This window comes from Lactococcus formosensis (assembly GCF_037892375.1).
Lineage (GTDB): Bacteria > Bacillota > Bacilli > Lactobacillales > Streptococcaceae > Lactococcus > Lactococcus formosensis.
Map to the genome: position 1 here is coordinate 1,672,470 of NZ_CP141721.1, position 230,686 is coordinate 1,903,155.

Consider the following 230,686-nt stretch of genomic DNA (forward strand, 5'->3'; position numbering starts at 1 on the left):
AGTGGCGCTCTTCTTGGAGGAACTGGTGGTCTCTATGTGATGGAAACACAAGGAAGCGGCCGCATGTTAGTAAATGGCTATGGCGATATTGTGGAGATTGAATTAGACGGCACAGAGGAATATATCGTGGATAATCATCACGTTCTTGCTTGGAGTAAAACGCTTGATTATTCAATCGAAGTGGCTTCTGGAACTTTTGGTTTTAAAACTGGTGAGGGGCTCGTCAATAAATTTAAAGGGCGTGGAAAAATTATGATTCAAAGCCGTAATATGGAGGCTTTTGCCGAGTCAATCATTCCTTTCTTACCAAGTAATGGTTAAATAAAAAAAGCTATCGGTGATAGCTTTTTTTAGGTTTATGAATCAGATAGTTTTTGGTTAAGCAGCGAAAGTTTTCTATTGCCGCGGTAGAGCTCAAAGATGGTCCAAATGAGTAAGGCGATAACTAAAACAATAAGAAGAATTGCTGTCCCATCTGCAAGATAGGCAAGATTCTTAGGAAATAGGCTTTCAATTTGATCTGGTAGACCAATAAGATTAAGATAAGTTAACGCAATGACAGAGAACCAACCAAAGAATTGAACGATCCAATTATTTTTAAATTTGCCCATTTCATTTTTACTATTTGTCAGCATAAGTAAGGGGATAATCGAGAAGGGCAATGCAAATGCAAGAAAGACTTGTGAATTATTCATGAGGTTGTTAATGGCTTCGTGCTGTGCTTTTAAACTGTAGCCGCGTGTCATCGTAACACAAATCAAGACAGGAACGACAGAGAGTAAGCGCGTGATGAGACGACGTGCCCACATTGGCATCCGCATATGGATAAAACCTTCCATTATGATTTGTCCTGTTAAAGTCCCCGTGATTGTCGAATTTTGCCCAGAAGCCAGTAAAGCTACGGCAAATAAGGTAGATAAAGCACCTGTCTTAGCAACATCCGCAAGTACACCATTACTTAATAAATCTGGTGTCGAAAGGGCATCGTAAAGGCCAAAAAATGAAGGGTCGTCAATGACACCTGTCTTAAATACAGCAACACCCATAATGAGCAATAGCGAATTAACAACAAAAGCTAAACTCAATTGGATATTAGAATCCCAAGTTGAAAAACGAACAGCTCGAGCGATGTCTTTATCGTCATTATGGTCAATTTTACGACTTTGTGAAATTGAAGAATGGAGATAGAGATTATGTGGCATAACAGTTGCCCCGATAATACCAAGTGCCCCTGTTAAAGGTGTCATTCCTGCAATAGAAGGAGAGGTAGCGAAGGTACGTGTATTTGGAATAAAACCTTCCACAATTCCTTTCCAATCGGGATTAGATAAGGCAACTTGATAGGTGAAAATAAATAAAATCACCAAAATTAGACAGACAACGAGTGCTTCAATCTTTCTAAAACCTACTTTTGTGAGAAGCAACAATAAAAAGACATCAAAAACAGTGATAAAGACTGCTAGAATAAGCGGAATATCGAAAAGTAAATAGAGGGCGATTGCTGCACCAATAACTTCTGCAATGTCTGTTGCCATAATTGCAAGTTCTGTAAGCACCCATAGGATGATTCCCAAAGTTTTACTGGTTCGTGCACGGATGGCTTGGGCAAGGTCCATTTGGCTAACAATCCCGAGTTTTGCTGACATGTATTGCAGAAGCATGGCAATTAAACTTGACATCAAAATAACAGAGATTAATAAATACTGAAAGTTTTGTCCGCCTGTGATTGAGGTAGACCAGTTCCCTGGATCCATATAACCCACAGCCACTAAGGCTCCAGGTCCTGAATACGCAAGAAGTGTTCTAAAAAACCTGCCATCTTTTGGAACTTTTACTGTTCCATTAATCTCTTGAAGAGACTTTCCGTTTGTATGATAAATCAACTTATGGGGTTGATTTTTAAGATCATTCATTTTTACCTTCTCTAAGTTGAACCATGTTCAACATTGTTTTTTTAATATTACTGTTATATAAGAGAAAATGTTCAGATGTTCTCGCTTTCTAAAGCAGAAGCGACGGTTCCAGTTCTTTGCATAAGCAAGATATTTGCTTGTAAAAATGGCGGGATAACAGAAACCTGCCCATTATCTTCTTTGAGAATAATCGATCCATCCTGAAGTCGCTCAAGAATCCGAATAAAGTGCGGTATATTGATATCTAATTTTTCAAAGAAGTCTTGTGCTGTCTCATTTACTGTTGTGATATAGTAACTCTTGTTTTCCTCCGCCTGATTGAGCGGAATTTCTACTTTATTTTTTTTCCAAAAGACTTCCGAAGGGATGGTTGACCCATGAGGATCAACAGCAGGATAATCTAGTAAAGCATAGAGATACTCAACAAGTTTTGGTGAAGAGGCGTGTTCTAAATTTTCAGCCTCTTCATGAACTTCCTCTGTAGAATAACCAAGCTTGTCAACTAGGAAACTTTCCCAAACACGGTAACTTTTAATAATAAAGCGAGCTTGGACATTGCCTTGCTCCGATAAATTCACGCCACGATAAGGCGCATAGTCCACGAGTTGTTTTTTTGCTAATCTTTTAATCATTTCAGTCGCACTAGGGGCTGCGACTGACAATTTTTTAGCGATAAGTTGTATACTGACAGCTGAATCATCTCCCGCGCGTTCTAAGGTATAAATAGCCTTAAGATAATCCTGCTCATTTTTCGTTAATTTTAACACCAGAGTTTCTCCTTATATTATAACATCAATATTATAGCACGTCCTTAATTATATTTCAATAAAATAAGGGTCACCTAATGAAAGGGGCTATAGTATGAGATAAAAGCCACAAATTAAGGGATTTGTGGCTTTTATTATAGTTTTAGTTCTTTTTGAGATGGATATCGAGCGCAAACTTCGTTTGGTTACTAATAAAGTATGACTTAGAAAATTCAAAAGCATGCCCTTTTTGGTCATATGCTGTTTGCTCAATGACGAGCACAGGAGACTTGCAATCAATTTCCAGGTTCGTGCTCACTTCCTCGGTAGCTTGGTCGGCATAAATGACACGTTTAGCATCTACTAACTGTAGCTTAGCTTCCTGTCCTAGGTAGTCATAGACAGATCCTTCTAGAATTTCCTCGGTGATAGGAGCGATGTAACTTGGCATGACAACATGTTCAAAACTATAGGCTTTTCCATTCAAAATACGAAGACGTTTAAATTCATAAACTGGATCCGTTTTATTCAGAAGAAGATGTTTTTGCTCTTCAGTTGATGGTAAGCGTGCATCAAAAAAGAGAATTTTACTTTTAATTTCTTGATCACGATGCGAATAAGTTACACCAATTGGTAAGTCTAAAGGCAGAAGTTCTGTTGTTTCTTCAACTCTTGGACGAATATAAGTTCCGGAGCCTTGTTTGCTAAAGATTAAGCCTTCGTTTTCGAGTAAGCTGAGGGATTTTTTTAAAGTAATGCGTGACACATTATACTTTTCAGCAAAAAACTCTTGCGTAGGAAGAAGAGTCCCCGCACGATAATGATTAGTCAGTATATCACGTTTAATATCAGCGTAAATTTCACGGTATTTGTACAATTTGTATACCTCGATTTTTATGATTTGTATATATATTATATAACATTTTATATAATTTGTCTACATTAATTTTATATTCATCTTTACAAATTTTAAAAAATTGTATATAATGAAAAACGGAAGCGGTTTCTTTTTGGTGGAAGTGGCTTCTAAAAAAAGAAAAAGGAAGTGCGTATTATGAAAATTGATGTGCAGAAGTTTCAAGAACCATTACTAAAAGTATCTGCTTGGGTGGAGCGGAATACAATTTTACAAGCAATTAAAAATGCTTTCGTAAGGACAATACCGTTCACGGTTGTAGGTTCCTTCTCTAATCTTATCAAAATGCAGCTGGATGCCCTTATTAAAAACCAAGATATTCATAATGCTTTATTGACGAATATTAGTAATCTATTTGGTTATATTGGAAATGCTACTTTGGGCATTGTTGCGCTAATTGTGGTCTTTTCTTCAGCATATTCTTATGCTTTCGAGCTAAAAAGAAATGAAAAAAATAGTCAACTTAATCCAATAATTGCAACTTTGCTTGCTTTTGCAGCATATTTTGTGATGGTTCCTAATAATGTCAATTACTTGGATCCTAAAGCAGATATTGTTGAAGGATTTTCAACATCATTTTTCAGCTATGAAGGGATGTTTACTGCCCTCATTGTTGGACTAATTGCTGTGGCTTTGTTTGCACGGTTTACGCGTAGTAAATTTACAATCAAAATGCCCGGTAATGTCCCACAAAATGTATTTGATTCTTTCTTCTCGTTAATCCCAATCAGTGGTGTACTCTTAATCTTTGGTGCAATTCGAATTGCTTTACAATCATTGGGCTATGTTTCTTTACTGCAAATGATTTCTGAAGTGCTTATCAAGCCTTTATTGACAGTTGGTACTGGTTTACCCGCTATTCTCATCGTTATTTTACTCCAACAAATCTTATGGTTTCTTGGTCTTCACGGCTTCAATATCGTTTGGGGTGTCGTGTCAGCATTCTGGCTCCCTATTTTCTTAGAAAATGTAGCAAAATTTGCTGAGACACAAAGCTTTGCTGACATTTCTATTGCACCAAATACAATGACCAACGTCTATGCCATGATTGGTGGTTCAGGTGCTACCTTTGGTTTAATTATCGCAATGCTTATCTTTACGAAAAAAGGTGAAAAAGAACGTGAAGTTGCAAAACTAGCTTTAATCCCAGGATGCTTTGGTATAAATGAACCTGTCATCTTTGGACTTCCTATCGTTCTTAATCCATTAATGTTTATTCCTTGGGTCCTTGTACCAATGATTAATGCTGTTATCGCTTATGTTGTAACATCTATCGGTTGGGTTGTTCCTCTCGTTGTCCTTAATTCAGGAAATGAACCTATCTTTATCAGTACATGGGTTTTAGGAGCCTTCCATATTAGTCCAGTTATACTGACCCTTGTTTTGGTTGTGTTAGACATTGTTTTATATGCTCCATTTGTGATTCTTAACCAGAAACAAGAACGTGCTGAACAAGCAGCATTGGTCAGTGCAGAATAGAATTTAAATAAGAAATAGAGGAAAATACCCATGAAAAAAGTATATACTGTTGCACACACCCACTGGGATTTTGAATGGTATTTTACGAGACAAGAAGCACGTGTGCAATTTATTTTTCACATGGATGAGGTTCTAGAAGCTTTAGAAAGCAACCAGTTAGATTTCTATACTTTAGATGGACAAATGTCAATTATTGAAGATTATCTCAGTCTCTTTCCTGAAAAAGAAAAGCAGCTGAAAAAATTTGTCCAGGCGGGCAGACTTTTTGTTGGACCTTGGTTTACACAAATCGATGAAATGACAACTTCTGGGGAAGCAATAGTGAGAAATCTACGCATTGGTATTCGTGAAGCAGAAGAACTAGGTCGTGCGATGAGAATTGGCTACTTGCCAGATTCTTTTGGTCAAAGTCAAGACATGCCGAAAATCTATCATGGCTTTGATATCCAACATGCCCTTTTTTGGCGCGGGATGCCGAATGAAGCGAACACGCGCTACTTTTATTGGTCAAGTAATGATGGTTCAAAAGTACTGACAGCCAATATTAAAAATGGTTACTATGCGGGAGTTGATTTAGTAGAAAAGAATGATTTTTCAGACCTTGTTGAAAGAATATCAACACATACAAGTAGCAATGCACATCTTTTACCGGTGGGAGGAGATCAGCGTGCAGTTGATTTTAATTTAAAAACAAGGATCGATAAGGCAAATCAAGAAATTGAAGACTCAACAGAGTTTATTGAAAGTAACTATCTGCAATTTTTCAAGGCACTCGAAAAAGAAGCTCAAGAATTTCTTGATATCAAAGGAGAGTTTATTGAGCCAACAGATTCCAAAATTCACCGTGGTATCTATTCATCACGCTATGATTTAAAGCAAGTCTATGATCAGATTGAGCGTTTGTTAACTTATCAGTTAGAGCCAATGTCTGTGTTAGCTGCACGTTATGGTATCTCTGTGAAACAAGGTCTAATAGATAGCTTATGGAAGATAGTAAGCCGAGGTCAAGCACACGATAGTGCTGGCGGGTGTAACAGTGACAAAACTAATCGTGATATCTATATGCGGGGCATAAATGGACTACAGGAAGCTCAGTCTTGTATGGACTACCTGCTCAGAAAATTAAGTATTTCACTAAATAGGAATCAAGAAGACAGTCTTTTCATGTGGAATCCCCTTCCGTTTGAGCTTAAAGTGATAAAGAAAGTCAAACTTTCTACAGCAAATAAACATTTCTCACTTGCTGATGATAAAGGGGAAAAAATATCTTTTGAACTTATTGAGCAAGAAATGGAAAATGCAGCATTGCTTCGCAGAAACCCCAAAGAAATGCTTGATGAACGTTATTATGTCAGTACCATTGCAGTAGAATGCACTTTACCAGCTATGGGCTATGTACATTACCACGTCATTGATGAGAAAGAAAATCCCAAAACACTAGTCAACGCAGATAGTATTGAAAATGATTTTTATAAGATTGAGTTTACAGAGGGGAATTTCAATCTTTATCTTAAGAAAAACAGTAAAGAATATTTAGACTTTCTCTCTTTTGAAGATGGGGGAGATGAAGGGGATACCTATGATTATTCTCCAGCATTTGATGATTGGATTTTAAACCTGAACTTTAAAAACAGTCACACTTCTCGCGTAGAGCAAGGAGAATTTCTAAGTCGAATCATTGTAGAAGGTGAATGGGAGCTTCCATATGATCTGGCATCGCGGAAAGACAAGAAACGCGATGGGGTGGTCAGCTATGCCTTAACTTTGGAAATCAATAAGCAGGATAATCGTCTTTATCTCAGTCTAAATGTGAATAATCAAGTTCTAGACCATCGCTTGCGCTTAGTGCTTAAAACAGATGTAGAGACTGAGTTTTCAACTAGCGATACACCTTTTGGTATCATTGATCGACCGATTGAAGAAAAGTATCTGAAAGACTGGCAAGTAAGAGGCTACAAAGAAGAACCTACAAGTATGCGTCCGATGATTCACTTCGCCAATCTGCATGATGCGAAGACAAGCTGGAGTTTTCTCAGCAAAGGAACAAAGGATTTTCAAGTATTGAATAAGGACCAACAGGAGCTTGCCATTACGGTATTTAGGGGTGTTGGCTACCTAGGAAGACCAGATACAAAAAGACGTCCAGGCGATGCTTCTGGTTTGCAAACTAGAGAAGTTGAAACGCCTGATAGCCAACTTCTAGGAGATGTTTTCTTCGAAGGAAATATCGTCATTGATACTGATTTTGATGCTGTGTCTCTCCAAAACCAGTATCTACTTACAACACAAGAAGATATATATTACCAAACTCAGACGATCAATCGCTTCAGCACACCAATCGAATATTTCCCCATAAATAAGAAAAACATCGACTTAAAACCGTTACGAATGATAGCTTTAGAAAATATTGGAGTTATCTTTAGCAGTATGGAAGCCAGCAGCGATCAAACAGGTATACAATTACGGTTATATAATCCCCAAGATACTGCCCAAAAGATGCCAGGAATTATCAAACTTCAAGAGCCTGCGGCTATCAAGCTGTTAAACTTAGAAGGAAAAATTATTGATAGTTTGGAAAATTCTGTAGAAGAACTTTCAATGGCAGAATTTAGGCCAGGAGAAATTAGAACTTATGGTATCTTTTTCAAAAAATAGTAGGAGGACAAAGGAGTTGATAAAACAAGAAGAGTTAATCTCCAAGATTAAAAAACATGCAGAAACAATTCGTCTATGGGATGACCGAGCGACATCACTTTTTCAAGATGCTATAGTAGATACTATTTCAAACACCGTTTCAGTACGGGAAAACGGGGAGATATTTGTTGCTACTGGAGATATACCAGCAATGTGGCTGAGAGATTCTACCTTTCAAATACTTCCATATTTGGAGATGGCGGATCATATTCCAGAAATAACATCTCTGGTTCACGGTGTTTTGAAGCAACAAATGCGCTATATTAATCATGATCCTTATGCCAATGCCTTTAATAAGGAGGCAACAGACAGTCATTATAGCCAAGATGTCTCGAATATTCCAATTTCGCCTTTAGTGTGGGAAAGAAAATTTGAGATTGACTCCTTGTGTGCCCCTTTATTCCTTGCTTACCAACTCTACAAGCATACAGGCTACACCGAGCATCTTAAGGAAGACTATTGGGCAACAGTTGAACGTGTTCTTGATACTTTTATTACGGAGCAACATCATGAGAGCTCAGAGTATATTTTTAAGAGAACAAATTGCCCACCATCCGATACACTATCTCATGAAGGGCGTGGAGAACCAATTGGTTATACAGGTATGGTCTGGAGCGCCTTTAGACCGAGTGATGATGCGTGTAGGTACGGTTATTTTATTCCAGGGAACTGCTTAATTTTAGTGGTTTTGAACCAACTTCTGGAGCTGCTCCCAGCACATTTCTCTCCTAGATTAGAAAGAAAAATAAAGAAGCTTCAAGAAGAAATAACAGAAGGCATTCAAAAATTTGGTTTAGTATCGTCCGGTAAAAATCTTTATTATGCATATGAGGTTGATGGTTTAGGAAAACAACTCTTTATGGATGATGCTAATGTGCCAAGTTTACTCTCATTGCCTTTCCTTGGCTATTGTGGAGAAGAAGATCCACTTTATATAAAAACGAGAGAAAAATGCTTAAGTGAAGAAAATCCTTATTATTATGTTGGACAATATTTGCACGGCATCGGTAGCCCACATACGCCACCACGTTATGTGTGGCCAATAGCTTTAGCGATGGAAGGATTGACGACAAAAGATATAGACAAAATGAAAAAGCAGATAGAGACAATCGTTGCCACAGATGGTGGTACTGGTCAGTGTCATGAAGGAATTGATGTGGACAATCCAAATAATTACACCCGCGAATGGTTCTCTTGGTCAAACATGACTTATTGTCAATTGGTTTTTCGATACTTAAAGTTTAGTCAAAACAAATAAAAGTTTTAAAAATGTTTTCTTAAGGAGGAAGTAAGGTGAAAAAAATTAAACACTATATTTTAGGTTTACTTACAGTGGGGCTTGGTATGCTCATTTTTGGTCCAATTTCTGCTCAAGCACAAGAAGATAGCCAGCAAGCAAAAACCATGGTCTACTATCGTGCATGGCGTGATAAGGAAATGAAAGGTGTCAATACCAGCCTTACAGACGAAAATTGGTTGAGTATGGATGATATTCCTTATGGCATTGATATTGTCAATGTTTTTAGCTATGTTCCTCAAGGCCAAGAAGATGCCGCTGCTCCATTTTTTGAAAAGCTTAAAAAGTCTTATGTTCCTAACTTACATGCACGAGGTGTGAAGTTAACTAAGGCAATTGATTATTCAGAGCTTTTAAAGATTCCTTATGCAGGAAATTTTCCGACAGTAGAGGAGTTTGATGCTTATGCTAATAAATTGTTAGACGAGCATGTACGCCAATACGGACTTGATGGCTTAGATATTGATATGGAAACTTACCCGAGCACTTCAGATATTGCACTTTCAAATGGTGTTATTCGAGCACTATCAAAATATATCGGCCCTCTTGCAAATAATGGTACTGTATTTGTTTACGATACAAATGGTTACAATCTTAATCCATTGAAAGAGGTTGCAGAAAGCTTTACATATCTTGGCTATCAACAATATGGTTCAGATGATACTCGTACAGCTAGAGCACTAAAAGATTATACTGGGATTATACCGAAAGAGAAATTTATGCCTGGCTTAGCCTTTCCGGAAGAGCAAGACCATAATAGATGGTACGATACTAAAGAGCCTTACGGAGAAAGTAATATTTACAAAGTAGCAAAATATACAGCAGAAAATAAACTGTATGGCATGTTTCTTTATGCCTTAGACCGTGATGGCAGAACATATAACAATTTTGATTTAAACCACATTGTGCCTTCTAACTTCCTTTGGACGAAAACAGCCATTTTACAGGCCAAAGGCTTCAGTCTCCAAGATTCCAAAGATATAGCACTACATCATTGGGAGCGTGTTGGACAAGGAGCAGAGAAGTTTCAAACCGTTTTAAATAGAATTAATCAAGCTCGGTCAATTTATGAAGTTAATAAAGTCTTGCTTGGATCAAGCGATAACTTTGCCAATGATGGTGTAAGTCCTCAATATGATCCAATGTATGAATTACAACTCATGAAGTGAGTCTTTAGTATTTGAATAAAAAGACAGATAAGATTCTAGGGATTTTACTTTTCCTAGGGTCTATTTTTGAAAAAAATATAAATCCTTCTATTTGAGAAGAAGGAAAGTAGAAAGAGCAGAACAATGAAAATAGAATTTCCAAAAGATTTTTGGTGGGGCGCAGCGACAAGTGGCCCACAAACTGAAGGACGTTTCAAGAAAAAACACGACAATGTTTTTGATTATGACTTTGATCATTTTAGTGAACGATTTTGGGGCTCAATTGGTCCAGATACTGCCAGTAATTTTTATAATGACTTTGAAGAAGATATCCGTTTGATGCAGAAAGCTGGACTCAACAGTATTAGAACAAGTATTCAGTGGTCCAGACTTATTGAGGATTTTGAGACTGGGAAGACTAATCCTCAAGCAGTGGCGTTCTATAACCGCGTAATTGATACTTTCTTAGCTGCCGGAATTCGGCCCATGATGAACTTACATCATTTTGATCTACCTGTGGAGCTTCTCCATAAATATGGCGGATGGGAAAGTAAAAAGGTTGCTCAACTCTTTGCTCAGTTTGCGGAGCAATGCTTTCACTTATTTGGCGACCGAGTAACGGAATGGTTCACACATAATGAGCCGATAGTAGTTGTCGAATGTGGCTATCTCTTAGGTTTCCATTATCCCGACCTTAAAGATGGTAAAAAAGCTGTTCAAGTTGCTTATAATCTACAATTAGCTTCTAGTTTAGCGATTGAAAGATTTAGAAAAGTCAATAAAAATACCAAATCTAAGATTGGTATCATCCTCAACTTAACACCGAATTATGCTAAGGATGGAGAAATGCAGAACCTAAAAGCAGCTCATTTTGCTGATTTATGGCAAAACCAACTGTTTTTAGATGCTTCAGTAAAAGGAGAGTTCCCACAAGAACTCGTAAATATTTTAGAGCAAGATGATGTATTATGGGAAAGCACTGCTGAAGAGCTGGAAGTGATAAAGCACAATACGGTGGACTTTTTAGGAGTAAATTATTACCATCCAAGTCGTGTTCAAGAGCCAGAGTTTTCGAGTGACAGTTTGGCTCAGGACTGGCTACCGGAAAAATATTACGCTCCCTTTAATAAAAGAGGGGTTCGTATGAATGCAGATAGAGGTTGGGAGATTCACCCGCAGACGATTTATAATATAGCAAAAACGATACAAAATGATTATGACAATATCCCTTGGTTTATCTCAGAAAATGGAATGGGTGTCGAAAATGAAGCACGTTTTGAGGATAGAGCGGGTATTATCCAAGATGATTATCGTATTCAATTTATGACGGAGCATCTTTATTATTTACACCAAGCAATGGTTGAAGGTTCTGCCTGCTTAGGTTATCACACATGGACACCAATAGACTGCTGGAGCTGGCGTAATTCCTATAAAAATCGCTATGGATTAATTTCTCTAGATGTTCATAGACAAATCAAGAAACTAAAAAAATCAGCACATTGGTACCGTAAAGTTTCAGAAAGCTCAAGTGTTGATATTGAAGAGACACTGCTACAGAAATTGAAAGGGAATGAATAATGGTACTGATAACAATTGATGTTGGTGGAAGCAGCATTAAATATAGTCTTTTCTCGGAAGGAAAATTGGGAGAAGTTAAATCGAAACGCACACCCAATGACCTCAAAGGTTATTACAGCTGCCTGAAGGACATTGTAAGTGAGATGAGACGAGAAAAGATAAATATAACAGGTATTGCGATGAGTTCCCCTGGAGCTGTTAATCAGAAAACTGGCTATATTGAAGGATTCAGTGCCTTGCCTTATATTCACGGTTTTAATATTCATCACGTACTAGAAGAAAAGCTAGGCTTGCCCTTGACTATAGAAAATGATGCCAATTGTGCTGCTCTTGCCGAAGTTGCATATGGAGCAGCGAAGAATCTACAAAATGTACTTTTTCTAGTACTCGGGACAGGTGTAGGGGGAGCTGTCGTTCTCAATGGAAAAATTCACCATGGGAACCATCTTTTTGGTGGGGAATTCGGCTTCATGCTGATGGATGAAAAGCATACTTTTTCAGATCTAGGTACAGCTGTAAATATGGCTAAACGCTACAATATCCGCCAAAAAACAGAGCTTACAGGTCAAGAGGTCTTCAGACGAGCAAGAGAGGAAAATGATAGTGTCGCGCAAGAGGAAATGGAGCGTTTCACATTTAATGTCGCAAAAGGTATTTACAATCTTCAGTATGCCTTTGATCCTGAACTTATAGTCATAGGGGGAGCTGTTTCACAAGCTGAGTGGCTGGTCCCAGAACTTAATAAACAGCTACAAAAGATAATCAAGAATTTAGAAATTCCGCCTTTTTTGCCTGAGATTAAAGTTTGTCACTATCGTAATTCCGCAAATCTCATTGGTGCAGTCGTAAATTTTCAACAAAACAAAGCGTGAAAAAAAGACATAGGAGACTATGTCTTTTTTTATAAAGCATTAAGTTTGATTATATACCCTTAGGGGTATATAATGGTATTATTAATAAAACAAAGGAAAAAAGAATGAAAACAATCACAATGCAAGATTTAATAGAAGTAATGAAAAATGAAGCAGATATTATTGATATACGGGAAACTTTCGAATATGCATCTGGGCATGTACCAACAGCGCGTAATATACCCATGAGTGAGATAGAAAGTCGTCTGGAGGAAGTTAATAATGGAAGCTATATTATCTGTCAATCAGGGGCTCGATCAGCACAGGTGACACAGTGGCTTGCCGCAAACGATATCGATGTTATTAATGTCTTGGGCGGTACAAATGCTTGGGACGGGTGCTTGGCGCAGTAAGGAGAAACGATGTTTGGATTATTTACAAAAATTAAGAGTATAACAACAACAGAGCTTGCTGCACATCTAAGGAATAATCAGGTAAAAGAAGAAATTATTGACGTGCGAGAACCTTATGAATATAAAAAAGGACATATACGAAGAGCTAGAAATATTCCTCTGAACCAAGTTTCTACAGCGCAGTTAGACACTAATAAAAAGTATTTTGTGATTTGCCAATCAGGCATGAGATCAAAAAAGGCCTGTAAAGTACTTTCAAAAATGAACTATGACGTAATAAACATATCTGGTGGTATGATGGCTTGGCAAGGTAAAGTGACAAGAAAAGACGAGAGGGATTAACAAGTCCCTCTCTTTTTTTGCTATAATACATGTATGACTTATCAAGTAAAAATAATTTATCCTAAAGAAGAAGCTCTTGAGAGCAACAAATTAACAGAACGTACGTTTAACGAGTATATGGATGACTTGGAACCAGAAGAAGTTATTAAACAGTACGAGCAACTTTTGACTGAAGGTTATTCTATTTCAGTTAATTTCTTTCCTCCACAAGTAGGTAAAGAAGGTAGTGAACAAGATCCATTTAAAATTGCGGAGAGCTTTGAACTTGCCGGTATCACCTATAAGGCAACGCTGAAACTTAAAGCTTCAGGAACATACGAAGATATGGTGAAAATCGCTAAAATAATTGAGCAACAAGGCTATGATTACAGCATTACTGTCAAGCTTCAAATCAATGAAAATTTACCTGTCGATTTTGAGAAAGAAAGCTCATGGTTTGATTCTGAATATGCTAAATATACAGTATTACCTAAAGCAAGTAGTCAGGATATTGCAGATCTCAAGTCTCTTTACGATATCCTGTCCGAAGAACATCATAAAGTAAGTATTAATCTTAAAGCCAAAGTCAAGAAAGACGACGACGATAGCTTTGCTAGTCAATTAGCAGCCTATCCTGCAGAAACATTAGTGACCTTCAAACTATCTGACGCAACAATATAATGATTGTTATTTTACATAAATTAAAATATGTATATATAAAAATAAACAGTAATGAAAAGATTGGTATCTTAATCATACAATATGCTTTATGGAACATGATTACTGGCCTTTCTCTGTGATTCTACGATTTTTAAGTTATTTTACATAAATAAAAAAGAGCACTAATGTGCTCTTTTTTATCATCCCCTCTTTTTCAATGCAGAATAACTTGCAAAGAGTCCCCAAATTACTAATACGAAGAAGAGAATGAGAATGACTGATGTTCCAAATTGGGTGCCTTCTTTAAATCCTTGAGCGTGCTGAAACACAGAAAGAATGTTGGCTACCAAAGCAGTTGCAATCGCTCCAATAAATTGCTGTGATGTATTAACCAATGCATTTCCGTCTGAGAGCTCTTCAGATGAAAGTGTACTGAGACTGCTGGTCATTAAATTGCTATAAGATACTCCCAGCCCAAGCATCATAACGATATGCGCAATCAACAATAAAAGAAGTGACTGTGTTGGGAGGAAAATAAAGAGTAAAACGATACCTAAGCTTGCGGTTAACAGACCAAAGGTAATCGGCTTTTTAGCACCAACTTGATCCAAAATTTTCCCAGAAATAGGTGCAAGTATTGCACCGACAAGAGCGCCAGGAAACATAAAGAGTCCAGCTACAGCAGAGCTATATCCAGCAGAAACTTGAATAAAATTAGGTAAAATAAAGGATAAACCTAAAAGAAGGCCTTGGTACACAAGAAGAGCGAAGAGGAGTGCGACAAATTTACGATGACGTAGTATCGATAATTCAATCAGTGTCTCTTTACGATTATAATAAACAAAGAGGAGAGCACTTAAAATACCGATAATAAAGAGAATTACAAAGGTCAGAATTTGTTCGGCACTCAAGGCAGAAATGAAGACGAAAAACATGACAGAAAGTGCCAATACTGGTCGAAGCGCCAGTTTTTTTGTCGTTTGTTTTTTCTCTTCTGGAAGCGAGGAAAGGCCAATAATTAGGGATACAACAATTAATGGAAGTAAAAAGATGTAAATGTAGCGCCAATCTAGTGCATTAGAGATAATGCCACCATAAGTGGGACCAATAGCAGGAGCAATCGATGTTGTGACTGTGCCCAATCCCATCATCATACCGCGCTTTTCAAGTGGCGCTTTGGTTAAAATAAGGTGGAACATTAAAGGTAAAGCAATACCAGTTCCGACACCTTGTAAAAGCCGCCCCGCTAATAAGAGTGTAAAGTTAGGTGAGAAGCAATTAATCAGAACACCTAAAAAGAAAAGGAGATTCCCAGATATGAAGAGCTTCCGAGAGGAGAAGCGCTGATTAAAATACGAAGACAATGGAATAATAATCGCAATAGCTAATAGATAAATGGTGGTCACCCACTGTATCTTGGAAGTACTTAGCCCGAATTCAGTAATTAATTGGGGGAAGGTCACGTTCATCGCTGTTTCGATTAATACTCCTGAAAAAGACAAGAGCCCGGTAGCAATGACAGCACCTAAGAGATGAAATTGTTTGTTTTTATTCATGCAGTTAAATGTCCTCCTAATTTAAACAAAAAGAGGCGAAATTATTATCCTAAAATAATAATTTCGCCTCTGTATAATATCAACATAAATCTATGTTATCTGTACGAAAGTTATAACTTTTCTATTATAACTTCTATGATAAAAAAATGCAACTGTAAATATGAAAGGAAAGCCCAAGAAATCTAATTGAAATATTTTTGTTGTTTAACTATCAAAAATTTAACCTGTATTTATTACTTAATTATTGATATTTTGAGGAAAAGGAGTTATTATATAGTTGTGTTTACAAACGTAAACAATTCGAGCAAGTGAGTTTCACTTCCTACAATAGAAATAAAATGGAGAAGACAAGATGATTAAATTTTACTACACTCCCTCATGTACCAGCTGTCGGAAAGCAAAAGTTTGGTTAGAAAACCACAATCTGGAATATACAGAGCATAACTTATTTGCTGATCCTTTGACAGAAGAGGAGATTGGTGAATTGTTAGCTAAAACAGAAAACGGCACTGAAGATCTCATTTCAACACGTTCACAAGCATTTAAAAATTTAAACGTCAATGTAGAAGATATGACTGTTAAAGAGTGGACAAAATTCATCTCACAACATCCGGAGCTTCTTCGCCGACCACTTTTAGTGAAAGGTCCACAGCTCCAAGCTGGATTTAATGAAGATCAATTGCGCAGTTTCTTTTCGAGAGAATATCGTCAAATTGAATTACAAGAAACAAAGAGTGCTGTAGCTTAAAGTGCTTATCTGAAAAATAATAGAAAAGAAAGAGGAAATAACCATGTCATATGTTACTAGTAATGATGAACAAAAAGTAGAAATCGTAAATATTGCTTCCCTTGAGGGACGTGTAAAAGAGCGTATGGAAGCTCAAGGGAATAAGGGTGCGTTTGGTTATATTCGTGGCGGTGCAGAGGATGAATGGACAATGCGTGAAAACACGGCTTCCTTTAACACGAAAACAATATCACCTCGAGTACTACGGGGGATTGATTCGGCAAACTTGAGCACTAACATTTTTGGAATTGAACTTAAGACTCCAATTATTCAAGCTCCAGTTGCTGCACAAGGATTGGCTCATATGGAAGGAGAAGTGGATACAGCTAAAGCCATGGAAGAAGTGGGTTCACTTTTCTCTATTTCAACTTATGGCTCAACATCTGTGGAAGATGCAGCCGCAGCTGTTAATGGCGCACCGCAATTTTTCCAACTTTATATGAGTAAAGATGACCAATTTAATCAATTTTTGCTTGAAAAAGCTGTGAAATCCGGAGTAAAAGCGATTATCTTAACTGCGGATTCTACATTAGGGGGTTATCGTGAAGAAGATGTGATTAATCACTTCCAATTTCCACTTCCAATGCCAAATTTGGCAGCTTTTTCTGAATCTGATGGTGTTGGAAAAGGTATTTTTGAAATTTATGCGGAAGCAAAACAAGGACTTGTCCTATCCGATATCCAAAAAATTAAAAACTGGACAAATCTTCCTGTTATTGTGAAAGGTATCCAAGATCCAGTTGATGCGATGGAGGCTATTGCAGCTGGTGCTGATGGTATTTGGGTATCTAATCACGGAGGACGCCAACTTGATGGAGGACCAGCTTCCTTTACTGTCCTTCCAAGAATTGCACAAGTAGTCAATAAACGTGTTCCTATTATTTTTGATAGTGGTGTACGCCGTGGTCAGCATGTTTTCAAAGCTTTAGCCAGTGGAGCGGATCTTGTCGCTATTGGTCGTCCCGTACTTTACGGCTTAAATTTAGGTGGTAAGGAAGGTGTTAAATCAGTGTTTGAACATCTTAATAAAGAATTATCGATCACTATGCAGTTAGCTGGTGCTAAAGATATTGAAGCTATCAAAGATACTGACTTACTTTAAATTTGGGTAAGCTAAATCAAAAAGTGTATCGAAAATCCACTCTCTTAAAAAAGTTATTTTCCGGATATCTTTACCTTTTCAGACTATTTCGTAGTATAATTAGTGTATAAGAAAATGAAAAGGCTTTCTCTAGAGAGCAGTAATTTATCATCTAATTTTCGGTCACTCATATTTTAAGTTTTTAGAAATGAGAGGAAATCGTAATGGTAGAAACAATAAAAGCTGGTGTTGCAGCAGTTAAAGTTCTTGAAAATTGGGGAGTAAAAGATATTTATGGTCTGCCAGGTGGTTCCATTAATTCTTTGATGGATGCACTCTTAGAAGAAAAAGAGCGTATTCATTTCGTGCAGGTCCGTCATGAAGAAGTAGGTGCGTTGGCTGCAAGCATGCACGCTAAATTTACAGGACATATCGGTGTAGCCTTCGGTTCTGCAGGACCTGGCGGAACGCACTTGATGAACGGTTTATATGATGCAAAAGAAGATCATGTTCCTCTGTTGGCAATTGTTGGCCAATTTGGCACCACTGGCATGAATATGGATACTTTCCAAGAAATGAATGAAGATCCTATTTATGCTGATGTTTCAGTCTACCATCGTGTGGTCATGACCGCACAATCGCTTCCTCATATTATTGACGAAGCGATTCGTCAAGCCTACAGCAAAAAAGGTGTGGCTGTAGTTCAACTTCCTGTTGATTTAGGTTGGCAAGAAATTGAAAAAGATTCATGGTTTGATGCAAGTCATGCTTATATCCAACCGGAACTTGCTGAACCCAAGCAAGAGGCTATTGAGCAAGCGATGCAAATTTTACAAAATGCTGAACGTCCTGTCATTTTCTCTGGTATCGGGATGCGTGGCGCAGGGACTGAACTTATGGAGCTTTCAAGAAAAATTAAAGCCCCAGTAATGGTTTCCGCACTGGCTATTGATATTGTGGATGATGACTTTGAGGCTTTTCTTGGATCGCCTACTCGAGTTTCAAGAAAACCAGCTAATGATGCTATTGCAAACGCAGATACGGTTTTGATGCTGGGAACGAATCAACCTTTTATCGATGTTACGAATATGTTTGAACATGTGAAACACGTGATTCAAGTAGATATTGATCCTGCAAAACTAGGCAAACGACAACGGACAGAACTCAGCATTTTAGCAGATGCTAAAAAAGTTGTGAAAGCTCTCTCTCAACAAATGAAGGAAAAAGAAGAGACACCTTGGTGGCGTGCTAATGTAAAAAACATTATGAATTGGAAAAGTTATACGCAGACCCTAGAAGAAGATAAAGAAAATCCGTTGAATCTTTATCAGGTCTATCATGCTATTAATAAAGTCGCGAAAAAGGATGCACTTTTTTCAACTGATGTTGGAGATGTTACGATGACATCTGTTCGTCATTTGCATATGGGTAAAGGTCAACTTTGGCGCACTTCTGGTCTGTTTGCGACAATGGGTGTTGGGCTTCCAGGTGCGATTGCGGCCAAGTTAGATTTCCCTAATCGTCAAGTGTGGTCACTTTCAGGTGATGGTGCTTTTTCAATGGTTATGCAAGATTTAGCAACTCAAGCTCAAGAAAAATTACCAATTATTAATGTCGTTTTCTCTAATCAACAGTTTGGTTTTATCAAAGATGAGCAAGAAACGACTAATAAAGGTTATCTTGGGGTGGAATTTACTGGGATTGATTTTGCAAAAGTTGCTGAGGCAATGGGCGTTCATGGCTTTACAGTTAACAAAGTCGAAGAGTTGGACGATGTTTTTGCCCAAGCAATGAAGTTGGTTGAATCAGGCTTACCTGTACTTATCGATGCTAAAATTACGGGCGAAAGTCCTATTCCAGTGGAACGTCTGCAGCTTGATCCTAAACACTATTCACAAGAAACTATTGATACTTTCAAAGCACGTTTCCATGCTAAAAAATTACGACCTTTTGCTTTTTATATGGAGGAAGAAGGTTTGGTTGAGGCAGGAAAGGCGACAGACTTGGGGGGCTTCTAATCACATTAAGGGGTGAAAATGGACAATTCAAAAATTAACAATCAAGCAACAACTGATGAAAACTTGGAGCAGGCAGGTTACCGACGTTATCGTGGTAAGGAAATGGATATCTATTATAATGCTCAAATTTGTGAGCATGCAGGAGAATGCGTACGTGGTAATGCAGCTGTCTGGGAAGTGGGGCGTAGACCATGGATTATCTCAGATAATGGAGAAAAAATTGACAATCAAGCGATTATCAATCGTTGTCCATCTGGAGCACTAAAATTTATCAAGTAAAAAGGAAAGAGGAATACTATGAAAACTGTTGAGGAAGACAACAACATTATCTTGTACAATGACAATAATGAACGCATCGGCGAGATGACATATATGAAAATGGGCAACAATATTGTTATCACTCATACAGGTGTGGCTATTGAATACCGAGGTCAAGGTCTCGCTCAGTTGCTTTTAAAGGCAGGAATTGAGAAAGCACGTAAAGAAGACCTCAAACTTCAAGCTACTTGTCCTTATGCAGCAAAATATTTTAGAGCGCACAAAGAAGAATTACAGGACATTTTAAAATAGGAAAAGCGAGTCAAGACAGTAGCGTTTTGGCTCTTTTCCTATTATGATGGACTTAAGAGAAAGTTGGAGGAGCAGATATGGAAAAATATGACTATATTATTGTCGGTGCAGGACCTGGAGGAAATGCACTAGCTTATGCACTCAAAGAGCAAGGAGCATCTGTCCTAATTGCGGAAAAGGATAAATGGGGCGGAACCTGTCCGAACTATGGTTGTGATCCCACAAAGATTATGATGGCACTTGTCGAGGCAAAGTACAGAGCAGCAAATCTCGTATCCGCTGGTTTACATGGTAACCTTAGTATTGATTGGCAAGAGATGCTAGCTCGAAAAAGAGCATACAGTGATGCCATTCCTTCAAGCACTAAACAAGGATTGAAAAGCGCAGGCATTGAAACTGTTTATGGCTCAGCAAGTTTTCAGACCGATGGACATCTAGATGTCGGGGGTAAGGCATACTTTGCGGATAACTATATCCTAGCAACTGGTGCACGACCAAGGGTTTTGGATATTCCTGGTAATGAGTATTTACTGACTTCCAATGACTTCTTAGAGCTAGAGGAGCTTCCCAAACGTCTTGTTTTCCTAGGTTCAGGTTATGTCTCACTTGAATTAGCGCAAATCGCTAATGCAGCGGGATCTGAGGTTTCTATCCTTACACATGGTGCACTAAAAATTAGAGGTTTTGCTGACGATTTTGCAACTTCTTATATTAAGCAATTACAAAAAGAAGGCATTACCTTTATCGCCAACTTCTCTCCTGAAAGGCTTGAACAAACTGAATCAGGAATAGTAATCATTAGTGAAGACAATCGCAAAGTCACCGCTGATGGTGTTATTTCAGCAGTCGGACGTATTCCCAATATTGAAGACTTAAATCTGGACGCTGTTGGGGTAAAAACAACGCCTAAAGGTATCTTAGTCAATGAATTTTTACAAACTAATAATCCAAATATATATGCTATCGGAGATGCTTTAGATAAAAAGCAACCCAAACTAACCCCTGTTTCCGGTTTTGAGGCCAGATACCTTGCACGTTATTTTACACAGGATGGTCAAATTGAAGGTATCCAATATCCGGCCATTCCTACCGTTATTTTTGGATCCAGCAAGCTCGCCCAAATCGGTCAAACCCAAATTCTTGATAAAGAAAATGAGAAAAAGATAGATATGACGGGTTGGTACACCTATAAGCGCATAGCTGACCCTCTTTCAAAAATTAATGTTATTGTAAATGATAAAAATGAAATTCTTGGAGCAACACTGCTTTCGACCGTGGCAGAAGAACTTGTAAATATCTTGAATTTCTGCATTAATCAAGCTATTAATTTGGACAAATTTCAAAATATGATCATGGCTTATCCCACAATTGCCAGTGATTTATTCTATCTTTATGACTAAAAAGCAGAAAGAGCCAAGCCTGAGGCTCTTTTTTGTGTTTTTTTAATTAATCTAATAAATTTTAGTTTATACTTGACATATTTACAGCAAGCGATTACAATAGTTAAGTAATATGTGAGAACGTTTCCACATTATGTCACAAGGAGGTCTATTGGCTACAATCAAACAGGTTGCCTCGAAAGCTGGTGTATCCGTGTCCACTGTCTCAAGATATATCACACACAAAGGATATGTTAGCTCAGAAGCAGAAGTAAAGATAAAAAAAGCGATTCAGGACCTGAATTACTCACCTAACATCTCGGCTCAGTCTCTTAAGAGTAAAAAAAGTAACCTGGTTGGCCTTTTATTACCAGATATCTCCAATCCATTCTTTCCAATGTTGGCGAAAGGAGTGGAAGAATTTCTTAGAGAAAAAGGCTACCAACTGATTTTAGGGAATGTTAATGAAGATCGTGAAATCATTAAATCCTATCTTCAGTTTTTAGTTCAAAGTAATGCTGCTGGTGTAATCACAACGGTTGACTTTAAGGAAGAGTTTCCTGAGTTTGATTTACCAGCAGTAACCGTAGATCGTGTAGGTAAGAAAAGCGAATTTGGTGTCTTTGCGGACAACAGTCAAGGTGGCTTTCTAGCTGCCAAGGCTGTAGTAGAAGCAGGTGCGCAGCATATCGCAGTTGTTCGAGGTCCATTGACAACCGATAATACGAATGAACGCTTTAGTTCAAGTATTACCTACTTAAATCAAGCAGATGTGAACTATCAAGTTTTTCAAAGTATGAGTTATGATTTTTCAGAAATCCAAGCGGAAGCAGAAGAACTTCTAAAAGGGAAAGAAAGATTTGATACGATTATTTTGCCTTCTGATATTCATGCAGTTGCATATATGCAGGAGATCCATCGACTAAATAAACATATCCCTGAAGATATCCAGCTTATTGGTTACGATGATATTTTGATGAGCAAATACGTTTCCCCCGCTCTTTCAACAATTCATCAACCCGCTTATGAAATGGGACATGAGGCAGCTCAATTAATTTATAAGCTGGCAAATAATCAGTCGATTGACCAAAAACAGATTAAACTTAAAGTTTTTTATGTTGAACGTGGCAGTACAAGAAAAATAAAGGAGAACGAAAATGAATAAGATTACAATTATTGGAAGTATCAATTTGGATACAACTTTGAGAGTAAGCAACATGCCGAAACCAGGTGAGACTTTACATGCAAAAGAACATTTTACTGCCGGTGGCGGTAAAGGTGCTAACCAAGCGGTAGCAGCAAAGCGTTCTGGCGCTGATACTTTCTTTATTGGCGCTATTGGTAAAGATGGTGCTGGGCAAATGATGCGTGAGCTTTTAGAGTATGAAGATATTGATACATCTGCTGTTCAACTTTTAGAAAGCCAGTCGACTGGCCAAGCCTTTATTACTGTGGATGATTCTGGAGAAAACAGCATTATGATTTTCTCAGGAGCAAATAATGCATTTACGCCTGATCACGTTGAAAACTCAAAACATATTATTACAAACAGCGACTTTTTGATTGCACAATTTGAAAGCTCCCTTGACAGTACAGTTACTGCCTTTAAGCTTGCTAAAGAAAATGATGTTAGAACTATTCTCAATCCCGCACCTGCGAGAACGGATATTCCACAAGAGCTCTTAGCTACAACCGATATCATTGTTCCCAATGAAACTGAAGCTGAACTTATAACAGGCATTAAAGTAGAAGACAATGACAGTCTAAAAGCTGCTGCAGATTATTTCCATAATCTCGGTATTGAAGCCGTAATCATTACCTTAGGAAGCAAAGGGGCTTACTACGATATCAAAGATGGCAAAGCTGGTATTATTCCAGCCTTCAAGGTAGCAGCTGTTGATACAACGGCTGCAGGTGATACTTTCATAGGTGCCTTAAGTACTGTCCTGAAAGCAGATTTCAGTAATATTGAGGATGCTATTATTTATGGTAGCAAAGCTTCTTCCCTTACTGTACAAAGATACGGGGCACAACCTTCAATTCCCTACAAAAATGAACTGGATTAGGAGTATTTCAAATGAAAAAAACAAAAGTTATAAATTCTGATATTTCACGTGTCATTGCTCAAATGGGCCATTTTGACAAACTCAGTATTGGTGATGCTGGGATGCCAGTACCAAAAGGGACTGAAAAGATTGACTTGGCTATAGACAATGGTATTCCAAGCTTTATGGATGTTCTAAATAACGTTTTAGAAGAGCTTGAAGTTCAAAAAATCTTTCTTGCTGAAGAGATAAAAGAAAATAACCCAACAGTTTTAGCTCAAATCACCGATCGCCTACCTGATACACCGATCGAATTTATTCCACATAACGATATGAAGGCAGAGTTGAATAATTGTCATGCCTTTATCCGTACAGGAGAAATGACACCTTACGCAAATATCTTACTAGAAAGCAATGTCGTATTTTAAAGACAAATAGGAGAAAAACAAAAACATGAATACAACAGCACTATTAATTGGCCTTGGCCCGCTTCTTGGTTGGGGGCTTTACCCAACAATCGTTTCAAAAATTGGTGGAAAACCCGTCAACCAAATCCTTGGTTCAACTTTAGGTACTCTAATTTTTGCCCTAGTTTTTTCAATGTCACAAGGCATTCATTTAGCTTCAGGCATGGATTTATTCCTCGGTATTTTATCTGGTATCGGTTGGGCAGCAGGACAAATCGTCACTTTCTACTGCTTTAGTTTGATTGGTTCTTCTAAAGTAATGCCAATTACTACAGCTTTCCAACTCTTAGCTGCTTCACTTTGGGGTGTCGTTGCTCTGGGAAACTGGCCTGGTGTAAGTGCAAAAATTTTGGGGGCTTTCTCTCTTATTCTTATTATCTTTGGTGCGAGCTTGACTGTTTGGTCTGAAGAAAAAACACCAGCAAGTACAGGTCTTTTGAGAAAAGTAGTTATTTTCTTAGCTATTGGTGCTATTGGTTATTGGGGCTACTCTGCTGCGCCTCAAGCAAGTAATTTGTCAGGTCAAGAAGCTTTTCTCCCACAAGCCATTGGTATGCTTTTGACTGCTCTTATTTACAGTATCGTTATCTCTTTCAAAGAGAAGACAAAAATGGCAATCTTTGAAAGTGTATCATACAAACATATTATCTCAGGTTTCTTCTTTGCTTTTGCAGCTTTAACTTATCTTATCTCTGCTCAACCTGATATGAATGGCTTGGCAACTGGATTTATTCTCTCTCAAACATCTGTTGTTTTAGCAACGTTGACAGGTATCTGGTTCTTAAACCAAAGAAAAACAAAAAAAGAAATGCTTTTAACCATTATTGGGCTGGTCTTAATCATTATTGCAGCCTCAATAACTGTTACTATCTAAAGAAAAATACAGCTGTAAAGGCTGTATTTTTTATATTAAGATATGCTATACTTGAAGTAAGAGAAAGGAGCAATTATGCGAGTAAATAAGGAAATTGTAAGACATGGGGAGGCACTTGCTCTCGTCTGAACCATGTTGCCTCCCAATAAGTCATTAAAACTTTTTGGAGGAATAAAAATGAATACAAACTATACATTAAATACTTTAGGCTTTACAGAAAAATTTAAAAAAGAGGCCTTTAAATATCCAGATCTTTATCCCGGACGTGTGATTGAACAGATGCGTAATCAATACAACGTCGCTACTCAATCAGGTGAAGTCAAAGCAGAAGTATCAGGGAAATACCGTTTCGAAACATCAGAATCACTTGACTTTCCAGTAGTTGGAGATTTCGTTCTCTTAGATCGAGAAACAGATTCTACTGGACACGCGCAAATTCAGCGTTGCTTACCACGCTATTCAGCACTTATCCGTAAAGCAGCAGGAGAGACGCAGGAGCGTCAACTCATGGGAGCTAATATAGATAAAGTATTCATTTGTATGTCGCTTAATGAAGACTTTAATCTCCGAAGAGCGGAACGCTATTTAGCCCTTGTATGGGAATCTGGAGCACTTCCTGTATTTGTATTAACCAAAAAAGACTTGGCACAGGATGTGGAACAAAAACAAGCAGAACTCCAAGAGATTAGTTTTGGTGTAGATATTATTTTGACATCTTCGCAAACGGAGAACGGCTATCTTCCCTTACAGACCTATATCACGCCTGGAGAAACTCTTGTTTTGATTGGCTCATCTGGAGTTGGTAAATCAACATTGGTTAACGGATTACTAGGACAAGACACGTTAAAAACAAATGGTTTACGCAATGATGGTAAAGGAAAGCATACCACGACGCAACGTAGGCTATTTAAACTACCTTTAGGAGCTATGATGATTGATACACCAGGGATTCGTGAAGTTGGTTTAGATCAGGCTAACTTTAGTGAGAGCTTTTCAGATATTGAAGCTTTAGTGTCGCAGTGCAAGTTTTCTGATTGTAAGCATGGCAATGAACCCGCATGTGCTATTCAAGGCGCTCTTGCACAAGGTAAACTTTCATTTGAACGTTTTTCAAACTACCAAAAGCTACTAAAAGAAACAGCTTATGCAGGTCTAAATAACAGAGAAATTGAAAGAAAAAAACTTGACACAATGTTTAAGGAAGTTGGTGGCATGAAAAATGCCCGTAAAGCACTAAAACAAAAAAATAAACGTTACTACTAAAGGAAAAGCACTGATTTTTACTCATCAGTGCTTTTTTATGATAGAACCAATAAAAATATGAGCGCTTGCTTTATCTTTAAGACACAGTATGTTATACTAAAATTAATTTCTATATGAAATATAATCCTATAGAAAAAAATAAATATCATAACACAATGGGTACCGATAAAATAATCATTTTATCAGTTGAGAAAAACCATCAAACCTGCTCGGGTTAAGACCTGCGAAGGGATGTGTCATTACTACTTTTAGTTTATATAGCTTGATGTGGTATGTTTTTTGCTTTTCCCTCCTTGTGTTTACAAAGGAGTTTTTTTATGTCAACTTTAACAGAAATTCGTCATCAAAGACCTTTAATCTTGTGTCTTACGAATAGTGTTACCGTCCAAAGAGTTGCTGATCTTGTAAGTTTTTTAGGTGCTTCACCTTTAATGTCGTCCGAAAAGGACGAAATTAAAGATCTTCTTACACTTGCAAGTGCACTTGTTTTAAATACAGGTACTTTGAGACAAGAAGATGTATCACTTTTCATTGCAGCGGGACGTTTAGCAAATGAAAAAGGAATTCCTGTTGTTTTAGATCCCGTTGCTGTACACGTTCCTTATAGAAGTCAAGTTATGAAGTTACTTTTATCCGAAATCCATTTCGATATTATTCGAGGAAATGCTGCTGAAATTGCTTGGTTTGCTGAAGAAGAAGTAAGGAGTAGAGGGATTGACTCGCTTGATACGACAAGCAGCAGTAATAATGCAAAAATTGCAGCGAAAAAAACAAATGCTGTCATTGTTCAGACAGGCCAAACAGATGTCATCACAGATGGAACCAATATGTATTATGTGAATACGAGTAGTGAACTTTTTGCAATAAATGTTGGATGTGGAGATATGCTAACTGCGGCAATAGCTACTTTTTCAGCTGTTAATCCTCACTTCCTTGAAGCTTCTTATGAGGCTGCTAAATTTTTTAGTGAATCTGGAATCCAGGCAGAACTACAAGTCAAAGAACTTCCCGGTCAGTTTATCACTGCCTTATTAAATAATATCTATAGTAGTGCAAAGCAAGTGGAGGAAAATAATGATTGAGGTACCACAAGTTGTAACAATCGCTGGGATTGATTCAAGTGGAGGAGCAGGGATTAACGCAGATGTAAAAACTTTTCAAAGTCAAAAAGTTTATTCGGCTACGATTGTTGTCGGTTTGACTGCTCAAAATACGCTGGGGGTGCAAGAGATTTCAAGTGTAGCGCCTCATTTTATATTATCGCAATTTGATTCAGTGTTTTCTGACTTAGATATTTCTGCTGCAAAAACAGGGGCTCTGTTCGATGTAGCTCAAGTTAAAGCTGTTATCACAGGGATTCAACGCTATCAACCCCAACATTTGGTAGTTGATCCAGTGATGGTCGCGAAAGGAGGCGCCGTTCTTCTTTCAGATGAGGCTATCAGGTGCATAAAAAAAGAACTTTTCCCCTTGGCAGAACTCATTACGCCTAATCTTCAAGAAGCAGAAGTACTTCTAGAGCGTCCGATTTCAAGTGAGGAAGAAATCCGACAAGCACTTTATGATTTGCAAAGTTTGGGGACGAAAAATGTTCTCATTAAAGGAGGCCACTCAGCGAGCGAAACTGTTACAGATCTATTATTGACAGAATCCGGTGAAATTATGCGTTATTCTGCTTCAAGAATTGATACAAATAGGACACATGGGACAGGAGATACGCTTTCTTCATATATTACAGCTCATCTTGCACAGGGAGAAGAACTACTTGATATTTTGCCTCATGCAAAATCCTTTATCACAAACGCAATAAAAGAAAGTATTGATGTTGGTCATGGGCATGGACCTTTGAATCATTGGGTGAGTTACCATGAATAAAGAAATTCTAACATGTTATTTTATTGCGGGGCCCAAAAATTTTCCCGAGTTGTCTATAGAAGAAGCAGTTGAAAAAATCATTGAAATTCTTGAGGCAGGAGTTTCTTCCTACCAATTCCGTGATAAAGGTACAGTTTACAGGAGTCAAAACCAACGAATGGCCACTGTTTTAAAACTCCAAGAAGCTGCAAAGGACTTACATATCCCTTTTATTATCAATGATGATTTAGAACTGGCCTGCAGAATCCAAGCAGATGGGGTTCACCTGGGACAACAAGATAGAGCAGTTGCAGAAGCGCGTGAAAAGCTAGGCCTCCAAAAATATATTGGACTTTCGGTTAGAAATAAACAGGAACTTTTAGCTGCACAAGAAAGTGAAGCAGATTATCTTGGGATTGGTCCTATCTACCCTACAAGCAGTAAATCAGATGCTGCTGAACCACTCGGGGAGGAACAACTCTCTCAGTTGCTTCGTGTAAATAAAAAAGCAATCATAGGTATTGGGGGGATTACTGTTGAATCACTTAATCCACTGAGTCAAATGCCTTTAGATGGAGTGGCAGTCATTTCGCTTTTAACAAGAGCAACAAATCCACAAAATATCGTAAGAAAAATCCACACATTATTTTAGATAAAAATAGTGTTTATCATAAAAAGTCTCCTCTTATTACTTATTAGTAAACACAAAAACAAGAATGTTCAAATTACCCTTAAAAATAAACTTATGTTTTAGTATACTATAATTAAATAAGACTAGTGGAGAAATCATGAAAAGGTTTATTGGACTAACTGTTATATCAATTATTTTTTGTGGAGGCTATTTTGCTTTCAAACATATTTTAAATACAACGGACTATTACGCCAGGGTTACTTTGGAGAATAAGATGGCCCCAGAGAGACAAACTCATGATGCTGAAAGTGAAAACGTCTATCTCTTCAAATCATCAAATAGTAAAGGAGAATTCAAAGATATATGCTTACGTACAGAGCCATTACGTGAAGGAGTGTATATCATGGCTCACGTAAATCACGACAAGGTTGTACGTTGGAACATTGTAGAAGAAAGAAGTGTTCCGCCAAAGGCATTAGAGAAGATAAAGTTATAGAACAAAAATAATGCGTACTGCATTATTTTTTTGTTTTCTTTAATATTAATAAATATTTAAGCAATTAATTCGCTTTTATTCTGACAATTCTGTACAATTAAAATATAAAGCGCTATCACACCAAAAGATTGGAGAAGGATATGAAAATTAATACAAGGAAAAGAAAGTTTACCTTAGCTTCTGTGGTGTTGCTTGCTGCAGTTTCAAACATGATTGTTTCTCAATCAGCTGTGGAGGCCGTAACGACCACCATTAAAAATCAGGTCTCTAATGGTGAGGTTGTTATTTATGCACAACAGGCTGGACCTTCAAGTGCTGCCGCTACGGGAAATGCTATCGGGAATAATGACGGTACACAACAAGCTGCAGGAGAATCTTCAACATCTACGGCAACAAATAATTTAACAATGTCGAACGTGCAGTTTTCTGCAACTAAAATTACACCGACTGGTGCTGCTTCCGCAATGGTTAACAGTACAGGTGATATTGTATCTTCAGCCTTTACAGCCGATGCTTCAACAAGAAAAATTCAGAAAACCGATGCAAATGGTATGACGGACTTTACAGGACTTACTGATGGTTATTGGCTTTTTCATCAAATGACCTTGGTTGGTGGTGTACAGACCGTTAAGGATTTTATTGTGACGGTTAATACTTCCGATACAACCAATAAAGGTCCACTAAATGTCTATCCGAAACAGGATATGACGGAATATAAAAACTTATTTGATATTGTTGCTACAAACGCGGATGATAACTACAATGGAAAAACACCTAATGAACTTGTATCACCCAACGCAGATACGACGACTCTAATTGATATAAATGAGAGTGATGCTGCGAATACGACGACAGCAGCAGCTGGAAACAAGGTCGGTTGGAACGTCAATACAAGCTTTGATAAATCCCAGTGGGCAAATACTTCTGACACAGTAACTGCGCCTGATGTCGCAGATAATGTTAAAGCAAAATTTACGATTGAAGATACGATTCCAGCAGGATTCACAATCGGTATTCCAACGCTTAAGGCGGGTACAACAGCTTTAACACCTGAAGTAGATTATACAATGACCATTACGAATCAAGTGGTTTCAGTTTCTTTAACAAATGATGGTATGAAAAAAGTAGCTGGTCTACTAGATGCAGCAACAGGTAGAATAAATATGAACCTCTACATTCCTACGACAGTATCAGGTAGTGTTACAGCGGGGTCATATAAAGATAATGCCAAAACAACAATCATCAATGCTTACGGTGTCGATCTCAGTTCAACACCTAAAAATTCTACTGTAAATATTGGTGGTGTCCAACTGACGAAAACGGATGGGACTTCAGCAATTACTTCATCTCTAGCTACTTTTGTGCTGGTAAGAGCAAAAGATGCAGCCGCGGCTGAGGCCTTGGTTAAAAAACATGCCTCAAGCTTTAATGGCTCTTCTTCAGATCTTTCCAGTTTACCGACAGCCTACTCATCAACAGACAAAGCATCTTTCGTGACACAAGCTGACGGAACAATTGCTGTCAAAACAACAGGGGCTTCAGGAGTTGCTACTTTTTCTGGTCTTAACCTTGTTGACACCAACACAGACACAGAAAATACAAGCAACTATTTTGCGGTCGAAGTGATTGCCCCTGATGGTTTCCAATTACCAACCGCAACCACAGCTGCCAATGTAACAAAAGTCAATGCTTCAACAACACCTGCTGCGCATAATAATGATATTGTGAATAATAAACCATTCCCACTTCCATTTACAGGTGGAGCAGGAATTGTCGCCGTGGTATTAGTAGCAGGAGCAGCGGGTTTTGCAGCAATGGTTATTCGTAAAAAGAAACAAGAAGTAGAGGTAGATTCAAAATAGTAAAATATGGATACCATGCAGGAGGAGCACATGCGTGATAAAAGTCCAGATAGAAAAAGCGAACGCCGATTTTCACTGCGCAATATTATTTCCACTGTTCTGTTGATTCTTGCTTTGGGTCTTTTATTTTATCCTATCTTTGTGAACTATATGGTCGCGCAACAAAATAAAACGACAATCCAAAAATATACCAATAGCGTTAAAACAATAGATCCAGCGCAAGCAAAATATCTCAAAGATGAAGCAACTATTTATAATCAGTATATTTACGCCAAAAGTCAATACCAAAGCTGGAATAAAGCAGTACCAGATTATAAGCAACAGTTGGTGACTAACAATGATAAAGTTATTGCTTATCTCTCCATTCCACAAATTAAGGTTACGAACATCCCTATTTATAGTGGCGATAGTGAAGAAACATTAGCAGCAGGTGTAGGTCATATCCCGCAGACAAGTTTACCCATTGGTGGAGAAAATACACATGCTGTATTATCAGCACATTCTGGGCATATTAATAATACCTTATTTTCTGATTTGGAAGACTTGAAAATGAAGGATGTTTTCTACATTCATGTCTTAGATCAAACATTAAAATACGAGATTTTTGAGCGAAAAATTGTAAATCCTGAAGATACGGATGCTATTAATGTTATTCCGGGAAAGGATTTGGTCACACTGGTTACATGCTGGCCAACAGGTATTAACAATAAACGACTACTTGTTACAGGAAGAAGAGTTGCTACAAATACGGTAAATCCACAAGAGCACATTCAACGTAATAAATATGGCTACAATTTCTGGGTGATGCTTCTTGCAAGTCTATTAGCACTGTGTGCATTAGGACTTGTTTTACGCAATGTCTTGGGTGCTAAAAACTATAATATGCGAATCGATAGAGCACAGTTCGATGCAATTCAAAAAGGCAAACAAGAAATTATTATTGCGCCACTTCCTCTGGGAAGTAGAAAGTACCGCTTAAAAGATAAGATTACACTCATTGCGGCAGAGGCTCTTGAGTCTGATAAACGTCAATATTTTGCAAAAGATGATGACCAACAGTGGGAGAGTGTTAATAAGAGTAAGAAAGCTGAAAAACAAAAGGTAAAAATTACTCAAATCATAGATGCAGATGAATTTAATAAAACAGATGAACACTTAGAACACACAACATATCTTGAGTTTAAAAAGACAGCAGAACACCTGTTACAAGAGCGGTTAAATACAAAACAGCTTCCTGAAAACTGTATTTTAATTAAGGTGATGGTAAAAGAATAAATTCTAGAGAGGATCCATATGAAAAAAAGACCACTATTGGCTCTTATATTCTTTTTTTCAATTGTCTTATTGAGATGGAATAATGCGCCAATACAAGCAGCGGAAAGACATTCTCAAAATATAATCATTGTAAAATATGGGCTCACATCGTCCTCTCGTGGATTTTCTACTGATCAAAGCTTTAATACCGGCTTAAAAATTAACAATATCATTATTGATAATGAAGGTAAGGAACTTCAACCCGTAGCTGATATAAGCTATACAGTACAGCAAATTACGGAGAAGGATGATCTAGCAGTAATGGACCCATCAAGCTACACAAAAATGGGCAACCCGATAAAACTCGTAACAAATAAAGAAGGTATTGCAAGTATACGTTTAGGTGACGGCAAATACATCCTAACTGAGCAAGCCAATAATGCTGCAGGGCTTATTAATCCGCAAGCTCCTGTTTTGCTTGATCTCCCAACAGCAGATAGCCTAGAAGAGATTTATATATATCCCAAATCTAGCCTTATTAAGACTGAAAAGCAACCTACACAAAACTTTACCAAGCCAACACAAATTCAGTACAGACATGATTTACCACATACGGGTAAAAAAATCTCATGGTTTATTGCACTTAGTGGGGCATTTCTTCTGATTATTGTTGCTTTTGTTCTTAATCGTAAAGAAAAAAGTACACAAACGAAGTGAATTTAGGGGAAGGAGGTGAATTTATTTGAAGAAAATGAGCAAAAGTGATTGTGGTAACTTAAGTTTGGGCTACAAATATTATAAGAAAATAAGAAGAAAGAATAAAAGAAGGAAAAACAAAGCATTACACCAATACTTTAAACTAGTTTTATATACTTTCACCTTATTTATACTTAGTCCATTGTCACCTGTTGTGAATTGGATGCCTTCTTTGGGGACTCTTTCTGCTGAGGCTTCCATTACTCAACAAACGGATGGTTCTGGGATAACTTGGAATCTTATCACAGCCGGAAATGATATTAATACGTTAGCTACTACGGCGCTCCCTGGCTCTACTCTTTACATAAAGGCAGCAAATGACTTGACCTTAGGAGTTACTGCAGTATTGCCTTTAAACTTAACTTTAGTTTTTGATATGGGTGGCCATGCTCTATACAATACAGGAGCTGCCGTTATTACACCTTCTGTAGGGAACACTATTACTTTTCAAAACGAACGTATCATATCAACAGGAACTACTAATAGTACCACAGTGCCGAGTCCCTTTGGGATAGGTACGGTAACCGGAGTATACAACTACTATTATGGTCTCTTTAGTGCAACGAATATCTCAGGAGTAAGCATAACATATAAAAATGTCGTCCAAGATTTAGGAACTATAACAACTTGGGGGGCTGGTGGACAACCTTTTTATAATATTGGAAGTTCTGTTAATTTCTCTGGAACCAATTACTTTAACTATAATTCGGGGCAAGAATTCATGGAAGGTACAGGAATCAATGTTCTTGATGGAACCACAACAATTAAACACAGCTCCGGAGGAAATGCGCCATTATGGGCTCAATCTGCTGCTTCAATTAATATTGCTGCAGGAGCAACTCTAGATTTCACAGGAAACTCAACAGGACGTGGTTTCATTTATCTTGATAATACGCCCACTTTTACGATAAATAATAATGGGACTCTCCAGCTCAGCATGTCTGGTCCAAGCAGTAATAATTTTTATAGTAATACCCGCATGTCATCGATTACATTGAATTACGGCGCTAATTCCGGTACAACGATAACTGCTCCCGGATTCTTTGATTATAATGCCACGGGTGGTGCTTTTAAAACAACGATTGGGCAGGGGGCAAGTTTTGACTATAGTACAGGAAATACTGCAAATGCTTTCTTAGGGACATTGGCTACTACCGACAGTTTCACGCTTAATTCAGCGAAACATGTTCGGTTTAATACAATTAAAACATCTGGAAGTAGCATCCTTGGGACGGATACAAGTGCCATGCCATTTGTACTAAATGCAAACTTACCTTCAGCTTATGCCATTAACGGGTACAATAGTGGTGGAGTTTCAAGCCTGCTGGCAAGTCCTACAAGTGGTGCATTTGGAGTAACTGGAACCTTTCATAGTAATTTAGCGGACTTAAACAAGCTTACTGGTCAAAAAATTCCTACAGCAATAGAAATTACTAGCTATCAAAATTCCGCACAGCTTGAATTTAACCTTGTATCTCCTGCGCAAGCCAATTTTAGTTATGTATGGGCGGCGGATGTTCCTGGACAAAACGGCATAGCAGGTACTTTACTTGGGCAACTTCCGGCACGTGTATCAGAGCAAGGTACCGTTGGAGGTGCACTAACGGCGCCAACATTATCCGCAGCACCCAAAGGTTATTATATCTCGGGTTATAAAGCACCAAACGGCACAATCTACAGCACACTGGCTGCAGCTTTATTATCGGTTAATAATGTATTTGGTACGACTTCGAACACAACGACACCTGATGTTTACATGCCTTCCACAAATGATTTTCAAGTCATTTTGAGTGCAGAAGAGCAAACATTTTATATTAATTATGGCTATGCGTTTACAAATTTTGGAAATGTACCACCTTTCCCACCCAATGCTTATAGCCAAAATGGCTTGACTGGCGCACCACTCGCAATTAGTGGCTTAGGAGCTGCCCCGACAGGATATCATTATTCTGCTGTGATGAATAACAAGGGGTCATCTTGGATTGATCAGACAAATCCGGAAACGGGAGCAGCTAATACACCTACTCCTTATTATGTATCGATGAGTTTTGCACTCACAGCAGCGATAACTCAGCAAAATGGAGGAATGTATTTTGGAACCTCATCTTTAAGTGCAGCTCCAATAATTAATAATCAAGGGGCATTTGATAATAATGTAATGGCTATGCTTACAGCAAATGCGGAAATTGCAAACTATACTTATGGTTGGGCCAATATTACGCCAGGTTATAATGGAAATGCAGGACAGATTTATGGGAATCTTCCAAGTCAAGCAACTTCTAATGGTGGCTTCGGTGACACTATTGCGCGAGACACATCAAGTGTAAATTCTCCGGGAAACAATTACCAGACCTTTGTCGCTCCTCCAAATGATAAGGCTCTTAGTGGCTATTCTGTGGCTGTGCGTGCACCAAATGGAATAACATACACATCGGATCCTAATGCTGCTGCTAGCTCTACAGTAATTAAAACAACCACGCCATTGACAACTGCGACTCAAGCAAATATTTTTAAAGAAGGAGCAGCGGCCAACAATTTCGTGATTACTTATACACCTATTGCAAATAAGATAAGCTGGCACTACACATACGATCCAAGTATATCTAATCCACCAAGTGTCCCTGCTGATATTGTTCAAGAAGGAGTGCTGACCGGCGAACCACTTACAGATCCAAAAGCGATAGCGCCAAATGATTATTTTATTGAAGGCTATCAGTATCCTGGAGATACCAAGATTTATCCCACAATTGCGGAGCTACAGACTGCGCATTTCTCTGGCACTAGTGATGTGACGATTAATATCCTTTTAGCTAAAAATTTTGTTTTACCTTACACAGGAGGCTCAGGACAGTTTGGGATAATCTTAGCATCAGCTACACTTTCCTTTCTTGCTTTAGCTTTTTACATCTTTAAAAGGAAAGATTAAAGTATTTCTTTTAACCACAGGATCTCGATCGTGTGGTTTTTCTAATTTTTTGCAATAATTGAGGTATATAAGTGTATTTGTGCTCAGATATTGGTATAATTAAGCATTATGACAAGAAAAAATATACTAAAAGCACAACGAATCGTAGTAAAAATTGGTACAAGCTCGTTGATTTTACCGAATGGAAAGATAAATTTATCAAATATAGATGAACTGGCTTTTGTGTTATCCGATATAAATAATAAGGGGTATGAAGTTATCTTAGTAACTTCAGGAGCTATCGGAGCAGGGTTAAATGTCCTTGGGATGAATGAACGTCCAAAAGATATTGCACAGCAACAAGCCTTAGCAAGTATTGGTCAAGTAGAGTTGATGAGTCTTTACACGCAAATGTTTCGTCGTTATTCTCAAAAAGTGTCACAACTTTTATTAACACGGGATGTTACCGATTTTCCACTGAGCTCAAATAATGCTGAAAATGCCTTGAATGCCCTGCTTTCGCTAGGTATTATTCCTATTATCAATGAAAATGATGCTATAGCTGTCGATGAAATGGATCATCAAACAAAATTTGGCGATAATGATAAGCTTGGAGCGATTGTTTCAAAGCTAGTGGATGCTGATTTACTCATCATGCTTTCTGATATCGATGGGCTTTATAATAAAAACCCCAATATTTATGATGATGCTAAAATATTTAAAGAAATCCATGACATTACGGATGAATTACGACAGATGGCGGGGGGAGCTGGGAGTCGTTTTGGTACAGGTGGGATGACCTCTAAGCTCGCCGCTGCAGAAATTTTGTTCGAAAACCAGCAGGAGATGGTTCTGACCAATGGTAAACGCATCCGTGAGATAAAAGATATTATTGCTGGACAAGAAATTGGGACTTATTTTTACCAAAAAATTGAGAAAGAAGAAGATGTATGATGATTGAAGATTTAGGAGTAAAAGTCAAAGCAGCAAGCAAAGAAGCAGCAAAACTATCTGCTGCAACAAAAAACAACTTTCTGCTTTTCCTAGCAGATACTCTCATTCAAAACACAAGCCGGATTATTTCTGAAAATGAAAGAGACTTACTTAAAGCCAAAGCACATGGTATTTCGGATATTATGGTAGATCGTTTACGATTGACGCCAGAAAGAATTTCGGATATGGCACTTGGCTTACGTCAAGTGGCTGACTTGCCTGATCCTATCGGACAAGTTTTACAAGGCTTTACAAATCTTGACGGACTAAAAATTGTCCAAAAACGAGTGCCGCTTGGTACGGTTGGGATGATTTTTGAGAGTCGCCCAAATGTGACAATTGACGCCTTTTCACTTTGTTTTAAAACAGGGAATAGTGTTCTCTTGCGCGGTGGTTCAGACGCCATACATTCTAATACAGTCCTAGTTGAAATTATTAAAGAAAGCTTACGTAAGCAAGGAATTAACTCCAGTACCGTAGAGCTTCTCACGGATACTAGTCATGAAGAAGCTGAAAAGATGATGCAGGCTGATCAATTTTTAGATGTGCTTATTCCGCGTGGCTCTGCCCGATTGATTAATCGCGTAAAAGAAAAAGCAACAGTTCCTGTTATAGAAACTGGAGTCGGAAACTGCACTATTTATGTTGATGAAACTGCTGATTTAGAGATGGCTACAAAAATAGTTGTTAATGCTAAAACACAACGCCCAAGTGTTTGCAATGCTGCTGAAAGCCTAGTCGTGCATGCGCAAATCGCTGCTGAATTTTTACCTAAATTGCAGGAAGCTTTGAAAAAAGTACATGAGGTTGAGTTTAGAGCGGATGAACGTTCCTTGAAAATTCTCCAAGCTTGTGATGGAAACTTAGCAGTTGCTGCTCGCGAAGAAGACTTTGGTACAGAATACTTAGATTACGTTATGTCAGTGAAAATAATCAACGATTTGGATGAAGCGATTGATCATATTAACTGTTACTCGAGTCGTCATTCAGAAAGTATCGTAACTAAAGATTACTTTAATGCCCAAAAATTTCAAGAGGAGATTGATGCTGCAGCAGTGTATGTAAACGCATCGACACGATTTACAGATGGCTTTGTTTTCGGACTTGGCGCTGAAATCGGAATATCCACTCAAAAACTTCATGCACGTGGTCCAATGGGACTAGAAGCTTTGACTTCAAGTAAATATCTAATTGACGGAAATGGTCAAATCCGCTAATATTTTTAACTAAAGAACGGTCTTTTAGGGCCGTTCTTTTATTACAAAAAAGTAAGGAAATAGTTGGGTGAAAAAAGATAAAATAGAAAGAAAAATGAGTGTATGAGTTGGAGATTTCTTAGCTCAAGAGATTAAACCTTGCTTTTAAATATAAGGAGTACATATGAAAAAAAGAGCGCAGAAGAGAAAGAAAGGAATCGATATGTTAGGTGTGACATTTTTTGTTTTTATTGCTGCGGTAATCGGAGTTTTATGTGTTGCTTTATATTATCAACAGACCAAGGCAAGCCCTGGTGAGCCAAGTACGCGCGTGATTAAAAAAACGGAAGAACAACTAAAGTCAGAGCTTACGATTTACCCAACACTGTATGTTACTGGCTCAAGTGGCAGTCCTAAAAACAATATCAGTCATTTAGTTCAAGCAGTAACCAATAAAAATAATGCCGCAAAACCAGGCCTCACTGTAATTGCGGAAACAGGAAATAAATATAAATTAAAAATTACTGGAAAAATTGATGCTAGTAATAAATATCCAGCTATTGCTGTTGGGACAGATCATGGAACAAATGATCACGAAATCTATCAGTATGCGATAAAAGCTACAATAGAATATCTAGCGGCACACTACAATGTCCCTTGGTATAATATTTTGGGCTATTCTTCAGGTGCAGGTGGAGCTATGCGGTTTTTGATCAATTACTCGCAAGATAAAAATTTACCTCCTGCTAAAAAGTTTGTTGCCTTAGATGGTGAATTTAATCGCAAAGAAAAGTTAAGAACCAACGAGTCCATGGAAAGCCTGTATCAAAATGGACCTGAAAACAAAAGTGCTGATTATAACTATTTTGAGAAAAATTATTCAAAAATGGATAAGGGCATCCATGTCTATCTCATGGCTTTAGATACGCCTGTCGGGTCTGATTTTGATGGCGTTCTCCCGTGGTCGGATCTCTTTTCTGTTTATAACCTCTTTGAAAAAAATGGCAATATAACGGAAAAATTCACCTATACAAATAGCCCAGGAGAACGATATTCTCATGGTTCGATTTGTAAAATGCCTGCAGCACAAGACTATATCGAGAAGGTTTTCTACCATTCAACTTAACTTACCAAAATGTAAGTTTACAGACAATTTAATTATAGTACAATCATATATTATGAATAGAAAATATAAAAAATTATTCATCTTTTTGGGAAAGACACTGTTTTACTTCGTAGTTATTTTAATTCTACTTTATCTTTATTCTTATAGTAAAACAGGGGGCGCACACTTTATCTACAATGAATTTTAGAAAGGAGATGTCATGAACATTTTTCTCGAAATTTTATCCGGAGCAACAAAATACCCGGAGCGTTTAGCGATAGTCGAACACGACCAAGATTATACTTATCATCAATTGCTTGATGCAGCATCACAGGTAGCTCAAAAAATATCTGCAATGCCCATCTCCGAACGTCCAATTATTGTATTTGGTAAAAACGGATTTTTATCATTAGCTGCACTACTCGGTGTTTCACTTACAGGGAGGGCCTATATTCCTGTAGACGCCCATACACCTTTTGAGAGAACTCAGCTGATTATGCAAGCTGCAAACCCTTCTTTAGTCATACATACAGTGGAACTTGAAGAGAAGTTTTCCCAACTTTTTACATCAAGAATATCTTATACTGAATACCAAGAAAATATCGATTTCGATTTTTCACAGATTGACAGTCGTCAAGCTGTGAGCGGAGAGGATATTAACTACATTATCTATACTTCGGGCACAACGGGACTTCCAAAAGGTGTCGCAGTAACACATAATAACTTACTTAGCTTCACTAAATGGATGAATAAGGATTTTTCTATAATCGAAAATAATCACTTTCTGTCCCAAGCATTATATAGCTTTGACTTATCAATTTTCAGTTTATATCCTAGCTTGACAACAGGTGGGACCTTGATATCACTTAGTCAAGAGGAGACAACGAATTTCAAAAAACTTTTTGAACGACTTAATTCAAGTACGATCAATACCTGGGTTTCTACTCCATCCTTTATCGAAATATGCTTGCTTGATCCATCATTTGTTGAAGAAAATCATCCAGATTTACAGCAATTCATTTTTTGTGGCGAGGAATTAACGCACAAAACGGCATCCAAGCTGCTTAACAAGTTCCCACATGCAAAAGTTTGGAACACTTATGGACCAACCGAAGCTACAGGTGCTATTACAAGCATTCAGATTGATAAAACAATTCTTCAAGACTATAAGCGCTTGCCTATTGGCACTGCAAAGCCAGGTGTTGAAATCCAAATCATTGATGATGAAATTATTATTATTGGGGATTCTGTAGCTCAGGGATATTTTGAAAATTCGGAGAAGACAGCAGAAGTCTTCTTTGAGTATGAAGGCAAGAAAGCATATCACACAGGAGATTCAGGCTATTTTGATGAAAATTCGGATCTAAACTATAATGGTCGTATCGACTTTCAAATAAAGTTCAATGGTTTTAGGATTGAGTTGCAGGATATTGAAGCTCATTTATATGAAATTGCTGAGATTGAAAAAGCATTAGTGGTGCCTCAAGAAAATGCTGCACATAAAGTAACAGGATTAATAGCGGTCATCCATTCTTCTTTAAGTTTTGAAACTAAGGCTGAAGAACGCGCATTTAATAAAAAAATCAAGGCACAACTTTCAGATACGATTATGGATTATATGATGCCGACTAAATTCATTTATCTTGATGATTTCCCGCTTACTCCTAATGGAAAAATTGACCGAAAGGCCTTAACCAAACAAGTCCTTGGAGGTAAGAACTAGTGGAACCATATGCAACACCTTTTTATTTTGTGATTTTAGGGTTAGCACTGCTTCCACTTATCATGGCACACGCCTACGGAAAAAAATGGATGGGCTATCAAGTCATCTTGACCATTGCCTTTCTCTGGATCAGTTTCGGCGGTAAAGTCAGTCTTTGGTCCCTTCTGGGCTTTGGTATTTTTGAAACAACTTTAATCAAGCTTTACGAGCACTATCGAAAACTCCAAAACAAAACTTGGGTGTTCGTTTTAGCAGTGATTGCATCGTTACTACCTTTAATAATTGTTAAGGTGACACCCTTATTGGACCCGATGCATCCACAATCTATCCTTGGTTTTTTAGGGATATCTTATGTGACCTTTAAAACTGTAAGTGTAATTCTTGAGTTACGCGATGGCCTGATTAAAGAAGTTCCCTTAAAGGAATATCTCTATTTTCTTTATTTCTTTCCCACTATTTCGTCAGGGCCAATTGATCGTTTTCGACGTTTCCAAAAAGAGCTAGAAGCGCCACTGACAGATAAGTATTCGGAGTATTTAGGAAAAGGGATTTTCTATATCTTCCAAGGTTTCCTATATAATTTCATCATTTCTTATCTCATCTCACATTATTTTTTGCATGATTTAGCGATAAAAGCAACATTGCATCCCAATTTGTGGAATATGATGGGGAGTATGTACGCTTACGGTTTTTATCTCTTTTTCAACTTTGCAGGTTATTCTCTTTTTGCGATGGGCGTTTCTTTGATTATGGGATATAAAATTCCTATTAACTTTAATAAACCCTTTCTCGCAAAAAATATTAACGACTTTTGGCAACGCTGGCATATCTCTTTATCATTCTGGTTCAGAGACTTTGTCTTTATGCGTTTAGTAAAGTGGATGATGGTTAAAAAATGGTCCAAAAATATGGTGACCATCTCAAACGTGGGTTACTTAGTAAACATGTTTATTATGGGATGCTGGCATGGTTTAACGTGGTACTATATCTTATATGGTGTTTATCATGCCTGCCTGATGATCATTTATGATGCCTGGAAGCGAATGAAGAAGAAGCACAAATGGAATATTCCTGATAATATGTGGACACGTGGAGCTGCAATATTTATCACTTTTAATGCCGTTATGGTCAGTTTCCTTATCTTTTCAGGAATTCCTAATTATGCTATAATGCATGCAATCAATGGACTTGGTAGTCCTTTACCTAATTTTTAGACAACAATAGAAGAAAGAAGAATAAATATGAAAAATGAAGTATTAAATATCATTGAAGAAGTTGCTGGCACAGATGAGTTTCGTGAAGACTTAGATATGGATCTTTTTGAAGAAGGCATTCTTGACTCTATGAGAGCCATTATGCTTATTGTTGAGCTTGAAAATGCCTTTAGTTTAAGTTTACCACCTTCTGAAATGGATCGTGACGACTGGAATACAGCAAATAAAATTGCCGATCGTATCAAGGAAAAGATGGATGAAGAAAGATAAGGTACTTCAAGAACTCGCACCTTTAGTTGCGGCCCTTACTTTGCTAGCGATACTCATCTTTTCTCCTCTCACGGTTTTCCCTAAGTTTAATAAGCATGAACTTGATGAGTTTGCGACTGATCCTAAAAATCGGACAGGCTTTGTAAGCTATGCGATTAAATCACAAGCATTCTCTAACCCGCATTATCTGCCAATTTTAGGCTCTTCTGAGCTGGAACATATTGATCCTTTTCATCCAAGTAGTTTCTTTATGAAAAATAATAAAGGTTTTACGCCTTTTCTAGCAGGTCAACCCGGAACCCAATCCTTAACACACTTTTTCTATCTGAATTCTGTTGAAAAGCAATTGCATAACCGTAAGATTGTTTTTATCATCAGTCCACAATGGTTTACACGTAAAGGTATTGGTACACCTGAGTTAAGTCAATTTGTTTCTAAAGGTGAAATATATGCGTGGTTACAATCTGCCTTACCAAAAGATGTCGCGACACAAAAACTCGCTCAACGCCTCTTGAATTTTAAAGATTTTCCTGAGGATATTGTTATTACTCATGCACTAAAAACTCTAGCAAATGGTAAAAAAATCGACAGTATAAACCAGATTTCAATTCAGCTTGCAAATCAGTTCTGGACGAAACAAGATTCTCTTTTTACGGGCTTATCAAAGCTCAGCGGTAGGCAAGAAAATTCATACGAAAAGATAGAGCGAATCAGTAAACAATTACCAAACACAAAAGATTTTGAAAAACTGGATCAAGCAGCATACGAACGAGGAGCTGCAAATTCAGCAAATAATGAATTTCAAATTGTTGACCATGTGTGGTCAAGAAATCTTCAAAAGGTCTTTAAAGAACGTAAAGGTGTGATGAAAGAAGTGAGTTACCTGAGAAGTCCGGAATATCTTGATTTTCAGCAGCTTTTAAATCAATTTGCAAAAAATAATAATGATGTCCAGTTCGTTATTCCACCTGTAAATGGAGCATGGTACCAGTATACAGGGCTCTCATATGAGATGTTACAGGAGTTTAGCGCCAAAATTAAATATCAACTTAACAGCCAAGGTTTCCATCACATTTATGACATGACAAATAAATTCAATGAAAAGTACTATATTGGGGACACTATCCACTTGAATAATCGTGGTTGGGTGGCTTTAGACAAAAAAATCGAGGAATTTATGAAACATCCAACTAAAACAGCATATAAGATAGACAATGCTCAATTTCTTAGCACAGAATGGGCCAATGGAGATAAGGAAGCTTCTCTTAATAGATAAAAAATAAATTAAAAAACGACAATATTCAATTGTCGTTTTTTATTTGTCCGATTTCTTGGACATGTTCTCATTTTTTATGATAGAAAATGCTTAATTTACTCTATTTTATTCTATGAAGTTAAAAATCGTCTACTCAATCTAATATTAAAAACATTTGGACTTATCCCTCTATCTTTGTATTATTAAATTAGGAGAAAGAGAAAAAATTTAAAGTAATTATCATTTTACTTTAATGTTTAATCTTTTTTAAACTAAAGAAAAAGGAGGGAAACGAAATGTTGCAAACAAAGTGACATCTATTTTTGATTTTTTCTAAAAAAGTTCATTAATTCAAAATAAAAAGGAGTAGAAACATGAAAACTTTAAGACAAGTATTGAAAGGGCTTGTGTTGGCGATAGTACTTTCGGTATTAATTATCTCCGGGATGCGATTAAAAAATACCTTGAGTCGAGTGAGTGCGGATAGAGTTGATAAGAAAATAGATCAAAAAGTGGCACCCATACGAGATAAGAATAACAACACAGCTCAAATTTTAGAAAAAGAGGCATGGTGGACAGATCAAGAAGCTTATGAAGCTAACTTACTTTTAAAAGTTAATGGCTCGAGTCTTTCTGGGCCGATGGATGTCGTTTTTGTTTTAGACCGCTCAGGTAGCATGGATATGACTTATACCGATAATGCTAATGCGGATGGTTATAAAGGATATCCTTTATTCTCCAGCTCTTGCTTAAACCAGGAACATTTCTACCTTGAACCACTTCATGAAGGACAGGAACCTGAAGCAAACGCAGATAAATCAAAAGTTTATGAGAATAGTGATAACACCCTCACAGTTTATAACGCGGATGTTGATAAATGGGAAGTGATCAGCACTACACCAGTTCATCTTTTTGAACAATTCACTCAAGCTACAGCCAAATATATCCCTTATCATTTTAAGAAAGAAGGTGAGAAATTTGTCCGGATTAGTCGTTGGGATGCTACAGCAAAGGTAGCTGGAAAAACAGAACCTGGGGTTTGGGTACATGGTGATGAAGACCAAGGTTGCTATGACCGATGGATGTTATCAAAAGAAGCCATCTCAGAAGTAACCAATCAGTTACTCCAAGAGCATCCGGAAAACAGAGTAGCTCTAGCACCATTTTCAATCCGTGATTCCTCAATGGTTACCCATTTAAATTATAATTCGCAACGAATGAAAAATTTTAGAGATAATCTTGTTTTAAAAAATAATGAACATGGCTACTTTGGCCCAAGTACGGGAACAACCATTGAAGCCGACGGTTCAATCAGTGGTGTCTATAACTCTACTGTCGGTTGGAAGGGCAGCATTGCTGAAAACAAGGCAGCAATTGATGATATGCTTCCTCGTCTGTTCACAACGCCACAAACAGACTATCAATATGGATTGAGTATGGCATATAATCTACTCCAATCACGTAGTGATGAAGCTAAGGCAACCAAAGGCGCAATGGTCGTCTTCTTATCTGATGGTGTTCCTCAGAGTACTGCTACAATGCGAGCTGGCTGGTCAGGTGGCGGCCCCATTGTATCTTTCGGCCAAACAGATGGTAGGATCCTGGCAATGTCCGCTGCTATTACCAGCGATGAGCCTGTAGAAGTAGAGGGTGCACCAACAGGAACATATCAACGACATGATATCAACCCAAATTATCTAAAACTTATTGAAGGAACAACCTATGAGGTTGCTGGAATGGGTGCAGAGATGTTAACAGTAGATTATATGGCTAACAGTGCTATCCTAAAGACCATGGCAAATGACTCGCAAAATTATTTTGAAGTTCCAGCCGATAATGTTGGGGCAGGCAAGAGATATTTGAGCGATTTACTGCTTAATTCTACGCTCTTCCCAGGTGGGCGAGATTCTGTTCTTAGAGATAAAGTGAGTCAATATTATTATGTTCCAGAAAATGCTACTCTTCCTCAAGGAGTGACAATTGAAGGAAACTATGAGGACAAAGGTGAAGAACAGACGATTGTCTGGGAGTTAGGAGATCTTTATGATTACAGTCCCGATGGATATCCTGCCGTAAATATTCCGCTAGTATTAAAAGAAGAATATCGTCAGGTTTCACAGGATACTTACTACCCAACAAATGCAGATACAAGTGATAAAGCCGTGGATATTTTGGATCCTGAACGAGGAATTGACGATGAAGATACAGGCGCAAAGCTCTATTATACAGACCCTCATAATCAAAAACGTTACGATACTATTGGCACACCAAAGCTTGCAGTCAATCCACCTGCAGTAAAAAGTACTAGTTACCAGATTCAAGCTGAAAAACTATTGAGCGGACGTTCTCTTTTAGCGGGAGAGTTTACTTTCGAGTTGCTAGACAGTGCGGGGGGAGTCATTCAAACCGTACACAATGATGCTTCAGGAAAAATAGTATTTTCACCAATCACTTACACTAATACTGGAGATTATGATTATACAGTGAGAGAGAAAGTTGGTTTGGATAAGACTATTGACTATGATGCTGCCAATTATAAAGTAACTGTTAGCATCAAGGAAGAAGCAGGGAATCTTGTTGCTACAGCTACAGGAGATGCAGCGATACAGTTTAAAAATAGTTATCAACCGCTTGGTACAGAAATTCATTTGCAAGCAACCAAAGAACTTGTCGGTAAGAAACTGACAGATCAGGAATTCACGTTTGAATTAGTCAATGCTTCAAATCAAATTATTCAAACGGCTAAAAATGATGCTTCAGGACAGATTCGCTTTGATAAGCTAGCTTATACAAAAACAGGAAGCTACGATTACACGATTCGGGAAAAGGCTGGAGTAGATCCTCAAATTACCTACGACACTAAATCCTATAAGATTCATGTCGAAGTATCAGACCAAAAAGGAAAACTTGTCGCATCTGTAAGCTATGAACAAGAGCCAAAATTTAAAAATATCTATCTTGAGGAAAAAAGATCATCATCTAAAGATGATGAACTAAAGGGTTTGACTGAAAAGAAGAGACCACAGAAAAAAATCTTACCAAAAGCAGGAGAGTTTAACAAGACAGCCGCTATTGTTATCGGCATCGGTTTAATTTTAGTTGGATTTGTAACTCTCTTGATGAGAAAAGTTAGACGAAATAGAAAGTAGAACTGTAAAAAAGACAAGTGAATGCTCGTCTTTTTTATAATTTAAAAATATTTTACTCAACGCCTATCTAATCTAAAATCTTTGAGATAAAAAGTTATTGAAAAATATTAAAATAAAAGGCAATATTACATATTTCATAATAAAATAATACATAAAATGTTATTTTATTATATTGTAAATAGTTTGCATGATAAACTAGTAATAGGTACTCTTAAAAAGTTAAGTATTTTAATAAAAACTAAGAAAATTATGGGGGAATTATGATGAAATGGTTTCAATTATCAAAGGTAGATATATTAAAGAAGCTTCAAGTTGAAGAAGATATCGGGTTAACAGAAGGCGAGCGAAAAAATAGATTATCAGAAAATGGTTTCAACTTATTATCTGGAGAAAAGGCAGAAGGAAAATTAAAAAAGTTTTTCAAACACTTTAATGATTTATTAATCTATGTGTTACTTGTGGCTGCATTACTTAAAGGAATCAGTCAAGACTATATCGATATGTTTATCATTTTAGTTGTTGTTGTCATTAATGCTTTGATTGGTTTTATCCAAGAGTCAAAGGCAAGTAACTCTTTAGATGGCCTCACGAGTTTAATGGGGACAGAGGCAACTATTCTAATTAGTGGCGAGAAAAAAGTTGTATCAACAGACTCTTTAGTAAAAGGTGACATCGTGTTGCTTAACTCAGGAGATATTATTCCAGCTGATGTAAGAATTTTAGAAGCTTATAATTTAGTTGTAGATGAGGCAATGCTCACAGGTGAATCAACTCCTGTACAAAAAAATGCTGCTTCTATTTCAACTGAAGCAGACTTGGCAGATCGTGTTAATATGGGATATTCAGGATCATTAGTAAACAGTGGGAGTGGTAAAGCAGTTGTTGTTGAAACAGGGGACAATACAGAGATAGGAAAAATCAGTGTCCATCTGAAAGAAGTTGGCGTTACGGAAACACCTTTAATTAAAAAGATGAAGTACTTGAATAAACAAATTTTCTTTATTCTCTTAATACTCATCGTTTCATTAGTTGTTTTTAGTTTTTTCCATCGGGATTTCACGTTTGAAGAGGCAATTTCGTGGATTATTTCACTGGCAGTATCTTCTGTTCCTGAAGGATTACCCGCAGTTCTATCAATTATTTTGTCTCTTGGTGTGACGCGTATGTCTGCAAAGAAAGCAATCATTAAAAAAATGCCAGCAGTTGAGACATTGGGGAGCATGGAAGTTATCTGTTCCGATAAAACAGGAACACTGACTAAAAATGAAATGTCCGTGCTGACAGTTTTAACTAAGAAAAAGACCTTTGAAAAGAATCAAACTGAACAGTGGAAAGATGATCTTAATACTTTTAATGAAGATGATCAGCTAAAGAAATTAGTTGAAACTGCTATTTACTGTAATGACACAAAAATTGATTACCATAACGGGCAAAGGACTGTCATTGGTAATCCGACAGAGGCAGCATTATTAGAGTGGGCTTCTCATATGGAAATTACACAAGATGAAAAAGTACTGTATAAAATTCCGTTTGATTCCTCATACAAATATATGGCTACTCTAGTCGATGTAGATCATCAACGCTTTATTTACTTAAAAGGAGCGCCAGATGTTTTACTTGGAATGGTCGATTATCAATTTGGAGATAATACAACAGAAAATCTTGATCCTAAACTCTGGGAAAAAATGATATCTAAGCAAGCAAAAAAAGGGCAACGTATACTTGCTACAGCTATGAAGGAAGTTTCTTCTGACCAAAAAACAATTACACATGAAGATTTGAAAGAGGATATGGTTCTGGTCGGAATGTACGGTATTATTGATCCACCAAAACCATCTGCAATAGAAGCGATTAAAAAGAGCCACCGTGCAGGTATCTCTGTGAAGATGATTACCGGAGATCATAAAGATACAGCTGTCGCAATTGCGAAAGAAATTGGATTAAAAAATACTGATAGTGCTATCACAGGTAAAGATATTGAACTGATGACAGATCACGAGTTATCCGAGGTAGTACTTAAAAACGATGTTTTTGCCCGAACAACGCCAGAACATAAATTACGACTAGTCAGTGCTATAAAATCGCATGGTAAAATTGTCGGAATGACAGGTGATGGTGTGAATGATGCTCCAGCTCTTAAAAAAGCAGATATTGGTATCGCGATGGGGCAAAAAGGAACACAAGTTACAAAAGATGCTGCTGATATGGTCTTGGCAGATGATAATTTTGCTACCATTTCAGATGCAGTGCGTGAAGGAAGACGTGTCTATGATAACTTAAAAAACACAATTTACTTTTCTTTACCAACAGCATTTGCTCAAGGTTTGTTAGTTGTGGTATCCATATTAATTGATCGTCCATTACCATTGACGTCAATCCAAATTCTGTGGTTAAATATGGTCACAACAATTACACTTTCTTTTGCATTAGGTTTCGAAAAAGAAGCACCTAATGTCATGGATAGACCGCCACGTGATCCAAACGAAAATATTTTAAGCCGTTATGCTATCTTTAGAATGTTCTATGTTTCTATTCTTTTAGCTTCTCTTGGATTTTTAGTCAACAATATTGTCATATCTATGGGAGTATCAACACCTGTTGCTCATACTACTCTTTTAATGACCCTCGTTTTCGGACAAGTATTTTATATGATAAATTGTCGAAGTATATCAAAATTCTCTATCGATCAAAACATGTTCAAGAACCGGGTGCTCTGGCTATCTTTGCTGGTTTTATTAGTCCTACAGCTTGCTATAGTCTATATCCCAACAATTAGTAATGCTTTAGGCACGACAAGTATCGGGATTAATAATCTCATTTATGCTTTTCTGGCTGGGCTTACAGTTTTTATTGTAGTAGAAATAGAAAAGATCATTTCACATCGTCTCTTTAAAAATTTATTGTAGAAAACAGAATGATTGATTTTAGTGAATGTCAAAATAAAAAGCTACTGAAGAGCTAAGTTCAGTAGCTTTTTTATTTTTTAGACTAGCCTCGCTTCATATATAAAAGTGGGTAAGGGTTTCCTTGCTCATCAAACTCCGTTCTTTTATAGACTTCAAAGCCCATATATTCATAAAAACCCTTAGCGCGTGGATTCTGTTCATTCACAGCAAGATCATTAATGGAGTATTTAGTAATTCCATACTCAAGAAGTTTCTTACCATAGCCCTTACCTCTTTCCTCAGGTTCAATAAAAAGCATCTCTAGATGATTGTCGACAATTCCCATAAAACCGACAAGCGTATTCCTATCATTTTTTAAAAGAATTAAACGAGGGATTTCTTTTAGAGCCTGAGGCACATATTTTTTAATTTCACTTATTTCATTATCTGAAAGGAAGAGGTGTGTAGCTCTTACAGAACTTTCCCAAACTACCAATAATTTTTCTACTAAATCTTCAGATCTGTCTTTTAAGTCAACATCTACGACTTTCATTCTATTATGCTCCTCAATACAATCTTATGTCTCATCCTAACATATGATGAAGCATATTTCAATTTATAAAAGTAAATCCTATCTCTCTTCCCGCAAGAGTTTTGGGCAGTCTTGGTATACCTGTTTTGCAATATCAACAGTCTTTTTAAGTATATTGTTGATATATTTTTATATTAATTTGTATATTATGATATAATATTCAATAAAATTAAAATAATTTAGGAGTTTTTAAATTTATGGAAAAAACCATTATCCCCAAAAACTATAAATCAACACTGGATATCTATGATACACAGACAGCAATTGGATTTATTAAACGTTGTTTTGAAGAAGCACTGACAGGAAGCTTAAAACTAAAAAGAGTATCTGCCCCCCTTTTTGTTGATGATCATTCGGGATTAAATGATAATCTGAGCGGAAGCGAACGACCTGTAATATTTGATATTCCAGCATTGAATAATAATAATGGAGAAATAGTACACTCTTTAGCAAAATGGAAAAGAGTTGCGCTCAAACAATATGACTTTCACGTGGGGAACGGCCTTTACGCCGATATGAATGCCATTAGACGTGATGAAGAGTTAGATAATCTTCACTCTATATATGTTGACCAATGGGACTGGGAACGAGTGATTTCAAGGGAACAAAGAACTCTTGATTACTTAAAAGAAACAGTTCAAGGTTTAGTGAATGCTATCGCTGAAACATCGAGTCGTTTGCATACCAAATACCCAAAAGTAGAAACAGTCATAGATACAAATGTTTCTTTCATTACAAGTCAAGAATTAGCAGATCTTTACCCGGAGTTAACATCAAAAGAAAGAGAAAATGCTTATATTAAAGAGCATCCAACAACTTTTATCTTACAAATTGGGGATTTATTAAAGCATGGTAAACCACATGATAACCGAGCACCAGACTATGATGATTGGACTTTAAATGGTGATTTACTCTTCTGGTATGAGCCTCTAGGCTGCGCTATAGAACTATCGAGCATGGGAATCCGTGTAGATGATAAAGCTTTACTTACTCAGTTAGAAAAGGCTAATGCTAATGATCGTTTAGCGTATCCATTTCATCAACAAGTGCTTAATAATGAATTACCATTAACAATTGGGGGTGGTATTGGACAAAGCCGTATGTGTATGTTGCTACTTGGCAAAGCCCATATCGGTGAGGTGCAAGTTTCTTTATGGGACGAGGAAACAATCAAGGCTTGTAAAGATAAAATTTTTTTACTATAAAAGTAATTTTTTACAAATTGCATTTTATAATAAAATCCTGACATTGGATTAATCTCAACAATGTTGGGCTTTTTTTGAATAGATGTGATATGTAGAGGTTTCTATGAACGGTAGTCTGGTAGTCTTTCTAATGTGATGCTTTCTTAAGAGTATGTCACTAGCTAGTCCTCTTTATATTGATATCCTCAATATAAAACGTTGTTTATTGTTGGATATTAGTGTATAATATTGAATATATCAATATCATGTGGAGGTAAGAACCACAATTGATAAAAAGATGATACAAGTGGTAGGAGAGCTTCTTAGAGTTCAAAAAGTCCTGGGAGTATAGGAGGAAGAAGAAAATGGTAATATTAATAACTAAGAATAGTAGTTCATCTTGTAGGAATGCTAGAGCGTGGTTAGAAAATCACCAGATAGACTATCAAGAGATAAACATAAGCCGTCATCCTTTTAAACTTACTCGAGAAATTTTGATTCAAATATTAAGTTTAGAAGAGGAAGGTTTATCTGCATTATATGGTCGTAAGAAAAAATCAGATCCAAAATACCAGTGGCTTATGAGTAGTGTGGAGGAACTGTCATTAGACTCTGCTTTAAGTTTCTTACAAAATCATCTGGAATTACTCTGTACTCCCATTATTTTTGATGAAAAACGAGTGCAGTTAGGCTATGATAATGAGAATATCAGAAAGTTCATACCAAAGGAAATAAGAAGAGTGGATGCAAGTAGTAAAATTACTCAGTTAAGGCAATTAGAGTTACTTGCAGGATGAAATTTTGTTATAGTAAAGATTTTTACTTGAAACTAAAGAAACTACCGATATCACGGGAAAGAGTTTTAAAATCAGGGCCGACCATATTGAAAAAAGCGAGGCAGGAGTTAAAGGTTTAGTACCTACGAATACAATCAACGACGAAGAAGGGAATAATATTTTTAGTATTATACCAAATAATCAAAATATCAAAGGCATCAAAGCGGGCGTTACTTGCTTTCTAAAAATTACAGATCAAAATACGTTAGCAGGTCTTGTAATCCTCAACTTTAATATAGTTAAGTAAAAAACATATGAACGTAAGGAAAAGCTTCACAATTTAAATATACTTCAAGTCTGATTAGCTTGAAGTATATTTTTTTGATATAATAGTCGACGTAGAAGTTTCTATGGACGGTAGTCTTTCGGGAGGTGATGCTTATGAAGATTTTGTAAGTGTAACCTCACAAAATATGAAAGGCGAAAAGTTTGTCTGTTTATCAGGCGCTAATGTTAATGATTGCTTTCGCAACATTAGTACTAGCATTAAATGATAAAAACAAAAAGTAACCATCCATAACTTTAGCGAGTGTTGATGATTACTTTTAATTAAAATACGGCTACCGTTCTTAAAACGGCTACAGAAGGGCTTGTTACTAGCAAGCTCTTTTTATATATTACCATTATATCATAAACATTAAATTTAACAAATAGTATAAATCGTACTTACATAAAACCCACCCATATGTTTATTCTTTCTGGAATAAGTTCATAACATAAAATATAAAGAACATTATAACCTAATATTAGGAGATGTAAATTGTAACACAAGTTTTTCGGAAAGATGTTGTATAGGTAAATATGCCAGAAAGAATAGCCAACATGGAGGTCATCCAAGATACACAGACAAAAACTAGCTATTACAGCAAACTTCATGGATGTTCACGTATATATTTTATTGCCTATCTTTATGATATAGTTTTTCTTCTAAATTCTATTGTTTTAAATAGCCTACATCATATAAAGTAAATTTAACTCATAAAATTATATAAATGGCTCAACAGTCAAGTTCAAACCTAATTATTTATAGAATGTATGATATAATTATATTCGAAAAAATTAAATAATAGGAAGAATTTATGAAACTTGCTGAGTATATAGTTTAGAGAGATCTTGGGATAACCTATGACTTCTTTCCGAAAAACTATAATATTCTTGAAAGTTTTATAAATTTATGGTATGCTTAAAGAACTATGAAACGTGAACTTCTACTTGCAAATATTGACCGCATAAAAAAACGTATGCCTGACTTCGTTTTAGAATATTATCAATCAAAGTTGAGTATTCCTTATAGCTTGACCACACTCTATCAATATCTTTTAGAGTATGAGAGATTTTTTAACTGGCTTATTGATAGCGATGTCAGCAATTCCCAAGATATTTCTGGTATTACTCTGGATACATTAGAAAACCTTGCGCGATCTGATATCGAAGGTTATATTCTCTACTTACGTGAAAAACCGCGTCAAAATAATAAATCTGGACTAACACAAAACTCGGTAAAACGCACTTTAGCTGCACTTTCTAGTCTTTTTAAATACCTTACTGAGCAAGCCGAAGGAATAAATGGTAAACCGTACTTTTATCGAAATGTTATGAAGAAAGTTCAGATTCAAAAAAATAGAGAAACATTAGCTTCACGTGCTGAGAATATTAAAGGAAAATTATTTTTAGGTGATGAGACACAAGGCTTTCTCGACTTCATTGATAACGAGTACGAAAAAAGTTTATCTAATCGTGCTCTCTCTTCTTTTAACAAAAACAAAGAGCGTGATTTGGCCATCATTGCGCTTATGTTGGCATCAGGAGTACGTCTTTCTGAAGCCGTTAATATCAACATATCGGATTTAAATATGAAGACGTTGGTTGTTGAGGTTACACGTAAAGGGGGTAAGCGTGATGCTGTGAATATCGCCAAATTTGCTGAGCTTTATTTACTCAATTACTTAGAAATACGTGAGCAACGTTACAAACCAGAAAAAAATAATAAAGCCTTCTTCTTGTCTATTTATCGCGGGCAGGCTTCGCGTATTGATGGCTCAAGCATTGAGAAGTTGGTTTCTAAATACTCGCAAGCCTTTAAAGTCAGAATTACGCCACACAAACTTCGTCATACATTAGCGACTCGCCTTTATGCACAAACCAATTCTCAAGTTCTTGTAAGTCATCAACTCGGGCATTCTTCAACACAAGTTACAGACCTATACACACATATTATTAGTCAAGAACAGAAAAATGCACTTGACGAACTATGACTAAGACTGGTAAGATTTAAGTAGACTATTAATTTAAGATAAAAACAATAATTAGAAAGAATCGAATGAATAATACTACTCTAAAAATGTCACAGCAAGAAATTATTTATGAAGTAAAATATGCCTGGAGCAGACAAAGACCAGTAAGTGTACGTTTTCTGGAAAATTCGCAAGAAACTACTTCTAAGGGTAAAATTTTTGGTATCGATTATGATTTACTTTACATCAAGGAGGAGAATGTAGTACGGAGAATCATTTTAGACGATATTTTAAGTATAACTGTATAATTTTTACATAATTATTTTTATGTAATGAGCCCTTAAACAATAAAAACCTCTAAACTAATAGAGGTTTTTTATTATTAAATTTTTTCGATAATTTGGCTTAAATCTTCTAGCGCTCGCTCAGCCACTTTAGTGTAGCGTTCTTTTTTATCACGAATGCGTGGACCATCAAGCTCTTTAACAATACCAAACGTTACATTCATAGGTTGGAAATGTTTGCTATCCGTATGTGTAATATAATATGGGAGAGCACCAATAGCTGTTGTTTGTGGGAAAACAACCTCTTCTTCGCCCTTGAAAAGACGAGCGGCATTGATCCCAGCAACCAAACCACTAGCCGCTGATTCAACATAACCTTCTACACCAGTCATTTGACCAGCAAAGAAAAGATTTTCTTGTTTTCTTGATTGGAAAGTTTGTTTGAGTAAGTTAGGAGAATCCATATATGAATTGCGATGCATCACACCATAGCGGACAAACTCAGCATTTTCTAGTCCAGGTATCATTTGGAAAACACGTTTTTGTTCTCCCCATTTAAGGTGCGTTTGGAAACCTACAATATTATATAAAGATGCTGAAGCATTATCTTGGCGCAACTGTACAACGGCGTAAGGCGTTTTAAACTGACCATCTCGTGGACCTGTATATGAATCAGGGTATTCTAAGCCAACAGGTTTCATTGGACCAAATAACATTGTTTTATATCCGCGTTTAGCCATTTCTTCAATCGGCATACAGCCTTCGAAAACTTTTAAATCCTCAAATGAGTTGAGTGGCGCCTCTTCGGCAGTGATTAGAGCTTGTTGGAAGTTGTTAAATTCTTCCTTTGTCATTGGACAATTAATATAGTCTGCTTCGCCTTTATCGTAACGCGATTTTTTATAGACCTTATCGTAATCGATTGTATTTGCATCAATGATTGGGGCTGCAGCATCATAGAAATAAAAACCATCTCCACCATTAAACTCGTGAATTTTTGCTGCTAAGGCATCACTTGTCAGTGGGCCAGTAGCAATAATTGTAATTTCTTCATCCAAGTTTGGTAAGTCTGTTATTTCACCGCGAATTACCTCGATTAAAGGATTTTTCGAAACAACTTCAGTAATAAAAGCTGAAAACTCTTCACGGTCAACGGCTAATGCACCACCTGCAGGGACTTGCGTTTTTTCTGCAGCTTGCATCATCACAGAGTCTAAGCGACGCATTTCCTCTTTCAGTAGTCCCACAGCATTGGTGATGGCTGCACCTCGGAAGGAATTTGAACAGACTAACTCGGCAAATTTATTTGTTTTATGCTGAGGTGTAGCTTTTACACCACGCATTTCGTAAAGTTTCACAGGAATACCGCATTTTGCAATTTGGTATGCAGCTTCAGAGCCAGCAAGACCTGCGCCAATAACGTTTATGTGTGTTTTTTTCATTATAATTTCCTATATTTAACATAAAATTAATTATGTAAAATGCTTTTATTTTTGTTTTTCTTCTTTGTAGTCACAAGTCTCATTACTACATACTACTTGTTTACCACCGCCACGAACTTTCTTTTCTACTAAATAGTGCTCACATTTTGGACAAGAACGGCCAACAGGTTTATCCCAGCTTGTGAATTCACATTCTGGATATCGATCACAACCATAGAAAAGGCGATTTTTCTTGGTTTTACGTTCAATGATTTGCCCTTTATGACAACTTGGACAAGTTACACCGATTTCTTTCACAATGGCTTTAGTATTGTGGCATTCTGGGAAATTACTACATGCATAGAATTTTCCATATCGTCCCAATTTAATCACCATTGGGTGGCCGCAAATGTCACAATCAAAGCCAGCAGGCTCATCTTTAATAACGATTTTTTCCATTTCAACTTCGGCTTTTTCAAGTTCAATGGCAAATGGTTTATAAAATTGATCAACAACATCAACCCAACGACGTTGTCCTTCTTCTACTTTATCTAAATCTTTTTCCATTTCGGCTGTAAATTCAGTATTTACAATGTTTGGGAAAAATTCAACAACGAGTTTATTTACAATCTCTCCCAGTTCAGTTGGCTCAAAACGTTTGGCAACTAAGCGTGCATAATACCGTTTCTGGATTGTTTCCAATGTTGGTGCATATGTTGATGGACGTCCCACGCCATTTTCTTCCAGGACTTTTATCAGAGTCGCTTCACTGTAACGTGCAGGAGGTTGAGTAAAATGTTGCTCCGGTTTGAGATTCGCTTTCTTGACCACGTCACCAGCTTCCATATCAGGAAGCATGTTATTTTTCTCTGAGTCATTATAGATAGCTAAATAACCATCAAACTTCACTTGTGAACCATTGGCAATAAAAATTACACCATTTTGCGAAAGATTAACTTTCATTGTGTCAAAGATGGCAGCAGTCATTTGACTTGCAACAAAGCGATTCCAAATTAAAGTGTAGAGCTTTAACTGATCCTTGTCTAGATATTTAGCAATTGATTCTGGTGTATTAAGAACATTGGTTGGTCTGATGGCCTCATGGGCATCTTGTGCTCCTGCTTTATTAGAAACCTTAGAAGAATGTTTACTATACTTAGCACCAAAACGATCTGTAATGAAGTCTGCAGCGACACCTTGCGCTACAGGAGAGATACGTGTTGAGTCCGTACGCATATAAGTAATCAGACCCTGATGGCCTTGTGCACCTAGTGTAAGACCCTCATAGAGCTGTTGAGCCACCATCATGGTTTTCCGTGTACGGAAATTAATTTTATTAGCCGCATCTTGTTGCATTGAGCTTGTGGTGTATGGAAGTGGGGAATTTCTACGACGTTCTTTTTTCTCTACTTTATCAACATCGAAATCTGGACCAGACAACCGAGACATAACTTCCATCACATCATCATTGTTATTTAGTGCACGTTTCTTACCATCAACACCCCAGAAAGCAGCTTTAAACTTTTTAGCTCCTTTTTTAAATTCGCCATCAATTGACCAATATTCTTGAGGGATAAAGGCATTAATTTCATTTTCACGATCAACGATAAGTTTAAGCGCAATCGATTGGACGCGACCAGCTGATAATCCTTTTTTTACTTTTTTCCAAAGGATTGGACTGATTGAATACCCAACTAAGCGGTCTAAAATGCGTCGTGCTTGTTGCGCATCGACCAAATCAACATCAATACTGCGTGGCTCTTTAAATGCATTTTTAACTGCATCTTTAGTAATTTCGTTAAAAACTACTCGATTTTTATCTTCCAAAGGGAGTCCTAAAATATGTGCCAAATGCCAAGCAATGGCTTCTCCTTCTCGGTCCGGGTCACTTGCCAGATAAACAGCTTTTGCAGCTTTGGCTTCTTTTTTAAGAGAATTAATCAGTGGAGCTTTTCCTCGAATATTAATATATTGTGGCTCATAATCATTTTCAATATCTACGGACATGGTTGATTTTTTCAAATCACGTATATGCCCAACAGAAGCAACGACTTTATAGTTTCGTCCTAAGTATTTTTCTATTGTTTTTGCTTTAGCAGGTGACTCAACAATTACGAGATTTTTGCCTTTAACAATTTTTGTTTTCTTTTTACTCGCAGTTTTTTTACTGCTTATTTTCTTTTTTGTAGTTGTTTGTTTTTCACTTGCTTTCGCCATATATTTACCTATTTTTTCAAAATTCAATAGTCTAATAATATAGGCTTTTAGGACAGATGTCAAGTAATAAAACCAAAAGTGTTTTTCTTATAGGAGAATTAAACATTTATTAAAAGATAAAAAATACTCTCAATCGTTGCTATTACGTATTCTATATAAGTTCATAAAGTTTCAATTTTTATAAAAAATTAAGGAAGAAAATTACTTTAATCTAAATAAAATTCATCTAAAATATCTTGACCGTGTGTGACAAGCTTAGCAGCTCCCTGTTGAATCAATTGATTACAGCCTGAGGCATTTCGATTCAAAATATCTCCAGGTACAGCGAATACCTCTCTATTCCCTTCTAATGCATATCGACTTGTAATGAGACTTCCACTACGTTGTTTTGCTTCAACAACGACAATCCCACGTGAAAGACCAGCAATGATTCTATTCCTCTCTGGGAAATGAAACTTGAGCGGTTGCTCTCCTGCAAGGTACTCTGATAAAACTAATTCGTGTGTTGCTAAATATTCTTGTAATTTACGATTTTCTTTTGGATAAGAAATATCTAAACCATTACCTATAACAGCAATAGTTGGAGTTTTTTGCTTTACAGCTGCTACATGGCTAGAAGTGTCAACACCGCGTGCCAATCCGCTCACAATAACAAAGTTTTGTTTTAGTTCCTCAATAAGCTTATGCGTAATTTTGGTTGCTTCTTTGGAGCTTTCACGGCTACCTACAAATCCAAGTTTAGGTAGATTAAGTATTTTTAGATTTCCTTGGTAAAAAAGGAGTGCCGGTGGATTATATATTTCTTTTAACCACTCTGGATAAATATCATCTAAAATGGAGAACGAAGGGAAGAGCTTATATAGCTTTCGTAGCCGTTTAACATCCTGACTTTTATAATTCTCAATAAAATTTGGGATAGCTTTAATTTCTGCAATCCGCGCTAACTGGCGTAGAGTGAGTTTTGCTTCATGCCCCCTCTGATAATCAATCAGTTTCAAGATCCCTAAATTAGACATTCCTGCTTTTTTCAAACGTAATATTTCAAAGTTTTTAATCATGCAGCCTCCATTTTTGGTGTTATTCATTAATTAATACGCAAAAAATAGAAGCTGTTCACATAAAAAACTGCATTTCTGCAGTTTTTTTATTCCGCTTGTTCAATATCTTTTTTGAGTTGATCAAGATTAAATTTGGCTTGGAGGAAATTTTGAGATTTTGTCGGGAAATTTTGCTCTAAGGCATCCACTTGACCGACCTCTACTTGCCCGGAAAATCCAGAGAAACCTAAAATATGACCGCCAAAATCGCATGAATCAGCAAGAAAATGCAGATGATAACCAGCGACACTCACACCATGAAACATTTCTGGTGTCCAAAAGCCTACAATAGTTCCTTTGACGTGTTTTTCTTTATACTCAGGTTGATTTTCCGCTACTTTAGCAAAAGGCTCTCCTTCCGCTGCACCTGGAGCCATACGCACGTGCATCATTTCAAAATTCCCAGTCATTTTGATTGTGTAGAAAGTATTTTCACTGTTAAACACATTTTCAATTTTTTCGAAGAGTTCTTCACTGGCAATTTTTTCTTCTTGTTGGAAAGAAAGTGTCGCTTCGTGATGAGCTACGGCAGCGTATGGAACAGTTTCATCGTCTTCTACTTGACGTACTTTTTTGTCCCCAGTCGCAATATAAGCTTTGCCATCTAGGACGATAAGCTCACCATTAATACCAGACAAGGTCCCGATACCAAAGTCACCTTTCTCCAAGAGTTCTCCAATTGTTAGAGTTCCTTCGTAAAGTCCTGACATCAAAGCTGCAAGGGTGTTGTGTTGAAATAACTTCATTTTTCTTTCCTTTCGAAATTTTGGATTATTTAATACTCTAATTTTATCATATTATCATTGCCACAATGAATATACGGATTATTTTTTATATCTTCTTCTAAAAAAGACTAAGCAATTCGCTTAGTCTTTAATGAATAACTTATTAGTCTTCAAACCATTTATCAACTTGTTCTTTGTGAGATTTGATCCATGTTGCTGCTGCTTGTTCTGGTGTTTTACCATTTTGAACATCAAGCATCACAGATTCCATATCTTTTTGAGACCAGTTAAACTTGTCTAATACTTTATAAGCTTCAGGATTATCTTCTTTAAGTCCTTTACGTACAATAGTATTGATGTCTTCAGCTTTACCCATTGAGTTTTTAGGATCTTCTAAATATTTCAAATCATACTTATTAAACATCCAGTGAGGTGACCAGCCAGTGATGACGATATCTTTATGTTGCTTGATAGCTTCACCAAGGGCAACAGTCATCGCACCTGAAGACGATGGTACTAAGTTCCAATCTTTCAAGTTATCATAATCTTTCAGAGCTGTCTCTGTTGCGGCCATAACACCAGCACCAGGTTCAATACCGATGATTGATTTATCTGCTTGATCTTTCAGGTCTTCGATAGAATTTGCTTTCATGTAGCTTGGTACGACAAGACCAACTTTAGCTCCTTTAAGGTTAGGGCCAAGCAATTCAACGGACTTGCTGAATTTTTTCCATTGTGTTTCATGGGTGTTTGGGAGCCAAGCAGAAACCATACCATCCGCTTGGCCATTTGCTACAGTTTGCCAAGCAACTGTATTATCTAAAGCTGTCTTCTTAACGTCAAATCCATGTTGCTCCATAGCTTGACTTAATACGTTAATAGATGCAACTTCTGAGTCCCAGTTCATATATACAAGCTCAACATTTTTATCTGCTGCTGTTTTCTTAAGTGTAACACCAGAAATACCACCAATGATAAGAACGATAAGGGCTACTAGCGCTCCTCTTTTCTTCCATTTTTTAAGTTGCGGATTTCCTTGCTTTTCAGTTGGGGCAACATTAAGCTTTTGAGTGAAACGATCAATGATAATAGCTAAAATAACTAAAGCAATACCGTTTACAAAACCTTTACCGATATCCGCAGATTGAACAGCCGCTAAGACACCACGTCCAAGACCAGGTGCACCGATCATTGAAGCAATAACGACCATCGAAAGGGCCAACATAATAGTTTGGTTAACACCTGCTAAAATTGTTCCTTTCGCTAAAGGGAACTCTAACTTAAAGAGCTTTTGTCTTGGCGTTGAACCAAAAGAATCTGCTGCTTCGACCAATTCAGTTGAAACTTGACGGATACCCAAGTTCGTCATACGAACTGTTGGTGGTAAGGCAAAGATAACTGACGCAAATACACCAGGGACCACTCCGATACCAAAGAAGGCAACGGCTGGAATCAAATAAACGAAACCTGGCATAGTTTGCATAAAGTCCAATATTGGCTGCACAATCTTAGCAACAAGTTCGGACTTGGCCATCCATATACCTAAAGGAATACCGATAATAATAGAAACTAAACTAGAGAGCAAGACCAATGTTACTGTGTTCATTAAGTCTGTCCATAAGCCTTGATTGGCAATAAGAACTAAACCTAAGAATGTAAAGATAGGAAAGGCAACTTTACGTCCTGAAACTAAAACTGCCAAAAACGTAACAACAATAATCATTAACCAAAATGGAACAGCTGTAAGTCCTGCAGTTACGGTATCCATAATTGCTGTACCAGCTTTTTGAATAATATCAAACCCAGCACTTAGATTACTTGTAATCCAATCTGTTGCAGTCGAAACCCAATCTGCTAAGGGTATCTTACCTATTGCTAACTCAATCATTATTTACCTCCTCATCGTCTACATCTGCTAAAGCTTCAAGTACTCGTCCGCGGATAAGAATACCCTTAAGGAATCCTTCATCGTCTACCACGGCAACAGGTGTTGGAGAGTCGTATATGATAGGTAAGATATCACTTACTAATGTTTCTTTACCAACTTGTCCAACATCTGTCATGAGAACATCGCGAAGAGATTTATTCTCTTGTTTTGCTTGAACTGCTGCTTCACTGGTAATAACACCGTAAAATTGACGCTTTTTATCGACAGCCATTAAAGAACTTACTTCTTCTGTCTTCATCTTTTTAAGTGCAACACTTGGACCATCAATGTCAATGTTAGTTGTTAAGGCAGGAATCATAATGTTCTCCGCCGTGATAACTTTTGCACGATCGACATCTTCCACGAAGGTTTTAACGTAATCATTAGCAGGATTAGTAAGGATTTCTTCACCTGTACCAATCTGCATGATTTTACCATCTTTCATAATGGCAATGCGGTCACCGATACGTAATGCTTCATTCAAGTCATGCGAGATGAAAATAATTGTTTTTTGGAATTTTGCTTGAAGTTCCAAAAGTTCATCTTGCATCTCACGACGAATCAAGGGGTCTAAAGCTGAGAAAGCTTCATCCATCAGAAGGATTTCTGGGTCATTGGCTAAAGCGCGTGCTAAGCCGACACGTTGTTGCATCCCCCCAGAGAGTTGGTTCGGGTATTGATTTTTAAAATCAAGTAGATTAGCGTTGTCTAGAGCTTTTTCGGCACGCTTACGACGTTCCTCTTTTGGTACATTTTGTACTTCCAAACCATATTCTGTATTTTCAAGAATCGTTCTATGTGGGAAGAGACCAAAATTTTGGAAAACCATGCTCATCGTTTTACGACGAACTTTTAACAAATCTTCTTTATTCAATGTAGCAACATCTTCACCGTCAATGAAAATCTTACCACTTGTTGGCTCAATCAAACGATTAAGCAAACGTAATAGTGTTGACTTCCCAGAACCAGAAAGCCCCATAATGACGAAAATTTCGCCTTCATTTACTTCAAAGTTGGCATCATAAACACCGACGCTCGCACCTGTTTTTCTTAAAATTTCGTTTTTCGAATCACCCTGCTCGACCATTGCCAAAGCAGTTTTTACACGTTTACCAAATATTTTGGTTAAGTGCTCAATTTTAATTTTTACTGGCAAAATATTCTCCTTTACTCTTAATAATTAAATACATTTCATTATTTAATGTTCATCAAAGTGACCATTCCATAATAACAAGGTATTGTCACTTTGTCAAATAAGTAAACTTACAAATATCTTAAATTGCCTAAATATGAAAAAATCCTCCTATAGTGACAGTTCCTATTGCATGTCTCTATAGAAAGATATTTCCCAATGTCAAAACTAGTTTTTATAAAAGAAATTTTGAATAATTTGTAAAGAATCCGCACCACCAACAAAATACAAGGTATCATATTGGTTCAATGTTGCATATGGACCCGGTGAAATAATTAATTCGTCATTCTGTAAGATAGCAATGACAGTGGCACCTGTATTTTGCCACAGGTTCATTTCCCCAATAGTTTTACCTAAGTTTTCTGACGGCTCATTGAGTTCAAGTTCAATTGGAGTCATCGGATTGGATTTTTGAAAGTGTGCGGTTTGCCCAACGAGTTTATCTAAAGTCGATGAAAAATTGGCAAGTTCTTTCTGCTGACGTGCAACACTTTTCAAAATATCGGCTTGTAAATCCTGAATTGATTTAACTTCTTGATGTTGAGTCAAAAACTCTTGAGCTTTTTGACGTGAAGCAATAACAACGCCACTTCCATGAATGGAATCTACAATCCCTAGATCGCTAAGAATGCTTACTGCTTTTCGTGCTGTTTCGGGAGAAACACCAAAAGTTGTTGCTAAGGTTGATCTTGCATAAATTTTTTGACCAATTTTTAGTTCGTTGCGCACAATATTTTCAGCAATTAAGATAGCAATTTGCTGATATTTCGGTTGTCTAACCTCTTTCACTTTTTCCTCCTTATTTATTTACTCGTATACTATCATCATATAAAAATGCATTATGCTTTCTATTTTAATGTAAAAATACAAAAAAAGATAGTAAAATTATTTTTAAAGTGTAAAATTTCGAATATATCCTAGTTTATATTTTATCGACTTGTATGATAAATATGTTTCGTATAAGTAATCTATGATATAATAGTCGCAAAAGTTTAAAAATAGAAAGTGATAATATGAACTGGATTTTTCGATTGATTAAAGGAATGATTATTGCTCTTGGCTTCATTCTTCCTGGTGTTTCTGGCGGGGTTCTTGCAGCCATTTTAGGGATTTATGAACGTATGCTCCATTTCTTGGCTCATATTCGTCAGGATTTCAAGAAGAATTTTCTTTTCTTCCTTCCTGTTGGTATTGGTGGGATTTTAGGATTAGTTCTTCTTAGTCGACCTCTTGAGTGGGTGTTAGCCCATTATCAGATAATTGTGTTATGGGGATTTGCAGGTGCTATCTTAGGGACTCTTCCTTCTCTCTTTAAAGAAAGCACACGTCAAAAAGCTCGTGATAAAAGTGATACCTTTACTTTAATTCTCACATTTGTGTTGTCGACATTTATTCTATACATGTTGCCAGCTATTGCAGGGACCGTTCCGGCAAACTTCTTTGGTTTCTTCCTTGCAGGTATTTTAATTGCCTTAGGTGTTTTGGTACCTGGACTTAGCCCCTCAAATCTACTTTTGATTCTTGGACTTTTCTCTCCGATGCTCGAAGGTTTTAAAAACCGTGACATTTTCGGTGTGTTTCTTCCTATTGCTATTGGTGGATTATTTGCTCTGGTAAGTTTTTCAAAATTAATGGAGAAACTTCTTATTAATTTCCATTCTAAAGTTTACAACTTTATCATTGGTTTAGTACTCTCAAGCACATTGCTGATTGTAGTGCCTACCCAAAGTGCTGAAGCCATCAATTATGCTGGCGCAACTCTCTCAACCTTCTTTATGAGTGCTCTTCTCTTTGTAGTCGGGCTTGTCTTAGGTCTCTGGATGAGTAAGTTAGAAGAAAAATATAAATAAAGATTAATCTCAAAATAAAAAGACTGGATATCAAACCAGTCTTTTTTATCTTAGTCTGTTTCAATTAAACCGATATTCTTATCGGCACGTCGGTAAACAACACTCGTACGATTAGTATAGGCATCCAAGAAAACATAAAAATCATGGCCAAGCATATCCATCTGAAGTACTGCCTCTTCCGCATCCATCGGTTTAAGATCAACACGTTTCGTACGGACGATTTTCACAGTATCTTCTTCAATCTCATCAGTAGCATCTAAAGGAGCAAATTCGTCACCAAATGCTAAGCCAGTTGGGACATTTATTTTTGATTTGCGATTTACCCGCGTTTTATATTTACGAATTTGACGTTCTAACTTTTCTTCCACTAAATCAATAGCTGCAAGTACATCTAGAGCAGTATTTTCAGCTCTTAAAGTTACATTTTTAGCTGGCACAGTTACTTCAACCTTGTTACGCTTATCGGAATAAGACTTAATATTCACGTAGGCTGTGACTTCATGTCCATCATTAAAGTATTTATTTAATTTACCAATTTTATCTTCGATATATGAACGAATTGCATCTGTAATTTCCACATTTTCAGCACGAATACTAAATTTAATCATAAGGTTGTTCCCTTGGCATTTCAAAGAAATGCTCTTTCTTTTATTTATTTCTTATTTAATTTTAATATAAAAATAAATATGGGTCAACTAATATCCGAGATTTGCTAGAATTAAAACTCTTGTGCTGCAGTTTCTACTTTACCAAGGAATTCAGCCAAAAATTCTTCAGCTTTTTCAGGTTGGTAAGCATGGCCTTCAACACTAAGTGAAGAGAAGTCTGTACCAATGAATTCAAAGATAGTCTTCATATATTGGCTACCTGTATCTTGACCATTATACATACCACCGCTTGCTTGCAAGTGCATAACTTTCTTATCTGTTGCCAAACCTTTTGGTCCTTCTGCTGTGTAACGGAAAGTTTTACCAGCAACATTGACTGTATCAATCCATTTTTTAAGGCTAGCAGGAATCATAAGGTTCCACAATGGGCTCGCAATGACTACCTTATCTGCTGAAAGGAATTGTTCTGTAAAGGCACCAAAACGTGCAACTTTATCTTGTTGTGATTCAGACAAGGCAGTGAAGTCTACACCATTTTGCATTGCAATAAAGGCAGAAGCCATGTCTTGATCAATTTCAGGAATATCGGCAGAGAAAACATCGAGTACTTCTACTTCATCATCTGCATTTGCAGTCTTATAGGCTGATACAAAAGTATCCAAGCCTTTAATTGAGAAGCTGTCTTCAGCTGTCAAGGGATGTCCTTTTACAACAAGTAATTTAGTCATTAATAAATCCTCCAAGATTTTGTTTAATTTACATTTGTAAACAATTTTTACTTTAATATTATAGCAAAAACATTTTAAGAATACTACAATTTTAGTACGTGAAACTTAGCACAAACTTAAAGAATAATAAAACCACCTCGAAATGTTTCAAGATGGTTTTATTTTTAATGACGAATGAGATAATCAAAAGCACCTAGAGAAGCTGTGGCACCACTTCCCATAGCAATTACAATCTGTTTATAAGCTGAATCTGTACAATCCCCTGCAGCAAATACACCAGGTACACTTGTAGCCCCTTGTTTATCAACGACAATTTCGCCTCGTGAGTTACGTTCTACTACTCCCTCCAGCCATTCTGTGTTAGGCACAAGACCAATAAGGATAAAGACACCTGATAATTCGAGATTTACTTCTTTTTGAGTATCACGTTCGACATAATCTAGACTTTCAACTTTATCTGTACCATGAATCGCTTTTGTTTCTACATTGGTCAGAACGGTAACATTATCTAATGAATAAAGTTTTTCTTGTAAAACTTTATCCGCTTTAAGCTCTGGTAAAAACTCTAAAACAGTCACATGTTCAACTACACCAGCTAAATCAATAGCTGCTTCAATCCCCGAGTTTCCTCCCCCAACTACGGCAATTTTTTGACCTGCAAAGATAGGTCCATCACAATGCGGACAATAAGCAATTCCTTTATTTTTGAATTCTTCCTCGCCCGGAATTCCGAGTGAACGCCAACGTGCTCCTGTTGATAATACAATGGTTTTAGACTGTAGGACAGCACCATTTTCCAGAGTCACTTCAAGCAGGTCTTTTTTCTCTAATTTTACTGCTTTTTGTGTTTTCATAATATCAGCTGGATAGGCTTTGACATGTTCTTCCAGTTGGGCAGCCAACTTAGGTCCTTCAGTATAAGGAGTCCCAATCAAGTTTTCAATACCTAGAGTTTCTAATGGCTGACCACCAAATTTTTCTGCTAAAATACCTGTGCGTATGCCCTTGCGTGCTGCATAAATAGCCGCACTCGCACCTGCTGGACCACCGCCAACAACAAGAACATCATAAGGATCTTTGTCGTCAAATTCTTCACTTCCAGCTTGGCCCACGAGTTTATTTAATATTTCTTCAAGACTCATGCGTCCACTTGAAAATTCCTCACCGTTAGCAAAAACTGTTGGCACAGCCATCACACCACGAGATTTGACTTCGTCTTGGAACATGCCGCCTTCAATCATCGTATGCGTGATATTTTCATTAAGCACACTCATGATATTCAAGGCTTGGACAACATCTGGACAGTTATGACAAGTCAAACTTACATAAGTTTCAAAATGATAAGGTTTATCAATGGCTTGAATACGTTTTTTGAGGTCATCTTCAATCTTTGGTGCGCGACCACTTACTTGTAAAAGAGCCAAAACAAGCGAGTTAAATTCATGACCTAGAGGAATACCAGCAAAAGCAATACCCCTCATTTCTCCCTTACGAACGACAGAAAAGCCAGGAGCTTTGACTAACTTAGCTTCTTCAACACTTATACGTGGTGACATTTCAGCAATTTCATTGACAAATTCGCGAACTTTTTTACCATTGACATCTTCAGGATCTGCTTTGACACGTAATGCGATATCATTTTCTAAAAGTTCTAAATATTGTTTGAGTTGCGCTTTAAGATTCTCTTCTAACATTTTATCTTTCCATTCTTTTTAGCTTAAAAAGGCGAGTAATCTACTTCGCCTTATTAAATTAAATTTTACCGACTAAGTCCAAACCTGGTGTCAAAGTTTCTGCATCTTCTTTCCATTTGGCAGGGCAGACTTCACCTGGATTCTTACGAATGTATTGTGCTGCACGCACTTTATCTACTAATTGGCTTGCATCACGGCCGATACCGTCTGCAGTGATTTCGACAGCTTGCACAACACCATCTGGGTCGATGATAAATGAACCACGTTGTGATAAACCAGATTCTTCATCCAATACATCAAAAATACGAGAAATCTTTTGTGATGGATCAGCAAGCATTGGATATTCTACTTTACCAATAGCTTCACTGTGTTCGTGCCAAGCTGCATGAACAAAATGTGTATCTGTAGAACATGAATAAACTTCTACGCCCAAATCTTTAAGAATACTATATTGTTCTTGTAAATCTTCCAATTCTGTTGGACAAACAAAAGAGAAGTCTGCAGGGTAAAATACGATGACATTCCATTTTCCTTTAAGATCATCTGAGTTTACTGTCAAGAACTTGCCATTTTGATAAGCTTCTGTGACGAAAGGTGCAACTTCTTTTCCGATTAATGACATGATTATTATCTCCAATTTTTCTAATATTTTTTGTACTTCTTAAATAATTATCACAAAATGAATAAGGTTAGTCAAAAGATATGTTCAAGTTTTTAGGGAAAATAAAGCGCTTAACACTTCTGAATTATTACATTTTGAGTGATAATTCTATATACTATTGTTTAGATATACGAAACACTCATCACGAAAATGTTTATCAAATAACAAATCACTCGCTTTTAAAAATTATCTATTAAAAACAAAAAAGCCCAGGTGGGCTTCTTTATTTTACAGTAAAAGCGGATGTCTTATCCAACATAAAAGGACGTAAATAAGCTGTTGCACTACTTGTTGGAAGTATCTCGTCGCGAAGTGTGATGCCTAATTCATTTTGAATATAAGCTCTTCTCTCTTGCACGCGCCCCCAAATGTCAGGATACGCTTCTTTTATCTCTTGTCTTAGCTGTGCATCCGCCAAGAAAATGCCACTTTCACAACTTACACCACCGTATCCAGAAACAGATGGAATAATATCAATCTGGAACAGCATACCACTCTCGATACTTTCTGTTGACTGCGGGTAGACTGGCGAGCTCATCCATTCTTCATCCGCGGAGAGATGACCAGGATTTAAAGTCCAACCGTATTTTTCTTGTGGCAAAACTTCTTCTATTTTGTTATACAGCTCTTGGCCTTGCATACCTATCTTGATTGCTTCCAACCACGTTTTAACGGCATTGAAGTAAGGTTGTGCGACAGCCGAGAGATAATCTTTCTCTTCATCTGGCAACTCCGAAGCCTGACTCACCGCATAGCCTCCTCGGCTTTGGAGGCCTCCTTTATACCCTGTCGTTAAGGAAAGCTTGTCTCCCTTTTTAATGACTTTATCGCTTGGATAAATATTGGCCTTTACAAAACGTTCACCAGTTGCCATTATTGTAACGACATTATGTGCTTGTCCAAGGTCTGATAATTCTCTTGCAACTTCCATTTCACTTTTTCCAAGCTCTATCTGATTCATCGCTTGTAACATGCAGCGTCCTGCCAAAGCAGCACCGAATTCATAATGAGCAAATTCGTTTGCATTATTTGTTGTGCGAACACCATTTTCTCCGATAAACAAACGTGTAGCATTTTCTAGCTTAGCTTCAGGACATAAGCTTTGGACAGCATGAACTAAGAAATGAGGTACATCGAAAAGCTGATAATTATTCTCTTTTGCGCTGGTAAAGTTTTTCCACCCCACTAAACCAATCTTTTGAGTATTCTCTAGGTCACATTTGCTTAAGATTTCTTCAACTGTTTCTTGAGTATTCATAGGCTGATTAGGTAGAGAAAGATGTGGCATATGTACAGCTTCTGCTTTTAACCTTGCCTTATCTGCTTTATTTAGGTTTTCATTACCTAAAACAAGATAAGCTTTACCATCCTTATGAAGTACAAGCAAGGCTTCTTCAAAACGCGGGAGAAAACCTGTAAGATACTCAAAGTTACTACCATGTTCTAGGTCCGCATAGATAATTAAGCAATCAAAATTATCTTGGTTCATTTTATCAAGCAGTTTTTGCTTCCTTTGTTCCATTGTTTCGTCAGACAGTACAACTGGTTTTAAGTTTGCTTCAAGCGCTGGTGGTTGAATTTTTGTGAGTTGAATCATCTTTACTCCTTTTGTCAAAATAAGAACTGCCGCTTCAGCAATTCTTATTTCTTACTTTATATTCTTTTAATTTTTTAACTCTTGGGCGACGGCTTTCAAGCGTGAAAATTGAGCAGGTTCGGATAAAGAAACCGTCATTTCCCAAGCTTTGCTCCCTTCCTCAACTGCTAAAGTCAGGAAAAAGCGCTGAAAATACGACAAGCGCTCTGACTGTCGAAGATAATCAATATCGTCTTGAGTCAAAAAAGTTTGATCACGCTGGATAGCTTTATTCAAATAGCGGAGCCAGAGCCTCGCATTTCCTCTTGATTTTTGAGCCGCAGCTTCAAAATATTCTTTCCAATTCATTTATAATAGCCTCAAAAGTTCGGGATTTTCTTTTAAATAATTTTTTAATGCTTCTTGACCATAAGCAAGACCGTAAGCTTCTAAAACAACCGCAGGATCTGAAGTTCCTTCTGAATAATTGTTGAGTAAATCAAGGAGTGTATCTGGACGCTCAATGTTTAACTTCTTCATAATCTGGGCAATATCAGGAATATCCTTAGCTCTGCCCACTTGAATCTTGTCAATCAATACTGACTGTAAGGAAGACAGATAGACTTCGAGATGAGTTGCTTCAAAAATTAAAACTTTATCCTCATCAGAAAGTGACATAATACGTCCGATAGAATGGCTTAGCCAGGGTTCGTTAGCAGTTCCGACATGAAATTCTTGCCCAATCTCCGCAATAATTTCCTCAACTTTAGCAGTAGACTCATAGAAAGCATCAATATCTTCGGTAGCCTTTAGTCCATGATATTCCAAAACAAAACCACCAACACACTGTAAGCTTAAATGGATGTTATTTTCTGCTAATTTTTCATTCAAACGTATAAACAACTTATTATAATTCATAAATTATATACTTTCTTTTGAAATATCTCTTCTTGATTATAGCATACCACACCCTATAAAAAAAGAGTTTTTCCTCTCTTTTACATAATAAAAAACACCTCTTGGTGTTTTAATTGTTAATTTTTTCAAAGGCATTATTCAGGTCGGCCAATAAATCATGGATATCTTCGATGCCTGCAGATAGGCGAATCAGGCCATCCTTAATACCAGCTTCTTCACGAATCTTTTTCGGTATTGAAGCATGGGTCATCACTGCAGGTACTTCAATCAGACTTTCCACACCGCCGAGTGATTCAGCTAAAGTAAAGTATTCTAAAGCTTCGACAAAGTCTTTGACCTTATGTTCATCCTTCAGTTCAAAAGAGAGCATTCCTCCAAAGCCAGACATTTGTTGTGAAGCAATCTCATGTCCTGGATCTTGCGGGAGACCTGGGTAATATACTTTGCTTACTTCCTCTGATGCATCAAGGAACTCTGCAATTTTTTGAGCATTTTTGGCATGAGCTTCCATACGAAGTGCTAAAGTTTTGATCCCTCTTTGAACTAGCCAACTGTCTTGAGGACCTAAAACACCACCAATTGAATTTTGCATGAAGGCGATACGCTCAGCTAATTCTTCTTTATCTGTGGTGACAAGTCCTGAAACTACATCCGAATGTCCACCAAGATACTTCGTACCCGAATGCAAGACAATATCTGCCCCCAAACTTAATGGACGTTGGAAGTAAGGGGTTGCAAAAGTATTATCAACGATTGTCAGTAGATTATTTTCCTTAGCAATATCTGCAAGTTTTTGGATATCTAAGACAGTCATCAAGGGGTTAGAAGGTGTTTCAAAATAAATTGCCTTGGTTGATGCTTTAAGCTTATCTTTTAAAGCATCAATATCTGTTAAATCTACCAAGTCATATTCCAAACCAAAATTAGACATGACTTTATCCATGAGGCGGAAAGTTCCCCCATAAACATCATTACCTAGAATCAAGTGGTCCCCTGATTTAAAAATAGAAAGAACGGCATGAATGCCAGCCAAACCTGAACCAAAAGCAAAGCCTTGGACACCACCCTCTAAGTCGGCAATAAGTGTCTCTAAGGCATGACGTGTTGGGTTCCCCGATCTTGAATATTCATAAGCTTTGGGTTGACCCAGACCATCTTGCTTATATGTCGACACTTGATAGATAGGAACAGAAACAGCCCCTGTGGTAGCATCTTCACTGATACCTCCGTGAATCATCTTCGTTTTTAATTTCATCTCACTCATACTTCACCTCTTTTTAATTGTTTATTTATTATAATGCAGATTATCTTTTGTTGACTTTGGGTAATCCTATATCCGACTTTTAATTTTTTTATGTTAAGAGAAAAACCCTTAAACAAGGGCTTTTTTCTTATAGTTTCACTTCATTTGCCGGAGCAAAAAGATCATTTAAAGCTTCACTCATGGTTGGATGAGTGTAGATATGATCTCTTAACATCGTGTAAGGTATTTTTGCTTTCATGGCAAGCGATAAAATATTTATCACTTCATGTGATTCTTCAGCATAAAGAGTTGCACCTAATATTTCTTGTGTTTCTGGGTCTACTAATGCTTTAAGTAGCCCTTTACTTTGTCCCAGTACTGCAGATTTTGGAATAGATGTAGCTTCTAAACGGAACAATCGATATTTGGTACCTTGAGCTTGAGCTATTGTTTCTGTTAAGCCTATATTAGACAGAGTTGGTGTGATAAAAACACTACTTGCTAACTCACCTCGATTACTTAATGTCCGAGATTTGTCGCCATAAAGTTGACTTTCAATGATACGAAAATCATCCAATGACGTATAAGTAAATTGTGGTCCACCATGTACATCACCCAAAGCCCAAATATTTGGAGCAGAGGTTTCAAGCTTTTCATTCACTAAGATATGTCCTGCCTCGCCAACCTTAATTGACGTATTTTCTAAGCCCAATCCAGATGTATTAGGCTTACGCCCTGTAGCAAGAAGAATCTTATTCCCCTGTACCTCTTCTGCTTGACCATCTTTTGTAATATTGAGGATACTTGCTTCATCACGATCAAAAACACCATTTATTTCATAGCCGAGCTTGAAGACAGCACCAGCGTCTTCTAAATCTTGCTTCACGCGCTGCGCAACATCTCTATCTTGACGCGGCAAAAATATATCGTGTGAGTCAATAATCGTTACCTTTGATCCATAAGACAGAAACATGGCTGCAAATTCAAGTCCGATATAGCCAGAACCCACAATCAGAAGGTGTTCAGGTTTTTCTTGTAAGTCCATCAACCCTGTCGAGGTCACAAGATTTTTACTCTCCGACATACCAAGGATTGAGGGCAAAATAGCACGCGCACCCGTATTGATAAAGATACGTTCAGCTTGAACAAGCATTATGGGCTTTCCTTCTTCGGATATTTCGACCTCATGGTCTGAAAGAAATCTCGCCTTCCCGTCAATTACAGTTGCATTTGGTTCATCTGCAATCATATGGTAATTCTTTTTATTCAGCTTTTCGACTAGGCTGAATTTTTGAAGGACTGCCTCGGTGAAAGCTTCACCTTTTTGGCCATTTACAATTAACGACTTAGACGGAATACAGCCAATATTAATACAAGTTCCCCCGTACATCCGCGTAGATTGTTCTACGATTGCTACTGATTCCCCTTTATTGGCAAGGGACTTAGCCAAGGTTTTCCCTGCTTTACCAAAGCCAATAATCAGATTCTTAAATGTCCTTCTTTCCATACTAAAGCTTGCCTCTATAGTCTACGATGAGAAGATTGTGGCTCAAATATTCTCCGTCGGTTTTCAATGCAATGAGATTGTAGCTACCTTCCACTTTTGCATGTAAATCTTGGGCACTCCAGAACATTTCCCCCCATTTTTTGAAATAAACAGGGCCAAATTCTGAATCCATATGTGCATCAAAAGCCTCTGGCAACTTGCCTTTGTCAATAGCAAGGATACGGTAACGTGAGATACCGCCCGCACATGCATCAATGGCTTCATTTTTTTCACTCAACTCATGGTCAAAATCCAATACAAAATCTGCATTATCAAATTTCGCTAATTTTTCGCTTACTGTTTTGTCAAATATAATTTTCATGCTTGTTTCCTCCTATGGTTTAAGCAAGTGCCTTAATTTCTTTTCCTAATTGATCCAAGCTGTTTTCAAAAACTGACCAGTCTTGTGTAAGTTTTAATAGTAAGAGACTCCCCTGTATTGTTGAGATGATATGCTGAGCTTGAGTTTTGGACTGCTCTGCTGTCCCACCTGTAATTTCCATAATCCGGGCTTGAATCAAAGCTGTCCAAGTTTCCATGAGCTGACCTAACAACGCACGAAAATCTTTATCTCCACTCGCACCAAGTTCAACGACAAGATTTCCTACTGCACAACCGTAATGTTGCGTTTCATCCTCATGCACCTGAATTTCCCAGTTCAACATTGCAAGCAAAGCTTGTTTGGGATCCTCCATCTGACGCAATAAGGGATCAAAACATTGTGTTTCCCAATCATTACTATGAGATTGAATCACTTCTAAGCAGATTTCTTTTTTAGACAAAAAATAATGATAAAGTTGTCCTTTTCCAGTACCCGAGTCCTCGAGAATATCTCGGATAGAAGTCGAGGCATATCCCCTCTGACAAAAAAGTTTTTTACTGCTTTCAATGATTTTTTCTCTTGCTTTTGACACTTTACACGCTCCAATCATTTTACCTACCGCTTGGTACAATATTAATATACCAAATTAAGAACTCTTTACCAAATAATTGAACTGAAAATGTTGTATTTTTAACAAATATAGCTTCGTGTATGTTTGAGTAATGGTCTCTTTCCAAGTATATCAGAAGTACTCTACTTATTATTAATAACTCGTAACTCATACAATAAATACAGATAGTTAGACTATTTTAGTATAATAATATTTAATAATTACAGTAAGGTGATAAAAATGCAAGAAATGTCAGATACTGACCTCAATTACTTATTTAATCTTCTTGAGGAAAAAAACATACCAATAATCCATCTTAGAAAACACTCGTATATAATGCATCAAGGAATTGAGTCAGAATACATCTATATATTGAAAAAAGGTGTTGCCAAGCTCAGTAATATACTTAGGGACGGTAGAGAATTTAGTACGTTTTATGTTACAGATACAGATTTTGTATCCCTTCTTGAATCAAAGGATCGTGGAAACATTAATACCTCGGTTTTTTCTGTAAGAGTTGAAACAAGTGATACTTATTTCTATAAAGTTCCTCGTAAAAAATTAGATGAATGGGTTAATGAAGACAACTGTTTGTCTAATATTATTGGCAATTTTTATAAAAGAAGGCTCATACATAATATCGAAGTACACAAAAGGATGTCCGTCAATGGCAAAAAAGGGGCAGTTTATGCTTGTCTGAGTATAATGGTTGACTATTTTGGGATAAAAAAAACAGAAGGTATCCTCATAGATTTCAAATTGACAAATGATGATATTGCTGGTTTCTGTGGTATTTCTACTCGAAATAGTGTCAATCGTATCTTGCATGATTTAAAAGAAGATGGCATTATCAAAATAGTAGATAAAAAAATACTAATTACTAACTTTGAATTTTTAGAAGATTACAACAAGTAATCCAAAAGTATTACATTTCACTTCCTACAGCGCCTATCAGTTTTCTATAGAACTATCTTATGATAGTTTTTATTGTATCCTTATATATTCCAGAAGTTTAAAATGTCAAACTTACATTACCGTAAGCTTAACCTAAATCAATATACGATAAAATATAAGCATAACTTAAAAGGAAAAGAGAAAAACAATGTTACTTGAAGTAAAACACTTAAAGAAAATTTTTAAAACACGCTTCTCTAAAGAAGAAACTACAGCACTTTCTGATATTGATTTTACAGTTGAAGAAGGGGAGTATATTGCAATCATGGGCGAGTCAGGCTCTGGTAAAACAACGCTTCTTAATATACTTTCCACATTAGAAAAGCCCACATCAGGTCAAGTTTTGTTAAATGGCGAGGATATTACAGCAATTAAAGATCAAAAAGTCTCTGCTTTTAGACGTGAACACCTAGGTTTTGTATTCCAAGATTTCAACTTACTGGATACACTTAGTGTCCGTGATAATATTTACTTACCCTTGGTTCTTTCAAAATTCAAACCTAAGATTATGAAGAAACGTTTAGAAGCATTAGCTCCTAAATTAAACATCGAAAATTTTCTAGACAAACAGCCTTTTGAACTTTCAGGAGGTCAAAAGCAACGTGTAGCTGTAACACGTGCACTTATTAGTCAACCTGATCTTGTACTTGCTGACGAGCCAACCGCAGCTTTAGACTTTAAAAACTCTGAGGATTTACTCGACCTTTTCGAAGAAATCAATGCAGAGGGACAAACGATAATCATGGTTACACATTCAAGTTTAGCTGCGAGTCACGCTAAACGTGTCCTTTTTATAAAAGATGGTGTGCTTTATCATCAGTTGTATCGTGGGGATAAGTCTTCTACTTCTTTTGCAAAAGAAATTACATTATCTATGAGCTCTTTCCTTGGAAGCCAAACAGCTGAGGAGGAACCAAATGCTTAGTCTGAAAATTGCTACAAATAACATGAAAAGGGGAATTAAAAGTTTCGCACCATTTTTGATGGCTTCCATCACTATGTTTGTTCTGGTTTTCGTTACAGCATCAATCGGTTTTTCGCCCTCTATCGATAAATTACGAGGAGGCGAAGCAGTTTCTATGTTAATGAAGTTTGCCTTGGTTATTTTAGCTGTCTTCTCCCTCATGATACTCATCTATAGTTACCGTTTCTTACAACTGCAACGCTCAAAAGAATTTGGCCTCTATGACATATTGGGATTTGGAAAAAGAAAAATTGTAAATGTTGCTTTCCTTGAATTATTTATAAGCTACTTATTGACATTAATTATCGGAACACTTCTTGGTATTGCTTTTTCTAAATTTCTCTTTCTTATTTTTGTTAACCTCATTGGAGGAAACTATTTTGACTTACAAATTAATTTTAATGCGATTCTCCTCGTTGCCTTTATTTATTTGATTTTCTTCTTCATATTGATGTTGATTGGGGCATTTATAATTTGGAAATCATCTAGTCTTGATTTACTGCGTGAGGCTTCTAAAGGCGAAAAAGAGCCAAAATCTAATTTATTTTTAGCTGCTTTAGCTCTTATTTTACTTGCTTCAGGTTATTTCCTTGCTCTTACAGTTGAAGATCCTGTATCTGCAATTACACGTTTCTTTATTGCTGTGCTTCTCGTTATTTTTGGTACCTACTTCTTCTATATAAGCTTTACCGTCTGGTACCTCAAACGTAAGAAAAAACGTCCAAGCTATTATAAACCAAGTAACTTCATCACTACAAGTTCAATGCTTTACCGGATGAAGGCAAATGCTGCTGGCCTAGCAAATATTACCATTCTTTTATCAATGACCGTCGTGACTATTGTCGTTAGTTTGGGGATTTTCTTTGGATCTGAGAAGATGGTGAAAGATGCAATGCCTAAGGATGCGATGATAAGTTCTACCCTTCCAGATTCTAAACAAACTTTAACAGAAATAGCACAAAAAGCTGCAGACGCTTCACATACGGAAGTCTCAGATTTATCGGAAATTTATATCGCCCAAAATATTGGCTTACATCTCCAAAATACTCATGATACACTGGTTGCTTCCGATATCCAAACTGCAGATAAAGATGACTATACACTTGTGACAATGGTAACTAGAGAGAGTTTAGTATCCTCAGGTAATGCTAATTTGCCTTCGCTTTCTAATAATCAAATTATGATTAAAGATACATCTAATAAGCCCGATCCCGAAAGCAAAAATCTAATCCAATTAGATTGGTATGGTAATAAATATGATATTAAAAAAGATATAGAGGATATTAAAAATTTACCTGGGGGTGTCTCTTTCCAAAAATCTCTTCTTATAGTCTTTCCAAATAAACAAGAAATGAATAAGGTTATTAAATCTTTTAATACGAGAGAAAACGATCTAAATTATCAGCAAGCTCCTATCTCGCTTGCGCTTTTCAATATAGATAAATCAACAGAAAATGCCTTCTCTCAAAGTTTTAAAGAAATAACCTCAGATTCGTCTGATCAAACACTTACATTCCGCAGTGAAGCTCTGGCAGATCAACATGCACAAATTGGTGGATTTGTCTTCATTGGCTTTGTTCTTGGAATTAGTTTTATCCTAGGTGCTGCCTTGATTATTTATTACAAACAGCTCTCCGAAGGCGCGCAAGATAAACGCTCCTTTAAGATCTTACAAGAAGTTGGACTTTCTAAAGCTGAAGTACAAAAAACAATTCAATCCCAAGTAAGAATGATTTTCTTCCTTCCCCTCCTCATTGCGGTTCTTCACTTTGCTGGCGCTTACCGTATGATTGCTAATATTCTCAATGCCTTTGGAGCCAATGACTTCAAACTTGTTCTTACGATTAGTTTATTAACTCTTATAGGATGTGTTTTAGCCTATTATCTTATTTATAAAATTACAAGTAAGGTTTATTATCATATTGTCGAAAGATAATTTAAAATAAAAGAACTAAGATTATTTATTCCTAGTTCTTTTATTTTGCTTTATAGTAGTGTTATTATATGAATTACCATGAGTTAGATAAACTTATAAATTATATGTCACTAGGTCATTCTATTTTCTCTCTTTTGAACAGCTATTGGATAGCTGTTTTCTTTTTAAGAAAGCTCATCACTAATGCGCAAACAGCACCAAATAGCGCAACAACAACTCCAATCAAGAAAATGATTCGATAAGCTTCTAAGGGATTATTGACGTGTTTATCAATAATTGTTCCATTCATTGAATAGGCCCAAAAAACTGGAGCGTATGCTAAGAAAGAACCGATGCTCATTGCTGAACCAGAATATTTCTCATTAATCGGGACTTCTGCAACAGGAGCCAATATGATCCCTTTTGACAAAAAGATAAAAAATGAAAAAAGGAAGAGCACTGCAATAGATACAAAAACAGCAGATTTATTATGCGGTAAAATGAGTGTTACACCAAGACAGACAGCCGAAAGAAAGAGTGAAACAGCCATCATTAATGATGAAGACTTAAAAAGTTTTTCTGCTAAAATTCCTGCTGTAATACCTCCAATAATCCCCATAATTCCTGTGTTAAAAATACCAAATAAAGCTGTTTGACCGGAAGATAAGCCAAATACTGCATGAAGATAAGGAACAGTATAAATAAGTATAATATAGCTCCAATAAACGGCCATGGCCGCCATAGCTGCCAACCAAACCTGCGGTTTCAAAGCAACGTGTATAAGACCTTTTAATGCATCAGCAGACTTGTTTGTTTCCGAAGTTTCCTCAGTAGAAATCCCATTTTTAGGGACATATTTAATAATGAGAAAAACAAGTGGAATAATCAAAAGATTATAAAACAACATAAACCCTTTGAAAACAACTATTCCGCTAATGAGAGCCATCATACCAACAACGAGAAGATTCATAATAACTTCTTGCGCACGACGTAAGGATTCTAACAAGCCAAAACCAACGGATTGGTTCTTTCCTTTAGTCATTATTACAACACCATTAAGAACTGCTGGCCAGAAAAAAGCGTCCACAATGCCCCAAATGGTTGCAATGACTTTTAGTCCAGCAAATGCGGGATTAAAAATAACGATATAATTAATCGTTAAAAACCGGATAAGAAGTCCAGTAACAAGGATTGACTTTGTTGAAAAACGATTATTAACCCAACCTGCAGGTATATAGAGAAAAACCGATATTCCTATAAGACTGAAAATAATCCCAAGTTGAGCATTAGTCAACCCTAATACTTTCAACAGAAGATCATAAAAAGTTCCTTTAAAGGCTTCAAAGGACGAGTATATCACTTGTCCGGCTGTAGCAACTGAAAAGAATCCGATCGCTGTTTTCGTATCACTAAATCCTAGCTTACTGAGTATTTTTTGCATGAGAACCCCTTTTCTTAAACTTTTTCGGAAAATGTGTGTGCGCAGTTAGTAAAGATTCCATCCACGCCCCAGTTAAATAATTCTTGTGCTCGTTCTGAATTATCAACTGTCCAAACATTTAACTCATGCCCACGTTTTTTGACTTGCTCAACTTTTTCTTTTGTTAGTCCATCATCTTCCATATGGATAGCTGAGGCACCACAACAATCAGCAAGTAATTGCCAATCAGGATTAAAAGTATAATCTTCGAATAAAAGTGCATATTTGTAAGTGGGTGCTTTTTCATGAACTTTGCTCAGCAATATAGGATTAAAACTAGAGATTAATATTTCCACTTCAGGATCAATATCCTCTAGATAATTGGTAAATTTTGCCACTAAAATATCTAAGAGTTTAAAACCATTTTCTCCTGAAATGCCCTTCAGTTCCAAATTGACGTTCATTTTCGTACGATTGATGAATGAAACGAGGTCATCCATGGTCGGCAATTTTTCTTGTGCGTATTTTTTTCCAAACCAAGATCCAGCATCAGCTGTTTCAATATATCGATAAGGCAAAGAAGAAATTTCACCTGTCAAATTCGTAGTACGGTCGAGCAGATCATCGTGACAAATAACGAGCTCCCCATCTTCTGTGATTGCGATGTCAGTTTCAAACCACTTAATGCCAAATTCTGGCATCATTTCAAAACCTGCCATCGTATTTTCTGGCGCCAATTTTGGTAAACCGCGATGGGCATATATATTCTGTTTCATTGGATCTCCTAAATATTTTTTTTGCTTTCAGAGTACTTCTGTTTTCTCTCATAATGAGGCATAACTCTTTTTGAAAACGCTTCAATTATATCATTCTTTTCTTTTCAAAACAATATTTTTCACAAACTCCCCGATAAGAAATAGACAAAAACACCACTATAGCACACTTTTGTCTACTCAATCGTTAATTTTAATTTGTGAATTCACAAACTTATTTCCTTCTCTCTAATGGGAAAAGCAACTGGGAATTCAGCGTAATATCGCTCAGAAAGTATTTAATTGTGAAGAGTAGTGCAATGTAAGTCCCTCTTCCAACGTTAACACCAATCACTTCTGATAGATTAAAAGGAAGTCTGATTTTCAAGAGTTTACAGACAGCAGCCCTAAACATGCTTAGGACTACTTCTAAGAATAATAATGTTAAAAATGCTTATAATTTGTTATACTAAACATATATTGGATGTTAAAATTATATTGGAGAAATTATGAAAAAGACTTTAATCTTATCTACAGCATTAATAAGTATTTTTGCGCTGAGCGGATGTTCAGACACAACAAAAAAACAAGTTCAAAGTGAAAATAGTCAAGATTCAAGTATCACGAAACCTTCAAAAAGTTCAGAAGAGTCTCGTTCATCAAGCACTAGCGAAAGTACTGTTTCTTCCACAGATGCACCTAAAGAAGAAACGGCTCAAACTACGTCTTCTTCTTTTACAGGTTACAATGCTGAACAAATTGAATATGCGCGTGTAACCGAAGCGATAGTTCATTATTATAAAGGGAATTATCAGCCTGTATCTATTGAAGTTACTAAAAATGGACAAAATCATCAGGTATTCCCTTTTAAAGGTTCTGTAGTTATTCCTCAAGAAACCGTCACTTTATCCTTTAGCAAAGATAATACAATGGCTGGGACAACAATTGTTACCTATAGTTCTAACCATGACGGTTCGATAAATTTTTATAAAGATCCTAATCATTACCAAGATGAAAGATACCTTAAGGATCCTGTCTGGGTCAAGTCAGAATCTCAAAAATTACTAGACAGCATGCAGACATTAGAAATTCCTGTTTCATTTGACCGTGAAGCTGCTCAAATCATTTCCAAAATTCAAATAAAATAAAAAATGCATTTTTGTTTGTATCTCCGCTTTAAAAAATACCGAAACAAAAACCTACTCTGCTTAAGGCCAAAGACCTTGAGTAAAGTAGGTTTTTTCTTGTATGGGTTTTAAATTACTCCGACAATGATAAAGAGGATAACAATAATCCCAAGTGCAATACGGTACCAACCAAAGATTTGGAAGTCACGGCGTTTGATGTAGCTCATCAAGAATTTAATAACGAAGATAGAGACAACGTAAGCGACAACCATACCAACAATGAGAGCAATCACTTCTGATAGGCTAAAGTGAAGTCCGAATTTCAAGAGTTTAAAGGCAGAGGCCCCAAGCATGGTTGGCACTGCGAGGAAGAAAGTAAACTCGGCAGCAACGACACGTGAGACTCCAATGAGCAAGGCGCCTACAATTGTTGCGCCTGATCGTGATGTCCCTGGAATCATTGAGAGGACTTGGAACATCCCGATGATCAGTGCAGCTTGATAGGTAATTTCTTTCATCGTGTTAATTTTTGGTACACGTGTTTTATTCCAACGTTCAATCACGATAAAGGCGATACCATAGACAATCAGCATAATGGCAATTGTCAAAGGCGTCCCAAAATGTTCTTCTAAGAAATCATTCAAAAATAAGCCAAATACGGCAGATGGAAGAAAGGCTACGACAACCTTAACCCACATGTTGAAGACAGAACGTTTGATCCGTACACCTTTTCCTTCAACATTAACAAAAGGATTCATCTGTGACCAAAATTCTACAATAACCGCAATAATCGCGCCTAATTGAATGACTACAAAGAACATGTCTTTGAAAGCTTGTGTCATGTTGGTATGAATGAAGGCATCCACTAAAAGCATGTGCCCTGTACTTGATACAGGCAGCCATTCTGTAATTCCCTCGACGATGCCGAGAAAAATAATTTTCAAAAGTTCAATAAAATTTAAATCCATTTTTTCTTATATCCTATTCATTAATGAGGTAGAAACTGCCATCTGTAACTTTGACTGTCAAAGCTGTCTCTTGATTTCCCGTCTGATAAGGAAACTCTTTTTTGACATGATTTACATAAAGTTCTTCTGCCTCTGCATTTATCCCTGGCAATTGACTGTTTATCATTTTCAATTGACCGTCTTTTTTAATAATCTTGCTGTGTTCTTTCAGGCGAAGATTTTCAAAAACTGTCGCACCATCATTTGAAGCAAAATCCATACTTTCTGCTGTCACACGCTCTAAAACAGATGCACCATCATTAGAAGTTACTTTCAAATGTCCCGACAAAGTCAAATCACGCAATTGCCATGCAGCATCACTAATATTCATCGTGAGTTGGTTTCCTTTAACCCTTTCTAAGGAAAGGCCACCGTCTCGAAGATTAATTTTGAGACTCTCTGCTTTCAAATCTCGCAAAGTTTTTTGTCCGGATGTACCATCAATAATGATTTTCTCAAAATTCATATTTTCTGGTACTGTTACAATTATTTTTTCCTGACCCATTTTACCAAAATTAAGACCTAAATTGAAGTCAAAGGCGCTTTTTCTTGCCTCAACATTCAAAGTTTGACCTTGAAGGTTAATTTCAGGCTTCTGATCAAGCAAGTGACTCTCCACTTTAAGTGTTGACCCAGTGATAATTTCTAAGTCTGCATCTTTACTGTTGATAATCATATTCTTTACATCATCAGAAGCAAAACTCTGTTGCGTAGAAATAGGCTGAGAGATTTGAGGACGTCCTTCTCTCCAGACGAGACTCGTTTTACCCCCTGAGGCTAATCCGATACCCAAAAGTACGGCGCCAGAGACAATCATAATCAGTGAGGCAATTATCGTTTTTTTATTTTTCACAATGCTTCCCCCTTTTGATCGCGTCTAGTTCTTTGAGTTAACTTGCGTCCTAACCATTTAATCATTCCAAGAAAACGGAGGCATAGCCATTTCGTGAGAAAAAGAATAAAAGGACTGATAAGGATTCCCAATCCAAAAAGTAAAAGACCAAGTCCGCTAAAGACAAGTGTTGTCATTGGACTGCTGAAAATTACACCAAGTCCAGAAATGAAGGAGAATAATCCACCAAACACGAGTGAAACATCAAGCATGTAAAGGCTAAAGAGGAGAGCTAATAGCATCATTAACAAGGCTAGAATAAGTAAAAGAATGGCAAGTGCCAAGGGTACCAAAAGCGGTGAAGCAAAAAGACCAAGTATAATGAGCCAGACCAGCTGAAAGCGTGATTTAGCGGGTATACTTTCTTGTTCTTCTTGCGCGTGATCATCTTGGTCTAAGAAATAACTAAGTTTGAGTTTAGTCGCAAATTGTTTTGGGGTTCCATACTGTGCGGTTATATCCTCAAGTGTCAAACCTGACTCAATAAAGTATTCTTGATAATAAGCTATTAAGTCACTACTCTCTTCTTGAGGTAGGTCGGTCAGATGGGCCTGCACAGCCTCTAAATAACTATTCATCGTTTTCGATTTCTCCTTCTCCTAAAAGTTTATCCATGGCATTACGGAATTGCTGCCAGTCAGCAGTTATTTTTTGAAGCTCGTGGTGTCCATTCTCTGTTATCCGATAATAACGTCTCATGCGACCTTCATAAGGCTCATCATAATTTTCTAAAAGCTCATGTTTTTTTAAACGACGTAAGACAGGATACATGGTTGATTCACTAATCGGAAGTTGAGCTTGTACTGTTTTTGTCAACGCATAGCCATACATATCTTTCTTATTTAACAAAGAAAGTACTGTACCATCTAGAAGTAAGGTTGGGATTTGGATATCCATAAACGTCCTTTCTTTTTCTTTCATATCATATTATATGTTGTATAGCATGATACTATATAACATATAATAACATATAAAATATTTATTCACAAGTATGAGGCAATAATTTCAAAAGATATGCTAAAATAAGTTAAAGTTAAACTGAAGGGTGAGGACTGCATGCAAATCATAAAACTCCGCGAACATAAGGAAAAGCTTGAACAAGCTGCAAACTGGTTTCACCAGAAATGGGAAATTCCACTTTCTGCCTATCAAGAAAGCATGGAGGCTTGCCTCCAAGGTTCAGAAACCATTCCGCAATGGTATATGATGATCCATGAATCAGAAATTATTGGTGGTCTTGGAATTATTGAAAATGATTTTCATAATCGTAAAGATTTATCGCCTAATATTTGTGCTTTGTATGTGGAAAAAGAATTCCGTCGTCAAGGGATTGTGGAAAAGTTACTCCAAGAAGCTTGCGATGATATGAAGATACAAGGGATTCATAGGCTCTATCTTATCACTGACCATACTCATCTTTATGGACGCTACGGTTGGGAATTTATTGGCTTTGTTCAAGCTGAAGATGAAGACGAGATGTTACGGATGTATTCTTACCAAATCTAAAAAACCCCTAAATAGGGGTTTTTTAGATTTCTTGTGGTTTTTCATATTTTAGACCCATCGCATTGATTGAGACCACTACTGTTGAGATACTCATCAATACTGCAGCAGCCAATGGATCAATAGAGATACCAAAGGTTGGGTAAAGAATGCCCGCAGCAATAGGAATAGCAATGATATTATAACCTGCTCCAAACCAAAGGTTTTGTTTCATCTTGCGATTAGAGCGTTTAGCTATCTCAATCAGTGCTAAGACATCACTCGGATGCGAGTTGACCAAGACAACATCTGCTGTATTGATAGCGACAGATGTTCCGCCTCCAATCGCAATGCCGAGATCACTTGTAGCAAGCGCAGGTAAGTCATTGACACCGTCACCAATAAAGAGAACACCACCTTTTTCTTGGTAATCTTGGACAATATTGGCTTTATCTTCTGGTTTTAATTCAGCACGGTATTCCGCAATGCCAAGATTTTTTGCAATTTTTTCTGCGGTAGCTTCATTATCTCCGGTCAACATTACTGGTATGATATCACGTTTTTTCAATTCTTCGATAAAGAATTTCGCATCTTCTTTTGGTGAATCACCTAAAGCGACAAAACCGTAAAGTGTTTTATCAGAAATGAGGAAGGAAACAGTCAGACCTTGGTCAAAGACCTTTTGAACTGCTGCCTCATCAACCGTAATTCCATTTTCTTTGAGATAAGCGTAAGAGACAATACTGTAATTTTTTCCTTGGACAGTACCTTTTAAGCCTACACCAGGAATATTTTCCAGATTTTCTGCTTCTAACTTCAAATCGTCAACAGCATTGACAATAGAGAGCGCAATAGGATGTGTTGAGCCACTTTCTAATGCGGCCATAACTTGGAGAATATCTACCTTATCATCCTTAGCCAAATCAACTACTTGACGTACACTAAATTTTCCGTCTGTGAGTGTCCCCGTTTTATCCATAAGGGCATATTTTATTTTACTAATAGATTCAAGAGATGTACGGTTTTGAATCAGCAAACCATTTTTAGCCGAAAGATTAGTTAGGCGTGCCACAACTAAAGGTACAGCCAATCCTAAGGCGTGAGGACATGCGATGACAAAGACAGAAACAGCAGTCATAAGTGCAAAGCTCAATGAGGAAGTCATCATCCAAATAATAAAGGAACCAATCCCCACGATCAATGCCGCCCAGAAAAGCCAACCTGCTACACGATCTGCTAAGTTTTCACTGGCAGACTTTTGCTTTTGCGCCTTCTCTACTAATTGCGCAATTTGCGCCAGAAGAGAATCTTTTCCTAGAGAAGTTACTTTCATTTCAAAGGGGAGGTTCTGGTTTAGAGAACCACCGTAAACTGTATTTCCTGCTTCTTTCGAGACCAAACGGGATTCACCAGTAATCATCGATTCATCAATAGACAAGTGAGTTGTTTCCGATGTCACAATACCATCAGCTGGAATACGTTCGTTTTCTTTTACGAGAAGAATATCGTCCACTTGGAGCTCAGAAATGGCCACATCTTTTCCGTCTTTCAGATGAGCTTTTTTAGGAATGAGGGATGCGAGGTCTTTTAGAGCATCACCTGCACGACTAACTGCGCGCATCTCGATAATGTGACCTGCCAGCATGATAACAATCAAGGTCGAGAGCTCAAACCAAAAGTCCATTGCCTCCCCGCCAGTCCATAATAAGACAGTAGCATAAACAGAATAAACATATGCGACGACAATCCCCATCGTAATGAGCATCATCATCGCCGGTTTCCGAGATTGAAATTCTCCACGCGCGCCACTAAAGAAAGGTGTGCCACCATAGAAGAAAATAATGGACCCTAAGATAAGTCTGACAATCGAATCGCCTTGAAAACTTATCAACTGAAAGCCAGCAATACTTGAAATAGCGAGCAAAGGAACCATGAGCGCAATACTGACCTTCAGCTTCTTACCCATATTACCCATGTGCATCATATGCCCTCCATGGTTCATCATATCATGTCCGCCATGATGATCCATTTCTGCCATATCGTTCATCTCGTGATGCATGTGCCCTTTATGTTCTTCTTCCATCTCAACCTCCTTAAATTTTCTATTCTTTTAATAACTCTATATCTATAGTTTACATTTGTAAACTTATAAAGTCAAGTAAAAACTTAAAAAATTAGAAAGAGAAAACTCCCTTCTGCTGTTTTGCACCAAATAAAAAGTGGAGCTAACTCCACTTCTATCTTTATTTACTTGTAACTTGACCAATCACGAGGTTGGCAATGACATTACCCGTTTTTGTAAGATTGATATTTTCTACACGCTCCGCATTTGTAAAAGCCACAATAATTTCTGTTCCTTTTCCTGCAGCTTTAATTTTTTGCAGATCCATATCAGCAATCTTATCGCCTTTTTTAAGAACTTGGCCTTCAGAAACAGTTAACTTAAACGGCTTACCCTTAAGCTCAACCGTATCTAAGCCCATATGTAAAAGAACTTCTAAGCCTGATTCTGTTTGGATGCCCATTGCATGTTTGGTTGGGAAAATATTTGTTATTTTACCTGAAATTGGTGCAAATACTTCTTCTTTTGTCGGTAATATCGCAAAGCCATCTCCCATCATTTGAGCTGAGAAAACTTGATCCGGAACTTCCGTGATTGGCATAACTTTACCTGTAGCAGCAGCAAATAGTTCTTGCGTGATTGCTTCAGTATCTGGTTGAACAACTTCTTCTGATGTTGCTACAATATGGTCCGGAACTTCTCCAGTTTGTTGAATTTTTTTCAATTCATCCGCTACAAATTGCACTTCTGTACCTACGATGACTTGGACATTCTTTTTATCTAAAACACGCACCCCAGGTACACCAGTTGCTTTGATTGCACCTTGATCTACTAAGTCAGAATTTTCGACAGTCAAACGTAATCGTGTCGTACAATTATCAACCGTTTTAAGATTATCATTGCCAAGACCTTGATAAATACGGCCAGCAAGATAAGCAAATTTTTCATCTGCAGAAGATAAATCCGGATCTTCCTCACCTTCGCCACCTTCTTCACGGCCAGGAGTCATCATATTAAATTTCTTAATGACAAAGTCAAAAGTAAAGTAATAAACGACCGCCATAACCAGCCCGAGAACGAGAAGCATATAAGGTTGATTCGCAATAGGTACGCGTAAGCTCAAGATGAAGTCGATGAGACCAGCAGAGAAATTAAAACCTGCGGTCCAATGGAATAGCGCAGCAATAAACATCGAAATTCCTGTTAATGCCGCATGCACCACATAAAGTGGCCAAGCAACAAACATGAATGAGAATTCCAAAGGCTCAGTTACGCCAGTAAAAAATGAAGCAAAACCGGCAGCAAGCATGAGTGAAGCCGTAGCTTTTTTCTTTTCGGGACGTGCATTGCGATAAATAGCATATGCACCTGCAGGCAAGCCAAACATCATGATAGGGAAGAATCCTGCTTGATAACGGCCCGTAATCCCTTGAGTTCCGATGTTTTTCCAGAAATTCCCGATATCATTAATACCCGCAGCATCAAACCAGAAAACGTTATTGAGTGCGTGATGCATTCCTGTTGGGATTAACAAGCGGTTCGAGAAACCGTAAATCCCAGCTCCTAAAGGTCCAAGATTAACGATAGCTTTACCAAAAGTTGTTAATCCTCCGAAAACGGCAGGCCAAAGGAAAAGTAAAACAGCTGAAAGTGCGGCCATGATAACCGCAGTAAGTATTGGCACTAAACGCCGGCCACTAAAGAAAGACAAGGCCATTGGCAGTTTTGTGTTGCTGAACTTATTATAGACTGCTGCTGCGATTAGACCAGCTAAAATCCCTATAAAAACATTCCCATTGTTAATCTTAGTGAATGCAGTGTTTACTCTTTCAACATCAATTCTTTGCAAGAGTGCCACAGAGTCGGGATTGAGTAAAGTCATTGGGACAAGGAATGATACTACGCCAGCCAGTGCTGCGGAGCCATCTTTGTCCTTGGACATTCCAAAGGCCAGTCCAACAGCAAAGAGTAATCCTAAGTTATTCAGAATTGTTTGCCCGGCTTGAATCATAAAGGCTGCCAATACATTATTGGCGCCCCAACCTGTAGGATCAATCCAATATCCAATCCCCGTAAATAAAGCTGCAACTGGTAAAGTCGCAACCGGGAGCATGAGCGATCGGCCCATCTTCTGCATGTATTCTTTCATAAATCCTCCAAGAATAGAAAAATTAAATAATTTACCAAAAATGGCACGTACACAAACCTCTACTTTTAAGCACCAATATCAATACTTCTTATTTCACAAAAAGTAAGATTTAACTTTGGTTGACATATAAAAAGGCCATTGCCAATGCTTACACAATCGCCTTGTTTCGTTAAATCTTCAACCAGTTAAAATTTATGATATTTTTCACTTAATATGAGTAAAATTATTTGTACAATATTATTTTAACATCTTCTTGGTAAATTTGGGGAGTATAGGTGTAGAGGATGTATTACTTGTCAATATACAACCTGATTTTTACCTTTAGACTTTGCAATATAAAGTTTCTTATCAACATCATTGATAATTTCTTGCTGCTCTTGTGCGCCAACTACTTCAACTGCTCCTACCGATATTGAAGCCTTAAAGCTATTTTTTTCATATTTGAAATCATAAGTTGAGACCATATCAACAATACCTCCTATAATCTCCTTGACTTCTTCTTCTCGATTATTTCTAAATATGATGAAAAACTCATCCCCTCCATAACGGAATAACTGACCAGATGTGTTTTCGTTTTTTAACTTAATTCTAACAAGCTCACAAATCTCTTTTAAGGTATAGTCACCAGCAGCATGACCATAAGTATCATTTATATGCTTAAAGGCGTCCACATCAAAAAGGACGACAGTAAAAACTGACATATACTGACTTTCAATGATTTCTTGTAAAGTTTCCTCAAATTTTCTCCTATTATAAGTATTCGTAAGAGTATCCATGTAGGAGTACTTTCTCAATTCAGAATATTCTTGAACGATCAATTTTAAAATCGCTAATACTTTTTCAGCAATAAATAGCATAATGCATATTTTTAAAAATATACCTACAGAATATCCTAAACTAAATTGAAATCTGGAACTAGATATGAGCATGACAGATAGAGTGATAGGAAAGCTCGCGAATAAATAGAAATAACGTTTTTTTGTTACAAGCAATCGGTACTTGGAAATGATGTATAAACTCGTCCAAAATAAAAAGAGTGCCAATAAGACAAGCACAGTTGAGCGTATGTCAAATCCATAAGTGTAAGTATACAAGGCATAAAAGAGTAAAAATAACGGTATGACTGCATATTCTACGTATTTATAGTAGGATACAACAAAGTAATCGATAGCCACAACAACAAAAATTAATGAAGTATCACTTAATAGTCCGCCTTCTGGTAAATTTTTATCGATTTGGGTAAATAATAATTTTAAAACAATAATTAGAGATGTGAAATTCGTGGAATATAAAATATAGGTAAAAAAACTATTCTTATTTAATTTATAGTGGCGAATTAAATATTTAAAAATATAAATCATTCCTAAAATGCCAGGAATTAAAAACATCTTTACAATAAAATTACTCCCAAATATATCTTGAATATCATTGACATAAATCATAAACTCGTCCTCTCAATAAAACTGATGTGGAATACTGTAATAGTAACTTTGCTGTTTCCACTCTTGAGGAAAAGTTTTCAGAAGCGCTTCTTCTTCCACGCCTTCAATAACTATTTCTTTATCAAATGATGTGATAATCGACTCTATTGCTAATAAATAGTTGGAGAGTTGTTCTGATTCAAGAATATTTTTAAACTCCAAGGTTGATAATTTTATGCGTGATATATAGGGATGCAAGTCAATTAAGCTCCTAAATGAATTAACGCCTAATAAAAAATCATCTAAGGCAATATCATAACCCATCTGCTTGATTGATCTTATTATCTCACGTGGAACAATTTCTGAATAGTGGTTATTTCTATAAAGAGGAATCCGTTCTGTCAGCTCTATTTTCAGCTTTTCTTTATAATTAAAACTCTCAAGAAACGCAATCGTTTCAGAATAATACAATTCTTGATAGTCAATATTTAAAGAGTATATTGTCTTCTCTTTTTTCAATAAATCATTCAAAATTTTATTGATTTTTTCTATATAGAGCTTATGTAATTCTCGATCTGACATTAATTCATCAAAGAGTTGTTCTGGAAACACATATTTCCCTGAAACATCTTCCCTCAATAGCAGCTCGTATTCTTCTTGGAGCGAATCATTCATATTACATATTTTTTGTCTAAAAAAGCATAAGTTATTGATACTTTTTCTTGCCTTATTGTTTGTCATTTTCTTTTATTATTCCAATTTTATCTTAAAGTGACTGCTATATACTCAGGTTTACTGACACTTTTCTTAATGATACCTTCTGTATTTTTGGGGAAGATATTTTCTGATTTCTTCACTGTTATATCCCACTAAGAGCTCGTTATCATCTAAAACAATCGGTGTTTGAAGGAGGTTTGTATTATGTTTTAAATACTCAAGTCCTTCATTAAATGACAATTCATATAAATGAAGTATACCTTTTCTTGTCTCAGATTTACTTCGCGTTGGGTGTTTAACAATATCTTCCAAACCTTTATCTGTCATTGATAATGTCTTTACTATATCTTCTTTAGAAATTTTGGCAATAGGAGCTTTGCTTATTGTTATGCTGTGATCTTTAAACCACTTGAGTGTTTGGCGAGAAGAATTACAGCCCCTTTTATAATATACTTGTATGATATCTTTATCCTCTAATTTTATCTGTAAGAACTTTTGTTCTATTTGTTTTGTTAGAAGTGATTTAAATCACTAATAGATTATAACGATAAATGACGTCCAAATTTTTTATATCCGGTATTTCGGATTAATAAATATATATTTTCTGATTTTATATTATAATAAAGTTTGATATTAAATTTTAGTAGGAGTAATTTATATGGTCTATCAAAAATATGGAATAACTTTTAAAAATATGAGAAAACAAAATAAATTTACTTTAGCTGATTTTTCCGAAGTAGGTTTAGCAAGTTCGACCTTGTCTGATTTCGAACGTGGTTTGACCATGATTAGTTTGGAAAAAATTGATTTAGCCTTACAACTCATGGGCTGTAGTTTATCTGATTTTGATAGCCATTTAAATTTCTACTCTCCTACTGATCCCATATATATATTGCAAGAATTAGAAAGAGCAATCCTATTCAATGATTCCCCAAAATTGAAAGACCTTTACATGACTTGTAAACAAACAAAGCAAAGAAATCTTTGCCTAACCATAAAATTCCTACTGAAAAAGGGAACTTTAGAAGAAAAAAATGAAATCGTCAATTTCTTATACGAAACCAAAGCATTTGGTATAAAAGAACTTTCTATTTTTTACATCATCATGCACCAACTGGCCCCTCAAGATATTTTAAACATTATGAAGAGGTTAAAACAATATGGAAAAGGGATGTCTAATTCTGAAATTTATTACCGTCATCTGTCTCACGTGATACTAGAAGTTATCACTGTCCTTTCAAATTACGGACTTAAAGACGAAGCTTACTATTTTATAAAAAGAGTTGAAGAGCTCAATCTAGCTCAATCAATGCTCTTAAGAAATTTATTTAAGGCGGTAAAAGGGTTGTGGGTATATAATTTTGAAAATAAACTTGAAGGAAAAGAACAGATAAAAAAAGCTATGGAAATACTGTTGCTTGCTGCTCAACCTGAGGTCGCTCAATTTCACCAAGAAAGATTTAAAATGTTAGTTGACCTGTGAAGAATAGAATTTTCTACTCTGTATATGAATTTCAAATAAAAAGAAACGAGTATCAAATCCCGTTTCTTTTTTTATTTTATCGCTATCTAATTCAAAACAGCGACAGCCAAGCTCAAATAAGTCGCAAAGAGTATCCAGACAAAGTATGGCAAGAGTAGGATTGCTGACCATTGGTTGATTTTGAAGAATTTCTTAATACAGAGATACACTACAATATCGAGTACAAGGATAACGAGTACCCCAAACCAGAAATAACCCTTGAAAAAGATGATGCTCCAGATAAAGTTGAGGAATAACTGGATGACATAAAGCAAGAGAGCGGTCTGAGCTTCACTCTTTCTTAATCTTAAATTTTGAAAAACTATAAAACCTGCTACAGCAATCAAAGCATAGAGTATCGGCCAAACAACACCAAACAGATAATCTGGTGGCGCCAATGGCGGAAGTTGTAAGCTGTTATAAATCGATTTGATATCACCGGCTAATACTCCTGATAAACTCCCAATTGCTTCTACCACGATGATAAACAGCACAACGAGTAATATAGGTTTTCGTTTACTTGAATGTTTCATAATGCTCCTCCTCTTTTTCTAAGTTATCCGTTTTCTTTAGTATTTTCTTAATTTTAACATATCCCCTATTTTAAAGGCAGTTATTCGATTGTAAATTTTACGCATGTTGGGTTGCTTAGAAAGCTTTGTCTATACTCTTTGATAAAGATTTTACTTTGACTTTACCCTATTTTTATTTTTTAAAATTCCCTTTTTAATTGAATCGAAAATTAAAAATTGTTATAATAATTATAGCGCTTACATGATTAGTCCGGACATAGTCTTACCACCAACAGGAGGAACTATGATCAAAAATGGAAACACACGTCACTTAAAAATAGCTATAGCGACATTAGCCTTGGCTACACTTGGTTTTATAGGCGCGCATGCTCAAGCAGATGTTGCCGATGAAATGGTCAATCCCACCGATAAGGTTTTAGTCGGTTATTGGCACAATTGGGAATCAACAGGTAAAGATGGTTATAAATACGGAACCTCTGCTGATTTTGATCTTTCACAGACACAAGACGGATACAATGTTATTAACGTATCTTTCATGAAAACACCTCAAGGAAGTTCTCTTCCCACATTTAAACCTTATAATAAGACCGATGCTGAATTCAGAGCTGAGGTTGCAAAACTCAACGCAGAAGGCAAATCTGTATTAATTGCATTAGGAGGTGCAGACGCTCATATCGCACTTACTAAAGCGCAAGAGGATGACTTTGTGAATGAGGTTATCCGTCTTGTAGATACTTATGGCTTTGACGGCTTGGATATTGATTTAGAGCAATCTGCCATTGATGCAGCTGACAATAATACTGTCATCCCATCAGCTTTACGGAAAGTCAAAGCTCATTATCGTCAACAAGGTAAGAACTTTATGATTACGATGGCCCCAGAATTTCCTTATCTTACAACTACAGCGAAGTATGCGCCTTATATCAATGGTTTAGAAGGTGATTACGATTATATTAATCCTCAGTATTACAATCAAGGCGGTGATGGTTTTTGGGATTCTGACTTAAACATGTGGATTTCCCAATCTAACGACGAGCAAAAAGAAGCTTTCCTCTATGGTTTGACACATCGCCTTGTCACAGGAACCGATAATTTCATCAAAATTCCGGCAGACAAGTTTGTGATTGGCTTGCCTGCAAATGAGGATGCGGCAGCAACAGGTTACGTTAAAAATCCTAAAGATGTCGAAAATGCCTTAAAACGCCTAAAAGCTTCTGGAAATGAAATCAAAGGCTTAATGACCTGGTCCATCAATTGGGATGCAGGTAAGAGCGCGACAGGCTTAAATTACAACAATTCCTTCGTCAACACCTATGCACCGATGCTTTTTGGAGACACTGGGGGCGGAAATGAAACAAAACCAACACTTCCAATAATCACAGTTTCTGATCTTACAGAAACCAGTGCTACAATTCAAGCAAAATCAACAGATGCATCTGGGATAGCCAACTACGAGATTAAAGTTGGGGGAAAAACTTATACAAGTAAAGATGGATTACAAGCTATCTCCGGTCTTAAAGCCGCAACAACTTATACCGTTGAAGTTGTCGCAATCAATAATGCTGGCATTCGTTCTGACAGTGCAAGCACGACTTTTAGCACTACAGGTGGCACAGTAACTCCTGAAAATACATGGAGCAAGGATAAAGAATATTGGACGGGTGACCGCGTCTACTACAATGGAAAAGAATATGAAGCAAAATGGTGGACCAAGGGTGACCAACCTGACTTGTCAGGCCCTTACGGACCTTGGAAAGAAATATGATATGCTTTAACAAGCAGAAAGGAGCAAAGTTATGAAAAAAATGTTTATTGGGTTTTTAATCACTTTAGGAGTATTGGGTGCTTCATTGGCTTTCAATACTAAAACGGTCTTAGCTCACGGTTACGTTGAGAGTCCTCCAGCACGTGGTTATCAAGGTAAGCTTGATTATGAAAAATATGGCTGGACAACAGCTTTTAATCTCTATGGAAATGTCATCACAAATCCTCAATCACTTGAAGCTCCCAAAGGTTTCCCTGAAAGCGGACCTGTAGATGGACGCATCGCTTCAGCTAATGGTGGTCTAGGACAAATCGCTGACTTTGTCCTTGATAATCAAACAAGCGACCGTTGGAAAAAAACAACAATAAACACTGGTGTAAATCAGTTCACGTGGAAATATACAGCACCACATAAAACAACCAAATGGCACTATTACATGACCAAAACAGGTTGGGATCAAAATGCGCCACTCAAACGTTCAGAGTTAGAGCTCATTGGTACTGTCAATCATGATGGCTCTACTGCTTCTAACAACTTGACACACTCTATCACTGTCCCAAGTAATCGCTCAGGTTACCATATTATCCTCGCTGTTTGGGATGTTGCTGATACACCAAATGCTTTCTACAATGTTATCGATGTCAATGTCCAAAATAATAATATGCTCTTCGGACCATTTGCTGCGGTTGAATAAACAAAAGAAAAGAACTCTTATCAAAGAGTTCTTTTTACTTTTCGGAAGTTTTGAGCCACTTGATGAGTTCTGCCGCAATTTCTTCTTGTTGTTTTTCATTTGAGATATCTGCTTGGTTGTCGCCTTTCTGGGCACCATAGCTACCAAAACCGGCATGATTACCGCCCTCCAATTCTACATTTATCGTTTGTTGTGGCAGATAGGTTTTGGCCTTATCATATGAAGACTGGTTAAGCACGCCATCTTTCGTGCCTACGATAGATAAAACTTTCCCCTTGAAATCTTTCAAGCTTCCTTTTTGATCAGGATGACTTGCAAGGAAAAAGACACCTTCTAAAGCTGAATTATCTTGATGACCTGCTGCAAAGCGACTGGCCATAACTCCACCTAGAGAATGACCGCCAACGATATATTGGGAGAGATGTTCATCCTTGATTACTTTCTCAGCCAGATTGGGATTAAAAATGGCAAGATTCAGAGGCTCTTTGAGAAGGTAAACAGAATATCCAACTTCTGCTACTTTACTGGCCCAAATACTATAACTTGCATTGTCCACCAATGCGCCTTGATAAAAGATGATACTGGGTTTATCTGGATTGCCTTTAAAGACCAAAGCATTATCTGCCTTTTCGGCTTGGCTTGCAATGTTTGACGCTTGAGGAGTTGGATGATAGGTACTGGACTTGATGTAGATAAATCCTGCGGCCAGAAGGACGAGTAAAATACTTACAACCCATAGAACTATTTTTTTGAGTTTTTGCATTGAGTCTTTCCTTTTTATAATATTTTTATTCAAACTAAAAGCCCTCAAAGAAAGGACTTCTAAACATTATTTAAAATTGCATTGAGGAAAAAATAAATTAAAATATATAGTTTATCGAAAGCCATTATTGTAAGTGAAGGCAGATGCCTCATGACTCTCGATTTCTGTTTATTTACTTTACCATCAATTCCATTCTTATTCTATCATTCTTATGAAGAGAATGCTTTAATTCTGCTTACAATATTTATTTTAATTCAAAATTCCTTAAAAAAAACTAAACCATATGTTATGATTATAATATGCTAAAAAAGCAAACAAATAATGATTATAAGAGACATGGTAAATAAGGAGGAGATATTTTATAGTGAAAAAATATCAAAAGGTTTTAATGCTGAGCGCAGTTTTTCTGTCGTCGACGCAAGGAATAATGGTAAGTGCGAGTGAACTCACAGCCGTAAACAAGGAAAAAAATGAGCCAATAGTTTCAAGCATCGAGGAAAGTAGCACTTCTACTTCTGAAACTTCAACTGAAAACAAAAGCACTGAAAGTAGTGTGATAGATAAAAGCAGCTCAAGCTCAAGTACTGAAGTAACGATAAAGGAACAAGATACAAGTGCTGAAACGGCGGAAGTAGCAAGTACGACCGAGCGTCCTGTGGTACAAGCTCGAAGTGCTGTAACTTATCAGCAACCTCTTAATAGTGGTACACTACCAAAGGTGCCGGTAAGCTTAGAAAAATTACCTATCAAGCATTCAGGCAATCCTTTTAAAGACATTTCACAATCTTTATATAAAAATTACATTAGCTGGATCTATAGTCGAGGAATTACCACAGGTTATACACCAACGACATATAATCCAGATGGTTACGTGACACGTGGTGAAATGGCTGTCTTTCTTCATCGTCTCGCGGGAACTCCAAGTTATAAAGCGCCATTCAATGTCTATACAGATGTCAACCAGTATAAAAACCAGATTCTCTGGCTGACAGCGACAACTGTATCCAACGGAACTGCGCCCCACTACAATCCGAACGGTAACGTGACGCGAGGGCAAATGGCTGCCTTTCTCCATAGAATGGCAAAAGTTTCAGGAAATGCTCCTACCTCAGGAAAATATAACACAAAGTTCGTAGATGCTAAAAATCATATGTTTGCCAATGACATTGGCTGGTTGAGTTCCAAAGGTATCACTACCGGTTATACACCAACAACCTTTAGACCTGATGCATATGTCACACGTGGTGAAATGGCAGCTTTCCTCCAACGTTTCTATAATGTCACTTCTAAAACAAATAAACAAAATCCCTATCCTGCAGGCCAATGTACAGCTTATGTTTGGGACTATTTCAACGGAAATATTCCTCTCTATGTCGGCAATGCAAAAGACTGGGACACATACGCTAACAGCAAGCCTGCTGTCGGAACAATTGCTGTCTTTCCTCCAGGAAATCAAGGTGCAGGAGATCTTGGCCACGTCGCAGTTGTTATTTCGGTTTCCGGCTCTAAAATGAGAGTAAGTGAAGGAAACTATAACGGTGGATGGGGCACTGAGCGTGACTGTTCAACAGCCGGTGTTAAATTTATTCGCCCTTAAAATTCAAGAAAATTATACTAAAAAGTGCTGGGTAGTTGTTCCAAGCACTTTTTTCTATTCTTACATATCATAGTTGTAGATGACGATATTTTCTTTTTCAAGAACGGCCTGACCAGAGATTTTAACTCTTTCCCCCTCAATTTCGCAAGCAATCACCCCACCACGATTAGAGAGTTGTCTAGCGATGAGTTTTGTTTTCTCTAGCTTCTCTCCCCATAATGGTGCCAAGCGTGTATGTGACGAGCCTGTCACTGGGTCCTCATCTACACCACCATGAGGTGCAAAATATCTCGATACAAAATCAACATCTGCTCCTTTTGCTGTGATTGTGACCGCATGAGAAGCTAATGATTTAATGATAGCAATCTGTGGTTTTGCATCCTTTACTGCTGATTCTGAATCCAACACAAGTATAAGGTGATCTTTTTCTTGGGTAGTGTAAGCTTCTTGAATGGTTCTTCCTGAGAAAGCTGCTTTCATTTCTTCAGTGATTTCCTTTGGAAAAAGCTGTTGACGTGGAAAGTTTAAGATAAATTGATCATTATGCATGGCGACAGTTAATTTCCCAGATTTGGATTTAAAGCTCAAAATTTCGCACTCGTTTTCTAACTTCTGCTTGATGACAAATGCGGCCGCAATCATACCATGTCCACACAATAAAACTTCCCTTTTAGGGCTGAACCACTGGATTTCCCATTCATTTTCTACATTTTTATAGATAAAGGAGGTTTCAGGCAAGGCAATTTCAGAAGCAATCTGTTGGAGCTGATCTTTTGGAAGTTGTTGGGTTAAGATACAGACTGCCGCAGGATTTCCTAAACTCTCCTTGCCGGTGAAAGCGTTGATGATGTCGTAGTGCATGAATTACTCCTTATCGTACTCGTTTTAATATGTACCTTTATTATATACTATAATTTACAATAGAGAACTATAAGGAAGAAAAAAACTTGATAATGTCAGTATTATCAAGTTTTTTTCTTATTTTTATTCTTTATTCAAGTTATCAATAAAACTCCTCAGGCAAAAGCGTATCCGCTAATTTAATATTGTCTGAGTAATCGATAGGAACATCAATAACGATTGGTCCTGTGCTATCAGGGATTGATTCCAAGAGTTCTTTGAGTTCTTCTGCGCTGTGGACACGATAGCCTTTGGCACCCATAGCTTCAGCGTATTTCACGTAATCGACACTGCCGAAGTTTACACCTGCTGCACGGCCGTATTTTTTCTCTTCTTGGAATTTAACCATGTCATAGTGACCATCGTTCCAGATAATGTGGATCAATGGTAAGTTAAGGCGAACGGCAACTTCAAGTTCTTGACCGGTGAAGAGGAAACCTCCATCACCAGAGTGAGAATAAACTTTGTGTCCTGGGCGGAGCAAGCCGGCTGTAATTCCCCAAGGCAAAGCTACACCAAGTGTTTGCATACCATTTGAGAAGAGCAAGTGACGTGGTTCATAAGAACGGAAGTAACGTGCCATCCAGATATAGAGTGAGCCAACGTCAACAGTCACAGTTTCATCATCTTTAACGACTTCTTGGAAAGTACTTACCAAGTCGAGTGGGTGCAAACGTCCTTCTTCAGCTGCTTCAACATCAAATTCGTGTTGGTTAATCACATCACGCAGACCTTTAAGGTATTCAACTGAACCTTCTGGCAAATTGTAACCACGGACTGCTGGCAAAAGATTTTCCAATGTTTGAGCGATATCACCAATCAATTCACGTTCTGGTTGGTAATAGGTATCAATCTCAGCAATAGCGTTGTCAATAACAACGATACGGCTATCAATTTCAGCATTCCAGTTGCGTGCTTCATACTCGATTGGGTCATAACCAACAGCGATGACTAAGTCTGAACGTTTGAGCAACATATCTCCCGGTTGGTTACGGAAAAGACCGATACGACCGAAGAATGTATGTTCAAGGTCACGCGAAATCACACCTGCACCTTGGAAAGTTTCAACGACCGGAATAGAGACGTGTGAAAGTAAGTTACGCAAAGCTTTAGCTACTTTTTCATCTGAACCGCCAGCACCAACAAGGATAACAGGCAATACAGCATTTTTAATCGCTTGCGCCAAATAGTTAATGTCATCAATTGAGGCATTACCCATCTTAGGATCTGACAAAGGTTTGATGGCGTTCACTGAAACTTCTGAATCTGTCACGTCTTGTGGAATAGATAAGAAACTTGAACCTGCACGACCGCCTTTAGCGATACGATAAGCATTGGCTACTGTTTCCGAAATTGTTGATGGGTCCAAGATTTCTTGCGAATATTTTGAAGCTGGCGCCATCATTTGAGCATTATCCATAGATTGATGTGCACGTTTCAAACGGTCCGCGCGTTTTACTTGTCCACCAATAGCAAGGATCGCATCTCCTTCAGATGTTGCTGTCAAAAGTGGCGTTGCCAAGTTTGATACACCGGGTCCAGAAGTAACCAAAACAACACCAGGTTTACCGGTGATACGTCCCACAGCTTGGGCCATAAAAGCAGCACCTTGCTCATGGTGAGTAATGATTAATTCTGGCGCTTTTGGATCATGCTCCAAGCGGTCGAATACACGGTCAATTTTGGCACCAGGGATACCAAAAACATATTTTACATTATGGTTAATTAAACTATCTACAACTAAGTCTGAGCCGAATTTTTTATCAGTCATTTCTTCTCCATTTCAATTAAGATTCACAATCTTCACAATCAATTTTAGCAGAAAACATTTTAATTTACAAAAATCGAGCTTGAAGAATGTATATATAGTCTGCTTTCAGAAGATATCCGCACCTAAAACGCTTACATCTTCTCCTATGAAATATTACAGACTTCGTAATCTTACTTCAATAAAAAAACCATTGCTCGATTACTCGAACAACAGTCCTCTCATTTCTTCATCTTCTGGCACGAGTTCCAGATATTGTTTAATATAAGTTTGTGCCTTCTCATTTTGTCCGATTTGCAAAAGGAAATCAACATAATCCTTCAAGAAATCTGGATTATCAGTCAAGGCAGTCGACAAGAGCTCTGTATAGAGCGCTTCTGCTTGTGCATCATTTTCCAGCTCTTTATGGGCTTGGGCAAATAACCACTGCGCTAAGAGATGTTCTTCTTCTAACAAATCTTCCAAGCGAATCACAGCTTCAAAGTCTGACTCGTTGAAATAAAGGTTTGCCAGAAGGAATACTGTTTCGTCATGGAGCTCAGCAACATTTAGTGCATCCATCAAGTAACGTTCTGCAGCTGCTTGATCTTTCTGACTATAAGCCAGCTTCGAGAGAAAATGCAACAGTAAAGCCGAATTCGGATTTTTCAATAAACCATCTTGAGCCACACGGGCAGCTTCATCAAACTGACGGTCTGCTTCCAGTGTTTGGGCATAGGCTAATTCGTAATTTAGTAAATCTGTATTATAATCTTCTAGCTGTTTGAAATAACTAATCGCCCGTGCTTGATTGTCCAATTCGCTATAAAGCAAAGCAATCTTGTAAATCGTATCAGCAGTTTTATCAAACTCTAAAGACTTTTCTAAAAAGGAAATCGCATTTTCAAAATTCCCTAGATGTGCGTAGGATTTACCGATACGCTGATAAGTAGAGATTTTAGTTTGCTGTAGAATTTCACGTACAGAAAGCTTGGCGTAGTTTTGAATAGCTTCCTGATAGGCGCCCTGCTCGTAATAACTTTCCGCAAGTGCGAACGTAATCAGGGGAGAATCGGAAAGTTCACGTGCTTCTTCCAGCTTGCTAATGGCCGTCTCAAAGTCGCCTTCAAACTGGTACAAATCCGCAATTTGAATCAAAGCAGCAACATAGTTTTCGTCTCCAGCAGGAATTTGATAGAGATAGTTTAAAGCATCATCAATCTGTCCATCATCCTCTGCAATCTCTGCCAGATTAATCAAGTAGTCGGTACTTTCAGGATTGTCACCCAGAATCTTATCATAGACTTGATGGCTCTCATCGATAAAACCCATCATTTGTAAATATTCTGCCAAATCCGCAAGCATTTCTTCATTATCATGCTTGAGCGCATTGCTCAAAGCATTATGCATCCCAATCAAATCACCTTTATGTAGAAAATCAATGGTATCTTCTGAATAAGACATTAGCTCTCCTCTATTTTTTCAAATTCATTTGTATTTCCTAAATCAACAGGCTGATAAAGTTCTGAAATTTCACGGTACCAATCATAGATATGCGTGATAATTACTTTGGCTGCAGCATAGAACGGAATTCCCAGTAGAACGCCCCATAAGCCAAAAACTTTTCCGGCCGTTAAGAGCACAAAGAGAACCGTAATTGGGTGAATGCTCAACTGTTTACCTAAAACTAAAGGTGAAACAAAGCGTCCTTCCAGTGTTTGTTCAATGATATAGACAATCAAAACTTTAAGCAACATGATTGGTCCGCCCGTCACTAAACCGATGATCATAGCCGGAATGATAGCCAAGTAGAATCCAAGGAAGGGGATCAAGTTAAAGAGTCCGGATAAGATAGCTAGTGTAATCCCATAACGCAAACCAATGATTGGTAAACCAATCGCAAGCATCAAAGCAACTGCAATGGCCACAATAACTTGACCGCGTACATAGTTTGCAAGTTGTGAATTCATCTCAGTCAAGATTTTTGAAGTATCTTTACGCCAGTTTACTGGTAAAAGATGTGTAATATAGCCGTTCAGGTTTTTTCCGTCACGTAAAAGATAAAAGAGGACAAATGGGAAGATAACCAGTGAAATAAAGACACTTGCTGTACGCGTAATTACATCAGTGATTGAGCTAAAGGCAGCAGTTGAAAAGTTTTTCGACCAGTCCACGATATTATTCCCAAGGGAATCCATGAAATCATCCATTTGTGGGCGGAATTGCTCAAAGTGACGATTGGTCAAGAGTTTATTTACTTCTTCTTGTGCTTGTTCGACGTAGTTAGGCACGTGCTTAGAGAAGCTTGCCACACTATTTGAAATAGAAGGAATGGCGTAAGCCAAGCCCCAAACCAACAAACCAGCAATTAGAATAAAAAGTACAATAATACTGGCGATACGTGGCACACGTTTCTTTTCGAGATAATCAACAATCGGATTAAGCAGGTAATAAAACACGGCTGCTAAAACGACAGGCAATGAAACAATGGTCAGAAAATCTGCAATTGGTGCAAAGATAAAGTTGACTTTGCTGAGTAATAGAATATTAAGTAATAAAAGTAAGACAACTAAGAGTGCCGTCACGACTTTATTATTTACAAACCATTTGAAAAAAACAGAGGCTCTAAAATTTTGTTTTTCCATAGGATTTTCCCCTTCTAATGTGTAAAATACTGTTTAAATTATAACATAATCCCTGTAATATTGACATCCAAGGTTCTTTTTTACATAATTTTATTTATATAAAAAAGCTGTGTTCACAGCTTTTTTAGTTCATAATATTGAATTTGCAGAAAAATTTTACGTTTCACAATTTTCCAGCCCTCTTCTTGAAAGAGATTTACCAGCTCTTTAGGTTGATAGACTTTGACATCACCTTCAGTTGAAAAGCGGTTCAAACGCCAATTATAAAGTTTTGTCACTACAGGAATATGGATTTCCGCAATCACCAGTCTACCATCTTGTTTTAGCAAACGACTAGCTTCATCTAAAAACCGATCGGGATGAGGGAAGTGATGAAAACTGGCTGAACAAATGATAATATCGAAGTTATCCTTCGAAAATGGAACAGCTTCCGCGCTGCCTTGCTTAAACTCAAACTGCGGATGACGTTGGCTGGCAATCTTGATCATTTCAGAAGAAATGTCTAAACCTGCCCCAAAAATCTTTGTCTGCTTGCTAAGCATGGATAGCAGTGTCCCATTGGCACAGCCAATATCAAGGATACTAGCATCTTTGGGCACTTCTAAATGTTTGACAATAAACTTTTTGAAAAATGAAGCAAGGAATCCATCGAAGGAATGGTCAAAGCGTTGGGCGATATTGTCATAGAAATTTTCTGATTCTTTTTCGTAGTTGTGGATTTTTTGTGGCATTTTTGAGTCCTTTGTTTGATTAACCAAAATTTTTAAAATAGTTTTAATCAATGTTATTGTTCTCAGCAACCATCATCAGTTCATTATTTTCAATTATTTGATGATAATTTCCTGACTTAGAGGATTCAGTATTGACCCAACTTTCTGCTTGGTAAACTACAGTTTGTATTGCATCCTCCATACCTTCCGGTGGGTATTTATATTTCCTCAATAGACGCTTTACCATTCGCCGCATCCCTGCCCGGGCAGACTGTTTTTTTTCCCAATCTATCGTACGGCTTTTTCGTAATAAGTCTGTCAATTCATGTGTTAAGCTTACAAGTTCATCATTTTGATATAAATCTTTTATGACAGCGGGTTTTGTTAGAGCATCATAAAACCCGAGTTCTTCTGGAGTGAGTCCTAGCTCATTTGCTTCTGTAGATGCTTTGCTTATTTCTTGCGCCATTTTTAGAAGCTCTTGGATAACTTCTTCATTTGAGAGCATACCATTAAGATATGCTTTCATAGCACGAGACAGTGTTTCAGAAAATTTTTCTGACTTAACTAAGTTAGTTCGTTTATATAAAACAACTTGTTCATTAATTAATTTTTTCAAAAGTTCTACAGCAATATTTTTTTCCTTCATCCTAGAAATTTCATGAAGAAATTTTGGGTCAAATAAGGAAAAACCAGTCTCCACATCAGAAAAGAGATTGATCACACCCTCACTTTTAATGCTAGATTTCAATAGCTCATTGATTCGGCCATTTATTTCTTTCAAGGACAAAGGCTTGCTTGGTGTTGTAATACGAGTTAACATCGTACGCACGGCTTCGAAATATGCGGCTTCAAATCGCTCTTCTGCCGTAATTAGTGATCTACAGAGTTGTAGTGCATGGCGAAGTAAAAGCGCTTGCTTTATGAAACTCTCTCGACTTTCTTCTTTATCCACTCCAGCAAGAAAATTTGCACCACTGCTGATAAGTCTTGCACGTGACAAATCAGTAGCTTGCGCACTCATAAAATTGGAATAGTCAAAACCATAAAACATATTTTGACAAATTTCTAGCTTTTCAATAAATTTAGGGTAAGCTGTCTTAGCAATATCAGTATCTCCAAAATTACCTTTATCACGATTGGTGTAATCATTCATTGCTTTCTTTAATGCACCAGCAATGCCTACATAATCAACAACTAAACCACCTTCTTTATCTTTATATACACGATTAACACGTGCTATAGCCTGCATCAAATTATGACCACTCATTGGCTTGTAAACATACATTGTAGCTAAACTAGGAACATCAAAGCCAGTTAACCACATATCTACAACAATTGCTATCTTTAAAGGATCATTATTATCTTTAAATTTTCTAGCAAGTTCATCTCTGTGTCGCTTGTTACCTATAATATCATGCCATTCTTCTGGATCATTATTTCCTGAAGTCATAACAACTCCCACTTTTTCCTTCCAAAGAGGCCTTTTTTTGAGCATCGTTTCATAAATCTTCATAGCTATTGGTCGGGAATAAGCAACTACCATCGCTTTACCCGTGAGTTCTTGTTCCCGATTACCTTCATAATGGCTAATGATATCTTCAACCAAAGTATTAATTGTTGTATCTGCACCAAGGATTGAGTTTAGACGACCAAGTTCTTTTTTACTTTTATCAATAGCATATTCTTCTGCTTGTTGAGCCATAAGATCATACTCTGTATCAATAATTTTTAAAATGCTACTGTCTAATTTTAAGTGAATGACGCGACTCTCATAATAAACTGGACGAGTTGCTCCATCTTCCACAGATTGAGTCATATCATAAACATCAATATAATTTCCAAACACTTCTGTTGTTGATCTATCTTTACTTGAAATGGGTGTTCCTGTAAATCCAATATATGTAGCATGAGGCAATTGATCACGAATAATTCTTGCGGTTCCTATCGTTATCCGTCCTGTTTTGGTATTAACTTTTTCTTCAAGTCCATATTGTCCACGGTGTGCTTCATCAGCCATGACAACAATATTGCTTCGCTCACTTAAAGATTCGTCCCTTTCTTCAAACTTTTGCATTGTTGTGAAAATGATGCCATTCGCTTCACGACCTGCAAGAAGGGTCTTTAAATTTTCTCTGCTGTTTGCTTGGATGGGCCCTTGTCGTAAAAAGTCCGCACACTTTGCAAATTGGCTAAATAGCTGATCATCCAAATCATTACGATCGGTAATTACTACAATAGTGGGAGAATCTATAGCTTTCTGCAATAAATGTGCATAAAAAACCATTGACAAAGATTTCCCGCTACCTTGTGTATGCCAAAATACACCACCACGACCATCATTTTGTGATGCAGTAAATGTAGAGACTACTGCCTTTTTAACGGCAAAATATTGATGATAAGCTGCCATTATTTTATTATCACCTGAAAAACAAATGAAATTTTTAAGGATGTCTAAAAAACGCTTTTTATCAAAGATCCCTTCGATAAAAGTATCAAAAGTAGCATTCTCCGTGTTTTCATAACTGCCATCTATTGTCTTCCACTCCATAAAGCGGTCCTCACCAGCTGTAATTGTACCTGCTTTTGAGTCGGCTAAATCACTCATAACATTAAAGGCATTATAAGTAAAAAGACTGGGAATTTCTTTTTGGTAGATCTTTAATTGCCGGTAGCCATCTGAAGCATCAGTTTCTTCTCGACTCGGGCTCTTAAGTTCAAAGACAACTACAGGCAAGCCATTTAAAAAGACTAAAATATCTGGGCGTTTGTTTCTGTGTTCAATAATCGTCCACTGGTTAGCAACTATGAAGCTATTATTGTGAATGTTTTCGTAATCCGCCAGATAAACAAGAGAATTTTGCTGTTTACCTTGCTCAAAATAAGAAACAGGTATACCATTCTGAAGATAGTCCATAAAGACTTTATTTTTCTGCAAAAGGGATCCTACTTCAAAATGTTGCAGCTTATTTAAAGCTTCAATTATCGCTACCCTTGGTAAGGCTCGATTAATTCGCTCTAAAGAAGCTTGTAATTCTTCAAGAAATAATGGATCCTGATAATCACGCGCTACATCTGGCCCATAAATTTTATTGTAGCCTAACTGCTCGAATAACTGGAGTATGGCTTTTTCGTAGTTACTTTCAGTGTAGGACATAAGTTGGTCTCCTTTTGGTAAATTAATAATAATTCTTTTAACATCTAATATTTTTTATTTATTAATAAAAAATAAAACAAGCATTTTTAACTTATTATTTAGCAAATCAGTTTATTGTTCAAAGTTTACTTGATAAAAGTTGTGATAACAACATATTTCTGATTTGGGTCAGCCTATCATTTTCAAGAATATTATTATTTATTTGCGCAAATAATGGCAATGTAATCTTCGAAAAGTCTTTAAGTACCTTTTCTGTTGGTAAATTTATTTTAGCTTTCTTAAAAATATCTTTACGGTAAAAATCACGTGCACTACCACTCGACCAACCTCTAACATTATTATTTATTTCCTTAACATGATAATGAATAAAAGTTACTGGAATGTTAGGATTCATTGGCCTGAATCTCCACATGTTTTGGTTCTGCAATGCTGGTAGATTCAAATCAGTAATAAGGCTTATTTTTCCAACACTAGCTCCTACCATTACTATAACCGTATCAAAACGTCTAAATACAAATTTCTGATACATGGGGTCTGAGTAGAAATTTAGCGGTAAATTAATGAGATTATGATTATTTACAAAACCGTTGTCAAAGTTTGTAGTACGAATCATACGTACCCCTTCATCAATGTAGTCTTTACTTTTGAATGCAAAACCATTTTGAATAGTAGAAATTTCTTCAAAATCCACTTTTTTCCATTCAAACGGCATCTCTCCCCCAAAAGGTTCAAGGTCAATAAACCATGACTTGAAAATAGCTTGCGCCATTTCCTCTAAATTCTGATTTATTTTCTTATTTAATTTAATTTTTTTATCAATTGCGCTTAATTGACTAACAATTTCCATTTGAGTTTCTACCGGAGGAAGCTCAATTGTAAGCGGATATAAAACTGCAGTTGTTAAGCTTGGAACAGCACTCCCAACATTCAAACTTGCCAAATCATATGTTTTAAGTTTATAGTATAGATACTCTGGTAGTATTTGTGATTCATCAATTTCTGTATAGAAAAGAGTATCTACTGTCCAAAATGGTTTGTCTACAAAATACAAATTCCCCAAGGAACCCTTCCTTGGAATTAATACCGATTTCTTACAATATAATGGCCTATCAACATACCGCATAATTCCGCCCGTGCCATAGACAGGGATATTCCCTTCTGCAAGCTTTTTATGATCTTTACCATATTTAATTTGTATAACATCACTTAACTTCACTACATTCCAATTGTCTAACATTTAAACTCCCCCTTCCGTAACTGACTGATAATTGAAAACCGAGTATTCTTATGTACAATATTAAAGTTTAAATCCAATATTTTTTATAATCTCCCTGAGTTCACCCTCCAACTCATGTGAGCGCGCAAACATTTCTGACAATTCACTCGTCAATCGTTTCATCTTCTCTTCAAAAGGCTCCCCGTCATCTTCTTGTTCCTCAATACCTACATAGCGCCCAGGTGTGAGGATATAATCTTGTTTCGCAATATCTGCTGTTTCAACAACGGCACAAAAACCTTTTTCATCTTCTAATATTCCCTCTTGGAAAGCTTCGAAAGTATCTGCAATTCGTTTAATATCTTCATCGCTAAAATCTCGGTGTTTACGATCAGCCAATGTCCCCATCTTACGTGCATCAATAAATACCGTTTTACCTTTTTGCTGTTTATTGCGACTAATGAACCATAAGCAGGCAGGAATGCTGACACTGTAAAAGAGATTTGCTGGTAAGGCAACAATTCCTTCAATCAAATCATCTTCAATAATGGCTTTACGAATAGCTCCCTCACCGCTTTGAGTTGTTGATAATGAACCATTTGCCAGTACCAAACCAATCTTGCCGTTTGGTGCTAAATGTGAAATCATATGTTGAATCCAAGCATAGTTGGCATTACCGTTTGGCGGTGTGCCATATTTCCAACGTGGATCATCCTGTAGCTTATCTGCTCCCCAATCTGAAATATTAAATGGAGGATTAGCCATGATGTAATCTGCCTTGAGTGTTGGATGTACATCTTCAAAGAAAGTATTGGCTTGATGAGGTCCGAAATTTGCTTCAAGACCCCGGATTGCCATATTCATAATGGCCATTTTCCAAGTATCTGCGTTAGATTCTTGACCATAAATTGAGAGATCGTTGATATTTCCACTATGATTTTGAATGAATTTCGCTGACTGAACAAACATACCACCAGAACCACAAGCAGGGTCATAAACTCGGCCCTTGTATGGTTTTAAGATCTCAACGATAGTTTTAACAATCGAAGTTGGTGTGTAGAATTCTCCGCCCTTCTTACCTTCAGACTCCGCAAACTGTTCAATAAAATATTCGTAAGTCCGACCAAGTAAATCTTTTTCTTGGTTTTCATCATGCATATTGATATTAGTAAAGATATCAACAACCTCACCCAACACGCGCTTGTCTAAATCTGGGCTTGCATAAATTATTGGTAAAACATTTTTTAATTTTTTGTTTTCTTTTTCAATCGCACGCATGGCATCATCAAGAACAATACCGATTTCTGTTTTATGAGCATTTTCGGCTACCTTTTCCCAACGTGCGATTTTTGGTACGAAAAAGACGTTTTTCTCGATATAAGCATCTCTATCTTCTTCATCACCTTCATAATAATCTGCTTCATTTAAAATTTCTTGATAGCGGTACTCAAAGGCATCTGATACATATTTCAAAAAAATTAATCCAATAGCAACTTTACGATAATCAGACGCAGAAATATGCCCACGTAATTTATCTGCTGATGCCCACAACTCTTTTTCAAATCCCAAGTTTGCATTAGTCTTTGCCATTATTTCTTTTCTCCATTTTCAATACTTATAATATCCCCAAAATCTACTTCAAGGCATTCTGCAATTTTTATTAATGATTCCATTGAGACAGGTTCATCTTTGCCAAGCTTTGCGATGACATTCGCGCTAATTCCTGATAACTCCCTTAGCTGGGTTTTATTCAACTTCCTGTCAATTAAGAGCTTCCATAGCTTATTATACGATATCGGCATATGCGGACCTCCATTTTCCACTTCTTATTATACCACCTTTTGTAGATAAAAGCTCACGAATAAAGGAACAAAAATCACGTAAAGTCAATTTTTAATTATATAGTTTACTGTTTAAAAATAAAAATACCTAACCTATCAGCTAGATATTTATATCGTCATACAATCTCGGTTGGACTCTAGAAATACTCTTCTACAAGACTAAGTAAATCCTTTTTAATACCATTAAAATCCTGATTTAAATCAAGGTTTACAACACTTATTTTATTTCCCTTAATTTCATAATAGTGTTGCGGTTGGTGCTGCCCTGTTGTTCTAGCATAAAGCAGCATTCCGGCTACTTCTTCATCATCTTTGGCATTCCAGTTATTTACATAAGTAAAGATTTGATAAAGATTATTTGACTTTTGTTTAGCCTTACCACCTTCAAATCTTATACTCATATTTTCGGAATAGAATTTTGTATCTATGATTAATGTTTTATTTACTTGGCTAAGTACAATATCTGTTTGCATTATCGGCAAAGCTGCTATAAAATCATTTTCAACTTTCCATTCAATTTGTGGATGCCAAACTTTGTAGCTCGTTTCACGTTTATAAAACGCAAAAATAAATTTTTCATACAGAGACGACAGGCGCTGCTCTTCTTGTATTTGATTCATCAGATGATCAGAGGAATTTTCATCAAGTAGAAGCTCTTCATATAAGTAGCGACAAACATCAATAATAAATTGATAACGAATATTCTGCCTGTTATATTGTATTTTTTTCCATAAATTAAGATTTAGCTGAACATCAGAAACTTCCGCAAAATAGGGCAGTAAACCGTAAAGAGATTGCCTTACTTCCTTTTTAATTTTATTTGAATGTGATAAATATACTAAAGTAGCTTTAATGATTTGATTAAGTAAAATATCTTCAGAAAACTCATCATATACTACGACAAGTTTTTTATTGACAAGTGTGTTTTGCTTTATTGAAGAGTTAATATCAATTTTTCCTCGAACAACTGTTGAACGTTCTGAAATACGGATATAATCCTTAATTAGTCCACCTCGAATCAATACAGGTATTCCTACCTTCAAAATTTCAGCATATAATTCTTTCACATTATGGAATTCTTCAACGCTTATTTTTTGATATTCAGATAGGCGTAAAGTCTGATAAGCATAAGAAAGCATATAGTAGATGTTACGTATAGGAATTTGAGAATTAGTCTCCATAGGCACCTCTTAATTTGTTGGCCCATTCTTCTGCCTTTTCTTCATCATCAAACCAATATTCATAGAGTTGTGGAATAATTTCAAACTCGACAACTTCTTTTAGTCGGTCATCTGGATTAAATTCGAAGGTACCTCCCACAAAGTAACTGTGGCCAATTTGAAAGCCTGTGCCTAGTTCTTCAGAAATCATATTATTCATATGTTTAACAACTTCAATTACTTTTACCACTTTTTCAGGATTTCCTAATTTCTCCAGATAGGCAAGAAATGTATTATTATCAAAAGCAGGACTAATTTCAAAAAATGAGAAGCGGCGACGTAAAGCATAGTCTAGCAAAGCTAAACTTCTATCAGCAGTATTCATCATTCCAATAATATATAAGTTAGAAGGTACTGAGAATTTTTCGTTAGAATACAATAAATTTATAGATTTACCACGTTTATCTGCTTCAATCAGCATCAATAATTCACCGAAAATTTTACTCATATTTCCACGATTAATTTCATCAATGATGAAAAAATACTCACGATCTGGGTCTCGTTCTGCCTTCCGAGAAAATTTAACAAAAGGACCTTGTTTGAGCTCGAAGCCTTCTCCTTCTGCCTTAGGACGATAACCTTCAATTAAGTCCTCATAACTATAGCTTTGGTGAAACTGGATCATTTGTATTCTAGAATCATCTTTTTCTTCCATCATAAGATAAGCTAATCGATCAGCAATAAATGTTTTCCCAACACCCGGTGCTCCCTTTAGAATTAAATTCTTCTTATTCTGAAGTACAGATTGTAAACGCTCAGACTGTTTTTGATCAATAAATACTTCTTCGAGAAAATTTTCTAACAAATAAGGCTCATTTTCTTCAACTGTAGGACGTGATTCTACATAACGAATGTAGTAATCAAGCGAACTTCCAGCTACCCCTTTATATCTATCGTAATTTTCATTTGCTAAAACTTCTTCCTTAAGATCTTTAAGTATCTCCGTATCTGTTTCACCAAATACTGTTACATGAAAAACATTTTGAATATCGATTAATGCTGATGTTTTTTGGTTGACAGTCTTATCACTTAAAAAATCACCATTCTGCTGAACTTGCTGAGAAAGCCAAGTTTTAAATTCATTAATTAGTAGCGAATCCCGTTCAATCTTTTCACCATTAATTAGCTGATCCATATAAACAATAAGGTCAGGATACTTATTAATATTCGTCAAGGTCTTTAATGCAACCTGGTCTTTCAAATCCCAATTGCCTTTGCTTCCCCATTTTACTTTATGACGATGTTTACATTCCGAAGCCTTATGCTCAAAATAGTATTCTCCTGTAACTATCCCACTACCAATAATCTTACGAACTCCAGACTTAACATAGATAATATCCCCAGGCTTAATTTCTTGATAAAAATCCCAAACTGCCTTAGAATCATTTGTCGGACGCTTCCCATCATTACGATCTGCTGCAATTACTTTTTCAATTTCTGTTCGGCTCTGATATTGCTGTAAATCCCCAAGAAAATCCCAGGCTAAGCCCATCACTCCCTCGTGATAAAACTCATCCCAAAGTCTAGCATCTTCACCTGGAGCGTATAACCAATAATTGATACTATCATCAATTTCTCCATTATAGCTAAACATTTTCTTTTCTTTTTTAGGATAATTTAGCGATGGATTCTCAGCATAATAAAGAAATTTCAAGTAAGCTCTTAATAAAACTCCAAGATTAACAATTCCCCCATAATTATCAGGTCTACTGCGATTGCCTTCTTCATAAGTCATTCGTGCATACTTTTTCTTCCATAATAATTTTTCTTGCGCATAAGAATCTGGATATCTTATTTGTTTGCCATTTAAGATTTTAGAAATATCCTCATCATTCTGACCAATTAGCTGCTTATATACTTCTTTAAATTCTTCAAATGAACGATAATAAAAAAAGTTTTCATAAAAGCTATGTCCTTTATTAAGTTCAAACTGCTTAAGCAAAACTCCTAAACGCTCAAGATAGGGAGAATACCAGATTCCTGTTTTTTCACCTAAATTTTCTGTAGCCCAAGCCGAAAATTGATATTTTTGTTCGTCTGCTGAATTGCTCAATTTATCTACCTCATTCAAATATATATAAATCTATTTTATCATAGCTTAGAGTTGTAGATGGTTCAAAACAATATTTTTAATAATTATAGCTAGCACAAAACTAAAAAAGCAATTGTGTATATTTACAATTGATTTTTTGTGTTTATTATTTCCTCCTCAGCAATCCCACACACTCCACATGCTTCGTCTGTGGGAAAAGATCAACAGGTTGTACTTTTTCCAAAAGATAGCCTTCTTCTTCAAAGCGGACGACATCACGCGCAAAAGTTGCTGGATTGCATGAGATATAGACCACGGCACGTGCTTGGGTTGCTGTGGCTGCTTTGATAAAGCTTTCGTCTAGTCCCTTGCGTGGTGGGTCGACAAAGATAACGTCAGGTTGGATACCGTCTTGCAGCCATTGTGGCATCACTTCTTCTGCTGGTCCTACTTCGTAGTGCGCATTTGTGATGCCATTCAGTGCTGCATTTGTCTTAGCGTTTTCTACTGCTTCTGGTATGATTTCCATACCGTAAACTTGTGCGACCTTATCTGCCATTCCAAGACCGATTGTACCGATACCAGAATAAGCATCTATCACGACATCATCGGCTTTCAAATCTGCAAAATCATAAGCTAATTGATAAAGCTTTTCTGCCTGTGCTGTGTTGACTTGATAGAAAGCACGTGCAGAGATTTGGAAATCTTTACCTAACATGCTGTCCGTAATATAATCTTTTCCTGAGAGCAGTTTGAACTTAGAGCCAAAGATTGCATTTCCTGTTGAGGTATTAATACTGAGCTGAAAAGAGTCCACTTTATTGCTGTATTCAGCGACAAGTTCTGAAAGACCTGCGAATTTTTCTTTAGTCACAACCAAAATCAGCATCATTTGACCGCTATGATGACCGCGACGAATCACGATATTACGTACAATACCTCGCTTCCTTTGCTCATCATAAGGTGGGATGTTGAGTTTGATTAAACTCTCACGTACCTGATTGACCAACTCATCAATTTCAGTATTTTGAATATAAAAATCACGGATTGGGACTAAATCGTGTGAGTTTTTTCGGAAAAAGCCTGTTTCTGTTTTACCATTGATGCTACGTACAGGCACCTGTGCTTTATTACGATATTGGCTTTCTTGCTCTGCACCTAAAGTGTCAAGAACCGGAAAGTCTGGTTTATGTGCATTTTTACGAAGTACATCAACAACTTGTTTATGTTTAAAGTGAAGCTGGGCTGGGTAAGTCATGTGCCCAAAGTCAGCAATTCCTGTACGGAGATAGGTCATATTGACATCTTGCACACGATCTGGTGATTGGCTGAGCCATTCTTCAACCTTACCAAAGCCGAAGTTCTTTCCAACTTTTAGGACTTTCATTTTAATCTCTTCACCGGGTAGGGCATTTTCAACAAAAAAAGGGAAGTTATCTGCTTTGATAACTCCTTGCCCTTCATGTGTTAAGTCAAGGACTGTTCCTTGAATCACTTCATTTTTCTGGAATTTTTTCATGCTTTTATGATAGCATACCCTCTTGATAAAGTCCAATGTCTTTCATCCTCTACTGTCCAAAATCAATTTCTCCAAAAAAGCAGCAATTATTTCACTCTCTGCAGGTAGATGCTCCTGGCTTACCTGAAGAACTTCTGGATTATCTCCAACAGAAATTGCAATCTTAGCATGTGCGAGTAATTTTACATCATTTTTATCATTGCCAAAGCCGATATAGTTAGTTTGTCCCATGACTTCCGATAACACCTGATATTTATTGATGTTTTTAGCCGTAATCACGAGTTCCTGTACATCGGAATGGTATAAAACAGCCAGTTCTTCGTCTGTATCGAATTCCTGATAGAATCTTGGTGTAACACCAAATATGATGATTTTGATAACATCTTCATAACTCAAGTCCACGTTTTGAGCTTTGTGGGCGGTATCCAATTTATTAAGTATATTTGTTTGAGCAGAAACTTTTGCACTGTAATTCCAATCATAATCTATGACATATTCTAGCTTTCGCAACTCTATAAAAGTGACGATTTTTTCTACACTATTGGGTGTGATAGTTTGTGTGGGAAAAATGCGCTGTTTCATGCGGACAATACTACCATTTCCGCCAATCAAATCGTTGTCTGGAAAATCTTCTAAAAGCGGAAGCATATCGCGCACAGGACGGGCTGAGGCAAAGATTATTTTGACCCTTTCATCCAGTTGATGTAATTTTTCCAGTATATTTGCTTCAATTTCGTAACCATTAAAAACAATTGTCCCATCCAAATCAAACACCAGTGCATCATACTTTTCTTTCTTAAAGTTCATTTTCTACTCCATAATTATTTCTTCAACTTATTTTAACAGACATGAGCTTTATTTAGAGCTATGCGAAACCCGATGCAGCTTTTTTTGGGGGAAATGGTTCGGCATTTGCTTTTATAGCATTAAAAAACTTCATGACTCACAAAAAGCCATGAAGTTAAAAAAGCTAAATATCAAAGAAAGGATTAGTATTTTCTTTACTTTCAATAATTTCAACATCTGTGCCAAAGCTAGCTAGTTTTTCAGCGACTTTTGGGATAAAGAGATGTTCCAAGTAATGTCCAGGATCAAGTCCAGTAAGCCCCTGCGAAAGCTGGTCATGACCAACGTGATAATATATATCGCCCGTAATATAGAGATCTGCACCTTTGGCGTGAGCTTCCGGCCAAAATTTGCCGCCGCTACCACCACAGATTGCCACACGTTGAATAGTCTGGCTCAAAGAGCGATTATAGGTTACCAAACGCAGATGATCTAAAGCAAAAGTTTGTTTCATTTTTTCTGAAAAATCAGCCAAGCTCATCGGTGTAATATTTCCAACACGGCCTAAACCTTCTGCTGATAAGATTTCCGTATCTTTAATTTCTAAAAGATCACAGAACCAATCGTTAAGCCCGCCATCCACAACATCAATATTGGTATGGCTTGTATAAACTGCGATGCCTGCCTTTATCAAATCAAGGATGATTTTTTCCTGACTGTCCGCATCTGTCAGGTTTGCTAAAGGCCGAAAAATAACTGGATGTTTCGCTAAAATCAAATCCACATCTTTTTCAATAGCCTCTGAAACTGTTTGCTCACGAATATCTAAAGTAACCAAGACCTTTTTTACTGGAGCATCAAGCGAGCCTATCTGTAAGCCAACAGGATCGCCTTCTACTGCTAAATCTTTGGGACAAAATTCTTCGTACAAGGCCATGAAATCTCTGATTTTCATAGGAGGACTCCTTCTATTTTTTCTTTTTCTGCTTGAACTGTGGTACGTTTTTCATGGTTTTCAGGAAGTCGCTCAAGTATTTTATTTAAAGTATTGAGCTCTTTATTCCACTTTTGGCGGAAGACTTCTGACTTTTCTTGGGACAAATATGGTCCAAATTCAAGTTCTGTTTCATTCAGCTCGGCTGTGCCATGTTCTGCCACAATAATTTCGTAGATTTTCCCTGCTTCAAGAAGTATCTTTTCGGAAGTAATTACAAAATCATGGTCCATAAGCCAAGAACGAAGGCTTTCTTCATGATTATTGGGTTGTAAGATAAGCTGCTCCACTTGGCTCAATTTATCTTTTCCTGCTTCGAGGATTTCGGAGATTAAAATACCGCCCATACCAGCAATTACAATGCTGGTGATATTATCTCTTTCTTCAAAGGCAGCCAAACCATCGGCTAATCTGACTTCAATCTTCTCTTGCAAGTTCTGCTCAGCCACGTGATTATGGGCGATTTGATAAGGTCCTTTAACCACTTCGCCTGCGATGGCAAAGTCAATCTTTTCTTGCTGAACCAAATAGGTAGGTAAATAAGCATGATCACTGCCCACGTCTAGAAGACGGCTGTTCTGCTTCACGAGATTAGCGACAGCTTGTAGGCGTTTCGAGAGTTTTATTTCATTCATTTAAGTTTTTCTTTCCAAATTTACAGTATTCGAGCACAGGACATTCCTCACACTTTGGTGCACGTGCTGTACAATGATAACGGCCAAAAAAGATGAGATGGTAATGACTTTCCACCCAGCGTTCTTCAGGAATCAGCTTCATCAACTTCTCTTCAACCTCCAAGACGGAGGCTTTTTGTGGCACAATATCCAAGCGTTTTGAAATCCGTTCAACATGCGTATCAACAGCAATTCCGGGAATACCGTAGGTCTCTCCCAGAACAACATTTGCTGTTTTCCGTCCTACACCCGGTAAGGTTTGCAATAACTTCTTATCTCTTGGCAGTTCACTATTAAAATTTTCTACCAACATTTGGGAAGTCTTGACAATGTTTTTCGCTTTTGTTTTGTAGAGTCCAATCGTTCGGATACATTGTTCAACATCTGCGACATCTGCCTGTGCCAAGCTTTCCGGATCAGGGTATTTAGCAAAAAGTCCTGGTGTTGCCTTGTTCACACCCTTATCTGTAGCTTGTGCGGATAAAATCGTGGCAATTAAAAGTTGAAAAGGTGTTTCCCATTCTAGTTCACCATGTGCTTCGGGAAACATAGCAACAATGATATCTAAAGCTTCTAAAAATCGTTTCTTACTCAGCATATTATTTTCCGTTCCAAGGTCCATCCATCGGGATATAGAAATCAGTAGTTTTATGGTTTTGCATTGCTTCGGTACGCTCTTCCTTGCGCTGTTCCACAGCTTGCGTGCTCATCAAGCCATCATTACGCCAATTGCGTAAAATGGCTTTAATGTAGTTGAGCGAAACCTTGCGATTTACTACTGCTTCACGTAAGGCAAGTTTAATGAGCTCAAAGTCGTACTTCTCTTCAAACAAGAGAATACGAAGTTCTTCGCTTTGCATCGGAGTAATCATGCCCATTTCCGCTTCGAAAATATTGACCAACTCTTGCAGCTGGTTCTTGTTTTGTTGTGTTGGAGCAGTTGTTTCTATTTGTTCTTCTTTAGCTAAGCCATCCAATTGGTCTAATTTTTTTAAAGCTGGTGTGACATCAAAAATAGTTTCCATATCTCCAGCAATTCCGAGTAAAGTTACTTTTAAAGAACCAAAATCTTGAAGCTTATCAATACTGCGGTTCACATCTGCAAGTGTTTTTCCTGTTTTAGTTGCAATTTCACTTGGCGCTATATCACGATTTTCATATAAATAGAGCCAAACCAAAAAATCCTCTGCCGAAGGAAACACTTGAGCAAAATGCTCCAGCATAGCATGAGGAAGTACGATGTGTCCAGTCATGTAATTTTCATAGTAGGTCATAGTTCTATTTTATCATAAATGCTTCAATCAACCATAGATACATCTTTATTATGATACACTTTTAATTTTTAAATTTTTTGACATAAACAAGGCGCTCAACAAATGCAAAAATAATAACGATAATTACTGCCAGCGTACTATGAGAATCAACGATTCCTAATACTTTTAGAAGTGCAATAACAACAATTTCAAGTGCAATTAATATGGCGATAGCTACAATGTTTTTCATAAACGCCTCTTATAATTCTTTATTTTTAATAATGATACATGTTATTTTAGCATAAACAATCCTATAGAATACTACATCTCGAGACCTATTTATTGAAGGTTAGCCTATTTACAAAATATGATATGGAATAAAAAAAAGAACCCCTCATTACGAAGAGTTTCTTTGTTTATTTGATGCCAATTTCAATCAAATTCTTCATATTCATTCGGATCTTGTCCATCAATACGTCCGTCTGATTTTTCCAGTGTATTAATCTGTGCAACTTCCTCTTCTGTTAATTCAAAATCAAAAATTGCTAGATTTTTTCGTTGATGGATTAAATTTCTCGATTTTGGAATGGGAACAATGCCACGTTCTACATGCCAACGCAATACAATTTGACCTGCTGTCTTCCCATACTTTTCAGCCAGACTTGTGATAATGGGCTCTTCAAGGGCATCATTTCCTCGCCCTAATGGACTCCAGGCTTCTGTGATGATACCACGCTCAGCGTTGGCTTTCACCATACGCTCTTGCCCCCAATAGGGGTGAATTTCGATTTGGTTAACGGCTGGAGTAACCCCAGTTTCAGTAATAATCTTATCTAAATGCTCAGGTTCAAAGTTGGAAACCCCAATAGAGCGTATTAAGCCCATCTTTTGAGCTTGGATTAAAGCTCTCCAAGCTTCTACATACAGCCCACGTTTAGGAAGAGGCCAGTGAATCAGATATAAATCAAAATACTCCAAGCCCATACGATAGAGCGACTCTTGAATCATGGCCAAAGCATCTTCATAATGGTGATATTTTCCCGGTAACTTTGTCGTCACGAAAAATTCCGAACGTGGGAGGCCTGAGCGACGGATAGCCTCACCGACTATTCCTTCACTGTCATAGTTGGTTGATGTATCCAAAAGACGGTAACCACTCTGGATAGCTGTCAACACCTGATCCAGACCTTCTCCACCTCTTATCTGGTAGGTTCCTAGCCCTACAGACGGTATCAAGTGACCATCATTCATCGTTAGTAAAGGTGTTTTCATCAGTAAATCCTCCTTATAGTTGAATTTTTCACAGAAAATAAACACATATTCTCTATATTTTCATTCTAACATAGGACAGAGTTGAAGAAAAAATACCTGTTTATTAATTTTGGACGAGGAGGTTTTATTTTCCCAGCTATTATTTTCCAAACAAGGATTTGTATTCGCCGTATCCCTCTTCTTCTAACTTTTCAACCGGGATAAATCTTAAAGCCGCAGCATTTATACAATAACGCAATCCTCCTTGATCTTGTGGTCCATCATTGAACACATGTCCTAAGTGAGAATCAGCCTCCTTACTTCTTACTTCCACACGATGCATGCCTAATGAAAAGTCAGCTTTTTCTTTGACCCCGCGTTTTTCTATGGGATGAGTAAAGGACGGCCAGCCACAACCAGCATCATATTTATCCGTGGAGCTAAAGAGCGGTTTACCACTGACAACATCAACATAAATCCCGTCTTGATAAAAGTCATCGTATTTTCCTGAAAAAGGACGTTCAGTTGCATTTTCTTGAGTCACTGCATATTCTATGTCAGACAATCTTTGCTTGAGTTCTTCTTTTGAAGGTTTTTCCATTATAAACACCGCCTTATCTGCTTTTCTCCCTTTATTATAGCACTCTCTCAATAAAAAGTATTTGCTTCTGTCTGTAATTTCTACATGAAGCTCCTTGTTCTATCACCATAAAAAAACCACTTATCTAAAGTGGTATTTCTTCATCTTTGAACTCTAGTTTTTAGCAATGCAATACGTCGCACGATGACATTTTTTAGTTTTATCGCACCCATATTGTCCATCACTTCGAGGCAACTTGCTATCATTTTTTCACCTTTATTTCGACTTTCGAAAGCGTAAGTATAACATCCTTTTAAAACACGAGCAATTGCTTTACTTGTCAAATCTGATTCCACAGCGAGACTATTTAACCTTGATAATATAATTCCCGCCTTTGCATCACAATCTGCCTCAATAAATACCAATTCAGCCTTAATCAAAATATTGATAAGCAATGCACGGTATTCATGAAGTACTTTTAAATATTTAAAAACATTTTTATTTTTAAAAAATGTTTCGATAATATTCCAGACCAAGTTCAGATTGAGTTGCTCTAAAGTGTGGATAAGAATGTACAATTCGTAAAGCCCCCAAAGCGGTCCCTCTGATAAAAGAGATTCAACATCTTGAATTTCTTTTCCCGATAACTGAGTATAAGTTGCTTTGGCACTCAACGCAATCATGTAGGTCGAATCATTCTCATACTCTAGGTTTTTTTCATACAGATGGTGGAGTTCTGCCTCGTCTTGATTATAGTATGCATCCTCAATATTTTGAAACTGTGTAATAAAATATTCTGGCAAGCCGTTATTTACAAGCAAGGAATAATCTAAAATAGTGAGATTCATACACTCTAGAAGAGATTCAAGCTTGTCAAAGGACACTAAAGATTTGCCATTTTCAAACTGTGAAATCGTTGCTTTAGAAACCCCGCTTAGTGTATTCAACTCTGATAGACTCATATTTTTTTGTAACCTTAAGTTGCGAAATATTTTTCCATACTTACTATAAATCATTTTACACCAACCCTACTTTCAAGCGTTCTAAGACAGATAAACTTTATCATTATCTACTTCGTAAGCTCTCACTTTCCAAGATAAAATTATATCTTTTTTGTTCTTAGGAGTATATACCAAACAGGATATGTTTAGAATGCTAAACATAGTATGCTTACCTTAGATTTTGACTTGTCACTTGAGGGGGCTTTTTGTTATGATTGAAAGTTATTCGAAAAGTAATTTTGGTTTCTTCTATTATAATGGTAGTGGCAAGTATTTCTCTTTAAATACGATAAAAAAAACGAGGTTTTACAGGACCTCGTTTTAGTTCATTATTATTTTGTTATTATATTACTTTGATTGGAGGATCAATTAGTAAAAGAAGCGAATGAGTATACCACCCATGATGAGGACAATGGCACCACACAAACGGTTGGCCATTTGTGCAAAGGCAATCATTTCCATACGATCAGAGGCAGAGAGAACAGCGATATTACCTGTTCCACCCATAGAGTTGTTAATCATACCAGCACCGATAGCTGTTTCGACAGGGTACATACCTAAGGCGAGCCCCAAGAACCAGCTTGTCAAGCCCATAGCAATAACACTTGTCAGACAGAGCACAATAAATTGCCATGTCAAAGCAGAACCTAGTGTGGTCAAATCAATCAATGCCAAACCAATACCTGCCAATACCGCATGTGTAAGATTAGTCATGATGATTTGGTTAAACATCACCACTGATTCTTCCAGCTCTTTTGGTACAGCATCAAAGGCTTTGAGAACAAAGACGATGATGATCATAAAGGCGTATTCATGGATATTTGGGAAGAATTTGTTTAAAATCACACCCACCATGAGTAGAGTAAAGGCATAAAGCATACCGACACCAATTTTAGTGGCATCAAATTCAATTTTAGGTTTTGCGAGTTCTTCTTTTGTCGCAGAAACTAAAGTTCCGTGACCATTGTATTTTGATTTTGCAAAGATTTTAGAAATAGAAAGCGCCCCAATGATGGCAATAATATTCCCAAAGGTTACTGCGGGAGCAAGTTGAGAGAAAATTGCAGTTTGGTTACCATTGGCTAAACCATCAGCATAAATTTGTGATAATGGTGTAATTCCGGCTCCCATACCACCAGACATCATCGGCATTGAAACATACATGACAGAGTCTGCAAATCCATTGCCAAGCAAGACTCCCATACCACCAACAGCGAAGAAACCAACAACCATTGTCACCAAAGCAACAGGGATAAATTTAGCTGAAGCTTTGACAAGCAAACTTCTGTTCATACCCAAGATTGACCCACAAATCAGGGCTGCAATATAGAAATCAAGAAAACCAAATTGACCGCCCATAAATTTGCCTACTGCATCAATCACATTTGCAGGAATAATATGGAAAAAGGATAAGAGAGTTGCACCTAACAAAGTGAAGACTGACCCACCACCTAAATATGAATTCATAATGGGTAATTTTTCACCGATAAAGTAAAGCAAGTGCCCCAATAGTACTAATAGGAGTGTAATACCCACCATGTTAAGTGGCAATTTCCCTAAACCTATCGTCACTGCCAACACAATCATAAAAAAGGCATAGAGAGGAAGACTTATTCCTGAAATTTTTATTTCTTTTAATTTTTTCATTTTAATCCATTAACCTCTTAGTATTTTGGATACCATTTCATCTCGCGAACGGCTTTCACCATATCTTTTTCTTGAGCCTGTGCTAAGCCTTGTTCTTGCGCTTTTTTCGCTACTGCTTCTGCAACTTTGATTGAAACATCAGCAACATATTCAAATGGAGGAAGCACAGGAGCACCAGCAGCACCTGGATCCACAAGACCGCTCAATGAATGCGCAGCGGCACCAATCATTTCATCAGTAAGAAGTGATGCTTCTGAAGCCAACATACCAAGACCCAAACCAGGATAGATCAACGCATTATTGGCTTGACCGATTTGGTAGTCCACACCTTTATAAGAGACAGTTCCTGAAGGTATACCTGTTGCAACAAAAGCTTTACCATCAGACCATGTAATTACTTGTTCAGCAGTTGCTTCCAATTTTTTAGTAGGGTTTGAGATTGGGAAAATTACTGGACGTTCAGTGTTGGCACACATTGCTTCAACAACTTCTTTGGTAAACGCACCAGCATCAGTTGAAGTACCAACCAAGATAGTGGCTTTAACTGTTTTGATAACACTGGCTAAGTCAGTCATATTACCAGCATTTGCAAAATCCGCACGTTTTTTAGCAAACGGTTTTTGCGCTGGAGTCAAATCTTCCATATCATCAAAGAGCAAACCTTGTTTGTCCATCATGAAGAAATGGTTGTAAGCTTCTTCTTCTGAAAGTCCTTCACTTACCATTTCTGCATGAACACGGGCAGCAATCCCTGCACCAGCAGATCCACCACCGTAGCAGAGATAAACTTGATCCGTTAATTTTTCACCTGTGATATCAAGTGAACCGAAGATACCACCTAAAACAACAATACCAGTTCCTTGGATGTCATCATTGAAAGTTGGGATTTCTTTTTTGTATTTGTTTAAGATATTGGCAGCATTTGAACGGCCGAAATCTTCCCAGTGCAAGTAGAGTTTAGGGAACATTGCTTCAGCAGTTTCCACAAACTGATCAACAAAGTCGTAATATTGGTTACCATAAACACGTGCGTGACGATTTCCCAGATACATTGAATCTTCCAAGAGCTCTTTACGGTTAGTACCTGCATCAATAACGATAGGAAGAACTGATGCTGGATCGATACCGGCTGCTGCAGTATAAACCATTAATTTACCTACAGAGATATCAACGCCTTGTGTGCCCCAATCGCCAATACCAAGAATCCCTTCAGCATCTGTCACAACAATCAGTCGGATATTACGATCGCCCGCTGCATTTTTCAAGGTCTCTTGAATATTTTCTGGATGGTTGATATCAAGGTATGCAGCATATTGTGGATCTACAAAAAGACGACTGTAGTTTTCGATAGTTTCAGCAATAACTGGATCATATACGATAGGGTTAAACTCTACGATATGTTGGTTAAACAAATAGTAGAACAAAGTACGGTTTGTATTGAAGATTTCCATCAGGAAATGACGTTTTTCCAAATCAGATGGTTTTTCCAAGTAATGTTGGTAAGTTTGTTCTGCTTGTTCTTCAAGTGTTTGAACATAAGGTGGCAAAAGACCGATTAAGCCAAGTTCCTTACGTTCTTCCATAGTAAATGCTGTTCCTTTATTTAAAAAAGGATTGTTTAAAATTTCATGTGCACGCATTCGTACGTCCTCCAAATTTATTATTCCTATAAGAAATTCTTACAAGATGTATTTTAATACTTATAAAAAATTATAGTCAAACCTTTGGGTTATGATAAATATTATTTATAACAAATCGGAAAACTTGTGATAGAATATAAGGGTCAAAGGAGCGTCTAAACTAATGAACTTGCATGATTTCGAGTACTTTAATGCCTTAGGAGACTTGTTGTCTTTTACTGCTGTTTCTAATCATTTTGGGGTAAGTCAGCCGACAATTACCTATGCTGTAAAGAGATTGGAACAATATTATAACTGTAACTTAATATACAAAGATCCTTCTCACAGGACAGTTGTCCTGACAGATGAAGGAAAAATATTGAAGATTCATATCGAAAGTATTTTAGAAGAGTTGGCACTGACGCAAAGAGCCATCGAGCATTCTAAAAATCATCAAAATCATATTGGTTTTCCTCCTATCATTCGAGCAAAAATCCTGGCTCAACTCTTAAACGATAAGAATGCGATTAGCTTTTTATCGAAATTTGATTTAGTATCGGGTGGCTCGGAGGAACTTCTGGCCAAACTTATCTCCGGTACAATCGATTTTAGCCTTATTGGCAGCATTGCTCCCCTGATGCACCCCAACCTTTTTGTGAAGCTACTTTATCAACGCGAATTTTATATCTTTGTCTCTAAAGATAACCCACTTGCCTCACGTCAAGAAATTTCATTTAAAGAAGCATTGGATTATCCGTTTATCCTGCTTGATGAAAGCTTTGTGCATATGGAAGCTTTCCAAAATTTAAATGAAAAATACAAGAAAAAAGCAAAAGTACTCTTTAATTTTTCTGATATCCATACTATTGGCCAACTGGTCAACTCAAATGTTGGCATAACCTTGATGACCGATTTTCTTCCTTTTGCCGATATGGATAGTCTTATAAAGATACCACTAATACCTGAAGATAAGCAAATTTTTCATGTTCAATATGCTTATTTAAGAAGTACACTGCTCAATTCAGACTTGAAAGAATTAATTCGCTTACTCGATGAACTAAATGAAAAAATAAATTGAAGTGAAAAGATAATTTTTCTCTTTTTTCTTTGTTAATTTTTCTCCATTTTTTTCACAAACTTTCTTCAACCGCATAATTCCGGAAAGAATTGTTTGACAACCTCCCCTTAAAAAAGGTAAAATATTCACAAAGACTATGTAAAGGAGATAACATGGCTGGCTCCCAAGTTAATAAACAACTACCCAAGGCAACTGCAAAACGTTTGCCTCAATATTATCGCTTGTTCAAACTTTTAGTTGATGAACAAGTAACACGCACAAACTCACAACTTATTTCGGAAAAAATTGGTGTGGATGCGGCGACGATTCGTCGCGATTTTTCACTCTTTGGTGAGCTGGGACGTCGAGGCTATGGTTATGAAACACGCGCTTTGCGTGATTTCTTTGGAGAATTACTCGGACAAGATCAAGAAACACATATCGCACTCGTAGGAGTCGGTAACCTTGGACGTGCCCTTATCAATTATGAATTCCAAAACCGTAATAAAATGCGTGTAACCCAAGCTTATGATGTTCCAGAAAACCCTCTCGTTGGTACAACAACTTCTACAGGCGTTCCTATCTACGACATCGCTGACTTCTCTAAAAATATTAAAGATTCTAAAATCAAAACAGCAATTATTTCTGTAAATAAAGAGAATGCTCAAGAAGTCGCAGACATTCTAGTGAAAGCAGGCATTAAAGGTATCCTCAATTTTTTACCTTTGCGCTTACAAGTTCCTGAAGATGTCGTTGTTCAGTCGATTGACTTAACGAAAGAGCTTCAAACCCTCTTATTCTTTATGTCAAATAAGGACATCAAATAAACATATAAAAAAGCATGATTGAAAACCATGCTTTTTTATTTTTTAATCATTTCGTCTTTTTTAAATATCATAAGTCAGATAAAAATTTACGATATTCTCTTGGAAAAAAACGCCGTATTTCATCAGAATTATAGCCAATCAGGTAATTATTTTCATCCAGAATAATAGGCGTCTTAAAAAGTGAAGTATTCATTTTGAGATAGTAAAGTGCACTTTTTAACTTCATGTCTGCTACTTTTTCTAATTCTTCTTCATTTTTATGGTTGATTCTTTCTGGATTTTTGAATAGTTCATTCATGCCCTCTGTCGTTAGCGATAAAATTTTTAACAAATCATCTATAGTTATTTGACTTATGTTTTGCTTTTCAAAATCAATACCATAACGTTCGAACCACATGAAAGCCTTTTGACTGGATTTACACTTGCTTCTATAATAAATTTTTAATATGCGCCACACCTCGTTACTATTACATTTATCATTTGGAGATTAAATAAAATTAAGAAATAAAATAGGTAATACCAAAAGTAAAAAGAAGGGAATCATCACTTGCATTGGATCCGAAATAATATGTGCCGCTAGATCCATAGAAAGCTGTTCAAAAGGAGAGATAGGGCTTGTTTTTATCAAGTTATCTCCGGAAACATTGCCTGTCATACTTAAATTCATTGTCTTACTACTCTTAGCATTTAAAGGGCTTGTTTTTGTTAAACGCCCTTGAACTAGACGGCGGTATACTGTCCCTACATTTCCCTCACAACGGATGAGTGTTAGGATTGGTGTTCCTTTAACTTCACTATTCACCACATCGACTTGCGTGTCCTTTATGACTTCATTTTTAGTCACTTGATACTCGTACACATTCTGAAAATCAGTCGCGTAGACTTTATCACCCTTGACGAGATTGCTGATGCGATTGAAAAGAACATCGACATTTTGATTTGTATTGACATTATAAATATTGTGGGCCAAGAGGACGTAATTGCCTTTTCCTAATTTTTGTCCTTGTCTATAAGTGGAAGCGCCGGTCATCAAATTTGTTTGACTTATCCCGGCCAATATGGGCAAGTTCACTTCTTCTTTTGGAATATAAAGCTTTCCTATCCCGTTATCATTGACAGTATGTTGGAGATTTTTCCTACTTTCCGCAAAATTAGTAACATTTACGCTGGCAATTTTGCTTTCATCATAATCAGCTTTGAGTATCTTATCTGGATTATAAGCGGACAATTCGTGTTGCTTCCCCACGTTAATATTAGGCAAAGCAGATTGTGTCTGCATACGGAAATAGCCGTAAATAGCAAAACCTAAAATAGAAATCATAATCACAAGCATCACGACAAACATACCACGTGTCACCATTATCAAACGGCGAATACGTTTCATGGCCCGTGCCGAAATTTCTGGGTCCTTCTTGCGTGACTGTTTCAAGAAGATACGATAAAGCAAAAAGAGGATAACAAACAAGAGGAAACAAAGTCCTAGTGACCCCATCACAACAGTTTGATAGGTCCAAATATTACGCTTGCTCGTCTTTTTAGACATAGCTTCTTTATATGGAATACGTTTCCCATTTACAAGTAGGCGATAAGTATTAATTCCTGGTGGAGTACAAGTTAAAAGTGTCACGCGATCTTCACCAGGAACGATTTTCACCTTGTCTACTTCACTCGGAAGAACTTCCTGAAAAGAATCAATTTCATAGGCGAGTTTTTTACCTAATATATTAATAAAGAAGATATCTCCTTCTTTCAGATTTTTGATATCTGTAAAAAGAACTTGGTTTTCTAATCCACTGTGTCCACTAAGTACAGCCCGCGTATTCTTTCCCCCAATCGGCACAGAAGACGATTCAAAATGCCCCACGCCTTTATCTAGAGTTCCATAAGAAGTCCCGTGATAAAAGGGAAGATTATTGACATCGATAGCGGGAATGTCAATCGTCCCCATTACTGGAGGATTGCCGTTAGAGATAACTTTACTGTAATCTACTGGATGACCAACTTTTCCTTCTTGACGGTCAAAGATATATTGGTTGTATTTTTCAGCTAAAGCCCACTGCTCGTCTCGTTCTTTTTGACTCATCTTTTTCAGACTATCATTGTAACTACTGGTTGCGACAGACCTTTGTTGGTTAGCCATGTAATTACCAATGATTGGGTAGATAAGAATTCCAATACCAATAAAAATCAATAGGAAGGCAAAAACAAGGAGGGGAGAAACTCTTCGCCTTTTTTGACTTGATGAGACAGTCATATTCCGTTTATTTCTTTGTTTTTTAATCAATTTTTTCTCCAATTTTTCTTCAAAGATTTATTTATTTTTGAAAAAATATAAGATTGAAGTTCTGCATACAATCCTGTTTGCATTCTACTTCAATCTTAATTTTCCAAGGGTTATTGAGTTGTCACACTTATTCGTGTGCTTTTTTCGTCCACCAAAGTCCACTGAATCCCACAAGTACAATCACGCTTATCATCGTGATAATAATTTGATAGGATCCAATATTACCGCTTGTATCAGGGAGCTTATCTGGCACATTGGTATCAGGAATTTGCGGTGTATCTGGCAAAACCATACTTGATTTTGGATAAATATAGACTTCATTAATCAAACCATTTGCATTTTGCATAGGGAGGGAAACCAAAACAGGAGACATTGGTGTAGGGACTTGCTCACTTTTTGATTCTGTGACTTGGTACACACCACGAGGAAGACCTGTTAATTCGGCTTCGCCTTGAGCATTTGTTGTAACAGTTTGACTAAAAGCATCAGCACCTTGAGCGGTCACATAAGTGTTCATTTCAGTTTTAGTCATGCGTGTAATCGTATATTGTACGCCTGCAAGACGTTGAAGATCTTCTGTGCCACTTGTTACTGGCGTCCCGTCATGAGTTAACTGACTTTCTTGACTATCATTCAAGTTATATTTGATAATGTGAATACCGTAGCTCCCTGTGTCTTCTTGTGCTGCAACATTTTGACCAAAGCTAAAGTATAAGAGAGCCAACAAAGCAGCTATTAGAGTAAAAATATATTTTTTCAATTTAAGCTGCCTCCTTATTATTTTTTGTACGACGGTAAATGAGCCCGCCACCAAGGCCAATCATTCCTAGAACAACAAGACTAAGCGCAATCAAGAGGCCAATGCCCGCTTTTCCACCTGTGAAAGGTAAGATTGACTCAGCATCATCTTTGATTTTAAGGTTGATTGTTTGGTCGCCTTCACTTACTGTAAATGTAACAGGATTTTTCAACAACTCATAGCCATCTGGTGCTTTAATTTCAAAAACAGTATAGGTTTGAGAGATTGGATTATGATTGGCATCGTAACCTGCAAAAAGGTTTTGATCAACATTCAGATTACCTGTCTTATCCGTTTCATAGGTACCAATAAAGTCAGCATTTTGTTCTCCATCTGCTGGGATTTCTTGTAAATCGCCACGATAAATGGCAAATTTAGCACCGGCAAGTCCATTACCTAAAATATTCGTTTTAAAGATATCTAAGTGCGCTGAGCGATTAAGGCCCAAGTTATTGTAAGGTAATTCTTGCAAACCATCTTTTGGCTTAATCACTGTATCGAGATCTTTAAGTGTTGCTCCAACGTCATTCCAGTCAGAACCTTTAACCGGATTTTGAGCCGTGATACGGTCTTCTTCTGCTTTAACTTTTGAATTCTTTGCATCTGAGTTAGACGAATCCGCCATGAACTTAGTGACTTGGTATTCTTTTGTTTGCAGTTTACCGTTGATTTCAAATTCAGCGATATAATGTCCTTCAGATAAGTTATTGAAAATATAGAATCCTTTATCATCAGTTTTGACTAAAGAATTCCCTTTGTCATCGATGAATTTTTCACCTTTGACATTTTCAGTTACCAGTTGGTCTTTATAGTTTGGATTTTCCAAGCTTGTACGGTAAAGCTTAACAGCTATATCTTTAACAGGTACTTCTGCATCGTCTTTCAAACCGTCATAGTTATCGTCATACCAAACATATCCTGACAATTCACGACCATAAATCTTCGTTTCAACATTGTTTGTTGTTTGCTCTTGATTGACAATCGAATTCACTGTTGCATTATTGATTAAGTCTGCGCCAACGTTGTCTTTATGTTCTACTGTAATTTTCAAAGCATAAGTTGTATTGGCAGGGATATTGTCTACATCCACCAAAATTGCAGATGTTTTTTCCAAGACAGAGGCATCTGAGCCATCATAAGCTAACCAGCCCTTAGCGGCTAAATCTGTCGCACTTTGTGGTAAACTATTTGGATCTAATTTAGTATTTGTTTCTGCTTGACTTGGATCCTTGTAATAAAGACGTGCTCCTTTAACAGCGTCACCGTTCGCATCAACCAATTGTGCTGAAAGGACATGAGCTGTACCTTGAGCATTGAAACTTGTTTGTCGCTCATCTTTATTGAAAGGTAAAACATCTAAAATACGAACCTTATCCATACTTGATGTGGCACTTGTATTTGCCGCATTAATTGTGTAAGTGATCGGTTGAAGACGACTTTTTGTTGTGTCTACTGGATCAACAGTTCCGTTTTCTGTTAGATTCTTATCCACTTCTTTAGAAACTTTCAAGGCATTCTCTGTGTCCTTGTCCACAGTAGTCACAACATCATTACTTGGATCATCAAAAGTTGTATCGTCGTAATAATGACCGGACTGTTTTGTATTGTTCACGATATGAACTTTACCATTTTCGTCACGTTCTACTTTGCTTTCATCAGTTACTCGTGCACCTATTTCAAAACGTACTTTATGAATTTCTTCGTACATTTTAGGATCTTTGAGTAACTCTGGTTTAGCTTTAATTGTTAATACACCATTAACCATGCTATAGTCGAAACTGGCTGTAAGATCTTCACCTTTAGTGCTGCCATCCCAAGCGTAAGCTTTAATCGATGAAATAGCATCAAAAGTAATACCAGCAGGTGTACTGTCGGTTAATTGCCAATCCTTGAGCACCTTACTTTCATCATAGGTAGGAAGCTCTAAAAATTGACCCTCTAAAGTATAAAGATATTTTTCATGGATATCCGTCAATGTGTCCGAATCCACAAGCGATTCATCAGAGTCACTAACATATTTTACAGGGGGATTTAAAGGTTTAGGTTTAGACAAATTCTTCACTGAAGGAACAGCAAAGTAGTCCACATTTCCTTCAGGCGTTTTTTGATTAAGTAAATACGTTGCCGCATTGGCTGGATAGAATTTTCCATCACGATACTCTTCTTTTAACTCGACATTATAAGTCAAACGAATACCGTCTTTTTCTGTCTCCGTTCCACCAAAGTTTAACGAGTTTAGAGTAACTTGGTTATTTTCTGGTACAACTTGCACCTCAGATGCATATGCTGGGAAATTCGCAGCGCCCTGTTTGATTTCGGTTAGAGCACCATTTTCCACCTTCAATGCAGAAAGCTCTGGACTTCCTTGGTAAGTGACAAATTCACTCATCGGGTCGGTTACGATACCATTTTGAATGGAGTTTGACAATCGATTTTTCAATTGATTCAAAGCATCGATTAGGTCTTCTTCATTTGCGGCAGAGTAGTAGCCGTCTGGTCCCAATGCTCTTAAAATTTCCAAAGCATTCGAACCTGTTGCAAAACCTATAGAATATTTTATTATGTCTGAGAATTGAGAGCTTCTATTTAAAATATAATTGTGATTTTGATCAATAATTTGATTTAAATGGCCTTGACCTTCTGAACCGTTCCCATTCCAATCTGAATTTGAAGTCATTTGGTAAGCATCAAAACCTCTACTGTCTGGCTTCATCTCAACACTACTAGAATTAAGTCCATCATTGTATGAATTCAGATTAGGGCTGTATGTAGGTACACCGTCAGTTAAGACAATAATGACCTTTTGAGCATCTGATCTAGCTCCATATTTAGCATCTGTCAGCATTTGGTAACCTGCGTCCAGTCCTAAAAATGTTGGTGTACCTGAATTAACTCCAGGCTCATTTTTTATTAATGACTTACTCATGTATTCATTAGCATTATCTGTAAAACCTGTTCCGTTTGAAAATGTTGCAATATTTGCAAACAAATCATCCGTATATAGGTTCCCCAACCAGTCTGTTCCTCCATCTGATCCAAAATTTGCTAGACCCAAGTGTATCATTCCATTGTTACTGGGGTTTAGCAATTGGTTAGAAAAGTCAGAAACAGCGTCTTGTAATACATTCCATCTGGTTGGGCTATTCCACCCTGAAGTCATCTGCTTATTCATCGAAGAAGATTTATCCAAAACCAAAGCTACATCGACAGGCTGTGTTTCCTTCAAGGCTTTACCAATAACATCCAATTGAATTTTGAAGTTATTGGGGTCATCTGTTGGTATAACGATTTTTTTAACATAAGCGTCATTATAAGAATGATAACCATTTTCAAAATCCATTGATCCAGTGCCTAAAACATTTTCAGTTGGTGTTACTTCACTGTTTTCTTTACTGAAATCAAAGTTTTGAATATTGTCTGAATTATTATTGTTGGTATAACTCTGCGTATGATGGGTGGGATAAATACCCGTGTCATCATTGACGTAAGTGAAGGGATCAGTAGGATTCACATCTATTCTAGGTGTCGTTATCTTAGGGAAAAAATTTGTTTCTCTCACTGGGTCCACAGGAACAGAATCATCTATCGTTTCCGCAAAGACAGGAGCAAAACTATTAAACACTAATGCAAACGTAGCCAGCCCCATCATCATTTTTTTCATACGTTTTCTTTTAAGATTCATTTTTTGTCCTCTTCCATCATTCAAAAAACAATAGAATTTTCATTTTTTTAGTAAAAATTCTCTATTATTTCTTGGTGATTAATAAGCAATCAGACGGCTAGAGTATTCTCTATCCGCCTATTACCTGAATCTAATTATGCTTGACGACGTTTTTTGTCGATCACAACTGCTGCTGTACCAAGAGCAATTGCACCCATCGCGATACTTACCATCAATGTTGTGCCTTTCGCACCAGTAAATGGAAGATCTGATTGTTTTTTGTTTTCAACAGTTGCTTCCCAAGTAGCATCTGCTTCTGTGTCTAAGTTAACAGTTACTTTGATTGGATCTTTAACCAATTCATAACCTGTTGGTGCTTTTGTTTCAACAACCCAGTAATCACGTTGGATATCTGCATCAGCAAATGTTGGTTCTGTACCATCCATATCTTGCTTTCCGTTGCCATTGACATCGTTGTACCATGTCAATGGTAAACCATCAAATCCCGCATGACCTTGATCATCTGACGTTGTTGTTAAGAAGTGTACACCCTCAGGTAATTTTCCTTCTGCATAAGATTGACCATCTGATGCTAAGAATATTCCAGCACGTGCATTTTCTTCTGAGGTAGCGATATAGAATTCAGCGCCTGATAGATTTGCACCTTTTTCATCGACTTTATGGATATCTAAACCACCGTCAAAGTATTTTGGTTTGTCCGGATTCACATCATGGTCTGGTTTCAAACCTGGGGATCTTTTATCCACAGAGAAACTGTTCTCAATTTTCCCATCCCAGCCTTCTTTAACTTGGGCTTTATAAACCACGCGCATTTGTGTTGCACCAGTCATATTTCCAACTTTTTCCATACCATCTTTAGTTAATTGAACGGTATTTTTACCTGCTGGTTTCATTTCATTGGCGCCTTCTTTGAAGGTATAATCTGTACCTTGCTCAAGTGTTACCCATTCACCCTCTTTATTTTTAACTTGCATTTCTACTGAGAGAAGATCTTGATTAGGATCCAAGTCATCAGTAACTGTCAAATAATCCATATAAACTTTATCGCCTTTATGAACATGACCACCAGTTGAATCAGGTCCAGTGTAATCTGCATTAGGATCTAAACCTTCAATAAAGCTATCTTCTGTGGCAATATAGAAAAAATCACCAGGATTGATATCAAATGCAGCTTCCCACTGGTAGGTTTGACCCGCAACAAGTGATTCACCATTCTGTCCATCAATCGTTTTAACGGGGTTAAGAGGTGTATCTTCTTCATTTTTAGGATAAACATTAACATCATAAATCAAGTCAGACTGTGAAACACGATTTGTCATTGGTACATAAATGAAAGCTGGGATAGCTTTATATTTAATTGTTGTAGCTTCACCTGTCGTATTATTGATCACACCAGTTGAATCTTCTTCGACTAACATATAGATGCCATCATTTGTTTTACCAGTCCCTAAATCAAATGTAATTTGACCATTTTCATCAGTTGTTTCTTCCAGTGCATCAAAAGTTGAATCGATTTCGTAGTCAGTACCTGCAACTGCAGTCGCTGCATCAACTAAAGGTTGGCCACCTTCCAAGGGTTTAACACGAACAAGTTTGAATTTTACATTTTTCAAAGTTGCCAAGTTATCAGGATTATTCCATGCTGTACCATCACCAGGGGCTCCGAGTTGTCCTTCACTTTGGATGGCATATTTTGTCAAAGTGATTGAGCGAGCTGATGTGTTATCTGCAATTGCTGACGAATCCGCATGAGCAACTGCAACAGTGTTCAAAAATGCAGGAGCAGACAAACTCAGGGCACTTGTTCCAGCTAATGTTGTTAGGGCCAAGCCAACAATAATTTTGTGTTTGTAAGAATTTTTCATTTTTACCTCTTTTTAGATGTATAGTTCTCAAGTTAATTAAATTGGTAAATTCTTTAATATAACTTAATCGGTTGTATTATACCGCCTATTTTTGCAAAACTCAATGGGGAAACGGCTTTGTTTAGGAATCTAAACACCGCATTTTATTAGTCTTATTAATATATCTTAAACCGATTGCCAATTTCGATATTTATAAGACTTTAAAACAAAATTCAGACAAATCAGAAAAAACATTCTATATAGCGTTTTCAGAGTTTCATCATATTTTTATGACGCGTATGCACAAAAACCAGCGACTATTCACTGGCTTTTTCTCTATTTATTTTGTTTAGCATTCCCAAATCACACCAGAAAAGAAAAATCTCCTCTATCTACTCTACGATGACTTTTGGGGATAAATTTTCTAATTTCGTTACTATTATAGCCTATCATTATTTTTGTTTCATCAAACAATATTGGCTCTTTAATACTTCCTGGTGATTGTAGTATTTGTTGAATAAAGCTTTGCATTGGAACTTCTTCAAATTTACTGCAACTCAGCTGTTGTTTCTGAGACGATATTCCAAGTCTTGAAACAAGAATATCATCAAAACCATTTTCTGAAAGAGAGAGCATTTGTTTAATATTTTGCATTGACAAGTCAGAACTTGAAATTATTTTATATGGTATATGATGACTTTCAAGCCAATCTATAACTATAAGGACACGTCGATCAGATTTTGTTTTTCTATAAACATTTATCATAATTTTGATTTTATTTTTATTACTTGTTAATAGTATATTTAAACCATTCTAAAGTTACTTGATTAATAGATAACCTTTTGCTTTACCATTAATCATCTTCTTATAATAAAATTCCAACATATTTTTTAAATCAGTGGCTTCAATATCTAAAAGAATACGCAAAGAACGTCGAACAATCTTATTGCCCATCTGTGTATCTTCAAATTTATAAATCCAACAGCCTTCTAGATACATTCCCATAACCTTTTCTGTAACCTCAAGAGTTGAAGGTAACTCTTTTAAATACTTGATTAAACCTTTTGCTTCATTTTGTTCTCCTTGGGCAATTAATTGTAGAGCGCCCTTTGCAAGAACCCGAGCAAAAAGAGGTCTGTATTCTCTTCTAACACGTAAATAATCATATTTTTTTTGCCTTAACTGACTAATAATAGAATAAACCAAAGTTTGATCAAGCTGTGGCATCGTATTAATCAGTAGATTTAGCTCATACCGACTCCACATCTCGCAATTATTAAAAAATGTTTCAAGTTGTGTTTTTTCTTCAAGCGTTAGCTCTTCATAACATGCTTTAGCAGCTAAAGCAATAAAATAGTCTTCTTCAATTTCATAATACACATTGTCATGGTAAATTTGCTTAAGTTTTTCTTTGTCTCTTGTGACAAAAGCATTCTCTATCTCTTTAAATTGTATGATAAAATACTCTGATTCTGTGTTATTAATCATCAAAATATATGATGTCATTGTCACATTCATCTTTTGAAGTGCCATATCTAATTTGTCAAAGGATAATAAAGTTTTTCCATTTTCAAATTGTGACAATGTACCTTTTGAAATTCCGAGACTTTCAAAATACTCTAAAGTCTTTTTATGCTGCTTTCTCAGCGTTCTAAAAGATTCACCATACTTGCTATAACTCATTTATTCTCCTCAAAAAAAAATCAAGTGATTCAAGCATTTCTTCTTAGACCTAATGAAATGCTTAAAACGCTTGAGCGTTATTCCCGGTGGAATTATATTTTATTGTTTTTGTATTTTAAAAATTAACACAAAAGAAAATTACAAAATATAGTCTAACATATTTTTCGTTCACTCTACGATACATGTAGCAACAAAATGTTCATATTTCAAGATTTTAAACATTTCACATTAGATTGTCTATACCACTTTTTTAAATGTTATAATAGTTTTGGTTAAAAAGGAGCTCCTATGAAGAAAAAAATTACAATATTGACAATAATTTTTTTAATTATTCTGACAATAATGACAGTGGTGACAACATTTTACATGTATGATTTCGCATTCGTACCCGGAAACAAGAGCTTTGTACCACATAATGGACAAAACAACCCTCTAAATATTAAAGCCAGCCAATGGTTGAATTCTACTCAAAAGCAAGAATGGCATGAAATCTCAGCCACAGATGACTTAAAGCTCAATGCTTACTATATTCCTGCACAAACTAAAACTAAAAAAACCATTATTATTGCTCATGGTTATATGGGAAAAAAAGAAGATATGGCACGTTATATGCAAATGTACCATGACCTCGGTTATAATGTCTTAGCACCCGACGATCGTGGTGCGGGGACATCTGATGGAAATTATATCGGTTTTGGGTGGCCGGACCGTTTAGATTATGTCAAATGGATTAATAAGGTTATTGAGTATACAGGTCAAGACAGCCAAATTGCTTTGTTCGGTGTAAGCATGGGAGGCGCAACAGTCATGTTTACTGCTGGCGAAAAGCTTCCTTCCCAAGTCAAAGCAGTTATTGAGGACTGTGGATACAGCAGTATTTCTGCTGAACTCGCATACCAACTGAAAGAGATGTTCCACTTGCCAAAATTCCCACTCGTTTATACAACTCAATTTCTTGTACAAGTACGCGCACACTATAACTTTTTTGAGGCTGATGCTACTAAAGCTTTAAGACGATCCACTCTCCCTATCTTTATCATCCACGGGGCTGAAGATAAGTTTGTCCCAACAAAAATGGCGACTGAAAATTTCAAAGCTGCTCATTCTCCTAAAGAATTATGGATTGTACCTAAAGCTCAACATGCACAGTCTTACATCGTAAACCCTCAAGAATACCAAGAGCGTACATCCACATTCTTAAACAAATATTTGAAATAGCTTGAGATAATATATACAATAATTTTTGACAAATATCTTGTATTTTGATAAATTTACTTTACAATATTAATATTACATTATAGATCACTAGGGGTGCCTTTATGGCTGAGAATTACCCTTTGTACCTGATCTGGTTAGTACCAGCGGAGGAAAGTGACATCTAATTCGTTATCATAAACGCTATTTTAGTATGTCTTTTTGCACTTTGCAAAAGGACATTTTTTATTTTCTAGGAGGAATTATTCCAATGAACAAACCCAAGCCCCATAAAACAGCTGAATATAGTCTTATCGCACTGCAGCATGTCTTTGTCTCCAATGTTTGGTTAGACCCTATATATGTAGCAACAGCAGGAGGGCTTTCCCTAGCCTACTCTTCAAACCTTGTCAACACTATTTTTATTGTCTCGGGCTTGGTCACTCTTTTACAGGTCACTCGTCTTATCAAACTTCCTGTTATTCAAGGTCCTTCCGCTTCTTTTGATGCCTTGATGATTAGTGCTGCAAAGACAGGACAGCTATCTGCAGCAGGTACTTCCATTTTACTCAGTTCATTCATTGTTCTTTTACTTTCTGTTACTGATTTAATCACCAAACTCGTGAAATTCTTAAGCCCAGCCGTTAAAGGTGTTTTGATTTTTATTGTCGGCCTCTCCTTGATTAATTTTACCTTATCAGAGTTTTTCGGAGGAACACCTGGTACTCATGACTTTGCTAGTCCTCATAATATAGGACTTGCGCTTATTACATGTGCGACAGTTCTTCTTTTTTCTTTATTTGGCAAAGGTATTTGGAAACGATTTTCTTTTCTATTTGCCTTAATTGCTGGGGATATAACTGCCTATTTAACCGGAAGTATAGATTTTTCAGGTGTAAAAACACAGGCATGGTTTGGTTTACCTCATTTTCTTCCTTACGGTCAACTCCATTTTAACTGGTCAGTTTTTATTGCCTTTTTCATTGCCTATCTTGTTGCCGTCGTTGAATCCATTAGTGTTTATGAAACAGCTGGCAATTTACTTGGTGAAAATATTGAAGCTTCACGTATTCGAAACGGAATTGTTGGCGAAGCGCTGGGCTCTATAAGTTCTTCTTTATTTGGTGGCTTTCCAACTACAGGTTTTGCCCAAAATCTAGGGGTTCTCAGTATGACGTCGTCATTTTCTCATGTCCCAATCATGATTGCTGGAGTATTTTTTATCATTTTAGGATTCATCCCTAAGATAGGTGCTCTCTTGGCCTTAACTCCTTCTTCTGTCATTGGTGGATTATTCTTGCCAGCTGCAGCCACTCTAATTTCTGCAGGCTTAAGTATTCTTCGGCAAGTAGAGGATAATCCTCGAAATAATCTTGTTATGGGATTACCTATTATTTTAGCAATTGGTCTCCCTAGCTTCTCATCAAACTGGTCAGGGCCTTTAGCTATCCTACTCTCCAACGGAATCCTCATTGGCGCTCTTACTTCTGTTACTTTACAGCTTTTACTTATCAATTTTCCGAAATTCTTAGAAGAAAGGTTAAACCATGCCTCAAAATAAAACCGAATTACAAAATAATATTCTCAAATTCATTCAAAAATATGCCACAACTACTGCTCATGAAAATTATGAAGAGGATTTCAATACGTTAGCTTTAGCAGTATTCTCATACCAATTCGAACATAATTTCCCTTGTAGAAAGTATGCTCAATCAAAATCCAAAACACCACTAACTGTCACATCTTGGGAAGATATACCAACCTTACCCATCCAGGCTTTTAAAAATTTTGATTTATCCACTGTAGGGCTTAATGATATTGAAGATATTTTTACTTCAAGTGGAACTTCTGATCCCCAAAATAGAAGTAAAAATTATCATCCAAATTTTGAAGTTTGGGACAGTTCAATGAAGTATGGCTTTAAAAAATATGTCCTCCCTGATCGTGAAAACATTCAAATACTTTCTTTATTTCCTGGGATTGAGTCAAACCCTCATTCGTCATTATCGCGTTATGTCAGTCAGGCAGTCTCTTTTTTTGGAACAGCTGACAGTCATATTTTTGTTGATCAAGCCGGTATAGATTATTCTTCAGTCGTAATGGAAATCCAACGTGCAGAAAAAAATAATACATCAATAATGCTACTTGGTGCTTCTTTTTCATTTGTCTATTTACTTGATTACCTCACCGAACAGCGGCTCACATTTTTCTTGTCAGAAAAAAGTATTATTTTTGACACAGGTGGCTTCAAAGGAAAGACTAGGGAAATTAACCAAGATAAATTTTACAATCAAATTCAGGAAGTTTTTCATATCAAGCGGTCTCAAATTATCAATATGTATGGCATGACAGAAGTAAGTTCCCAATGTTATGACCAAAATATACTTCATACCAGTTCGAACCAACCTATCTCCTATAGTAAGGCAGCTCCAGCATGGGTCAAGATACAAGTTTTAAGTTTTGATACATTGAAACCTGTTGAAAAAGGAGAGAGAGGTCTTCTTGCTTTCTATGACTTATCAAATTGGAATTCTTGTATGGCTATTTTAACAGAAGACATTGCTATTCAAAATGACACAGGCTTTGTACTACAAGGTCGCGCAAACGGATCAGAAAGTAAAGGTTGTTCCGTTGCTCTCGATGAACTTTTACAATCACTATAATATAAGAAGAACATAATGAATGAAATAAAACCACTAATACTTGAAGCCTACCATCTCCCCAGCTCCTTTGTGCCACAAGAAATCAAAGAGAAAAAAATCCAGAAAAATCACCAAGAAGTTGTCCTTCGTTATCCACTTTTTGATAGCTCTGATATCGAAAAATATACAGATGAAATCAAATCAAAGAGAAATGAACACCTACAAAAGCTCAAAACATCGGAAATTATTGATATTATCGCTACCGCTGCAGAAAAATGGACAACTCCAGAATACCCTTATCGCAAAATAGCAGAAAAAGCTCTTCCTATTATTACTGGCTATGATCAGGAGACGGTCCAATTAGAAATCAAAACTTTTATTCGGTTATTCCTCAAAAAAAATCTTTTGCGTTTTATCAGTTCAGAGTTTGGGAACAATGGAAATCTCTTAGACGACTTTTATCCTCAAATTTCCGGTGGCTTTACCAAAGCTTTTGGTCCTGAAACCCTATTTACTGTTTTTTCAGGAAATATACCTGGCCTCCAGATTTGGGCCATTGTTATGGGACTTTTGGTAAAATCTTCCATCTTAGGAAAGCTTTCTTTCTCTGAACCACTATTCCCTGTATTATTTGTAAAAACCATCGCTGAAATCGACCCAACGCTTGCTGATACGATCGTACTTCTTCCCTGGAAAGGTGGAAATGAAGAACTTGAGTGTGCAAGTATCGCTGCTTCTGAAACTGTCGTTGTTTATGGTGGTGAAAAAGCCGCTTCTGCTATTCGACAACAGGTACCTTCTCATAAAAAATTTTTAAGCTATGGTCACAAAGTTGGTTTTGCTGTTATAGGAAGAGAGACGCTAACTCCCGAATATTACCAAGATATTGTTAAACGCCTCGTAGATGATATAACAATTTATGATCAACAAGCCTGCCTTGCACCACAAACAGTATTTATTGAAAACGGAGGACAAATTTCTCCAAAAGAAATCGCTCAGGCACTCGCTTACCATCTTGAAAATCAAGAGATAAAACGACCGCGTGCACCTTTGTCAGAAGAAGAAAGTTTAGCAATAGCAAGTTCAAGACAAACTGCCGCACTTGCCGCACTTCAACATAACGATACATTACTTTTACCAAATGAAAATAATAGCTCTGGTACTGTTGTCTTCCATAAAAGGCCTGGTTTTAGTGCTTCTCCACTTAATCGTTTCATTCATGTATTTGCCATTGATGACTTATCGAACATTCCAAAATTTATCAAGCCTTTTGCGCCATTTTTACAAAGTGTCGGAATAGCTGTTGAGCCTAAAAGACTATTTGAATTATCAGATATGCTGGGTAAATTCAACATTAATCGTATATGCGCTCTTGGACAGATGAATCATGTTTTACCAGCATGGCATCATGATGGCCGCTTCAACTTGATTGATTTAGTGCATTTTACTGATTTGGAACGCAGTGCTGAAGTTTACTGTGATTCATTTGATCCCGATATAGAATAGAGGTATTTCTTGTGTTACTCCAAAATAAAGTTGCTTTAATCACGGGAGGTAGCCGTGGTATCGGAGCAACCATTGCTTCACGTTTTGCAAAAGAGGGAGCATTTGTTATTGTCAACTATTTACAGAATTCCATTGCAGCTGAAGAACTCGTCAAACAAATAAGAGCTGATGGTGGTAAAGCACTTGCTTACCAATCGGATATCCGTAATCCAGAAAATGTCGATAAAATGATAGAAGAAATCCTTAATAATCTTGGAAAAATTGATATTTTAGTCAATAATGCCTTAACATCTTTTAAGTTTAATCCTAAAACAAGGAAAATGAGCTGGGAAACGGATTGGACTGATTATCAAGCGCAGTTGGCTGGTGGTCTGAAAGCTGCCGTTAATTTATCTCATTTAGTTGTGCCTAGCATGAAACAACAGTTTTCAGGGAGAATTATTAATATGAGTAGCAACCTCGTTGCTTTACCACTCATTCCTTATCATGATTATATTGTGGCTAAAGCAGCCTTACAGGGTTGGACTAAGACAATGGCTAAAGAACTCGGCGCATTTGGTATCCAAGTGAACGCTATTTCTCCAGGACTAACCTATCCGACAGCTTCAAGTATTGAAACCCATAATGATATTCGGGAAGATATTATTTCTAATACTCCAACAGGAAGGCTTACTACTCCCAATGACATCGCTGGTACTGCACTTTTTTTAGCTTCTGATCTATCTTCAAATATAACCGGTCAAAACATTACAGTGGATGGTGGGTTGACCATGAATTTTTAAATACTATTTATGCGTCACATTTTTGTCTTTTTTCACACACATTTCTCTTCATCTTTCCAATAACCCCTCTTCTCTAAAACTCAAATAAGAATCCTGACCTGTAATGATATGATCTAAAAGTTGGATGCCTAAATAATCACATGCTTGGTTAAGCTTCTGGGTAAACAACTTATCTTGGTGACTTGGTTGAGTGAGTCCAGATGGATGATTGTGCGCAATGATGATGCCAACAGCTAAATTTCTTACTGCATGATGTAAAATTTCCCGTGGATTAGCAATGGAATGGTTCACAGCACCAATAAATATCGTTTTTTTCTGAATGATACTATTTTGTGCATCTAGATAGATTGCAACTAAATTTTCTTGTTCAAAATCAGACATTTCGTCTGCTAAACTCAATCCAAATTGCTGAGAACCTATCACTTGTCCGTATCTTTTTCTTTTGGTTGTATGGATTCGCTTACCAAGTTCAATCATAGCTCGAATTTCTAATGCTTTTATCGGTCCGATACCTGGAATTGCTTTCAACTCTGCTAGAGAAGCGCGACGAAAATCTTCTAAACTACTAAAGGTATTCAAAACCCGGTCAGCAAGTTCCATGACGTTTTCTTTTTTACTTCCTGTTCTCAGTAAAATAGCTAAAAGTTCCTGTTCACTCAACTTTCCTGGACCAAAAAGAATTAATCTCTCTCGAGGTCTCATCGGATATTGTTCCTCTTTAATCTGATACACGATTTCCTCCTTAGTTATTTTATACGTAAAAAGTACTTTAGTATCACACTTGTTCTTAAAAATAAAAAAGTGGACGTTAAACATCCACTTTTTATGTCGTCATTATTCGACTGTTACTGCTTTGGCAAGGTTACGTGGTTTATCAACATCCAAGCCACGTTGAACAGTTGCGTAGTAAGCGATAAGCTGTGTTGGCACAACCATAGAAATAGCTGAAAGATAGGGATGAACATTGTTGATAACAATGTCATCATCTTCACGTGCTACTGCTTCTTCAACAATCGTAATTGCTGATGCCCCACGTGCTACTGTTTCCATAACATTCCCACGTGTATGTGCTGCGACTTCTTCATTATTTGAAATCAGTGCAATAACAGGCGTACCATTTTCAATCAAGGAAATGGTACCATGTTTGAGTTCCCCGGCAGCAAAACCTTCACATTGAATATACGAAATTTCTTTTAATTTCAAGCTGGCTTCCATAGAAACAAAATAATCTTGTTTACGACCGATATAGAAGGCATTTCGTGCTTCTGGTAAAAGCTTGGCTACAACATCTGAAATCACGTCTTTCTCCGATAATGTAGCTTCGATAGATTGAGCCACGAGTGAAATTTCTTTAACTAAGTCAAAAGCAAGTGACTTCGGATTTTGATCTGCATCACCTACAGCTTTTGCTAAGAAGGCGAGTGTTGCGATTTGTCCAGTATAAGCTTTTGTTGAAGCAACCGAAATTTCAGGTCCAGCACCAATGAGCATCGTATATGTTGCTTCACGTGATAACGTAGAGCCAGGGACATTTGTGACCGTTAAACTTGAATGACCCAGTTCATTTACTTTTACCAACACTTGACGGCTGTCTGCTGTTTCACCTGATTGTGAAAGGAAGATGAACAAAGGTTTTTTGCTCAACAATGGCATACCATAGCCCCACTCAGAAGCCACACCAAGTTCAACAGGTGTATTTGTCAGCTCTTCGAGGATTTGTTTTGAAGCATAACCTGCATGAAGCGATGTCCCTGCCGCGATGATATAAATACGATCTGCTGCTTGAACAGCTTTAACAATATCTGCATCAACAGTTAATTGACCGTCTTGATCCGTGTAAGTTGAAACCAATTTACGCATTACAGTCGGTTGCTCATCAATTTCTTTGAGCATATAGTAAGGATATGTTCCTTTACCAATGTCTGAAAGATCAAGTTCTGCTGTGTAACTTTGGCGCTCAACCTTATTTCCTTCATAATCCATGACTTCTGCCTTATCCTTAGTTAAGATAACGAGTTCTTTATCATGAATTTCCATAAACTCAGATGTTTCACGAATCATCGCCATGGCGTCAGAACATACCATGTTATAGCCGTTACCCAAGCCGATAAGTAAAGGAGATTTGTTTTTCGCAACATAGACTACATCAGCAGCTTCAGCATCCATAAGAGCAAAAGCATAAGAACCTTCAATAATAGTGAGTGCTTTTTTGAATGCTTCGAGTACAGAAAGTCCTTCTTCTGCAAATTTAGCGATGAGGTGCACAGCAACTTCTGTATCTGTTTGCCCTTTAAATGTATCATTCGCGAGATACTCTTCTCTGATTTCTGAGAAGTTTTCAATTACACCATTATGTACTAGAACGAAACGTCCTGAAGTAGAAGTATGGGGATGCGCGTTATCTTCAGTTGGTTTACCATGAGTCGCCCAACGTGTATGACCAATACCTGTCGACCCTATAACGTTATCACCTATTTTTGCCTCTAAATCTGCAATGCGACCTACAGATTTTACAAGATTTACTTGTCCTGCACCATCAGCAACAAAAATTCCTGCTGAATCATAACCACGGTATTCAAGTTTTTCAAGACCCTGTATTAGAATGTCTGTTGCATTACGATTTCCGACAACTCCTACGATACCACACATATTAATTTCTCCATAAGCTAATTGGTATAGTTAGCTTTTTCTTTATTTTTCGTCAATAAGAATATGATAATACAATGTTTTGCATTTGTCAAGAATAATAAATGTTTAATTGGTATAGTTGGTTATTCAAAAAAAAAAAAAATAAATCTTACGATTTACTTTAATTGTAATTTGAAGAGTGCCTTATCGACTTCAGTAAGTACCTTTTCAAGATCTTCCGCATTATTAACGAAGTCAAGCGTATCTCCGTTAATACGTATTTTAGGCGACACATCATAATTTTCATACCAAGTTGGGTATTCTTCATGCACTTGATGGTAATAAGCTTTTAATTCAGGCTGATCGTCAATCTGTTCGAAACTACGACCACGTTGAGCGATTCGGGAAAGCATTGTTTCAAAACTTACGTCAATATAGACAAGTAAATCAGGCCGTTTTTTAGGCATTCCTTCCATCTCTTCAAGCATATTACTGAGTAAGTTCTGATAGATTTCTAATTCTGTTTTAGTGACATTACCATTTTTATAATTTAGAGTTAAGAAAAGCTCGTCTTCAAAAATAGAGCGGTCAAGGACATTATTTTCTTGAGCATAGGCCATTTTAATTGATTCAAAACGCTTATTTAAAAAATAGATTTGCAACAAGAAAGCATATTTTTTAGGGTCTTGATAATACAAATCAAGCACAGGATTATTATCTACCGCCTCATAAAATACTTCCGTTCCAAGATGCTGACCTAAAGCCTTGGCTAAGCTTGATTTTCCAGCTCCTATTGTTCCTGCTAAAACGATCACAGTTTTCTTCCTCCTGCAGTCCATCACGGACTTTATTTTTTATTCTTATTGCTCTAACTCTAAGATGTATGCTCTAATTTGAGACATGAAATATAAAGATCCTGTCATTAAAAGTACATCATCTTCTTTTAAATTTGCTTTTAATACTGTATACGTACTCTTCCAGTCCTCTGTCAGTATCACGTTTTCTTTCTCTAAGTGCGCAAAGTCTTCTAATTTTAAAGCTTTTGGATAATCAAAAGTTGTTAAGATAAGCTTGGAGTTATCAACGGTCTGTAGCATTTTAATCATCTCGGTAATATCTTTTGTAACAAGTGCTGAAAAAAGAATCGTAATTTTACGCCCTGAAAATTCATTTTTCAAGTTTTCTAAAAGCCGTTGCATGGCATGTACATTATGAGCCCCATCAAGTATTGTTAGAGGTTCTTGGCTGATTTCTTCCATGCGCGCTGGCCAAAACGTTTTTCTTAAGCCCTCTCTGATTGCTTCTTCTGAAAGTGATAATCCTACTTTATGCGCGTAAATCATGGTAAGTTTAACAGCAAGTGCTGCGTTGTCTATTTGATGAAGCCCAAGCAAGGATTTTTCTAAGTTGAGCAAGTGAATCTCATCATCCTTGTAATTAAATCGCTCATTTTCAAGGATATCTACCTGATAATCGATACTATATTGGTAATGCTGTGCTTGATTTTTTTGAGCTGTTTGTGCAATAACAGCTAAGGCTTCAGCCGCTATTTTTCCAGTTACCAAGGGTGTATGTGGCTTAATGATTCCCGCCTTTTGGGCAGCTATTTTCTCTATTGTATCCCCTAGGATATCCATATGATCCATGCCGATCGTTGTAATTGCTGTCGCTACAGGTTGAATGACATTTGTACTATCTAAAAGTCCACCTAAACCAACCTCAATCAAAGCAACATCAACTTTTTCATCTGCAAAGTAGCGAAAAGCAAGCGCGGTAATAATTTCAAATTCCGTAATACCAGCAAGCTTTTCTTTCTTATCCATTGCTTCTACCAACGGTTTCAGTTGCTCGACATACATGATAAGTTTTTCATCTGGTATTGGATGACCATTAATCGACATCCGTTCACCAAAAGATGAAATAAATGGACTAGTAAAGGTAGCCACATTCAAACCTAACTGTTCCAGAATACCTCTGGTAAAAGCAACTGTTGAACCCTTGCCATTTGTCCCAGCAATGTGGAGCATCGACAACTCTTTTTCAGGATTTCCAAGCAATTCAAGTAAGGCTTCAATCCGAGTCAATCCTGGGCGGATATTAAATTTAAGGCGAGAATGAATCCACTCTAGTGCTGTTTCAATAGTCATATTTAGGATTGCTTCCCTTCTAAAAAATACTTTTTAAATTCCTCGGGTGCCTCAGATTTTGAAAGCAAAAAAACAGGCAACTCTGCCAGCTCAGATGGCTCATCCTTAAGCTTAAGAAGATAACGAAAATCGATATGCTGATGCGCTTTTTCATCTTTAACCACATTATAAGGAATATCAATAAGATTCACGTCTATAAGACGCGGTGCAACAGCTGTCAGGCCTGTCTCTTCATGAAACTCACGCTCGGCTGTTACACTTGGCTTTTCTCCCACTTCAACATGACCAGCAGGAAGCAAAAGTTCTTTTTGATAGGGATGTTCGATAAAATACATCTTCTTCCCTTTAAAAACAACCGCAGATGCGGATAATTGCAGATCAGGATTTTGCTTTCCTTTAAGTCCTTTTCTGCTGCTTAAAAAATCAATTGCCTGTTCTTGTTTTTTAGAACTTTCTAAAACTGAAAGTTCACGTATCAAATCATTATACATTAGTATTTTTGGTATATTTTAAAATTCTCAATTAAACGGTGTGTTGCTGCGACATCATGTACACGGAGGACACGTCCGCCATCCATCATCATTTGATTTTCAAGAATTAATGTTGATAACAGACGTTCGTCTACTTCCATATTTAGAAGATTGGACATGAAAGATTTACGAGAGATTGCAATCATCACAGGCAAACCTAGACTGGTCAATAGTTCAGTCGTTTTTACACGCTGTAAAGAGTCGACACCTGTTGCCCCGCCTGAAAACCCGACACCTGGATCTACACAGATTTGTGCATTAGCAATATCAAATTGGTTTAATTCTTTTTGTTTATCTGCAAAGTATGCTGGCAGCTCTTGATAAACGTTATCTGCGTATTTCATCCCCGCTCGACCATTATTCATGGCAACCAAAGCCGGCTGGTATTCTTGCATCAGGTGTAGTTTTTCAGGTGTATCAAAACCATCAATGTCATTAATAATATCTGCTCCTGCATCCAGTACACGCTGCATAACATAGGCTTCATCAGTATCTATAGCAATAACTGCTTCCGGAAATGACTTACGGATACTCTGTAAGGGCTGAGCGAGACGTTGCCATTCTTCTTCTGGAGAAATATCTGCGTATCCTGGACGAGATGACTTTCCACCAAGCTCAATGACTTGTGCTCCCTCTTGTAAATCCTGTTCTACACGCTGCAAGATAAAATCCAAGTTAAGATTTTGTTCTGCACCATCGTAAAATGAATCTGGTGTAACATTGACAATAGAATAAACAATCGGATCCAAAGTCAAATCAAAAGAAAAATTCTGACCTGACCAAATAATCTGATGACGTTTAAAAATACGCTCCAAATCCAATTTTTCCTGAGAAGTCGGCCAAGCCTTAATCAAATCTTCCAATTCATAAATCGTTAAAAAAGCCAGTACATCATGGTTATCTACGATAATTTTTGATCTTACACGGTACAAAAGATTGTCTAGTTTAGCTTGTTCTTGACTGCTCATTTCAGTAAAACAGATAGAGATTTGTTTCAGAGAAAAACTCTCTGTATTTTTTTCAATGATTTTCATTTTAGTTCAAGCTTTCTAAAAATTCAAGACGTGTTTCTCTACTTTCTTCAAATTCTCCCATGAAGAAAGAGGTCTTTGTTTGAGAATTTCCTTTTTTAACACCGCGCATTTCCACACACATATGACGCGCTTCAACAACTACTGCCACACCTTTCGGTTCTAAAATATCATTTAAAATTTCTGCAATATCTCGCGTAATATTTTCTTGCACGGATAGTTTATGCGAAACATAGTTGACTAAGCGCGGAATCTTGCTTAAGCCAATAATATTACCATCTTTAGGGATATAGGCTACGCTTGCCTTGCCAAAGAAAGGCAACATATGATGTTCACACATCGAGTAAAATGGGATGTCCTTGATTAAAATTGTTTGATCCTGTGCTGTTTTTTCAATCTTAAAAAGTTTATATTCCTCAAACTGCGTTAATTTTTGTGAAGAGAGTATTTCCTCATACATCTTTGCCACACGTTCTGGTGTTTCTAAGAGGCCTTCTCGCTCAGGATTTTCACCCACAGCTGAGAGAATTTCTCGTACGGCATGCTCAATACGCTTTCTCGCAGGTTTTTCCGTAGGAATCTCGACTATTTCTTGCTCTGTGTCTTTAAGCTTTTCAATCGCTTGCTTGATCTGCTGCTCATATGGGAAATCCTGCTCTAAAACTTCCAAAAGAGGCACAAGAACAAAAAGGCGATTAAAGACTTCTTTATGCGGAACAATCAGATTGTCCTCTAAAATCTGTTCATTTCCGTAAAATAAAATATCAATGTCTATTGTACGTGGGCCCCAATGAATCTTGCGTACACGGTTTAATTGAGCTTCAATTTCATGAATAAACTCGAGCAACTGAATCGATTCAAGTGTCGTTGAAATCTTCAAAGCCATATTGACAAAATCATCTTGTTCCACTCCACCAACAGGTGAAGTTTGATAAAACTTTGATTTTTTATCTATCAAAATTGCCGGATTTTGTCCCAATAAACTTACAGCGTCTTGCAAGTAAGCTTGCTTGTCTCCAATATTACTCCCTAAACTCAAATAAACCGTATGCATCACTTTCTTGCTCCCCCCTTAGAAAGCCGTAAATATTCTTTAAAAGTTAAATATTTTAACCAACCATTTCAATTTCGACATTGTCAAAGATTCCTGCAATAGGAACCGCTAGTTTTCGGATATGTACCTCTACTGATTTTACTCTACTGTTTTCTTTAATGGCTTGAATAATATCAAAAGCCAGCTTTTCAATCAAATCCGCTCGTGAAGCTTCAATTATTTCTGCGATTTTTTCATAAAAAGCAACATAGCTCAAGGTTTCATCAAGCTCATCTAAACCAGAATAGGAAAAGTTCGTGGTAACAATCAAGTCAATTTCTAAATTTTGCCCTAGAATCTTTTCCTCAGGTAGAACTCCGATATGCGAAAAGAACTTCATATTGTTAATCTTAATCTTATACATATTGTTCAATGGCTTCCCATGCCTCATTAATTCCTGTTTTATCAAAGCTTGAAAAAATAACAAAATCATCTGTACTGTCAAACTGCAATGCTTTTTTGATCACGGATACGTGTTTGTTCCATTTACCACGGGGGATTTTGTCAGCCTTTGTTGCAACTAAAATTACAGGAATATCATAGAACTTCAAAAAAGTGTACATCAGCTTGTCATCTTCAGATGGTTCATGTCGTAAATCAACGAGAGCTACAACCGCTTTAAGATTAGGCGCTGTTGTGAGATATTCTTCAATCATTTTACCGAACTTTTCGCGTTCTTTTTTCGAAACACGTGCATAGCCATATCCTGGAACGTCAACTAAATGGACCGTATCATCCACGTTGTAAAAATTAAGAAGTTGTGTTTTACCTGGCGAACTTGAAGTTCGCGCAAAGTTCTTACGGTTTAATAAAGTATTGATAAAACTTGATTTTCCAACGTTTGAACGGCCAGCGAGGGCAATTTCTGGCATATCTGTATCTGGATACTGCTTGGCAGAGGCAGCTGAAATGGTCAGTTGTAAATTATTAGGGTTTATTTTCATTTTTTCTCTCTTTCCTTGTTTGTCATCTTATCCTTAGATAATTGCGCAAGGTTTATTTAAAATCTTTTTGAGAGAAGGGTCATAAATCATTCCCCTCCCTCCGTATAATCGCTCTAATCTGCTAAAGCAAATCAATGATAATAACAAGAAAACCATGACCACTCATGATTTTCTGTTTTTTATTTTTGAATATAAATGATTTCTGCTTCTGCTTTATCACGTACAGCTGCTTCCGTAATAATCACTTTTTCAATATTATCATGACTTGGTATTTCAAACATGATATCCATCATCACTTCTTCAATAATTGAACGTAAACCACGTGCACCTGTTTTACGCTCGATAGCTTTTTCAGCAATGGCATGCAAAGCTGCATCTTCAAATTCAAGTTCTACATTGTCATAGCTTAACAACTGTTTGTATTGCTTGATAAGGGCATTTTTAGGCTCTGTCAAGATACTGATAAGATCGGTTTCTGTCAAACGTTCAAGCGCAGCCACAACAGGTAAACGTCCAATAAATTCAGGAATCAATCCGAAAGTTTGGATATCTTCGGCAATGATTTCCTGCATGTAAGATTCATTGTCAGCTAAGGCTTTGTTGTTGGTTCCAAAACCGATGATCTTCTCACCCAAGCGTTGTTTGACAATTTCTTCAATACCATCAAAGGCACCACCCACAATGAAAAGAATATTTTTTGTATTAATTTGAATCATCTCTTGGTTAGGATGTTTACGTCCACCTTGCGGCGGCACACTCGCAACTGTTCCTTCGATAATTTTTAGGAGAGCTTGTTGTACACCTTCACCAGAAACATCACGGGTAATAGAAACATTTTCTGATTTTTTAGCAATTTTATCAATCTCGTCAATATAGATGATACCACGTTCAGCACGTTCAATATTGAAATCACTAGCTTGAAGCAATTTTAGTAAGATATTTTCAACATCTTCACCCACATAACCAGCTTCCGTCAAGCTCGTGGCATCAGCAATAGCAAAAGGAACATTAAGCGATTTAGCTAAAGTCTGCGCCAAAAATGTTTTCCCCGAACCTGTTGGACCAATCAATAAAATATTAGATTTTTGGAGTTCAACTTCTTCATCATCATTGCCCGTAAAATTGATACGCTTGTAGTGATTATAAACAGCAACAGCAAGCGCACGTTTTGCTCGCTCTTGTCCAATAACGTAACCATTTAGATGATCTAACATCTCTCTTGGTGTCATTACGGGAGTGGCTTCAAATTCTTGAGCCATTTCCTCACGCATCTCTTCTTCAATCAGATGACTCGACAGTTCAACACATTCGTCACAAATATAAACACCGACACCGGCGATAAGTTTCTTTACTTCTGGTTGGCTCTTGCCACAGAATGAACAATATATATTTTCGTTTTCTTTTGTATCGTTAGACATTTGTTTCTCTTTTTCTAGATTTTAAACATTTTTAGGAAAATAAAGTTCCAAAAAAAGCATGAATGGAATTGACAATATTCGTAAAGGCATTAAGAAGAAAAATAGTTCCTAAGCCCCAGCGCTTCTTGCGGAAGCATTGCAGTGCAAGTATTACACAAATTGCACATAAAACAGCTGTAAATAAGCCAAAAATAGATTTTGTCACGGCTTTTGTTTCTCCTTCCGCTCATATTTTTCTACGGTAAAGTCATAAGGATTTTGTTCGTCTTTTTTATGATAATCCGCTGAAACTCTCACATACTTCGAAAAATCAAACGTATCAGGGAAATATGTATCCCCTGCAAACTCTCCATGAACAACCGTCTTATAAAGTGCTGACAACTCCTTTTCGAAAAGAAGGAACATCTCTGATCCGCCAATGATATATAAATCACGCTCTTGATTATTATACCATTCTACAACTTCGGATACACTATGCATGATTAGAACACGTTCATTATCTTCCTTGGGATAAGTTTCATCCCGTGTAAGAACGATGGTGATACGTCCAGGGAGAACACGTTTATTCATACCTTCAAAGGTTTTACGTCCCATCAAAATTACTTGATGGTAAGTTGTCTTTTTAAAATGTTCCAGTTCAGCAGGTAAGCGCCAAGGTAAATGACCATCAATGCCAATCACCTTCTTCTCGTCTTCTGCCCAAATTGCGTAAATCATTTTATTTCACCTACGTTGCTTTTCTTTGTTTACTTTGAAAAGACAATCATCCTTTTAAAACAAAGATGTTCCTTTCTTTTGGGATTTTAAGGTCAACTATTTGATACATAAATAGATTATAAAATAGAAAAAGAATTCACTTAAGACCTTATTTATTAACTGATTCAACAGTTAATCTTGAGTTGTTCTCTCAAAAGCAGTTTGGGTGCCTTGAGGGATAGAATTACCTTTCCTATTATATCAAAAAACACCTTTTTTTACTTTAATTTTTCTTATTCAGAAAAAAATGTAAAAATTTTGCATTATTTCCTTTACTTTTTCTTAAAGATGTGTTAAGATATTCCTATCAATTAATTTGTTTCAATCAACCCTGTTATGATTAAAGCAAATTAGTCCCCCAACTAGGCTGCTCGCTGAGACCATACTCCGAGCTACCTAGTTTTTATTTTTGTAAAAATGTAAAACCCTTACAAAAACGGAATGGAGAAAATTATGAATCATATTGCACTTTTCGAACCACGTATCCATTTTAACACTGGAAATATTGCGCGGACTTGCGCAGCTACAAATACTACTTTACATTTAATTGAACCTTTCGGCTTTGAAATTACCGATAAAAATCTCAAAAGAGCAGGTTTGGACTATTGGGATCAGGTCAACATTGTTTATCACAAAAATCTAGATGATTTTATCGATCACGTAGATGGCAAACTTTTCTTAGTCAGTAAATTTGCGGATCAGCTTTATTCCGATGTTGATTATACTGAAACTACAGAGGATTATTACTTCCTTTTTGGCCGAGAAGACACTGGTTTACCAGAAGATTTTATGCGAGAAAATGCTGAAAAGTGTATTCGCATCCCCATGAATGACGAACATGTACGCAGTCTTAACCTTTCTAATACTGCCTGTATGATTGTCTACGAAGCACTTCGTCAACAGAACTTTTCTGGCCTAGAATTAACACACACCTATGAAAAAGATAAATTAAAATAAAAGTAAGAACGTAAAAAGTCACACGATAAAAATCGCGTGACTTTTTTAATTCATTTGTGTTTCTGCTTCTTGAGCGTTTACAACTGTTGTAGTTTTACTTTTCGTATTTAAAAGCAAGTTAAGTAAAATAGCCGAAACAGTACTTACAACAATTCCATTAGAGAGGAAGATTTGCGCCCAGCTTGGTAGACTAACAAAAAGGTTGCTTGAATTAAATCCAACACCCATCCCAACTGAAACAGCTACGATAAGTAAGTTTTGATTGTCCTTATAATCTACTGTTCCCAGCATATTCACACCTTGCATTGCCACCATCCCAAACATGATGATCATTGCTCCACCAAGTACGGGAACAGGAATAAGCTGAGCAATTGCCGCAAATTTAGGAATCAAACCCAAAACAATCAAGAAGCCTGCTGTGAAATAAATAGGCTTGCGTGATTTAATACCTGACAACTGTACTAAACCAACGTTTTGTGAGAAACCTGTATAAGGGAAAGTATTGAAAATCCCTCCAAGCAATACAGCGAGTCCTTCTGAACGATAGCCATTACGCAATCGTTTTTCAGATAATTCCTCACCAGTCAAATCAGACAAGGCCAAGTAAACTCCTGTCGATTCAACCATTGAAACAATCGCGATAATAATCATCATTAAGCAGTCTACCAGATAAAAACGCGGCATTGCCATACGGAAAGGAATCGGTAAATGAGCCCATGGTGCTTGGTTAATAGCTGAAAAATCGACCATATGTAAGCTAGCTGCTAGGATTGTTCCAGCAACTAAGCCAATCAAGATAGCAATGGAACGAATGAAACCTGTGGCAAAAATATTCACTAAAATGATAACTAAAATAGTAAACCCAGCAAGCAAGAGACTGTTAGCTGTAGGTGTTGCTTCGTTATTTCCCATATTTCCTACGGCAACAGGAATCAATGTTAAACCAATAGTTGTAATGACTGAACCAGTCACTAGCGGAGGGAAGAACTTGCGAATTTTAGAGAAGACACCTGCAAAAGCGATAACGAAGATACCTGAGGCAATCAAAGCACCAAACATCGCACCATCGCCGTGCTTTTGCCCAATAATAATAAGTGGCGCGACAGATTGAAAAGCAACACCTAAAACCACTGGAAGACCAATACCAAAGTTTTTAGTCATCTTTAATTGCAGCAGAGTCGCCAAACCGCACATAAAAATATCGGCTGAAATTAAGTAGGTTAATTGCAAAGCACTGTAATTTAAAGCTGATGCAATCATGATGGGCACTAAGATCGACCCTGAATACATGGCAAGTAAATGCTGCAAACCTAAAACTGCAGCTTGACCGTTGGCTTGTCTTTTTGTATTAAACATTTCTTCCCTTCTCCTTCTTAATCCCAAGCAGCATCGTCTGCTGGTGCAAAGACAACTTGACCTGAATCAAACTTCTCGATACGGGCTAGAGAGGTCACAGTGAGACCCTTATCCATCAGTAATTCACGGCCTGTTTGGAAGCTCTTTTCAATGACAATACCAATACCAGCAACTTGTGCACCAGCTTGTTTAATCAGTTCTTCGAGTCCAAGCGCAGCTTGGCCATTTGCTAAAAAGTCATCGACCAGCAAAACAGTGTCTTCAGAAGAGATAAATTTACGAGAAATTGAGACTGTTGAAGTAATTTGCTTTGTAAAAGAAAAAACTTCTGTTGTCAATAATTCTTCGTTCATTGTGATATTCTTAGATTTTTTAGCAAAAACCATTGGTACATCGAGTGCTTCTGCTGCATAAAGTGCTGGTGCAATACCGCTTGCTTCAATCGTTACAACTTTAGTAATATTTTTATCTTTGTAAACTTCAGCAAAACGTGCACCAATGGCTTTCATCAACTCATAATCGACTTGATGGGTAAGAAAGCTGTCGACTTTTAATACTTGGTCTCCCAAAACTTGTCCATCAGTTGCGATACGATTTTCCAATAACTTCATAACTTCTCCTATAACATTTACTACTCAAAGAAAGACTTTGGTTCTAATATGCACAAAAACTCTACCCGATAAGGTAGAGTATTTCTAGACGACAAAAAGAAGATATTATTTACGACCTTTAAACTTAAACAATGAAAGTTTCTATTTAAAGATACAACTGTACAAATAGAATCCTCTTATTGTCCTGCCTTTACGGTGCAGGGTAGAAACACTTAGCCATATCCTAAGCATAAATAAGATTTTTAATATTGATACAGTATATCGCATTTTATTATTTTTAGCAAGAAAATATCGAAATAAATAAATTTTTTTCAAATATTCATCAGAATTGTTCGGAAATTACTTATTTTTTGGCTTCATTTACCAATTGTGAAACTTCTTTTTTAGTTAAGCGGCGGTAACGTCCGGGTACCAATCCATCTAAACTCAAAGGTCCATATTGAACACGGCTAAGTTTTTGGACAGGCAAACCAACTGCTGCAAACATTTTCTTAACTTGATGATTTTGTCCTTCGTGGATCGTAAGACTAACAAGTGAGCTGTTTTTCGCTTTATCTTGTTTCATAATTTCATAACGTGCTGGACTCACTTTTTTCCCGTCAATAGTCATTCCTAAAGTCAGTGGACGCAAATTTTCTTTATTAGCTTGGCCTTCAACTTTAGCGATATAAACTTTTTCAACACCATGTCGTGGGTGTGTCATTAAGTTTGTAAACTCTCCATCATTAGTAAGCAACAAAAGGCCACTTGTATCCCAGTCCAAACGTCCGACAGGATAAATACGCTCTTTTCCTGAGGGAAGTAAGTCCATAACGGTTTGACGGCCCTTATCATCGCTTGAGCTTGAGATATATCCACGTGGCTTGTTCAGCATATAATAAACAGGTTCTTCGTTATAAACAGCTACACCGTTGACCTCGACAATATCTCCTGACTCTACCTGATAGCCCAGATTTGTCATTGTAACGTTGTTGACAGAAACTTTTCCTGATAGAATAAGCTCTTCTGCCTTACGTCGACTGGCTACACCTGCATGCGCCAAAAATTTATTGATTCTCATTTATTTCCTCATTTTCGTTAAATAATACTTGTTTTTCGCCAATAAATTGGCTTTCATCTATTTCAGGTAACTCTGACAAGTCATTGATACCAATATAATCTAAAAAGAATTCTGTCGTTCCATAAAGTCCTGGACGGCCAACAACTTCGAGTGTGCCCGTCTTTTCTACCAAATCATAAGCACGTAGTGTTGACAACGTACCACTGGAATTGACCCCACGCAATTGATCAATTTCCAAGCGCGTAATCGGCTGTTTGTAAGCAACGATTGAAAGTACTTCTAAGGCAGAACGTGAGAGACTCTGATTTAGCGGCGTCTTCGCATAATTTTTGAGAAGTTCTGCAAAACTTTCTTTTGTTGCTAATTTATACTTTCCAGCAGTTTCAATAATTGTAAGGGCAGATTCTTCATCTGTTTGATATTTTTCGATAAGTCGCTCAATTTGTTGCTCACAAGCAAACTTACTCATGCCAGAGAGTTCCGATAATTGATTTAACTCCAGACCTTCTTCCCCCGCAACAAAGAGTAACAACTCCACACTAGCTGTCTTATTCAGATTGTTCATCTTTCGTCTGTCCTCTTTCTAATAGAATTTCACCAAAAACTTCTTCTTGCTTAAACGTGACTTGCTGCGTTTTTATGAGCTCTAGCAGAGCCATAAAAGTCGTAAGAAGCTCTTCTTTCGATGTTTTCTTCGAAAACAAAGAACTAAACTTACACGTCTTTTTCTTTAAAAAGTAACGGGATAACTCCACTATTTTATCGGAAATAGAGAATTTTTCTGCCTCTATGGTTGTATTTTCATCAGTGAAGGACTGTTTCTGCAAAGCCAAAACATTGCTAAAGGCCAAAAATAAATCCAGACTGTTATGATCTTGCAAAAGCACCGCATCTTCACCAATAATTTCCGTTTTTGCCTTGGAATAATGCTGGCTACGCACCTCGTGCATCTGGGCAATATCCTGGGATAGTGCTTTATATTTTCTATACTCATCGATTTGTGCGAGTAAATCTTGTTCCAACTGTTCAGTATCTTCGATGAATTCTTCTGCAACTGTAGGCAAGAGCCGGCGAGACTTTATCAGCATCAGCTGACTCGCCATAACCATATATTCACTGGCAATTTCTAACTCCAATGTTTTCATGGCCTTCAAAAAGTTCAAATACTGCTCAATGATGGGAACCAAAGGTACCTCAAAAATATCAACCTTATATTGCCCAACCAAGTGCAACAGTAAATCTAAAGGGCCCTCAAAATCATTGATTTTTATCTTTATTTCTTCAGTCATTTATAGTATTTCTCTAAAGTAGTTGTTGTAGATAGCCCTAGAGCTTCTGCTAATTCGTAGACAGTTTTACCCAGTCGCACTTGTTGTAAGATGTATTGTTCACGTAATTCTTTTGCTGTTAAATCTGTATATTTTTTTAACTCTAAATAAAGAAATTGACGTGATTTGGTAAACAATTCATCGGCATTATTTATTCTTTGTGTATAGAGGGCAAACTTATCACGTATCGGTAAGACACGTTTCAAACCAGCCTTCTCAACAGTAAGTATTCGGAATTTCCAGTTGAAATTTTCCCAACGTAAATGTTGTATTTCTGAAAAAGTTAAACCAAACTCAAGAATCAAAAATGCTAAAAAATGTCCTGGCGACGTCACTGGTTTATAAACAGATGACATATTTTTGATCTCAAACTTTTTCTTTACTGCGTTCTTCGGTGCACTCACCTGCTGAATTTTGTGGTATTCTTTCAGTAAATTTTTCTCATAAAGATAGAGAAGGAACTGATTTGCACTTGATATCTTACGACGTTGTGCTGCCACCGCTAATTTTTTCAAAGATTGCCGGTAAAGCAAGAGCGACTCACGAGAAATTGTTTTTTTCTCAAAAAACTCTGTAAAATTTCGTAAATCATAAAGATAATTTGATTTGGTATTTTCTGAGAAGTTTTTACTCTCTAAAAAATTAGGAATTTCGTTCGATAATATCATATTTTTTACTAAATTCATGGGCAAAGGCGTTAATGGCCTTAAGGATTTCTTGCCGTGCAATAATCCCAACAAACTCGGTTCTTTTTACTACCGGCAAGAAAGGCTCTTTAACCAACTTATGTAAGATTTCTTCCAAGGGTGCTGAAGGGGAGACTGTTTCTATCTCGGTGTCCACAATCTCTGATATAGGTGTATTCATCGATTTTTCATAAAAGAAATCTTCACCCATCTCAAATTCGACAATATCTGCCAGCCCTAAAACGCCGACAAACTCTTTATCTTTAGTGAGAACAGGAACTCTCGAATATTTATACTGACTGAGCAATAATTTTGCATGAGAAATATTATGTTCGTCACATAAAATAGCTACGTCATCAGCATCTTTTATAAAAGTTTCGCTTTGTTCTAAGAAATATTTTTCAATAGCTTTATCAATCATTTTCACTCTACCTCTTTTTCTAAAGATCAAAAGTAAATTGTAGACCTGGAATTTCATGGTGCTCTAAATCGTGATAAGAGACCTTATAGCCCTTCTCTAAAATTGTAACGATGGCATACATTTTTATATTGATATTTCCTCTAGGTTGACTTACTGAACCCGGATTTATATACAAGGTATTTCCTATCATCTGTGCGACAGGCTGATGGATATGACCAAAAAGTGCAATGTCCGCTTCTTTTTCTTCTGCAAAGTAAGAATAACGATCAAGACCTAAGCCAACGTAAAACTGGTGGCCATGTGCGATGAGAACTTTCTTTCCCTCAACATCCACCATTTTTATATCAGAATAGCCATCATCATAATCACAATTTCCTGCGACTACGTTAATCCCTTGCCATATATCATCATTACTAGGCAACTCAGAATCACCACAATGGAACAAAGCTGATGCTGTGCCTTCATATTTGTCTTTGATTCTTTTAATTACGTCACGATCAGTGTGTGAATCACTCATTACAATAAACATCGAAGACTCCTTTTAGCTAACACTTACATCGTATTTTATTTTTTAATGCGCTCCAGCCATCCTGGAAGATCTGTCATTAATTTTTGTAAAGCTTGACCACGATGCGAAGCTGTATTTTTTTCTTCAGCACTAAGCTGAGCAGCAGTTCGGTCTGATGTTCCTACTAAAAAGATAGGATCATAACCGAAACCATTTTCTCCTTGCGGCGTAAGGCCAATACGACCTTGCCAGTCTGCTTCGACCACTAAACTTTCCTGGCCGGGATAAGCAGCAACTAATGTCGTATGGAAATGCGCCGTCCGACGTTCTGGCGTGATCGCTGTCGAGGCTAGCTCATGGAGAAGTTTTGCAATATTTTCCTCATCTGTTGGATCAGGTCCAGCAAAACGATGGCTCCAGACACCAGGCAAACCTCCTAAAACATCCACACATAAGCCAGAATCATCACCGATGACCACTTCACCAGTAATCTCAGCAATTTGTTCTGCTTTGAGACGTGCATTTTCTTCAAAAGTCATGCCAGTTTCAGCAATATCTGGTAACTCAGGATAGTCTTTAAGATTTTTAATTTTATAACCGAACTCTTTAAATAAACGTTTAAATTCCGCAGTTTTCCCATCATTTCGAGTAGCGATGAGCAATGTTTTTTCTGCAGATAGCTCTGTATGTTGCGCAGTGATTTTTCCTGAGCCCAGCCATCTGTCCGCAATGGATTGAAAATCTTCTGCCCTACCTGTTGTATAAAAACGGTGATGGAGACTTTGGCGCTCTTCGCCATTTATATCAAAATAGTTGAGCAAAACGGTAATATCACGTACAGTTTCAGAACCACTGTCAATAAGCTGAACATCTGGTCCCATTTCTTTTTGAATGAGTTTGCGCAAAAGAGGATAATGTGTGCAGCCTAAAATCAAGGTGTCAACTTTGCCAACCATTGTTTTTAGAGCTTCAGCTACTATTTCTTTAGCCTCTTCCGAATCTGCACCGTTGGATTCAACCAATGGTACAAACTCTGGGCAAGCTAAACTCCTCACATCAACGCTTGATGATTTGAGTTGAATAACTTTACGGTATTGATCAGAATTGACTGTTGCTTGTGTCGCAATTACGCCGACTTTCTTGTTGATTGTTTTTTGAATCGCACTTGAAGCTCCTGGTAAAATTACGCCTATAACCGGTATATCAAGAGCAGCTCTTACTTCTTCTATTGCAACTGCTGTTGCTGTGTTGCAGGCAAAAACAATCATCTTTACGTTTTTAGAAAGCAAAAAATTGACCATATCCCAAGTGAAAGCAGTAATCTGCTCATTTGAGCGTGGCCCGTAAGGCGCACGTTGCGTATCACCGATATAGACAATTTCTTCGTTTGGTAATTGACGGAGAATCTCGCGAACAACGGTCAAGCCTCCAACTCCTGAATCTAGTAAGCCAATAGGTCTGTTGTCCATAAATACCTCCAAAATTTACTTTTTATCTTATTTTTTCTTAGTGTCTGCTTGTTTAGCTGCACTACGAATTTGACGAAGTACTTGTTGTACTTGTGCTTCAGATGGTTTGCGTCCCATTGAACCCATCATCATACGTACTGCATCTTCATTCAATGGTGGGTTATCCATCAAGAGCTTTTTAGTTTGTTTTTGTGTAAACCAAGCGCCCCCAGCAAAACCAGCAATGGCAAAGACAATCATAAGTAAAATTGCAACAAATAAATTCATTAATACTCTCCTACAAGAAAGCTATAAAATCGCTTTCGTAATTTTTACTCCTTATTATATCAAATTTAGACACATTTGTCAGCTGCAGGTTTTCTCTTTATTTTTTGAGACTTTTATTTATTATTCAACGGTATAGATCCAACCTTCTGGGGCTTCTTTATCGCCAAATTGGATACCCACAAGTTCATCGTATAAACGTTGAGTTACTGGTCCAACTTCTGTTTCTGAATAGAAAACGTGATGTTTATCCTGATCATCTATGGCACCAATCGGTGAAATTACCGCAGCTGTACCACAAGCGCCTGCTTCGACAAAATCATCTAATCGATCAACAAAAACATCGCCTTCAATAGCTTTCATTCCTAAACGTTCTTCCGCCAACTGCAACAAAGAATATTTTGTGATAGAAGGTAAAATTGAAGGGCTTAACGGCGTAATAAATTCGTTATTTTTGGTAATCCCAAAGAAGTTTGCTGCACCGACTTCTTCAATCTTAGTGTGCGTCGCTGGATCAAGATAAATCACATCAGAATAGCCGGCTTCATGTGCTTTTTGACCTGGTTCAATCGAAGCGGCGTAATTTCCCCCAACCTTTGCCGCGCCTGTACCATGTGGTGCAGCACGGTCGTAATCTCGTGATACAAGAAAATTAGTCGGCATAAGCCCACCTTTAAAATAAGAACCTACGGGAACCGCAAAAATCGTAAAGATATATTCATCGGCTGGCTTTACTCCAACAAGGCCACCAACACCAATTAATAACGGACGGAGATAAAGTGTAGCACCAGTACCGTAAGGTGGAACAAAGTCTTCGTTTGCCTTGACGACTTGTTTTACGGCATCAATAAACTTCTCTGTTGGCACTTCTGCCATACGCAAGCGACGTGCTGTAGCTTGCAACCGCTCAGCGTTACGATCAGGACGGAAAAGATTAATCTTGCCAGATTTTGTACGGTAAGCTTTAAGACCTTCAAAGCCTTGCTGACCATAATGAAGCGCTGGCGAGCCTTCAGAAAGATGCAACGTTGCATCTCCTGTGAGTCCTCCTTCATCCCATTTTCCGTCTTTAAAATGTGAAATGTAGCGATAAGGCAACTCTCTGTATTCAAAACCTAAATTTTCCCAATCTAATTCAACTGTCATGCTTTTTCGTCCCCCGTTTTTGTTGACATTCTTCTTCCATAAAGCCAAACTTTATGGTATTTGTTATAATTAATTATTATAAGCTATTTTGAATGTGATTTCAACATAAATTCAGAAAATTATAGAAATGGAAATAAAATGAATATTCTTAGAATAAACTTTCAAGAACTCGGACAACTCTTGTTGGATAAATTAATTTACGTCTTTTTAATCAGCCTTTTGTTTTTTATTTTATATCGGATTAGCAACCGTATCATACAAACTCTTTTCAAAAACTACAGCAAGAGGTCTTGGGCAGATGCTTCTCGTATCATGACCTTAGCACGCTTAACAAAAAGTGGTTTGACTTATCTGACCGCCTTTCTCTGGATTTACACCATCCTCTCGATTCTTGGTGTTCCTGTAGGAAGCGTGCTTGCCGGTGCCGGTATTCTCGGTGTCGCTCTTGGCTTTGCGGGGCGTGATCTGGTCGCGGATATCATCAATGGTTTCTTCATCATCGTTGAACATCAAATCAACGTAGGAGACTGGATTCGCTTTGAAAACTTAAACATCGAGGGTGAAGTCACAGCTGTAGGTATTCGCTCTATCACATTAATTTCTGATGATGGTGCCACAGCCTTTATCCCTAACCGTAATATCGAATCCTTGAAAAATTTTTCTTACAAAGACCGGACAATGAACCTAGATATCCCTGTCACATCCGAAAACTTAGAAACAATGAAAGAAAAAATGATCCAAGTTAACACTGAATATCCGCAAGTCGTCTATAATGGTATTATTACTCGAGACGAGAGCATCTTCCTCCGCAGCCGCTTAACAGCAGGTTTGGATGAAATAAATGGCTTACGGATGGAAATCATGAACAAATACTATACAAAATAAGCAGATCATGATGATCTGCTTATTTTTCTATCATTGATTTGATAGGCTCATAGGATTTGCGATGAATCGCTGTGACACCGTAGTTTTTCAGCCCTTCCAAATGCTTGGCTGTACCATAACCAGCATTATGCTCAAAGTCATAATGCGGATACTCCTGCGCATACTGTGCCATCATCCTATCACGTGTTACTTTAGCGACGATACTTGCTGCTGCGATGCTTGACGACTTGGCATCCCCTTTAATAATACTCACCTGAGGAATGTTAACATCCAGCTCCATAGCATCTATCAAAAGGCACTCTGGCTGTATTTCTAGCTTTTCTACAGCTTGGAGCATTGCAAGCTTAGTCGCCTGATATATGTTCACTTGGTCAATGATTTCATTACCAACAAGGCCAATACCTATAGCGAGCGCTTTTTCTTGGATTTCCTCAAAAATAGCTTCATGCTTAGACTTAGGGATTTTCTTACTGTCGTTGAGACCTTTAATTTTACAATTTTTTGGCAAAATCACAGCTGCAGTCACAACTGGACCTGCTAATGGACCACGCCCAACCTCATCTATACCTGCAATAAAATCCAAACCTTGCGCATATGCTTGGCGCTCAAAGTTCAGCATCATTTCTAAACGTTCATCTTCAGCTTGTTCGGCTAAGATTTCTTTTTTACGACGTTTAATAGCTGCTTGGACACCTGCACGAGAATCTTCAAGAAAAACGTCTACTTCTTTCAGTGTATTTAAAGCATTTAGTTGCTCTTTTATTTCTTTAATCGTTGACATTGTCACTCACTTTATCCAAGCAATATTCGCCCATTCTACCATCACGCACATCTTTAACAAACATTTGATAAAAACGGTCATAATCATCACGGAAGCCAAAACGTTTGGTCAATTCCATGATAAGGTCTGGTATTTCTAACTCTAAGTCTGCCTCTTTCATACGCAAACGCTTCATGGTTGCTTCTTGATAGTTTTCAAGGAAATATTGCAAACCGAAAATCGTCACATCATCCATAGGTAAAAGTTGATCCTTGATCGCACCTGTTAATGCTAATTTCAGCCCCACTTGATCATCTTCAAATTTTGGCCAAAGTATCCCTGGGGTATCAAGAATTTCCAACTCTTTATTAGTCCGCAACCATTGTTGCCCCTTAGTTACACCGGGTTTATTTCCTGTAACGGCCACTTTTTTTCCTGCAAGACGGTTCATCAACGTTGATTTCCCCGCATTAGGAATACCGACAATCATCGTACGTAAAGAACTATTCTGGATACCACGCTCTGCATTACGCGCAAGCTTATCCGCCATCAAAGTTTTTGCAGCTACAGTCAAACGTTTAGCAGTATGTGCTTCTTTCGAATTGATAGCTAGAGCGATGATACCTTGTTTTTCAAAAAAGTCGACCCAAGATTTCACGGCATTTCTGTCTGCTAAGTCCGCTTTGTTTAAAGCAATAAGACGTGGCTTGTCCCCAATGATTTTATCCAACATCGGGTTACGTGAGCTGATCGGCAAACGCGCATCAACCAACTCAATCACAAAATCAACATATTTTAAATTTTCCTGTACTTGACGACGGGCTTTGGACATGTGTCCTGGAAACCACTGAATTGCTACACCCATTTTTAAACCTTGCTGTAACTGGAGTTACAGCCTTTCATTTTATTTTTTAGTGATGAAAATAAGTACAAACTACATCTAGAGATGTCCTTATCTCTATTTTACTTGAATCTGCTCTCTATGTTTTTTATTAGATAAAAAAGCCTTGTAGAGCACATCATACTAGGCTATTCTATCATTTTTTGAGATTCTGCGCTAATATGTAGCCGTTTGAATTTGTGGTCTATTTTATTGTTTTGGAATTCTTTCTCATAAAAACAGGAATTTATGCCTTTTTATGACCCAAACTTTACCTATCCTTTGTCATAGTGATAACTAAAAAATTCTTTTTCTTGTCCTTAAACTCTGCTTTTATTTGTTCATATATTTTTTCATGGGTCGATTTTTTCAAAATAAATGGACCATATTTACGAGCACTCAACACGATATAATATTTTAACAGAGTCGCACGATAAACTTTAGAGATAAACTTTCTATCGTGTTCAATAAAAAATAAGTATCTTCTTTCAATTTATTTAAATCTATAGGAAAATCAGTCATCCATTTTTTCCCACGTATAATCACAATTAAACCAAGAAGGAACCTGAGTAAATATCTAAAGTATCCTCGAGGAAATTGGCTCTGATTCCCGCTGAAATAAAGGTAGGATTCCACGAAAACACCAATCCCTAAAAAGATAAAAGCAGCAATCAAAATAGCAAACCAAACTTTACGGACTCGTAATCTTGATACTGCTTGACTTTATATAAGAAACAATTGCTCTTTTTCTATATCAAAAAAGCTGAAGCAATATAAACATTGCTTCAGCTTTTTAGTCAGATTTATTTTCTCCCACGCATCACATACCCACACACAAAGCCAATCAAGCCTACAGCGATAATACCATAGAACATAGGAATATCAATGTTAAAGAAAAGCATGTTAACACGAACAGATGAGAAATTAAGAACCGCAAAAATTACGATGAGCAAAAGAATCAAGAGAACTAAGATTCTTTTTGGTGTAAAAAAACTTTTTACTTTTTCCATGTGTATACTTCCTTCCAGGGATTACTATATTTTTATTTTAGCATATTATAGTTACACATCTCAAAAGTTCTCCTTACCAAATTTTCACTTTAAAGATTTCTTTGATACCTGATAGGATAAATGTTGGTAAGGCCGGCACAAAGAGTACAAGAAGATAAACAGGTAAGCTCAATGGTGCAGTTCCCATGACAACATTAAAGAATGGAATTATCGTCACTAAAAATGAGGAGATACCTGCAAAGACAACAGCAAGGACTAAACGTGGATTGCCGAATGGATTTCTTCTGAAGAGAGTTTGTGAACTTCTTGCATCAAAAACATGCCATAATTGCCCATAAACGAGGGTTAAGAAGGCCACCGTTTGTGCTTCATTACTTGACATGCCCTGTTTTGCTGCCCAAACAAAGGCTACAAAGACCATCAAGCCCATAATTGTACCTCGGATCAAGACTCTTGACCATGTGTAATTGGCTAGGACAGATTCTTGAGGGTCACGTGGTTTTTCGTTCATAATGTCTGACTCAGCGACATCATATCCCAGAGCGAAAGATGGCACCGCATCACTGACCATATTGACCCAGAGGACCATTAAGGCTGTTAAAGTTGGTGTGGTATAGTCAACATTCCCAATACTTACAGTAAAGAAAAGTAAGCCTAAGATCAAGGAAAGTACTTCTGCGACGTTGGTCGTTAATTCATGACGGATAAAGTTCTTAATATTGGCATAGATAGTTCTACCATTTTCGACTGTTTTTTCAATCGTCGTAAACTTATCATCAAGCAATATCAAGTCAGCAGAATCCTTGGTTACTTCAGTTCCTGCGATTCCCATGGCAATTCCAATATCGGCTGCTCTCAGAGCTGGCGCATCATTAACACCATCTCCTGTCATGCCCACAACTTCCCCGTGCTTTTGAAGTTGCTTCACTATTCTTTGCTTGTGTTCAGGGGAAACACGCGCATAGACATTCGTTGTTTTAACGACAGCATAGAGCTCTTCATCTGTCATTTCTTCAATTTCGATACCTTTGATGACTTTAGCCTCTTTGGATTTTACAATGCCAAGTTTATAAGCAATAGCACGAGCTGTATTTTCGTGGTCGCCTGTAATCATAACGACTTCGACGCTGGCATCTTGCAATGTTTTAACAGAGGCTTTGACTTCTTCACGGGCAGGGTCAATAATCCCTGCAACCCCCGTCAAGATAATATCTTTTTCTAGATCTTCTAACTGACCTTGTTCTGCTTCTTCCTTACTGAGGAGACGGTAACCTACCGCCAAAGTACGTAAGGCTTCATTGGCATAGTCATTTACAGTCGTGATAAATTTTTGCTTTTCACTTTCTTCGGTATTTAATTCACCATCAATCAAAAGGGCACGGCTTTTCTCAACCAAAACATCTGGCGCTCCTTTGATATAGAGAAGATAGTTATCACCTTTTTTAACAATGACACTCATTGTTTTACGATCGCTGGTAAAAGGCAGTGTCCGGATGAGCTCATGTGATTCTAAAAGTTGAGTTTTTGTACGGCCAGCTTTTTGCCCTAAAACAGTCAAGGCAATTTCAGTTGGATTACCAAAGGGCACGAATTTCCCTTCGACTTCTTTGAGAGCAGACTCGTTACACAAAAGTGCACCTGCAATAAAGGCTGAATATGACGACTCTCGCTCTGCATCAGAAAGGCTGCGAATTTCACCTTCTGGAGTATAGCCCAGACCAGAAACTTCATAGTATTGACCGTTTGTATAGAAATGTGTAACAGTCATTTCATTTTTGGTAAGTGTTCCTGTTTTATCTGAACAGATGTAGGAAGTACTTCCTAATGTTTCCACACTGTTTAGCGACTTGATAAGCCCCTTGTTCTTCGCCATTTTGGCAGCGCCAATCGTTAAGACAATCGAAAGCACAGCAGGTAGAGCATCCGGTATAGAGGCTACAGCTAAGGCGATTGAGGTTGATAAAACAGATGTAATTGATGCTATGCTTAATTCGCCAGCTTGGATGATACCCACTACGAGAGTAAAGGCAACGATACCAGCTGAAACTTGCATCAAGGTTTTGGTTAACTTATGAACTGTATTTTGCAGTGGCGACGTCCTGTTTTCAACTGCTTGAATCAGCTTGGCAATTTTACCAAGTTCAGTATGTTCCCCAACAGCCACAACGATCCCTAAACCTTGTCCACCAGAAACGCTTGAACCAGAGAAGCCCATATTATGACGATCACCTAGCTCTGTCGTCTCGAGAATAGCATCTGTGTGCTTGCTAATCGCATCTGCTTCGCCAGTCAAATGCGATTCGATAACTTGGAGCTCATTGGTTTCAATCCAGCGGACATCTGCTTCGACAAAGTCGCCAATCGAGGCTTTTACGATATCCCCTGTGACGAGCTCTGTTGAAAGTATTTTTTCAAACTGACCATTTCGTAACACAGTAACATAACGATTATTCATCTCTTTTAAGGCGTTCAAACTCTTACGTGCACTAATTTCTTGATAAAAGCCTAAAAAGGCATTTATGATAATTAAGATTAAGATAGCAATCGCCTCATACAGTGCTTCCATCCCATGTTTACTATCATTTTGAAATTGAAAAGCGTAGTAAGAACTAGCAAAAGATAGGGCTACTGCACCAAGCAAAACGATAACGATAGGTTCTTTGAAACTTTTGAGGAACGTAGCTAAATATGATTCTTCCTCTTCATCTGGAAGTTTATTTTCTCCATGAAGCTCTCTTTGCTTCAATATTTGTTCATGATTTAAGCCAGTCTTAGTGTCAACTAAAAACTCCTCAATAACTTCTTCTTTTGCTTTTTTATAAAATTCCAAAAGCTTCCTCCTTATATTTTCGACAGTTAGGCTTCACTTCATTTTTTCCAAAGGCGTAGCAATCGAAAGAAAAAATGTAAACAAAAAGGGCGCAAGCTATCAAAAAATCTCCTCCTTACCCTCGGAGGAAATCTCTTGAAGCTTGCGCCCAACCTATATTGTCTCTTTAATTGTTATGAATTTAGTATGTTTTACTAAATCTACTCTTTTATTATAACATATAATTTTAAATTTTTTAAGAGTTTTTTTGATTTTTTGATTTTTAAAAAGGTTAAAGGCAAAACAAAAAGGCCTTCACTGTTTGTGATAGCCTTGAATGTTTAATCTTAGTTAAGCACTCCAGGAAGCGAATATAGATCCATTTCCTTTAGTTATAAACAACCCAGCTTCCTGCAGGGAGTTTACTTGCCATTTCGATTTGTTCAGCAAGAGTCATGCCAGCGTATTTACCGTGACCTAACAATTGGAACGCACCGTATGCACCTGAGCTTGCATTTGCAACATCTGCACGTCCATTAGACTCATGTTCAATAATATATGCCCATTCACTTGCAGAATATCCTGCTGCATTGGCAGTATTAGAAACCATGTAGTTGGCAAGGGCTTCGATATTTACTTGACCAGAAGTTTGACCTAAGTCAAGTCCTGATACAGATTGTGCTACTTTAGATTTAGCAGGTTGTGTTTCAACTTTTTTGGCAGTTGTAGGAGTTACTGAAGCTTTTCCTAACAAAATGTTGTTAACTTCTGTTTGTACGTCTTCAAAGTCAAAACCTTTGTTTGTCAACATTGTGACACGCTCTTGACCTGTACCGTAGTTACCGTTAATAACTTCAATTGCAACATCATGTGTAGTTTGTTTTGGTGTGTCCGCGTGGGCCATACCAGTACCGATAAACATGAATGAAGCAATAACACCAGTTGAAATAGCAACTTTACTGAATTTCATTTAGACCTTTCAATTTCGCCACTAAGAATATTCCATAGAGTTAAAGCTCAATTACGAACCCCCGTATATACTCTATCATCATGGTTACTTCCCATACACATCATAAAGTCTTGAACGCTTGTGTAGGATTACCGTCAGCAGTTTAACGTCATTGCACGCTATGGACGTTTGTTATAAAGGAACTTTCAAATCTCTGCTGTATGCGAAATTACAAATCTTTGAAAGCTCACGGTTTAAAATGTATAAGTTCACTCAGAAAAAAATAAATTTTCAAAGTTAAATTCATTTCCTTCATGAAGGACTCATTATATGACCTCTACCTTAAACTTAACTTAAAATATCAAAGTTAAAAAAAGAAAACGAAAACATTTGTAAACAAAATATTCAGAAAATTTATTATACAAAAAGAAAAAAACGTATAATAAAACCCCCTATTTAATGCGATTTTTATTTCATAAGAAAATAATAGAGTACTTTTTGTATTTAAATACATTAATTTTTTTTACCAATAAAATTAAGTAATTTTCTTCTTCATTTTAAGTTTAAGTTAAGAAAAAGATAATTTTAGGTTTTTTTCTTAATAAAAATTAAGGAGAAATCGCTCCTATTTTCATTCTTTTATTTTCATATTTTTTTCTACTATATAGCGGGTATAGAACAGTCTTATGGCTCATTTTCATTGGTATTTGAGCCCATCATTCTGAGTTTTTCTTTTTGTATCGTGAGAAACAGTTAACAGAAAGAATATACTTCTTGTTCATTTTTCTGAATAATTTTCTTAAAATACCGTTATTGGTAATTATTCTAATCTTGAACAAATTATTATGCGATTTTTTCTCATAATGTTTCTTGTTCTCTTCTTCATAAAATTTTTACTGGTTTTTATACATTTGATCTTCTTATTTTCTAAATTTTGTTTTTACTGAAAAATATCAGCTCTCTGCTCTTTTTATTACCTTATATAACATTATGATGACGTTTTGTGATTTACATAGAAAAACTCCACATCTGCGGGCCAAGAACCAAAGCACAGATATGGAGCGATCAAATAAAGGTGTATACTGAAATAAAGGATTCAGTATTTACCTTATCTATATTATAACACTAAAGTAAGCGTTAACAAATAGAGTTGCAACTGTCACAAGGGCATGAGCAAAGCAAAAATCCCCCTATGGAGAAAGGGGGACATCAAGGTTATATCCATGGGTTGGATATTTATTATGAAAAATCAAAATTATACTAGGGTTTGAATATAATTAGGACATTATCAATTTTAGCATTGTCTCCCTGAAAATAAAAATAATAATCAAGGAAGTTTAGAATACTAAATCTTTTAAAAAACAAAGACATACTTAACTTTCCTTCTATATATATATAAAATATACAAAGCCCAAAAATGGGAGAATCAAAAAGCAATGTACGATGAGTATATGGGAAATAAAAACCACACTGGCAAGGTATGGTTTTGTGATATGTAATAAAATTGCGTTGCATTTTTTTATTTTGCCTTATTTAATATAACATAGATTGGTGGACCAGTTGTTGACTTATGATGACAACAAAGTCTACGTAAAATAGAGTATGCGATGAACACTTTATTTATGGGCAAAGGTTCTTGATATTATTTTATATCTCAAATTTTGAACTCGTCCTTTACTAACATCATACACCGAAACAAAATCTTACGTTATACCTGTGAGATACGCTTTAACAAGTCACTCGTCCTAATGTTAATCTAGCAAACTATTAATGATTTCTACTTCTGTACAAAATTTCTATGATAGAATTAAAAAATTTATTTAATCAAGCTATCCCTAGACTTTTTAATTCCCCTACCGCTATATTAGTCAATTTTAAAGTGGTATAATTGGTATAGGCAGATTACTAATAATATAATTACTGCATACATCCAACCGTCGTCTCCTGCCTAGACGACTTTTTATTTTTAGCTTAACATAATCATTAATATGTCTAATTTTGGTCTATACAAGTTCTTTTAAAATACTATAATATAGATAAACATCATATCTGAGCTCACTTTTGTGGGCTTTTTACGAACAATAGACAGTCTTTTTTATTTTCTTCATTTTATTTCTGTTTAAATCTATAGTTATTTTCTATGAAGCACTTAGTAAGATATTGACTCATTTACACTTTGGAGGCTTCACTTGTATAATTTTTATTATTTTGAAGCTAAAGCAGATATTTATGGGAGACATTTTATCCATAAGGATACTTGTATCTATCTCCCTGATTCAGAAAGTATAACTGTAATTAGCTATGATGATTCTGAAACCACTGCTTTAGCTACTGTACAAAGAAGATATAAAAAAGAAGTATTTTATCCTTGCACATTTTGTTGCAACTCAACAAAATGTAATTAACTGGAGTCCCCCTTTTATTTTTTCTTTAATGGCTATAATCAAAGGTTGCTTTACGATCGGTAACCACATTTATAAGTTATTTTATTTGTGATATTGCTTCTTTGTTTAACTGTAAACATTAATATTTTTGGCACAACGAAATAAAAACAGCTCAACCACAAAGGCTAGAGCTGTTTTTATTTATTCATCTTAAACTGAAGATACAAATCATTATAAACACCCGTCCAATATGGACTGAGGTTAACATAAGCTTCATCTTCTTTTATCAGAGCTTCATCAGGATAATAAGACTTGTCTTCACGAACTTCTGCTGGCAAGAGTGCTTCTGCTTTAACGTTAGGTGTTGAATAGCCAACATATTCGGCATTGGCCGCTGCATTTTCTGGTTCTTGCATGAAGTTAATAAAGGCATAGGCCGCTTTAGTATTTTTACTTGTTTTTGGGATAGCCAAGTTATCATACCAAATGTTTGTTCGGGCAGGGACCACATAGTGTAAATGTTCATTGCTTGAAGTCATTTCGGAAGCTTGTCCACTATAAACGACAGATAACGGTGTTTCGTTATTAATCATATAACTCATGATTTCGTCTCCGAGAATAGCTTTAACATTGGGTGTGAGCTGTAGGAGCTTGTCATAAGCACGATTAATCTCTGACTGGTTCGTCGTATTCACAGAGTTTCCTGTAGCGATTAAGCCCATACCCATCACATCTCGACTACTGTCTGTGAGGAGGATCGAATTTCTGTAGTCTTTAGACCAAAGGTCTTCCCATTTTGTGGGTGGCTGAGTGATGTATTTATCATTATATACAATCCCCAAAGTCCCCCAAAAATAAGGCACAGAATAAGTATTTTTAGGGTCAAATGCCGCATCCAAAAGCTTCGGATTATCATAATTAAGATTTTTAATCTTGGTGTGATCTAAAGGAAGCAAAAGATTTTCTTTGGCCATTTTTTGCACCATGTATTCGCTGGGCACAACAATATCATAAGCGGTACCGCCTTGTTTAACTTTAGAATACATGGCTTCATTGGAGTCAAATGTCACATAATTAACCTTATAGCCGGACTCTTTTTCAAACTTTTTGAGAAGCTGCGGATCGATATATTCGCCCCAGTTAAAAATCGTCAAGCTATTGGTAGAGGTTGAAACACCTGTCGCAGCGGACATCCGCCAAGCTGTAACCCCAAGAAGGACAGTAATTGCTAAAATCCCTGACAAGAAATAGATTAATTTTTTCAAGATAACCGTCCTTTCTTAAGTAATATTTGGCGTTTTTCCGGCAGTATCTGATTCTCTCATGATTATATAATACCCTATAACCAGTAAGATTGAGAAAAGAAATACAATTGCGGATAGTGCATTGATCTCAAGGGAGATTCCTGCACGAGCACGTGAATAAATCTCGACAGACATTGTCGTAAAGTCATTTCCTGTGACAAAGAAAGTAACGGCAAAGTCATCTAAGGAATAAGTGAAGGCCATAAAGAACCCAGCGATGACACCAGGTGTCAAATAGGGCAATATCACTTCTCTTAGTGCTTGAGTCTGCGTTGCCCCCAAATCATAGGCAGCCTCAACTAAAGATTTATCCATCTCTTGGTAAAGTGGCAACACCATCAAGACAACAATCGGAATAGAAAAGGCGATGTGGCTCAACAAAACTGAGGCAAAGCCAAGTTTCATTCCGACTAAGGTAAAGAGAATCAAGAAACTTGCACCAATAACAACGTCAGGCGATACAATCAAGACATTGTTTAAGCCTAAGAAAGTCGTCTTACCCTTGGCTTTAAGATTTTCGATAAACATAGCACCAAAAGTTCCAATGATTGTGGCAATTAAAGCACTCAAGAAAGCCAAGAAAAAGGTTTGTACGACAATCAAAATTAAACGGCTATCTTGAAAAAGTTCTTTAAAGTTATCTAAGGTAAAGCCTGTAAATTGATTCATATCCCCGCCTTCGTTAAAGGCATAAAAAATCAAGAAAAAGATTGGAGCATAAAGGATAAAGAGCACGAAGCCCAGATAGATTTTTCCGACACGGTTTTTACTACGCATTAGCTACCCACCTTTCTTTCTCTTGTCACTAACATAATAATCATCATCGCAAAAACTAAGATGATGGCAATGGTTGAACCCATGCCCCAGTTTTGGGTGGTGAGGAAATGTTCTTCAACTGCAGTACCTAGTGTTATCACTTTATTTCCGCCAATCAAGCGTGTCAGCATGAAAAGTGACAAGCTTGGAATGAAAACTGCTTGGACACCTGAGCGTACACCATTGAGTGATAAAGGCCAAACCACATGAATAAAGGTTTGCCACCGCGTTGCGCCTAAATCATAACTGGCTAAGACGAGGTTTTCATCCAAATCCTCAAGGGCATTAAAAATAGGCAACACCATGAACGGGATAGAAATATAGGTTGCAACAAAGATAAAGCTAAAGTCTGTAAACAATATCTGTGGACGGCCAAGTCCGATAAATTGTAAGAAACTATTCACAGAGCCATACTTCCCGAAGATACCAATGAAAGCATAAGCTTTCAGTAGTAAATTTACCCAAGTGGGCAAGATAATTAACATCAAGAGAAGCTGCTTGTGCTTGAGTTTCGTTAACACATAGGACACAGGAAAGCTAATCAAAAGTGTAACGGCTGTAATGATGAGGGCATAGAGGATTGAATTCCAAGTCATCATCAGATAAGTTGAGCTTGTAAAATACTGGCTGTAGTTAGAAAAGGTAAACTGTCCTTGAATGTTGAAGAAAGATTGCCAAAGTAAGAGGATAAGAGGTGCTACTACGAACAGTCCAACCCACAGGAAGTAGGGGACAGAGAAGAGTCTTTTGGTCATTCTTCTTCCTCACTTTCTCCGTTTTCTTGCTTATGCAAAATATCGTTTACAGCTTGCGCCAGCTCAGTCAAGTCCATTGTATTTTCCAAGGCTTCCTGAACAGCATCCATGATGGCTGCCTCTTCTTCCGCAGCTTCTTCTTCGACCGCATTAGCGATACCGATAGTTTGCTCTTCTTCCTCAACATACTCTTCGATACGCGCATCAAATTCTTCTTCGGTCTCATCAAGACGCATAATGTGTATAGCTTCAGGCTCAAAGTTTAAACCAACCGTTTCTCCAACCAAGGCCTTGTGGGTGGAGTGAATCAGCCATTCGTTACCAAAATCATCATAAGCCACAATCTCATAGTGCACTCCACGGAAGAGTTGTGTATCAACTTTCACATTGAATTTTCCTTCATCAGGCAGGGTAAACTCAATATCTTCAGGACGAATGACCACCTCAATCGGCTCATTAGGCCGCATCCCACCATCGACAGCTTCAAATTGTTGGCCGTTGAACTCGACAAGATAGTCCTCAATCATGCGGCCATTGATAATATTTGATTTACCAATAAACTCGGCTACAAAATGGTTAATCGGTTCGTCATATATATCGGTTGGTGTGCCTGACTGAACGATTTCCCCCTCATTCATAATGAAGATCCAGTCGGACATAGCCAAAGCTTCTTCCTGATCATGGGTCACAAAAATAAAAGTGATACCCAAGCTTTGTTGCAACTCACGCAGTTCATATTGCATATCCTTACGGAGCTTCATATCCAAAGCCGACAGGGATTCATCCAGTAAGAGAACTTTGGGACGGTCAATAATGGCACGTGCAATAGCAACACGTTGTTTCTGTCCCCCAGAGAGTTTACTGATGGCACGTTTCTCGAAGCCTTCTAGTTGCACAAGCTTAAGTGACTCAGAAACACGTTGTGCGATTTCTGATTTGTTCACCCCCTTGATTTTCAAAGCAAAAGCCACATTATCAAAGACCGTCATATTCGGGAATAATGCGTAAGATTGAAAAATCGTATGCACGTCACGCTTGTTTGTCGGGACATCATTGATACGCTGACCGTCTAGCAAAATATCTCCAGATGTGGCATCTAGAAGTCCAGCAATAATATTTAAAATCGTTGATTTACCTGAACCAGAAGCACCCAGTAAGGTATAGAACTTGCCCTCTTCAATCTCGAAAGTAATGTCTTTGAGCACTGTCGTACCACTATCTTCATAGGTTTTCGTTACATTTTTAAATTCAATGATATTTTTGGTCATGATTTTTATCCTTCGTCTTGGATTTAGAGTTTTATTGTTGGCAACCAACACCGGAATCTCAAAACCGGTTGAAAAAAATAAGTTTTCGTTATTTACAAAGAGAGCTAAAAGTGAGCTAGCTGATGGTTAATACCAACAGCATATTATGACGTCAAAAATCAAAAACGATATTTTTTTGGTTTTTGACTAATGAGATGCTCAGGAAAGACCCTATAGGACTTTCCGTCCATCATTAGCGCCTTCAGGCGCAATGATGGTAGCATATCAAAAAATCCAAGTGTACACACACTTGGATTCACATTCAATCTTTGATTACATATAAAAAGCAGTCTTACTGCGGAGAGACCGAGTAGTCAACTTTTAGTACTCTTATTGATGCGCGCAAGCGTGTTTCTTGGGTGGAGTATGAAGCTCCATAAGCAAAATGATTTGCTTAATCAATAAGGCAATAAAATTGCCAATCGGCTGTGACTCTGGCTGTCCGTATGGCCTTAGTTTTCGCTTGCTTACAGCAAAAACGAGTCCTATTTTCTGCTGAGCAGAAACTTTTATAATTATAACGTAAATTTTATGTCAATGCAAGAGTGAATTTACTCTTTTCCTGGAGATTAGGCAAGATTTCATAGAGCTTGCCGTCTAGCATTTAGTGGCTTTAGCTACAAATGCTAGTAGCGAATTATGATAGGAAAAATCAAAAACAGTCATTTTTTGAATTTGACTTAATAAGGCGCTTAAGCAAGGCTCCATAGAGCTTGCCGTCTAGCATTTAGTGGCTTTAGCTACAAATGCTAGTAGCGAATTAAAAAATCAGAGACTTCTCTGATTTCATTTTTTTATTTGTATCCTTTTAAAGTCAGGAATTCGACCTGTTTTTTACTTAATTCTAGCATATCAGCTACCGCTTCTAAGTCAAATTTCCCTGTAGACAAAAGGCGCTCTGCTGCGAGGTTTACACCAGACTTAATACCCAACTCAAGGACAGGATTTGTCTTGTCATTAGAATCCATGATGTACTTGTTATCTGGAAGATCAAAAAGAACTTTTACGGCACCAAAGAGTTGCTCAAAAGAATCAATTTCGACGTCGTGTACTTTTTCACCTTGTGAAATACTGCGTCCGCGGTGATTAAACCACATTGTTTTCCAGCCACCGTTGTGACCGCCCATAACATCATTGTCGTAAGAGTCCCCTACATACAAAGTTGTCTCAGGATTCATGCCAAATTGTTGCGCAGCCAAGTTAAAGATTTCTTTTTCTGGTTTTTGGAAACCAGTTGCTTGCGAAACAATCACATGACTTGGTTCAACATAATCATACAAACCAAGTTTACGTACTTTTTTCAGCTGATGTTCTGTTGGACCATTAGTAATCACACCTACTGGAATATTACGTTTTTTCAGAAAATCAAGTGTCAAACGCATTTCATCAAGCATCGTGATATTTTCCAATTCGTATTCATAAATTTCTTGGAAATAATCTCCGGTAGCACGTGAAATTTCAGGATAGCCTAAATCTTTAAGTGTTTCATTTGTACGATAAAAACGGAAATACTCAATATCCCACTCGCCCGCAATTACTTTTGGGAAACCAAGGTCTGAATAGTGACGGTAGCGAATGTAAGCTTTGTTCATGTCGGTCATGTCAAAGTCTGGGAAGACTTTCGAAATGGCACGTCTGAATGGTGCTTGCTGGTCATAAATTGTATCGTCAACGTCAAAAACTATTGCATTAATCATTTTTCTTTGTTTTTATCTTTCTAATTTCTCACCGATAATACGGACTTCTGCTTCTAGAGTTAATCCAGAATTTTCCTTCACATGCTCAATGACATAAGCAATCAAATTTTCGTAATCTGTAGCTGTACCCTGATCGACATTAACCATAAAGCCAGCATGCTTTTTAGATACTTCCACACCACCGATACGGTGCCCTTGCATACCTGCCTCTTGGATAAGCTGTCCGGCGAAATGTCCGGCAGGACGTTTAAATACTGAACCACAGCTCGGATATTCGAGCGGCTGCTTACTTTCACGTAGTCCTGTTAAGCGGTCCATTTCCGCTTTGATAACTGAAGTATCACCAGCTTCAAGTTTAAACTGAGCGGATACAACAATCAAGTTCTCATCACGAATAACCGAATGACGGTATCCGAATTTCATTTCGTCTGCCTCTAATACACGAAGATGACCTTCCTGGTCAATAACAGTACAATTGAGCAAAACATGGGCAATTTCACCGTTATAGGCACCAGCATTCATAAAGACTGCTCCACCAACAGAACCCGGTATCCCACATGCAAACTCGAAGCCCGTCAAGGCATGATCAAGCGCAACATGTGTGGTGTCAATCAACTTTGCGCCTGCTTCAGCTGTGATTACATTTTTGTCTACTTTTACATGATTCATTTTTTCAAGTAAAATCACTAAGCCACGAATGCCACCATCACGAACGATTAAGTTGGATGCATTACCCAATACTGTAATTGGTGTTTCTGCTGCTCGTGCTAAGTCGAGAAGCTCGCTTAACTCTTCACTTGAAGCGGGAAAAGCAAGAAAATCTGCTGGTCCGCCAACTTTGGTGTAGGTGTAATTTGACAATGGCTCGTCATATTTGACAAGCAAATCAGGAAATTTTTCGAAATCAGATTTTTTTAGCATAGAACTATTTTACCACAAATTCATTCTAGGGCGGTAAAAATTTATAAAATAGCTGGATCGTTTTTGTTTAATAATACCACGGACTTTACAGCAGACCTAGACGTCCTGAAATCATGCAACAACTAGGGCTGGATATTAAAAAACCTGTCTTACGACAAGCCTCTTAAATTATCAAGTTGTTGAGCAAATATTTCAGGAATGTCAACCTGAAACTCAAGCAGTTCGCCCGTTGCTGGATGCTCAAAACCTAGGGTCTCAGCATGGAGAAATTGTCCCTTGTTTGGTGTTAAAGTTTTACTTGGGCCATAAAGAGGATCTCCAGCGATTGGGAAGCCAATATAAGCCATGTGTACACGTATCTGATGTGTACGCCCTGTTTCAAGCTCAAGGGCAACAAGAGTATATCCAGGGAAACGTTCCAAAACGGTAAAATGCGTTTTGGCTGGTTTTCCACCTGAAATCACAGCTTGTTTCTTACGCTCTTTAGGATTGCGACCAATCGGGGCTTCAATCGTACCTTTTTCATTTGGTAACTCGCCATGCACAAGTGCAAGATAACGGCGTTTATTTGTTTTTGCTTTGAGCTGTGCCGCTAAAGACTCATGTGCGGCATCATTTTTGGCAATCATCAGTAAACCCGAAGTATCCTTATCAATACGGTGGACAATTCCGGGGCGAATCACACCATTAATAGAAGAAAGATCTTTGATGTGGTACATAATGGCGTTGACCAATGTACCTGAAGCATGTCCCGCACTTGGATGAACAACCATTCCTTGGGGCTTGTTAATTACTGCCACATCAGAATCTTCATAAACAATATCTAAAGGAATGTCTTCAGCTTGGATATCAAGCACTTCAACTTCTGGTAATTCGTAGGCGATTGTTTCCCCTACTTTGACTTTATATTTTGCTTTTTTTACTTGCCCGTCTACCGTGACTTTCCCATCACGAATCAGCTCTGTCAATACTGAACGTGAAGCATCACTCAAGTTTGCTAAAGCCTTGTCTAAACGAAGCCCCGCATTGGGCTCGTCAATAATTACTACTGTCATTTATTCTACCTCTTTGTCTAAAATAATCGCGATAAAGAGTACTACAAAACCTATTGAAAGCAGTATATCAGCGATATTAAATATTGGAAAATTGATGAAATCCGTCTGGAACATGTCCACCACAAAAGATTGGCGCACCCGGTCAATAAAGTTCCCCAGCGCTCCTGAAATAATCAAGGTCAGTGCGATAAAGTACCAGTTTTGATTTATTTTTTTATTAAGGAAATAAAGGGCGCCTATAATCACGATCGGTGTTAAGATGAGGAAAAACCATTGTTTTCCTTCAAGCATCGACCAAGCTGCGCCTTCGTTTCGAAGATGAGTTAGGCTGAGGATACCAGGAATAAATTCCTTTTCTCCTCCCAATGGAATATTAGCAACAGTCCAACCTTTCAATAGCTGATCTGCAAGAATACCAAGAAGTATTAAGCCAAGGGAGATTATTTTTTTCATACTCTTTATTATACTATATAGAGCCAATAAAAGATAATAGAAGTTCATATAGGAAGAAAATTGAGAAAAAGTCCACAAAAAAAATAACACTTTGGCTCAAGAAAGGCTACTTGGCCAAAAGTGTTATCTCCTCCTATCCGTTTCAACTTGCAAAATATTTTTGAATCATATTTTCGTATATTTTGATAAAGTCTAAAAAGCTATCTATAAGGACATACTCGTCAACAGCATGCGCTGTAGCATTTCCGGGTCCACAAACTACAATATCAAGATTAGGATTAGCCCTTACAAACTGTGAGGCGTCCGTTCCACCAGATACACCAACTTGTGGTGCTTTCTGCTGCAGATGTTTTTCCAAAACTTCGGAAGTCACTTTTACTATTTTTGAGTCTGGACTACTTTTGACAGGGGCAACATTTTCAGTGACCTCTAAAGATAACTCTACTGCTTGCTCACGATTACATTCATCAATCAGTGCTTGAATATCTGCAATCAATTTTTCATTAGGGAATGCGGGAATGGTCCGGATTTTTACACCCATGCTTGCATTGGCCGGAACAGTATTGATCTGTTCACCACCATTAATCAAAGTCACGACTGGAATAGTTGAACCTAAAAGATCATCTTCTTCTGTAAGCTTATCAAAATATGCTTTTTGTTTATCATAAAACTTAAGTAAACCTTCGATGGCATTATGACCCAGCTCTGGCATTGAGCTATGTGCAGCCTTGCCTTTGGCATGTACCTTATAGTTGACGGAACCTTTATGGCCAATAAAGATGAGACGCATCTCCCCGTCGAACTTGGAAAGATTGAGCGGAAAAGTATCTTTCATTTGTTGCAATGTGGCGAAGTCTCCACCTGTTGGCTCACAGACAACTAAAGCTTCCATATCATCGGCATAACCAAGTTCTGCAAGCTGACCTGCTCCAAGTTCACCTTTTTCTTCACCCACAGTAGCGAGTAAGCGTACTGTCCCATTCAGAGGAACGCCACTTTCTTTGAGATTAATCATAGCTACAACGGCTGCAACAAGGCCAGACTTCATGTCTGTAGTGCCACGTCCGTACATTTTTCCCTCTTCGGTTACAGTCGCACTTAAAGGGGGATACGTCCACTTACTCTCATCTCCTAAAGACACTGTATCTTCATGTCCATCAAAACCTATCACTGGACCATTTCCGTTTCCAATCTCGGCAACCAGACTGGCGCGTCCCTCGCTGTAAGGAATTACCTTGGATGCAATATCATGCTCTTGAAGTAATTCACGCAAATAGTTCGCCACTTCTTCTTCGTTGCCATTGACTGAGTTGATTTGGACCACATCTTGTAATATTTTTATAGCATCTAAAGTCATTTTAACACCTCTTGTCGTCTTTTTTAGTACTTCTAGCTTATCACTATAGGAAAAGATATTGGGGTAAAAAAAGGCAGATGGGAAGCAACAAAAAAAGACGAATATTACTCGTCATTTTTGGTAATTAAGATATGTAGATAGTCCTCAATATCCTCGATTTCCCGTCGTGTGAGGAAAGGATGAACAATAAATAACTGCGCCGGCTTTTTCAAGCTGCCGTGCTCTCCCATAGCGCTTGTCGAAATAACGATGTCTACATTTTGTTCTTGGTCCGTTAGATTGGTGATTATTTTTAAATTATAGAGATGGCCAAATTGATTTAAAATTTGTCGGATTAATAATTTTTCAAGCATCTCGGACAAATCAGTATCAATGAAGAGAGTGATTTCTTTTTCCTGAAACTGGACGGGCATAAAGAAAGATAAAGCCAGTATATACTCGCCGATCAAATATTCTTCATTTAAAAAGAGAGTGAGTCCACTTTCTTGATAGAGCTTAGCTAGGAGTTTTTTCAAAGATTGTCGCATGACTGGGAAAAAATAAGACGAAACGTTAATTGCATGATGTCCAGACTCTGAGAAAATGATGTTTGAAAAAAGATCCGCATGCAAATGACAAGGGTAAATATACCGCAAGAACAATCTTCTTTTCTCTTCAGAGAGCTTACCCGTTTGTACTTCCATTTTTTGCACCAAACGTTCTGTAGCTTCAAAGGCGGGCGTCCCTTCAAGGACACTCCAAAAATCTGGTGCCTTATGCTCAAGACTATTGTAAATTTTGCTCTTAGTCATGGCTTCAATCAGTAAAAAATCCACTTCGTGTTTGGGAAAACCATAATTTTTATAAAATAAAGCATAAATATCCGTCTTCTCATCAATCCATTCACAAATCGAACGGTATTTCTCCCAGCCTTCTTCTAAGTTAACTGAAAAACCACGTTGATACCTGCTGAAATTTATGGCGAACATATAGGCAATCTGATAAGCTGTAAACTGATTCATCTGTAAGTCGATCTCCAGACTTATTTGCGAAATCAAGTTAAGGATTTTTTCTTTATTAACCCCTGAGAAGGGCCATTCATCACCTCGGTAAAGGCGCCAAAAGAGAATATTTAACAGTCCTCTTACTTGTTGTTCATCCCCTTGAAAAAGATATTGTTTTTTTCTCGTTACAACCTTCACACCCAGATTGGCCATCATTTGATTGGCACTTGCGATGCGCTTTTTAATCAGAGATTCGCTGACAAAGTTTTCCATAGCCAGACGTGCTAGATTTGCATCTTTATTTAAGGCAATCGAAAAGAGAATTTTATAAATAATGATATTTTCGATAAGTTTCTGGCGAAATTTACGATAATCACGCGCATCCTTAATTTCTAAAAGATTTCCGCGCCCTTTTAATACTTTGAGATTGAGATTATCAGAGTCAAAAGACCTTATCTCATGAAGTAAACTATTAATCAAACTGGTCGTACGTTTTGTACTTATTCCCAAAGTTTTTGCCATGTCTTCGGCATCAATCCAGTCGCCCTTCTCTTTCATAAGTTCCAAAAGTTTGAGCTCCAAACTCACACTATCTTCTATCGCTGTTATTTTCATTATAAATATCCCTTACTTTTTTGAATACCCTATCTCCTTATTATAGCTCTAAATTTGTAAATATTACAGTTTTTAATCACGTAGATAACGCGGGATGAACTTTCGCATTTCAACTTCGTTATATCCTACCAACATCTTATTTTTACCAATGATAATGGGGGTAATCAAGCATTCTGGATGTTCAGTGACGAAAGAAAGGGCTTCTTTAAATGTTAGTTTATTAAGCCCAATCAAAGCTTTCAAGGTCTTCCTTGAAGATGTTCGTGATTTTTTAGTAATTTCTGCAAAACCACCTTCAGATAGAGATAAAATTTCCAGCAACTCTGTTTCCGATATTTTTTCAATACGGACATATTTTGCTTCTATCCCATAGTTCTGAAACCATGAATTTGCTTTTTGACTGGCGGTACAAGGTTTGCGGTAGTATACTCTAATCAAGGCTTCACCTACAATTCTTTCCGTTTCATGTATAGACAACTCTTCTATTTTATAATATTTAAAGCTATGAATTAGTCACTTTACTGGGAATGGTAACCCTCTTTTTGTGACCAACAAAAAAAAGGAGAGCACCTGCTCTCCTTTCAAATATAAATAGTAAACTGTGTCACCTCAGGAATAACTCCAAAACGCGCGTGGATCGATGTAGTTCCTATCCCTGTATTGACATACAATTGTGTAATAGCATCAAGCTGGTATAAGCCCCGTGTATACTTCTCAGCCAGAACATTTTTTATCGGAAAGAAGGGAAGCCAGACCTGACCGCCGTGACTGTGACCTGCTAAAACCAGCTGTGTATCTGTACCGATAAAACCATCCGCAACATCCGGTTCATGTGTCATCGTGATGGCATAGTCATAGTTTTGACGGTAAGCAAGCGTATCGGATACCGAAGGATTTCCTAAAAGAGAATCGTCAAGTCCACCTAAGAAAACTTGACGACCATCGCTCAATGTTAGAGTTTCTCCCTGATTTCTTAGCACGACAAATCCACCCGCCGACATAACATCTTCATAGACACGGACAGCACCGCCACCATAATCATGATTGCCCCAAACGGCATACTTTCCAATATTTGCCTTAAAAGCTTTTAATTTTTCAATCATTGGTGCCATCTGTTCTGGATACTTGGAGTAATTATCAAACAAATCTCCTGTAAACAAGAGAATATCTGGGTTTTGGGCATTAACCTTCTCAATCACCTTATCTAAACGATTGGTTTCAAAGTACTCGGAAACCTGCAAATCAGAGATTTGCACAACGTTTAGTGGTGTCCGCTCATTTTTCTTTCCCAGCTCGACATGATTGACATGCACAAGGAAGGGCTCAACTTTCCAAGCATAGAAAGGCAGAGCAACGATAAGCAATATAAATACGCTTATGATAGATAAGAGAATACGCTTCGTTTTCTTTTTAGTTTTTTTACTTGTTCTTGGAGGTGTTTTTGTTTTTGGGTTTTGCATAGTGTTTTATTATAGCATAAAAGAGTGTTACGTTTGTAGACACTCTTTTATATCTTTTTTGCATAGTATATAAATACTGCGAGCAGTGTGTGCTACTCCCAAATAACTTCCCGACTATTATCAACTGCCGTTATCCAAGTTTGACCCGACTTGAGCGGGATTTTGTTTCCTTGACCGTCGGTGAAGCTGATATTTGTTTGTGCATTTGATTTGGCCCAATTTCCTTCTTGGACTTTGCCGTTTTGGAAAATATACGCCTTGCCTGTGCCGGTCGTTTCGATGTCCATGTGGTTACCGTCTGCGGATAGTTTTTGATTGACCATGATTGCAATGACTACATCTGGTGAAATTTGACCCTTTTCTCGGTCTTGATGTGCTTCGCCCCCTTGGAAACGTTGATAGGTCTTGCTGGCTGTATCGTAATGATAGCTGACTTCAAAAATACCGGTAGAGACTGGAAGTCTGATAGCTTGAGCAGCTGGCAGGTCACTTTCTGTTTTATCCGAATTGAGCGCTTGTCTGTCCCAGCTTTGGAAATCAGATTTTTTCTTATCTAGCTTGGCCATATATTTGTCCAAACCACTCATTTTCGTATACATATTATGTGGTGCCACGCGGTCCTCAGAACGCCAGAAGATACCCTCAGGCGCTTTAAATTGATCTAAGTCTGCGACATAATCACCCGACTTGACCATGTTCAAGGCTAACTCTGAGCCACCCACGTGAGCTAAGCCAGCATCAAAACCAGCTGCCCATTCCACAAAGTAAGGACGAATAGAACGCACAGGACCGATCAAATCAGGCTGTGCTTCCTGATAAAGGGCGACAAAGCGTGTAATGCCTCCTTCAGCGACAGCTTCAAAAACTACTCCCGCATCTTTAAGACCAGACTGTGGACGCGCTTCTGGTGAATTTTCCACCATCACGGCAGTTATCGGGCGTTTTGCCTTATCAGCAGTTGTTTCAAGACCTGTAAGTTCTGAGCGTACAGGACCTGATTTTTCCTCTTGTTTTACCTCTTCTTTTGCCGTTTTTGGAGCAAAGACCTTCGTCTGCCAAAGGAAGAGCCCAACTGCACCAACTAAAAGGGCAATGATGATAGCGATTACTTTTTTCTTCATAATTTTATTATATCAGAAAAGTCCCTTCTTTCACCATTTTAGTCTTCTAAGTAAGTTAAAAGCCTCATCAAAACGTAACTTTTTTCAAAAGGAATTCACTTCATATATTTTTTCGCACTCGCCTCAATCTCCGTAATCAAGCTCTCATCTGTAAGACTAGTGACTTCACGGATGACTGCGTTAAGCCCTTTTTCTTTTAATGCTTCTTGCAAAGCCATTGCTTCTTTATCGTTTTCATCTTTGTAGGCAAATATTTTCCCCACAACTGCCAAATGGCTTTGATAAGATAAACCGCGGTCAGAAAGTTCACGGATTGGGCGGATAAAACGTTCATCGTAGCCTAGCTTACGCATCGGAGTTCGTGCTACACGGCTTATCTCATCCACTATCTCTGTATTTGAGAAGCGCTTAATAATCGTTTCGTGATATGCTTTCAACTCTTCTTCAGTAAAGTCCCATTTGGCTAAGAGCAACTGGCGTGTTTCAGCTTGGACGTCTTTAAGTGAGGCCAATACTTCATTATTTTGCAAGGCTTCTAAAATCGTTTGGTAACCATAATATGCGCCTGTATAAGCCACTGTCGCATGACCACTGTTAACAGAGAAGAGTTTACGTTCAATATAAGGTTCCAAATCTCTGGCATAATGAACACCATCAAGCTTTACTTCACTGTTTTTCAGTTGACTTTCGTCCACAACCCACTCACGGAAGGGTTCAACGACAACATAGAGCGGATCTTCATGGGATTGATTGGGGACGATACGGTCGACTGCCGCATTGGGAAAGCCAATCTTCGCATCTACAAATTCTAAATCAGCTGGAGTTAAGTATTCTTTGACCTTATCAAAAAGAAATTCAGAACCCCCAATCATGTTTTCACACGCAAGGATGTCTAATGGTTTTTCGTTTCCTTGGGCTTTACGCTTTTGAATGCCTTTGGCAATCAGTTCCGCAATAAAAGGAAGTATGTTGGGGCCAATCGCTGTAGTAACGATATCAGCCTCTGCGATAGCCTCAACTACTGCTTCAGGGTTCTGCGCATTGTTAATGCCCGAAACGCTATGGACTTGAATTTTTTCATGCGATTGATCTGCCAGCTCAATCGTATATTTTCCTTCCTCGTTTAAAGCGTTGATGATTTTTTCATTAACATCGACAAAGGCAATTTCAAAACCGTTCTTATATAAGATTTCTCCGATGAAACCACGTCCGATATTTCCTGCGCCAAAATGTACTGCTTTTTTCATTTGTATTTACCTTCATTTCTTCTTTTTACTCCTTCATTGTAATCGTTTTCTTTTCGCTACTAAATAAAAATCTTGGCACTTTTTACTGTGCCAAGATTTTTGAGATTATCTAGTTTTCAAAGTATGCTGCGATTTCATCAACAGTTTGTGCATCTGCGATTTTAACGACATTATCGACATCAGCACAGAAAAGCGAGATTTTTTGGATAAGCTCCAAATGCTCGTCTCCAACACCTGCTATTCCAAATAAAACAGTTGCCACTTTGCGTTCTTCAGCATCCCCAAAGTTTATGCCTCTAGGGACTTGCACAATGCATATACCAGTTTTTTCGACTTCTTTTTTTGCTTCATCTGTGCCGTGAGGGATGGCAATAAAATTACCCATATATACAGAAAGTTCCTCGTTGCGTTGAACCATAGCTGGAATATACGCTGATGTCACACAGCCTGCCTCAAGAAGCAATGAACCACAATATTCAATCGCTTCTTCTTTTGTTTCAAAATGTTTATTTAGTTTTATCAGATTTCTTTGAATTCTCATTTTATTCTCCATATTTTTGGATTGATTCAGTCATAATCATTTTTAAGAGCTCTTCTACAACTTCTTGATTACCGGAATCATAAATTTTCGTATACAGTTTATTTTCGATGATTGAGCTCGATATTCTTCCCAAGAGATATGTCGCATAATGGTCAACTTCTGGAGGTGCTAATAACAATAGAACACGATTAACACTTATCTTCTCTTGATTCATGGCAATTACTTCTATGCGCTCCTCTAGATCATATATTTTGAAAAGCGGGTACGGCACTGTTCCATGGAGACCATGAAGCAGTGCAATATTTGTATCCGGAATGGCCAAATGTGTCGCCTCAAAGCGCTCTAACAAGAGCCGAGCCAATCCTTCTTTTTCTGAAAAACCCAAGCGCTGTACAATAAGTTCAATAACAGCTTGCAAATGGGGTGGGTTTTCTAAAGTTTCCAGAGAAAATTGCTCTAATAAAGTATTACTTATACTGAACAACCTACTTAGATCTACGGTATGTCGTGGCTCATCTTCTCTATTTACTTTCCTTGCTTCTTGTTGAATAATACGCAATTGGTGACGAATATCATCTGTATTTTTTTGATCCAACATACGGCTCACAAAAATATAATCCAGCTCTTTTTCTGTTGTAAATACTACATCATAGTGCTCCAAATCCGGAATTTCAGACATTTGAATGATATCGATACGCTTCAAAAAGGGGAAATTTTTCTTTAAGTGACTGATCAAAAATTCACAAGAGATTCGTCCACGACTTGTCACGATTGCTGCTGTTAAGGGAAGAACCAAATCACTTCGTTCAAGAGTGGCTACGAAATGCAAAGTTACAAAAGCAGTATCTGTGCTGGAAAATTTCCGAGAAAATACTTTCGGTAGAACATCCTGCACAACTTTAAAAACTTTTTTGTTGTCTGATTCAATCTTTTTAATAAACTTGTTTTCTTTTTCGTAGGAAAGATCTGGTAAAATTTCTGTTTCTTTTAGATGAGCATAAAGAAGGCCATAGAGTTTATCGTCTTTGATAAATGCAATATCCATTTTTTGTGAAACTTCACTGATCAGTTGGCGTACTTTATACGAAAACTGACTGTCAAATTTTTCCATAAAAAGAACTTCTCGTCCAAAACCAAAGTAAAGCACATCATAGATACTGGCTAGATATACAATCTCTGCGAGACTAAAAGATGTTCCCCCTAGCTCTTGGATAATTTCCCTTACAAAGGCAATTGCTTCTTTACTTGGTTTACGCCAAAGCCCAGATGAAATTGTCTTTCCTTGGTTAATCCTTAGGAGTGTTATGCCGAGGAAAAATTGCATCAAAACCTTACTTTTATCGACCGCCTTTATCTCGACATTTTTTTCAAACACAGTTTTTGCTGTATCTAAAAACTGTGTTTCCAAAAATGAAGAAATTTTGCCTTCCGCAAAATCGCCATTCAATGCTTCACTGATACTCATCGAGTCATTTAATATCGAAACCAAGACCGAACGAATTTTTTCTTCTTTTCCAGTAATCCAAATTTCGTCATCTTGATGTAAAAAGAGCTCATTTTCTTCACAAATCTTTTCTAATTGTTTCAAATCTGAAATAACAGTGGGCAAACTTACTGCAAAACGTTCTGCTAATTCTTCAAGAGAATGATGCTTCGTGACTAAAAGAACAATCTCAGCTTTTTGTCTTTCTTGAGGCGAAAACTCCTTGAGCTCCTGAAGTTGCTCTAACCGGGCAAGATCTCCTTCTAAATAATAGCCTTCTGTTGAAGTACGTAAATAAATACCCATATTAGGCAAAGTCAGTTGAAATTTATCTAAATCCCGATAAATTGTTCTTCTGCTGGCTCCAGTCGCTTCCATCATATCTGCAACGGTCAGGGTTTCCTTCACTAAAAATTCTTGGATGATTTGTTGTTCACGTTGTGTTACTAACACGAGGTTTCCCCCTTTACTTTTGGTTTATAACTTGTTCAAACGTGCGACAAGTTGGTCATATCTTGGTGTTGTAATCAGACTTTCAACCTCGAGATATTGAGCATTAGGCGCAACTCTTTTAGCACGATGTGTAAACTCTTCTGTAGTTACAATCATGATGTTTGCGGCATTGAAAGCTGCCAAACCTAAAAACTCTACATCTGAAATCGGAAGCTGAATGCCGTTCATCTTAAAGATAGCCCCTAATGTTTCTTTACCCATCGTTGCGGAACCGATATGCTCACCATCATGAGCAAAGACAACCTCATCAATTTGATTCAAATCTATTTCTTCTTTTACTATTGGACTGTTCGTTAAGGTTACAGGTTCACTTTCAGATGGCTCTGAAGCCTGTGTTTGAGACAATTGGGAAATAATCTCATCGTATTTTGGTAAATTTAAAAAGTTGGAAACAGAATATCGAATTGCATCTGGTGACATTGTCGCCGCACGAGCAGCTAATTCTTCTTGTGTGACAACAATAGTATCTGGCCCTGCTTTAAGATTAGCAATAGCAATATTTGTAACGTCTTGTGGCAGACCAGCTTTATTAACTTTATTTCTAAGAATTGATGCGCCCATCGCAGATGAACCCATACCCGCATCACAAGCAAAAATGACATGTTTAACCGCTGAAAAATCAACTGCTTCGTGAGATGGAGCAACTTGCCCTTTGGCAACAGCCTTTGCTTCCGAAACATTGGCTTGTGCTTCTTCAAGTGCTGAGTCATCAACCATTGACTTGTCACGTTTCAAAATGAAGGACGCAACAAGGAAGGAAACACCGGCAGCAACAAGAATACCGGCCCAAACACTAAGAATATTCCCCAATCCTCCCGCAGCTTTACCAGAAGCCATCCCTGTGATGGCAATAATTGAACCTGGAGATGCTGGTGCTTGAAGACCTGCCCCCAAGAAATTGTTTGTCAAAGTACCTGATACACCACCAGCAATTACTGCGAAAAATAGAGCTGGTTTCATCATCACGTATGGGAAATAAATTTCGTGAATACCACCAATAAATTGAATAATTATCGCACCTGGTGCTGTAGCTTTTGCTGAACCTTTACCAAAGAGCCAAAAGGCAATCAAAATACCAAGACCTGGTCCAGGGTTTGCTTCGAGTAAAAACAACAGTGACTTTCCTTGTTCACTGGCTTGCTGGATACCCAAAGGCGTCAAAATACCTTGGTTAATGGCATTATTTAAAAATAGAATTTTAGCAGGTTCAATAAAGACATTTGCTAAAGGGATAAGGTGGTTGGAAACAAGGAAATCAACCCCTTGACCCATAATATCTGTTAAAGCTGCAACTAATGGACCAACTACTTTTACGGCAAATAATGAAATTCCGAAACCGACAAGGCCGGCAGAAAAGTTGTTAATCAACATCTCAAGTCCTGCTTTGATATGAGGTTGCACGACCTGGTCGAATTTTTTAATCAGCCAAGCTCCAAGAGGACCTAAAATCATAGCGCCTAAAATCATCGGAACATTGCCGTTTTCATTAAGCCCGCCCATCGTAGTTGTTGCTGTGGCAACAATCGAACCAAATGTGGCAATCGCACCAACAACACCTCCGCGGTGATCATAGATATTTTTACCGCCTGTATAACCAATCATGACTGGAATAAGAAAGACAAGCATTGGGCCAACCATGGCAGCAAAAGTACTGTTTGGTGTGAAACCGTCTGGGATAAAGAACATCGTGAGAACACCCCAAGCAATTAAGATCGGAATGTTAGGCATAACCATATTTGAGAGTGCTGTTCCAAGTTTCTGAACACGCACTTTAAGACTAGTTTTTTCTTTCATTACAACTCCTTATAAGATAATTAATATTGTATACTTAGATTGTAAACGCTTTCGATTATGTTTCATAAAAAAACCTTGACACTTTTTATTGTGTCAGGGTTTTTTATTGTGTGTTTTATTTTTTGAGGATAAAGATAAAGCAAACTTCTCTGTCTATTTCTTTTAATAAAGTGAGAGTATATCTTCTCCAAGAGTTATTTCTGAATTTCATTTTGTAGTAAATCAAAAGTAGGCGCTTCCAAAGCAAGTATAGCACATGTATTAGATTATTTCCATTTTCTTTCACTTTTATTAATAAGGGCGTCTGTACTCCAAATTATCGCACACTCTCTTTTGAGTAACGCTTCTTTTATCAAAAAAAACAAGAAGTCCAACGACTTCTTGCTTTTATTCAACCGTCTGCAACATATATTCCAACCAGTCTCCTGAGACAACAGGTACTAACTGATCATTGGTATTAAGACTTGCATGTGGATTATAGTGATAATAGTAAACTTCTTCTGTTTGGCCGTTACTGAGAGAGGCAGTGGTACTTCGACGAATGTATTCGCTGCTTTCTGGACTTTCTGGGTTAAAATTTTCCATACCATCGAGTGTTCGAATACTTTTTGAGAAGTCATAAAAGGTAAAAACTTCTCCTATTATTTCTGAATTACCGTCAAAGATTGCGGGATAACCCTTATTTTCAATATGAAAGAGATTGCCCTTAATTTTTGCTGGTGTACTTTCCAGAACCTCACCTTTTAAATATTTTTCATAGTTAAACATGTCTGTACGTAAGCTACCGTATACAAAAACTTTCCTTAACATATTTCCCCACCAATAACACGTAAATCTTCGGAATAGCGCGTGCATGCTTCTAAGGCAACTTCAATCCCTTTAACAATCTCGTCCAATGACATATAAGGTGTGTCTTTTTTATCAATGACTTGTGATGTAGCATAAGGAATATGAATAAAACCAGCTTTAACTTCGGGATATTTTTTCTCTAAGAGGTAACGCACACCATAGAAAACATGGTTGCATACAAAGGTACCGGCTGTGTTAGACAAGGTTCCAGGAATGCCAGCTTTATTTAATTCGCTAACAATTGCTTTAACTGGCAATGTAGAAAAATATGCTGGAGCACCATCTTCTTTTACGGCCTCATCGACAGGCTGATTGCCTTCATTATCTGGAATTCTGAAATCATCCACATTAATGGCGACACGCTCTGGCGTAATCGCGAAGCGTCCACCGGCTTGGCCAATATTTACAACCACATCTGGATGATGTTTTTCAATAGCTTCTTCAATTTTTTCGAGTGATTTATAACGCACAGTCGGAATAATCAACTTAATAATCTCAGCACCGTTGATTTCTGATGCAACACGTTTCACAGCTTCTTCAGCTGGATTGAGTGCTTCACCACCAAATGGATCAAAACCTGTTAACAAAATTTTCATAATAGAATAATCTCCTTTTTAAAATGCGACAAAGTACATTACGAGAATGTGCAGAACGATAAGCGTAAGTGAAACTGGCGCTTGTACCTTGATCACTTTATTCTCATCTTTCATCTCAAGCAAGGCAGCAGGCACGATATTAAAGTTGGCTGCCATTGGCGTCAGTAAAGTACCACAATATCCTGCAGTCAGTGCTAATGCCCCAGCAATTACGGGATTTGCTCCTTGGGCAAGGACAAACGGAATCCCAATACCCGCTGTGATGACAGAGAAAGCCGCAAAAGCATTCCCCATAATCATCGTGAAAATCACCATGCCAAGAACATAAGCTACTACGCCGAGCAAGCGGTTATCCGCAGGGACAATACCTGTAATCCCTTGGGAGATAACTTCACCAACACCTGCAGTTGTAAAGAGTGCACCTAAGGCAACCAACAATTGTGGTAAAATCGCAACTGGCCCCATCGAATCAAAGAGGCGTGCGCCATCCTCCACGGATTCTGTCACTTTTGCTTTTGTCATTATCAATGCAAACACTAAGGCAACAACCGAAGCTACACCGATAGCAAAGAGCGAAGCATTGGTAAATTTACCTAAAGCCATCGCAATGCCAACAGCTACAAATGCCAGAATAAAGGAAGGAATAAAGATTTTATTCTTCAAGACTTTAGACTGTTTTTGACCAAAGTTGTCGTCCAAAGCTTTATATTTCCCAAAGGTCACTTGCTTAGTTAGTGTAAGTAAACTGCTTAAAACAATAAAGAGTCCTACAAGCCAGGCTGGGATAAGTGCACCAAAAATAAATGGTATAGCAATTAAAATCCAAAAAAGAGCCGTTCCGAAACGTTTGCTTCCTTGTATTGTAGTTAAAGCTTTATAGGCCATATAAATCATGAGTAAACCCATAAGGACATAAAAAATATTTAATGAAACGTCAATAAAAGCTTGCATGGTTTATTTTACCTCTTTCTTTCCAAATTTTCGAAGAAGTTTTCTGTCATACAGTACAAACTGGATAGCTGTCACTAGAAAGGCAAGGACAGCCATGATAATACTGGCAACTGCTACGTCTACGGCTGAAACATCATAGTTAAAACTTGACATTGTTGAAGTAATCAAGAGAACACCGGCGCTCCCTGCAAAGAGATTTTGCCCAAAGAAGTTACCATAGTTTTCTGCTGCGGCAGAAATTGCCTTAATATCATCGTCTTCAGACTCCACATCACCAAATTTACTCACTGCGGCAGCTTTGGCCATCGGCTGAATGAGTGGTCGAACAAACTGTGGATGACCACTAATACGAATAGACATTGCGCCTGCAATAAAACGAATAAAAACATAAACAAGGGCAATACGACCTGTTGTAAGTGACTGGATACGGCCAATAAGATCTACTGCACGTTGGCGAAGTCCATTACGTTCCAAAACACCGATAACTGGAAGAGTCAAAACAAAAAGCGAAACCATACGGTTATCGACAAAAGATTGACCTAAAATAGTTAGAATCTCCTGAATACTCAATCCTGCAACCAGACCTGTAGAAATCCCAGCGACAACAACAACAAATAAGGTCTCTATCTTGAAAACAAAACCAATCAAGACAATCAAGACACCTATGAGTTTAATCATAAAATAATTCCTCCTAGAATATATATATCAGACAATTATACACTATTTGTCTATTATGCACAATTTATAATTGGATAATATTTTATGTTATTGTCTAAACAAATAGAGATAGCTCGTAGCTATCTCTATTTATATTATTCCCTGATACTTATTCTACCAGTATTTCTCAGTTTTAAAAAATATCAATCGTAACTTCAATATTACCTTTTGTCGCACGAGAATAAGGACAAGTTTCATGGGCTATTTCTAACAATTCTTTTGCTTCCTCAAAGCTTACACCGTCTATATGTCCTACGATATCAACACCTAAAACAACGTCAGGTACTGCGCCTTGACTTAAGTTATAGAGAGATACAGTTACTTCTATAGTTGATTCTCCATCAACATTTCTTGATTTTTTGACATAGTCTAAAGCACTGTTAAAACAAGCGCTATACCCCGCTGCGAATAACTGTTCTGGATTTGTCGCATCCACAGCTTTACTTCCTGGCGCTGCGATCTCTAATTTAAAGCTATTATCGGGGGAGTGGACTTCACCATTACGGCCACCTGTATTTATCATTTTTGTTGAAAATATTTTTTGCATTACCTTACCTCTTTTTATTTTTAATTGTGTGCAATTTAATTTTACTAAATATAATTGAATTTGACAAATATATGAAATCAGTTATAATAAAAATATTTGGGAGGACATCATGAGTAATTCGATTTTAAACAAGGAACTTTGCTTTCAACTATACATTGCTTCTAAAGAAATTATAAAACAGTACAAGCCGTATTTAAAAAAGTATGACTTAACATACACAAGCTTTATTGCTTTGCTGGCATTAGAAGATGGCATGACCGTGAATGAGTTGGGGGAAGAATTATATTTAGATTCTGGTACCTTAAGTCCTTTATTAAAGAAATTGGAACAAAAAGGATATCTTGTTCGAAAACGTTCGCGTTCGGATGAGCGTATTGTCAAACTATTTTTAAGTGTAGATGGAAAAAAACTCAAAAAAATGCTTCCTGCTATTTCCCTACAAGTTGGACAAGAACTTGCAGGACAATCTGATGAAATTAATTATAATAGTTTGATTATGCAACTCTCTCAACTTAATAACATCATGAAAAATATGAAACGAGAACCATAACACTCTTATTTTTCAAACTAAAAAAGAAGGTAGACCCTTCTTTTTTTAGTGGTTTAATTTACGTAATTCAGCTACAAGTAATTCAGCTACTTTTTGGGGAGATTGAGGATTTTGTCCAGTAATTATTCGCCCATCTCTAATAGCATACTCTTTGAAGGCTGCGGCTTTTTTGTATCGCGCTCCACGTTGATTTAACTCGGTTTCGGTTAAGAACGGAACAGCAGTTGTTGTTCCATTAAGCTCTTCTTCTTCGTTTGTAAATCCGGTAACGACTTTATCTTTTATAAGGTATTGCCCCTCTTCATCTTTCAAGTTCAAAAGACCAGCTGCACCATGACAAACAGACGTTATAAATCCACCTACATAATAAATTGCTTCAGCGACTTTCATCAACTCTTTATCTTCGGGATAATCCCACAGTACACCATGACCACCTGTAAAATATATAGCGCCATAATCCTGAGGATTTAAATCCGTTATTTTTTTCGTGTTGGAAAGAGCATCTTCCCTAAAACTTCTTTCTGTATACCATTTCCAATCGATTTCGTTCGCATATTTAAAACTTTCAGGATCAAGGGGAACATAGCCACCTTTTGGACTTGCAAAGTCAACTTCATAACCTGCAGAGATTATTTCATCATAAAAATGAGTTGTCTCTCCCAACCAGAGCCCTGTAGCTCTATTTGTCTTATCATATTTGGGCGTATTTGTTTCTATGATTAATATTTTTTTCGTCATTTTTTTCTTTCCTTTCCAGTTTGGACTCACTTATACCTTCTTATAAAGCTTAGGAATTATTATAAAAACTGTTGTTCAGTGTTGGATTACTTTATCTATTTAGAAGAAAATAATACTAAGTAAAGTTAAGATGGCTAAACCACCTTGTTTAAAAATAATGAAGCGGTCGCTCGTGAGGCTCCCATACAGCGCAACTAAAATAATATATACCAAGAAGACACTCAATAATTCAATGCGTGCGGCAGAAACAAACAGTGCATAAAGTATCCCAATACCAATCAACCCGTTGTATATACCTTGATTTTTAAACAGTACTTGGACGTTTTTGTTTTGTAAATCCTCGCTGGCCATTTTGAACACTCTACCTGTTGCATCAGAAGTCGTTTTTACCGTTTCTAAATAAGTAATATAAAAGAATTCTATGGCGACCAATACTCCTAAAATAGTTGTTATGACTGACATAAGCTTATTTTCCCCCCTTCTCTACAATTTGCAATTCCGGCTTTTTAACACTATAGTTACTGATATTTTGCGCGAAAGCTAGCAACAAAGGATTGGTGTTGTGTTTTTCGATTGTTTCTAAGGAAGCCCAGTTTTCAATCATCACAAACTCATTTGTTGAAAGTACTGCTTCGTATAAATCATAAGCTAAACATCCTTCTTCTTGTTTAGAAGTAGCGATTAATTCCTTTATATCTTTTAAAAATTCTTCTCTTTTTTCATCTTTGATAAAAAATTTAGCATTAACAATAATCAAATGTCCATCCTCTTTCTGTGACTTTTATTCTTTTTCACAACAATTGACTAATCAATCATTGACTGGTCAATAATACTCCATTTTCTAATTAATTTCAAGAATATTGACTTAAACTCTCTACTCAAAGTTACTAACGCATCTCTTTTTTACAATAAAATGTTTCTTAAGTTTCGCTTATGTATCATTTAACTAATTTTTAAGTAAATAAACATACAATTTGTTTTATTAATTTAGACAAAGGAGAATCTCATTTGGATTTTATAAGACGTGCCTGGCTTTTTACTAAAGCCAAACTATCACGAACCCTTCTACTTATTGTGGCCTTTTCAACTATACTTGTTTTTGTTCTTTCGGGTTTGGTTATTCATACAGCTTCTAACCGTTCCATCGAAAATGCGAAGAAGAGTGCAGGAGCGACTGTTACACTCTCCATTAATCGTTCTGCAATGATGGAAAATTTTTCTAAGAATGATTCAACGGGGAAAACGAACAAGTCTGATATGCCTGACATTACTCAAGCAGATGCTGAAAAAATAGCGAAACTTTCTGGAGTAAAATCTTACTCGTATACAAAACAAGCTACAGCAAATGCCGAAAGCAATATCGAAGCAATCAGTCAATCTGACACCTCAAAAAATAATGATAAACAAGGAGCTGTCTTTATGGCAGGGCCGGAAATGAGCGGAAGTACTCCCGGTGATTTCAAAATCGTTGGTACAAACGACTTGCTCGCCTCTTCAGAGTTTTCGGGTGGGACAAATAAAATAACCTCTGGACGCGCGATTCAGTCCTCTGATGAAGGAACGAATAATGTTGTCATTGAAGAGAGCTTGGCTAAACAGAACAACCTCAAAGTAAACTCAACTTTTACCCTCAAAGATAGTAATGATAAAACTTACAAAATGACTGTTGTAGGACTTTACAAATCAGGTTCAACAGAAAATGATTTGGCCGCAGACTTTAGCTTTATGAACCCAGCCAATCAGATGTACACTGCTTTGAGTGTTCCAAACCAAATCGATGGTAAAACAGGAACGCTTGGAAGTGCAATCTTTAATCTGGAAAACCCAGAAGATTCAGAAAAGTTTGTCAAAGAAGCTACCAAGCTTATCGATACAGATAAATTTGAAGTACAGTCTAATGATGCTATTTACCAACAAATGCTACAACCTCTGAACAATATCAGCAGTTTTTCTAAAAATATTGTTATCCTTGTGACACTTGCAGGTGCTATCATTCTTGCGCTTATCGTAATGCTCATGGTGCGAGAACGCCGCTTTGAAATTGGTGTCTTGATGAGCTTAGGCGAGTCAAAAGGAAAAATTGTGATGCAATTCTTTACTGAACTATTTATGATAATGGTCGTTTCTATCGGTATAGCCTCAGCTACTGGTAACTTTGTGGGCAATGCCGTCGGCCAACAGTTACTTAACCAAGAAACTCAAACCAGTCAAACCAATCAACCTACCCAAATAAATGGTACTCAAAGACAAGAAGATGGACCTCAGACAGAAAAAGGAAGTCCTAATGCTCAACCTGGCGGAATGCGTACGGCGATTGGGATGGGACAAAATAATGAACAGCTCAAGGCCATAAATGAGCTCGAAATTAAAACAAATCCTCAACAAATTGCGATTTTAGCAGCTCTTGCACTCTTGATTACGCTTGTGGCCGTTGGTTTAGCAGCAATTGGTATTTTACGCTTAAACCCTAAACAAGTGATGACAAATTAAAGAAGGAGGACATTATGACAGTATTAAACATTGAAAATTTGACTTACTACTATAACCATCCTGAAGATTACCTCTTTCAAGATGTCACAGAAACTTTTGAAGCAGGAATTATGTACAGTATTCTCGGCCAATCTGGAAGTGGAAAAACAACACTACTCTCTCTTCTAGCAGGTTTAGATATGCCCAAGTCTGGACAGATTAAACTTAATGGAGACGAGATAAAAGCAAATCAGCTCACCAATTATCGTAAGAACATCGTTTCTACCATTTTTCAAGCTTATAATTTATTAACCTATATGTCAGCTTTTGAAAATGTAAAAACAGCGCTCAGGATCTCAAAAGTCTCCTTTGACGATGAGAAGCAGTCAATTATTGATAGCTTGGAAAAAGTTGGTTTGACAGAGGACTTAATATACAAGCCTGTAAGTAAACTTTCAGGAGGACAGCAGCAACGTGTGGCTATCGCACGCGCCCTTGTTTTAAATCATGATATCATCATTGCGGATGAGCCTACAGGAAATCTTGATGAAAATACGACGCGCCAAATTGTCGAGCTTTTCAAAAAAATAGCGCATGAAGATCATAAACTTGTAATTATCGTGACTCATGAAACAGAGGTAGCTCAAAACTCTGATGTTGTCTACCAACTCAAGAATAAAAAATTTACCAAGTTAGATACTTTTTAAAAGAAGACAGACGAAAAAGACTAGCCATGGAGCTAGTCTTTTTTCTTATTTCATTTTACCTTTTGTTAAGTATTTTTTTACCCCCAACAAGGAAAGGGCGATAAGAATGCTTACCCCTAAGACATAAAGATATGGTTTTGCATTTTCACCTGTCAGCGGAAGTTTTTTTCTATATTCAAGCGACCTAGTAGTATCTTGAGTTTTCTTAGTACTCAGTGATGCTGTGCTCTTCTCTATTTTTATGTTAGCATTAGTATCTTCCTGTTTTTTTGCCACTTCTTCATTTTTCTGTTCCTCATTTTCATTTGACACTACTGGAACTTCTTCCCAACTGGCATAGAGAATCTTATCACCTTGTTCTTGCGCTGATATGGCTTCTATTTTTTTACCTTTTTGATCTGTCCAACCTATAAAAGTATAGCCCTGCTTCGTTGCTTGTTCAAAATGGCTTACTCCTCGTCCATAAATATAAGAATCTGGATTTTGCTGTGAATTTTCTCCACCATTTAAAACATAGTTTATTTTATAAGTATTTGCTTTCCAATTTGCATGGAGTGTTTTGTCGCCTTGTGCATCGGTAGGAATATTGGTTATACTGTTCCCATCTCCATCTGTCCAACCTGTAAAAGTGTAACCTTCACGTTGTGGTGCTTCAAAACGACTTATTCCTTGACCATAACTATATGATAAAGGATTCGCAGGATGGTTTGTTCCACCATTGAGGTCATAAGCAATATTAAAGCTTAAACTCTCGGATTTGAATGTTAAAACAGCAGGTTCAGTGTAAATGGGTTCATTATTTATTGAATCTAGCGGTGTAATTTTTAAGCGGTATAAATTACCTTCATTTGAAATATCGGAAGTAAAGTCGAGTGTTTTACGAATTGTTTTATCACCCGTTGAGTTCGTCAGGCTTTCAGATATATCATTAAAGGACAATCCTTTATCTTTACTAACTTGCCATATCATATCGACTGTTATTTTCTGCGGTGAAGATAGATTTACCTCAGATTCAAAATGAGCAAGATCTCCTGGGATTAAATCAAGTTGATCATTAGGATTAGTCCCCGTTACCTGTCCATCGTATTCGTATTGCACTAAGGCGGGGACATTAAAGTTGAAAGCATGCCATTTATTCGGATCCCCATTATAAGCCCTTTCTTGGTACAAAGTAAAAGGAATATTTTGTACGGCATTCGGGGCAAACGTAGCCATATCTCCCAGTAAGAAGACTGGTCTTGTTTCATGCAATGTGGAGTCATTTTTAAGAGTACTTAATGGCATGAAACTCGTGGAAGGTCCTACCATGTAGATTTTAATCCCCGCACTGCCATTCAATGCTTGGCTCGTATCAACACTAGTTGCCGTATTGTCTATTAGTGGATTAGGAAGAACCCAAGATTGGAGAGCTTCATTCCAGTTATAAGAACCAGTTGCAGCTGTAGATCCACCAGAATTCGTAATAGTAAAAGTAGGAGAATCCATGTATGGAATCACCTTTACCAGTCGGTAATCACTGTTAGGTAATTTCGTAAATGTAAGTGTTCCCTGATAACGGTCGCCATCAATCGTACTTGTACCTGGTGAGGGGATATTAAATGAAGCTTTAAACAAGCTATTGGCAGCTCCGACCCAAGGAATGTGGGTTGTGTAGTCAAAAGCATAAGTTTTATCTGCAGTTGTGACTACTCCTCCATTTGTTGCAAGAACCCGCACAGGTATTATATTTAACAGTATAAATAATATTAACGTGGCAGATACCATCATAAGCCTTCTCAAAGACAACGCTTTGTGTAACATTTGATATTTTTTCATTTTTCTTCTCCTTCTATTTATAGATACACTACTAGAACTACTTTACCCTTCTAGAATTGTCCTTTCTTTTTTATTATTCCTTATATCATTATATTATAATAAGAAAAAAATTAAATCAATCTCTTTTTCGATGTAATTGTCTACACAATACATTTAGACTGGTGTCAAGGAACTATTAAGCACCTTCATCCATTGAGTGCCAGATTTAATTTGTAAGAAATGGTTCAAGAAATCGAACTCATATTAGCTATATTTTCTCTTTTAGAGGCTTGAAAAATAAAATTTAAATGAAAAAAGTTACTGGATCAATTGCGCCAGTAACTGCTATTTTTAACTATGAATATGGTGAACATACATCCTTTACGTTAAGTCTATCCTTTTATTTTCTCAAAATTATGTTTAAAAATGCCCCGAAGCTCTAAAGCATTTATTTCTGAGAGTATCTTTAAAGACCTACTAACAAGTTTTGTTCCCATATTTTTATCTTCAAATTTATAAATCCAACATCCCTTTACAAAAATAGAAGATATTCTTACATAGGTATCAAAAACAAGTGCTAATTTATCTAATTCCTTTATTAACTTCTCTGAAAATTTCTTTTGCTCTCTTCTAATCATGGAAAGAATGGTACGGATTATTAATCTTATTAATAAATTTCTAAATTCCGTGATTTCTTTTAAATACTGACTGTTTTGTGATAAAATTCTTTCAATCAGATGATAGACTAAGTCAGGATTAATTTCTTCTAGTGTGTTCACTAAGATATACATTTCATAACTATGCCAAACTTGATAAGACTTAAGCTTGTTTTCTATATACTTTATTTCGTCAGTTGAAAGCTTTGTATAACAAGCTTTGGCTGAGAGAGCAATGACTTGGTTTTCTTCCATATCATATTTTACATTTTTCATGTATATAGCCTGAAGCTTTTTCTGGTCATTGCTAAAGTAAGCTTTCTCAATTTCCTTAAATTGAGATAACCAATAATCCTCCTCATCATTATTAATCATCAGCATATAGGAACGAAAAGTCGTGTGCATTTCTTGTAAGGCAAGGTCTAATTTATCTAACGAAATCATTGATTTACCATTTTCAAAATAGGACAATGTTGATTTTGATAAACCCACACGTTCAAAATCGCTTAAAAGTAAATGGTGCTGCAAGCGTAATTTTTTAAAAACTTCGCCATATTTTTTATAAATCATGGTCATTCCTCCTAAACAGCATATTTTAAAAAATGTACTCTCTCGCGAACATTCAATAATATCTCTTGGCTAGCATTAAATATGCTCGACTTCTTACCTTCTTTTCACTTTCATTTTATCATAACAAATCTTATATTTACTAAAAAATTCACTTAAATTTAATGAAATAAATTCTTTTTATATCATTTTTCTTCATGATTTATCTCCAGGACGATTATATTTTTATCCAAAAAATAAAGACAGCCTCAAAGACTGTCTTTTACTTATTTGTGATATAAAGTAGCTTATTTACCTTTATTCCTCATCCATAGACAAAACAGAAAGGAAAGCTTCTTGTGGTACTTCTACTGAACCGATCGATTTCATGCGTTTCTTACCAGCCTTTTGTTTTTCCAAAAGTTTACGTTTCCGAGACACGTCACCACCGTAACATTTAGCCAAGACATTTTTACGCAAGGCTTTGATGTCGCTACGTGCCACGATTTTTTGACCAATAGTGGCTTGGATTGGTACTTCAAATTGTTGACGAGGAATAAGTTTTTTGAGTTTTTCAACGATAACTTTACCACGTTCGTAAGCAAAATCTTTATGCACGATAAAGCTAAGGGCATCGACTTTTTCTGAGTTCAAGAGAATATCCATCTTCACGAGGCGTGATGGGCGGTAATCTGAGATTTCATAGTCGAAACTTGCATAGCCTCGTGTTGAAGATTTGAGCTTATCAAAGAAATCAAAGACAATCTCACTCAGCGGGATATGATAAATAACATTGACACGGTTAGCATCAAGATAATCCATCGTCACAAATTTACCACGTTTGCGTTGAGCGAGCTCCATAACGGCTCCGACAAACTCGTTAGGCACCATGATTTGTGCTTTGACAAATGGTTCTTCAATACTTTCAATACGGGTTGGATCAGGGAATTCACTTGGATTTGCCACTTCCATTGTTTCACCATCAGTCGTGTTGACATGGTAAATTACAGATGGTGCGGTCATGATTAGGTCTAAGTTAAATTCGCGTTCCAAGCGCTCTTGGATAACATCCATGTGCAAAAGGCCTAAGAAACCACAACGGAAACCAAACCCAAGCGCTTGGGATGTTTCTGGTTCAAACTGCAAACTGGCGTCATTCAGTTGTAGGCGTTCTAGGGCTTCACGAAGGTCATTATAACGGTTAGAATCAATCGGGTAAAGTCCACAGAAGACCATTGGATTCATTTTTTTATAACCCGCAAGGGCTTCTTCAGCAGGGCGATTAGCTAAAGTGATTGTATTACCAACCCGTGTATCCGCAACTGTCTTAATTGCAGCTGCCAAGTAACCAACATCGCCCGCCATGAGGAAGTCACGCGCCACTGCTTTAGGCGTGAAAATCCCAACCTCTGTCACAACAAATTCTTTACCATTTGACATCAGTTGAATAGTATCACCTACCTTCACAGAACCGTCAACTACACGAATTTGCAAGATAACACCACGATAAGCATCATAAACTGAGTCGAAAATCAGCGCCTTGAGTGGTGCTTCAACATCACCTTGAGGTGCTGGAACCTTCTCCACAACTTGTTCCAAAATTTCTTCAATACCGATACCTGCTTTAGCAGAGGCTAAAACAGCTTCTGACGCGTCTAAACCGATGACATCTTCAACTTCAGTACGCACTCGTTCTGGATCTGCCGCAGGCAAGTCAATTTTATTAATGACGGGTAAAATTTCCAAGTCATTATCTAAAGCCAAATAGACATTGGCCAAAGTTTGGGCTTCAATCCCTTGAGCTGCATCGACTACAAGAATAGCACCTTCACAGGCAGCTAAAGAACGGGAAACTTCATAGGTAAAATCGACGTGTCCAGGCGTATCAATCAAATGGAAAATATAGGTTTTACCATCTTTAGCCGTGTATTCTAACTCAATAGCATTGAGCTTAATCGTGATCCCACGTTCACGCTCCAAATCCATACTGTCCAAAAGCTGAGCTTGCATTTCACGTTTTGAGACCGTTTCGGTCAGTTCAAGGATACGGTCAGCCAGCGTTGATTTTCCGTGGTCAATATGCGCGATGATCGAAAAGTTACGGATTTTCTCCTTGCGCGCGTTCATTTCTTGTATATTCATCATTATTTCCTTAATAAAAAGTCTATTAGCTCTATTATAACATAAAGTTACTTTCTCAAAATAAAGAAATATATAAAAAGATTAATTTATAAGAGAGACCATCAATCAAACTAAACTGAAAGTAATTCAATCATTCTTTCAAGAAATTCTTTTCTATTTTCGCTTCTCCTCAGATATTCAACATGATATTCTTCCGTCAATATTTCTATGAGATGAGGGAAGATCTTGTTAAAATCTTTGGAATCATCTGGACTGATAGTAAAACTCAAAATGAGCTGTACAATTTGATTATCCCAATGGAGTGGTTTTTCAGGTTTAAATATAAGTATGCCAGTCTTTCTTCCTTCATACCTTATTGAATGTGGCAGGGCAATGCCACTACTAAAAGAGGTTGAGGATAAGCCTTCACGTTCAAAAAGTTTCTCAGCAAACTCTTTTTCAGCGAAACCATTCTTAAAAAACCATTGTCCAATTTTCTCAAAAGCTGCTGCTTTTGAAATCTCACCTTTCAGATGGATGAAAGCATTTTCTTGAATTATTTCTGGTAAAAAGCTCCTCAAAAAATATTGATAGCGTTTATTCTTCACTCTATCAATTGCTTCTCTGATGAGGATAAAATCTTTCTCCATTAAAAACTCATGAATCTGTACAGTTTCGTACTGCGGATTGCTTTCTATTATTTTATCAGATGAAAGAATAAGCTCAACATTTTTTTCATCATTAAAACCGTTTTTTACAAACAGAAGTTCATCACCAAATCGCTTTTCCAAACATCCAAGTATTCGATTTTCTCGATCAAGATAACCAGACATTTTAAGTTGGGTTCGTATTTTATATTCATTTTCTTCTTGCTCATCCAAGAAAGAGCCCAGATGAAGGGCTAAGAAGGCTATTTCATCTTCGGCTATCTCAATTTCTAAATCACGTGCAATAAGTGAAGAAAGATAGACTGCTATATCAAATAAAATAGGATAACGCACTTTTATTTCAATAGCACTTAAATTTCTTTTTACTTTTCTATCTTTTATACGATTGTAAAGGTTTTGAGTATGAATAAGTAAGCGTGTCAGAAATTTCTCATCTGTAAAATCTATTAAAAAAACTTCGCTGATTTCTTTTAAAGCATGCTGGAGACTTTCTGATACTTCTTGAGCAACATATGCATCTATTTGTGATTCTGGATGCCCTTTCTCTCCGTCACATAGTAAAGCAAGCTCAATTTTATCTTCTGCTGTAATAACAATGTTATAGTGTTTAAAAAGCCACTGTGAAATCTCCTCAATCATTTCAAAAGAGGGACTCGCAAAATTCTGGTGTTTTAATACTGATTGCTGATGTATAGCAAAAATTAAATGCAAAATGAAATTTTGAAAAAAATAATTATTAACATGGAACCGATAACTTTTAAAAATAGATCTACAAACCTCTGTCATTTCTGATAAGGAAATCTCTCCTAAAAATCTCTGCATTTCTTCTTCTAAGCTTTGAATACTATTCCCTTGTTGGCGAATTAAACTCATGATTAGCTGGCGTTTTTCATCGTAACTTCCTTTTAAATAGTAATAGAAATCATGCTGAGAGATGCGTAAGCCTTTATTACTTATCATTTTTTGTAATATCCCAATGTCTTGTCGTATCGTCGCTTCAGAAACCCATAGTCTTTCTGCTAAATCAAATAAACTAACTCCTTTTTCATTATTTTTTAACAGTAACTGCAAAATGGAAAATCGACGGCTATTTATTGCATCATTCGTGTTGTCTCCTACTTCTTGTTGGCCACTATACCTATAGCCCTCGCGGCTTGCCTCAATAAGTTTCGTTTCCTCTTCATTAAGCTGTTTTACATAGTAGCGAATACTACGATCCGTCACTCCCAAAATTTTTGATAACTCTTTACTGGAAATGAAGTTTTGTTTTCGATTCTTTTTTAAGTATTCTAAAAGAACTTCTCTTTTCTTCATTGCTTACTCCTAACTCATTTATTTTGGAAAATAAGCTCCATCAAAAATAGGGAGCTACGCCAAAAAGGAGTTAAAAACTCCTTAAATTTCTGCACCGTTTGTTGCAATGACCTTTTGATACCAATCAAAACTATCTTTTTTCAAACGTTTACGTGTTCCATTACCTTCATCATCAATATCGACGTAGATAAAACCATAACGTTTAGACATTTGTTGTGACGAACAGCTCACGATGTCAATTGGTCCCCATACACAATAAGCAAATACATCTGCCCCTTCATAAATTGCATGTCCTACCTGCTCAATGTGCTGACTTAAGTAATCTGAGCGATAATTATCATGGATTTTATTATCTATTAATGTGTCATACATTCCAAAGCCATTTTCTGCAATCATAATTGATTTCCCATAACGATCCCAATATTGCGATAAGCTATTATAAAGTCCTTTTGGATCGATATTCCAACCCCAAGGGTTAGCTTCTAAATGCTCATTATTAGTGATATCATAAGGAAGATATCCATTTTTCGATGCATCCACCATCTGCGAGAAATAATAAGAAATAGCTAAATAATCTAAAGTATTCTCACAAAGAATGTGCTTTTCGTCTTCCGTTATTTCAAGATTTATTCCTTTTTGTGCAAAATAGTTCAAAGCAACTTTAGGATATACGCCTCTAAATTGTACATCTGTAAACATATATTGCATTCTATTGTGCCACATTGCAAGATTGATATCCTCCGGCTTACAGGAAGCCGGATAAGCTGTTCCATCTGCTACCATTGTTCCTATCTGAAGGTCAGGTAAGTTTAAAGATTTAGCGTATTTTTGAATCAAGGCCGAAGCAACCATCTGATTATGAACACCTTGGTACTGTGCTTCTTCTTCATTTTCGTACTGGTCTTTACAAATACCTAAAGAAAGAAAGGGCTCTACTTGTATCATATTGATTTGATTAATTACTATCCAGTATTTAACTTTTTTACTAAAACGGTCGAGTAAAGTCTTACCGTAACGGACGAACATCTCAATAATTTTCTTATTTGCCCAGCCTCCGTATTCTAAGGTTAGATGAATAGGTGTTTCATAATGAAGCATCGTAATGATTGGTTCCATACCAACTTCACGTATTTTATCAATCATTTTTTCATAATGTTCAAGTGCTGCTTCATTTGGCTCTAGTTCATCTCCCTGAGGGAAAACTCTAGACCAATCTATTGAAGTCCGAAAAGCTTTCATTCCTGTCTCTGCCAGCATTTCCAAATCTTCCTCGTAAGTATTATAAAAATCTATACCATGACGTTTTGGATAAAAATGTTCCGTATCCGTAATTGCTTTTCTTACTTGTTCTAAGGTCATTCCTTCTTGTTCAAGACGTTGTATTTCCATGTTGTCTAATCCTTTATGATAGGGCTGGACATCAGAAGAATTAGGCATTTTACCATCTTGATGATAGGCACCATCTGCCTGCGAGGCTGCTTGCGCTCCAGCCCAAAGAAAATTCTCTGGAAAATATGCAAATTGATTTTTTTTCATTTTTTACTCCTTTTTATTTTTATTTTAACTTTCATCTTCTTCAGCCCACTCTAAGTCTTGTTGTACCGCTTGCTTATCATAAACTTTGAAGAATGGATAGTATATAATCCACGAAATGACAAAGATAACCAAGACAAAAATTAAACCTGAGATTGATTTAGTAATAATCCATCCTGCAAGTGGTCCCGGCGTGTACCACATCTGGAAAGGTTCACTTGGAATTGGCACCAGATTTAATTTCATTGTTATCCAAAGGATAATCGGTGTAACCAAGCCGGTAATCCAAAATGGAATCATCAAAATTGGATTAAAAGCAATAGGTGCTCCAAAAACAAGTGGCTCATTAATATTGAAAATGGAAGGAACAAGTGAAGCTTTGCCAATCATCCTTAAGCGCGAGGATTTTGCAAGGAATGCCATCATAATACAAAGAGCAAGTGTCGCTCCCCCACCGCCAAGCAAAATTAAGGTTACAGCTTCGACTGTAAAAATATTCACTGGTGCATTACCCGCTGCTACAGCAGCTTGGTTAGCTGCAATACCTGGAAGTTCAATCGCATATAGTACAGGAGTGAGAACCCAACTTGAAATCCCAAAAGAGTACAGGAATGAGAAACCAAGGAAAACCAAAATTGTTAACCCCCAAAAACTTTGTCCAAGACGAGTTAGTGGCTCAAATACAGCATTAATTCCCTCGTAAAGGTTAAAGTGAAGCTGGAAAGTAAAAAGCCATCCAACTAGAAGTACGACAATAATAGGTAATAACGTATTAAACCAAACTGCCACAAAATCAGGTAAACCAGAATCCTCACTGATAAACTTTATTTTTGTAAATAAGTTCATGATAAATCCTACAAACAATCCCGCAAGTAAAGCTGCTATCATACCACCTGTACCAAAAGCGTTGCTGTCAAAACTTATTATACCTGTGGTGGGTTCAATTTTGGGATAAATCAAAATCATAAAGAAAGCCAAACCCGCAAGTCCTGCTTGTTTTGATATTTCTGAATGCTTTTTTTGTTTCATAATAGCACTTGGAATTAAGTAAGAAAGGAAAACTGAAAAGAGGCCAAACGAGAATGTACCAATCATCGAAAAATCTGGGAATCCTTTAACATAAATATTCACAAGACTTAATATTGTTGCAAAAGATCCGATTAAAATCATTGGCATAGCTGCCATGATAGCGTCCTGAATAGCTGCAATCCAAGCATTCTTAGCAAATTTATTAACTTTTGGTGCAAAAGAATCCGTCATCCAATCCATAAATTTATTCATTTTCTTTTTCCTCCAGTCTCTTATAGAGCTTAATAATTTCCTTCACTAAGTTGTGTTCCGTTTTGACGGTCATCACGTGATCTTGAGCATGCCCAAACAACGATGAATAAGGAATTTCAATTCCTTCTGCTTCCTTTTGTAAAGTAGACGTTTGTGCTCTGTGTGCCTCTATTAGCGCAATATTTGCCTCGTTCATAAGGTTGTCTGCTTCTTCAAATTTACCTTGCGCCGCTTGGTCTACTGCTTTAAAAATTGCCTCACGTGCATTTCCCGCGTGCAAAATTACTCCCATGGATACCATAGCAAGATCATCACGTTCAACAGCTTCTGTATTCTCCATTTTTTCTCCTTAACTCATCATCCTACTTTTACTCTGTCTCAAATTTCTTTAGAGCAAACTCAATTAGCCCTTTGCCATCAAGTGACCCATATACTCGCTGAGGAATAATATCGTATTTAACATTATTTGTCTCACAAAGTTCTTTTACTTCATCAATCATATATTTTAGATGAGGAGCAACTAAGAGTAAATCAATTTCTGGAAGAAGGGATGCAACTTCCGTTTCACTTTTTGCTTTAACTTCAACATCCGCTCCTAACTTTTTAGCTGCTTTTCGTGCTGCGGCGGCCATAAAACCTGAGGATGCTCCCGCACCACAGGTTAAGAGTACTTGCTTTGTCATATAATTTCTCCTTTTTCTTATACTGATCTTTAACTTAGAAAAGTATTTCTTTGATGATTTTATTCTAACACTATATGTTAGCGCTATCTTCTATTTTTATTTCCTGATATTAGGAAAAAATTTTACCACTTCTTCTATGTAGATTCTTTAAATAAGAAAAACTAGCACTCTTTTATGCTAGTTTTTCTTATTTAAATCTTTACCCATAGAGTCAATAATATAAAGAAAGTTAAACAAGAGGTATGAATTAATCTGTACTTTATTCCCGTTATTTCATATTTAATAATAATTCTATGTATTGTATTTATACGCAAAGATTATACTAAACTATATGCTGAACATATACTTAAAACAATTCAACGAAACCTCTTCTCATAAAGCGATTTAGACAAAAACTCAATCAAATCAGTCCATGTTTCTTTATCAAAAATATTTTTAAAGTAAAAAACATCTTTTGAAGAGAAATTTCCTTCCGGATCACTAGAAATAATGACATCGGCTTCAGGTATCGTTTTGCAGAAGGCAATCAAATCGCTATTAAAAAATTTTTTCAAGGTATTTTGAATATAAAAACTATTCACAATACTTGAGGTGTGATTAATATAGATTTGTACAGGTACACTTGGTACATTAAGCTCATAAATTGCATATAGTAGAGCTGTCAAACTCTTTCGCTCTAGATCATTCAACCGTTGAGTAGAAGGAAAATAAGTAATGGTCTGATTTAACTTCTCTTTAATCGCACGATAACGAGGCTTTTTTTCAAACATTTTATAATTTTTTTCAATAGGAACTGCACGGTAAAAATCAACATTAAACTGTATGTAACGTGAATACAGGTTGGTAAGCACTAAAAGATAGTATGATTTGACATAATTTTCTTCTGAAAACTCAAAAGCGAACGTCTCGCGAAATTTTTCTAGGAACAAGCTGACCTCATAACCAATAGAAAGTCCCGACTTCTGAAATTTTTCAACCACATCCTTTTTCTCAGATGTATCATCAAACTCGAAAATAAGCCCTCTTACCAAGAAACTGAGGAGTATTGATTCCCTTTCAATAATCTCTGGTGCTACATTAAAAGAAGCAAGGTTTAAACAGTGTTGTCCCCGATAAAATATTGAAATATCTTCTAAAAATGCATGCTCAACCTTGGCATACTTCTTAAAAAAGACGATACGATAAGATGTTACCCCTGCAAGGATAAGTAACTTTTGTTCTTGAGCTTTTGAGAGTTTTCGCTCGATCTTTAAAGTACGCTTTAAAAAATTGATATCAATAAATTCTGGAGGAAAAGCATCCGAGAAGGGCTTTTTTCCTAAAGTATTGAAAAGGTGCCAGTGTGTGAGGTAAAGAAAATAACGTACACCAAGTTCATCTCCCGAAAAATTTGTCGCGTTTGCTAAGTCAAATTCGGCTCTAAAAGGGAGCATAATCTCTTTTACTTGAGTCAATAACTTGTAGACTGTCGGTTCACTAAAATTCAAATCATAGGCTATTTCAGGAATTGACGTGTAACTTTTACGGATAAGTGTAGAGAGGAGACTGTACAAAGGACTTTTCCGCATATAATATAACTTCAAGCGGGTCACGATATAATCTGGTGTCATTTCATTCTTCATTTTTATGACTATTTTTGAAGACTTTTTTATTATCTTAATATCTTGACCAAAAAGTGCATAGATATCTTCTTCAAGTTCCTTGCTGTACCGCCTAAAAGTTTCATTTTTCAAATTCAATTTCTCCTTTAAATCTTTAGAAAATTTACCTGCCCGAGAAAACAAGATGTATTGAAAGAGTTCAATCTTAACTTGTTCCTTTGGCGTTGTGAAAAGCTCTATCATAACTTTTTCTCCTATTTCCACTGCTCGCTTTATATCATCCAACATTTTTTATTTGCTCAAGCCTTTAAAATATAAAAACAGCGAAACGCTGTTTTTATATTTATTATAACTTTATGCTGGTGGCGTACTCTTAGTCGTTGATACAAGATTCCAAGTTATCGTACTGCTAAAAGTCTCTCCTGCATTCAGATTGGCTAGAGGATCTGGTTGTAAGAGCAACTGCCCTGTTAAATCAAAAGCTTCGCTGCTGACCGAATCCACAATGTAATTATCTGTATTATCATCTTTAAGACTTATCTCAAAGGGATAAGTCGACATTGTAAGTTGGCTGTTAAATTTCAGTCTATGATTAGTGTTACTTTGAAAACGACTCATTTTTGCAGATAGTCGCCAACCGCCTTTTGCTCTACTATCTACAATTTCAAGATGGTCTTGTGCAGTGGGCTCTCTGTCTTCTGTTCCTTCATAGATATAACTGGCAGGCAATTGACCAAAATCAAAGTTAGGTACTTGCTGCAAAAGAAGCTTGCCAGCCGCTTTATTAACCAAGAGTTGAGCCTTATTTGAAGAAAGAGTAACTGTTTCTTTTTTACCCTCACCTGTATCAATAGTTGTTGAAAAAGTGACTTGAGCAGCAAAAGGTTTTCCATTTTCTGTCGCTTCTCGCGCTGTCTTCATAAAGGCGCTGTCTTGAGCAAAGGAAAGGACATGATCTGCATCATTGAGACTGGTCAGAGTGTTCACGGTACCTTTATAGTTTTTGACGCCTTGGGCTTCTGAGAAAGATTTAGAAGTATTTCCCTCTATATATTTCCATTCATAACTCCATGATTCAGCGCTTTCCACCGATTTATTCAAATCAGCCAAGCCTTGTCCATCAAGCTCCCAACTCATACCACTATCTTCTGCAACGTTTTTAGCGGCTAAACCACCGAGGTAAATTGTCTTATTATCTGTCGGTATTGTTCCATCATCATTTCTAATACCAGCAGACATCGTAAAAGGAATACCCGGTGCTTGTACATCGGTATTTACTTCGTTCAGTTGATCCCCTGCATCAAATTCAACACTGCGTCCCTCTGTTTTGAGGAAATTAATTCCCTTTAAAGAACTATTCCAAGTAATTTTACCCGTCGCATCACGTGGTGTTGTCACAGCCTTCGCCGAATAAGTAGCTTTTTCAAACACCACATTTGGAGTCGCAATGGAAATACCACTAGCAGCAACTGGCTTATCTTTTACCGTGACTTTAGCAAGTTCAGAATAATAAGTAGCTGCAAATCCCAAGATTGGCACTTGATTTAGCTTTGTTTCCAACTGAAAATAATAATTTCCGGCCTTTAAGTTAGGTACAGAGATGTCAATACTTTGCTTCGTTGAACCAAGTATCCCACTTCTGTCAGAAAATTCACCTATACTGCCTTTATTAAGCCAAGTACCATCCGCTTGTTCTTGCCAAGCATTCACTTTGACTTTAACCGTTCCCCATGTATTCACCCATGATGTCGTCTTAATGCTCAAATCAGCCTTGGTTCCTTCAACAATATACTGCTCTTCTTGGGGCTGTGAAAGAATCCCTGTGCGTAGTGGAAAGAGTAAATAAAGGCCATTACGATCTGGTTCATGGGCATTTGGCAAATCCGTATAGCTTTCATCTGATGACAAGCTCGCAGTTGGAGATGCTTTTTCAGATTGAGGTTTATCTTCGATAGATTTTTCTTGCTCCGGTACCTCAGATGTTCTCGGTGCGTCATTTTCTATTGGGGCTGTCTCTTCAGATGTTTGATCCGTTGAATTTTCAGGCTCAGTAGTTTGATTTGTATCCGTTGTTGATGTTTGAAGTTCTGACTCTTGTGGACTTGAGGTACTTTCCTTATCGTTCATTATACTAGATGAGGGCTGTGTTTCCACATCACTGTCCAAAGCATAAACTGCAGAGCTTGCAGTATTCAGCAGGAGAAAGAGCAATATAAACCCTATATTTATTTTTTTCATTCAAGTTTTCCTTTCTCTACATACCTGCGAGCCAAGAAAAAGACAGCAACAAATAATATTATCATACAACCAAACAAGATTAAAGAATGTTCTTGAGTACTTCCTGTAGAAGGCAAGAGATCGTAATGCACCAACTGTCCATTTTGAGGAATTTCAGGTGGTAAAACTCCTGTATCTCTCACATCCTGATGCACAGTAAAACCAATCTTACTTTGCATCATATTAGCGCTCACTGGCTGTGTAAGGAAAAGATTCGCCAGACAAGATAAGCCTAAGAATGCTAAACTGACCTTTAGTTTTTCATTATTCATCTTCATTATCATCTGTATCACCCTTTCTTTTTCCTAACCCATAGGCCACGAGGAAAATAATAATACTGATACCAACTACTGCAGCTATGATCCACCAAAGATTTGTATTTGATTTTTCTCCCTCTAGCAGCTTACTGTTGACAGTTTCTCTGTTTTTACTGTCAACTCTAAAGTCACGTGCCATATCAAAACTTTTGTCTCCAGACTTCATCAGCATATGATAGGTATATTTTCCGGGTTTTAAAAGATGGTTGTTTGTATCTATTGCGTATTCAAATGAAGAATAGGGAGCCATCTCATATTTTTCTGATTGTGACTGATAAAGCTTGTCTGCTTTTCCTTTTTCAGTGACCCAAGCCTCTACTTTTATTTGTCCAAACATACTTGGAGCTTGGTTACTAACTTCACCTACAACTTTAGGTACCCCTGTATCCGACTTCATCTGTGCGTAAGTCAACTCTAGTTTTGGCGTAATTTTTTTATTGAAATCTTCTGATATTATGACAGGAATTGTCATTGCAAAGGCATTACGAACACCTACACCTTTAGACTTTGCTGTTTCTTTCGGGACTTTGCGAACATAGACACTGCCTAAAATAGTACCTTTTATATTATCTTGAGGTAGCTTAAGATTAAAAGTAATATTCTTTGTCTGCCCAGCAGCAACTGTTACTTTTTGAGTCGCCTTTTTCTCCTCTACCAAATCCTTGAGGGAAAGACCACCTGCTATCATTTTTTTGGAGCTGGGAGTATAATCAATATGGCCATTATTACTTGTCGTTGCTTGGACAAGCTGAACATCAAAATCTTGATTTTCATTTTCTGTCAAATTCTGAACAGCTACCGTTACTGGATAACTTTCATTTTTTTCACCCTGGATTGAGAAATAGCCTGCAGTTGGATCCGTTTGACCCTTTCCAAGTACTGGGGTGACAGTAAAACCTGCACCCTCTTCCGCATGTGCATTCACAGGTAGAAATAAGGTGAATAGCAGTATGGCGAAGCAGCCTAATCCTTTTATAAATTTCATGCTTTTCAACCTCCACTAAAAAATAAAAGCAAGAACCGACAAATCTTAAGTTTTGCCCGTACTTGCTTATACATTTTCATTTATCCGACAACAAAGATTATGCAGTTGGAGCGACGGGTTGTGAAGAACTCAAGTTCCAGTTGATTGTTGTTTCAAAAGCATCATCAGCTGCCAAGTTTGCCTTTGGATTTGCGCCCAAAGATAATTTAGCATTTTCTGCAGAAATAAGGAATTCATCTTTACCATGCGAACCATTACCTTTTGCAAGTTCTACAGGGCTCTTGTCATCTTTAATCACACCTGTAAAATCTTCTCCTAAAGTACCGACCGCTGAAAGGTCTAAAGCTGCACCTTCCAATGAAGTTTTAGAATTTGTAAATTTATCCATATTAGCTGTCAATGTCCAGTCTGATGTACCCAAACGTGTATCGCTAACTAAAACTTTTCCTTCAGCTTGAGCTGCTTTTCCAGTGAACCCTGAGTAAATTGAGCTGGCTTCAAGAACACCATAGTTGAAGCTTGGTACTTCTTTCAATGTTAACGTGCCGTTATCTGGATCCGTTGGATTTCCTGGATCTTTAGCGGTAATCGTGAAGTTAGCAGTAGAATTTTTTGCCTCTGCTTCATCCGCGAATCCTGTAGTAGCTGAAGCCATCGTCATGCTAGACAAGATTCCCATACCCATCGTTGCTAAAAATGCTTTTTTCATAATAAACATCTCCTCTATAAATTTTTATAAGATTATGTGAATCCACCTTGAATAAACTCACTTCTTTATTTTATAATTTATCTTGCAACATAATTATATTTATTTGTGGGAATTTACCTCAGCTCAAGATAAACTTTACGATTTATTTCACATAGAAATTTTAACGACAAAAAAACTACCTTTTAAAGGTAGTTTTTATCTCTTATTACTCAAAGCGCATAGCCTTGAAATTTTCATTTTCTTGAGGAAATTCCTGCTTCATTTCCCCCACTTGACCAACTTCAATGGTAATTTGTCCAGATAAAAATTCAGTCAAGTGACCGCCAAAAGTCTTGTCGTCACTTAAAAAGTGTAGATGAGCACCATCACCATACAGATCTTCTAAAAACTTAGGCGACCAGATACCAACAATCGTTCCCGAAATATTTTTTTCGGTAAAATGAGGCTGTTCAGCCAGTATTTCCAAATAATTTTTCGTATTCTTTGCAGGTTTAGAACTAATTTCCACTGAATCAAAGTGTCCAGTCATTTTTAGACTGTAAGCTGTGTTCCGTGTTGGGAATTTCTCTGTCAGGTCATGCAAGGCTTGCATCGTCAGACCATTAACTTTATAAGTCGCAAAAGGTTGGTGATCAATCACCGCAACATAAGGTAAAGTCTCATCTGGCTTAACTACGCGTACCTGATTTTCAGAATTTCCGTGATAGGCAGTGCCATCAAGAATAATAACTTCTCCATCAGCACCATCTAAGGTACCAATACCAATTTGTCCATATTTTAAAGCTTCTCCAGCAGTTATGGTTCCTTCGTAAAACCCACCATACAGAGTGTTAAAAGAACCATGCTGAAAAATTGCACTCATTTTATTTATAAAACTTTTAACCATGCAACAATTATAGCATATGACATAAACAAACGCTAAAATTAAGCTCTTAATATTTCGACAAATAACACTCTTTTGAATTTTTATTGTTCCTACTTAAAAAGCCTCTATCCTATGACTGAGGCTTGACTTTCTTATTTATTCAAAATGGCTTTCATCATCACAAAAAGGCTCTTTACATCTTCCACTCTTGTGTTTCCTGTTTTTTTATCAATGATTGAAGAATAGACATGAGGAATGATTTTTTCAACGCCGGCATCAACTGCAATTGTTACAATTTCTTCAAAATTTTCTAAATCAATACCGCCTGTTGGTTCCAAATAAAAATCATATTTTGCACAGGCTTCTGCTACTGCTTTATACTCTTCAATATGGTTAAGGCCTTTCATGTTAAAGTATTTAATAGAACTTCCGCCCATATCCTTCAATAAAGCAATCGCTGTTTCGATAGGCACAATACCTGCGGCACTTTGAGAAGATAGTGGCCCCGTTGCAATATTCACCATACCTACTGTTCCTGTCGGTGATACTAAACCATTGATAACCGTTTCATCTTGCCCTAATAATGCGCGACTCGTGCCAACACCGGTAAATACTTGATTGACGTGCTGCGGTTGTAATACTTTTGACAAACGAGAAACCATTGCCGATTGGTTGGGATCACCAGCGCCCAAGCCAACTGATAGCGCATTATTTGTTGCTGCAGCATAGCGTTTCATATCGTTGATAGCCGCCTCGTCTGTATCATAATTTTTTGACAGTACACCCAAGACAATGTGTCCTTCTGCAGCTTCATAACATTCTATTGCATTGTCCACTGAGTGGGCAAGTACATTTAAGCATAAACGGTTTTCTAGATAATTCATTGTTTTGTTCATTTTCGACCTCCTCTTCTTATCGTATAATATCGATATTTTCATCCATCAATTTTGCCTGAATAAGCTCTCGACTTATGATGGGACTGTCTCCATAAGTTGTATATGAAAGTTGTGCGTTAACACTTGCAAATTCAACTGTTTCCTGTAACGTCCAATCTTCAATTAAACCCATAAGTATTCCTGCAGCAAATGCATCGCCTGTACCAATACGATCAAAAGAAATAATTTCACGTTTCTGAGAGTAGACAATATCGGATTGACTTGCAAGAAAACCTTGGAGTATTTTACGATTTCCCTCGTTCACTTTGGTTGTTCCTCCAAAAAATGAAACGTGGTATTCTCTCATAAATTTACGATAAAGCACTTCAACTTGTTCTTCATCCGAATGTTCTATTTTTAAAAGTAGAAGTAAATCCTTTTCACTTCCGAAAACAACATTGCTATAATGTAACATCTTTTTATAACTATCTATTAAAATGTCATGTTCATTAGCTTTTACAAGACTCATCCGATAATTAAAATCAAAACAAATCATAATTTTTAGTTCTTGAGCAATCCTTGCTAAATTTAATGCATTTTCTCGTGATTGTTTCGATGTTGAGAGGGATATTCCACAAATATGTAAAAGTTCAATATCTTTAAGAGCCGTTTTTATTGCTTCATCTGATAGTTTAACTTGACAAAATGCACTTTGACTGCGGTCCATATAGGTTACTTCACTGGGACGATTACCATAGCCCATCTCTAAAAAATAGCTTCCTATATGTTGCCCCTCAATCAAAATTCTTTCATCAGAAACACCTAACTTTCGAACAAAACTTCGAGCAGTTCGTCCGACAGTATTGGATGGAAGCACTGTGAGCAAATGAGTTTTCACGCCATTATGTGCCAAACTTGATAATATATTTAAACCTGTACCGCTAAAAGACATCTCTAAGGATTCTGTCTGTTCTAGCATTTTATAGTTTGGCACTGCAAGGCGCATCATCACTTCTCCAAATGCTAAAACATTCATACAATGGCCTCCATTACCTCTTTTAATTTACGCTCAATATCCAGCATTTCTTCTTGGTTCACGGCACGAATATCAAATTCTATAATGCCATTATTGGCTTGATATTCTCTTGTATAAATAGCCAAATCCCCTTGTTTTAACTTTTGGATGACTTCTACTGCTGTTGTTTGATTACTTGTCACTTTAACACGCGCCCGATAGATTTCTCTGCCTGCCGCATCCTGAACTATACTTGCCTCAAGTCCTTTGATTTCATTAATTTTATCGACAAAAGGACGGAGACGCTGGAGCATACTTTCTTTTGATTCATTACCATTAGCTAAATATAATTCTAATGCCGCAACTAAACCGACAATGTTTTCTTTCCCAATTTTCATTGCTCGGCCAAGCCCTTTGTTTTGCTTTTGAATCCAAGGAATATAGGGATTTCGTCCAATAACCATCGCGCTTGTTGGTGCTTCAATTGCTTTTGCACCACTGTATATAACCAAATCTGCACCTTGCTGATAATAAGTCTGCAAATCTTCTTCTGCTGCCGCATCAACAATCAAGGGCAAATTGTACTTAAGCGCCACTTCTTGCATTTCCTTAACGCTCAACATACTTTTTTGAACAGTGTGATGACTTTTTATATAAAGAAGAGCTGCTGTATTTTCTGTAATTTCCATTTCAACTTGCGTTTGTGAGCATTCATTTGCCCATCCTGCTTCTACAAGTTTACCGCCCCCAACTTGTATCATCACTTCTACACCAGTTCCATAATTAACATTATGTCCCTTAGGCATAACAATTTCACGTTTTTGGATTTTGGAGCTATAGGGATTGTAAATATTATATTCTTGTCCCTGTCCAATAATGGCTGCTATACTTAAAGCAATTCCAGAGCTTGCACTAGAGACAACAGTTGCATTTTCAACAGATAAAAGCTTGGCAATATACTGGCCACTTTTTTCAACTAATGCTTGCATTTCAAAAAAAGATTGCCCCGCTTCCTTTTGTGCTTGAGCAACAGCATCACTCACTTTTGATACACCAAGAATCGTCATTTTCCCGCTCGCATTAATTACTCTTTTTAAATCAAATTTTTCGTAACTGTTCATCTCACTTTTTTCCTTCTAAATATCGAACTTTTCCCCTTTAATAAAGGCCATTCTCGGTATAATTTTTTGATGTGATTGTTCTTTATTCCCATTAGAATCCATCAAATATTTCTCACTTTTTATAAGCTCAAAAAAAGTTAAATCTGCATCAAAATCTTCTTTGAGTTGCCCTTTATTCTTAATTTTTAAAGAATCAGCTGGAGCTTCTGTCACTCGAAAAAGCACCTCGTCTAATGAATATCCAATTGCCAACAATTTTTCCATCGTTATAGCTAAGCTATACACAGGACCATTTTTACGATTTCGTAAATAGATATCTGTACTTATCGAGTCTGCAATAATATTTTCTTTTTTTGCCCGTCTTGCAACTTCAAAGTTGAAACTATCTGTGCCGTGACCTATATCAAAATGAATACCGTTCTTATATGCTTTTTTTGCAAAAGGCTTGATGTTTCCAGTTTGATCGAGTATTCCATTATCTTTTCCATTAAAACAGTGAGTCACAATATCTCCTGTTTCTAAATAAGAAAACAGTTCTTCCAAATCCACTGGTGCTGTCCCAATATGAACCATTAGTGGCAAATTTACTTTACGTTGTAATTCTTTTGCAAGTAATAAAGGTTTTACACCATTTTCACCAATAACTGTTTTACTCATACGAGCTTTTAAACCAATGATAAATTCAGGGAGTTCCTGGAGGCGCTTCATATTTTTTTCAATATTTACTTTCGATAAATCAGCCAGTTCATTTTGTTTTACGATGCCGTCTTTGGAGATATTCATTAAAGCATAAACATTTGTTTTTGCTTTTTGTGCCAGCTGGTAGAAATCTTTAATGTTATTTTCGCCTGTAGAGCCCGCATCAACAATAGTGGTAACGCCACTATTTATTCCAACCTCATCAGGATAGTCATAATACAAGGTCATTTTTTCAAAACAATGCACATGAGCATCTATCCATCCTGCAGAAACATACAGGCCTTGAACATCAATTTCTTCTCTCGCTTTTTCTGTAATTTTTTCAGAAATTTTGCTGATTTTTCCCTTTGTTATACCTATTTCAATGGTTTCTTCGTGAATTGTTTTTGCATTTTTAATCAATGTATCGTACATTTTCATACCTCTTTAAATAAGAATTTACTCCAAGGTTGAATGTAGTCTAATAAAATTAATTCTTCCTTTGCAACAGATCCTACCTTATTTTTCCGAGGATCATAATGGGGTTCCAAAGCAATTTGTAATTCATTTTTATACTTACCAAAAACATCATTTCCAATCAAAATATCGCCTTTTTGGAAAACTTCTTTATTGTCATGGGCTGGATTTACGTTTTTATAATCTTTTCGCGTTTGTGTCGAACGAATCATCTGCTGTGTAATGTCTCCACGTCGGAAATGCTGGTTGTTTAAAACAATATTTTTTTCTATATCGCTTGTTCTCTCTTCAAAGCTTATCGAAAATTCTGTCTGATACCGATTAATCTTGCCCAAACTTTCGATTTCGTCCTCACTTGCATAAGCATTCCCAATAATGACGTCATCAATCAATTCTGTCGCAAAAAGGTGTTTTGCTTGAAGGCTAATTGGTAGATGGCGATGCATTTCCAATGTAGGTAATCCGTCATTAATATCCCACGGCCCTAATTGGGCTGTTTGACTGGTAACAAATGCCGCTGTCCGAATCCCCTGATTTTTAAATCTCTGACTACATTTTTCAAAAAATTCTAAAGGGAGGGCACTTCCTTCTTGCGGATAGAAATTATGGCAGCCATAAATATAAGGTTTATTTGCTTTATAGCTCAATATATTATCCAAGTAAGCCACATCATTACTCATATTTAACTCAATAACTAAGCCAAATGGATTGAACGATAAGTTTGCTTCCTTATTCCCATCAAATCCTACATCTAAGCGTAAACCATCCGCCCCAAGTTGATGGAAAAAGGACAAATCATCATATGAGATAGCAAGTTCATCAAAGATATTAGGGGCAATGTCTAAAATTACTTCGTAATTTAGCATCTTTGCTTCTTTGATAATCTTTGAAAACTTTTCTGCTACTTTTTCTTTCCCTTCTGTTACTTCCAACATTGACATAAAAATACGCTCAAAACCATGTTTATTTCCCAACTTCAAATATGCTAAGTCTTCTTCAAACTTACTATTATCAGGGTAAATGGACATTCCTAATCTTCTAAACATTCTATTTTCTCCTCTTTAAACCTTATCCCACTGATCAACATAGGATTTAAACCGCCACAATAAGAGACAACTGCTCATGATGGTAGCAACCACTGCAAAATACAAGATATGAGTCAAAACAGATAGTGTTAACATCATGATGATAAAAAGTAAAAGCATTGGTATAACTTTAAAAAGTTTGCCTTTCCTTAAAAATTCGGGGACTTTTCCTTTTTCCAAATAAATCATTGCTGTAAGAAATGTTATAAAGGAAACAACTGCAATATCGTAACTCATTTTTCTCCTTCCTTTTCACTTTCCATCAACTGTTTTTCGAATACTTTGAAGAAAGGATAGTAAATAACTAAACTCACAAAGAAATTGACCACAACAAGCACTGCTGCCATAATATGCCAGTTTGTAACCATCATCGCACCAATAGGTGATGGAACAGTAAATACGGTTCGTGAAACTGTCATTGGCACAATATTCGTAATCGTCGCTACATAAGCAATAACTGTCATAACAAGTGGAGATAAGATAAAGGGAATGGCCAAGGTTGGATTCATGACAATAGGGGCACCAAAAATAATCGGCTCATTGATATTAAATATTCCTGGCAAGAAACCAATACGTCCCAGCTCTTTTAAATATGAAGATTTGGAAGTTAAGAAAAGACAAATGAGCGCAAAGGTAGCACCTGCTCCTCCAATCCATACAAACCATTGTAAGAACATTTCCGTAAACATATTAGGCATCTGCGATGCCGGCGTACCCGCAGCAAAAGCATCCATATTTTCAGCGATTGAACTTTCCCAGAATGGACGAATAACAGGACCCATAATGGCAGGACCATGAATACCTAATACCCAAAAGAAACAGATTAAGAATACAGTTACAAGTCCCCCGAGCAAACTATTTCCTGCTAAGAAATCTTGCATTGGCATGATAATATTTGAAAGAGTTGCATTAATATCAAAGCCTATCACATGACGAATCCCCCAAAATAAAAGTAAGTTTGCGCCTGCTGGAAATAAAGCAGCAAAAGAATTGCTTACTTCAGGAGGTACGCCCTCAGGCATTTTGATTGTGATATTTTTTTCTTTCATAAATCTGTATATTTCAACAGAAATAATGGCTGTCACGATAGCTCCAAATAGAGATTGAGCGCCTAATTGAGCGATATTAAGGTAACGTCCTGCGGCCACAACCTGTGTCTGTACCTCCGTGACTTGAACATCCTCAAATAAGCGAACAGGTTGAATACTTGTAGCTAGAAAGCTCATAACAGCTACGATTCCCGCCGTTAATGTGTCTAGCTTATAACTTTGTGCGAGTGCACTTGCAATACCAAATGCTGCATATAATGCCAAGACCCCTACTGTAAAGCGATAAGGAATATCGAGTACTGTCAGATATGGTGTCAGCATTTCTGCTACTGCGGGGATAGGGAAATTCAAGAAAATAACAAAGAACGCTCCCACCAAGGTTAAGGGCAAGGTTGCAATAATCCCTTTTCTAATTGCTAGCATATGGCGCTGCCCGCCAATCCTGTTTGCCATTGGAGAAACTTTTTGCTCCAAAAATGTAATTAATCCGTTCATTAATTTTTCCTTTCTTCTTTTTGAATGAAAACGGTTTCTATTTACTACAGAAACATTATAACATTATAATGTTTATAGCGCAACTGATTTTAAAAATATTGAACTTTCTCTATATTTACTAACTCAACTTTTACTCTATTTCCTTGTAAGTTCAATCTTTAAACATTATATTTTTTCTATTTTTTCCAATATAGTTTATAATGAATAGATGGATTATATTCAGAAGAGAAAAGGAGAAAAAGAATGAAAGGTATCTTGTACCAAGAAATTTCAAATCAATTAAAACATGATATTATTACTGGCAAATACCCGCTAAACTCACTTTTTCCCACAGAAAATGAATTAGTGGAAATGTTTTCTGTTAGTAAAATTACCATTCGGAAAGCAATTGAACTTTTGGTTCAGGAAGGTTACCTCCATAAACAAAGTGGTAAAGGGACAACGATTATTAGTAATCGACCTTTTAACATCCTTAATAATGCTATTCCGTTTACACGCCTCCTTGAAAAGGATGGAATAAATGTTAAAAGTAAAATTATTGAGGTAAAAGAGAGTTCAATGACGGAGCATACATTTGCTTGGCCGTACGTCTATGAAATAACTCGAGTCTATTCCTTAAATGATGTACCCACCATTTATTCTAAGCATTATTTTGCATTAAAGGAAAAAGAAACCTTGGAAATTTTGAGTGATGAGAACTTCTCTCTCTATCGTCTTTTATATGATAAAAGCCTTCCTATTTCACAGATAAAAGATACTTTCCGTGCGATAAAAATTGACGAATCTTTGAAACAATACGTTAACTTTTCCGAGGATTTCGCTCTGCAGCGTAACCGATTTTCCTTTGATCCGAATGGAGGACTGATTGAGTTTACTAAGTTCATTTATGATTCTGAGCGTCAAGAATACTATATTGATTATCTTGTCTAATTAAATAAAAAAAGTTCTTGATTCATTTATCAAGAACTTTTTTTATTTTTTGTCGCCTACTTTATTTATAAATTTTACAGCACTTCTATTAATTTCTTTAAGGTCAATGCCTTGTTGACGTGCTGCAAAGACACAGCCACAATAGCATTGGCGGTAAATATCGTATTCTTTGCACATCTCTACGGAACGTTTCCAGCCGTTGTTTTTCTTAAAGTCACTAGGCAAGTATTGGACAGCATAGATTTTTTGCATATCTAAGCCTATTTCATTTATCAGTTGGCCGTTCTTTTTGGGACTGAGCGTGAGTGCCGAACCAAAATAATCATAACCTAACTCTTGAGCTTTCTCTGCGACAATATCTAAACGCATTTGAAAACAAGCTGTGCAACGCGAACCACCTTCAGGTTCTTCTGCGAGCTGATGTAATTTCACCATCTGCATAAATTTATTCGGTTCATAAGGTGCCGCAATAAATTGAACTTTATTTCCTGTTTTTACATTAAAGTCTTGAACAAAATCAGCCTGCACTTTCTCACGCCTTTCGTACTCGGCACGAGGGTGAATATTCGAATTCGAAAAATAAATTGTCACATCAGCATTTTGACAAAGATATTCTAAACTGTAAGTTGAACAGGGTGCACAACAGGAATGAAGCAGAATTTTGGGACGAAGACCTTCAGCCTCCCAGCTTTCGCGCATTTTTTGATAAACCCGATCATAATTGACCTTTTGATTAGGATTCATCTTTTGCAGAATTTCAGTCGCATTTTTCATGCTTTTATTTTAGCATATTTTGAAGCTTTCTTGCTTGTCGTTTAACACCCACAAAACTCCGTTCTTTCAATTTTGTACTTTTTATATTATACTATGAATAGGAACTCTCAAAACTCCTACACCCCGCTCTTGGCAATGTCCAAGAGCTTTTTGTGTTATAGTCATACTAGAACGCATTTTGAAAGAACAACTCATATGATATAATAAGAAGGTAGAAGTTTATGGACGGTAGCCTTCGGAGGTGATGCTTATGGTAATTTTATCGTGAGCTGGCCTCACAAAAACGAAAGGCGACAATTTTTGTCGATATATGAAACACTCTCATTGATGATTGCATTTGCGTTATTAATGATTACAGTGGTTAATAAAAACGATAAAAAATAACGTCCAACTTTAGCAGGGCAGACGTTATTTTAACATAAATCTTGCTACCGTTCTTAATACGGCTACAGGGGACTTGTTAGCGCAAGTCCTTTTCTTTATACCCATTATAACACCCTGTTCTTCTAAGAGCAAGAAAAACGAAAAAACTACTGAAGTTAGAACACCCCACACAACTTCTTCTTACCTTGTTTATCAGCAAAAAATATCTTTTCCAACGAGAAGTTTATCCTCCTCCACACTGTAATCTATGGTATAATATCATTTATGACTATGAAAACTTCATTCGCAACTTTAGCAGGAAAGAGTTCACGCTTAGTTTTAGAGAAAATCTTTAAGCGTGGAAGTACGCTACCTGGTAAGATTGCTTTAAAATTTGATCCTGAAATTTTAGCTACATTAACAAAAGATTATGAAATTATCGTTGTGACAGGGACCAATGGTAAAACCTTGACCACAGCGCTCACTGTCGGTATACTCGAAAAAGCTTTTGGAAAAGTTGTCACAAATACTTCTGGTGCTAACATGATTACCGGCATTACTGCTACTTTCTTGACAGCACCTAAAGTAAAAAAAGGAAAAAAAGGCTTTGCTGTTCTGGAGATTGATGAAGCATCACTGCCAAAAATCACCGAATACATTAAGCCTTCACTTTTTGTTTTCACAAATATTTTCCGCGACCAAATGGACCGTTATGGTGAGATTTATACAACGTATGACTTTATCGTTAAGGGAGCCGCTAATGCACCTGAAGCCACTGTTCTCCTCAATGGCGATAGCCCACTCTTCCATTCACAGACTTTGATTAATCCCGTCAAGTATTATGGTTTTGACCATGAAAGTCATGCGCCTGAACGTGCGCATTATAATACTGAAGGGGTTGTTTGTCCAGAATGCCATCACATCTTAGATTATAAGCTCAATACTTATGCCAATCTTGGTGACTACATCTGCCAAAACTGTGGTTTCAAACGTCCTGAGCTGGATTACCGTGTTTCTGAGCTCACAGAAATTACCAATACTTCTTCTCAGTTTGTCATTGATAATCATTCTTATAAAATCAATGTGGGTGGACTTTACAATATCTACAACGCTCTTGCTGCTGTTTCTGTCGCTGAATTTTACGGTGTACCTGCTGAAACTATCAAGGCAGGTTTTGAACAATCTAAAGCCGTCTTTGGCCGTCAAGAAACCTTTAAGATTGGCGATAAATCTGCTACTATTGTCTTGATTAAAAATCCTGTCGGGGCGAATCAAGCACTAGAAATGATGAAACTTGCTGATTATCCATTTACCTTGGTTAGCTTGCTCAATGCCAACTATGCTGACGGTATTGACACAAGCTGGATCTGGGATGCTAACTTTGAGCTGGTCCATGACATGGATATTGACCAAATCTTTGTTGGTGGTGTACGCCATAGTGAAATGGCTCGTCGTTATCGTGTTTCTGGATTTGACGAAAGCAAAATTCATGAACTTGAGTCGCTACCACAAATCCTTGATGCTCTCAAAAATGAAGCAGATCAGCACATCTATATCCTAGCAACCTACACTGCAATGTTAGAAATGCGTGAGTTGCTTGCACAAAACAAGATGATTGGAAAGGAGATGCACTAATGGTTTATACTTCTTTAACATCAAATTTAGAAAATCCTAAATACAACCTTCATGTTGCCCATCTTTATGGGGACTTGATGAATACTTATGGTGATAACGGTAACATACTCATGCTTAAGTATGTCGGCGAAAAATTAGGCGCTGAAATGACTTTTGATATAGTTTCCCTTGAAGATAGTTTTGATCAAGATTTTTATGACCTTGTCTTCTGGGGCGGTGGTCAAGATTATGAACAAGAAATCATTGCGGACAGCTTCAAAAATATCACAGCACCACTCAAATCCTATATTGAGGCTGAAAAGCCTATGCTTGCCATCTGTGGCGGCTATCAAATGTTAGGTCAGTACTATATCAATGCTGCTGGCAACAAGATTGACTGTACTGGTATCTTGCCGCACTACACCAAAAACCTTGGCAATGACCGTTTCATTGGCGATATTCAAATTCATAACGAAGAGTTTGGAGAAACTTATTATGGTTTTGAAAATCACTCGGGAATTACCTATCTTGGTGAAGGCGAAAAAGCTTTAGGTAAAGTGGTTTATGGTGGCGGGAACAATCCCGACGATGACACCGAAGGGCTCCACTATAAAAATACATTTGGTACTTACTTCCACGGCCCCATTCTTTCGCGCAATGCACGCTTGGCCTATCGCCTCGTCACAACTGCTTTGTATCAAAAATATGGGCAAGACTTGGAACTTCCGGCCTTCGAGGAAATTCTCGCCCACGAAGAAAAAGGGCAACAAATCACAGATGCCAAACGTAAAGTTGAAAATTACGAACATTAAACTAAAAAACTGTAGAATAAATCTACAGTTTTTTTTTAATCCACAGACTTTAATGCACCCAGCATATCGACATTTTTGAGTTTAAGATGGACGACAATACTTAAGGCTAAAGTTGTAGCTAAGGTAATGAGTGTTGAGAGCAACAGGTTACTCCATAACAGATTAGGATTAAACATAATCATGTCGGTCGGTAACATGGTAATAATCACATGATGAAAGTAAGCTCCCAAGCCAAAGCCAGCTAATATTCCCATAAAGCTCAGTAAAATCGTCTCACGATAAATGTAGAGTGTTACTTCACGATCATAGAAGCCCAGTACTTTAATCGTTGACAACTCTCGAATTCGCTCAGAAACGTTGATATTGGTAAGATTATAAATAACAACGATAGCTAATAGAATAGCACAGCCAATAAGTACAAACATGACGCTGTTGATTCCGTGTAAAAAGGCATCGATTGTATTTTGTAAATCACTATTTTGCGATACAGTGAGCGCCCCAGCATTTCGCATAAAGTCAGCCGAAGCGGCTTGACTTTTAGCCTTTGATGTATCTCGAAGCTTCAAGAGATGCGC

Annotated in this window: 212 protein-coding genes and 3 riboswitches (2 of these 215 only partly in view); of the genes, 70 read left to right on the forward strand and 142 right to left on the reverse strand. The window is 37.1% G+C overall.

All coding sequences use genetic code 11. The features are described 5' to 3' along the window. A protein-coding gene (locus VNN39_RS08135; RefSeq protein WP_017369328.1) for a TIGR00266 family protein crosses the window boundary here: on the forward strand, positions 1–321 show its final stretch. 378 nt of this gene lie to the left of the window's left edge; the window shows 321 of its 699 coding nt (coding positions 379–699); its start codon lies beyond the left edge, outside the window; it ends in the stop codon at positions 319–321. Between the two features lie 35 nt (positions 322–356). Here VNN39_RS08135 and VNN39_RS08140 read toward each other — a convergent pair whose 3' ends face one another. The 3 genes from VNN39_RS08140 to VNN39_RS08150 form a co-directional block, all read right to left on the reverse strand. Continuing rightward, positions 357–1,913, reverse strand: coding sequence for an Nramp family divalent metal transporter (locus VNN39_RS08140; protein WP_165712154.1), 1,557 nt, complete (start codon positions 1,911–1,913; stop codon positions 357–359). Between the two features lie 71 nt (positions 1,914–1,984). Next, on the reverse strand, positions 1,985–2,680 hold the full coding sequence (locus VNN39_RS08145) for a metal-dependent transcriptional regulator (RefSeq protein ID WP_339007025.1): 696 nt from the start codon (positions 2,678–2,680) through the stop codon (positions 1,985–1,987). Between the two features lie 142 nt (positions 2,681–2,822). Then, entirely contained in the window at positions 2,823–3,536 is a 714-nt protein-coding gene (locus VNN39_RS08150; RefSeq protein ID WP_338997365.1) for a GntR family transcriptional regulator, read from the reverse strand. A gap of 177 nt (positions 3,537–3,713) precedes the next feature. On the opposite strand from VNN39_RS08150, the gene VNN39_RS08155 reads away from it, so the two are divergent. The 9 genes from VNN39_RS08155 to VNN39_RS08195 all read left to right on the forward strand — a co-directional run bounded on the left by VNN39_RS08155 (position 3,714) and on the right by VNN39_RS08195 (position 14,037). Next, on the forward strand, positions 3,714–5,054 hold the full coding sequence (locus VNN39_RS08155; protein ID WP_017369332.1) for a PTS sugar transporter subunit IIC: 1,341 nt from the start codon (positions 3,714–3,716) through the stop codon (positions 5,052–5,054). 30 nt (positions 5,055–5,084) lie between these two features. Next, entirely contained in the window at positions 5,085–7,709 is a 2,625-nt protein-coding gene (locus VNN39_RS08160; RefSeq protein ID WP_338997366.1) for a glycoside hydrolase family 38 C-terminal domain-containing protein, read from the forward strand. Next, positions 7,687–9,006: a glycoside hydrolase family 125 protein gene (locus VNN39_RS08165; RefSeq protein ID WP_338997367.1), complete on the forward strand. Its 1,320-nt coding sequence runs from the start codon at positions 7,687–7,689 to the stop codon at positions 9,004–9,006. Before VNN39_RS08160 ends, VNN39_RS08165 begins: the two co-directional genes overlap by 23 nt. A gap of 35 nt (positions 9,007–9,041) precedes the next feature. Next, complete coding sequence (locus VNN39_RS08170) at positions 9,042–10,214, forward strand: EndoS/ChiA family endoglycosidase (protein WP_338997368.1); 1,173 nt, start codon at positions 9,042–9,044, stop codon at positions 10,212–10,214. Between the two features lie 123 nt (positions 10,215–10,337). Continuing rightward, the gene (locus VNN39_RS08175; RefSeq protein ID WP_338997369.1) at positions 10,338–11,771 is read left to right on the forward strand and encodes a glycoside hydrolase family 1 protein; all 1,434 of its coding nucleotides are present in this window, start codon (positions 10,338–10,340) and stop codon (positions 11,769–11,771) included. Beyond that, positions 11,771–12,643 carry an ROK family protein gene (locus VNN39_RS08180; protein WP_096368231.1) on the forward strand — a complete coding sequence of 291 codons (873 nt, stop codon included), beginning with the start codon at positions 11,771–11,773 and terminating at the stop codon, positions 12,641–12,643. Before VNN39_RS08175 ends, VNN39_RS08180 begins: the two co-directional genes overlap by 1 nt. A gap of 104 nt (positions 12,644–12,747) precedes the next feature. After that, on the forward strand, positions 12,748–13,035 hold the full coding sequence (locus VNN39_RS08185; protein ID WP_017369338.1) for a rhodanese-like domain-containing protein: 288 nt from the start codon (positions 12,748–12,750) through the stop codon (positions 13,033–13,035). 9 nt (positions 13,036–13,044) lie between these two features. After that, a complete protein-coding gene (locus VNN39_RS08190; protein WP_338997371.1) occupies positions 13,045–13,377 on the forward strand; it encodes a rhodanese-like domain-containing protein in 333 nt (110 codons plus the stop codon). A 33-nt stretch (positions 13,378–13,410) separates the two neighbouring features. Continuing rightward, the gene (locus VNN39_RS08195; RefSeq protein ID WP_338997372.1) at positions 13,411–14,037 is read left to right on the forward strand and encodes a hypothetical protein; all 627 of its coding nucleotides are present in this window, start codon (positions 13,411–13,413) and stop codon (positions 14,035–14,037) included. 179 nt (positions 14,038–14,216) lie between these two features. Here VNN39_RS08195 and VNN39_RS08200 read toward each other — a convergent pair whose 3' ends face one another. Further along, complete coding sequence (locus tag VNN39_RS08200) at positions 14,217–15,572, reverse strand: MFS transporter (RefSeq protein ID WP_338997373.1); 1,356 nt, start codon at positions 15,570–15,572, stop codon at positions 14,217–14,219. A gap of 352 nt (positions 15,573–15,924) precedes the next feature. Between VNN39_RS08200 and spx the strand changes: the two genes are divergently transcribed. From spx to VNN39_RS08345, 29 genes are all read left to right on the forward strand, one after another. Then, complete coding sequence (spx, locus tag VNN39_RS08205; RefSeq protein WP_019292298.1) at positions 15,925–16,320, forward strand: transcriptional regulator Spx; 396 nt, start codon at positions 15,925–15,927, stop codon at positions 16,318–16,320. Between the two features lie 43 nt (positions 16,321–16,363). Beyond that, on the forward strand, positions 16,364–17,461 hold the full coding sequence (locus tag VNN39_RS08210) for a lactate oxidase (RefSeq protein WP_338997374.1): 1,098 nt from the start codon (positions 16,364–16,366) through the stop codon (positions 17,459–17,461). 203 nt (positions 17,462–17,664) lie between these two features. Further along, positions 17,665–19,458 (forward strand): pyruvate oxidase, encoded by a 1,794-nt coding sequence (gene spxB / locus VNN39_RS08215; RefSeq protein WP_338997375.1) that lies wholly within the window; start codon positions 17,665–17,667, stop codon positions 19,456–19,458. 18 nt (positions 19,459–19,476) lie between these two features. Beyond that, a complete protein-coding gene (locus tag VNN39_RS08220; RefSeq protein ID WP_338997376.1) occupies positions 19,477–19,737 on the forward strand; it encodes a (4Fe-4S)-binding protein in 261 nt (86 codons plus the stop codon). Between the two features lie 18 nt (positions 19,738–19,755). Further along, positions 19,756–20,028, forward strand: coding sequence for a GNAT family N-acetyltransferase (locus VNN39_RS08225; RefSeq protein ID WP_165712168.1), 273 nt, complete (start codon positions 19,756–19,758; stop codon positions 20,026–20,028). Positions 20,029–20,105: 77 nt separating this feature from the next. After that, complete coding sequence (locus VNN39_RS08230) at positions 20,106–21,428, forward strand: NAD(P)/FAD-dependent oxidoreductase (RefSeq protein ID WP_338997377.1); 1,323 nt, start codon at positions 20,106–20,108, stop codon at positions 21,426–21,428. 151 nt (positions 21,429–21,579) lie between these two features. Next, on the forward strand, positions 21,580–22,572 hold the full coding sequence (locus tag VNN39_RS08235) for a substrate-binding domain-containing protein (protein ID WP_165714711.1): 993 nt from the start codon (positions 21,580–21,582) through the stop codon (positions 22,570–22,572). Continuing rightward, the gene (gene rbsK / locus VNN39_RS08240; protein ID WP_165714710.1) at positions 22,565–23,473 is read left to right on the forward strand and encodes a ribokinase; all 909 of its coding nucleotides are present in this window, start codon (positions 22,565–22,567) and stop codon (positions 23,471–23,473) included. The genes VNN39_RS08235 and rbsK overlap by 8 nt, the downstream gene beginning before the upstream one ends. Positions 23,474–23,484: 11 nt before the next feature. Further along, positions 23,485–23,880, forward strand: coding sequence for a D-ribose pyranase (gene rbsD, locus VNN39_RS08245; RefSeq protein ID WP_338997379.1), 396 nt, complete (start codon positions 23,485–23,487; stop codon positions 23,878–23,880). A 25-nt stretch (positions 23,881–23,905) separates the two neighbouring features. Then, positions 23,906–24,793 (forward strand): ribose/proton symporter RbsU, encoded by an 888-nt coding sequence (gene rbsU / locus VNN39_RS08250; protein ID WP_165712172.1) that lies wholly within the window; start codon positions 23,906–23,908, stop codon positions 24,791–24,793. Positions 24,794–24,970: 177 nt separating this feature from the next. Continuing rightward, positions 24,971–26,056: a ribosome small subunit-dependent GTPase A gene (rsgA, locus tag VNN39_RS08255; RefSeq protein WP_338997380.1), complete on the forward strand. Its 1,086-nt coding sequence runs from the start codon at positions 24,971–24,973 to the stop codon at positions 26,054–26,056. A gap of 145 nt (positions 26,057–26,201) precedes the next feature. Continuing rightward, positions 26,202–26,305: riboswitch (TPP riboswitch) on the forward strand. Positions 26,306–26,373: 68 nt separating this feature from the next. Beyond that, positions 26,374–27,138: a hydroxyethylthiazole kinase gene (thiM, locus tag VNN39_RS08260; protein ID WP_339007029.1), complete on the forward strand. Its 765-nt coding sequence runs from the start codon at positions 26,374–26,376 to the stop codon at positions 27,136–27,138. Further along, positions 27,131–27,931: a bifunctional hydroxymethylpyrimidine kinase/phosphomethylpyrimidine kinase gene (thiD, locus tag VNN39_RS08265; protein ID WP_338997382.1), complete on the forward strand. Its 801-nt coding sequence runs from the start codon at positions 27,131–27,133 to the stop codon at positions 27,929–27,931. The genes thiM and thiD overlap by 8 nt, the downstream gene beginning before the upstream one ends. After that, positions 27,924–28,562, forward strand: a complete 639-nt coding sequence (thiE, locus tag VNN39_RS08270; protein ID WP_338997383.1) for a thiamine phosphate synthase — start codon at positions 27,924–27,926, stop codon at positions 28,560–28,562. The genes thiD and thiE overlap by 8 nt, the downstream gene beginning before the upstream one ends. 136 nt (positions 28,563–28,698) lie before the next feature. Further along, entirely contained in the window at positions 28,699–29,037 is a 339-nt protein-coding gene (locus tag VNN39_RS08275; RefSeq protein ID WP_165713792.1) for a YxeA family protein, read from the forward strand. A gap of 140 nt (positions 29,038–29,177) precedes the next feature. Beyond that, positions 29,178–30,899 (forward strand): SpaH/EbpB family LPXTG-anchored major pilin, encoded by a 1,722-nt coding sequence (locus tag VNN39_RS08280; protein WP_338997384.1) that lies wholly within the window; start codon positions 29,178–29,180, stop codon positions 30,897–30,899. A 30-nt stretch (positions 30,900–30,929) separates the two neighbouring features. Further along, positions 30,930–32,174, forward strand: coding sequence for a class C sortase (locus VNN39_RS08285; protein ID WP_338997385.1), 1,245 nt, complete (start codon positions 30,930–30,932; stop codon positions 32,172–32,174). Positions 32,175–32,192: 18 nt separating this feature from the next. Next, a complete protein-coding gene (locus tag VNN39_RS08290; RefSeq protein ID WP_339007032.1) occupies positions 32,193–32,870 on the forward strand; it encodes an LPXTG cell wall anchor domain-containing protein in 678 nt (225 codons plus the stop codon). Between the two features lie 34 nt (positions 32,871–32,904). Next, a complete protein-coding gene (locus tag VNN39_RS08295) occupies positions 32,905–35,835 on the forward strand; it encodes an LPXTG cell wall anchor domain-containing protein (RefSeq protein WP_339007283.1) in 2,931 nt (976 codons plus the stop codon). A 108-nt stretch (positions 35,836–35,943) separates the two neighbouring features. Beyond that, positions 35,944–36,768 carry a glutamate 5-kinase gene (gene proB, locus VNN39_RS08300; protein WP_338997387.1) on the forward strand — a complete coding sequence of 275 codons (825 nt, stop codon included), beginning with the start codon at positions 35,944–35,946 and terminating at the stop codon, positions 36,766–36,768. After that, the gene (locus tag VNN39_RS08305) at positions 36,768–38,024 is read left to right on the forward strand and encodes a glutamate-5-semialdehyde dehydrogenase (RefSeq protein WP_338998112.1); all 1,257 of its coding nucleotides are present in this window, start codon (positions 36,768–36,770) and stop codon (positions 38,022–38,024) included. Before proB ends, VNN39_RS08305 begins: the two co-directional genes overlap by 1 nt. Positions 38,025–38,187: 163 nt before the next feature. Beyond that, a complete protein-coding gene (locus VNN39_RS08310) occupies positions 38,188–39,129 on the forward strand; it encodes an alpha/beta hydrolase (RefSeq protein WP_270231788.1) in 942 nt (313 codons plus the stop codon). A 52-nt stretch (positions 39,130–39,181) separates the two neighbouring features. Beyond that, on the forward strand, positions 39,182–39,316 hold the full coding sequence (locus VNN39_RS08315) for a teichoic acid D-Ala incorporation-associated protein DltX (RefSeq protein WP_080567254.1): 135 nt from the start codon (positions 39,182–39,184) through the stop codon (positions 39,314–39,316). A gap of 12 nt (positions 39,317–39,328) precedes the next feature. After that, positions 39,329–40,831 (forward strand): D-alanine--poly(phosphoribitol) ligase subunit DltA, encoded by a 1,503-nt coding sequence (dltA, locus tag VNN39_RS08320; RefSeq protein ID WP_338997389.1) that lies wholly within the window; start codon positions 39,329–39,331, stop codon positions 40,829–40,831. Further along, positions 40,831–42,045 (forward strand): D-alanyl-lipoteichoic acid biosynthesis protein DltB, encoded by a 1,215-nt coding sequence (gene dltB / locus VNN39_RS08325; RefSeq protein WP_096368251.1) that lies wholly within the window; start codon positions 40,831–40,833, stop codon positions 42,043–42,045. Before dltA ends, dltB begins: the two co-directional genes overlap by 1 nt. A 27-nt stretch (positions 42,046–42,072) precedes the next feature. Continuing rightward, complete coding sequence (gene dltC, locus VNN39_RS08330; protein WP_004257293.1) at positions 42,073–42,315, forward strand: D-alanine--poly(phosphoribitol) ligase subunit DltC; 243 nt, start codon at positions 42,073–42,075, stop codon at positions 42,313–42,315. Further along, the gene (dltD, locus tag VNN39_RS08335; RefSeq protein WP_339007035.1) at positions 42,302–43,591 is read left to right on the forward strand and encodes a D-alanyl-lipoteichoic acid biosynthesis protein DltD; all 1,290 of its coding nucleotides are present in this window, start codon (positions 42,302–42,304) and stop codon (positions 43,589–43,591) included. The genes dltC and dltD overlap by 14 nt, the downstream gene beginning before the upstream one ends. A gap of 353 nt (positions 43,592–43,944) precedes the next feature. Further along, on the forward strand, positions 43,945–46,719 hold the full coding sequence (locus VNN39_RS08340; RefSeq protein ID WP_338997391.1) for a Spy0128 family protein: 2,775 nt from the start codon (positions 43,945–43,947) through the stop codon (positions 46,717–46,719). Positions 46,720–46,982: 263 nt separating this feature from the next. Further along, positions 46,983–49,625: an HAD-IC family P-type ATPase gene (locus VNN39_RS08345; RefSeq protein ID WP_338998114.1), complete on the forward strand. Its 2,643-nt coding sequence runs from the start codon at positions 46,983–46,985 to the stop codon at positions 49,623–49,625. Positions 49,626–49,707: 82 nt separating this feature from the next. Here the strand turns inward: VNN39_RS08345 and VNN39_RS08350 are convergent, their stop codons facing one another. Further along, positions 49,708–50,157, reverse strand: coding sequence for a GNAT family N-acetyltransferase (locus VNN39_RS08350; protein ID WP_338997393.1), 450 nt, complete (start codon positions 50,155–50,157; stop codon positions 49,708–49,710). Positions 50,158–50,393: 236 nt separating this feature from the next. Between VNN39_RS08350 and asnA the strand changes: the two genes are divergently transcribed. The 5 genes from asnA to VNN39_RS08375 all read left to right on the forward strand — a co-directional run bounded on the left by asnA (position 50,394) and on the right by VNN39_RS08375 (position 54,758). Further along, positions 50,394–51,401 (forward strand): aspartate--ammonia ligase, encoded by a 1,008-nt coding sequence (gene asnA, locus VNN39_RS08355; RefSeq protein ID WP_338997394.1) that lies wholly within the window; start codon positions 50,394–50,396, stop codon positions 51,399–51,401. 344 nt (positions 51,402–51,745) lie between these two features. Next, positions 51,746–52,177, forward strand: coding sequence for a Spx/MgsR family RNA polymerase-binding regulatory protein (locus tag VNN39_RS08360; protein ID WP_338997395.1), 432 nt, complete (start codon positions 51,746–51,748; stop codon positions 52,175–52,177). Positions 52,178–52,645: 468 nt separating this feature from the next. Further along, positions 52,646–52,726, forward strand: coding sequence for a putative holin-like toxin (locus VNN39_RS08365; RefSeq protein ID WP_373306140.1), 81 nt, complete (start codon positions 52,646–52,648; stop codon positions 52,724–52,726). A gap of 683 nt (positions 52,727–53,409) precedes the next feature. Then, complete coding sequence (xerS, locus tag VNN39_RS08370; RefSeq protein WP_338997397.1) at positions 53,410–54,471, forward strand: tyrosine recombinase XerS; 1,062 nt, start codon at positions 53,410–53,412, stop codon at positions 54,469–54,471. Positions 54,472–54,536: 65 nt separating this feature from the next. Then, positions 54,537–54,758 carry a hypothetical protein gene (locus VNN39_RS08375; RefSeq protein WP_165714531.1) on the forward strand — a complete coding sequence of 74 codons (222 nt, stop codon included), beginning with the start codon at positions 54,537–54,539 and terminating at the stop codon, positions 54,756–54,758. A gap of 74 nt (positions 54,759–54,832) precedes the next feature. Here the strand turns inward: VNN39_RS08375 and trmFO are convergent, their stop codons facing one another. The 7 genes from trmFO to VNN39_RS08410 all read right to left on the reverse strand — a co-directional run bounded on the left by trmFO (position 54,833) and on the right by VNN39_RS08410 (position 64,102). Beyond that, a complete protein-coding gene (trmFO, locus tag VNN39_RS08380) occupies positions 54,833–56,176 on the reverse strand; it encodes a methylenetetrahydrofolate--tRNA-(uracil(54)-C(5))-methyltransferase (FADH(2)-oxidizing) TrmFO (RefSeq protein ID WP_339007037.1) in 1,344 nt (447 codons plus the stop codon). A 45-nt stretch (positions 56,177–56,221) separates the two neighbouring features. Further along, positions 56,222–58,372, reverse strand: coding sequence for a type I DNA topoisomerase (gene topA, locus VNN39_RS08385; RefSeq protein ID WP_165711717.1), 2,151 nt, complete (start codon positions 58,370–58,372; stop codon positions 56,222–56,224). A 206-nt stretch (positions 58,373–58,578) separates the two neighbouring features. Next, entirely contained in the window at positions 58,579–59,430 is an 852-nt protein-coding gene (gene dprA / locus VNN39_RS08390; RefSeq protein WP_338997400.1) for a DNA-processing protein DprA, read from the reverse strand. Between the two features lie 86 nt (positions 59,431–59,516). After that, positions 59,517–60,215, reverse strand: a complete 699-nt coding sequence (gene budA, locus VNN39_RS08395; RefSeq protein ID WP_096368259.1) for an acetolactate decarboxylase — start codon at positions 60,213–60,215, stop codon at positions 59,517–59,519. Between the two features lie 142 nt (positions 60,216–60,357). Further along, positions 60,358–62,082 (reverse strand): ABC transporter permease/substrate binding protein, encoded by a 1,725-nt coding sequence (locus tag VNN39_RS08400; protein WP_165713809.1) that lies wholly within the window; start codon positions 62,080–62,082, stop codon positions 60,358–60,360. After that, positions 62,075–63,277, reverse strand: coding sequence for a glycine betaine/L-proline ABC transporter ATP-binding protein (locus VNN39_RS08405; protein ID WP_338997401.1), 1,203 nt, complete (start codon positions 63,275–63,277; stop codon positions 62,075–62,077). The genes VNN39_RS08400 and VNN39_RS08405 overlap by 8 nt, the downstream gene beginning before the upstream one ends. Positions 63,278–63,481: 204 nt before the next feature. Beyond that, positions 63,482–64,102, reverse strand: coding sequence for a GntR family transcriptional regulator (locus tag VNN39_RS08410; RefSeq protein WP_019291676.1), 621 nt, complete (start codon positions 64,100–64,102; stop codon positions 63,482–63,484). A gap of 224 nt (positions 64,103–64,326) precedes the next feature. Between VNN39_RS08410 and VNN39_RS08415 the strand changes: the two genes are divergently transcribed. After that, positions 64,327–65,163, forward strand: a complete 837-nt coding sequence (locus VNN39_RS08415; protein ID WP_165711714.1) for a DUF368 domain-containing protein — start codon at positions 64,327–64,329, stop codon at positions 65,161–65,163. A gap of 50 nt (positions 65,164–65,213) precedes the next feature. On the opposite strand, the gene hpf is transcribed toward VNN39_RS08415, so the two are convergent. The 11 genes from hpf to VNN39_RS08470 all read right to left on the reverse strand — a co-directional run bounded on the left by hpf (position 65,214) and on the right by VNN39_RS08470 (position 75,051). Then, positions 65,214–65,771, reverse strand: a complete 558-nt coding sequence (gene hpf / locus VNN39_RS08420) for a ribosome hibernation-promoting factor, HPF/YfiA family (protein WP_017370396.1) — start codon at positions 65,769–65,771, stop codon at positions 65,214–65,216. A gap of 110 nt (positions 65,772–65,881) precedes the next feature. Then, the gene (locus VNN39_RS08425) at positions 65,882–66,499 is read right to left on the reverse strand and encodes an FMN-dependent NADH-azoreductase (protein WP_017370397.1); all 618 of its coding nucleotides are present in this window, start codon (positions 66,497–66,499) and stop codon (positions 65,882–65,884) included. Positions 66,500–66,663: 164 nt separating this feature from the next. Then, positions 66,664–68,193 carry an alkyl hydroperoxide reductase subunit F gene (gene ahpF / locus VNN39_RS08430; protein ID WP_279363200.1) on the reverse strand — a complete coding sequence of 510 codons (1,530 nt, stop codon included), beginning with the start codon at positions 68,191–68,193 and terminating at the stop codon, positions 66,664–66,666. Between the two features lie 58 nt (positions 68,194–68,251). Next, positions 68,252–68,815, reverse strand: a complete 564-nt coding sequence (gene ahpC / locus VNN39_RS08435) for an alkyl hydroperoxide reductase subunit C (RefSeq protein ID WP_017370399.1) — start codon at positions 68,813–68,815, stop codon at positions 68,252–68,254. A 262-nt stretch (positions 68,816–69,077) separates the two neighbouring features. Then, a complete protein-coding gene (locus VNN39_RS08440) occupies positions 69,078–70,451 on the reverse strand; it encodes a M24 family metallopeptidase (protein WP_165713812.1) in 1,374 nt (457 codons plus the stop codon). A gap of 66 nt (positions 70,452–70,517) precedes the next feature. Next, positions 70,518–70,799 (reverse strand): hypothetical protein, encoded by a 282-nt coding sequence (locus VNN39_RS08445; protein WP_165711711.1) that lies wholly within the window; start codon positions 70,797–70,799, stop codon positions 70,518–70,520. Further along, entirely contained in the window at positions 70,800–71,348 is a 549-nt protein-coding gene (locus tag VNN39_RS08450) for a DUF6036 family nucleotidyltransferase (protein WP_096368266.1), read from the reverse strand. A 109-nt stretch (positions 71,349–71,457) separates the two neighbouring features. Next, positions 71,458–72,612 (reverse strand): cystathionine gamma-synthase, encoded by a 1,155-nt coding sequence (locus tag VNN39_RS08455; RefSeq protein ID WP_338997407.1) that lies wholly within the window; start codon positions 72,610–72,612, stop codon positions 71,458–71,460. A 127-nt stretch (positions 72,613–72,739) separates the two neighbouring features. Continuing rightward, positions 72,740–74,098: an FAD-dependent oxidoreductase gene (locus tag VNN39_RS08460; RefSeq protein WP_338997409.1), complete on the reverse strand. Its 1,359-nt coding sequence runs from the start codon at positions 74,096–74,098 to the stop codon at positions 72,740–72,742. A 1-nt stretch (position 74,099) separates the two neighbouring features. After that, positions 74,100–74,459 (reverse strand): iron-sulfur cluster biosynthesis family protein, encoded by a 360-nt coding sequence (locus tag VNN39_RS08465; RefSeq protein ID WP_017369821.1) that lies wholly within the window; start codon positions 74,457–74,459, stop codon positions 74,100–74,102. A gap of 19 nt (positions 74,460–74,478) precedes the next feature. Then, positions 74,479–75,051, reverse strand: coding sequence for a TetR/AcrR family transcriptional regulator (locus VNN39_RS08470; protein WP_096368269.1), 573 nt, complete (start codon positions 75,049–75,051; stop codon positions 74,479–74,481). A 267-nt stretch (positions 75,052–75,318) separates the two neighbouring features. Here VNN39_RS08470 and VNN39_RS08475 point away from each other — a divergent pair, with 267 nt between their 5' ends. The 3 genes from VNN39_RS08475 (at position 75,319) to VNN39_RS08485 (ending at position 78,923) form a co-directional block, all read left to right on the forward strand. Beyond that, positions 75,319–75,984, forward strand: coding sequence for a Crp/Fnr family transcriptional regulator (locus VNN39_RS08475; protein ID WP_422393575.1), 666 nt, complete (start codon positions 75,319–75,321; stop codon positions 75,982–75,984). Positions 75,985–76,171: 187 nt separating this feature from the next. Then, on the forward strand, positions 76,172–76,948 hold the full coding sequence (locus VNN39_RS08480; RefSeq protein ID WP_017369824.1) for an ABC transporter ATP-binding protein: 777 nt from the start codon (positions 76,172–76,174) through the stop codon (positions 76,946–76,948). Further along, a complete protein-coding gene (locus VNN39_RS08485; RefSeq protein ID WP_338997415.1) occupies positions 76,941–78,923 on the forward strand; it encodes an FtsX-like permease family protein in 1,983 nt (660 codons plus the stop codon). Before VNN39_RS08480 ends, VNN39_RS08485 begins: the two co-directional genes overlap by 8 nt. A 142-nt stretch (positions 78,924–79,065) precedes the next feature. Here the strand turns inward: VNN39_RS08485 and VNN39_RS08490 are convergent, their stop codons facing one another. Beyond that, the gene (locus tag VNN39_RS08490; RefSeq protein ID WP_338997417.1) at positions 79,066–80,343 is read right to left on the reverse strand and encodes an MFS transporter; all 1,278 of its coding nucleotides are present in this window, start codon (positions 80,341–80,343) and stop codon (positions 79,066–79,068) included. Between the two features lie 14 nt (positions 80,344–80,357). Then, a complete protein-coding gene (locus VNN39_RS08495) occupies positions 80,358–81,098 on the reverse strand; it encodes a glycerophosphodiester phosphodiesterase family protein (protein ID WP_017369827.1) in 741 nt (246 codons plus the stop codon). A gap of 485 nt (positions 81,099–81,583) precedes the next feature. On the opposite strand from VNN39_RS08495, the gene VNN39_RS08500 reads away from it, so the two are divergent. Continuing rightward, positions 81,584–82,222 carry a hypothetical protein gene (locus tag VNN39_RS08500; RefSeq protein WP_185767503.1) on the forward strand — a complete coding sequence of 213 codons (639 nt, stop codon included), beginning with the start codon at positions 81,584–81,586 and terminating at the stop codon, positions 82,220–82,222. A 107-nt stretch (positions 82,223–82,329) separates the two neighbouring features. Here VNN39_RS08500 and VNN39_RS08505 read toward each other — a convergent pair whose 3' ends face one another. The 4 genes from VNN39_RS08505 to VNN39_RS08520 are packed head-to-tail and all read right to left on the reverse strand — an operon-like array spanning position 82,330 to position 84,997. Next, complete coding sequence (locus VNN39_RS08505) at positions 82,330–83,169, reverse strand: undecaprenyl-diphosphate phosphatase (RefSeq protein WP_017369829.1); 840 nt, start codon at positions 83,167–83,169, stop codon at positions 82,330–82,332. Positions 83,170–83,182: 13 nt separating this feature from the next. Further along, on the reverse strand, positions 83,183–84,061 hold the full coding sequence (locus VNN39_RS08510) for a DUF4097 family beta strand repeat-containing protein (protein WP_338997421.1): 879 nt from the start codon (positions 84,059–84,061) through the stop codon (positions 83,183–83,185). Continuing rightward, positions 84,058–84,678, reverse strand: a complete 621-nt coding sequence (locus VNN39_RS08515) for an HAAS signaling domain-containing protein (protein ID WP_165711703.1) — start codon at positions 84,676–84,678, stop codon at positions 84,058–84,060. Before VNN39_RS08515 ends, VNN39_RS08510 begins: the two co-directional genes overlap by 4 nt. Further along, entirely contained in the window at positions 84,671–84,997 is a 327-nt protein-coding gene (locus VNN39_RS08520) for a PadR family transcriptional regulator (protein WP_338997424.1), read from the reverse strand. Before VNN39_RS08520 ends, VNN39_RS08515 begins: the two co-directional genes overlap by 8 nt. A gap of 159 nt (positions 84,998–85,156) precedes the next feature. Between VNN39_RS08520 and VNN39_RS08525 the strand changes: the two genes are divergently transcribed. Beyond that, entirely contained in the window at positions 85,157–85,606 is a 450-nt protein-coding gene (locus VNN39_RS08525; RefSeq protein ID WP_339007041.1) for a GNAT family N-acetyltransferase, read from the forward strand. Positions 85,607–85,628: 22 nt separating this feature from the next. Here the strand turns inward: VNN39_RS08525 and VNN39_RS08530 are convergent, their stop codons facing one another. From VNN39_RS08530 to VNN39_RS08550, 5 genes are all read right to left on the reverse strand, one after another. Next, on the reverse strand, positions 85,629–87,665 hold the full coding sequence (locus VNN39_RS08530) for a copper-translocating P-type ATPase (protein WP_339007043.1): 2,037 nt from the start codon (positions 87,663–87,665) through the stop codon (positions 85,629–85,631). Between the two features lie 160 nt (positions 87,666–87,825). Then, positions 87,826–89,793 (reverse strand): N-acetylglucosamine-specific PTS transporter subunit IIBC, encoded by a 1,968-nt coding sequence (nagE, locus tag VNN39_RS08535; RefSeq protein ID WP_338997428.1) that lies wholly within the window; start codon positions 89,791–89,793, stop codon positions 87,826–87,828. Positions 89,794–90,089: 296 nt separating this feature from the next. Continuing rightward, a complete protein-coding gene (locus VNN39_RS08540; protein WP_339007045.1) occupies positions 90,090–91,235 on the reverse strand; it encodes a GGDEF domain-containing protein in 1,146 nt (381 codons plus the stop codon). A gap of 12 nt (positions 91,236–91,247) precedes the next feature. Then, positions 91,248–91,955: an EAL domain-containing protein gene (locus VNN39_RS08545; protein ID WP_338997432.1), complete on the reverse strand. Its 708-nt coding sequence runs from the start codon at positions 91,953–91,955 to the stop codon at positions 91,248–91,250. A gap of 66 nt (positions 91,956–92,021) precedes the next feature. Then, positions 92,022–92,435 carry an ArsC/Spx/MgsR family protein gene (locus VNN39_RS08550; protein WP_338141555.1) on the reverse strand — a complete coding sequence of 138 codons (414 nt, stop codon included), beginning with the start codon at positions 92,433–92,435 and terminating at the stop codon, positions 92,022–92,024. A gap of 154 nt (positions 92,436–92,589) precedes the next feature. On the opposite strand from VNN39_RS08550, the gene VNN39_RS08555 reads away from it, so the two are divergent. Beyond that, a complete protein-coding gene (locus VNN39_RS08555) occupies positions 92,590–93,414 on the forward strand; it encodes an Rgg/GadR/MutR family transcriptional regulator (protein WP_338997434.1) in 825 nt (274 codons plus the stop codon). Between the two features lie 86 nt (positions 93,415–93,500). On the opposite strand, the gene VNN39_RS08560 is transcribed toward VNN39_RS08555, so the two are convergent. Continuing rightward, positions 93,501–93,986: a TspO/MBR family protein gene (locus tag VNN39_RS08560; protein WP_338997436.1), complete on the reverse strand. Its 486-nt coding sequence runs from the start codon at positions 93,984–93,986 to the stop codon at positions 93,501–93,503. Between the two features lie 283 nt (positions 93,987–94,269). Here VNN39_RS08560 and VNN39_RS08565 point away from each other — a divergent pair, with 283 nt between their 5' ends. Both VNN39_RS08565 and VNN39_RS08570 read left to right on the forward strand, forming a co-directional pair. Continuing rightward, positions 94,270–95,751 carry a glycosyl hydrolase family 18 protein gene (locus VNN39_RS08565; RefSeq protein ID WP_338997437.1) on the forward strand — a complete coding sequence of 494 codons (1,482 nt, stop codon included), beginning with the start codon at positions 94,270–94,272 and terminating at the stop codon, positions 95,749–95,751. A 31-nt stretch (positions 95,752–95,782) separates the two neighbouring features. Next, a complete protein-coding gene (locus VNN39_RS08570; protein ID WP_338997438.1) occupies positions 95,783–96,445 on the forward strand; it encodes a lytic polysaccharide monooxygenase auxiliary activity family 9 protein in 663 nt (220 codons plus the stop codon). Positions 96,446–96,479: 34 nt separating this feature from the next. Here VNN39_RS08570 and VNN39_RS08575 read toward each other — a convergent pair whose 3' ends face one another. Continuing rightward, complete coding sequence (locus VNN39_RS08575; protein WP_338997440.1) at positions 96,480–97,208, reverse strand: alpha/beta hydrolase; 729 nt, start codon at positions 97,206–97,208, stop codon at positions 96,480–96,482. Between the two features lie 364 nt (positions 97,209–97,572). Between VNN39_RS08575 and VNN39_RS08580 the strand changes: the two genes are divergently transcribed. Further along, entirely contained in the window at positions 97,573–98,805 is a 1,233-nt protein-coding gene (locus VNN39_RS08580) for an S-layer homology domain-containing protein (protein WP_285006066.1), read from the forward strand. 60 nt (positions 98,806–98,865) lie between these two features. Here VNN39_RS08580 and VNN39_RS08585 read toward each other — a convergent pair whose 3' ends face one another. The 23 genes from VNN39_RS08585 to VNN39_RS08695 all read right to left on the reverse strand — a co-directional run bounded on the left by VNN39_RS08585 (position 98,866) and on the right by VNN39_RS08695 (position 125,618). Next, positions 98,866–99,666: a PhzF family phenazine biosynthesis protein gene (locus VNN39_RS08585; RefSeq protein ID WP_285006067.1), complete on the reverse strand. Its 801-nt coding sequence runs from the start codon at positions 99,664–99,666 to the stop codon at positions 98,866–98,868. A 142-nt stretch (positions 99,667–99,808) separates the two neighbouring features. Continuing rightward, entirely contained in the window at positions 99,809–101,476 is a 1,668-nt protein-coding gene (gene alsS, locus VNN39_RS08590) for an acetolactate synthase AlsS (protein WP_339007047.1), read from the reverse strand. A 198-nt stretch (positions 101,477–101,674) separates the two neighbouring features. Then, a complete protein-coding gene (locus VNN39_RS08595; RefSeq protein WP_338997444.1) occupies positions 101,675–102,916 on the reverse strand; it encodes a tetratricopeptide repeat protein in 1,242 nt (413 codons plus the stop codon). Continuing rightward, a complete protein-coding gene (locus VNN39_RS08600) occupies positions 102,916–104,097 on the reverse strand; it encodes an AI-2E family transporter (RefSeq protein ID WP_270265166.1) in 1,182 nt (393 codons plus the stop codon). The genes VNN39_RS08595 and VNN39_RS08600 overlap by 1 nt, the downstream gene beginning before the upstream one ends. 113 nt (positions 104,098–104,210) lie before the next feature. Beyond that, positions 104,211–104,828: a class I SAM-dependent methyltransferase gene (locus tag VNN39_RS08605; protein WP_338997447.1), complete on the reverse strand. Its 618-nt coding sequence runs from the start codon at positions 104,826–104,828 to the stop codon at positions 104,211–104,213. 43 nt (positions 104,829–104,871) lie between these two features. Beyond that, complete coding sequence (locus VNN39_RS08610) at positions 104,872–107,964, reverse strand: type I restriction endonuclease subunit R (protein WP_339007048.1); 3,093 nt, start codon at positions 107,962–107,964, stop codon at positions 104,872–104,874. A 118-nt stretch (positions 107,965–108,082) separates the two neighbouring features. After that, positions 108,083–109,201: a restriction endonuclease subunit S gene (locus VNN39_RS08615; protein WP_338997450.1), complete on the reverse strand. Its 1,119-nt coding sequence runs from the start codon at positions 109,199–109,201 to the stop codon at positions 108,083–108,085. Between the two features lie 60 nt (positions 109,202–109,261). Next, positions 109,262–110,770: a class I SAM-dependent DNA methyltransferase gene (locus tag VNN39_RS08620; RefSeq protein ID WP_339007050.1), complete on the reverse strand. Its 1,509-nt coding sequence runs from the start codon at positions 110,768–110,770 to the stop codon at positions 109,262–109,264. Then, entirely contained in the window at positions 110,770–110,982 is a 213-nt protein-coding gene (locus VNN39_RS08625; RefSeq protein WP_338998117.1) for a helix-turn-helix transcriptional regulator, read from the reverse strand. Before VNN39_RS08625 ends, VNN39_RS08620 begins: the two co-directional genes overlap by 1 nt. A 176-nt stretch (positions 110,983–111,158) precedes the next feature. Then, a complete protein-coding gene (locus VNN39_RS08630; RefSeq protein ID WP_338997453.1) occupies positions 111,159–112,202 on the reverse strand; it encodes a 5-methylcytosine restriction system specificity protein McrC in 1,044 nt (347 codons plus the stop codon). After that, positions 112,192–114,294, reverse strand: coding sequence for an AAA family ATPase (locus VNN39_RS08635; RefSeq protein ID WP_338997455.1), 2,103 nt, complete (start codon positions 114,292–114,294; stop codon positions 112,192–112,194). Before VNN39_RS08635 ends, VNN39_RS08630 begins: the two co-directional genes overlap by 11 nt. A 145-nt stretch (positions 114,295–114,439) precedes the next feature. Beyond that, on the reverse strand, positions 114,440–115,828 hold the full coding sequence (gene rlmD, locus VNN39_RS08640) for a 23S rRNA (uracil(1939)-C(5))-methyltransferase RlmD (RefSeq protein WP_338997457.1): 1,389 nt from the start codon (positions 115,826–115,828) through the stop codon (positions 114,440–114,442). 6 nt (positions 115,829–115,834) lie between these two features. Beyond that, complete coding sequence (locus VNN39_RS08645; RefSeq protein ID WP_338997459.1) at positions 115,835–116,599, reverse strand: HAD family hydrolase; 765 nt, start codon at positions 116,597–116,599, stop codon at positions 115,835–115,837. Positions 116,600–116,762: 163 nt separating this feature from the next. Beyond that, positions 116,763–117,533 (reverse strand): Nif3-like dinuclear metal center hexameric protein, encoded by a 771-nt coding sequence (locus VNN39_RS08650; RefSeq protein WP_338997460.1) that lies wholly within the window; start codon positions 117,531–117,533, stop codon positions 116,763–116,765. Further along, positions 117,530–118,207 carry a tRNA (adenine(22)-N(1))-methyltransferase gene (locus tag VNN39_RS08655; protein WP_213432874.1) on the reverse strand — a complete coding sequence of 226 codons (678 nt, stop codon included), beginning with the start codon at positions 118,205–118,207 and terminating at the stop codon, positions 117,530–117,532. Before VNN39_RS08655 ends, VNN39_RS08650 begins: the two co-directional genes overlap by 4 nt. Beyond that, positions 118,200–118,844, reverse strand: coding sequence for an endonuclease III (nth, locus tag VNN39_RS08660; protein WP_339007285.1), 645 nt, complete (start codon positions 118,842–118,844; stop codon positions 118,200–118,202). Before nth ends, VNN39_RS08655 begins: the two co-directional genes overlap by 8 nt. 1 nt (position 118,845) lies before the next feature. Beyond that, a complete protein-coding gene (locus VNN39_RS08665; protein WP_165714177.1) occupies positions 118,846–119,520 on the reverse strand; it encodes a DnaD domain-containing protein in 675 nt (224 codons plus the stop codon). A gap of 61 nt (positions 119,521–119,581) precedes the next feature. Beyond that, positions 119,582–119,749 carry a hypothetical protein gene (locus VNN39_RS08670; protein WP_017369865.1) on the reverse strand — a complete coding sequence of 56 codons (168 nt, stop codon included), beginning with the start codon at positions 119,747–119,749 and terminating at the stop codon, positions 119,582–119,584. A 182-nt stretch (positions 119,750–119,931) separates the two neighbouring features. Then, positions 119,932–120,771 carry an aldo/keto reductase gene (locus tag VNN39_RS08675; protein ID WP_338997464.1) on the reverse strand — a complete coding sequence of 280 codons (840 nt, stop codon included), beginning with the start codon at positions 120,769–120,771 and terminating at the stop codon, positions 119,932–119,934. 139 nt (positions 120,772–120,910) lie between these two features. Further along, positions 120,911–121,351: a peptide-methionine (R)-S-oxide reductase MsrB gene (gene msrB / locus VNN39_RS08680; protein ID WP_338997466.1), complete on the reverse strand. Its 441-nt coding sequence runs from the start codon at positions 121,349–121,351 to the stop codon at positions 120,911–120,913. A gap of 140 nt (positions 121,352–121,491) precedes the next feature. Beyond that, a complete protein-coding gene (locus VNN39_RS08685; RefSeq protein ID WP_165711681.1) occupies positions 121,492–122,346 on the reverse strand; it encodes a helix-turn-helix domain-containing protein in 855 nt (284 codons plus the stop codon). Between the two features lie 354 nt (positions 122,347–122,700). After that, the gene (locus VNN39_RS08690; RefSeq protein ID WP_017371074.1) at positions 122,701–123,978 is read right to left on the reverse strand and encodes a 2-hydroxycarboxylate transporter family protein; all 1,278 of its coding nucleotides are present in this window, start codon (positions 123,976–123,978) and stop codon (positions 122,701–122,703) included. 17 nt (positions 123,979–123,995) lie between these two features. Further along, positions 123,996–125,618 carry a malolactic enzyme gene (locus VNN39_RS08695; protein ID WP_339007053.1) on the reverse strand — a complete coding sequence of 541 codons (1,623 nt, stop codon included), beginning with the start codon at positions 125,616–125,618 and terminating at the stop codon, positions 123,996–123,998. A 163-nt stretch (positions 125,619–125,781) separates the two neighbouring features. On the opposite strand from VNN39_RS08695, the gene VNN39_RS08700 reads away from it, so the two are divergent. Both VNN39_RS08700 and VNN39_RS08705 read left to right on the forward strand, forming a co-directional pair. After that, the gene (locus tag VNN39_RS08700) at positions 125,782–126,675 is read left to right on the forward strand and encodes a LysR family transcriptional regulator (RefSeq protein WP_165714171.1); all 894 of its coding nucleotides are present in this window, start codon (positions 125,782–125,784) and stop codon (positions 126,673–126,675) included. 152 nt (positions 126,676–126,827) lie between these two features. After that, positions 126,828–127,481: a redox-sensing transcriptional repressor Rex gene (locus tag VNN39_RS08705; protein ID WP_339007055.1), complete on the forward strand. Its 654-nt coding sequence runs from the start codon at positions 126,828–126,830 to the stop codon at positions 127,479–127,481. Between the two features lie 67 nt (positions 127,482–127,548). Here the strand turns inward: VNN39_RS08705 and VNN39_RS08710 are convergent, their stop codons facing one another. The 7 genes from VNN39_RS08710 to VNN39_RS08740 all read right to left on the reverse strand — a co-directional run bounded on the left by VNN39_RS08710 (position 127,549) and on the right by VNN39_RS08740 (position 137,773). Beyond that, a complete protein-coding gene (locus tag VNN39_RS08710; protein ID WP_333558934.1) occupies positions 127,549–127,938 on the reverse strand; it encodes an ArsC/Spx/MgsR family protein in 390 nt (129 codons plus the stop codon). Between the two features lie 30 nt (positions 127,939–127,968). After that, entirely contained in the window at positions 127,969–129,765 is a 1,797-nt protein-coding gene (locus tag VNN39_RS08715; RefSeq protein WP_338997472.1) for a class C sortase, read from the reverse strand. A gap of 127 nt (positions 129,766–129,892) precedes the next feature. Then, positions 129,893–130,525: a pilin N-terminal domain-containing protein gene (locus tag VNN39_RS08720; RefSeq protein WP_338997474.1), complete on the reverse strand. Its 633-nt coding sequence runs from the start codon at positions 130,523–130,525 to the stop codon at positions 129,893–129,895. Position 130,526: 1 nt separating this feature from the next. Next, entirely contained in the window at positions 130,527–134,246 is a 3,720-nt protein-coding gene (locus tag VNN39_RS08725; protein ID WP_339007057.1) for a SpaA isopeptide-forming pilin-related protein, read from the reverse strand. A 134-nt stretch (positions 134,247–134,380) separates the two neighbouring features. After that, positions 134,381–136,111, reverse strand: coding sequence for a SpaH/EbpB family LPXTG-anchored major pilin (locus VNN39_RS08730; protein ID WP_338997478.1), 1,731 nt, complete (start codon positions 136,109–136,111; stop codon positions 134,381–134,383). A 342-nt stretch (positions 136,112–136,453) separates the two neighbouring features. Then, positions 136,454–136,855, reverse strand: a complete 402-nt coding sequence (locus VNN39_RS08735) for an ArsC/Spx/MgsR family protein (protein ID WP_338997480.1) — start codon at positions 136,853–136,855, stop codon at positions 136,454–136,456. A 54-nt stretch (positions 136,856–136,909) separates the two neighbouring features. Next, complete coding sequence (locus VNN39_RS08740) at positions 136,910–137,773, reverse strand: Rgg/GadR/MutR family transcriptional regulator (RefSeq protein WP_338997482.1); 864 nt, start codon at positions 137,771–137,773, stop codon at positions 136,910–136,912. 288 nt (positions 137,774–138,061) lie between these two features. Between VNN39_RS08740 and VNN39_RS08745 the strand changes: the two genes are divergently transcribed. The 5 genes from VNN39_RS08745 (at position 138,062) to VNN39_RS08765 (ending at position 143,897) form a co-directional block, all read left to right on the forward strand. After that, positions 138,062–138,991: an alpha/beta hydrolase gene (locus VNN39_RS08745; protein ID WP_270231868.1), complete on the forward strand. Its 930-nt coding sequence runs from the start codon at positions 138,062–138,064 to the stop codon at positions 138,989–138,991. Positions 138,992–139,070: 79 nt separating this feature from the next. Beyond that, positions 139,071–139,160, forward strand: a riboswitch (TPP riboswitch). 78 nt (positions 139,161–139,238) lie between these two features. Further along, positions 139,239–140,528, forward strand: coding sequence for a uracil-xanthine permease family protein (locus tag VNN39_RS08750; RefSeq protein ID WP_338997484.1), 1,290 nt, complete (start codon positions 139,239–139,241; stop codon positions 140,526–140,528). Then, entirely contained in the window at positions 140,515–141,630 is a 1,116-nt protein-coding gene (locus VNN39_RS08755) for an acyl-CoA synthetase (RefSeq protein WP_338997486.1), read from the forward strand. Before VNN39_RS08750 ends, VNN39_RS08755 begins: the two co-directional genes overlap by 14 nt. A 15-nt stretch (positions 141,631–141,645) precedes the next feature. Further along, a complete protein-coding gene (locus VNN39_RS08760; RefSeq protein WP_339007060.1) occupies positions 141,646–143,115 on the forward strand; it encodes an acyl-CoA reductase in 1,470 nt (489 codons plus the stop codon). Positions 143,116–143,126: 11 nt separating this feature from the next. Further along, positions 143,127–143,897 (forward strand): SDR family oxidoreductase, encoded by a 771-nt coding sequence (locus VNN39_RS08765; RefSeq protein WP_339007062.1) that lies wholly within the window; start codon positions 143,127–143,129, stop codon positions 143,895–143,897. Between the two features lie 48 nt (positions 143,898–143,945). On the opposite strand, the gene radC is transcribed toward VNN39_RS08765, so the two are convergent. The 12 genes from radC to VNN39_RS08825 form a co-directional block, all read right to left on the reverse strand. Next, the gene (gene radC, locus VNN39_RS08770; RefSeq protein WP_338997490.1) at positions 143,946–144,629 is read right to left on the reverse strand and encodes a RadC family protein; all 684 of its coding nucleotides are present in this window, start codon (positions 144,627–144,629) and stop codon (positions 143,946–143,948) included. 102 nt (positions 144,630–144,731) lie between these two features. Beyond that, positions 144,732–146,546, reverse strand: a complete 1,815-nt coding sequence (gene glmS, locus VNN39_RS08775) for a glutamine--fructose-6-phosphate transaminase (isomerizing) (protein WP_339007064.1) — start codon at positions 146,544–146,546, stop codon at positions 144,732–144,734. A 155-nt stretch (positions 146,547–146,701) separates the two neighbouring features. Continuing rightward, positions 146,702–147,340 (reverse strand): deoxynucleoside kinase, encoded by a 639-nt coding sequence (locus VNN39_RS08780; RefSeq protein ID WP_338997494.1) that lies wholly within the window; start codon positions 147,338–147,340, stop codon positions 146,702–146,704. A 45-nt stretch (positions 147,341–147,385) separates the two neighbouring features. Then, a complete protein-coding gene (locus VNN39_RS08785) occupies positions 147,386–148,672 on the reverse strand; it encodes a folylpolyglutamate synthase/dihydrofolate synthase family protein (protein ID WP_338997496.1) in 1,287 nt (428 codons plus the stop codon). A 2-nt stretch (positions 148,673–148,674) separates the two neighbouring features. Further along, positions 148,675–149,163: an NUDIX domain-containing protein gene (locus VNN39_RS08790; RefSeq protein ID WP_338997498.1), complete on the reverse strand. Its 489-nt coding sequence runs from the start codon at positions 149,161–149,163 to the stop codon at positions 148,675–148,677. After that, complete coding sequence (folP, locus tag VNN39_RS08795) at positions 149,163–150,236, reverse strand: dihydropteroate synthase (protein WP_338997500.1); 1,074 nt, start codon at positions 150,234–150,236, stop codon at positions 149,163–149,165. The genes VNN39_RS08790 and folP overlap by 1 nt, the downstream gene beginning before the upstream one ends. A 1-nt stretch (position 150,237) precedes the next feature. Then, the gene (gene folE, locus VNN39_RS08800; RefSeq protein WP_338997502.1) at positions 150,238–151,287 is read right to left on the reverse strand and encodes a GTP cyclohydrolase I FolE; all 1,050 of its coding nucleotides are present in this window, start codon (positions 151,285–151,287) and stop codon (positions 150,238–150,240) included. A gap of 55 nt (positions 151,288–151,342) precedes the next feature. Then, positions 151,343–151,690 (reverse strand): dihydroneopterin aldolase, encoded by a 348-nt coding sequence (folB, locus tag VNN39_RS08805; RefSeq protein WP_338997504.1) that lies wholly within the window; start codon positions 151,688–151,690, stop codon positions 151,343–151,345. After that, positions 151,683–152,270, reverse strand: coding sequence for a ribosome biogenesis GTP-binding protein YihA/YsxC (gene yihA, locus VNN39_RS08810; protein WP_017369891.1), 588 nt, complete (start codon positions 152,268–152,270; stop codon positions 151,683–151,685). The genes folB and yihA overlap by 8 nt, the downstream gene beginning before the upstream one ends. A gap of 179 nt (positions 152,271–152,449) precedes the next feature. Then, entirely contained in the window at positions 152,450–153,688 is a 1,239-nt protein-coding gene (clpX, locus tag VNN39_RS08815; protein WP_339007066.1) for an ATP-dependent Clp protease ATP-binding subunit ClpX, read from the reverse strand. 31 nt (positions 153,689–153,719) lie between these two features. Continuing rightward, positions 153,720–153,893, reverse strand: a complete 174-nt coding sequence (locus VNN39_RS08820; protein WP_014024827.1) for a hypothetical protein — start codon at positions 153,891–153,893, stop codon at positions 153,720–153,722. After that, a complete protein-coding gene (locus VNN39_RS08825; RefSeq protein ID WP_165711666.1) occupies positions 153,890–154,405 on the reverse strand; it encodes a dihydrofolate reductase in 516 nt (171 codons plus the stop codon). Before VNN39_RS08825 ends, VNN39_RS08820 begins: the two co-directional genes overlap by 4 nt. A 492-nt stretch (positions 154,406–154,897) precedes the next feature. Between VNN39_RS08825 and VNN39_RS08830 the strand changes: the two genes are divergently transcribed. After that, positions 154,898–155,401, forward strand: coding sequence for a tRNA (cytidine(34)-2'-O)-methyltransferase (locus VNN39_RS08830; RefSeq protein ID WP_165713584.1), 504 nt, complete (start codon positions 154,898–154,900; stop codon positions 155,399–155,401). A gap of 45 nt (positions 155,402–155,446) precedes the next feature. On the opposite strand, the gene VNN39_RS08835 is transcribed toward VNN39_RS08830, so the two are convergent. The 11 genes from VNN39_RS08835 to VNN39_RS08885 form a co-directional block, all read right to left on the reverse strand. Further along, the gene (locus VNN39_RS08835) at positions 155,447–156,757 is read right to left on the reverse strand and encodes a nucleobase:cation symporter-2 family protein (protein ID WP_165713585.1); all 1,311 of its coding nucleotides are present in this window, start codon (positions 156,755–156,757) and stop codon (positions 155,447–155,449) included. A 17-nt stretch (positions 156,758–156,774) separates the two neighbouring features. Then, positions 156,775–157,368, reverse strand: a complete 594-nt coding sequence (locus tag VNN39_RS08840) for a xanthine phosphoribosyltransferase (protein WP_017369896.1) — start codon at positions 157,366–157,368, stop codon at positions 156,775–156,777. Between the two features lie 159 nt (positions 157,369–157,527). Beyond that, positions 157,528–157,625: riboswitch (purine riboswitch) on the reverse strand. Positions 157,626–157,711: 86 nt separating this feature from the next. Beyond that, the gene (locus VNN39_RS08845; protein WP_017369897.1) at positions 157,712–158,428 is read right to left on the reverse strand and encodes a pseudouridine synthase; all 717 of its coding nucleotides are present in this window, start codon (positions 158,426–158,428) and stop codon (positions 157,712–157,714) included. Continuing rightward, the gene (scpB, locus tag VNN39_RS08850; protein ID WP_096369361.1) at positions 158,415–158,984 is read right to left on the reverse strand and encodes an SMC-Scp complex subunit ScpB; all 570 of its coding nucleotides are present in this window, start codon (positions 158,982–158,984) and stop codon (positions 158,415–158,417) included. The genes VNN39_RS08845 and scpB overlap by 14 nt, the downstream gene beginning before the upstream one ends. After that, the gene (locus tag VNN39_RS08855; protein ID WP_165713586.1) at positions 158,977–159,717 is read right to left on the reverse strand and encodes a segregation/condensation protein A; all 741 of its coding nucleotides are present in this window, start codon (positions 159,715–159,717) and stop codon (positions 158,977–158,979) included. The genes scpB and VNN39_RS08855 overlap by 8 nt, the downstream gene beginning before the upstream one ends. After that, on the reverse strand, positions 159,714–160,424 hold the full coding sequence (xerD, locus tag VNN39_RS08860) for a site-specific tyrosine recombinase XerD (RefSeq protein ID WP_026063842.1): 711 nt from the start codon (positions 160,422–160,424) through the stop codon (positions 159,714–159,716). Before xerD ends, VNN39_RS08855 begins: the two co-directional genes overlap by 4 nt. Further along, positions 160,399–160,863: a cyclic-di-AMP-binding protein CbpB gene (gene cbpB, locus VNN39_RS08865; protein ID WP_019294026.1), complete on the reverse strand. Its 465-nt coding sequence runs from the start codon at positions 160,861–160,863 to the stop codon at positions 160,399–160,401. The genes xerD and cbpB overlap by 26 nt, the downstream gene beginning before the upstream one ends. 19 nt (positions 160,864–160,882) lie before the next feature. Next, positions 160,883–161,392 (reverse strand): metallophosphoesterase, encoded by a 510-nt coding sequence (locus VNN39_RS08870; protein ID WP_061413050.1) that lies wholly within the window; start codon positions 161,390–161,392, stop codon positions 160,883–160,885. A 35-nt stretch (positions 161,393–161,427) separates the two neighbouring features. Next, positions 161,428–162,840 (reverse strand): glutamate racemase, encoded by a 1,413-nt coding sequence (gene racE / locus VNN39_RS08875; protein ID WP_165714480.1) that lies wholly within the window; start codon positions 162,838–162,840, stop codon positions 161,428–161,430. Positions 162,841–162,867: 27 nt separating this feature from the next. After that, positions 162,868–163,107, reverse strand: coding sequence for a YneF family protein (locus VNN39_RS08880; protein ID WP_004257058.1), 240 nt, complete (start codon positions 163,105–163,107; stop codon positions 162,868–162,870). 120 nt (positions 163,108–163,227) lie between these two features. After that, entirely contained in the window at positions 163,228–164,250 is a 1,023-nt protein-coding gene (locus VNN39_RS08885; RefSeq protein WP_017369904.1) for a branched-chain amino acid aminotransferase, read from the reverse strand. Between the two features lie 138 nt (positions 164,251–164,388). On the opposite strand from VNN39_RS08885, the gene VNN39_RS08890 reads away from it, so the two are divergent. Continuing rightward, on the forward strand, positions 164,389–165,135 hold the full coding sequence (locus VNN39_RS08890; protein WP_338997511.1) for a mechanosensitive ion channel family protein: 747 nt from the start codon (positions 164,389–164,391) through the stop codon (positions 165,133–165,135). A 19-nt stretch (positions 165,136–165,154) separates the two neighbouring features. On the opposite strand, the gene VNN39_RS08895 is transcribed toward VNN39_RS08890, so the two are convergent. The 27 genes from VNN39_RS08895 to VNN39_RS09025 form a co-directional block, all read right to left on the reverse strand. Next, positions 165,155–165,916 carry a ribonuclease HII gene (locus VNN39_RS08895; protein ID WP_252175873.1) on the reverse strand — a complete coding sequence of 254 codons (762 nt, stop codon included), beginning with the start codon at positions 165,914–165,916 and terminating at the stop codon, positions 165,155–165,157. Beyond that, positions 165,903–166,760: a ribosome biogenesis GTPase YlqF gene (gene ylqF, locus VNN39_RS08900; protein WP_017369907.1), complete on the reverse strand. Its 858-nt coding sequence runs from the start codon at positions 166,758–166,760 to the stop codon at positions 165,903–165,905. The genes VNN39_RS08895 and ylqF overlap by 14 nt, the downstream gene beginning before the upstream one ends. Before the next feature lie 818 nt (positions 166,761–167,578). Next, the gene (locus VNN39_RS08905; RefSeq protein WP_252175872.1) at positions 167,579–167,785 is read right to left on the reverse strand and encodes a hypothetical protein; all 207 of its coding nucleotides are present in this window, start codon (positions 167,783–167,785) and stop codon (positions 167,579–167,581) included. 73 nt (positions 167,786–167,858) lie between these two features. Further along, positions 167,859–170,615 (reverse strand): cation-transporting P-type ATPase, encoded by a 2,757-nt coding sequence (locus VNN39_RS08910; protein WP_338997513.1) that lies wholly within the window; start codon positions 170,613–170,615, stop codon positions 167,859–167,861. Between the two features lie 367 nt (positions 170,616–170,982). After that, the gene (locus VNN39_RS08915; protein ID WP_339007068.1) at positions 170,983–171,564 is read right to left on the reverse strand and encodes a transglycosylase; all 582 of its coding nucleotides are present in this window, start codon (positions 171,562–171,564) and stop codon (positions 170,983–170,985) included. Positions 171,565–174,124: 2,560 nt separating this feature from the next. Then, a complete protein-coding gene (locus VNN39_RS08920; RefSeq protein WP_338997514.1) occupies positions 174,125–175,192 on the reverse strand; it encodes an ABC transporter substrate-binding protein in 1,068 nt (355 codons plus the stop codon). Between the two features lie 15 nt (positions 175,193–175,207). Then, positions 175,208–176,008, reverse strand: coding sequence for an ABC transporter permease (locus VNN39_RS08925; RefSeq protein ID WP_017370221.1), 801 nt, complete (start codon positions 176,006–176,008; stop codon positions 175,208–175,210). Beyond that, positions 176,008–176,802 carry an ABC transporter permease gene (locus VNN39_RS08930; RefSeq protein ID WP_017370222.1) on the reverse strand — a complete coding sequence of 265 codons (795 nt, stop codon included), beginning with the start codon at positions 176,800–176,802 and terminating at the stop codon, positions 176,008–176,010. Before VNN39_RS08930 ends, VNN39_RS08925 begins: the two co-directional genes overlap by 1 nt. Continuing rightward, positions 176,799–178,070, reverse strand: coding sequence for an ABC transporter ATP-binding protein (locus VNN39_RS08935; RefSeq protein ID WP_339007070.1), 1,272 nt, complete (start codon positions 178,068–178,070; stop codon positions 176,799–176,801). Before VNN39_RS08935 ends, VNN39_RS08930 begins: the two co-directional genes overlap by 4 nt. Before the next feature lie 833 nt (positions 178,071–178,903). After that, positions 178,904–179,806 (reverse strand): HAD family hydrolase, encoded by a 903-nt coding sequence (locus tag VNN39_RS08940; protein WP_086582521.1) that lies wholly within the window; start codon positions 179,804–179,806, stop codon positions 178,904–178,906. A 12-nt stretch (positions 179,807–179,818) separates the two neighbouring features. Continuing rightward, positions 179,819–180,727, reverse strand: coding sequence for a UDP-N-acetylmuramate dehydrogenase (gene murB, locus VNN39_RS08945; RefSeq protein ID WP_338997515.1), 909 nt, complete (start codon positions 180,725–180,727; stop codon positions 179,819–179,821). 149 nt (positions 180,728–180,876) lie between these two features. Beyond that, positions 180,877–181,782, reverse strand: coding sequence for an RluA family pseudouridine synthase (locus VNN39_RS08950; RefSeq protein WP_338997517.1), 906 nt, complete (start codon positions 181,780–181,782; stop codon positions 180,877–180,879). Further along, the gene (gene lspA, locus VNN39_RS08955; RefSeq protein WP_096368334.1) at positions 181,783–182,235 is read right to left on the reverse strand and encodes a signal peptidase II; all 453 of its coding nucleotides are present in this window, start codon (positions 182,233–182,235) and stop codon (positions 181,783–181,785) included. A gap of 142 nt (positions 182,236–182,377) precedes the next feature. Continuing rightward, a complete protein-coding gene (locus tag VNN39_RS08960; protein ID WP_339007072.1) occupies positions 182,378–183,592 on the reverse strand; it encodes an ArgE/DapE family deacylase in 1,215 nt (404 codons plus the stop codon). A gap of 104 nt (positions 183,593–183,696) precedes the next feature. Then, positions 183,697–185,190, reverse strand: a complete 1,494-nt coding sequence (locus VNN39_RS08965) for a helix-turn-helix domain-containing protein (protein ID WP_165711649.1) — start codon at positions 185,188–185,190, stop codon at positions 183,697–183,699. Between the two features lie 72 nt (positions 185,191–185,262). Then, entirely contained in the window at positions 185,263–185,667 is a 405-nt protein-coding gene (locus tag VNN39_RS08970) for an ArsC/Spx/MgsR family protein (protein WP_338997520.1), read from the reverse strand. Between the two features lie 104 nt (positions 185,668–185,771). After that, on the reverse strand, positions 185,772–186,650 hold the full coding sequence (locus VNN39_RS08975) for a metallophosphoesterase (protein ID WP_338997522.1): 879 nt from the start codon (positions 186,648–186,650) through the stop codon (positions 185,772–185,774). 92 nt (positions 186,651–186,742) lie between these two features. After that, on the reverse strand, positions 186,743–187,771 hold the full coding sequence (locus VNN39_RS08980; RefSeq protein ID WP_338997524.1) for a DUF3048 domain-containing protein: 1,029 nt from the start codon (positions 187,769–187,771) through the stop codon (positions 186,743–186,745). Between the two features lie 95 nt (positions 187,772–187,866). Continuing rightward, complete coding sequence (locus VNN39_RS08985; RefSeq protein ID WP_338997525.1) at positions 187,867–189,018, reverse strand: mannitol-1-phosphate 5-dehydrogenase; 1,152 nt, start codon at positions 189,016–189,018, stop codon at positions 187,867–187,869. A 109-nt stretch (positions 189,019–189,127) separates the two neighbouring features. After that, on the reverse strand, positions 189,128–189,559 hold the full coding sequence (locus tag VNN39_RS08990) for a PTS sugar transporter subunit IIA (RefSeq protein WP_338997527.1): 432 nt from the start codon (positions 189,557–189,559) through the stop codon (positions 189,128–189,130). A gap of 1 nt (position 189,560) precedes the next feature. Next, the gene (locus VNN39_RS08995) at positions 189,561–191,495 is read right to left on the reverse strand and encodes a transcription antiterminator (RefSeq protein ID WP_338997529.1); all 1,935 of its coding nucleotides are present in this window, start codon (positions 191,493–191,495) and stop codon (positions 189,561–189,563) included. Positions 191,496–191,519: 24 nt separating this feature from the next. Next, on the reverse strand, positions 191,520–193,349 hold the full coding sequence (locus VNN39_RS09000) for a PTS transporter subunit EIIC (RefSeq protein WP_339007074.1): 1,830 nt from the start codon (positions 193,347–193,349) through the stop codon (positions 191,520–191,522). Between the two features lie 387 nt (positions 193,350–193,736). After that, positions 193,737–194,159, reverse strand: a complete 423-nt coding sequence (locus VNN39_RS09005; RefSeq protein ID WP_339007076.1) for a gamma-glutamylcyclotransferase family protein — start codon at positions 194,157–194,159, stop codon at positions 193,737–193,739. Beyond that, positions 194,153–194,794, reverse strand: a complete 642-nt coding sequence (gene pcp / locus VNN39_RS09010; protein WP_252175859.1) for a pyroglutamyl-peptidase I — start codon at positions 194,792–194,794, stop codon at positions 194,153–194,155. Before pcp ends, VNN39_RS09005 begins: the two co-directional genes overlap by 7 nt. An 18-nt stretch (positions 194,795–194,812) precedes the next feature. Then, the gene (locus tag VNN39_RS09015; protein ID WP_252175858.1) at positions 194,813–195,745 is read right to left on the reverse strand and encodes a DUF979 domain-containing protein; all 933 of its coding nucleotides are present in this window, start codon (positions 195,743–195,745) and stop codon (positions 194,813–194,815) included. A gap of 3 nt (positions 195,746–195,748) precedes the next feature. Beyond that, positions 195,749–196,423, reverse strand: a complete 675-nt coding sequence (locus VNN39_RS09020; RefSeq protein ID WP_017370240.1) for a DUF969 domain-containing protein — start codon at positions 196,421–196,423, stop codon at positions 195,749–195,751. A 172-nt stretch (positions 196,424–196,595) separates the two neighbouring features. Continuing rightward, a complete protein-coding gene (locus VNN39_RS09025) occupies positions 196,596–197,009 on the reverse strand; it encodes an Ohr family peroxiredoxin (protein ID WP_252175857.1) in 414 nt (137 codons plus the stop codon). 109 nt (positions 197,010–197,118) lie between these two features. On the opposite strand from VNN39_RS09025, the gene VNN39_RS09030 reads away from it, so the two are divergent. Beyond that, the gene (locus VNN39_RS09030; protein ID WP_019293512.1) at positions 197,119–197,559 is read left to right on the forward strand and encodes a MarR family winged helix-turn-helix transcriptional regulator; all 441 of its coding nucleotides are present in this window, start codon (positions 197,119–197,121) and stop codon (positions 197,557–197,559) included. Positions 197,560–197,604: 45 nt separating this feature from the next. Here VNN39_RS09030 and VNN39_RS09035 read toward each other — a convergent pair whose 3' ends face one another. The 3 genes from VNN39_RS09035 to VNN39_RS09045 all read right to left on the reverse strand — a co-directional run bounded on the left by VNN39_RS09035 (position 197,605) and on the right by VNN39_RS09045 (position 199,054). Next, entirely contained in the window at positions 197,605–198,297 is a 693-nt protein-coding gene (locus VNN39_RS09035; protein ID WP_270264804.1) for a type 1 glutamine amidotransferase domain-containing protein, read from the reverse strand. Between the two features lie 99 nt (positions 198,298–198,396). Beyond that, complete coding sequence (locus VNN39_RS09040; protein ID WP_338997535.1) at positions 198,397–198,759, reverse strand: DUF1304 domain-containing protein; 363 nt, start codon at positions 198,757–198,759, stop codon at positions 198,397–198,399. A gap of 4 nt (positions 198,760–198,763) precedes the next feature. After that, positions 198,764–199,054: a putative quinol monooxygenase gene (locus VNN39_RS09045; protein ID WP_270741188.1), complete on the reverse strand. Its 291-nt coding sequence runs from the start codon at positions 199,052–199,054 to the stop codon at positions 198,764–198,766. A gap of 251 nt (positions 199,055–199,305) precedes the next feature. Here VNN39_RS09045 and VNN39_RS09050 point away from each other — a divergent pair, with 251 nt between their 5' ends. Next, a complete protein-coding gene (locus tag VNN39_RS09050) occupies positions 199,306–200,787 on the forward strand; it encodes an ABC transporter permease (protein WP_252175853.1) in 1,482 nt (493 codons plus the stop codon). Positions 200,788–200,801: 14 nt separating this feature from the next. Next, positions 200,802–201,473, forward strand: a complete 672-nt coding sequence (locus tag VNN39_RS09055; protein WP_252175852.1) for an ABC transporter ATP-binding protein — start codon at positions 200,802–200,804, stop codon at positions 201,471–201,473. A gap of 45 nt (positions 201,474–201,518) precedes the next feature. On the opposite strand, the gene VNN39_RS09060 is transcribed toward VNN39_RS09055, so the two are convergent. The 21 genes from VNN39_RS09060 to VNN39_RS09160 form a co-directional block, all read right to left on the reverse strand. After that, on the reverse strand, positions 201,519–203,189 hold the full coding sequence (locus VNN39_RS09060; RefSeq protein WP_338997540.1) for an InlB B-repeat-containing protein: 1,671 nt from the start codon (positions 203,187–203,189) through the stop codon (positions 201,519–201,521). A 470-nt stretch (positions 203,190–203,659) separates the two neighbouring features. After that, positions 203,660–204,493, reverse strand: coding sequence for an Rgg/GadR/MutR family transcriptional regulator (locus tag VNN39_RS09065; RefSeq protein WP_338997541.1), 834 nt, complete (start codon positions 204,491–204,493; stop codon positions 203,660–203,662). Between the two features lie 294 nt (positions 204,494–204,787). After that, entirely contained in the window at positions 204,788–206,611 is a 1,824-nt protein-coding gene (gene lepA, locus VNN39_RS09070) for a translation elongation factor 4 (RefSeq protein ID WP_339007079.1), read from the reverse strand. A gap of 110 nt (positions 206,612–206,721) precedes the next feature. Continuing rightward, the gene (locus tag VNN39_RS09075; protein ID WP_339007081.1) at positions 206,722–208,572 is read right to left on the reverse strand and encodes a BglG family transcription antiterminator; all 1,851 of its coding nucleotides are present in this window, start codon (positions 208,570–208,572) and stop codon (positions 206,722–206,724) included. Positions 208,573–208,653: 81 nt separating this feature from the next. Next, positions 208,654–210,108, reverse strand: a complete 1,455-nt coding sequence (locus VNN39_RS09080) for a glycoside hydrolase family 1 protein (protein WP_117518167.1) — start codon at positions 210,106–210,108, stop codon at positions 208,654–208,656. A 24-nt stretch (positions 210,109–210,132) separates the two neighbouring features. After that, the gene (locus tag VNN39_RS09085; protein ID WP_165713628.1) at positions 210,133–211,386 is read right to left on the reverse strand and encodes a PTS sugar transporter subunit IIC; all 1,254 of its coding nucleotides are present in this window, start codon (positions 211,384–211,386) and stop codon (positions 210,133–210,135) included. Continuing rightward, the gene (locus tag VNN39_RS09090) at positions 211,379–211,726 is read right to left on the reverse strand and encodes a PTS lactose/cellobiose transporter subunit IIA (RefSeq protein WP_096368344.1); all 348 of its coding nucleotides are present in this window, start codon (positions 211,724–211,726) and stop codon (positions 211,379–211,381) included. Before VNN39_RS09090 ends, VNN39_RS09085 begins: the two co-directional genes overlap by 8 nt. Positions 211,727–211,754: 28 nt before the next feature. Then, complete coding sequence (locus VNN39_RS09095) at positions 211,755–212,069, reverse strand: PTS sugar transporter subunit IIB (protein ID WP_017369615.1); 315 nt, start codon at positions 212,067–212,069, stop codon at positions 211,755–211,757. Between the two features lie 356 nt (positions 212,070–212,425). Continuing rightward, positions 212,426–213,913: a helix-turn-helix domain-containing protein gene (locus VNN39_RS09100; protein ID WP_339007083.1), complete on the reverse strand. Its 1,488-nt coding sequence runs from the start codon at positions 213,911–213,913 to the stop codon at positions 212,426–212,428. Between the two features lie 111 nt (positions 213,914–214,024). Next, positions 214,025–215,908: a WxL domain-containing protein gene (locus VNN39_RS09105; RefSeq protein ID WP_338997550.1), complete on the reverse strand. Its 1,884-nt coding sequence runs from the start codon at positions 215,906–215,908 to the stop codon at positions 214,025–214,027. After that, the gene (locus VNN39_RS09110; protein WP_207781147.1) at positions 215,905–216,231 is read right to left on the reverse strand and encodes an LPXTG cell wall anchor domain-containing protein; all 327 of its coding nucleotides are present in this window, start codon (positions 216,229–216,231) and stop codon (positions 215,905–215,907) included. The genes VNN39_RS09105 and VNN39_RS09110 overlap by 4 nt, the downstream gene beginning before the upstream one ends. Beyond that, on the reverse strand, positions 216,212–217,249 hold the full coding sequence (locus VNN39_RS09115; RefSeq protein WP_338997555.1) for a DUF916 and DUF3324 domain-containing protein: 1,038 nt from the start codon (positions 217,247–217,249) through the stop codon (positions 216,212–216,214). The genes VNN39_RS09110 and VNN39_RS09115 overlap by 20 nt, the downstream gene beginning before the upstream one ends. A gap of 97 nt (positions 217,250–217,346) precedes the next feature. Next, positions 217,347–217,958, reverse strand: coding sequence for a WxL domain-containing protein (locus tag VNN39_RS09120; protein ID WP_338997557.1), 612 nt, complete (start codon positions 217,956–217,958; stop codon positions 217,347–217,349). Between the two features lie 205 nt (positions 217,959–218,163). Next, positions 218,164–218,844: an acetolactate decarboxylase gene (locus VNN39_RS09125; RefSeq protein ID WP_026063820.1), complete on the reverse strand. Its 681-nt coding sequence runs from the start codon at positions 218,842–218,844 to the stop codon at positions 218,164–218,166. A 131-nt stretch (positions 218,845–218,975) separates the two neighbouring features. After that, positions 218,976–219,719 carry a 2-dehydro-3-deoxy-phosphogluconate aldolase gene (dagF, locus tag VNN39_RS09130; RefSeq protein ID WP_017369608.1) on the reverse strand — a complete coding sequence of 248 codons (744 nt, stop codon included), beginning with the start codon at positions 219,717–219,719 and terminating at the stop codon, positions 218,976–218,978. A 16-nt stretch (positions 219,720–219,735) separates the two neighbouring features. Then, positions 219,736–220,734 (reverse strand): sugar kinase, encoded by a 999-nt coding sequence (locus VNN39_RS09135; protein WP_338997559.1) that lies wholly within the window; start codon positions 220,732–220,734, stop codon positions 219,736–219,738. Then, complete coding sequence (locus VNN39_RS09140) at positions 220,731–221,834, reverse strand: DgaE family pyridoxal phosphate-dependent ammonia lyase (RefSeq protein WP_338997561.1); 1,104 nt, start codon at positions 221,832–221,834, stop codon at positions 220,731–220,733. Before VNN39_RS09140 ends, VNN39_RS09135 begins: the two co-directional genes overlap by 4 nt. 15 nt (positions 221,835–221,849) lie before the next feature. Beyond that, a complete protein-coding gene (locus VNN39_RS09145) occupies positions 221,850–222,947 on the reverse strand; it encodes an amidohydrolase/deacetylase family metallohydrolase (protein WP_338997563.1) in 1,098 nt (365 codons plus the stop codon). A 2-nt stretch (positions 222,948–222,949) separates the two neighbouring features. Beyond that, positions 222,950–224,035: a DUF871 domain-containing protein gene (locus tag VNN39_RS09150; protein ID WP_338997565.1), complete on the reverse strand. Its 1,086-nt coding sequence runs from the start codon at positions 224,033–224,035 to the stop codon at positions 222,950–222,952. A gap of 15 nt (positions 224,036–224,050) precedes the next feature. Next, a complete protein-coding gene (locus VNN39_RS09155) occupies positions 224,051–224,311 on the reverse strand; it encodes a hypothetical protein (protein ID WP_061413189.1) in 261 nt (86 codons plus the stop codon). Next, positions 224,308–225,618 (reverse strand): PTS sugar transporter subunit IIC, encoded by a 1,311-nt coding sequence (locus tag VNN39_RS09160; protein ID WP_213496524.1) that lies wholly within the window; start codon positions 225,616–225,618, stop codon positions 224,308–224,310. The genes VNN39_RS09155 and VNN39_RS09160 overlap by 4 nt, the downstream gene beginning before the upstream one ends. 243 nt (positions 225,619–225,861) lie before the next feature. Here VNN39_RS09160 and VNN39_RS09165 point away from each other — a divergent pair, with 243 nt between their 5' ends. Beyond that, the gene (locus VNN39_RS09165; RefSeq protein WP_338997570.1) at positions 225,862–226,548 is read left to right on the forward strand and encodes a GntR family transcriptional regulator; all 687 of its coding nucleotides are present in this window, start codon (positions 225,862–225,864) and stop codon (positions 226,546–226,548) included. Between the two features lie 42 nt (positions 226,549–226,590). Here VNN39_RS09165 and VNN39_RS09170 read toward each other — a convergent pair whose 3' ends face one another. Next, positions 226,591–227,322, reverse strand: a complete 732-nt coding sequence (locus tag VNN39_RS09170; RefSeq protein WP_096368349.1) for an epoxyqueuosine reductase QueH — start codon at positions 227,320–227,322, stop codon at positions 226,591–226,593. 264 nt (positions 227,323–227,586) lie between these two features. On the opposite strand from VNN39_RS09170, the gene VNN39_RS09175 reads away from it, so the two are divergent. The 3 genes from VNN39_RS09175 (at position 227,587) to gatD (ending at position 230,111) form a co-directional block, all read left to right on the forward strand. Beyond that, positions 227,587–227,706, forward strand: coding sequence for a putative holin-like toxin (locus tag VNN39_RS09175; RefSeq protein WP_269843657.1), 120 nt, complete (start codon positions 227,587–227,589; stop codon positions 227,704–227,706). A 264-nt stretch (positions 227,707–227,970) separates the two neighbouring features. Next, on the forward strand, positions 227,971–229,320 hold the full coding sequence (murT, locus tag VNN39_RS09180) for a lipid II isoglutaminyl synthase subunit MurT (protein WP_096368350.1): 1,350 nt from the start codon (positions 227,971–227,973) through the stop codon (positions 229,318–229,320). After that, complete coding sequence (gatD, locus tag VNN39_RS09185) at positions 229,320–230,111, forward strand: lipid II isoglutaminyl synthase subunit GatD (protein WP_096368351.1); 792 nt, start codon at positions 229,320–229,322, stop codon at positions 230,109–230,111. Before murT ends, gatD begins: the two co-directional genes overlap by 1 nt. A 35-nt stretch (positions 230,112–230,146) precedes the next feature. On the opposite strand, the gene VNN39_RS09190 is transcribed toward gatD, so the two are convergent. Continuing rightward, a protein-coding gene (locus VNN39_RS09190) for an FtsX-like permease family protein (RefSeq protein ID WP_339007085.1) crosses the window boundary here: on the reverse strand, positions 230,147–230,686 show its end. Its footprint extends 2,118 nt past the window's final position; 540 of the gene's 2,658 nt are visible here — the last part of the coding sequence; its start codon lies off the right edge, out of view; its stop codon occupies positions 230,147–230,149.

Bases quoted from the DNA above. Each gene is read 5' to 3' on its own strand.
- VNN39_RS08140 (WP_165712154.1), bottom strand. From the start codon at position 1,913: ATGAATGATCTTAAAAATCAACCCCATAAGTTGATTTATCATACAAAC.
- VNN39_RS08155 (WP_017369332.1), top strand. From the start codon at position 3,714: ATGAAAATTGATGTGCAGAAGTTTCAAGAACCATTACTAAAAGTATCT.
- VNN39_RS08160 (WP_338997366.1), top strand. From the start codon at position 5,085: ATGAAAAAAGTATATACTGTTGCACACACCCACTGGGATTTTGAATGG.
- VNN39_RS08165 (WP_338997367.1), top strand. From the start codon at position 7,687: ATGGTATCTTTTTCAAAAAATAGTAGGAGGACAAAGGAGTTGATAAAA.
- VNN39_RS08175 (WP_338997369.1), top strand. From the start codon at position 10,338: ATGAAAATAGAATTTCCAAAAGATTTTTGGTGGGGCGCAGCGACAAGT.
- VNN39_RS08180 (WP_096368231.1), top strand. From the start codon at position 11,771: ATGGTACTGATAACAATTGATGTTGGTGGAAGCAGCATTAAATATAGT.
- VNN39_RS08185 (WP_017369338.1), top strand. From the start codon at position 12,748: ATGAAAACAATCACAATGCAAGATTTAATAGAAGTAATGAAAAATGAA.
- VNN39_RS08190 (WP_338997371.1), top strand. From the start codon at position 13,045: ATGTTTGGATTATTTACAAAAATTAAGAGTATAACAACAACAGAGCTT.
- VNN39_RS08195 (WP_338997372.1), top strand. From the start codon at position 13,411: ATGACTTATCAAGTAAAAATAATTTATCCTAAAGAAGAAGCTCTTGAG.
- VNN39_RS08200 (WP_338997373.1), bottom strand. From the start codon at position 15,572: ATGAATAAAAACAAACAATTTCATCTCTTAGGTGCTGTCATTGCTACC.
- spx (WP_019292298.1), top strand. From the start codon at position 15,925: ATGATTAAATTTTACTACACTCCCTCATGTACCAGCTGTCGGAAAGCA.
- VNN39_RS08210 (WP_338997374.1), top strand. From the start codon at position 16,364: ATGTCATATGTTACTAGTAATGATGAACAAAAAGTAGAAATCGTAAAT.
- spxB (WP_338997375.1), top strand. From the start codon at position 17,665: ATGGTAGAAACAATAAAAGCTGGTGTTGCAGCAGTTAAAGTTCTTGAA.
- VNN39_RS08220 (WP_338997376.1), top strand. From the start codon at position 19,477: ATGGACAATTCAAAAATTAACAATCAAGCAACAACTGATGAAAACTTG.
- VNN39_RS08225 (WP_165712168.1), top strand. From the start codon at position 19,756: ATGAAAACTGTTGAGGAAGACAACAACATTATCTTGTACAATGACAAT.
- VNN39_RS08230 (WP_338997377.1), top strand. From the start codon at position 20,106: ATGGAAAAATATGACTATATTATTGTCGGTGCAGGACCTGGAGGAAAT.
- rbsK (WP_165714710.1), top strand. From the start codon at position 22,565: ATGAATAAGATTACAATTATTGGAAGTATCAATTTGGATACAACTTTG.
- rbsD (WP_338997379.1), top strand. From the start codon at position 23,485: ATGAAAAAAACAAAAGTTATAAATTCTGATATTTCACGTGTCATTGCT.
- rbsU (WP_165712172.1), top strand. From the start codon at position 23,906: ATGAATACAACAGCACTATTAATTGGCCTTGGCCCGCTTCTTGGTTGG.
- rsgA (WP_338997380.1), top strand. From the start codon at position 24,971: ATGAATACAAACTATACATTAAATACTTTAGGCTTTACAGAAAAATTT.
- thiM (WP_339007029.1), top strand. From the start codon at position 26,374: ATGTCAACTTTAACAGAAATTCGTCATCAAAGACCTTTAATCTTGTGT.
- thiD (WP_338997382.1), top strand. From the start codon at position 27,131: ATGATTGAGGTACCACAAGTTGTAACAATCGCTGGGATTGATTCAAGT.
- thiE (WP_338997383.1), top strand. From the start codon at position 27,924: ATGAATAAAGAAATTCTAACATGTTATTTTATTGCGGGGCCCAAAAAT.
- VNN39_RS08275 (WP_165713792.1), top strand. From the start codon at position 28,699: ATGAAAAGGTTTATTGGACTAACTGTTATATCAATTATTTTTTGTGGA.
- VNN39_RS08280 (WP_338997384.1), top strand. From the start codon at position 29,178: ATGAAAATTAATACAAGGAAAAGAAAGTTTACCTTAGCTTCTGTGGTG.
- VNN39_RS08285 (WP_338997385.1), top strand. From the start codon at position 30,930: ATGCGTGATAAAAGTCCAGATAGAAAAAGCGAACGCCGATTTTCACTG.
- VNN39_RS08290 (WP_339007032.1), top strand. From the start codon at position 32,193: ATGAAAAAAAGACCACTATTGGCTCTTATATTCTTTTTTTCAATTGTC.
- VNN39_RS08295 (WP_339007283.1), top strand. From the start codon at position 32,905: ATGAGCAAAAGTGATTGTGGTAACTTAAGTTTGGGCTACAAATATTAT.
- proB (WP_338997387.1), top strand. From the start codon at position 35,944: ATGACAAGAAAAAATATACTAAAAGCACAACGAATCGTAGTAAAAATT.
- VNN39_RS08305 (WP_338998112.1), top strand. From the start codon at position 36,768: ATGATTGAAGATTTAGGAGTAAAAGTCAAAGCAGCAAGCAAAGAAGCA.
- VNN39_RS08310 (WP_270231788.1), top strand. From the start codon at position 38,188: ATGAAAAAAAGAGCGCAGAAGAGAAAGAAAGGAATCGATATGTTAGGT.
- VNN39_RS08315 (WP_080567254.1), top strand. From the start codon at position 39,182: ATGAATAGAAAATATAAAAAATTATTCATCTTTTTGGGAAAGACACTG.
- dltA (WP_338997389.1), top strand. From the start codon at position 39,329: ATGAACATTTTTCTCGAAATTTTATCCGGAGCAACAAAATACCCGGAG.
- dltC (WP_004257293.1), top strand. From the start codon at position 42,073: ATGAAAAATGAAGTATTAAATATCATTGAAGAAGTTGCTGGCACAGAT.
- dltD (WP_339007035.1), top strand. From the start codon at position 42,302: ATGAAGAAAGATAAGGTACTTCAAGAACTCGCACCTTTAGTTGCGGCC.
- VNN39_RS08340 (WP_338997391.1), top strand. From the start codon at position 43,945: ATGAAAACTTTAAGACAAGTATTGAAAGGGCTTGTGTTGGCGATAGTA.
- VNN39_RS08345 (WP_338998114.1), top strand. From the start codon at position 46,983: ATGAAATGGTTTCAATTATCAAAGGTAGATATATTAAAGAAGCTTCAA.
- VNN39_RS08350 (WP_338997393.1), bottom strand. From the start codon at position 50,157: ATGAAAGTCGTAGATGTTGACTTAAAAGACAGATCTGAAGATTTAGTA.
- asnA (WP_338997394.1), top strand. From the start codon at position 50,394: ATGGAAAAAACCATTATCCCCAAAAACTATAAATCAACACTGGATATC.
- VNN39_RS08360 (WP_338997395.1), top strand. From the start codon at position 51,746: ATGGTAATATTAATAACTAAGAATAGTAGTTCATCTTGTAGGAATGCT.
- xerS (WP_338997397.1), top strand. From the start codon at position 53,410: ATGAAACGTGAACTTCTACTTGCAAATATTGACCGCATAAAAAAACGT.
- VNN39_RS08375 (WP_165714531.1), top strand. From the start codon at position 54,537: ATGAATAATACTACTCTAAAAATGTCACAGCAAGAAATTATTTATGAA.
- trmFO (WP_339007037.1), bottom strand. From the start codon at position 56,176: ATGAAAAAAACACACATAAACGTTATTGGCGCAGGTCTTGCTGGCTCT.
- topA (WP_165711717.1), bottom strand. From the start codon at position 58,372: ATGGCGAAAGCAAGTGAAAAACAAACAACTACAAAAAAGAAAATAAGC.
- dprA (WP_338997400.1), bottom strand. From the start codon at position 59,430: ATGATTAAAAACTTTGAAATATTACGTTTGAAAAAAGCAGGAATGTCT.
- budA (WP_096368259.1), bottom strand. From the start codon at position 60,215: ATGAAGTTATTTCAACACAACACCCTTGCAGCTTTGATGTCAGGACTT.
- VNN39_RS08400 (WP_165713809.1), bottom strand. From the start codon at position 62,082: ATGATTGAGTTAGCAATAGGTAAGATACCCTTAGCAGATTGGGTTTCG.
- VNN39_RS08415 (WP_165711714.1), top strand. From the start codon at position 64,327: ATGAACTGGATTTTTCGATTGATTAAAGGAATGATTATTGCTCTTGGC.
- hpf (WP_017370396.1), bottom strand. From the start codon at position 65,771: ATGATTAAATTTAGTATTCGTGCTGAAAATGTGGAAATTACAGATGCA.
- VNN39_RS08425 (WP_017370397.1), bottom strand. From the start codon at position 66,499: ATGACTAAATTACTTGTTGTAAAAGGACATCCCTTGACAGCTGAAGAC.
- ahpF (WP_279363200.1), bottom strand. From the start codon at position 68,193: ATGTTAGAAGAGAATCTTAAAGCGCAACTCAAACAATATTTAGAACTT.
- ahpC (WP_017370399.1), bottom strand. From the start codon at position 68,815: ATGTCATTAATCGGAAAAGAAGTTGCACCTTTCGTCACAGAAGCTTAT.
- VNN39_RS08440 (WP_165713812.1), bottom strand. From the start codon at position 70,451: ATGATTCAACTCACAAAAATTCAACCACCAGCGCTTGAAGCAAACTTA.
- VNN39_RS08445 (WP_165711711.1), bottom strand. From the start codon at position 70,799: ATGAATTGGAAAGAATATTTTGAAGCTGCGGCTCAAAAATCAAGAGGA.
- VNN39_RS08450 (WP_096368266.1), bottom strand. From the start codon at position 71,348: ATGAATTATAATAAGTTGTTTATACGTTTGAATGAAAAATTAGCAGAA.
- VNN39_RS08455 (WP_338997407.1), bottom strand. From the start codon at position 72,612: ATGAGTGAGATGAAATTAAAAACGAAGATGATTCACGGAGGTATCAGT.
- VNN39_RS08460 (WP_338997409.1), bottom strand. From the start codon at position 74,098: ATGGAAAGAAGGACATTTAAGAATCTGATTATTGGCTTTGGTAAAGCA.
- VNN39_RS08465 (WP_017369821.1), bottom strand. From the start codon at position 74,459: ATGAAAATTATATTTGACAAAACAGTAAGCGAAAAATTAGCGAAATTT.
- VNN39_RS08475 (WP_422393575.1), top strand. From the start codon at position 75,319: ATGTCAGATACTGACCTCAATTACTTATTTAATCTTCTTGAGGAAAAA.
- VNN39_RS08480 (WP_017369824.1), top strand. From the start codon at position 76,172: ATGTTACTTGAAGTAAAACACTTAAAGAAAATTTTTAAAACACGCTTC.
- VNN39_RS08485 (WP_338997415.1), top strand. From the start codon at position 76,941: ATGCTTAGTCTGAAAATTGCTACAAATAACATGAAAAGGGGAATTAAA.
- VNN39_RS08490 (WP_338997417.1), bottom strand. From the start codon at position 80,343: ATGCAAAAAATACTCAGTAAGCTAGGATTTAGTGATACGAAAACAGCG.
- VNN39_RS08495 (WP_017369827.1), bottom strand. From the start codon at position 81,098: ATGAAACAGAATATATATGCCCATCGCGGTTTACCAAAATTGGCGCCA.
- VNN39_RS08500 (WP_185767503.1), top strand. From the start codon at position 81,584: ATGAAAAAGACTTTAATCTTATCTACAGCATTAATAAGTATTTTTGCG.
- VNN39_RS08505 (WP_017369829.1), bottom strand. From the start codon at position 83,169: ATGGATTTAAATTTTATTGAACTTTTGAAAATTATTTTTCTCGGCATC.
- VNN39_RS08515 (WP_165711703.1), bottom strand. From the start codon at position 84,678: ATGAATAGTTATTTAGAGGCTGTGCAGGCCCATCTGACCGACCTACCT.
- VNN39_RS08520 (WP_338997424.1), bottom strand. From the start codon at position 84,997: ATGGATATCCAAATCCCAACCTTACTTCTAGATGGTACAGTACTTTCT.
- VNN39_RS08525 (WP_339007041.1), top strand. From the start codon at position 85,157: ATGCAAATCATAAAACTCCGCGAACATAAGGAAAAGCTTGAACAAGCT.
- VNN39_RS08530 (WP_339007043.1), bottom strand. From the start codon at position 87,665: ATGGAAGAAGAACATAAAGGGCACATGCATCACGAGATGAACGATATG.
- nagE (WP_338997428.1), bottom strand. From the start codon at position 89,793: ATGAAAGAATACATGCAGAAGATGGGCCGATCGCTCATGCTCCCGGTT.
- VNN39_RS08540 (WP_339007045.1), bottom strand. From the start codon at position 91,235: ATGATTTATGTCAATGATATTCAAGATATATTTGGGAGTAATTTTATT.
- VNN39_RS08545 (WP_338997432.1), bottom strand. From the start codon at position 91,955: ATGACAAACAATAAGGCAAGAAAAAGTATCAATAACTTATGCTTTTTT.
- VNN39_RS08555 (WP_338997434.1), top strand. From the start codon at position 92,590: ATGGTCTATCAAAAATATGGAATAACTTTTAAAAATATGAGAAAACAA.
- VNN39_RS08560 (WP_338997436.1), bottom strand. From the start codon at position 93,986: ATGAAACATTCAAGTAAACGAAAACCTATATTACTCGTTGTGCTGTTT.
- VNN39_RS08565 (WP_338997437.1), top strand. From the start codon at position 94,270: ATGATCAAAAATGGAAACACACGTCACTTAAAAATAGCTATAGCGACA.
- VNN39_RS08570 (WP_338997438.1), top strand. From the start codon at position 95,783: ATGAAAAAAATGTTTATTGGGTTTTTAATCACTTTAGGAGTATTGGGT.
- VNN39_RS08575 (WP_338997440.1), bottom strand. From the start codon at position 97,208: ATGCAAAAACTCAAAAAAATAGTTCTATGGGTTGTAAGTATTTTACTC.
- VNN39_RS08585 (WP_285006067.1), bottom strand. From the start codon at position 99,666: ATGCACTACGACATCATCAACGCTTTCACCGGCAAGGAGAGTTTAGGA.
- alsS (WP_339007047.1), bottom strand. From the start codon at position 101,476: ATGACTGATAAAAAATTCGGCTCAGACTTAGTTGTAGATAGTTTAATT.
- VNN39_RS08595 (WP_338997444.1), bottom strand. From the start codon at position 102,916: ATGTCTTATTCAGAAGATACCATTGATTTTCTACATAAAGGTGATTTG.
- VNN39_RS08600 (WP_270265166.1), bottom strand. From the start codon at position 104,097: ATGGAAAAACAAAATTTTAGAGCCTCTGTTTTTTTCAAATGGTTTGTA.
- VNN39_RS08605 (WP_338997447.1), bottom strand. From the start codon at position 104,828: ATGCCACAAAAAATCCACAACTACGAAAAAGAATCAGAAAATTTCTAT.
- VNN39_RS08610 (WP_339007048.1), bottom strand. From the start codon at position 107,964: ATGTCCTACACTGAAAGTAACTACGAAAAAGCCATACTCCAGTTATTC.
- VNN39_RS08615 (WP_338997450.1), bottom strand. From the start codon at position 109,201: ATGTTAGACAATTGGAATGTAGTGAAGTTAAGTGATGTTATACAAATT.
- VNN39_RS08620 (WP_339007050.1), bottom strand. From the start codon at position 110,770: ATGGCAAAGACTAATGCAAACTTGGGATTTGAAAAAGAGTTGTGGGCA.
- VNN39_RS08625 (WP_338998117.1), bottom strand. From the start codon at position 110,982: ATGCCGATATCGTATAATAAGCTATGGAAGCTCTTAATTGACAGGAAG.
- VNN39_RS08630 (WP_338997453.1), bottom strand. From the start codon at position 112,202: ATGGAGACTAATTCTCAAATTCCTATACGTAACATCTACTATATGCTT.
- VNN39_RS08645 (WP_338997459.1), bottom strand. From the start codon at position 116,599: ATGAACTTTAAGAAAGAAAAGTATGATGCACTGGTGTTTGATTTGGAT.
- VNN39_RS08650 (WP_338997460.1), bottom strand. From the start codon at position 117,533: ATGAAAATCAGAGATTTCATGGCCTTGTACGAAGAATTTTGTCCCAAA.
- VNN39_RS08655 (WP_213432874.1), bottom strand. From the start codon at position 118,207: ATGAATGAAATAAAACTCTCGAAACGCCTACAAGCTGTCGCTAATCTC.
- nth (WP_339007285.1), bottom strand. From the start codon at position 118,844: ATGCTGAGTAAGAAACGATTTTTAGAAGCTTTAGATATCATTGTTGCT.
- VNN39_RS08665 (WP_165714177.1), bottom strand. From the start codon at position 119,520: ATGACCTACTATGAAAATTACATGACTGGACACATCGTACTTCCTCAT.
- VNN39_RS08670 (WP_017369865.1), bottom strand. From the start codon at position 119,749: ATGAAAAACATTGTAGCTATCGCCATATTAATTGCACTTGAAATTGTT.
- VNN39_RS08675 (WP_338997464.1), bottom strand. From the start codon at position 120,771: ATGAAAACACCTTTACTAACGATGAATGATGGTCACTTGATACCGTCT.
- msrB (WP_338997466.1), bottom strand. From the start codon at position 121,351: ATGGAAAAACCTTCAAAAGAAGAACTCAAGCAAAGATTGTCTGACATA.
- VNN39_RS08685 (WP_165711681.1), bottom strand. From the start codon at position 122,346: ATGATTTATAGTAAGTATGGAAAAATATTTCGCAACTTAAGGTTACAA.
- VNN39_RS08690 (WP_017371074.1), bottom strand. From the start codon at position 123,978: ATGAAAAAATTAAAAGAAATAAAAATTTCAGGAATAAGTCTTCCTCTC.
- VNN39_RS08695 (WP_339007053.1), bottom strand. From the start codon at position 125,618: ATGCGTGCACATGAAATTTTAAACAATCCTTTTTTAAATAAAGGAACA.
- VNN39_RS08700 (WP_165714171.1), top strand. From the start codon at position 125,782: ATGAACTTGCATGATTTCGAGTACTTTAATGCCTTAGGAGACTTGTTG.
- VNN39_RS08705 (WP_339007055.1), top strand. From the start codon at position 126,828: ATGGCTGGCTCCCAAGTTAATAAACAACTACCCAAGGCAACTGCAAAA.
- VNN39_RS08725 (WP_339007057.1), bottom strand. From the start codon at position 134,246: ATGAATCTTAAAAGAAAACGTATGAAAAAAATGATGATGGGGCTGGCT.
- VNN39_RS08730 (WP_338997478.1), bottom strand. From the start codon at position 136,111: ATGAAAAATTCTTACAAACACAAAATTATTGTTGGCTTGGCCCTAACA.
- VNN39_RS08735 (WP_338997480.1), bottom strand. From the start codon at position 136,855: ATGATAAATGTTTATAGAAAAACAAAATCTGATCGACGTGTCCTTATA.
- VNN39_RS08740 (WP_338997482.1), bottom strand. From the start codon at position 137,773: ATGAGTTATAGCAAGTATGGTGAATCTTTTAGAACGCTGAGAAAGCAG.
- VNN39_RS08745 (WP_270231868.1), top strand. From the start codon at position 138,062: ATGAAGAAAAAAATTACAATATTGACAATAATTTTTTTAATTATTCTG.
- VNN39_RS08750 (WP_338997484.1), top strand. From the start codon at position 139,239: ATGAACAAACCCAAGCCCCATAAAACAGCTGAATATAGTCTTATCGCA.
- VNN39_RS08755 (WP_338997486.1), top strand. From the start codon at position 140,515: ATGCCTCAAAATAAAACCGAATTACAAAATAATATTCTCAAATTCATT.
- VNN39_RS08760 (WP_339007060.1), top strand. From the start codon at position 141,646: ATGAATGAAATAAAACCACTAATACTTGAAGCCTACCATCTCCCCAGC.
- glmS (WP_339007064.1), bottom strand. From the start codon at position 146,546: ATGTGTGGTATCGTAGGAGTTGTCGGAAATCGTAATGCAACAGACATT.
- VNN39_RS08785 (WP_338997496.1), bottom strand. From the start codon at position 148,672: ATGACTATTGAAACAGCACTAGAGTGGATTCATTCTCGCCTTAAATTT.
- VNN39_RS08790 (WP_338997498.1), bottom strand. From the start codon at position 149,163: ATGTATAATGATTTGATACGTGAACTTTCAGTTTTAGAAAGTTCTAAA.
- folP (WP_338997500.1), bottom strand. From the start codon at position 150,236: ATGAAAATCATTGAAAAAAATACAGAGAGTTTTTCTCTGAAACAAATC.
- folE (WP_338997502.1), bottom strand. From the start codon at position 151,287: ATGCATACGGTTTATTTGAGTTTAGGGAGTAATATTGGAGACAAGCAA.
- folB (WP_338997504.1), bottom strand. From the start codon at position 151,690: ATGTATAAGATTAAGATTAACAATATGAAGTTCTTTTCGCATATCGGA.
- yihA (WP_017369891.1), bottom strand. From the start codon at position 152,270: ATGAAAATAAACCCTAATAATTTACAACTGACCATTTCAGCTGCCTCT.
- clpX (WP_339007066.1), bottom strand. From the start codon at position 153,688: ATGTCTAACGATACAAAAGAAAACGAAAATATATATTGTTCATTCTGT.
- VNN39_RS08825 (WP_165711666.1), bottom strand. From the start codon at position 154,405: ATGATTTACGCAATTTGGGCAGAAGACGAGAAGAAGGTGATTGGCATT.
- VNN39_RS08830 (WP_165713584.1), top strand. From the start codon at position 154,898: ATGAATCATATTGCACTTTTCGAACCACGTATCCATTTTAACACTGGA.
- VNN39_RS08835 (WP_165713585.1), bottom strand. From the start codon at position 156,757: ATGTTTAATACAAAAAGACAAGCCAACGGTCAAGCTGCAGTTTTAGGT.
- VNN39_RS08840 (WP_017369896.1), bottom strand. From the start codon at position 157,368: ATGAAGTTATTGGAAAATCGTATCGCAACTGATGGACAAGTTTTGGGA.
- VNN39_RS08845 (WP_017369897.1), bottom strand. From the start codon at position 158,428: ATGAGAATCAATAAATTTTTGGCGCATGCAGGTGTAGCCAGTCGACGT.
- VNN39_RS08855 (WP_165713586.1), bottom strand. From the start codon at position 159,717: ATGACTGAAGAAATAAAGATAAAAATCAATGATTTTGAGGGCCCTTTA.
- xerD (WP_026063842.1), bottom strand. From the start codon at position 160,424: ATGATATTATCGAACGAAATTCCTAATTTTTTAGAGAGTAAAAACTTC.
- cbpB (WP_019294026.1), bottom strand. From the start codon at position 160,863: ATGATTGATAAAGCTATTGAAAAATATTTCTTAGAACAAAGCGAAACT.
- VNN39_RS08870 (WP_061413050.1), bottom strand. From the start codon at position 161,392: ATGTTTATTGTAATGAGTGATTCACACACTGATCGTGACGTAATTAAA.
- racE (WP_165714480.1), bottom strand. From the start codon at position 162,840: ATGGACAACAGACCTATTGGCTTACTAGATTCAGGAGTTGGAGGCTTG.
- VNN39_RS08880 (WP_004257058.1), bottom strand. From the start codon at position 163,107: ATGAATTTATTTGTTGCAATTTTACTTATGATTGTCTTTGCCATTGCT.
- VNN39_RS08885 (WP_017369904.1), bottom strand. From the start codon at position 164,250: ATGACAGTTGAATTAGATTGGGAAAATTTAGGTTTTGAATACAGAGAG.
- VNN39_RS08890 (WP_338997511.1), top strand. From the start codon at position 164,389: ATGAATATTCTTAGAATAAACTTTCAAGAACTCGGACAACTCTTGTTG.
- VNN39_RS08895 (WP_252175873.1), bottom strand. From the start codon at position 165,916: ATGTCAACGATTAAAGAAATAAAAGAGCAACTAAATGCTTTAAATACA.
- ylqF (WP_017369907.1), bottom strand. From the start codon at position 166,760: ATGGGTGTAGCAATTCAGTGGTTTCCAGGACACATGTCCAAAGCCCGT.
- VNN39_RS08905 (WP_252175872.1), bottom strand. From the start codon at position 167,785: ATGGAAAAAGTAAAAAGTTTTTTTACACCAAAAAGAATCTTAGTTCTC.
- VNN39_RS08915 (WP_339007068.1), bottom strand. From the start codon at position 171,564: ATGAAATTCAGTAAAGTTGCTATTTCAACTGGTGTTATTGCTTCATTC.
- VNN39_RS08925 (WP_017370221.1), bottom strand. From the start codon at position 176,008: ATGCGTAGTAAAAACCGTGTCGGAAAAATCTATCTGGGCTTCGTGCTC.
- VNN39_RS08930 (WP_017370222.1), bottom strand. From the start codon at position 176,802: ATGACCAAAAGACTCTTCTCTGTCCCCTACTTCCTGTGGGTTGGACTG.
- VNN39_RS08935 (WP_339007070.1), bottom strand. From the start codon at position 178,070: ATGACCAAAAATATCATTGAATTTAAAAATGTAACGAAAACCTATGAA.
- VNN39_RS08940 (WP_086582521.1), bottom strand. From the start codon at position 179,806: ATGATTAATGCAATAGTTTTTGACGTTGACGATACAATTTATGACCAG.
- murB (WP_338997515.1), bottom strand. From the start codon at position 180,727: ATGCTAAAAAAATCTGATTTCGAAAAATTTCCTGATTTGCTTGTCAAA.
- VNN39_RS08950 (WP_338997517.1), bottom strand. From the start codon at position 181,782: ATGACAGTAGTAATTATTGACGAGCCCAATGCGGGGCTTCGTTTAGAC.
- lspA (WP_096368334.1), bottom strand. From the start codon at position 182,235: ATGAAAAAAATAATCTCCCTTGGCTTAATACTTCTTGGTATTCTTGCA.
- VNN39_RS08960 (WP_339007072.1), bottom strand. From the start codon at position 183,592: ATGACTTTAGATGCTATAAAAATATTACAAGATGTGGTCCAAATCAAC.
- VNN39_RS08965 (WP_165711649.1), bottom strand. From the start codon at position 185,190: ATGAAAATAACAGCGATAGAAGATAGTGTGAGTTTGGAGCTCAAACTT.
- VNN39_RS08975 (WP_338997522.1), bottom strand. From the start codon at position 186,650: ATGCAAAACCCAAAAACAAAAACACCTCCAAGAACAAGTAAAAAAACT.
- VNN39_RS08980 (WP_338997524.1), bottom strand. From the start codon at position 187,771: ATGAAGAAAAAAGTAATCGCTATCATCATTGCCCTTTTAGTTGGTGCA.
- VNN39_RS08985 (WP_338997525.1), bottom strand. From the start codon at position 189,018: ATGAAAAAAGCAGTACATTTTGGCGCAGGAAATATCGGACGTGGTTTC.
- VNN39_RS08990 (WP_338997527.1), bottom strand. From the start codon at position 189,559: ATGAGAATTCAAAGAAATCTGATAAAACTAAATAAACATTTTGAAACA.
- VNN39_RS09000 (WP_339007074.1), bottom strand. From the start codon at position 193,349: ATGAAAGAAAAAACTAGTCTTAAAGTGCGTGTTCAGAAACTTGGAACA.
- VNN39_RS09005 (WP_339007076.1), bottom strand. From the start codon at position 194,159: ATGTTAAGGAAAGTTTTTGTATACGGTAGCTTACGTACAGACATGTTT.
- pcp (WP_252175859.1), bottom strand. From the start codon at position 194,794: ATGAAAATTTTGTTAACAGGTTTTGATCCATTTGGTGGTGAAGCACTC.
- VNN39_RS09015 (WP_252175858.1), bottom strand. From the start codon at position 195,745: ATGCAAGCTTTTATTGACGTTTCATTAAATATTTTTTATGTCCTTATG.
- VNN39_RS09020 (WP_017370240.1), bottom strand. From the start codon at position 196,423: ATGATTAAACTCATAGGTGTCTTGATTGTCTTGATTGGTTTTGTTTTC.
- VNN39_RS09025 (WP_252175857.1), bottom strand. From the start codon at position 197,009: ATGCAAAAAATATTTTCAACAAAAATGATAAATACAGGTGGCCGTAAT.
- VNN39_RS09030 (WP_019293512.1), top strand. From the start codon at position 197,119: ATGAGTAATTCGATTTTAAACAAGGAACTTTGCTTTCAACTATACATT.
- VNN39_RS09035 (WP_270264804.1), bottom strand. From the start codon at position 198,297: ATGACGAAAAAAATATTAATCATAGAAACAAATACGCCCAAATATGAT.
- VNN39_RS09040 (WP_338997535.1), bottom strand. From the start codon at position 198,759: ATGTCAGTCATAACAACTATTTTAGGAGTATTGGTCGCCATAGAATTC.
- VNN39_RS09055 (WP_252175852.1), top strand. From the start codon at position 200,802: ATGACAGTATTAAACATTGAAAATTTGACTTACTACTATAACCATCCT.
- VNN39_RS09065 (WP_338997541.1), bottom strand. From the start codon at position 204,493: ATGATTTATAAAAAATATGGCGAAGTTTTTAAAAAATTACGCTTGCAG.
- lepA (WP_339007079.1), bottom strand. From the start codon at position 206,611: ATGAATATACAAGAAATGAACGCGCGCAAGGAGAAAATCCGTAACTTT.
- VNN39_RS09075 (WP_339007081.1), bottom strand. From the start codon at position 208,572: ATGAAGAAAAGAGAAGTTCTTTTAGAATACTTAAAAAAGAATCGAAAA.
- VNN39_RS09080 (WP_117518167.1), bottom strand. From the start codon at position 210,108: ATGAAAAAAAATCAATTTGCATATTTTCCAGAGAATTTTCTTTGGGCT.
- VNN39_RS09085 (WP_165713628.1), bottom strand. From the start codon at position 211,386: ATGAATAAATTTATGGATTGGATGACGGATTCTTTTGCACCAAAAGTT.
- VNN39_RS09090 (WP_096368344.1), bottom strand. From the start codon at position 211,726: ATGGAGAATACAGAAGCTGTTGAACGTGATGATCTTGCTATGGTATCC.
- VNN39_RS09095 (WP_017369615.1), bottom strand. From the start codon at position 212,069: ATGACAAAGCAAGTACTCTTAACCTGTGGTGCGGGAGCATCCTCAGGT.
- VNN39_RS09100 (WP_339007083.1), bottom strand. From the start codon at position 213,913: ATGATAGAGCTTTTCACAACGCCAAAGGAACAAGTTAAGATTGAACTC.
- VNN39_RS09105 (WP_338997550.1), bottom strand. From the start codon at position 215,908: ATGAAAAAAATAAATATAGGGTTTATATTGCTCTTTCTCCTGCTGAAT.
- VNN39_RS09110 (WP_207781147.1), bottom strand. From the start codon at position 216,231: ATGATAATGAAGATGAATAATGAAAAACTAAAGGTCAGTTTAGCATTC.
- VNN39_RS09115 (WP_338997555.1), bottom strand. From the start codon at position 217,249: ATGAAATTTATAAAAGGATTAGGCTGCTTCGCCATACTGCTATTCACC.
- VNN39_RS09120 (WP_338997557.1), bottom strand. From the start codon at position 217,958: ATGAAAAAAGCATTTTTAGCAACGATGGGTATGGGAATCTTGTCTAGC.
- VNN39_RS09125 (WP_026063820.1), bottom strand. From the start codon at position 218,844: ATGGTTAAAAGTTTTATAAATAAAATGAGTGCAATTTTTCAGCATGGT.
- dagF (WP_017369608.1), bottom strand. From the start codon at position 219,719: ATGAACAAAACAATGAATTATCTAGAAAACCGTTTATGCTTAAATGTA.
- VNN39_RS09135 (WP_338997559.1), bottom strand. From the start codon at position 220,734: ATGAATGTTTTAGCATTTGGAGAAGTGATGATGCGCCTTGCAGTGCCA.
- VNN39_RS09140 (WP_338997561.1), bottom strand. From the start codon at position 221,834: ATGAACAGTTACGAAAAATTTGATTTAAAAAGAGTAATTAATGCGAGC.
- VNN39_RS09145 (WP_338997563.1), bottom strand. From the start codon at position 222,947: ATGTACGATACATTGATTAAAAATGCAAAAACAATTCACGAAGAAACC.
- VNN39_RS09150 (WP_338997565.1), bottom strand. From the start codon at position 224,035: ATGTTTAGAAGATTAGGAATGTCCATTTACCCTGATAATAGTAAGTTT.
- VNN39_RS09155 (WP_061413189.1), bottom strand. From the start codon at position 224,311: ATGAGTTACGATATTGCAGTTGTTTCCTTTATAACATTTCTTACAGCA.
- VNN39_RS09160 (WP_213496524.1), bottom strand. From the start codon at position 225,618: ATGAACGGATTAATTACATTTTTGGAGCAAAAAGTTTCTCCAATGGCA.
- VNN39_RS09165 (WP_338997570.1), top strand. From the start codon at position 225,862: ATGAAAGGTATCTTGTACCAAGAAATTTCAAATCAATTAAAACATGAT.
- VNN39_RS09170 (WP_096368349.1), bottom strand. From the start codon at position 227,322: ATGAAAAATGCGACTGAAATTCTGCAAAAGATGAATCCTAATCAAAAG.
- murT (WP_096368350.1), top strand. From the start codon at position 227,971: ATGACTATGAAAACTTCATTCGCAACTTTAGCAGGAAAGAGTTCACGC.
- gatD (WP_096368351.1), top strand. From the start codon at position 229,320: ATGGTTTATACTTCTTTAACATCAAATTTAGAAAATCCTAAATACAAC.